At 56.3% G+C, this 228,717-nt stretch carries 214 protein-coding genes, 4 tRNA genes, 1 other RNA gene and 4 pseudogenes (2 of these 223 only partly in view); 107 read left to right on the plus strand and 116 right to left on the minus strand.

What is annotated here, in order from left to right; genetic code table 11:
- The 3 genes in view from U8U68_RS03290 to U8U68_RS03300 are tightly spaced (each overlapping or abutting the next) and all read left to right on the plus strand, a layout consistent with a single transcriptional unit that may run on beyond the window.
- Positions 1–206: the 3' portion of a major capsid protein gene (locus U8U68_RS03290; RefSeq protein ID WP_322199425.1), read on the plus strand. The gene continues 853 nt to the left of window position 1, outside the view; the window shows 206 of its 1,059 coding nt (coding positions 854–1,059); its start codon lies beyond the left edge, outside the window; the stop codon is at positions 204–206.
- A complete protein-coding gene (locus U8U68_RS03295) occupies positions 203–541 on the plus strand; it encodes a hypothetical protein (RefSeq protein WP_322199426.1) in 339 nt (112 codons plus the stop codon). Before U8U68_RS03290 ends, U8U68_RS03295 begins: the two co-directional genes overlap by 4 nt.
- On the plus strand, positions 538–1,104 hold the full coding sequence (locus U8U68_RS03300) for a phage tail protein (RefSeq protein ID WP_322199427.1): 567 nt from the start codon (positions 538–540) through the stop codon (positions 1,102–1,104). Before U8U68_RS03295 ends, U8U68_RS03300 begins: the two co-directional genes overlap by 4 nt.
- 1 nt (position 1,105) lies before the next feature.
- On the opposite strand, the gene U8U68_RS03305 is transcribed toward U8U68_RS03300, so the two are convergent.
- On the minus strand, positions 1,106–1,693 hold the full coding sequence (locus U8U68_RS03305; RefSeq protein ID WP_322199428.1) for a BRCT domain-containing protein: 588 nt from the start codon (positions 1,691–1,693) through the stop codon (positions 1,106–1,108).
- 117 nt (positions 1,694–1,810) lie between these two features.
- On the opposite strand from U8U68_RS03305, the gene U8U68_RS03310 reads away from it, so the two are divergent.
- From U8U68_RS03310 to U8U68_RS03425, 25 genes are all read left to right on the plus strand, one after another.
- Positions 1,811–2,302, plus strand: coding sequence for a hypothetical protein (locus U8U68_RS03310; protein WP_322199429.1), 492 nt, complete (start codon positions 1,811–1,813; stop codon positions 2,300–2,302).
- Positions 2,290–2,856, plus strand: coding sequence for a hypothetical protein (locus U8U68_RS03315; RefSeq protein WP_322199430.1), 567 nt, complete (start codon positions 2,290–2,292; stop codon positions 2,854–2,856). The genes U8U68_RS03310 and U8U68_RS03315 overlap by 13 nt, the downstream gene beginning before the upstream one ends.
- Positions 2,857–2,858: 2 nt before the next feature.
- Entirely contained in the window at positions 2,859–4,286 is a 1,428-nt protein-coding gene (locus U8U68_RS03320) for a phage tail sheath family protein (RefSeq protein WP_322199431.1), read from the plus strand.
- 13 nt (positions 4,287–4,299) lie between these two features.
- Positions 4,300–4,815 (plus strand): phage major tail tube protein, encoded by a 516-nt coding sequence (locus U8U68_RS03325; RefSeq protein WP_322199432.1) that lies wholly within the window; start codon positions 4,300–4,302, stop codon positions 4,813–4,815.
- A gap of 85 nt (positions 4,816–4,900) precedes the next feature.
- On the plus strand, positions 4,901–5,311 hold the full coding sequence (locus tag U8U68_RS03330; RefSeq protein WP_322199433.1) for a phage tail assembly protein: 411 nt from the start codon (positions 4,901–4,903) through the stop codon (positions 5,309–5,311).
- Positions 5,312–5,536: 225 nt separating this feature from the next.
- Positions 5,537–6,205: a hypothetical protein gene (locus U8U68_RS03335; RefSeq protein ID WP_322199434.1), complete on the plus strand. Its 669-nt coding sequence runs from the start codon at positions 5,537–5,539 to the stop codon at positions 6,203–6,205.
- Between the two features lie 79 nt (positions 6,206–6,284).
- Positions 6,285–9,479 (plus strand): phage tail tape measure protein, encoded by a 3,195-nt coding sequence (locus tag U8U68_RS03340; protein ID WP_322199435.1) that lies wholly within the window; start codon positions 6,285–6,287, stop codon positions 9,477–9,479.
- On the plus strand, positions 9,472–9,684 hold the full coding sequence (locus tag U8U68_RS03345; RefSeq protein ID WP_120428252.1) for a tail protein X: 213 nt from the start codon (positions 9,472–9,474) through the stop codon (positions 9,682–9,684). The genes U8U68_RS03340 and U8U68_RS03345 overlap by 8 nt, the downstream gene beginning before the upstream one ends.
- Positions 9,681–10,988: a phage late control D family protein gene (locus tag U8U68_RS03350; RefSeq protein ID WP_322199436.1), complete on the plus strand. Its 1,308-nt coding sequence runs from the start codon at positions 9,681–9,683 to the stop codon at positions 10,986–10,988. The genes U8U68_RS03345 and U8U68_RS03350 overlap by 4 nt, the downstream gene beginning before the upstream one ends.
- Positions 10,988–11,320, plus strand: coding sequence for a hypothetical protein (locus U8U68_RS03355; protein ID WP_120428254.1), 333 nt, complete (start codon positions 10,988–10,990; stop codon positions 11,318–11,320). The genes U8U68_RS03350 and U8U68_RS03355 overlap by 1 nt, the downstream gene beginning before the upstream one ends.
- Before the next feature lie 3 nt (positions 11,321–11,323).
- On the plus strand, positions 11,324–11,725 hold the full coding sequence (locus U8U68_RS03360; protein ID WP_322199437.1) for a phage tail protein: 402 nt from the start codon (positions 11,324–11,326) through the stop codon (positions 11,723–11,725).
- Positions 11,726–11,737: 12 nt separating this feature from the next.
- Entirely contained in the window at positions 11,738–12,058 is a 321-nt protein-coding gene (locus U8U68_RS03365) for a GPW/gp25 family protein (protein ID WP_120428256.1), read from the plus strand.
- A complete protein-coding gene (locus U8U68_RS03370; RefSeq protein WP_120428257.1) occupies positions 12,045–13,175 on the plus strand; it encodes a baseplate assembly protein in 1,131 nt (376 codons plus the stop codon). The genes U8U68_RS03365 and U8U68_RS03370 overlap by 14 nt, the downstream gene beginning before the upstream one ends.
- Complete coding sequence (locus tag U8U68_RS03375; protein WP_322199438.1) at positions 13,159–13,911, plus strand: phage tail protein I; 753 nt, start codon at positions 13,159–13,161, stop codon at positions 13,909–13,911. The genes U8U68_RS03370 and U8U68_RS03375 overlap by 17 nt, the downstream gene beginning before the upstream one ends.
- Before the next feature lie 3 nt (positions 13,912–13,914).
- Positions 13,915–14,799, plus strand: coding sequence for a phage tail protein (locus U8U68_RS03380; protein ID WP_120428259.1), 885 nt, complete (start codon positions 13,915–13,917; stop codon positions 14,797–14,799).
- Positions 14,800–15,103: 304 nt separating this feature from the next.
- Positions 15,104–15,487 carry a four helix bundle protein gene (locus U8U68_RS03385; RefSeq protein ID WP_322199439.1) on the plus strand — a complete coding sequence of 128 codons (384 nt, stop codon included), beginning with the start codon at positions 15,104–15,106 and terminating at the stop codon, positions 15,485–15,487.
- Positions 15,388–15,603 (plus strand): DUF6273 domain-containing protein, encoded by a 216-nt coding sequence (locus U8U68_RS22775; RefSeq protein ID WP_367575781.1) that lies wholly within the window; start codon positions 15,388–15,390, stop codon positions 15,601–15,603. The genes U8U68_RS03385 and U8U68_RS22775 overlap by 100 nt, the downstream gene beginning before the upstream one ends.
- Before the next feature lie 214 nt (positions 15,604–15,817).
- Positions 15,818–16,942, plus strand: coding sequence for an RNA-directed DNA polymerase (locus U8U68_RS03390; RefSeq protein ID WP_202612460.1), 1,125 nt, complete (start codon positions 15,818–15,820; stop codon positions 16,940–16,942).
- The gene (locus tag U8U68_RS03395) at positions 16,942–18,660 is read left to right on the plus strand and encodes a DUF6273 domain-containing protein (RefSeq protein WP_322199440.1); all 1,719 of its coding nucleotides are present in this window, start codon (positions 16,942–16,944) and stop codon (positions 18,658–18,660) included. The genes U8U68_RS03390 and U8U68_RS03395 overlap by 1 nt, the downstream gene beginning before the upstream one ends.
- On the plus strand, positions 18,657–19,145 hold the full coding sequence (locus U8U68_RS03400) for a DUF4376 domain-containing protein (protein WP_322199441.1): 489 nt from the start codon (positions 18,657–18,659) through the stop codon (positions 19,143–19,145). Before U8U68_RS03395 ends, U8U68_RS03400 begins: the two co-directional genes overlap by 4 nt.
- Positions 19,142–19,618, plus strand: coding sequence for a putative ABC transporter permease (locus tag U8U68_RS03405; protein WP_322199442.1), 477 nt, complete (start codon positions 19,142–19,144; stop codon positions 19,616–19,618). The genes U8U68_RS03400 and U8U68_RS03405 overlap by 4 nt, the downstream gene beginning before the upstream one ends.
- Positions 19,619–19,623: 5 nt before the next feature.
- The gene (locus U8U68_RS03410; RefSeq protein ID WP_322199443.1) at positions 19,624–20,046 is read left to right on the plus strand and encodes a hypothetical protein; all 423 of its coding nucleotides are present in this window, start codon (positions 19,624–19,626) and stop codon (positions 20,044–20,046) included.
- Between the two features lie 13 nt (positions 20,047–20,059).
- Positions 20,060–20,458: a hypothetical protein gene (locus U8U68_RS03415; RefSeq protein ID WP_322199444.1), complete on the plus strand. Its 399-nt coding sequence runs from the start codon at positions 20,060–20,062 to the stop codon at positions 20,456–20,458.
- A 15-nt stretch (positions 20,459–20,473) separates the two neighbouring features.
- Positions 20,474–22,036: a phage tail tip lysozyme gene (locus U8U68_RS03420; protein WP_322199445.1), complete on the plus strand. Its 1,563-nt coding sequence runs from the start codon at positions 20,474–20,476 to the stop codon at positions 22,034–22,036.
- Positions 22,037–22,053: 17 nt separating this feature from the next.
- Positions 22,054–22,488: a hypothetical protein gene (locus tag U8U68_RS03425; protein ID WP_322199446.1), complete on the plus strand. Its 435-nt coding sequence runs from the start codon at positions 22,054–22,056 to the stop codon at positions 22,486–22,488.
- 83 nt (positions 22,489–22,571) lie between these two features.
- Here the strand turns inward: U8U68_RS03425 and U8U68_RS03430 are convergent, their stop codons facing one another.
- Complete coding sequence (locus tag U8U68_RS03430; protein ID WP_304584583.1) at positions 22,572–23,270, minus strand: LptM family lipoprotein; 699 nt, start codon at positions 23,268–23,270, stop codon at positions 22,572–22,574.
- A 167-nt stretch (positions 23,271–23,437) separates the two neighbouring features.
- Between U8U68_RS03430 and U8U68_RS03435 the strand changes: the two genes are divergently transcribed.
- Positions 23,438–23,683 (plus strand): helix-turn-helix domain-containing protein, encoded by a 246-nt coding sequence (locus U8U68_RS03435; RefSeq protein WP_160265515.1) that lies wholly within the window; start codon positions 23,438–23,440, stop codon positions 23,681–23,683.
- A 43-nt stretch (positions 23,684–23,726) separates the two neighbouring features.
- On the opposite strand, the gene U8U68_RS03440 is transcribed toward U8U68_RS03435, so the two are convergent.
- Positions 23,727–24,281, minus strand: a complete 555-nt coding sequence (locus U8U68_RS03440) for a hypothetical protein (protein ID WP_322199447.1) — start codon at positions 24,279–24,281, stop codon at positions 23,727–23,729.
- Between the two features lie 283 nt (positions 24,282–24,564).
- On the opposite strand from U8U68_RS03440, the gene U8U68_RS03445 reads away from it, so the two are divergent.
- From U8U68_RS03445 to U8U68_RS03455, 3 genes are read left to right on the plus strand one after another with little or no spacing between them, the layout of a single operon-like run.
- Positions 24,565–24,780, plus strand: a complete 216-nt coding sequence (locus U8U68_RS03445) for a hypothetical protein (protein ID WP_304584581.1) — start codon at positions 24,565–24,567, stop codon at positions 24,778–24,780.
- On the plus strand, positions 24,773–25,048 hold the full coding sequence (locus tag U8U68_RS03450; RefSeq protein ID WP_304584580.1) for a hypothetical protein: 276 nt from the start codon (positions 24,773–24,775) through the stop codon (positions 25,046–25,048). The genes U8U68_RS03445 and U8U68_RS03450 overlap by 8 nt, the downstream gene beginning before the upstream one ends.
- A 60-nt stretch (positions 25,049–25,108) precedes the next feature.
- On the plus strand, positions 25,109–26,146 hold the full coding sequence (locus U8U68_RS03455) for an IS30 family transposase (RefSeq protein ID WP_322199448.1): 1,038 nt from the start codon (positions 25,109–25,111) through the stop codon (positions 26,144–26,146).
- 484 nt (positions 26,147–26,630) lie between these two features.
- On the opposite strand, the gene U8U68_RS03460 is transcribed toward U8U68_RS03455, so the two are convergent.
- From U8U68_RS03460 to U8U68_RS03535, 16 genes are all read right to left on the minus strand, one after another.
- Entirely contained in the window at positions 26,631–27,227 is a 597-nt protein-coding gene (locus U8U68_RS03460) for a SpoIIIAH-like family protein (RefSeq protein ID WP_322199449.1), read from the minus strand.
- 35 nt (positions 27,228–27,262) lie between these two features.
- Complete coding sequence (locus U8U68_RS03465; RefSeq protein ID WP_322199450.1) at positions 27,263–27,787, minus strand: SpoIIIAG-related protein; 525 nt, start codon at positions 27,785–27,787, stop codon at positions 27,263–27,265.
- Positions 27,777–28,247, minus strand: coding sequence for a hypothetical protein (locus U8U68_RS03470; protein ID WP_322199451.1), 471 nt, complete (start codon positions 28,245–28,247; stop codon positions 27,777–27,779). The genes U8U68_RS03465 and U8U68_RS03470 overlap by 11 nt, the downstream gene beginning before the upstream one ends.
- Positions 28,248–28,261: 14 nt before the next feature.
- The gene (locus tag U8U68_RS03475; protein WP_322199452.1) at positions 28,262–29,386 is read right to left on the minus strand and encodes a stage III sporulation protein AE; all 1,125 of its coding nucleotides are present in this window, start codon (positions 29,384–29,386) and stop codon (positions 28,262–28,264) included.
- Positions 29,383–29,781, minus strand: a complete 399-nt coding sequence (locus U8U68_RS03480; protein ID WP_322199453.1) for a SpoIIIAC/SpoIIIAD family protein — start codon at positions 29,779–29,781, stop codon at positions 29,383–29,385. Before U8U68_RS03480 ends, U8U68_RS03475 begins: the two co-directional genes overlap by 4 nt.
- Positions 29,778–29,972, minus strand: coding sequence for a stage III sporulation protein AC (gene spoIIIAC / locus U8U68_RS03485; RefSeq protein WP_322199636.1), 195 nt, complete (start codon positions 29,970–29,972; stop codon positions 29,778–29,780). The genes U8U68_RS03480 and spoIIIAC overlap by 4 nt, the downstream gene beginning before the upstream one ends.
- 51 nt (positions 29,973–30,023) lie before the next feature.
- Entirely contained in the window at positions 30,024–30,500 is a 477-nt protein-coding gene (locus U8U68_RS03490; RefSeq protein ID WP_322199454.1) for a stage III sporulation protein AB, read from the minus strand.
- Positions 30,497–31,453: a stage III sporulation protein AA gene (locus U8U68_RS03495; protein ID WP_322199455.1), complete on the minus strand. Its 957-nt coding sequence runs from the start codon at positions 31,451–31,453 to the stop codon at positions 30,497–30,499. The genes U8U68_RS03490 and U8U68_RS03495 overlap by 4 nt, the downstream gene beginning before the upstream one ends.
- 107 nt (positions 31,454–31,560) lie before the next feature.
- Positions 31,561–32,706: a molecular chaperone DnaJ gene (gene dnaJ / locus U8U68_RS03500; RefSeq protein ID WP_322199456.1), complete on the minus strand. Its 1,146-nt coding sequence runs from the start codon at positions 32,704–32,706 to the stop codon at positions 31,561–31,563.
- Positions 32,707–32,914: 208 nt separating this feature from the next.
- The gene (gene dnaK, locus U8U68_RS03505) at positions 32,915–34,753 is read right to left on the minus strand and encodes a molecular chaperone DnaK (RefSeq protein ID WP_322199457.1); all 1,839 of its coding nucleotides are present in this window, start codon (positions 34,751–34,753) and stop codon (positions 32,915–32,917) included.
- Between the two features lie 69 nt (positions 34,754–34,822).
- Positions 34,823–35,152, minus strand: a complete 330-nt coding sequence (locus U8U68_RS03510; RefSeq protein WP_322199458.1) for a MazG-like family protein — start codon at positions 35,150–35,152, stop codon at positions 34,823–34,825.
- A 15-nt stretch (positions 35,153–35,167) separates the two neighbouring features.
- Entirely contained in the window at positions 35,168–35,701 is a 534-nt protein-coding gene (gene grpE, locus U8U68_RS03515) for a nucleotide exchange factor GrpE (RefSeq protein WP_322199459.1), read from the minus strand.
- Positions 35,702–35,754: 53 nt separating this feature from the next.
- Entirely contained in the window at positions 35,755–36,780 is a 1,026-nt protein-coding gene (gene hrcA, locus U8U68_RS03520; RefSeq protein WP_322199460.1) for a heat-inducible transcriptional repressor HrcA, read from the minus strand.
- Between the two features lie 203 nt (positions 36,781–36,983).
- Positions 36,984–37,229, minus strand: a complete 246-nt coding sequence (locus U8U68_RS03525) for a hypothetical protein (RefSeq protein ID WP_322199461.1) — start codon at positions 37,227–37,229, stop codon at positions 36,984–36,986.
- A gap of 55 nt (positions 37,230–37,284) precedes the next feature.
- On the minus strand, positions 37,285–40,143 hold the full coding sequence (locus U8U68_RS03530) for a glycoside hydrolase family 3 C-terminal domain-containing protein (RefSeq protein WP_322199462.1): 2,859 nt from the start codon (positions 40,141–40,143) through the stop codon (positions 37,285–37,287).
- A gap of 112 nt (positions 40,144–40,255) precedes the next feature.
- The gene (locus U8U68_RS03535; RefSeq protein WP_322199463.1) at positions 40,256–41,770 is read right to left on the minus strand and encodes an oligosaccharide flippase family protein; all 1,515 of its coding nucleotides are present in this window, start codon (positions 41,768–41,770) and stop codon (positions 40,256–40,258) included.
- 478 nt (positions 41,771–42,248) lie between these two features.
- Between U8U68_RS03535 and prmA the strand changes: the two genes are divergently transcribed.
- The 3 genes from prmA to U8U68_RS03550 all read left to right on the plus strand — a co-directional run bounded on the left by prmA (position 42,249) and on the right by U8U68_RS03550 (position 44,947).
- On the plus strand, positions 42,249–43,172 hold the full coding sequence (prmA, locus tag U8U68_RS03540) for a 50S ribosomal protein L11 methyltransferase (protein ID WP_322199464.1): 924 nt from the start codon (positions 42,249–42,251) through the stop codon (positions 43,170–43,172).
- 348 nt (positions 43,173–43,520) lie between these two features.
- Positions 43,521–43,901 carry a cupin domain-containing protein gene (locus tag U8U68_RS03545; protein WP_322199465.1) on the plus strand — a complete coding sequence of 127 codons (381 nt, stop codon included), beginning with the start codon at positions 43,521–43,523 and terminating at the stop codon, positions 43,899–43,901.
- Complete coding sequence (locus U8U68_RS03550) at positions 43,898–44,947, plus strand: GNAT family N-acetyltransferase (RefSeq protein ID WP_322199466.1); 1,050 nt, start codon at positions 43,898–43,900, stop codon at positions 44,945–44,947. Before U8U68_RS03545 ends, U8U68_RS03550 begins: the two co-directional genes overlap by 4 nt.
- 178 nt (positions 44,948–45,125) lie before the next feature.
- Here U8U68_RS03550 and U8U68_RS03555 read toward each other — a convergent pair whose 3' ends face one another.
- The 5 genes and pseudogenes from U8U68_RS03555 to U8U68_RS03575 form a co-directional block, all read right to left on the minus strand.
- Entirely contained in the window at positions 45,126–46,733 is a 1,608-nt protein-coding gene (locus U8U68_RS03555) for a PASTA domain-containing protein (protein ID WP_322199467.1), read from the minus strand.
- A gap of 175 nt (positions 46,734–46,908) precedes the next feature.
- Complete coding sequence (locus tag U8U68_RS03560; RefSeq protein ID WP_322199468.1) at positions 46,909–47,100, minus strand: FeoB-associated Cys-rich membrane protein; 192 nt, start codon at positions 47,098–47,100, stop codon at positions 46,909–46,911.
- A 92-nt stretch (positions 47,101–47,192) separates the two neighbouring features.
- Positions 47,193–47,587, minus strand: a pseudogene (locus U8U68_RS03565) (ferrous iron transporter B); the annotation flags it as partial.
- A 321-nt stretch (positions 47,588–47,908) separates the two neighbouring features.
- An RNA gene (gene rnpB / locus U8U68_RS03570) (RNase P RNA component class A) lies at positions 47,909–48,279 on the minus strand.
- A 33-nt stretch (positions 48,280–48,312) separates the two neighbouring features.
- Positions 48,313–49,767, minus strand: coding sequence for a nicotinate phosphoribosyltransferase (locus U8U68_RS03575; protein WP_322199469.1), 1,455 nt, complete (start codon positions 49,765–49,767; stop codon positions 48,313–48,315).
- A gap of 459 nt (positions 49,768–50,226) precedes the next feature.
- On the opposite strand from U8U68_RS03575, the gene U8U68_RS03580 reads away from it, so the two are divergent.
- Both U8U68_RS03580 and U8U68_RS03585 read left to right on the plus strand, forming a co-directional pair.
- The gene (locus U8U68_RS03580) at positions 50,227–50,415 is read left to right on the plus strand and encodes a hypothetical protein (protein WP_322199470.1); all 189 of its coding nucleotides are present in this window, start codon (positions 50,227–50,229) and stop codon (positions 50,413–50,415) included.
- 108 nt (positions 50,416–50,523) lie between these two features.
- The gene (locus U8U68_RS03585) at positions 50,524–51,600 is read left to right on the plus strand and encodes an AI-2E family transporter (protein ID WP_322199471.1); all 1,077 of its coding nucleotides are present in this window, start codon (positions 50,524–50,526) and stop codon (positions 51,598–51,600) included.
- Between the two features lie 272 nt (positions 51,601–51,872).
- Here U8U68_RS03585 and argF read toward each other — a convergent pair whose 3' ends face one another.
- The 15 genes from argF to U8U68_RS03660 all read right to left on the minus strand — a co-directional run bounded on the left by argF (position 51,873) and on the right by U8U68_RS03660 (position 64,588).
- Entirely contained in the window at positions 51,873–52,775 is a 903-nt protein-coding gene (gene argF, locus U8U68_RS03590; RefSeq protein WP_322199473.1) for an ornithine carbamoyltransferase, read from the minus strand.
- Between the two features lie 11 nt (positions 52,776–52,786).
- A complete protein-coding gene (locus U8U68_RS03595) occupies positions 52,787–53,953 on the minus strand; it encodes an aspartate aminotransferase family protein (protein WP_322199474.1) in 1,167 nt (388 codons plus the stop codon).
- Between the two features lie 92 nt (positions 53,954–54,045).
- Positions 54,046–54,288, minus strand: coding sequence for a DUF3795 domain-containing protein (locus U8U68_RS03600; protein WP_322199476.1), 243 nt, complete (start codon positions 54,286–54,288; stop codon positions 54,046–54,048).
- A gap of 11 nt (positions 54,289–54,299) precedes the next feature.
- Positions 54,300–55,151, minus strand: coding sequence for an acetylglutamate kinase (gene argB / locus U8U68_RS03605; protein ID WP_322199477.1), 852 nt, complete (start codon positions 55,149–55,151; stop codon positions 54,300–54,302).
- A 21-nt stretch (positions 55,152–55,172) separates the two neighbouring features.
- Positions 55,173–55,484, minus strand: coding sequence for a hypothetical protein (locus U8U68_RS03610; protein WP_322199478.1), 312 nt, complete (start codon positions 55,482–55,484; stop codon positions 55,173–55,175).
- A 465-nt stretch (positions 55,485–55,949) separates the two neighbouring features.
- The gene (locus U8U68_RS03615; protein ID WP_322199479.1) at positions 55,950–56,075 is read right to left on the minus strand and encodes a hypothetical protein; all 126 of its coding nucleotides are present in this window, start codon (positions 56,073–56,075) and stop codon (positions 55,950–55,952) included.
- A gap of 40 nt (positions 56,076–56,115) precedes the next feature.
- The gene (gene argJ / locus U8U68_RS03620) at positions 56,116–57,333 is read right to left on the minus strand and encodes a bifunctional glutamate N-acetyltransferase/amino-acid acetyltransferase ArgJ (RefSeq protein WP_322199480.1); all 1,218 of its coding nucleotides are present in this window, start codon (positions 57,331–57,333) and stop codon (positions 56,116–56,118) included.
- Positions 57,334–57,391: 58 nt separating this feature from the next.
- Entirely contained in the window at positions 57,392–58,432 is a 1,041-nt protein-coding gene (gene argC / locus U8U68_RS03625; protein ID WP_322199481.1) for an N-acetyl-gamma-glutamyl-phosphate reductase, read from the minus strand.
- 2 nt (positions 58,433–58,434) lie between these two features.
- Complete coding sequence (argH, locus tag U8U68_RS03630) at positions 58,435–59,820, minus strand: argininosuccinate lyase (RefSeq protein ID WP_322199482.1); 1,386 nt, start codon at positions 59,818–59,820, stop codon at positions 58,435–58,437.
- Positions 59,817–60,371, minus strand: coding sequence for an NUDIX hydrolase (locus U8U68_RS03635; protein WP_322199483.1), 555 nt, complete (start codon positions 60,369–60,371; stop codon positions 59,817–59,819). The genes argH and U8U68_RS03635 overlap by 4 nt, the downstream gene beginning before the upstream one ends.
- 11 nt (positions 60,372–60,382) lie before the next feature.
- Entirely contained in the window at positions 60,383–60,895 is a 513-nt protein-coding gene (locus U8U68_RS03640) for a GNAT family N-acetyltransferase (RefSeq protein WP_322199484.1), read from the minus strand.
- Positions 60,885–62,111 carry an argininosuccinate synthase gene (locus tag U8U68_RS03645; RefSeq protein WP_322199485.1) on the minus strand — a complete coding sequence of 409 codons (1,227 nt, stop codon included), beginning with the start codon at positions 62,109–62,111 and terminating at the stop codon, positions 60,885–60,887. The genes U8U68_RS03640 and U8U68_RS03645 overlap by 11 nt, the downstream gene beginning before the upstream one ends.
- 119 nt (positions 62,112–62,230) lie before the next feature.
- Positions 62,231–62,812, minus strand: a complete 582-nt coding sequence (locus U8U68_RS03650; RefSeq protein ID WP_322199486.1) for a hypothetical protein — start codon at positions 62,810–62,812, stop codon at positions 62,231–62,233.
- Complete coding sequence (gene hflX / locus U8U68_RS03655; protein ID WP_322199487.1) at positions 62,812–64,089, minus strand: GTPase HflX; 1,278 nt, start codon at positions 64,087–64,089, stop codon at positions 62,812–62,814. Before hflX ends, U8U68_RS03650 begins: the two co-directional genes overlap by 1 nt.
- 82 nt (positions 64,090–64,171) lie before the next feature.
- A complete protein-coding gene (locus tag U8U68_RS03660; RefSeq protein WP_322199488.1) occupies positions 64,172–64,588 on the minus strand; it encodes a YjdF family protein in 417 nt (138 codons plus the stop codon).
- Positions 64,589–64,918: 330 nt separating this feature from the next.
- Between U8U68_RS03660 and U8U68_RS03665 the strand changes: the two genes are divergently transcribed.
- The 4 genes from U8U68_RS03665 (at position 64,919) to U8U68_RS03680 (ending at position 67,243) form a co-directional block, all read left to right on the plus strand.
- Positions 64,919–65,506 carry a uridine kinase family protein gene (locus U8U68_RS03665; protein ID WP_322199489.1) on the plus strand — a complete coding sequence of 196 codons (588 nt, stop codon included), beginning with the start codon at positions 64,919–64,921 and terminating at the stop codon, positions 65,504–65,506.
- Between the two features lie 293 nt (positions 65,507–65,799).
- Positions 65,800–66,003, plus strand: a complete 204-nt coding sequence (locus U8U68_RS03670) for a recombinase family protein (protein WP_322199490.1) — start codon at positions 65,800–65,802, stop codon at positions 66,001–66,003.
- Between the two features lie 81 nt (positions 66,004–66,084).
- Entirely contained in the window at positions 66,085–66,573 is a 489-nt protein-coding gene (locus U8U68_RS03675; RefSeq protein ID WP_322199491.1) for a SprT-like domain-containing protein, read from the plus strand.
- A gap of 283 nt (positions 66,574–66,856) precedes the next feature.
- A complete protein-coding gene (locus tag U8U68_RS03680; protein ID WP_322199492.1) occupies positions 66,857–67,243 on the plus strand; it encodes a lipoprotein in 387 nt (128 codons plus the stop codon).
- 70 nt (positions 67,244–67,313) lie between these two features.
- On the opposite strand, the gene U8U68_RS03685 is transcribed toward U8U68_RS03680, so the two are convergent.
- Positions 67,314–67,835: a flavodoxin family protein gene (locus U8U68_RS03685; RefSeq protein ID WP_322199493.1), complete on the minus strand. Its 522-nt coding sequence runs from the start codon at positions 67,833–67,835 to the stop codon at positions 67,314–67,316.
- Positions 67,828–68,403 (minus strand): TetR/AcrR family transcriptional regulator, encoded by a 576-nt coding sequence (locus U8U68_RS03690; protein WP_322199494.1) that lies wholly within the window; start codon positions 68,401–68,403, stop codon positions 67,828–67,830. Before U8U68_RS03690 ends, U8U68_RS03685 begins: the two co-directional genes overlap by 8 nt.
- A 688-nt stretch (positions 68,404–69,091) precedes the next feature.
- Between U8U68_RS03690 and U8U68_RS03695 the strand changes: the two genes are divergently transcribed.
- The 11 genes from U8U68_RS03695 to U8U68_RS03745 all read left to right on the plus strand — a co-directional run bounded on the left by U8U68_RS03695 (position 69,092) and on the right by U8U68_RS03745 (position 83,344).
- Positions 69,092–69,853, plus strand: coding sequence for a YdcF family protein (locus U8U68_RS03695; protein ID WP_322199495.1), 762 nt, complete (start codon positions 69,092–69,094; stop codon positions 69,851–69,853).
- Between the two features lie 490 nt (positions 69,854–70,343).
- On the plus strand, positions 70,344–71,600 hold the full coding sequence (locus tag U8U68_RS03700; protein WP_322199496.1) for a dihydroorotase: 1,257 nt from the start codon (positions 70,344–70,346) through the stop codon (positions 71,598–71,600).
- Positions 71,601–71,662: 62 nt separating this feature from the next.
- Entirely contained in the window at positions 71,663–71,890 is a 228-nt protein-coding gene (locus U8U68_RS03705) for a GNAT family N-acetyltransferase (RefSeq protein WP_322199497.1), read from the plus strand.
- A gap of 25 nt (positions 71,891–71,915) precedes the next feature.
- On the plus strand, positions 71,916–73,238 hold the full coding sequence (locus U8U68_RS03710; protein WP_322199498.1) for an alpha-L-fucosidase: 1,323 nt from the start codon (positions 71,916–71,918) through the stop codon (positions 73,236–73,238).
- Positions 73,239–73,240: 2 nt separating this feature from the next.
- Positions 73,241–75,619 carry a transglutaminase domain-containing protein gene (locus U8U68_RS03715; protein WP_322199499.1) on the plus strand — a complete coding sequence of 793 codons (2,379 nt, stop codon included), beginning with the start codon at positions 73,241–73,243 and terminating at the stop codon, positions 75,617–75,619.
- Between the two features lie 468 nt (positions 75,620–76,087).
- On the plus strand, positions 76,088–76,609 hold the full coding sequence (locus U8U68_RS03720; RefSeq protein ID WP_322199500.1) for a nitroreductase family protein: 522 nt from the start codon (positions 76,088–76,090) through the stop codon (positions 76,607–76,609).
- 17 nt (positions 76,610–76,626) lie between these two features.
- Positions 76,627–77,493 (plus strand): alpha/beta hydrolase, encoded by an 867-nt coding sequence (locus tag U8U68_RS03725; RefSeq protein WP_322199501.1) that lies wholly within the window; start codon positions 76,627–76,629, stop codon positions 77,491–77,493.
- On the plus strand, positions 77,490–78,881 hold the full coding sequence (locus U8U68_RS03730; protein ID WP_322199502.1) for an MATE family efflux transporter: 1,392 nt from the start codon (positions 77,490–77,492) through the stop codon (positions 78,879–78,881). The genes U8U68_RS03725 and U8U68_RS03730 overlap by 4 nt, the downstream gene beginning before the upstream one ends.
- Positions 78,882–79,096: 215 nt before the next feature.
- A complete protein-coding gene (locus tag U8U68_RS03735; RefSeq protein WP_322199503.1) occupies positions 79,097–81,832 on the plus strand; it encodes an alpha-L-rhamnosidase in 2,736 nt (911 codons plus the stop codon).
- A 448-nt stretch (positions 81,833–82,280) separates the two neighbouring features.
- A complete protein-coding gene (locus tag U8U68_RS03740) occupies positions 82,281–82,904 on the plus strand; it encodes a nucleotidyltransferase domain-containing protein (RefSeq protein ID WP_322199504.1) in 624 nt (207 codons plus the stop codon).
- Positions 82,901–83,344: a GNAT family N-acetyltransferase gene (locus tag U8U68_RS03745; RefSeq protein WP_322199505.1), complete on the plus strand. Its 444-nt coding sequence runs from the start codon at positions 82,901–82,903 to the stop codon at positions 83,342–83,344. The genes U8U68_RS03740 and U8U68_RS03745 overlap by 4 nt, the downstream gene beginning before the upstream one ends.
- Before the next feature lie 73 nt (positions 83,345–83,417).
- On the opposite strand, the gene atpC is transcribed toward U8U68_RS03745, so the two are convergent.
- The 9 genes from atpC to yicI form a co-directional block, all read right to left on the minus strand.
- The gene (atpC, locus tag U8U68_RS03750; RefSeq protein WP_322199506.1) at positions 83,418–83,840 is read right to left on the minus strand and encodes an ATP synthase F1 subunit epsilon; all 423 of its coding nucleotides are present in this window, start codon (positions 83,838–83,840) and stop codon (positions 83,418–83,420) included.
- A complete protein-coding gene (atpD, locus tag U8U68_RS03755) occupies positions 83,840–85,243 on the minus strand; it encodes a F0F1 ATP synthase subunit beta (RefSeq protein ID WP_322199508.1) in 1,404 nt (467 codons plus the stop codon). Before atpD ends, atpC begins: the two co-directional genes overlap by 1 nt.
- A gap of 5 nt (positions 85,244–85,248) precedes the next feature.
- The gene (gene atpG, locus U8U68_RS03760; protein WP_322199509.1) at positions 85,249–86,148 is read right to left on the minus strand and encodes an ATP synthase F1 subunit gamma; all 900 of its coding nucleotides are present in this window, start codon (positions 86,146–86,148) and stop codon (positions 85,249–85,251) included.
- The gene (atpA, locus tag U8U68_RS03765; protein ID WP_322199510.1) at positions 86,135–87,910 is read right to left on the minus strand and encodes a F0F1 ATP synthase subunit alpha; all 1,776 of its coding nucleotides are present in this window, start codon (positions 87,908–87,910) and stop codon (positions 86,135–86,137) included. Before atpA ends, atpG begins: the two co-directional genes overlap by 14 nt.
- Positions 87,897–88,388 carry a F0F1 ATP synthase subunit B gene (locus tag U8U68_RS03770; RefSeq protein WP_322199511.1) on the minus strand — a complete coding sequence of 164 codons (492 nt, stop codon included), beginning with the start codon at positions 88,386–88,388 and terminating at the stop codon, positions 87,897–87,899. The genes atpA and U8U68_RS03770 overlap by 14 nt, the downstream gene beginning before the upstream one ends.
- A gap of 14 nt (positions 88,389–88,402) precedes the next feature.
- Complete coding sequence (gene atpE, locus U8U68_RS22610) at positions 88,403–88,771, minus strand: ATP synthase F0 subunit C (protein WP_322199512.1); 369 nt, start codon at positions 88,769–88,771, stop codon at positions 88,403–88,405.
- A 95-nt stretch (positions 88,772–88,866) separates the two neighbouring features.
- On the minus strand, positions 88,867–89,694 hold the full coding sequence (locus tag U8U68_RS03780) for a F0F1 ATP synthase subunit A (protein ID WP_322199513.1): 828 nt from the start codon (positions 89,692–89,694) through the stop codon (positions 88,867–88,869).
- A 268-nt stretch (positions 89,695–89,962) separates the two neighbouring features.
- Positions 89,963–90,865 (minus strand): YitT family protein, encoded by a 903-nt coding sequence (locus U8U68_RS03785; RefSeq protein ID WP_322199514.1) that lies wholly within the window; start codon positions 90,863–90,865, stop codon positions 89,963–89,965.
- Between the two features lie 182 nt (positions 90,866–91,047).
- Positions 91,048–93,360, minus strand: a complete 2,313-nt coding sequence (yicI, locus tag U8U68_RS03790; RefSeq protein WP_322199515.1) for an alpha-xylosidase — start codon at positions 93,358–93,360, stop codon at positions 91,048–91,050.
- Between the two features lie 274 nt (positions 93,361–93,634).
- On the opposite strand from yicI, the gene sigK reads away from it, so the two are divergent.
- From sigK to U8U68_RS03805, 3 genes are all read left to right on the plus strand, one after another.
- Complete coding sequence (sigK, locus tag U8U68_RS03795) at positions 93,635–94,324, plus strand: RNA polymerase sporulation sigma factor SigK (RefSeq protein ID WP_322199516.1); 690 nt, start codon at positions 93,635–93,637, stop codon at positions 94,322–94,324.
- Positions 94,325–94,402: 78 nt separating this feature from the next.
- Positions 94,403–95,131 carry an L-ribulose-5-phosphate 4-epimerase gene (gene araD, locus U8U68_RS03800; RefSeq protein WP_322199517.1) on the plus strand — a complete coding sequence of 243 codons (729 nt, stop codon included), beginning with the start codon at positions 94,403–94,405 and terminating at the stop codon, positions 95,129–95,131.
- On the plus strand, positions 95,124–95,906 hold the full coding sequence (locus U8U68_RS03805; protein WP_322199518.1) for a sugar phosphate isomerase/epimerase family protein: 783 nt from the start codon (positions 95,124–95,126) through the stop codon (positions 95,904–95,906). The genes araD and U8U68_RS03805 overlap by 8 nt, the downstream gene beginning before the upstream one ends.
- A gap of 66 nt (positions 95,907–95,972) precedes the next feature.
- Here the strand turns inward: U8U68_RS03805 and U8U68_RS03810 are convergent, their stop codons facing one another.
- Positions 95,973–97,049, minus strand: a complete 1,077-nt coding sequence (locus tag U8U68_RS03810) for a sugar kinase (RefSeq protein WP_322199519.1) — start codon at positions 97,047–97,049, stop codon at positions 95,973–95,975.
- A gap of 10 nt (positions 97,050–97,059) precedes the next feature.
- Entirely contained in the window at positions 97,060–97,704 is a 645-nt protein-coding gene (gene eda, locus U8U68_RS03815) for a bifunctional 4-hydroxy-2-oxoglutarate aldolase/2-dehydro-3-deoxy-phosphogluconate aldolase (RefSeq protein WP_322199520.1), read from the minus strand.
- A 255-nt stretch (positions 97,705–97,959) separates the two neighbouring features.
- Between eda and U8U68_RS03820 the strand changes: the two genes are divergently transcribed.
- Both U8U68_RS03820 and U8U68_RS03825 read left to right on the plus strand, forming a co-directional pair.
- The gene (locus U8U68_RS03820; RefSeq protein WP_322199521.1) at positions 97,960–100,005 is read left to right on the plus strand and encodes a glycoside hydrolase family 127 protein; all 2,046 of its coding nucleotides are present in this window, start codon (positions 97,960–97,962) and stop codon (positions 100,003–100,005) included.
- A gap of 25 nt (positions 100,006–100,030) precedes the next feature.
- A complete protein-coding gene (locus U8U68_RS03825) occupies positions 100,031–102,100 on the plus strand; it encodes an ADP-ribosylglycohydrolase family protein (protein WP_322199522.1) in 2,070 nt (689 codons plus the stop codon).
- A 341-nt stretch (positions 102,101–102,441) separates the two neighbouring features.
- Here the strand turns inward: U8U68_RS03825 and U8U68_RS03830 are convergent, their stop codons facing one another.
- The 7 genes from U8U68_RS03830 to U8U68_RS03860 all read right to left on the minus strand — a co-directional run bounded on the left by U8U68_RS03830 (position 102,442) and on the right by U8U68_RS03860 (position 109,850).
- Positions 102,442–103,488: a Gfo/Idh/MocA family protein gene (locus U8U68_RS03830; protein WP_322199523.1), complete on the minus strand. Its 1,047-nt coding sequence runs from the start codon at positions 103,486–103,488 to the stop codon at positions 102,442–102,444.
- Positions 103,489–103,537: 49 nt separating this feature from the next.
- Positions 103,538–104,371, minus strand: coding sequence for a sugar phosphate isomerase/epimerase family protein (locus tag U8U68_RS03835; RefSeq protein ID WP_322199524.1), 834 nt, complete (start codon positions 104,369–104,371; stop codon positions 103,538–103,540).
- Between the two features lie 12 nt (positions 104,372–104,383).
- Positions 104,384–104,839: a VOC family protein gene (locus U8U68_RS03840; protein ID WP_322199525.1), complete on the minus strand. Its 456-nt coding sequence runs from the start codon at positions 104,837–104,839 to the stop codon at positions 104,384–104,386.
- A 235-nt stretch (positions 104,840–105,074) separates the two neighbouring features.
- A complete protein-coding gene (locus U8U68_RS03845) occupies positions 105,075–105,974 on the minus strand; it encodes a carbohydrate ABC transporter permease (protein WP_322199526.1) in 900 nt (299 codons plus the stop codon).
- A 14-nt stretch (positions 105,975–105,988) separates the two neighbouring features.
- Positions 105,989–106,936 (minus strand): ABC transporter permease, encoded by a 948-nt coding sequence (locus U8U68_RS03850; RefSeq protein ID WP_367575782.1) that lies wholly within the window; start codon positions 106,934–106,936, stop codon positions 105,989–105,991.
- A gap of 193 nt (positions 106,937–107,129) precedes the next feature.
- Complete coding sequence (locus U8U68_RS03855) at positions 107,130–108,872, minus strand: extracellular solute-binding protein (protein WP_322199527.1); 1,743 nt, start codon at positions 108,870–108,872, stop codon at positions 107,130–107,132.
- A gap of 84 nt (positions 108,873–108,956) precedes the next feature.
- A complete protein-coding gene (locus tag U8U68_RS03860) occupies positions 108,957–109,850 on the minus strand; it encodes a TolB family protein (protein WP_322199528.1) in 894 nt (297 codons plus the stop codon).
- Positions 109,851–110,263: 413 nt separating this feature from the next.
- On the opposite strand from U8U68_RS03860, the gene U8U68_RS03865 reads away from it, so the two are divergent.
- From U8U68_RS03865 to U8U68_RS03875, 3 genes are all read left to right on the plus strand, one after another.
- Positions 110,264–111,310: a LacI family DNA-binding transcriptional regulator gene (locus tag U8U68_RS03865; RefSeq protein WP_322199529.1), complete on the plus strand. Its 1,047-nt coding sequence runs from the start codon at positions 110,264–110,266 to the stop codon at positions 111,308–111,310.
- 216 nt (positions 111,311–111,526) lie between these two features.
- Positions 111,527–111,988 (plus strand): VOC family protein, encoded by a 462-nt coding sequence (locus tag U8U68_RS03870; protein WP_322199530.1) that lies wholly within the window; start codon positions 111,527–111,529, stop codon positions 111,986–111,988.
- A 12-nt stretch (positions 111,989–112,000) separates the two neighbouring features.
- The gene (locus U8U68_RS03875) at positions 112,001–112,687 is read left to right on the plus strand and encodes an SDR family NAD(P)-dependent oxidoreductase (RefSeq protein WP_322199531.1); all 687 of its coding nucleotides are present in this window, start codon (positions 112,001–112,003) and stop codon (positions 112,685–112,687) included.
- Positions 112,688–112,951: 264 nt separating this feature from the next.
- Here the strand turns inward: U8U68_RS03875 and hisB are convergent, their stop codons facing one another.
- The 18 genes from hisB to pyrH form a co-directional block, all read right to left on the minus strand.
- Complete coding sequence (gene hisB, locus U8U68_RS03880) at positions 112,952–113,527, minus strand: imidazoleglycerol-phosphate dehydratase HisB (RefSeq protein WP_322199532.1); 576 nt, start codon at positions 113,525–113,527, stop codon at positions 112,952–112,954.
- Complete coding sequence (locus tag U8U68_RS03885) at positions 113,524–114,582, minus strand: pyridoxal phosphate-dependent aminotransferase (protein WP_322199533.1); 1,059 nt, start codon at positions 114,580–114,582, stop codon at positions 113,524–113,526. The genes hisB and U8U68_RS03885 overlap by 4 nt, the downstream gene beginning before the upstream one ends.
- A gap of 300 nt (positions 114,583–114,882) precedes the next feature.
- Positions 114,883–115,248 carry a hypothetical protein gene (locus tag U8U68_RS03890; protein ID WP_322199534.1) on the minus strand — a complete coding sequence of 122 codons (366 nt, stop codon included), beginning with the start codon at positions 115,246–115,248 and terminating at the stop codon, positions 114,883–114,885.
- Positions 115,235–116,536 carry a histidinol dehydrogenase gene (gene hisD / locus U8U68_RS03895; protein WP_322199535.1) on the minus strand — a complete coding sequence of 434 codons (1,302 nt, stop codon included), beginning with the start codon at positions 116,534–116,536 and terminating at the stop codon, positions 115,235–115,237. Before hisD ends, U8U68_RS03890 begins: the two co-directional genes overlap by 14 nt.
- Positions 116,537–116,931: 395 nt before the next feature.
- Complete coding sequence (gene hisG, locus U8U68_RS03900; RefSeq protein WP_322199536.1) at positions 116,932–117,555, minus strand: ATP phosphoribosyltransferase; 624 nt, start codon at positions 117,553–117,555, stop codon at positions 116,932–116,934.
- Positions 117,552–118,760 carry an ATP phosphoribosyltransferase regulatory subunit gene (gene hisZ, locus U8U68_RS03905; RefSeq protein ID WP_322199537.1) on the minus strand — a complete coding sequence of 403 codons (1,209 nt, stop codon included), beginning with the start codon at positions 118,758–118,760 and terminating at the stop codon, positions 117,552–117,554. The genes hisG and hisZ overlap by 4 nt, the downstream gene beginning before the upstream one ends.
- Positions 118,761–118,886: 126 nt before the next feature.
- On the minus strand, positions 118,887–119,273 hold the full coding sequence (locus U8U68_RS03910) for a S66 peptidase family protein (protein ID WP_322199638.1): 387 nt from the start codon (positions 119,271–119,273) through the stop codon (positions 118,887–118,889).
- Between the two features lie 24 nt (positions 119,274–119,297).
- On the minus strand, positions 119,298–119,903 hold the full coding sequence (locus U8U68_RS03915) for an LD-carboxypeptidase (RefSeq protein WP_322199538.1): 606 nt from the start codon (positions 119,901–119,903) through the stop codon (positions 119,298–119,300).
- 260 nt (positions 119,904–120,163) lie between these two features.
- Positions 120,164–124,498 (minus strand): PolC-type DNA polymerase III, encoded by a 4,335-nt coding sequence (locus U8U68_RS03920; RefSeq protein WP_322199539.1) that lies wholly within the window; start codon positions 124,496–124,498, stop codon positions 120,164–120,166.
- A 151-nt stretch (positions 124,499–124,649) separates the two neighbouring features.
- On the minus strand, positions 124,650–125,264 hold the full coding sequence (locus U8U68_RS03925; protein ID WP_322199540.1) for a histidine phosphatase family protein: 615 nt from the start codon (positions 125,262–125,264) through the stop codon (positions 124,650–124,652).
- A complete protein-coding gene (locus tag U8U68_RS03930; RefSeq protein WP_322199541.1) occupies positions 125,265–126,071 on the minus strand; it encodes an alpha/beta fold hydrolase in 807 nt (268 codons plus the stop codon).
- A gap of 20 nt (positions 126,072–126,091) precedes the next feature.
- A complete protein-coding gene (gene ispG / locus U8U68_RS03935) occupies positions 126,092–127,147 on the minus strand; it encodes a flavodoxin-dependent (E)-4-hydroxy-3-methylbut-2-enyl-diphosphate synthase (RefSeq protein ID WP_322199542.1) in 1,056 nt (351 codons plus the stop codon).
- Positions 127,148–127,499: 352 nt separating this feature from the next.
- The gene (locus U8U68_RS03940; RefSeq protein WP_322199543.1) at positions 127,500–128,567 is read right to left on the minus strand and encodes a M50 family metallopeptidase; all 1,068 of its coding nucleotides are present in this window, start codon (positions 128,565–128,567) and stop codon (positions 127,500–127,502) included.
- An 80-nt stretch (positions 128,568–128,647) separates the two neighbouring features.
- Positions 128,648–129,793 carry a 1-deoxy-D-xylulose-5-phosphate reductoisomerase gene (locus U8U68_RS03945; RefSeq protein ID WP_322199544.1) on the minus strand — a complete coding sequence of 382 codons (1,146 nt, stop codon included), beginning with the start codon at positions 129,791–129,793 and terminating at the stop codon, positions 128,648–128,650.
- An 80-nt stretch (positions 129,794–129,873) separates the two neighbouring features.
- The gene (locus U8U68_RS03950; RefSeq protein WP_322199545.1) at positions 129,874–130,695 is read right to left on the minus strand and encodes a phosphatidate cytidylyltransferase; all 822 of its coding nucleotides are present in this window, start codon (positions 130,693–130,695) and stop codon (positions 129,874–129,876) included.
- Between the two features lie 159 nt (positions 130,696–130,854).
- On the minus strand, positions 130,855–131,568 hold the full coding sequence (gene uppS, locus U8U68_RS03955; protein ID WP_322199546.1) for an undecaprenyl pyrophosphate synthase: 714 nt from the start codon (positions 131,566–131,568) through the stop codon (positions 130,855–130,857).
- A gap of 19 nt (positions 131,569–131,587) precedes the next feature.
- On the minus strand, positions 131,588–132,142 hold the full coding sequence (frr, locus tag U8U68_RS03960; protein WP_322199639.1) for a ribosome recycling factor: 555 nt from the start codon (positions 132,140–132,142) through the stop codon (positions 131,588–131,590).
- Positions 132,143–132,439: 297 nt separating this feature from the next.
- A complete protein-coding gene (gene pyrH / locus U8U68_RS03965) occupies positions 132,440–133,144 on the minus strand; it encodes a UMP kinase (RefSeq protein WP_322199640.1) in 705 nt (234 codons plus the stop codon).
- 254 nt (positions 133,145–133,398) lie between these two features.
- Between pyrH and fba the strand changes: the two genes are divergently transcribed.
- The 3 genes from fba (at position 133,399) to U8U68_RS03980 (ending at position 137,578) form a co-directional block, all read left to right on the plus strand.
- A complete protein-coding gene (gene fba / locus U8U68_RS03970) occupies positions 133,399–134,262 on the plus strand; it encodes a class II fructose-1,6-bisphosphate aldolase (RefSeq protein WP_322199547.1) in 864 nt (287 codons plus the stop codon).
- 218 nt (positions 134,263–134,480) lie between these two features.
- Positions 134,481–134,777 (plus strand): metal-sensing transcriptional repressor, encoded by a 297-nt coding sequence (locus U8U68_RS03975; protein WP_322199548.1) that lies wholly within the window; start codon positions 134,481–134,483, stop codon positions 134,775–134,777.
- Between the two features lie 233 nt (positions 134,778–135,010).
- Positions 135,011–137,578, plus strand: coding sequence for a heavy metal translocating P-type ATPase (locus U8U68_RS03980; RefSeq protein WP_322199549.1), 2,568 nt, complete (start codon positions 135,011–135,013; stop codon positions 137,576–137,578).
- Between the two features lie 58 nt (positions 137,579–137,636).
- On the opposite strand, the gene U8U68_RS03985 is transcribed toward U8U68_RS03980, so the two are convergent.
- Positions 137,637–138,452 (minus strand): hypothetical protein, encoded by an 816-nt coding sequence (locus U8U68_RS03985; protein ID WP_322199550.1) that lies wholly within the window; start codon positions 138,450–138,452, stop codon positions 137,637–137,639.
- A gap of 171 nt (positions 138,453–138,623) precedes the next feature.
- Here U8U68_RS03985 and U8U68_RS03990 point away from each other — a divergent pair, with 171 nt between their 5' ends.
- The 3 genes from U8U68_RS03990 to U8U68_RS04000 all read left to right on the plus strand — a co-directional run bounded on the left by U8U68_RS03990 (position 138,624) and on the right by U8U68_RS04000 (position 141,120).
- Positions 138,624–139,130 carry a MarR family winged helix-turn-helix transcriptional regulator gene (locus U8U68_RS03990; RefSeq protein WP_322199551.1) on the plus strand — a complete coding sequence of 169 codons (507 nt, stop codon included), beginning with the start codon at positions 138,624–138,626 and terminating at the stop codon, positions 139,128–139,130.
- Positions 139,099–139,728, plus strand: a complete 630-nt coding sequence (locus U8U68_RS03995) for a flavin reductase family protein (RefSeq protein WP_322199552.1) — start codon at positions 139,099–139,101, stop codon at positions 139,726–139,728. The genes U8U68_RS03990 and U8U68_RS03995 overlap by 32 nt, the downstream gene beginning before the upstream one ends.
- A 213-nt stretch (positions 139,729–139,941) precedes the next feature.
- Positions 139,942–141,120, plus strand: coding sequence for a hypothetical protein (locus tag U8U68_RS04000; RefSeq protein WP_322199553.1), 1,179 nt, complete (start codon positions 139,942–139,944; stop codon positions 141,118–141,120).
- Positions 141,121–141,230: 110 nt separating this feature from the next.
- Here the strand turns inward: U8U68_RS04000 and U8U68_RS04005 are convergent, their stop codons facing one another.
- Positions 141,231–142,052 carry a purine-nucleoside phosphorylase gene (locus tag U8U68_RS04005; protein WP_322199554.1) on the minus strand — a complete coding sequence of 274 codons (822 nt, stop codon included), beginning with the start codon at positions 142,050–142,052 and terminating at the stop codon, positions 141,231–141,233.
- A 215-nt stretch (positions 142,053–142,267) separates the two neighbouring features.
- On the opposite strand from U8U68_RS04005, the gene recJ reads away from it, so the two are divergent.
- The 7 genes from recJ (at position 142,268) to U8U68_RS04040 (ending at position 151,227) form a co-directional block, all read left to right on the plus strand.
- Positions 142,268–144,307, plus strand: a complete 2,040-nt coding sequence (recJ, locus tag U8U68_RS04010; protein ID WP_322199555.1) for a single-stranded-DNA-specific exonuclease RecJ — start codon at positions 142,268–142,270, stop codon at positions 144,305–144,307.
- A gap of 58 nt (positions 144,308–144,365) precedes the next feature.
- Positions 144,366–146,567 (plus strand): RelA/SpoT family protein, encoded by a 2,202-nt coding sequence (locus U8U68_RS04015; RefSeq protein ID WP_322199556.1) that lies wholly within the window; start codon positions 144,366–144,368, stop codon positions 146,565–146,567.
- Between the two features lie 62 nt (positions 146,568–146,629).
- A complete protein-coding gene (gene hemZ, locus U8U68_RS04020) occupies positions 146,630–148,093 on the plus strand; it encodes a coproporphyrinogen dehydrogenase HemZ (protein WP_322199557.1) in 1,464 nt (487 codons plus the stop codon).
- The gene (locus U8U68_RS04025; RefSeq protein ID WP_322199558.1) at positions 148,077–149,039 is read left to right on the plus strand and encodes a uridine kinase family protein; all 963 of its coding nucleotides are present in this window, start codon (positions 148,077–148,079) and stop codon (positions 149,037–149,039) included. Before hemZ ends, U8U68_RS04025 begins: the two co-directional genes overlap by 17 nt.
- A 141-nt stretch (positions 149,040–149,180) precedes the next feature.
- Positions 149,181–149,606: a hypothetical protein gene (locus U8U68_RS04030; protein WP_322199559.1), complete on the plus strand. Its 426-nt coding sequence runs from the start codon at positions 149,181–149,183 to the stop codon at positions 149,604–149,606.
- 197 nt (positions 149,607–149,803) lie between these two features.
- Entirely contained in the window at positions 149,804–149,977 is a 174-nt protein-coding gene (locus tag U8U68_RS04035; RefSeq protein ID WP_367575783.1) for an NAD-binding protein, read from the plus strand.
- Positions 149,974–151,227, plus strand: a complete 1,254-nt coding sequence (locus tag U8U68_RS04040) for a glycerate kinase type-2 family protein (RefSeq protein WP_322199560.1) — start codon at positions 149,974–149,976, stop codon at positions 151,225–151,227. The genes U8U68_RS04035 and U8U68_RS04040 overlap by 4 nt, the downstream gene beginning before the upstream one ends.
- Before the next feature lie 89 nt (positions 151,228–151,316).
- On the opposite strand, the gene U8U68_RS04045 is transcribed toward U8U68_RS04040, so the two are convergent.
- The 5 genes from U8U68_RS04045 to U8U68_RS04065 all read right to left on the minus strand — a co-directional run bounded on the left by U8U68_RS04045 (position 151,317) and on the right by U8U68_RS04065 (position 156,702).
- A complete protein-coding gene (locus U8U68_RS04045) occupies positions 151,317–152,555 on the minus strand; it encodes an MFS transporter (RefSeq protein ID WP_322199561.1) in 1,239 nt (412 codons plus the stop codon).
- A gap of 199 nt (positions 152,556–152,754) precedes the next feature.
- A complete protein-coding gene (locus U8U68_RS04050; RefSeq protein ID WP_322199562.1) occupies positions 152,755–153,660 on the minus strand; it encodes a hypothetical protein in 906 nt (301 codons plus the stop codon).
- Positions 153,661–153,677: 17 nt separating this feature from the next.
- Positions 153,678–154,289 carry a matrixin family metalloprotease gene (locus tag U8U68_RS04055; RefSeq protein ID WP_322199563.1) on the minus strand — a complete coding sequence of 204 codons (612 nt, stop codon included), beginning with the start codon at positions 154,287–154,289 and terminating at the stop codon, positions 153,678–153,680.
- Between the two features lie 287 nt (positions 154,290–154,576).
- Complete coding sequence (locus U8U68_RS04060) at positions 154,577–155,047, minus strand: hypothetical protein (RefSeq protein WP_322199641.1); 471 nt, start codon at positions 155,045–155,047, stop codon at positions 154,577–154,579.
- Complete coding sequence (locus U8U68_RS04065) at positions 155,047–156,702, minus strand: S-layer homology domain-containing protein (RefSeq protein WP_322199564.1); 1,656 nt, start codon at positions 156,700–156,702, stop codon at positions 155,047–155,049. The genes U8U68_RS04060 and U8U68_RS04065 overlap by 1 nt, the downstream gene beginning before the upstream one ends.
- 215 nt (positions 156,703–156,917) lie before the next feature.
- Here U8U68_RS04065 and U8U68_RS04070 point away from each other — a divergent pair, with 215 nt between their 5' ends.
- Complete coding sequence (locus U8U68_RS04070) at positions 156,918–158,003, plus strand: hypothetical protein (RefSeq protein ID WP_322199565.1); 1,086 nt, start codon at positions 156,918–156,920, stop codon at positions 158,001–158,003.
- A gap of 200 nt (positions 158,004–158,203) precedes the next feature.
- On the opposite strand, the gene U8U68_RS04075 is transcribed toward U8U68_RS04070, so the two are convergent.
- The 6 genes from U8U68_RS04075 to U8U68_RS04100 all read right to left on the minus strand — a co-directional run bounded on the left by U8U68_RS04075 (position 158,204) and on the right by U8U68_RS04100 (position 163,214).
- A complete protein-coding gene (locus U8U68_RS04075) occupies positions 158,204–159,187 on the minus strand; it encodes an asparaginase (RefSeq protein ID WP_322199566.1) in 984 nt (327 codons plus the stop codon).
- A gap of 101 nt (positions 159,188–159,288) precedes the next feature.
- Positions 159,289–160,236 carry an AraC family transcriptional regulator gene (locus U8U68_RS04080; protein ID WP_322199567.1) on the minus strand — a complete coding sequence of 316 codons (948 nt, stop codon included), beginning with the start codon at positions 160,234–160,236 and terminating at the stop codon, positions 159,289–159,291.
- On the minus strand, positions 160,221–160,973 hold the full coding sequence (locus tag U8U68_RS04085; protein WP_322199568.1) for a transglycosylase domain-containing protein: 753 nt from the start codon (positions 160,971–160,973) through the stop codon (positions 160,221–160,223). The genes U8U68_RS04080 and U8U68_RS04085 overlap by 16 nt, the downstream gene beginning before the upstream one ends.
- An 844-nt stretch (positions 160,974–161,817) precedes the next feature.
- Complete coding sequence (locus tag U8U68_RS04090; RefSeq protein WP_322199569.1) at positions 161,818–162,633, minus strand: sugar phosphate isomerase/epimerase family protein; 816 nt, start codon at positions 162,631–162,633, stop codon at positions 161,818–161,820.
- Positions 162,634–162,845: 212 nt separating this feature from the next.
- The gene (locus U8U68_RS04095; protein ID WP_322199570.1) at positions 162,846–163,013 is read right to left on the minus strand and encodes a hypothetical protein; all 168 of its coding nucleotides are present in this window, start codon (positions 163,011–163,013) and stop codon (positions 162,846–162,848) included.
- A 3-nt stretch (positions 163,014–163,016) separates the two neighbouring features.
- Positions 163,017–163,214: a helix-turn-helix domain-containing protein gene (locus tag U8U68_RS04100; RefSeq protein ID WP_322199571.1), complete on the minus strand. Its 198-nt coding sequence runs from the start codon at positions 163,212–163,214 to the stop codon at positions 163,017–163,019.
- A gap of 210 nt (positions 163,215–163,424) precedes the next feature.
- On the opposite strand from U8U68_RS04100, the gene U8U68_RS04105 reads away from it, so the two are divergent.
- The 5 genes from U8U68_RS04105 (at position 163,425) to U8U68_RS04130 (ending at position 167,469) form a co-directional block, all read left to right on the plus strand.
- Positions 163,425–163,511 (plus strand) — tRNA-Leu (locus tag U8U68_RS04105).
- Positions 163,512–163,660: 149 nt separating this feature from the next.
- Entirely contained in the window at positions 163,661–164,563 is a 903-nt protein-coding gene (locus U8U68_RS04110; protein WP_322199572.1) for a helix-turn-helix transcriptional regulator, read from the plus strand.
- A gap of 108 nt (positions 164,564–164,671) precedes the next feature.
- Entirely contained in the window at positions 164,672–165,319 is a 648-nt protein-coding gene (locus U8U68_RS22300) for an MmcQ/YjbR family DNA-binding protein (protein WP_367575784.1), read from the plus strand.
- A complete protein-coding gene (locus U8U68_RS04125) occupies positions 165,309–165,941 on the plus strand; it encodes a GyrI-like domain-containing protein (protein ID WP_322199573.1) in 633 nt (210 codons plus the stop codon). Before U8U68_RS22300 ends, U8U68_RS04125 begins: the two co-directional genes overlap by 11 nt.
- 139 nt (positions 165,942–166,080) lie before the next feature.
- Positions 166,081–167,469 (plus strand): MATE family efflux transporter, encoded by a 1,389-nt coding sequence (locus tag U8U68_RS04130; protein WP_322199574.1) that lies wholly within the window; start codon positions 166,081–166,083, stop codon positions 167,467–167,469.
- Positions 167,470–168,241: 772 nt separating this feature from the next.
- On the opposite strand, the gene thrS is transcribed toward U8U68_RS04130, so the two are convergent.
- Entirely contained in the window at positions 168,242–170,146 is a 1,905-nt protein-coding gene (thrS, locus tag U8U68_RS04135; protein ID WP_322199575.1) for a threonine--tRNA ligase, read from the minus strand.
- 542 nt (positions 170,147–170,688) lie between these two features.
- On the opposite strand from thrS, the gene U8U68_RS04140 reads away from it, so the two are divergent.
- A complete protein-coding gene (locus tag U8U68_RS04140) occupies positions 170,689–172,479 on the plus strand; it encodes a flavin reductase (protein ID WP_322199576.1) in 1,791 nt (596 codons plus the stop codon).
- A 258-nt stretch (positions 172,480–172,737) separates the two neighbouring features.
- Here U8U68_RS04140 and U8U68_RS04145 read toward each other — a convergent pair whose 3' ends face one another.
- From U8U68_RS04145 to U8U68_RS04185, 9 genes are all read right to left on the minus strand, one after another.
- Positions 172,738–173,112, minus strand: a complete 375-nt coding sequence (locus U8U68_RS04145) for a RidA family protein (RefSeq protein WP_322199577.1) — start codon at positions 173,110–173,112, stop codon at positions 172,738–172,740.
- A 279-nt stretch (positions 173,113–173,391) separates the two neighbouring features.
- Positions 173,392–176,085 (minus strand): transglutaminase-like domain-containing protein, encoded by a 2,694-nt coding sequence (locus tag U8U68_RS04150; RefSeq protein WP_322199578.1) that lies wholly within the window; start codon positions 176,083–176,085, stop codon positions 173,392–173,394.
- A 61-nt stretch (positions 176,086–176,146) separates the two neighbouring features.
- Complete coding sequence (locus tag U8U68_RS04155) at positions 176,147–177,301, minus strand: DUF58 domain-containing protein (protein WP_322199579.1); 1,155 nt, start codon at positions 177,299–177,301, stop codon at positions 176,147–176,149.
- Positions 177,302–177,392: 91 nt separating this feature from the next.
- Positions 177,393–178,328 (minus strand): AAA family ATPase, encoded by a 936-nt coding sequence (locus U8U68_RS04160; RefSeq protein WP_322199580.1) that lies wholly within the window; start codon positions 178,326–178,328, stop codon positions 177,393–177,395.
- Positions 178,329–178,437: 109 nt separating this feature from the next.
- Positions 178,438–178,513, minus strand: a tRNA-Gly gene (locus U8U68_RS04165).
- Positions 178,514–178,652: 139 nt separating this feature from the next.
- Positions 178,653–179,729 (minus strand): glycosyltransferase, encoded by a 1,077-nt coding sequence (locus U8U68_RS04170; RefSeq protein ID WP_322199581.1) that lies wholly within the window; start codon positions 179,727–179,729, stop codon positions 178,653–178,655.
- 95 nt (positions 179,730–179,824) lie between these two features.
- Complete coding sequence (locus U8U68_RS04175; protein ID WP_322199582.1) at positions 179,825–181,468, minus strand: BclA C-terminal domain-containing protein; 1,644 nt, start codon at positions 181,466–181,468, stop codon at positions 179,825–179,827.
- Between the two features lie 223 nt (positions 181,469–181,691).
- Positions 181,692–183,710, minus strand: a complete 2,019-nt coding sequence (locus U8U68_RS04180) for a heavy metal translocating P-type ATPase (RefSeq protein WP_367575785.1) — start codon at positions 183,708–183,710, stop codon at positions 181,692–181,694.
- Positions 183,711–183,809: 99 nt separating this feature from the next.
- Positions 183,810–184,028: a cation transporter gene (locus U8U68_RS04185; RefSeq protein WP_322199583.1), complete on the minus strand. Its 219-nt coding sequence runs from the start codon at positions 184,026–184,028 to the stop codon at positions 183,810–183,812.
- A gap of 180 nt (positions 184,029–184,208) precedes the next feature.
- On the opposite strand from U8U68_RS04185, the gene U8U68_RS04190 reads away from it, so the two are divergent.
- Positions 184,209–184,577: an ArsR/SmtB family transcription factor gene (locus U8U68_RS04190; RefSeq protein ID WP_322199584.1), complete on the plus strand. Its 369-nt coding sequence runs from the start codon at positions 184,209–184,211 to the stop codon at positions 184,575–184,577.
- Positions 184,578–184,587: 10 nt separating this feature from the next.
- Complete coding sequence (locus U8U68_RS04195; RefSeq protein WP_322199585.1) at positions 184,588–185,472, plus strand: helix-turn-helix transcriptional regulator; 885 nt, start codon at positions 184,588–184,590, stop codon at positions 185,470–185,472.
- Between the two features lie 82 nt (positions 185,473–185,554).
- On the opposite strand, the gene U8U68_RS04200 is transcribed toward U8U68_RS04195, so the two are convergent.
- The gene (locus U8U68_RS04200; RefSeq protein ID WP_322199586.1) at positions 185,555–185,704 is read right to left on the minus strand and encodes a hypothetical protein; all 150 of its coding nucleotides are present in this window, start codon (positions 185,702–185,704) and stop codon (positions 185,555–185,557) included.
- Between the two features lie 288 nt (positions 185,705–185,992).
- Here U8U68_RS04200 and U8U68_RS04205 point away from each other — a divergent pair.
- A pseudogene (locus U8U68_RS04205) lies at positions 185,993–186,460 on the plus strand (IS110 family transposase); the annotation flags it as partial.
- A gap of 139 nt (positions 186,461–186,599) precedes the next feature.
- Here the strand turns inward: U8U68_RS04205 and U8U68_RS04210 are convergent.
- Positions 186,600–187,388 carry an AraC family transcriptional regulator gene (locus U8U68_RS04210; RefSeq protein ID WP_322199587.1) on the minus strand — a complete coding sequence of 263 codons (789 nt, stop codon included), beginning with the start codon at positions 187,386–187,388 and terminating at the stop codon, positions 186,600–186,602.
- Positions 187,389–187,559: 171 nt separating this feature from the next.
- Between U8U68_RS04210 and U8U68_RS04215 the strand changes: the two genes are divergently transcribed.
- Positions 187,560–188,525 (plus strand): zinc-binding dehydrogenase, encoded by a 966-nt coding sequence (locus U8U68_RS04215; RefSeq protein ID WP_322199588.1) that lies wholly within the window; start codon positions 187,560–187,562, stop codon positions 188,523–188,525.
- 275 nt (positions 188,526–188,800) lie between these two features.
- Here U8U68_RS04215 and U8U68_RS04220 read toward each other — a convergent pair whose 3' ends face one another.
- The 4 genes from U8U68_RS04220 to U8U68_RS04235 form a co-directional block, all read right to left on the minus strand.
- Entirely contained in the window at positions 188,801–191,953 is a 3,153-nt protein-coding gene (locus U8U68_RS04220) for an S-layer homology domain-containing protein (RefSeq protein WP_322199589.1), read from the minus strand.
- Positions 191,954–191,966: 13 nt separating this feature from the next.
- Positions 191,967–192,482 (minus strand): hypothetical protein, encoded by a 516-nt coding sequence (locus tag U8U68_RS04225; protein WP_322199590.1) that lies wholly within the window; start codon positions 192,480–192,482, stop codon positions 191,967–191,969.
- 101 nt (positions 192,483–192,583) lie between these two features.
- On the minus strand, positions 192,584–198,046 hold the full coding sequence (locus tag U8U68_RS04230; RefSeq protein ID WP_322199591.1) for a hypothetical protein: 5,463 nt from the start codon (positions 198,044–198,046) through the stop codon (positions 192,584–192,586).
- A 457-nt stretch (positions 198,047–198,503) separates the two neighbouring features.
- Positions 198,504–199,118, minus strand: a complete 615-nt coding sequence (locus tag U8U68_RS04235; protein ID WP_322199592.1) for a recombinase family protein — start codon at positions 199,116–199,118, stop codon at positions 198,504–198,506.
- Between the two features lie 173 nt (positions 199,119–199,291).
- Here U8U68_RS04235 and U8U68_RS04240 point away from each other — a divergent pair, with 173 nt between their 5' ends.
- Complete coding sequence (locus U8U68_RS04240; RefSeq protein WP_322199593.1) at positions 199,292–199,495, plus strand: hypothetical protein; 204 nt, start codon at positions 199,292–199,294, stop codon at positions 199,493–199,495.
- Positions 199,496–199,549: 54 nt separating this feature from the next.
- Here the strand turns inward: U8U68_RS04240 and U8U68_RS04245 are convergent, their stop codons facing one another.
- The 7 genes and pseudogenes from U8U68_RS04245 to U8U68_RS04275 all read right to left on the minus strand — a co-directional run.
- Positions 199,550–200,050, minus strand: a complete 501-nt coding sequence (locus U8U68_RS04245) for a hypothetical protein (protein ID WP_322199594.1) — start codon at positions 200,048–200,050, stop codon at positions 199,550–199,552.
- Positions 200,040–200,180 (minus strand): hypothetical protein, encoded by a 141-nt coding sequence (locus tag U8U68_RS04250; protein WP_322199646.1) that lies wholly within the window; start codon positions 200,178–200,180, stop codon positions 200,040–200,042. Before U8U68_RS04250 ends, U8U68_RS04245 begins: the two co-directional genes overlap by 11 nt.
- Positions 200,149–200,732 (minus strand): annotated as a pseudogene (locus U8U68_RS04255) (recombinase family protein). The gene U8U68_RS04250 and the pseudogene U8U68_RS04255 overlap by 32 nt, the downstream one beginning before the upstream one ends.
- A gap of 111 nt (positions 200,733–200,843) precedes the next feature.
- On the minus strand, positions 200,844–201,128 hold the full coding sequence (locus U8U68_RS04260; RefSeq protein ID WP_322199595.1) for a hypothetical protein: 285 nt from the start codon (positions 201,126–201,128) through the stop codon (positions 200,844–200,846).
- A 214-nt stretch (positions 201,129–201,342) separates the two neighbouring features.
- A complete protein-coding gene (locus U8U68_RS04265) occupies positions 201,343–201,537 on the minus strand; it encodes a hypothetical protein (RefSeq protein ID WP_322199596.1) in 195 nt (64 codons plus the stop codon).
- Between the two features lie 128 nt (positions 201,538–201,665).
- Positions 201,666–201,869 carry a hypothetical protein gene (locus U8U68_RS04270; RefSeq protein WP_322199597.1) on the minus strand — a complete coding sequence of 68 codons (204 nt, stop codon included), beginning with the start codon at positions 201,867–201,869 and terminating at the stop codon, positions 201,666–201,668.
- A gap of 261 nt (positions 201,870–202,130) precedes the next feature.
- Positions 202,131–202,442 (minus strand): annotated as a pseudogene (locus tag U8U68_RS04275) (relaxase/mobilization nuclease domain-containing protein); the annotation flags it as partial.
- Between the two features lie 773 nt (positions 202,443–203,215).
- On the opposite strand from U8U68_RS04275, the gene pyrB reads away from it, so the two are divergent.
- From pyrB to U8U68_RS04310, 6 genes are all read left to right on the plus strand, one after another.
- On the plus strand, positions 203,216–204,169 hold the full coding sequence (gene pyrB, locus U8U68_RS04285) for an aspartate carbamoyltransferase (protein ID WP_322199598.1): 954 nt from the start codon (positions 203,216–203,218) through the stop codon (positions 204,167–204,169).
- Entirely contained in the window at positions 204,163–204,588 is a 426-nt protein-coding gene (locus U8U68_RS04290) for an aspartate carbamoyltransferase regulatory subunit (RefSeq protein WP_322199599.1), read from the plus strand. The genes pyrB and U8U68_RS04290 overlap by 7 nt, the downstream gene beginning before the upstream one ends.
- A 190-nt stretch (positions 204,589–204,778) precedes the next feature.
- Complete coding sequence (addA, locus tag U8U68_RS04295; RefSeq protein ID WP_322199600.1) at positions 204,779–208,312, plus strand: helicase-exonuclease AddAB subunit AddA; 3,534 nt, start codon at positions 204,779–204,781, stop codon at positions 208,310–208,312.
- Positions 208,313–208,415: 103 nt separating this feature from the next.
- Entirely contained in the window at positions 208,416–209,612 is a 1,197-nt protein-coding gene (locus U8U68_RS04300; protein WP_322199601.1) for a putative cysteine peptidase, read from the plus strand.
- Positions 209,613–209,616: 4 nt separating this feature from the next.
- Positions 209,617–210,060, plus strand: coding sequence for a hypothetical protein (locus U8U68_RS04305; protein ID WP_322199602.1), 444 nt, complete (start codon positions 209,617–209,619; stop codon positions 210,058–210,060).
- Positions 210,061–210,096: 36 nt separating this feature from the next.
- Positions 210,097–210,549, plus strand: coding sequence for a hypothetical protein (locus U8U68_RS04310; RefSeq protein ID WP_322199603.1), 453 nt, complete (start codon positions 210,097–210,099; stop codon positions 210,547–210,549).
- Positions 210,550–210,654: 105 nt separating this feature from the next.
- On the opposite strand, the gene U8U68_RS04315 is transcribed toward U8U68_RS04310, so the two are convergent.
- Together U8U68_RS04315 and U8U68_RS04320 are read right to left on the minus strand one after the other, a co-directional pair.
- Positions 210,655–211,920 carry a sensor histidine kinase gene (locus U8U68_RS04315; protein WP_322199604.1) on the minus strand — a complete coding sequence of 422 codons (1,266 nt, stop codon included), beginning with the start codon at positions 211,918–211,920 and terminating at the stop codon, positions 210,655–210,657.
- Entirely contained in the window at positions 211,913–212,617 is a 705-nt protein-coding gene (locus U8U68_RS04320) for a response regulator transcription factor (protein ID WP_322199605.1), read from the minus strand. The genes U8U68_RS04315 and U8U68_RS04320 overlap by 8 nt, the downstream gene beginning before the upstream one ends.
- An 810-nt stretch (positions 212,618–213,427) precedes the next feature.
- Here U8U68_RS04320 and U8U68_RS04325 point away from each other — a divergent pair.
- The 16 genes from U8U68_RS04325 to U8U68_RS04400 all read left to right on the plus strand — a co-directional run bounded on the left by U8U68_RS04325 (position 213,428) and on the right by U8U68_RS04400 (position 227,429).
- A complete protein-coding gene (locus U8U68_RS04325) occupies positions 213,428–214,102 on the plus strand; it encodes a polyphosphate polymerase domain-containing protein (protein WP_322199606.1) in 675 nt (224 codons plus the stop codon).
- Between the two features lie 186 nt (positions 214,103–214,288).
- Positions 214,289–214,963, plus strand: coding sequence for a DUF4956 domain-containing protein (locus U8U68_RS04330; RefSeq protein WP_322199607.1), 675 nt, complete (start codon positions 214,289–214,291; stop codon positions 214,961–214,963).
- Between the two features lie 18 nt (positions 214,964–214,981).
- Positions 214,982–216,964 (plus strand): CotH kinase family protein, encoded by a 1,983-nt coding sequence (locus U8U68_RS04335; protein WP_322199608.1) that lies wholly within the window; start codon positions 214,982–214,984, stop codon positions 216,962–216,964.
- 1,102 nt (positions 216,965–218,066) lie between these two features.
- Positions 218,067–218,663 carry a ParA family protein gene (locus tag U8U68_RS04340; RefSeq protein ID WP_322199609.1) on the plus strand — a complete coding sequence of 199 codons (597 nt, stop codon included), beginning with the start codon at positions 218,067–218,069 and terminating at the stop codon, positions 218,661–218,663.
- Positions 218,664–218,897: 234 nt separating this feature from the next.
- Positions 218,898–219,107, plus strand: coding sequence for a 4Fe-4S dicluster domain-containing protein (locus U8U68_RS04345; protein WP_322199610.1), 210 nt, complete (start codon positions 218,898–218,900; stop codon positions 219,105–219,107).
- A gap of 35 nt (positions 219,108–219,142) precedes the next feature.
- On the plus strand, positions 219,143–220,198 hold the full coding sequence (locus tag U8U68_RS04350; RefSeq protein WP_322199611.1) for a 3-methyl-2-oxobutanoate dehydrogenase subunit VorB: 1,056 nt from the start codon (positions 219,143–219,145) through the stop codon (positions 220,196–220,198).
- Positions 220,199–220,686: 488 nt separating this feature from the next.
- Positions 220,687–221,454: a thiamine pyrophosphate-dependent enzyme gene (locus tag U8U68_RS04355; protein ID WP_322199612.1), complete on the plus strand. Its 768-nt coding sequence runs from the start codon at positions 220,687–220,689 to the stop codon at positions 221,452–221,454.
- Between the two features lie 11 nt (positions 221,455–221,465).
- Positions 221,466–221,996: a 2-oxoacid:ferredoxin oxidoreductase subunit gamma family protein gene (locus U8U68_RS04360; RefSeq protein WP_322199644.1), complete on the plus strand. Its 531-nt coding sequence runs from the start codon at positions 221,466–221,468 to the stop codon at positions 221,994–221,996.
- 44 nt (positions 221,997–222,040) lie between these two features.
- Entirely contained in the window at positions 222,041–222,862 is an 822-nt protein-coding gene (locus U8U68_RS04365; protein ID WP_322199613.1) for a Cof-type HAD-IIB family hydrolase, read from the plus strand.
- Entirely contained in the window at positions 222,859–223,278 is a 420-nt protein-coding gene (locus tag U8U68_RS04370) for an MmcQ/YjbR family DNA-binding protein (RefSeq protein ID WP_322199614.1), read from the plus strand. The genes U8U68_RS04365 and U8U68_RS04370 overlap by 4 nt, the downstream gene beginning before the upstream one ends.
- Before the next feature lie 18 nt (positions 223,279–223,296).
- Positions 223,297–224,643: an MATE family efflux transporter gene (locus tag U8U68_RS04375; RefSeq protein WP_322199615.1), complete on the plus strand. Its 1,347-nt coding sequence runs from the start codon at positions 223,297–223,299 to the stop codon at positions 224,641–224,643.
- 345 nt (positions 224,644–224,988) lie between these two features.
- Complete coding sequence (locus U8U68_RS04380; RefSeq protein ID WP_322199616.1) at positions 224,989–225,258, plus strand: hypothetical protein; 270 nt, start codon at positions 224,989–224,991, stop codon at positions 225,256–225,258.
- A 402-nt stretch (positions 225,259–225,660) separates the two neighbouring features.
- On the plus strand, positions 225,661–226,278 hold the full coding sequence (hisH, locus tag U8U68_RS04385) for an imidazole glycerol phosphate synthase subunit HisH (RefSeq protein ID WP_322199617.1): 618 nt from the start codon (positions 225,661–225,663) through the stop codon (positions 226,276–226,278).
- A gap of 13 nt (positions 226,279–226,291) precedes the next feature.
- Positions 226,292–227,062: an imidazole glycerol phosphate synthase subunit HisF gene (gene hisF / locus U8U68_RS04390; protein ID WP_322199618.1), complete on the plus strand. Its 771-nt coding sequence runs from the start codon at positions 226,292–226,294 to the stop codon at positions 227,060–227,062.
- 132 nt (positions 227,063–227,194) lie between these two features.
- A tRNA-Gln gene (locus U8U68_RS04395) sits at positions 227,195–227,268 on the plus strand.
- A gap of 84 nt (positions 227,269–227,352) precedes the next feature.
- Positions 227,353–227,429: transfer RNA gene (locus U8U68_RS04400), tRNA-Pro, on the plus strand.
- Between the two features lie 189 nt (positions 227,430–227,618).
- Here the strand turns inward: U8U68_RS04400 and U8U68_RS04405 are convergent.
- A protein-coding gene (locus U8U68_RS04405) for an IS3 family transposase (protein ID WP_322199619.1) crosses the window boundary here: on the minus strand, positions 227,619–228,717 show its 3' portion. Its footprint extends 53 nt past the window's final position; the window shows 1,099 of its 1,152 coding nt (coding positions 54–1,152); its start codon lies beyond the right edge, outside the window; the stop codon is at positions 227,619–227,621.

Raw genomic sequence — 228,717 nt, forward strand, 5'->3', positions numbered from 1 at the left:
CCACCGAAGCGGACTATTCTATTTACTACGGCGCAATTACCATGATTCCCGAAGAGGGCAAGGGCTTTGTTACAGTCGAGGGCGACAGAGTGCCGCAGACATGGGTGGAGCGCCGCCCGGACCGCCGTTTCTTACAGTTGAACAGCCGACCGTTGACCGTGCCGCATGAAGTCAATAGCTGGTTCGTTGCAAAGGACCTTGTATGAACTTCAAGGCGCAGACCCAACGGGACTTGACAGAGGTATTCCATAACAGCGCAGAACACGCCGACGTGATAGAATTTTGGATTTCCGACACCCGCTATAAAGGGCCGGTAATCCTGGACGACGGCGGCGCGCAGGATAGGAAAAAGCCGTCTACAGACCATGTAGACGGCTTAGTTCTTATCGATCTTGTTCTGTATATTCCCCTTTCCCTACTGAAACGAACCCCGAAAAAAGGTGAACCCGTGGAGATCGGCGACGACTTTTACACGATTACAAAGGTTCACCCGGAAGCCGGGGAAATTGTGCTTTACTTGGAGGGGTTGAGCGAAGAATGATCGAGATTACAAATAAACAGATTGAGCGGGTCAACCTTATCTTGTCGGCAGTTCCCGGCGGCGCAGAAAAGGCCCTTTCAAGCGTTATCAAGAGAGCGACCAGCACTGTAAAGACAAAATCTACAAAAGCAGTTTCAGAAGTTTATGCTATATCTCAAAAGGACATCCGCGCAGAATCGAATATAACAGTAAAAACGCAAATGGCAGACGGCGGAGTTGTGGGAACCGTCCGATATGCCGGACACGCGATACCGTTATATCGTTTCAATGTGTCGCCTAAACGCCCTGCATACCACGAACAGGTTACGGCGGCGGTGAAGCGGAACAGCACGCCAACGGCGCTAATCCATGCCTTTACCGCTCAAATGAAAAGCGGGCATATTGGAATATTCGAACGAGATACAAGGCCACGCTTACCCGTTTCAGAAAAATATGGGCCGTCTGTTCCGGGAATGGCTGGCAATTTGGAAATAGTGGAGCAGGTAGAGGAAGCGGCGCAAGAAACGATTGAGAAACGCTTGGAGCATGAAATTGAACGGATTCTAAACGGTTACGGCAAGTAAGTCAAGGTGTTTCATCAAGGATGGCGTAAAATCCATCTTCCGAAATGATCTTTATGTCTTTTCCCTTGTCCCGTAGCTCTACAGCTTTTTGCACTTTACGGGACGCAACACCACCGTTTAGGGCCGACCATTCCTGGCTACCTAAAATCAGGTAGTTCATAGAGTTTACAGGGTTATCCGACGTAAGGCCGCCGCGCTTCCTGATTTCAAACAGCGCTTCCGCCCGCTCCATCTTCCATAAATCGCCGGTAATAACACACATCTTGTTACGGAACGGACTTTTTTTGACAGCAGAGAGCCGAGCCGCTGCAAGATCGGGTAAAGGGGAAACCCTTTTAGCGTTTTTATACGCTTCAACGGCACAACGTGCCGTGCCACAATTCCAGAAAAAATCACCCATACGCAAGTAAAAGTCGTATTCCGACAAGGGCGAATCTTGAAAAGCGGTGTAAAGGAGCGACAAGTCACATGAAATTCTGCCCTCAGTGGCATTGACATCGAACAGGTGGGTAAATGTGTCTGTAACTTCGTAGAGCGGTACGCCGTTAATAGAGCCATTTTCCACATGATACTTGATTTCACTAAACATCTTTCATACCTCCAGTATGCTATTGATAAGAAAAATTCTTATCTTTAACATATATTAAATTACAAAAAAGTACAAAAGTCAAGAGATTCGCGGAAATTCTGAAAGAGGGGTTGATATATGACACCTTTAGACCTATTGGACGAATTAAAAGTCTATATCGAGCGGGAAACAAAAGACCTGATTTTGCCCGTTCGGGTGGACAGGAAGAGCGGAGAACACAAGGAACGACCGCCGGAAGTCTATACAATGCGGTTGCCTGACAAGGACGCGGAAACAAAGCGGATTCCTTATGTTCTTTTGCAGTACATCAAGAGTAACGACACGCAAGAGCCGGGGGAACACCCCGAATGCGTCTGCATGGTGCGAATCGTTGCCGCGACGTATTCAGAGGACGCGGAAGAGGGCGCACGGTGCGTTCTGAACCTGCTGACCCGAATTAAAATTGCTTTCATGCGCGACGGTATGATTGCAGATCGGTATATTTTGCGACCGCCCCTTGAAACGATTGTTTACCCGGACAGTACACGCCCTTATTATTTGGGCGAAATGATGACTAATTGGAGTATGCCAATTATAGAAAGCGAGGTCAATTTTATATGGCAGGAATAGAGTTCAAACCCGGCATGAAGAAAGACGAATTGCTTGAAATTGCCGCAAAAAACGGCGTTCAGGCCGACGACAGCATGACAAAGCCGCAGATTATCGCCGCATTGATGATGGCGGGTGCAAAAACCGCAGATACCCCCGAAAACGGCCCCCAAGACCCCTCAGAGGGCGGCGACGGGGCCGGGGAGGATAATGACGATACCCCACAGGGCGAAAGCCCCGTACAGAGCGGCACAGAGGGCGAAAACAGCGAAAGCGGCGGGGAATCCGAAACGGACAAGCCCGCAGAGAGCGCGCAGGGGTATAACCTGTTTGTTTACGCCGGGCCGTCGCTTCCCCGCGGGCGGCTGAAAGAAAATACCGTATTCCGCGGAGCGTTTGAGGACGTGAAGAATTATCTTTCGGACGCGCTGGAGGATTACCCGCAGATCGAAAAGCTGATTGTTCCGGCGGACAAGTTGGCGGCGTTTTCGGTCAAGGTAAAAACCCCCGGAAATATCGCACACAAGTATTACAGCGACATTGTTTCGGCAATGCGCGGCAATAAGGAGGTTTAATCATGCCTAATTATTATCATGGTGTATCGACAAGACAGGTTGACACGTCGCTTTCGACCCCTGTTACGGCTGATTGCGGCGTTGCCTTTGTGGTGGGCGCGGCCCCGGTTCATACCGTCGGCGGCCCCGTCAATGAGCCTGTCATGGTTCAGAACTACGCGGAAGCGGTTTCCGCTATGGGGTATAGCGACGATTGGGAGAAATACCCGATTTGTGAAATGATCTATTCGCAGTTCAAGCTTTACAGCGTTTCCCCCGTTGTGTTCGTCAATATCCTTGACCCGACAAAGCACAAAAAGGCGGTGGAGGAAAAGAACTATCCCATTAACGACGGCAAGGTTCTTTTACCCCTTGAAGCCCTGAAAGACAGCGTGCGGGTTACTACCTACACGGTGGGGAAAGATTATGACCTGTTCTATGAGGGCGAAAACCTGATTCTTGAAGTGCTGGAGGGCGGGACGATTCCCGAAAACACGGGGGAACTGACAATTTCGTTCGACGCGGTGAACCCCTCCGCGATCACGGAAAATGAGATCATCGGCGGCTTTGACACGAACACGAAGAAGAGTTCGGGCCTTGAACTGTACGATTCCATTTTCCCGAAATATGGGATTGTCGCCGATTTGGTGCTTTGCCCCGGCTGGTCCCATAAATCCACGGTTGCGGCGGTCATGGTTGCAAAGGCCGCGTCGATCAACGGCGTGTTCGAGGGGAAAGCCATGATTGACGTTGACACAACGGAAGCGACCCACTATGCAGACGTTCCCGCATGGAAGAAAGCGCAGAATATCAACAACAAAGGGCAGATTCTTTGCTGGCCTTTGGTGAAGCTTGGGGACCGTGTTTTTCACCTTTCCGTGCAGATGGCGGGGCGCATGGGGCAGACCGATTCGGACAACGGCGGTTGTCCGGCAGAAAGCCCGTCGAACAAGCTTTTGCAGATCGACAGCGCGGTTCTGGCTGACGGCACGGAAATTCTGCTTGACTTGCAGAATGCAAACTACCTGAACAGCAACGGCATTGTTACCGCGCTGAACTTCATCGGCGGCTATGTGCTTTGGGGCAACGAAACCGCCTGTTATCCGGCTGATACCGACGTGAAGAATTATTTCACGTGCGTTTCCCGTATGTTCGGCTGGGTTGCAAATTCCCTGATTCTGACCTATTGGAGCAAGGTTGACAAGAAAATGACCCGGCGGCTGATCGACAGCATTGTTGATTCGGTCAATATTTGGCTGAACGGCCTTGTCAACGAAGAGAAGTTGCTGGGCGGGCGTGTCGAGTTCAGAGAGGACGAAAACAGCACGGTTGCGCTTATGGCGGGCAAAGCCGTTTTTCATATCTTCATGACCCCGCCCAGCCCTATGAAAGAATGCGAATTTGTGCTTGAATACGACGTGGACTATGTTTCCGCGGCGTTGACGGCGTAAGGAGGGAACAGCAATGAGAGCGGATATAGGCATTAACAGTTTTGCCGTATATGAGGACGCAACCGAATTTTACGGCATGGCAGAAGTAACGCTTCCCGAAGTCGCGCAGATTGCGGAAGAGGTCAAGGGCGCGGGAATTTCAGGCGCATTCAACGGCGCGTTCACGGGTCAAATTGAATCCATGACGCTGACGCTGAATTTCCGTACAGTGACCCCGTATGCAATCAAGCTGAATGAGCCGCGCAATCACCAGCTTGATCTCCGCGCTTCCCAGCAGTATTGGGACAATGTAGCAGGAAAGCACGTGCAACAGGCAGTAAAGCACGTCCTGATGGTAACGCCGACGAAGTTTGCGCCCGGCAAGCTTGCCCCCGCCGCGTCCGCGGAAGCGTCCGGGGAGTATGCGGCAACCTATTTCGCCACGTACATCAACGGGGAAAAGGTCATGGAAATCGACATTCTGAATTTCATTTACTTTATCAACGGCGTTGACTACTTGGCAGAAGTACGAAAGGCGTTGGGCAAGTAAGCCCGGCAGGGATTTTCCCGCCGGGCTTTCCTATGCCCTTTTTCTGTATCTGAAAATATGAAATTTTGAATCGGAGGAAAAGACGATGAGCGACAAGGTAACAAATATAGCCGAAATCGGCGCAGAACAGGCCACAGGAGCGACGGAAGCCGCCGCCCCTACATCTACCCCGGAAGCGGCGGGAAAAGCCGCAGGGGGCGACGTGGGCGTTTATACGCACAAGTTCAAGCGGCCCTTTGAGTACAGCGGCGCAACCTACACCGAATTGACGTTTAATTTCGAGCGGTTGACCGGGCGCGACATGGTGGCCATTGAAACCGAAATGCAGATGAACAACGAATATGCCCTTTCGCCCGAAATCTCCCGCAACTTCCAGAGCAAGCTGGCGGCGCGGGCCGCGGGTATCGGAAGCGACGTGCTGGACGCTATGCCTTTGCCCGAATTTAACCGCATTACTAATGCGGCGCGGGATTTTTTACTGTCTACGGGCTATTAAAAAGCCCGGCCCGCTGGTGGCGGCGGGAATGTTACCGCCTTGCACGGGCGACGAACACGCCGGTTCCGTTTTGGTTAGACATGACCCCGGCGGAAATTATGACGTGGATTCGTGACATAAACGCCGCCGCCGCGGAGGACAGAGAACGCGCAAGGAAAGAACAGGCGCAAAGGCAGTAGGAGTATTGACAACCTACGCGCATAAGCCTATAATTGAATTAAGAATGTGTTAAAAATAAGAATACATAGCGCCTTTAGCACATCAAAACTTCAAGGAGGTTTGTTGCGTATGGGGCTTTTCTCAAAACTGTTTCCCCAAAAACAGCCAGATTCACGCCAAACGCAGGAACAAAGAGTGATTCCGCCTAAAGTGACACATTGGGCGGGTTTAGACGAAGAGGACGCATTTGAAGATCGGTATGGGGCAAAAATCGAACGTATGCAAGAAAAAATCGACGACGCAACGTGGACAGAAAGCGACAACCCCGCCGATCAGATCAGGGCTTATGAAAAAGCCCTTGAACTATGCGATCAACTGGAAGAGTTTTGCGCCGAATGTAGTCCATATGGAAGTACCTATTATCTGAATCATTGTGCGGGCATTAAGCCCCGCATTGAAGCGGCATACAGGACGTACATGGAGCGGGACTATCCACAGCAAAAAGCGGAATGGGACAAGGAACAGACAAAGAAAAAGGCGTTTGCGGCAAAGAAGCGTAAAATTCTAAAATTCGCAAGCGAACATGACGGCGTAATGCGGAAAGAAATCTACGCCTTATTTGCCGAGGAAGAGCAAGCGGAGGTTCTAAAGGCCCTGAACGCGCTTATTCAGGACGGAAAAATAACAAAGCAGATGGACGGAAAGCGTCTGCTATTCTATGGCACAAAAAAATAAAATGGCCTAATCGTGTGGGGCAACCAGCCGGGATTCCGGGTGGTTGCCTTTTTCATGCCATAAAAAAGGGGGTGGAAATTTGGCGGGAAGAAAAGAATTTGAATTGCTTTTCAAACTGCAAGCGACGCTGGGGAGCGGGTTTAATTCCAGTTTTAACAGCGCAATGAACGCTTCAAGGCAGTTACAAGGCAATCTTTCCAAAATCAAAACACTTTCCGGGAAGATCGAGGGATTCCAAAAGCAGAGCGCGGCCCTGCAAGCGAACAAGGACAAGCTGGCGCAACTGACAGAGGAACACGACCGTTTGCAACGCGAAATGAGCCAAACGGAACGGCCGTCGGAAGCCTTGCGGCAGAAGATGGAGCGGAACGCCCGCCAGATTGAACAGACAACCGCCCGAATCGAGGAACAGGAAGCCCGGCTGGGTGAATTGGGAAACGAATTGCGCGACGCAGGGGTTGACACCGACCATTTGACGGAAGAGAACGAACGGCTGGCCGCAAGTTATGAGAGGGTCAAAAAGAATCAGGAAAAGCTGGCAAGTATCGCACAGGCACAGCAAAAAAACAATGAAGCGATTTCAAAGACCAAAACACAGCTTGCGGGTACGCTGGGAACCTTTGCCGCCGTTGGTGCGGCGATCTACGCTGGCCCTGTAAAAAAAGCCGCCGAATTTGAAGCGCAAATGTCGTCGGTTCAGTCTATTTCAAATGCCACAGGGGAGGACATGGCAAAATTAGCGACCCTTGCGAAAAAGATGGGGGCAACAACGCAGTTTACAGCAGTAGAAGCAGGACAAGCTCTTGAATACATGGCAATGGCAGGCTGGAAAACCGATCAAATGATGGGCGGTTTGCCGGGAATTATGAACCTTGCCGCCGCGTCCGGGGAAAATTTAGGTGCGGTTTCTGATATTGTAACAGACGCGCTTACAGCTTTCGGAATGACAGCGGAGGATTCCGGCAGATTTGCCGATGTATTGGCGCAAGCGTCAAGCAATGCAAATACAAATGTTGCAATGATGGGTTCAACTTTTCAAAAGGTTGCACCCGTAGCGGGAGCGTTAGGGTATTCCGTGGAAGATATGTCGCTTGGAATCGGTTTGATGGCAAATGCTTCCATAAAAGCCGAAACCGCTGGAACATCTTTGAAAACTGCCCTTGCTAATATGGCGAAACCGACAGCACAAATGCAAACCTACATGGACAAATACGGAATAAGCCTAACTAACGCAGATGGCGGAATGAAATCATTTCGTGAAGTTGTGGATAATTTGCGCGGTAGTTTAGGCGGGCTTGCAGAACAGGAACAAATCGCCGCGGCAACAGCAATTTTTGGTAAAGAATCATTCGCGGGTATGTTGGCAATCGTAAACGCCAGCGAAGCAGATTACAATAAATTAGCCGAATCTATAAATAATTCGGCGGGCGCGGCGGAACGTATGGCGACAATCAAGCTGGACAATTTAGAGGGAGATATAACCCTGATGAAGTCGGCAATAGACGGCTTACAAATTGCGATTGGAGAAGCCTTACTTCCAGCATTCAGAGCGAGTACACAAGGGCTAACGGGAATTATCACAAAAGTTACGACATTTATAAACGAAAATCCGAAACTTGTTCGGCAAGTAGCGCAAGTTGCCGCCGCCCTTGCGGGCCTGAAAGTCGGTGCGCTTGCCGGGAAGCTTGGATTCTTGGAGATCAAAGGCGGCGTTCTTGCGGTTCAAGGCGCATTCACGAAGTTAAAAGCATTTGCCGGAGCGGGCGGAGGTATAAAAAGCCTGTTTTCGGGGTTAGGAGGTATCGGAGGAAAGCTTTTGCCCATTGTCGGCATAATCGGCGGCGTTGCCCTTGCAATCAAACTGATTTCCGGCAACCTTGAAGAAGTGCGCGGCTGGATTCAACAGACATTCGGCGACGGTGCGCTGGCCGTCTTTGATAAAGTGTGGGGCGTGATTCAGAACGTCGGCGCGGCAATCAAGGGCGTTTTCAGCGGTGAAAATATGGGGAATGCCCGCAATTTCTTTCAAGAGCATTTCGGCGACGCGGGCGTTGCCGTGTTCGATTCAATCATCGGCGTTGTGGAACAGCTAAAAGCAATTTTGCCGGGCTTGTTAGACCAGTTCGGACAGCTTGCAACTTCCCTGCTTCCCGTTATTGGGAGCCTGATTCAACAAATTGTACCTTTAATTGGGGAAATCATTGCAACGGTGCTTCCCGTACTGTTTGACCTTATCGCACAGTTATTGCCCGTCATAGGGCAGATTGTGGAAGCGATCTTGCCCGTGCTGATTCAGCTTGTCGAAACCCTTGTACCCATCATCATGCAGATTATAGAAGCGGTGCTTCCCATTCTGCAACAGCTACTTGAAGCACTAATGCCGATTATTCAGCAGATCATAGACGGGATTTTGCCCGTTGTGATCGACCTGATTATGATGGTGGTTTCGGCGGTTATGCCGCTGGTAGAAATGATTCTGCCATTACTGCAACAGTTACTTGAAGCCCTTATGCCTATTATTCAGATGGTGGCAGAGTTGTTCGGGAATCAGTTAGCGACAGCCGTTACAATGATTTCCGGCATTATAGACGGGCTGACACAGATTTTGAGCGGGCTAATTACCTTTATCACGGGAGTTTTTACAGGCAACTGGAAGCAAGCGTGGGAGGGTGTGAAAAGCATTTTCAGCGGTATATGGGAATCAATCAAGAGCATTTGCACAGGCGTTGTAAACGGAATTATCAATGTGATAAATACCGTGATCGGCGGGCTGAACAGGCTTAAAATTCCCGATTGGGTCCCCGGAATCGGCGGAAAAGGTATCAATATTCCCTTGATTCCCGCGCTGGCGAAAGGTTCAAGATTTACCCCCGACACATTCATTGCGGGTGAAGCCGGGGCAGAACTTATCACAAACGCCCGCGGGCGGACCGTGTTTACAGCGGCGCAGACCGGGCGAATCTTTGACAACATCAACGCGGCCCGCGAAGCGCAGGACGGAACGACGGTTGTTACTCTGCTTCCTCTACTGCAAGCCGCGCTTTCGGCGGCACGCGTCGGAGCGGGTGGCGTGTCGGCCCCGTCCGTGACAGCGGCAGAGCCGCGGGGCGCGGGTATCGTCATTCACAGTGCGCCCGTTTTCCACGTTGGAAGCGACGCACAGGCGGAGGACATAGAAGCAATATTGAACGAGCGGGACGAAAGACTTTTGAACGAGTTTGACGACCGCATGAAGCAACAGGAAGAGGACGAAAGGCGGCGGAACTATGACTAAATACACCACCATTGCCGGGGATATGTGGGACGGAATCGCCTACAAGACGCTGGGCGACGAAGCCTATACCGACAAGCTGATAAAAGCGAACCCACAGTTTCGCCGCCTTGTCATTTTCCCCGCAGGAATCACGCTTGATATTCCAGAGCCGGAAGCGCGGATTCCGGCAGAGTTGCCGCCGTGGAAAAGGGGGCGGACGCTATGAACGCAAGACGGGCAGAGGTCCGCTTGACCTTTGAGGGCGTGGACATTTCGGCGGACATTAACAAACACTTGCTTTCGCTGACCTATACGGACAACGAAGAGGATAAAACAGACGATTTGCAATTATCCCTTGACGACCGGGAGGGCGTGTGGCTGGGCGATTGGCTGAACGCCGACGCACAGCCCGCCCCGGCCCCGGCAAAGAAAGATAGTGAAAGCGGCGGCTGGAAGATCGGCGACGAAGTAACCGTAAGCGGCAGGCCGCAATATAGCAGTTACGGAAACGGCAACCCCGGCGCGACGCTTTCAAACTATCAGGGGAAAATAACACACCTGAACTTGAAAAGCGGTATTCCATACCCCATCCACGTCGATCAAAAGGGGTGGTTCGCCGAAAGTCAAGTAACAAAGACCGCGGCAAAACAAGACACCATGACGCAGAGCGGCGGCGCAAAGGGCGCAGAGATTTCCGCGGTTATCATTCAAAAGAATTGGGAATCAGACGGGAAAGACCGGGTTCTTGATTGCGGCGTTTTTCAGGTTGATAGCGTGGACGGCAACGGCCCGCCCGCGAAAGTCACAATCAAGGCCGGGTCAATCCCCTATACTTCCACAATTCGGACACAGAAAAAGACAAAGGCATGGGAGAAAATCAAGCTTTCGGGCATTGCAAACGAAATAGCCGCCGCAAACGGCTTGAAATGCCTGTTTGAATCGGATTTTGACCCACTTTACAGCCGCCGGGAGCAAGTGACAGAATCGGACATTGTATTTTTGCAAAGGCTTTGCAAAGCCGCGGGAATTTCCTTAAAAGTTACCGCGAAAATGATTGTTCTTTTCGACGCGGCGGCGTATGAGCAAAAAGACACGGTGCGGACGATCAAGCGCGGCGACGGCGACTATTCAAAATATACATTCGGGACCAGCTTTCACGACACGGCTTACAGCAGTTGCCGGGTCAAGTATACGGACCCTGCTTCAAAAACGACCTATGAAGCAACCTACAAGGCCCCTGACGCAGAAAAGGACGGAAGCGGACAGGTGCTGGAGGTAAACGAAAAGGTTTCAAGCAATGCGGAAGCCCTGACCCTTGCAAAAAAGCGGTTGCGCGAAAAAAATTCACAAGAGTTCAAAGCAAGCTTTAATCTTGCGGGCGACGCGCGGCTGGTGGCGGGGGTAACTGTCAAAGTTGAGGGGTTTGGAGCGTTCGACGGAAAGTACATCATCGAAACCGCGTCGCACACGATTTCGTCGAGCGGCTATAAAACTAATATCACATTGTGGCGCGTCTTGGAGGGTTACTAATGGGCGAACTAACCGCATTAAAGAATATTATTCGAGCGGGCTGGGTTTCGTCCGTGGATATTGCGGAACGGACCGCCCGCGTTACCTTTAAGGACAAGGGCGACACGTTCGTTTCCGGCCCGCTGAAAGTGCTTAAAAACCCGCCGTGGGTTCCCGAATATTACGCCCCGTATCGGACGGAGTACGAAAGCGGCGGGAGCGGCGACGCGGCCTTTCAAAGCCACAAGCACGACTTGATTATAAAGCCGTGGTTGCCGTCACCCGGCGATTTTGTGCTTTGTATCTACTTGCCAAACGGCGACGGCGACGGGTTCGTGATTGGGGGGATTTAAGAAATGGCCTTGATCGGGTGCTGGGGCGACATTACCTTTGCCGTTTCCAGAAATGAAGTAAAGACGTTTACGGGCCTGAAATGGGACAGCGGCGCGAAGTATTCGACCCATGACAGGCATTTGAAAGAGCCGCTTTTGGAGTACACAGGGCGGGAAGTGGAAAGCATGAGTTTTTCCATGTTCTTTTCCGTCTTTTTAGGCGTGAATCCCATTTCAGAGGTTGCAAAACTGCTTCAAGCAATGCGCTGGGGAGAAGTTCACCCGCTTATCATCGGGCCGAAAGCCTACGGCACAAACAAGTGGGTTATTACGAAAGTTTCGACTTCCCTTGACCGTTACGACAACCGCGGCAATCTGCTTGTTTCAAAAGTAAGCGTAACAATGAAATCATATTCCAGCAGATAAAGGGGTGAGAAAATGGCGTACATTGTGAAAGCCTACGACTTAACGAAAATCAATCTTGCGCCCGCAACACGGGAAGAAGAGATTTTGCAGAATGTAGCGGTCATTATCTCGACCCCGAAATTTTCCGTTCCTCTTGACAGGGGGCTGGGCATGGCACAACGGTTTCTTGACAAGCCGATTCAGACGGCCCAGCCTATCCTGATTTCAGAGGTTTTAGAAGCGGTGGAACAATACGAACCACGGGCGCAGATCGGCGACGTGACTTTTGAATTAGGGGAACGGCCCGGCGCGTTGATTCCAGTTGTGGAGGTGAACATAATTGACGACGAATAACCGGGGCTATCCCGAAATTTCATTTGTAGACACGGACACGGCGACACTTGAAAACGCCCTGATTCAGTCTTACGAAGCATTCACGGGGCGGACGCTATACCCGGCAGACCCCGCGCGTCTGTTTATCCTTTGGGTGGCGGACATTATCATTCAAGAGCGGGTCAACATTGATTTTTCGGCAAAACAAAACGTGCCGCGGTATGCAGAGGGGGAATATTTAGATTCCCTTGCAGAGATATTCAAAGACGCTTACCGTTTGGAGCCGGAAAAGGCGAAAACGACGTTGCGGTTCACGCTTTCCATTCCGCTGGAGGTTGCGACAATCATTCCGGCGGGGACACGCGCAACGGTTGACGGGGAAATCATGTTTCAAACGCTGGAAACCCTGACAATCCTTGCGGGCGACACAAGCGGGGACGTTGCCGCGGAATGCCTGACCGCGGGGGAAATCGGAAACGGGTTCGTTCCGGGACAGATCAATCAGCTTGTAGACATCTTCCCGTATTTTGGAACCGTGCAAAATGTGTCCGAATCGGACGGCGGAGCGGACAAGGAAAGCGACGCGGCCTTTTATGACCGAATGCGGGAGAGCATGGAAACCTTTTCGACCGCAGGGCCGCTGGGGGCTTATGAGTATTTCGCAAAAACCGCGTCGGCCTTGATTGTGGACGTGAAAGCAACTTCCCCGGAACCGGGGGAAGTTGACGTGCGGGTTCTGCTTGCAGGGGGCGAATTGCCGGGAACGGAAATGCTGAAAACCGTTTCGGACATTCTGAACGCGGACAATGTGCGCCCCCTGACCGATCACGTTACCGTTGCGGCCCCTGAAACGGTTTCGTATGCTATCGACTTCACCTATTACACGCAAGAGGGCGGAGCGGTAAGCGCGGAAACGGTGGCGGCAAATATCGCCGCGGCGGTTCAGACGTTCCGCGAATGGCAGGGGGCAAGAATGGGGCGGGACGTGAACCCGTCCTATTTAACCGCCCTGCTTATGCAAGCGGGCGCAAAGCGCGTTGAAATCCGTTCCCCGGCCTTTGCCGTCGTTCCTGACAATGCGGTTGCGCTTTTGAGCGGGAGCGCGTCGGCGGTGAACGGGGGTGCAGAGAGTGAATGACCTGTATTCAATCGACTTTACACGTTCGCTTCCGCCCGCCCTGAAAAACGACCCGAATATGCTTGCGCTTGCACAGACCATAGCGGAGCAATTACAGGCCACGGCACGGCAGATCAAGCAAAACATAATCTATGCCCGCATTGACGAACTGGACGAACAGACCCTTGATATTTTGGCCTATGATCTCCACGTCGATTGGTACGACTATTCTTACCCGATAGAGGTAAAACGGCGGACTATTAAAGACAGCGTAAGGGTACACAGGCGGCTGGGGACAAAGTACGCCGTTGAAACCGCGCTGGGAGCCGTATTCCCCGGCACAAAGGTTCAAGAGTGGTTCGAGTACGGCGGCGACCCGTTCCGCTTCAAAGTGATTATCGGCGCGGCGGAGGGCGTGACAGCCGAACAGCAAGCGGCAGTATTGGAGCGGGTGCGGTTCTATAAAAATTTGCGTTCCCATTTGGAAACGATCAGTTACCAGATGGAGCAAGCGACGACAATTCACGTCGCCGGGTATCACGCAATAGGAACCCGCCTTGAAGTGTGGCCGTATTTGGCGGACAACTTCACAGAGGAAGCAACCGTGTTTGTCGGGGCCGTTGCGACGTTTGCGACGCGGCTTGAAATCAATCCGTCGCTTACAAACTTCATCACGTCCAGCGGGTCAATGCTTTTCGGCGGCTACACACAGCAGACGCGAAAGCTTCAAATTCAACCTTTGAGAAATGAGGGATAGACAATGCCAGAGGAAACGACAAAAAAATTCGGAACTATCGTAACCGACGTGGGGACCATGCGAACCCGCGAAGCGGTGCTGGAGGGTAAAAAAATCAACCTGACAACCCTTGCCGTCGGCGACGGCGGCGGGGCCTATTACGTGCCGTCGGCAGATATGCAGGGCCTAAAAAATGAAACTTGGCGCGGGGACGTGTCCAGCGTGACCGTCAACCCTGATTCCCCGAACATGATTGACGTTATAGCGGTTATCCCCTCCGACGTGGGCGGGTTCACTATCCGCGAAATGGCGGTTCTGGACGACGGCGAATACACGATTGCCATTTGCAACACGCCGGACACGGAAAAAGTCATAATTACCAGCGGCGCGGCGGGCGAAGTTGAAGTGACAATGCACATCGAGTTTTCAAACACGGGAATTATTACGTTCATCGTTGACCCCTACGCCCTGACCGCGACGAAAAAGGACATTCAGGAACATAACGCCGCGCAGACGGCCCATGAAGCAAAGTTCGAGCAGAAAGCCGACGTTACCGACCTGAACGCCCATGTAAACAACAGCGATATTCACGTGAACCCCACCACAATGGGAAACTATGACACGGCTATTTCCGGCCTGATCGAGCATACAGAGGACGCAGACATTCACGTTTCGGCGGAAGAAAAGGCCGCATGGAGCGCGGCGGTTGAAACAGCGGCAAAGGCGGCAGAGGACGCGGCGCAAGCCCTGAATCTTGCCGCGGGCCTTGAAAGCCGCATTGCCCGTGTGGAAGATGGACTTTTCAATAACATTACCGGGAACCCGTTTCTTGTGTCTTTTGATTCCCTTGACGGAATCATTCTGACTAAGGGTATTTGGAACGCGGAACGGCAGAGAATCGAATGTTGACGGAATATGCTTGCACACGCCGGGAACTGTCCTGCATAATTGGGAACCTGTTTACAGAAATTGAACCGCCTTGCGAACGGTGCGGGGCCGCTGACGTGCTGACGATCAGCGGGACAACCTACACCGGGGCGCGGGCGGTTCTTACTGTCACAGAACACGGGTTCACGTTTGACGGGAACCCGGCGGAGGTTGCGCGAATCAGGGAAAGGCGGTGTTTGAAATGAACCCGCCGCCGAAACAAGCTGAACAAAGCGAATTTACCATAATCACAAAGGCGAAAGACCTTGTAAAGCATACATTCCGAATGACGAATGACAGGCGTTTTCCGAAAAAGTATCGCTTTACTATTGTGAACCGATTACACGACCTGACGATTGATATTTTCCAGCATATACAGGAAGCAAACGAACTTGACCTTGCCGACCTGCAAGAGTTCCGGGAACGAAGATACGAACAGAAAAAGGCTTTGACAAAATGCAAGACAGTCCTTTTTCTGATTGAACTTTCCCTTGAACTGGAACTTATTTCAAACGATCAATGCGCCGCATGGACAAAAGCCGTTTTGGACGTTAAGTACATGACGGCGAAGTGGCGCAAGCAAGATCAGCAGAGGGCGGCAACTATGCAGAGAGGGACCCCCGGCGCGGCGATAAAGCCCGCCGGGTTTTCTTTGGGGTATGCCTTGTAGCGTCCAACTCGTACAACGTCCGCAACGTCAATTCCTCCGGCGCGATGAACTGGAACAACGCGTACAACGGCAACAGGGGCGTTCGCCCGCTTTGGTGGATTTCCGCGATTGAGTAAGCCAAAAGCCGAAAACAGAGGCCCACTATCAAAGGAAGGTGTATCCCTCCGCCGCGGTGAGAGGGCGGCGGTAAATACAAGATTGGTGAAGCAAGGCCCACGGGAACCAGCTTCCGCCCCGCCGCGGGCGCGTGGCGGGGTCCGATGATGAAGCATTGACGGGGTGGGAAACGCCCTGCAAGGCGGATTCTATACACGGCAAGGAGTTTTTATAATGACAGACGCAGATTTTACGCGGGTATATGATTTCGGAAACCTGTATGCAGGGTTCCTGAAAGCCCGCAGAGGTAAAAGGGGCAAAGCCAGCGTCGCAAAGTTTGAAGCGAATTTGCTGGAAGCAATTTGCCTACTTTCGGAAATGCTGAAAAACAGGACGTATAAACCGTCTGACTATTTCGTTTTTCGGGTGTACGAACCGAAAGAGCGCGTCGTTATGACAAACGCGTTCAAAGATAAAGTCGTTCAGCATTCCCTATGCGATAACATACTTGAACCAGCATTTTCCCGCGCCTTTATTCGGGACAACTACGCTTCACAGCGCGGGCGCGGGACGCATGACGGCCTATACAGGCTGGAAGAGTTCATGCGGTCCTATTATTTTTCACACAAGGCAAAGGCGGAGCGGGAGGGCCGGGAGGAGGGGTTGCCGCGGCCCGCCCCGCAAGCCGCCGATTACGCCGACGGCTGGGTTCTCAAATGCGACATATCGAAGTATTTCTATTCGATTCAGCATGAACCGTTAAAACAGATGGTACGGCAGTACGTCAAAAGCCCCGGCGTTCTATGGCTTGTCGATATGATTATTGACAGTACGGAGAATCCGGGCGTTCCGATTGGAAATCAAACTTCACAATGGTTCGCGGTCATGTACCTTTCGGGGTTAGATCATTTCATCAAGGAAAAGCTGGGTATTCGCTATTATGGGCGGTATATGGACGACTTTTACTTGATACATGAGGACAAGGCGTACTTGCAGTATTGCCGCCGCGAAATAGAACGGTATGTTGCCCGGCTGGGGCTGACCTTGAACAACAAAACGAACATCTTTCCTTTGCGGAACGGTATTGACTTTTTAGGGTTTCATTCATACCTGACCGACAGCGGCAAAGTGATTCGGAAAGTAAGGAGGGCAAGCAAGAGCAATGAACAACGGAAGCTAAAGAAACAGCGGGCTTTGCTGGACCGCGGAAAAATCACCATGCGGGAGATTAAACAATCCTACGGAAGCTGGCGGAGCCACGCGGAAAAGGGGAATTGCTATCACCTTATCCGCGAAATGGACCAACTGTATAAAACCCTATTTGAAGAAAAACTTTCAGAAAAGGAGTGTGTCACATAATGGCAAAAGCTTTAAGTTCTCTTGCCGTCGGTACATTGGTAAAGGACACGGGAACGCTTTACAATGGCAAGCCCATTGTCTGGAAGATTGCCGACAAGGGTCACGCGGGTTATCCTGCAAATTCCGTGACGCTGATTACAGAACGCATTATTTCGCTGAAATGCTTTGACGCTATCGAATCAGGCAACAGCGACAGCAACCGCCGATCTTACGGCAATAACCGCTGGATTTACTCAAATATCCGGCGGTGGTTGAACAGTCAAGCGGCGGCGGGCAAATGGTACGCCGCACAGCACAGCGCAGACGCGCCCCCGTCGAACGCTAATGTATGGAGCAACTACAACGAATACGACGGGGAAGCGGGCTTTCTTGCGGGGTTCTCGGCAAGCTTTGTCGCCGCCTTGCTTACTACGACGCATACCGTCGGCAAAGCGTCGGTAGACGGCGGCGGAACCGAAACTTGCACAGACAAAATCTTTTTCGCGTCGTCAACGGAAGTCGGCTTGACGGGCGACGTTGTATGCGGGAGCAAGCTGGCCCTGTTCACGGACGACGCTTCCAGACGGGCGAAACCCACGGCGGAATGTGTGTCGAAAAGTGAGTACACAAACAGCAGTTTCAACACAAATTCGTTTTGGTACTACTGGCTTTGCGACGCTTACGCGTCCGACTCGTACGACGTCCGCAGCGTCACTTTCTCCGGCGCGATGAACTGGAGCCACGCGTACTACGGCAACAGGGGCGTTCGCCCGCTTTGTAATTTGTTATCTTCAATCTTGGTATCTGATTCCCCGGATTCTGACGGCGCATATACAATCATTTGGAATCGCGCCCCCAGCACGCCGCCCAGCCTGACGGTTCCGACGACGGTTCGCGGCGGGCAAACCCTGACCGTAACGTGGGGGACTTCCACGGACGCGGACGGCAATTTGTCCGGGTACATTTTGGAGCGGCAGAACAACGGCGGCGCGTGGAAGCAGCTTTACAAAGGTATCAATAAAACCTATACCGACACGATCACGCAGGGCTGGGAAAGCGTCGCATACAGGGTTAAAGCCTACGACAGCGCGGGCGCAGAATCAGCATACAGCACCAGCCCGACCCGAACCGTCATAAACAACACGCCGCCCACAATCAGCGGGAACAACGGCGATCTTGGCACGAAAACCGGGGCGTTCAATCAGGCTTACACAGTCACAGACCCGGACAGCGGGCAAACCCTGACCGTCACGGAAAAGATCGACAACACGGTGAAGCGGACCTATACCGCGACCAGCGGGCAGAACTATTCGTTCAGCGTCACGGCGGCGGAATGGGTGAAGCTTGCCAACGGGTCCCATACCCTGACAATCGCCGCCGCGGATAACGTCGGCGGAACAGCCACCCGAACCTTTACGTTCACAAAGAACGAAACCGAAATCGAAATGACGCTGGCAACCCCGCTTTCTTCCGACGACGCAGTTACAAAGGCAATCATGAGCGTTACGCGGCAGATTCCGACAGGGGCAACCTTTACCGTTGAAGCCTGCAACAATGCCTTTGACGCGTCGCCCACGTGGGAGGACGTGACACAGGCCGTTACAAGTGGAAACAAGTTCTTTTTGAGCAATACCACAAAGACGGCGGCGAAATGGGGGTTCAATCTCCGAATCAAGGTCAAGAGAAACGGGGCAACGGGCGATTGCTACATTGTTTCGGCAGGGGGGAATTTTGAATGAGCGTACAACACAAGCAAGACAGTATTCGCAATATGCGGCTGGAGCGGATGGGGATTCAGCCCCCCGCCGACTGGAACGACGTTGCACAGGTTCGCGCGGTGAAAAAGCAAGAGATCGGCGCGGCCTGTTCCGCCGCGATCTATGCGGGGATTGAAGTTGACGGGTCACGGTATAGCCTGACCGAACACGACCAAACAGAATTGATGGCACAGGCGCAGACGGTCAAAGAGGGCGCGGCGGCGGTTCCCTATCACGCAGACGGGGAACTTTGCCGTATGTACCCGGCGGAAGAGTTTACCGCGCTTGCACAGGCGGCAACGGCCCACGTGTTCTACCATCGGACATACTGCAATCACCTGAACGCGTGGATTGCGCGGGCCGATCTGGAAGAACTGCCCGCGATTATCTACGGGGCGGAACTTCCGAAAGACCTTGCGGCAAGCATGGCGGCAATTATCGCCGCCGCGGGAGGTGGTACGGCATGAAACGTGTTTTGACGATATGGGCCGCGCTGGGGGCCGTGTATGTTGCCCTTGAAATTCTCTTTCGGGGACGTTCCCACCCCGCAATGCTGATTGTCGGCGGGCTTTGCGGGGTCCTTGTGGGGGCAATCAATCAACGGCCCGGTTTTTACCGCGCCCCGGTCATTGTGCAAGCAATGATCGGGGCGTTGATCGTCCTTGCCGTCGAGTTTGCAAGCGGGTGCATTCTGAACCTTTGGCTGGGGCTGGGTATTTGGGATTATAGCAATCAGCCCGGCAACGTGCTGGGGCAGATTTGCCCCGCGTTCGGCCTTTTGTGGTTCCTGATTATGCCCCTTGCGATTTGGGCGGAGGACACGGCGCGGTGGCTTATATGGGCCTATGAATGCGCCGTATATGGGAAAGCAGAGAAGCCGCCCGACATTGCCCCGTATTCGCTGAAAAGCGTTTACAAAGATTTCATTTTCAGGAGGTAGAGGACGTGACGATTGCACAGTTGTTGACCAGCGGGGGCGGGGTTTTCCTTGTTCTTGTTACGCTGATTCAGATTGCCCCTATCAAGATTAACCCGTGGACGGCTATTGCACGGGCGATAGGACGTGCAATAAACAAAGACGTACTTTCAAAGCTGGACGAAACGCGAAAAACCCTTGATGAACACATCAAAACAGACGACGCGCGAAATGCAGATTTGCACAGATCAAAAATCCTGCAATTCAACAATGAGTTATTGCGGGATATTCCGCACACAAGGGAAGATTTTATAGAAATTCTGGCGGAAATCGACTTTTACGAAAAGTATTGCGACACTCACCCGGACTATGAAAACAACCGCGCGACACACGCCGTTGCACACATTAAACGCGTGTACGATGAACGGTTGATAAAACATGATTTCTTGTGAAAGGCGGTGCGGCATGGGATATGTATTCGCCGTCGCCGCCGGACTGATCGGCGGCATTGCCGCCCTTGCGCTGATTGAGCGGCGGCAGTATAGGAAACGCCGACACGCGCGAAGCAGAGCCGCACAGACCGTCAAAGAGGAAAAAGGAACCGCCCGAAAGATTGAGTTTTCAAAGCTTGTTCTTTCGGCGGTTCTTTTGACTTATTTTGCGGGATTCGGGCTGGGCTTTTGGGCGGTGCTGGTTGACCTTTCGCAATTAGGGGTTTTTCTTGCATACGTGGGAACCCCTACGGCAACGGTTATCGGTTTCTATTCGTGGAAAGCAAAGGCGGAAAACGTCGTGAAGATCAAAAAGGCGAACCCGACTGAAACAGAGGGGTTGCCCGTTGACCTGAACAACATTCAGCCATAAACGGAGGTTTTACAAATGGCATTGAGAGGAAAAACGGCGGAAGAACAGATTTATAATTTCCTGATCGGAAAGGGCATGACCCCGGCGGGAGCCGCGGGCCTTATGGGGAATCTGTACGCCGAAAGCGGCTTGAAGCCGACGAACATTCAAAACAGCTATGAAAAGAAGCTGGGATTCACAGACGAAACGTACACGGCGGCGGTAGATTCCGGCGCATACGGAAATTTCGTGAACGATTCCGCTGGGTACGGCCTTGCACAATGGACCTATTGGAGCCGAAAAAAGGCCCTTTTAGAGTTCGTCAAAGCGCGGGGCGCGTCGGTGGGCGATCTTGAAACACAGCTTGAATTTTTGCTTCATGAACTGAACACGGGTTATGCGGCGGTTCTGTCCGTCCTGAAAACGACGGGTTCGGTTCGGGCCGCGTCCGACGCGGTTTTGCTGAAATTCGAGCGGCCCGCAGATCAAAGCACAGCGGCGCAGGAACGCCGCGCTGGGTACGGACAGACCTACTATAACAAGTACGCCGCGGGAGCGGAGAAAGGGCAAGGAACTATGACAGCAAAAGAGAAGCAGAACCGGGCGAACATTGTTGCAATCGCTGAAAGCTTTTTCGGGTGCAAAGAGAGCGACGGGAGCCACAAGAAGATAATCGACATTTACAATGCGGACAAGCCGCTGGCCCGCGGCTACCCCATGAAGTACACCGACGCGTGGTGCGCGTGCTTTGTGTCCGTTGTAAGCATTCGGGGCGGCGCATTGGCGGTCATGCCAAAGGAAGTCGGTTGCGGAAAAATGATTGAACTATACCAAAAGCTGGGACGCTGGCAGGAAAACGACGCATACGTTCCGGCCCCCGGCGACGTGGTTTTTTACGACTGGAACGACGGCCCGAACTATGCGGCAACCGACAATACAGCCGCGCCCGATCACGTCGGAATCGTGGTATCTGTCACAGGGTCCACAATCAAAGTGATTGAGGGCAACATGAGCAACGCGGTGGGGTATAGAAGCCTTGCCGTCAATGGGCGGTATATTCGCGGGTTCGGATTGCCTGATTTTTCGGCGGTTACGGTCAAAGCTCCCGCAGGAACCGCCACGCGGCCCGCAGAGCCGCCCGCAACGTCTACGGGGTCAAATGATACACAGGGCGCGGGAATGCCCGTTGTGGGCGACGTGGTGCGTTTTACGGGCGCGGTGCATTATGCAAGCGCAAACGCAAACAGCGGCCCCGCGTGCAAGCCGGGAACGGCAAAGGTCACACAGCTTGCACCGGGGACGAAACACCCGGTTCACCTTATCGCGCAGAGCGGCGGCGGGTCCACGGTTTACGGCTGGGTTGACCTTGCAGACATTCAGGGCCGGGCGTCCGCAGGGACCGCCACGGCCCCGAAAATGCGCGTCGGTGCGCGGGCGAAGTATTCCGGCCCCCTGTATAGGGACAGCAACGGAAACGGGCAGGGAATGAACGTGAACGGCACGTACACGGTCAAATATTATTATCCGGGCCGCAAATGCGGCGTACATATTGACGGGCTGGGCTGGGTTCCTGAATCCGCCTGTTCCGTCGTCGGCTAAAGAAAGGGGAAACAACAATGAATATTATTCAATTTCTGTTCGCAAATTGGGACAGCGTGCTGGTTATCCTTGCGTTCCTTGCCCTGATCGTCGTACTTGTCAAGCGCGGCGAAACAAAGGTGCTGAACAAGGTTCTTTTTAGCCTTGTTACACAGGCAGAAAAGCAGTTCGGTGGCGGAACAGGAAAGTTGAAGCTTGCCGCCGTGTCCGACTGGATTTACCAGCGGATTCCCGCCGTTCTAAAACTGCTTTTCAGCGAAAAGGACATTGAAAGCATGATCGAAACCGCGCTGGAGGAAGCGAAAAAGGCGTGGGGCAACAATGAGAACATAGCGGCGTATATTGAACCGACGACCGAAATTGTCGTTACTGCTTCCCCGCTGGAAGTGGAAGCAATCGACACAGAATTGAAAGCAGAGCCGGGGACGATAGTTCCCATGAACGAAAAATAACCGTCCGATTCGGACAGGTTCGGACAACATGAAAGCCCGCCGGGATTTTGCCCCGGCGGGCTTTTTATGTTGGCGGGCGGTATTTAGTCGGCCTGTTCGTATGTGTAAGAGCCGTCCACGCCGCGCGTGATAAATCCGGCGGTATCAGTAACGCGCCCGTCGTCGTCGAGGGTTCCATAAACGGGAATCGTTACGTCGGAGCCGTCAAAGACAATCCCTGTTCCGTCGTCACACTTAATCGTGAAATAGTTGTACCCGCTATCTTTTACGACGGTTTCGGCAAATTCGGCGAAATTTTCCGCCGTAAGTTCTGCAAGCTGGGACTTTAGGACGCTGACAAAAGCCCGTTGCCCGATCACGTCGCCGGAACCGCTTTTCACATCGGAAGTTTTCACGTCACAGTCAAGCAAGAAGTTATATTGTTTGTATTCAGGATAAAGAACGTCTTTGCCGTCGCTGATTTCGGAAATCGTGCCGTCGTCGTTCATCATAACTTCAAGGGTATTTGTCCCCCAGCGAACCTTGTAAACGCCGTCGGTTTCGGAAACCGTGCTGATCTTACCGTCAAGGCCGCAGGACACAAGAGCAATGAAAACGTCGTCGGCCTGTTCCGGCGTGATCTGCATATCTGCCCGAATTGTGTTCATCGAATCCGGGTAGAAATCATATTGCGCGGAAAGTTCGCTTGATTTCGGCGTGTCGAGATCAACCAGCACGTCGCCGCACGCGGAGAGGGACAGCGCAAGCCCCGCCGCAAGGATAAGAGAAAGAACCCTTTTCATTTTGGAATCCTCCATTCCGCCGCCCGAAAGGTTAGGCGGCTTGCTTATTTTTTCAAAGGTGGAACCGTCTGTTTCAACGTCGTTCTGACCTTTAACACAATTATACACTTGCCACGTGTTAAAGTAAAGAATAAAGCGGAACTTTAACACATAGGAGGGAAGCCGCATTGAAGATTTACGAATACAAAGGCCGAAAGAACCTTTGCGGACAGCGGATAAAAGAAGCCCGCGCCCGTCGGAACATAACGCAAGCCGAACTTGCCGCCCGCTTGCAGATTGCAGGGGTAACAATGGAGCGGGACAGCGTAAGCCGAATTGAGATCGGGACCCGCTTTGTTACCGACTACGAATTGACTGTGCTTGCAAAGGTGCTGGGCGTGTCTATGGAATGGCTGACAGAACAGGAAGATTAAAAGCCCGCCGGGAATGGAACCCGGCGGGCTTTTGTGTTAAGTATCAGCAGACGAACACGCCCAGGGGGGAGCCGCCCGCAGAACGCCAGCCCCGGCGGTGAATATCGGAAAGGCGGACCCGTTCGGGCTTGCCGGGGCGTTCGTCCCAGCGAATCAAGGCGAAAACGCCGCCGCGGGTGAAGCGTCCGGCGGGTTCGTCGCAGAATCCGACGACCGTTCCGCCCTGAACGGGATAGCAAGCCCCGCACACGCATTCGACGCGCTGACCCAGCATGACAATAACTGCGCCGTCGTCGGCGGGCTGGGAGATCGTCACGATTTTAGAGGGGGCCGCGTCCCCTGCAACGGGCGCGGGGGCGGCGGGTTCCTCTTTCTGCTGAACTTCATATTCAGCGCGGAAAACGGGGGCCATAGAATAACGATCAGGAATAACATATTCGCCGCGTTCGTCGCTGAAAAGCTTTGTACGGCGGGTTTCGCCGTCCCGCTCGAATGTAACGGTTTTTTCAGTGCGATTCACAATTTTAATTGTGAATATGCAGTTATGGTCACACGCGCTTGTGTCAAAGTATTCCTTACCGATTTCAAATTTTTTCATTTTGATTACCTCCATATATGAAACGAAATGTTTTAGTTACTTTTTTACCGTGTCGGCCCCCTTTTCGTGTCGGCCCGTAAGGTTGGCCCCCGCCGTATTCTTAACGCCCCGGCAGGTGGGCGGCTTATGTTTCCCTCTTTCTGTCTTTTATTATATACTAACGTTAGTATAATAGCAAGATGGAATTTTGCACAAATATACTAACGTTAGTATGTACAATATTTATACTTGCGTTAGTATAGAAAGCGTGGTATAATGGAAAACAAAAACGGAGGTGGAGCAAATGCCCGGAAAATACGAAACACCGCGCGGAAAAGCCGCAACAGACGCGAAGCGAAGATATTATGAAAAAACCTATGATCGACTTTATCCGGCGGTCAAAAAAGGGAAAAAGGAACTTTACATTGCCGCGGCAAAGGCTGCTGGAAAGTCGCTGAATGAATGGATAGAAACAACGCTTGACGCGGCGGCGGGAATTGAGGGAAAAGATCATGAATGAATGCAAAGTGTTCTTTCACCCCGCTTTTGCGGAAGCAGTTAAGGACGTGGCAAAATTAGACGAAGAGCGGACGCGCCTTCAAACAGTCATGGAAAACAATGCGTTCGAGCGGGTACGAAGAATTATTGAAACACAACCATTGAGGACGCGAACCGCGCTTTATTGGTCCATTTACAAAGCTACTTGCGCCGGGCAGGATTTTTCCCGTGTGGATTCGATGAAGGATATAGCGGATATATACACCCAGTTCAACGGGCAAGGCGGTTGAAACGTAAAAAGGCGGCGGGCATTACGCCCGCCGCCTTTGCTTATGGAGGAAATAAAGAATATGAACTATAAGGGGAATCAACATTTGAAGTGGGAAGATCGGCTTTCCCTTGAACGTATGCTAAAGATAAAAACGCCGAAACCGAAAATTGCGGAAGCTTTGGGCGTTTGCCTGAAAACCGTATACAATGAAATTGCGCGGGGAATGTGCGAACAGCTTACAAGCGAACTGGAACCCGTGTCGCGCTATTGCGCGGACGTTGCGGAACGAAAGTATCAAGAGCATTTGCGGGCAAAGGGGCCGGACATAAAGCTGGGGAAAGACTTTGCTTTTGCGGAGTATATCGAAGAACAGATTATTGAAAAGAAGAGGTCCCCCGGCGCGGCTTTGGCGCAAATTGCGATTGACGGAATGGAGTTCGACACCCATATTTGCGAAACGACCCTTTATAACTGGATTTATCGGGGCGACATTTTCTTGAATGTTACGGCGGAACACCTTTTGTATAAGGGGGACCACAGAAAGCCAGAGGACAGGGACAGGCAGAAACGGGCGCGGCCCGCAAAGGGGGACACCATAGAGGAACGCCCACAGGAAGTAGCAGACCGCGAAACTTTCGGGAATTGGGAAATGGATAGCATTATAGGTTGTAAGGGAAGCAAGGCCGCGCTGGTGGTGCTGACAGAGCGGTTGACCCGTTACCCCGTGATTTTTCGCGTTCCCGATCACACGATGGAAAGCATCGTGCGGGGGCTTGACCGTATAGAGCGGAGGATGGGCGCGGGGTTCCGGCAAGTGTTCAGGTCAATAACGGTTGACAACGGAAGCGAATTTCAGGATTGCGCCGGAATGGAGAGGTCAAAGCGGGTGCGGAAGCCCCGCACAAAGATTTATTATTGCCACCCGTATTCTGCATACGAAAGGGGGAGCAATGAGAACATGAACCGCATTATCCGGCGTTTCTTTCCAAAGGGAACAAGCTTTGATGAAGTGACCGCGGCGGAGGTTGCAGAAGTTGAAGAGTGGCTGGCGAACTATCCCCGGCGGATATTGGGCTGGGCAACGCCGCAAATGCTTTTCGAGCGGTACATAACATAGCCCATGAATAATTGAACAGAAAGGGAGCGGAGCCGGAAGCGAAAAAACGCCCGGTTTGGTTTCTTGTTGCCTTTTTGCACAAAAGCGGGGGTTCCAAACGCGCCGGAACCCCCGCTTTTCACAAGTAGGGAAAATTTATTGAACTTTTTTGTAATTTAGTCTTGACATTTGGCCAAGTAAAAAAATTCGTAAGAATTTTCACCTGCCGCCCAATGGGTTCTATCGACGATCCCTTTTAAACGCGTTTGAGCCCCTGAAAATAATGGGTTTCAAGCGCCCGACTCCGCCGCAAATTGTTAGACGCGGCCTTTTCGCTTTCTTTGGCTCGTTTAAAAAGTCGGAAACGCCGTCCTTTTCTTCAGAAGAGGCCACTTTCCGCATGGAAAATCCTTGCTGTACAAGTAGCCTGCGATTTTCTCCTTGAAATTCACCGTTCTGGACAAAAAATTTGTCATCCCCCCTATTTTCAAACAATCCCTAATCTTCATTCATGATTCGACTGGCTCTCTTCCTTTGGCGCTGGCACAATCTTGATTTTCTCTGCCGAAAGCCCTGTCTGCTCCATAACCACCTCCTGCACTACCAGCATGTCGCTGTCTCCCATATCGCCAGAGACCACCACGCTGCACTGGCCGTCCACTATGTAGGCCACGCATTCCTCATAGCCCTTGGCTTTCAGCAGGTTTTCCACATTGGTCTCCTTCAGTATATTCTGGGCCATGGCCGAGGCCTGCTCTACCGCCACTTTTTTTGCGTCGCTGTCCGCGTCCACATCTTCCAGCACGCCGTCCAGCAGTTCCATGGCCTCGTCTCGAGAGTTCTGCCGGTTCATTCTGGCTTCCGCCAAAGAGCTGCCAGTGGCCGGGGCATTGGCTTGGGTAGAGCCCTGTAGGTCATCCGAAACCGTCTCCACATAAGCATTGTTCACCAGCTGCGCGGCCCCCAGCTGGCTGCTGGTGGTCCCCTCTCCTACAGGAAGCTTATTTGTCCCTGTGAACTGCCAGTTTAAATACACCGCGGCCCCCAGCGCCAGTACCAACGAGGCCAGTACCAGCTGTTTTCTACCAAGTTTTTTCATCATGATTAACCCACCTTTATGATTGTTTTTTGTTGTGCTTATCCGCCGCTACTCACCACGCAGACACGGGAAGCCGAAACCCCCAGAGCTGTGCGGGCCGCGTTGATGAGCCTTTCCTGCACCATTGGGTCGGCGGCACTTCTGCTCACGATCACCACCCCTTTAATCTCTGGCTGTATATCCGCCAGCCGCAGCCCGCTTTGCGCCCCCTGGGCGTCTTCCAGAATCACGTGGGTGCTCTCGGTTTCCTCGCCGTTCTGCCGGCTGTCTGCCGCATAGACCCAGCGTCCGCTATTTTTCAGAGTTATCATCACCTCCGGTGCTTCCTCTCCTGTTATGGCCCTTACCACCCGGGTCAGGTCCTCTTCCAGGCGCTTTTGGCAGTCCTCCACAGCCTGTTCCTCTGTGGAGCGCTCTGGCCCGCTATCCGTCTCCTTGGAGAAACCCAGGGTGGATAAATAGATCAGCAGTATCCCCCCCATCCCCAGCAGCACGGCCAGACTGACCAATTTTTTTCCCGCAACAGCGTCTTTTAGACGGTCTATCCATTTTCTAAGCTCCATCCGTTGTTACCTCTATCAAGACATCGGGCCCCAGGGCGTTTTGCAGCAGTGCCCTGGCCCGCTGGGCCTCGCTCTCGAACTGGAACCAAGCCTGCGTCTTTGTTAATACTATGCGGGAATCCCCGTCAATATCTACCTCCACCAGGATTTTTTTCGCCTGCATCCCCGCCGCCCCCAGCAGCCCCTGTAAATATCTTTCGGCCTCTTCCTGTGCGGCGGCTGTGTACTGGCCGTTTACATAGTTCTGAAGCTCCTGGTTTTCCCAATTCCCTTGCAGCTCTCCAAAAGAAGCCTCCCAGCGCAAAGAAAATACCTGAGCCAGTGCGCTGACCAACAGAACCAGTACCACCAGCGCCTGGGTAAAGCCCAGCATCTTATTTTTGGGGCAGAGCTGGGCAATGAGTTCCACCCCTAAAATCACCGCGCAGACAATTCCAGTATGTTCCAGCAGTTCTTCCATGGACACTCCTCCTTCTATCCTCCCGCGAATACCACCGCCGCCGCACTGACTGCGCACACGGCCCACAGGCTGGCTAATATCCCCAGGACCATTTTCACTGTTCCTGCAAAGGCGTTCATCAGTCCACCGGCCTTTCCAACGTCAAAAAGCTCTCCCGCTGCCTGACCCGCCGCACATACCCCTGACCAGAGGACGCACTCTAGAATGGCTGGCAGAAAAATGCACACCGCAGCCAGCACCCCAAAGGCCCCCACCCCTGATTTCACCATGTGCACACTGTTTTGGATGGCCCCCAAAGCGTCCCCTAGAGCTCCACCCACAATGGGCACCCCAGTAGACAGCGCCAGTTTAGCGGCCTTGGCCGTAGCGGCGTCCGCTTGGCTGTTCACTGCCGTTTGCACTGACAGGATTCCTGTAAACAGCGTCACCGCCATGGCCAGCACCCATTTTCCTAGGCTGTATACCCACCCCGCCAGCTTGTTCAGTTTTGCCCCAGACACCGCCGTGGCCACCGACACCCCTAAGTACACCTGCACCAGGGGGAGCAAAAACCCGCAAATAACCACCGGGATGGCTCCCCCGGCGCCCATGGCCAGCAGACTATATCCGCTCCCTGTAATGGGGTTTCCCGAGGCAGCCAATAGGCCCGCATATACCGGTACCGCTGCCGTTAAAAAGCCAGCGGCCGCCTTTGCCACTGCTTGGCACCCGGAAATAATCCCCAGCACCGGCCCTGCCATGACAACCCCGCAGGCCGCTGCCCCAATTAGCTGCACAATGCCCGCCGCCCCCTCCTCATCAAAACATCCGGCCAGCCGGCTAAGCACACAGATCCCCAGCAGCGCGGCCAAAGCCTTTAGGGGGGCGCTAAGCTTGTCCCGCAGCATCCGGGATACCGCTTGGAACGCCTCTGGTAAGTCCAACCCGCCGCCAGCTATTCCCTCTCCGGCTCCAGCCCTTTCCAGCAGGTCTTTTGCCTCTTGATCCAGTTGGCGGTAAACTTCCCCCGCTCCGCTGGCCCGAAGAAGCTCCTCCTGAGAGCATCCCTCATAAGCCAGGGCTCCGAGGGGCAGTGAAAACACGGTGAGCAGAATAAAAACCCCTACCCCCAGGCGCATAATTCTTCGTTTTATTTTCATAGGCTAATAATTTCCCCCAGATACTGGAACAGCTGGGCCAGCACCGGCATGCTGGCTGCCAGCACAGCCACTTTTGTAGCCAGCTCCACCCCATAGGCCAGAGCGGACTCTCCCGCGTCCTTGCACATCCTGGCCGCCAGTTGCCCTGTCACTGTAAGGCCCACCGCCTTTAGCATTACCCCTAAACACTCCCCTTGCAGCTGGCCCGATCCGGTGAGGGACGCAATTTGCTCTGCCAAAGGTCCCGCTTTTTCTAGTACATTGAGAATCATCAGCACCGCCGCGGCGGCAGTCAGCAGCAGGGCATACTCCCGGTTGCTCCGCTTCACCAGGGCTCCAAACACCGAGGCGCACAGCGCGCACACGGCAATGCCCACCAACGCCCCGGCACTCATAGCTGAAAAATAGACTTCACGGCCTGAAACAGGGCGTTGATCTCTTGAATCAGCATCATTAATACTACAATGAGTCCGGCTAAAGTAGTCATCATAGCCTGTTCCTCCCGGCCCGAACGAATAAGCAGCTGATTCAGCACAGCCACTATGATACCAATGGCGGCGATTTTAAAAATCAGATCTACATCCACTGTTTTGTCAACTTCCTTTCCTGCCGGAGCAATCGTCACACAGAACCGCTTCTATATTACCACAATACACACCGCCACTCCCGCAAACAGCCCCAGCGCGGTGTATAACCGGTATTTTTCCCGGTACTCCCCCTGGGCTTGGGCCAGCTGTTCTTCTAGCAGAGCTCCATACAGCTGAAAGTGCTCCTGTTGCCCTTGGACCCCGCTAGCCCCCAACCCCTCCGCAAACTGGTTAAACAAATTCCTGTCCTTTTCGCTGGCTAAAATATCTTGTCCCGCTTGTTTTAAAGCCTCTAGAGGATCTCGGTCAAAGACCGCCTGCCGCCGGGCCTCTTGGCCAAACCGGCTCTCGTCCAGGGCCAACACCTGCCCCAAAGGCCGGGCAGCGTACAAAACCTCGGTCCGGGTTTGCTGTATAAACCGCTTTAGCTCCGCCAGGGCAGATACCCGGCTTTTCAGTTCCCAGGCACGGCCCAGTCCACAGGCCAAACCGCTGGCCATCAGCAATAAAGCGCCTAAAAGCTTCATGATCCCTCTCCGCCTTTCTTAAAAGGCCGCACTCGTTCAATGGAACACAGCTTTCCCGGGTCCCCCCTTCCGCTTAGAGTGACCAATGTGCCAAAGGCGCCGGTCTCCAGCAGCTGGCGGCAAAGAGGGCGACTGTGGGCCCTTTCCCGGTTTCCATGCACTGTGGCAACAAGCCCCACCCCGGCAAACACCGCTCCATGCACCGCGTCTAGGTCCTCTGGGGCTAGCTCGTCGCAGACAATAATCTCTGGGGACAGGGTGCGAATGGCCATATGGAAGGCTTGCGTTTTTGGGCAGCCTAACAGCACGTCCGCGCAAGGCCCCAAATCAAATCCTGCCGAGTCCATCCCGGTCTCTCCAAAGCTCAGCTCCCCACGGTTGTCCAGCACCGCCACCCGCCGGCTGGGGCCAAAGCGCCCCAGGGACATAGACCGTGCCAGATCTCGAAGCAGGGTGGTCTTTCCGCTGGCAGGCTCGCCCACAATCAGCACGCCTTCCAGAGGGTCCACGCCCTCCAAAAAGAGCCTGTCCCCACAGCCTGGGGCGTCCCGAGGAATGCGGAACACCAGGGAGGTTACATCCCGCATTCCCCGCACCTGCCCGTTTTCCACCACCGTCGTACCGCACACCCCTGCCCGGCAGCCGCCGCCCATATCCACATAGCCCTGGCGAATCTCCTCCTCGTGGCTAAACACCGAGTGGCCGCAGATGCCAATAAACAGCTGGCGCATCTCTTCCGGGCTGATCCGCACCAGCCCTGGGACCAGTCCCCGGGCCGTTCCGCCAGACTCTTTGAGAAAAAACACGCCTTCCCGGCCACAAACCGCCACCGGTTGTCCACTTTTAAAGCGAATATCGCTGGCCTGGGCCTTAAGCGACTGGTTTAGGGCCAGCAGCCTTTCCCCATGCAGTGGCAGCCGCGCCGCCACCCGGTCGAAACCTAGCTCCCGCATTTTTGCACCGACCTTTCTTTTCCTGTTGGTTTATGTGTATGGTCCAGCCGGGGAAAATAGAACAAGCCCGCCCCCTCAGTTTTCTGAGAGAGGCGGGCCTGTATGCCTTAGTCGCCAAACATATCCTTTAGCTTACCAAAAAAGCTCTTGCGCTTCTGATAGTTTTTCTCGTCGGTATTGTTGTCCAGCTCGGCCAAAATTTCCTTCTGGCGCTTGTTCAGGTTCTTGGGTACCTCCACCGTCACTTGTACATACTGGTCGCCCCGCATCCGGCTGTGCAGGCTCTGAATGCCCTTGCCCTTCAGCCGAAACACATCCCCAGGCTGAGTTCCCTCGTGGACATGATAGCTCACTTTGCCGTCCAGGGTGGGAACCTCCACATCCGCGCCCAGGGCCGCCTGGGTAAAGGTGATGGGCATGTCGCACCACACGTCGTTGCCCCTGCGCTGGAAGATGGGGTGGGGCCGCACCGAGACGTACACGTGCAGGTCGCCGTTGGGGCCGCCGTTGGTCCCGGCGTTGCCCTTGCCGCTTACATTAAGAATCTGCTCGTCGTCAATGCCCGCTGGTATGGTGACCTCAATGGTTTTCCGGCGGCGCACCCGGCCCTTGCCGTCGCAGGTCTTGCAGGGGGTGTCCACAATCTTCCCCGCCCCCCGGCAGCGGTCGCAGGTCTGGGTGGACTGCACCACCCCAAAGGGCGTGCGCTGGCTCACCCGCACCTGGCCGGTGCCGTGGCAGTGTTCACAGGTTCTGGGGCTGGTGCCCGGGGCCGCGCCGGTGCCGTGGCAGTCGCCGCAGGTCTCGATCTGCTGGTAGTCCACATTTTTCTTGCAGCCCTTCGCGGCCTCTTCAAAGCTGATGGCCACATTGGCCTGCACGTCCCCGCCCTGCCGGGGGGCGTTGGGGTTGGCCCGGCGGGTGCCCCCGCCAAAGCCCCCAAAGAAGCTGTCGAAAATATCGTTGATGTCGAAGCCCGCCCCCTGGAAGGGGTTGCCGCCCCCGGCCCCGCCGCCAAAGTTTGGGTCCACCCCCGCGTGGCCGAACTGGTCGTACCGGCCCCGCTTGCCGCTGTCAGAGAGGACCTCGTAGGCCTCGTTGACCTCCTTGAACTTTGCCTCCGCGTCTTTATCGCCGGGGTTCAGGTCCGGGTGGTACTGCTTGGCAAGCTTGCGGTAGGCTTTTTTGATCTCGTCGTCAGAGGCGGACTTCTGTACGCCCAGCACCTCGTAGTAATCTCTTTTATCTGCCATCAAATCAACTCCCATTATGTGCTTTACAGCACAGATGGGCATTTTCTGTGAAAATGCCCATATTGTTGCTGTGCGCTAGACTGCCTCCGGCGGCTTAGGAAACTTTTTGTAAAAAGTTTCCTAAGAACCTTCAAAAACTTTTACTTCGCCACCCTTGGTGGAAATTTTCACCTTAGTGCTCGATATTTTTGCGTGCTCCCGTTTCTTATTACTCTACGTCTTTAAAGTCGGCGTCGTATACGTTGCCGTCGCCGCCGGGAGCGCCCGCGCCGGGGTCCGTGGGGCCCTGGGGGCCGCCGGAGTTGCCCTGGGGCGCGGCCTGCTGGTACAGCTTTTCACTGACCGCGTACACGGCCTTTTGCAGGTCGTCCATACCGGTCTTAATCTCTTCGACAGTGCCATTTTGCAGCTTATCCCGCAGGGCGGCCACCTTTACGTTGACCTCGTTTTTGTCAGCCTCCTGCAACTTGTCGCCGCTGTCGGAGACCAGCTTTTCAGCAGAGTAGCACAGGTTTTCAGCATTGTTCTTGGTGTCTACCTCTTCCCTACGCTTCTTGTCCTCCTCGGCGAACTGCTCGGCGGCCTTTACGGCCCGGTCGATGTCCTCTTTGCTCATATTGGAGCTGGAGCTAATGGTGATGTGCTGCTCCTTGCCGGTGCCCAGGTCTTTGGCGGAAACGTTTACAATGCCGTTTGCATCAATGTCAAAGGTAACCTCGATCTGAGGGATGCCCCGGGGCGCGGGGGCAATGCCGTCCAGCTTAAACAGGCCCAGCTGCTTGTTGTCCCGGGCAAACTCCCGCTCGCCCTGTAGCACATTGACCTCTACCTGGGTCTGGCCGTCGGCGGCGGTGGAGAAAATCTGGCTCTTCTTAGTAGGAATGGTGGTGTTCCGGTCAATAATCTTGGTCATCACGCCGCCCATGGTCTCTACGCCCAGACTCAGGGGGGTCACGTCCAGCAGCAGCAGCCCCTGGACCTCGCCGCCCAGCACACCGGCCTGAATGGCCGCGCCAATGGCCACGCACTCGTCGGGGTTAATGCCCTTAAAGGGATCTTTACCGATAAAGCCCTTCACCGCCTCCTGCACGGCAGGGATACGGGAGGAGCCGCCCACCAGCAGCACCTTGCTGATCTCATTAATAGAAAGTCCGCTGTCTGACAGAGCCTGGCGCACGGGGCCCATGGTCTTTTCCACCAGGTCGGCGGTGAGTTCGTTGAACTTGGCCCTGGAGAGGGTCATGTCCAGGTGCTTGGGGCCGGAGGCATCGGCGGTGATAAAGGGCAGGTTGATGGCTGCGGTGGTCACGCCGGACAGCTCAATCTTGGCCTTCTCGGCGGCCTCCTTAATGCGCTGCATGGCCATCTTGTCGCCAGAAATATCCACGCCCTGCTCCGTCTTAAAAGTGCTCACAATATGGTCAATGATTCGTTGGTCAAAGTCATCGCCGCCCAGGCGGTTGTTCCCCGCGGTGGCCAGCACCTCCTGCACGCCGTCGCCCATCTCAATAATAGATACGTCAAAGGTGCCGCCGCCCAGGTCGTAGACCATCACCTTCTGGTCGTTGTCTTTGTCCACGCCGTAGGAAAGAGCAGCGGCCGTAGGCTCGTTGATAATACGTTTCACCTCTAGGCCGGCGATCTTGCCCGCATCTTTGGTAGCCTGGCGCTGGGCGTCGGTAAAGTAGGCGGGCACGGTGATTACCGCGCTGGTAACAGTCTCGCCCAGGTAGGCCTCGGCGTCGGCCTTCAGCTTTTGCAAGATCATGGCGCTGATCTCCTGGGGGGTGTAGCTTTTGTCGTCAATACTTACCTTGTGGGCAGTGCCCATCTCCCGCTTGATCGAAGAGACGGTGCGCTCGGGGTTGGTGATAGCCTGGCGCTTGGCCACCTGGCCCACCATGCGTTCGCCGGTCTTACTGAACGCCACCACAGAAGGGGTGGTGCGGGCGCCCTCGGCGTTGGCGATAACTACCGGCTCGCCGCCCTCTATGACCGCCACACAGGAGTTTGTAGTGCCCAAATCGATACCAATCGTTTTTGCCATGATAGATTACCTCTCTTAGCTTTAAAATTAAGATACTGTGTTTATAAAGACAATGATTCTTTAAATCTTTTAGACATTGCGGGAACGTAGATAGTTTTCTTCGTCCTCTCTTGCTTCTATAAAAGCCTGTTCCAAATCAATCTGATAATATTCCGCCAAACGCATCACCTGGGCGATCACGTCGGCCATTTCATTACCCAAGCGTTCCTTAACTTCCTTTTCATCGCCGGTCCAGGCATAATAGTTCTCTTTCAGCATCACCTGCTTGGCCAATTCCCCCACCTGTTTGGCGAGTTCGATCATGGCCCCCTGCGCCTGCCAAGGCTGCCCTTCTATTTTGTAAAACCGCTTGACAATGCCACTATACATTTCCTGCATTTCCGCAAAGCTCAATCCCATGGGGCCCGCCTCCTCTCAGTTGGCCACCTGCACCATAGCGTGGCGGACCACCCGGTCTCCCAGCGTATAGCCCTTTTGCAGCACTGCCGAGATCACGTTCTCTCCCAGGTTCTCGTCCTCCACGTGGGCCACCGCGTTATGCAGGTTGGGGTCAAAGGCCTCTCCTACCTCCCCCACTGGGGTAATGCCCAGCTTCTCAAACACGGCTTCAATCTGCGCCTCGATCATCTCCACGCCCTTGCGCATATCCTCCGCCGAGGCGTTCTCCTGGCCCAGGGCCCGCTCAATATTATCCGCAATGGGAAGAATGGCCTGAACCGTGTCGGAAACGGCGTTATGATAGATGGCGCTTTTTTCGGCGGCGGTGCGTTTGCGAAAGTTGTCATACTCCGCCAGCACCCGCAGGTGCCGCTGTTTATGGTCTTCAAACTCTGCCCGCAGCTTTTCCAGCTCTGCCTCTTGGTCCGAAACCTCCTGGGGCTGCTCCGGTGGAGACTCTATTTCCGGCTGTTGCTTTTCCTTTTCTTCCGGAACTTTCTTGTCTTTCATTATACTAGACTCCTTTCGGAATATTTTTCATCATTCTCTGTGGCCTCCAGTCGTTACTCTTCTCTTGCCAACTGGGTCAGCTGGATACTGATTTCATGGGTCAGGTGGTCCAGCACTGCCGTTAGCCGGGGGTAATCCATCCGCATAGGCCCTACCACGGCAACCGCCCCCGCGTCCTGTCCATCCACCCGGTAACGGGCCACCAGCATGGAAAAACCCTCCAGTTCCGGGCGGCCGCATTCTTTGCCAATTAGCGCAGTCACTCGGCCTGGCTTCTGGCGCAATAAATCCGCCAGCTCCTCCCGGCGCTCCAAAAAGCCGATCATCTGCCGGGCTCCCATCATCCCCAGTTCTGGATATAGGAGTAAATTCATCTGCCCCCCCAGTATGGTCTCTGTGTGGGCTGTATCGTTCGCGGCCTCCAGCAAAGCCCGCAGCGGTGCGCCCACCAGGGCGTACATGCTTCCCAACGAGGCCCCCAGGCTTTGCAAAAAGGCAGGGGTTATCTCACAAACCGCTTTTCCCGCCACATTCTCATTAAGCACCCGAAAGAACACCCGCAAAATCTCATTGGTCAGGTCATAATCACAGTGAAATATCCTGCTCTTCATGGTGCCCGCGGAGCTCATCATCAATAGCATGGCCGTCCGCCGGCTGGTTTGTACCAGCTGTATGGCCTTTACTCGGGCCTGGGACCCGCCCGGAGTAGTCACTGCCGCCGCACACCGGCTAATGCCTGCCGCCGCCTGCACAGCCCGCAGCAGAAGCTGCTCGGGATCATATAGACCCGGGGCCAGCGCCGCGCCAATCTGCCGCGCCTGTGCTGGTTCCAACACCGGGACCACCATCAGCCGGTCCACAAACTCCCGGTACCCTCGTTGAGAAGGCACCCGCCCTGCCGAGGTGTGGGGCTGTTCCAAAAGACCCAGCTCTGTTAAGCTGGCCATTTCGTTGCGTACCGTGGCAGAGGAAACGCCAATCTCTTGTGCAATCGCCTTGCTGCCTATTGGCTCGCCGCTTTTGATGAAGCTGGTAACTACCGAGGCCAAGATCCTGTCCTTCCGCAGGGTCAACTCCATATGCACGGCTCCTTTCCGTGGCTCTTAGTTTAGCACTCTTTTGGGTTGAGTGCTAAACTGTATCTATAATGTACCACGATGGTCAGAAAAAGTCAATACCGCAATTTGTAAATTGTTTGTTAACTGCCGTCCTCCCGGGCGCGAAAAGGCCGCCAGCCAGAAATTCCTCACTGGCGGCGGCCTTTTTCATATAAACTGAACGCTTACTCTTCCGGCCCGGGCGCATCCTCTGTCTGCGCATCATATACGCCCGCCCATAGCTCCGGCGGCATATAGCTAATCTTGTTCTGGTCCTCCTCGGGCATGGCGTTAAACCACTCCAGCCACTCAATAGTCTCCTGGGACAGTTCCGCCTTGTCATAGGCCTGGCCCTGGTAATAGACTACGTCTGTGCCGCAGCCGGAAAGAATCAGCAAAGCGGCTAAGACGAAGATAAACCGTCTTTTCACAGAGAATCCCCTTTTATCAAAGTCTAGAACGCTTCTTTTGAACAGCCGGAAAAGCTCATTTTTTAAAGAACCGCAGGGACTTTAAGGACGCCTGGCCTACAAAGCATACCCGCAGGTCCACCGGGCCCTCTGTGGAGAGGATGTCCCCATAAAGAGGCGCGAAGTCCGTCAAGCTGCCGGTGCCCTGGCCGCACACACTCCCCAGAATTTTCCCTGTGGCGTTGTCCACCAGCATTAGCCGCACATTGCCAGCCGTGGAGGACACCAGAGCCTCCACGCGGTCGCAGCCGGTCAGGTCCACTGCCTGGTACACCGCGTAGCTCTTGTGGTCCTTGGCCTCCAGGTACTCCCGCCAGTCCCGCTTATCTGTCAGGAATTCCACTCCCCGGTAGTCCATCAGATCCAGGGCGTTCAGGGGCTTGCGGCCGTCCTTAGGCAGAACCTTTTCCCCCTCTATCTCAATGGAACCGCCCCAGCGGGTATCTTCCGAGGAGGCGCCTACCATTAGCCCATAGGTCCCAGACTCTACCACATAGCGCTCTTGCGAGGGGTCCCAGAACGCTAGGTCCTCCACCGGGAAGCGCAGCGCCACCTGGGCCTTTTGGCCCTTGGGCACCCGTACCCGGGCGAAGTCCTTCAGCATCTTCCGGGGCCGGGTGTACAGTGAATCCGGCGGCGTTACGTACAGCTGCACCACCTCATCGCCGTCGTACTCGCCCACGTTCTGAATCTCCAGGCTAACTGTGACGGTTTCTCCCTGCCGGTACGTTTTCTTGTCTGTCTTGGCTTCCGTATAGCCAAAGTCTGTATAGCTTAAGCCATAGCCAAAGGGATACAGAGGCTGGCCGTCAAAGTAGAGATAAGTGGTTTTGTTCTTCATGATGTCGTAGTCATCCAGGGCGGGCAGGTCCCGCACCGAGCGGTACCAAGTAGTGGGGGTGCGCCCGGCAGGCACGTTCTCCCCAAACAAAGTGGACGCCGCCACATGGCCCAGGCAGGGCCCCAGGTGGCTGCTGCACAGCACAGCCCCAGCCTGCTTGCGCTCTTTCACAATGGCGAAGGGGTAACCGGTAATCATATAAAGAACGGTGTTCTTGTTTACTTCCCATACCGCGTCCAGCAGGCCGCCCTGGCTGGCGGGCAGGTTGATGTCCGGGCGGTCGTACTCCTCCCGGGCGTTGACCAGCGGATGGTTGCCGGCGCAGACTAGGGCGTAGTCCGCCTGCGCCGCCAGCTTGGCGGCACGCTGGGCCCCAGAAGAAACCACCTCCACCGTAAACTGCACAGCGGTTTCATTGCCCTTGGCCACCACGGCGGCTACCCTGCCATCCTTGTCCACTGCCACATTGCGGCCCTGCCAGGTCTTTAGGCGCAGGATGCCGTCCTCTGTCTCGGCGGTAAACAGCTCCATCACAAACCAGCCAAAGGCCTGGTCCGCCACGCAGTTGATGGCCGGGTCCAGCTCCATCTTCTCGGGTATTTCCGCGCTGCGCTGGTCCTTAAAGCCCTGGCCCTCGGTAGCGTATTTACTGGTTTTCAAGGAGCGCAGGGTCCAGGAGCCGTAGTCCCAGTCATTGCGCTCAAAAACCTCTGCCTGGGCGGCGGTGTCCGCGTCCGCTACCAGAGAGCCGTCCTTCTCCTGGCGCAGGTACTTGCCGGTCTTGACAGACTTTAATACAATATGGTCCAAACCCTCATCAAACAGCACCCGGCTCTCTCCCAGCTTCTGCCGCAGGCCCTCTACCACAGGGGTCTGATGTTCGGCGTAGCCGCAGTACCAGCAGGTGTAGTTCTCGTTAGAAAGGGGCCCCACCACCGCCACGGTGCACTTGCCATCGTCCTTTAGGGGCAGCAGGCCGTTGTTCTCTAAAAGAATCATAGATTCCTCTGCCGCCTTTACCGCCAGGCTCTTATGTTTCTTGCTGGCCAGCAGGGACTGATCCATATGGGCGTAGGGATGGTTTTGGTCAAAGTCTCCCACCATAAAGCGGATGGTGAACATATCCACCAGGGCCTTGTCCATCATGGCCTCGGTGAGATACCCCTTGTCCAGGGCCTCCCGCACCGCGGGGTCCACCATCTCCCGGCTGTCCAGCATCATGTCCGCCCCCACGCCCAGGATGTCGGCAATAGACCGGGCATGATCCGGGTAGGTACGGTGGTCGGCCACGTTCTGGCCAAAGTCGCCGCCATCACTAAGGGCAAAGTCCATGCCCCACTCTTGTTTGCAGATGCGGCTCACGTCCGGGTTGTTCACGCCCTCCACACCGTTAATGCGGTTGTAGGCGGTCATCAAGCCCACGGCCCCGCCCTGACGGACGGCGGGCTCGAAAGCTTTTAGATAATACTCCCTCTTCAGCCGGGGGGTAATGTTTGCATTGGTCGTCTTGCGCTCATTCTCATAGTTATTGGCGTAGAAATGCTTGAGCAAAGGCGCGCATTTAAGGTAATAGGGGTCGTCCCCAGCCAAGCCCTTGGTATAGGCAGCGGTCAGCTTGCCCGTCAGGCAGGGGTCCTCGCCGTAGGCCTCCTCATTACGTCCCCACCGGGGGTCGCGCTCCATATCCACTGTGGGGCCAAACAGAGCCAAAGAGCTGGGCGGGTCCATCTGGCTGCTAACACGGACCTCGTCGCCGGCCATATCTCCCAGCTGCTCCATCAGCGCCGGATCGAACATGGCTGCCATGCCCCAGGGCTGGGGCAAAATGGTGGACTCCCGGCAGTTATTGCGCTGCACCAGGCCCCGGGCAATCTCCACACCAAAGTGGGTGGCGCTAATGCCCAGCCGGGGCACCTCATCCAGGCTGTTGGTAAACATGCCTGTTTTTTCCTCCCGGGTCAGCAGGGCCACCAGCTCCTGCGCACGCTGGCGGGGGGATAGGGACGAATCTTGAAAACGATAAGTATGGCTCATGTTGCTTCTCCTTGTACCTTCAAATTTGTTGGAGTTGAATCCACAGACTGGCAGGAAAAACCTTCTGCCTGACGAAAGTCTACCATAAACCCGTATTATTTGCAACTATTTTTTATGATTTTGCCGAAACTTTTTCTTGCGCCCCCATCAACTTCTCCGAGCCAAAATACCCGCCGGCAAACACTGCCGCCGCAATGGCGGTTTGCAGGAACACCTCTCCAAAGGGCGGCAGGCCCCACCCCGCCGCCGGTGAGGCCGCCCAGGCCCCACATACCGCCCACAACAGTGGAAGGATAACGTGCCTACTGACCGAGATATGCAGGTGGCTGACTTTCATCAGCCGGTGCAGGCTAAGGGCCGCGTTAAAAATGGTGCTGAAAAACAGGATATACACATAGCTTTCCATGCCAAAGAAACGCAGCAGGCACAGTACCAGGACCACCCGGATGAGAGAATCCGCAAAATTGTATTTCATGGAGTTAAATTGCTCATCCAGACCCTTCAAAAGGCTGTCAACTACCACGTCCAGGTAGGTCAGGGGCACCAGCGGGGCCAGCACCCGCAGGTAGGCCCCGGCGCTTTCGCTGCGGTAAAAGGCCCGACCCCAGCTGCCCCCAAAAGCCATAAACAACGCCGCGAAAAACATCCCAAAGGCCAGCGCCGCCTGTACCGCTCTTCCGGAGATATAGGCCACTGCTTTCGGGTGGCTTAGCTCCCGCTCCCGGGCAATTTTTGGGATGAGCAGCGAGGCAAAGGAAGTGAGGAATGACGAGGGAAAATACAGCATGGGCATGGCCATTCCCTGTAATAGGCCGTACTGAGACAGAGCGCTGTTATAGTTGAGCCCGTACCGCTGGAGCTCTCGGGGAATCAGCAGGTTCTCGCCAGTGTTCAGCATACTTTTGGCAGCGGAGCTCAAGGTACAGGGCAGGGCGATATGAGCCAGCCCCCGCAGCACCCCGGGGCTCTTCTCCCGACGGGCGGGGGTGTTCCGGCCCAGGCTCTTTCGATAGGCGCACCAGCTGGTGAGAAACGACGCTGCCTCTCCTAGGGTGGAGGCAGCCATAGCCCCCAGGCAGGCCATTTCGATGCCCTGGGGGGCAAAGCGCCAGAAGATAAATACTGTGGCCGCTATGGTGAGAATCTGCTCCAGGGCGTCGGAAAAAGCGGTATTTACAGACTCATCTACTGCCAAAAAGTATCCCTTCATACAGGTGCACAGGGACATAAAAGGCAGGCCCAGCCCCAAAATGCGCAGACAGGGGGCCGCGGCGGGGTTGCCCAGGAAAAAGGAGGCCGCAAAATCTGCCAAAAAGAAAAGACACAGGGCAATGCACAGGCTGATAGTCAAGCAAAAGGCAAAGCACCTGGCCACCAGCGACCGCACCCTTTGGCGCCGCCGGCCGGCAATGGCCGCGGTAACCATACGGGTCACCGCCAGGCTGATGCCGGAGGTGGAGAGGGTAACCGTCAGCATAAAGATGGAGAAAATCAGCTGGTACAATCCCATGCCCTGGGAGCCGATCTTTTGGGAGAGGTAGGAGCGGTAGCCCATATTGGTGACCCGAAGGAACAGTGAGACCGCTGTAAGCACAGCGCCCTGTAGGAAAAATTTTTTCTTTGTCATGGGACACCCCGTTTCCATTGATGATATTTGACAGAAGAGCGTAAGTGTACTATAATGGATAAAACTTGCGTCAGGCGGCAAGGGCTTATTGGGATGGAGCTTCGGCAGGTCTGGTTGGGACGGCTACGCGGAGTTGAGCACATGTCTTTGACTGCGGGGGTGGACGCTTTCTTAAAAAGCTTTGTGGTTGGTGGGCCGCTGTTTCGGCGGCTTTGCCAGCGAAAAGCGCTGCTTTTGGGGCGGCGCCATTCTTCTGCGCCCTCCTTTGTGGGTGGGCCGGGGCGGCCTTAGGGAACCCACTTTTTCTGGTTCGCGCCGCCAGGGACAAGGTCACGGGGCCCTGCCCCGCACCCCGCCAGGAGAGCAAGCTCCCCTGGACCCCTTTCTTAACTGGCGGCCCGCGGACCGGCCTTCTGGGTTTTTCCGCTATATGCCCGGTCTTTTATCTCTGTAATCTTTTAAAAAAGGAGCCTTTCCGATGAGCGAAAACTGGACTGAAATCAAAATCACTGTCCCCGCACCCCAAGTGGACGCCGCCGGGGATATTGCCAACATGACTGTCCCTCATGGTATCTATATTGAGGACTACTCCAATTTAGAAGAAGAGGCCATGGAAATTGCCCATATTGATCTCATTGATCAGGAACTGCTGAACAAGGACCGCACCCAGGCTATCATCCATATCTATATCAGTCCCGAGGACAACCCCGCCGAGGCCGTCTCCTTCCTGGAAGAACGTTACCGGGTCTGCGGCATTCCCTACCAAATCCACCAGGCCGGCTGCGCCATGGACGACTGGCTGAACAATTGGAAAAAATACTTTAAGCCCATCCCGGTAGGAGAAAAACTGCTCATCCGCCCCATTTGGGAGGAGGATTTCGACCCGCGGGGCCGGGTGGTGCTCAACCTGGAGCCCGGACTGGCCTTTGGCACCGGTACCCACGAGACCACCCGCCTGTGCCTGGAGCTGATGGAGAAATACCTCTCCCCAGGAGAGGATTTTTTGGATGTAGGATGCGGCAGCGGTATTCTCTCTGTAGCAGCGCTGCTGCTGGGGGCTCAGTCGGCTATGGGGGTAGATATTGATCCCTTGGCTGTGAAAACGGCGGCGGAAAATGCCCGGCTTAACGGCGTGGAAGAGAATTTCACGGGCATTTGCGGCAATCTGGCAGAGCAAGTCACTGGCCGGTACCAGGTGGTGGCCGCCAACATTGTAGCGGACGTTGTCATTGAGCTGAGCCGGTCTGTGGCGGAATTTATGGTCCCAGGCGGAGTATTCCTCATCAGCGGAATTATTGACGCCCGAGAGGACGATGTTCTGGCTGCGCTGGCAGGGCGTTTTACGGTCATAGACCGCCAGGAAGAGCGGGGCTGGGTGGCCATGGCCCTAAAATTGGCATGAGCACACAAAACACCTGGCCAGTCTTATAAAAAAGGGGCTTGGAGGGCTGGGGTTAGGGCTTGTTTAAAAAAGCGAAACCACTGTCTTTTTGCCCAGAAGCGTCCCCTTTCCGCGTCAAACATCCTCGCCAATCGGAAGATTGCCTTGCGGTTTTTTCTTGCAATGGACCCCTTCTGGAGAATCATTCTATTTCCTCTATGTTCAAGCAAGCCCTAGGCTTTCTCCTGAACCATTGGCCTGCTATCTACTACGGATATTTTGTGGGGATCCAGCAGTACAACCGCCCCGGCTGGCGACGGTTCCGCGGCGGGAAAACCATCCGCAATCTAAATACAAAAGGAGAATCCCATGGAATTTATTCATTCTGATAGCATTGTGACCCTCTCCAACCCTGGGGTGCGCTCCCGGCAGCTGCTGTGCCCGGACAATTCCCAAGGCCGGCGGGTCACCATCACCGAGGTGCATTTGGAGCCGGACGCCTGCCAGCCCCGGCACACCCACCCGGCCTCGGAACAGATTTGGTACGCGATCCAAGGGACCGGCGTTCTGTTGCTGGCGGGGAACCAGGAGCGGCCCTTTCAGGCCGGAGATGTGGCCCGCTTTGCCGAGGAGGACGTTCACGGCCTGCGCAACGATGGCGCGGAAGAGTTCGTGTATCTCTCCGTCACCGCGCCGCCCATCAATTTTACCTATGCCTATCAAAAGTCGGAGAAAGAGGAAAGCGCATGAAACCCATTGAGACAAAGCGCCTTTGGCTGCGGCCCTGGCGCATGGAGGACTTAGAGGACTTTTACGGCTACTGCAAGGACCCCGTGGTGGGCCCCATGGCCGGCTGGAAACCCCACCAGAGCATGGAAGAGTCTCGGGAAAAGCTGGCCGCCTGGGTGGACCGGGCCGGGGAGATGTTCGCCATTGAGGAGAAAGCCAGCGGCCAGGTGATCGGCTCTTTGGGGCTGGAGGAGGCCGGCCGCCGCCCAGGGGTGCCCGGCTGCAAAAGCCTGGGATATGTGCTGGGCCGGGCCTGGTGGGGCCGGGGCTATATGACCGAGGCCGTGCGCGCCGCCATGGACTACGCCTTCCGGGTGATGAAGCCCCGGCTGCTCACCGTGACCCACTATACCGACAACCCCCGGTCCCAGCGGGTCATTGAGAAGAGCGGCTTTGTGTATGAAGGTACCCTGCGCAGCGGCACGGCGCTGTTCAACGGGGAGGTCAAGGACCTGTGCTGCTACTCGCTGCGGGCTTGGGAGTACTGGGCCATGCGGGCCAAGGAAGCCGGGTTTTCCCTGGTGCTGCCCGAGGAGCTGGAGCGGGAGCCCCTGGAGGAAATGCAAAAAGAATTCGCGGTGGTGGACCAGGACGTGACCCCCTTTGGCCTGGACCCCAAGGACCTAAGCTTTGAGCGCTGGCTGGAGCGCACCGTGGCCTGGCGGCTGGTGGTACCAAAGCCCAGCTATGCCAAGAGCACCCTGTACATCCTTGAGAGCCCCCAGACCGGTCCCGCCGGAGCCCTGGACCTGCGGCACTACCTGACCCCACGGCTGCTAAACGGCGGCGGGAACATTGGCTATGGCATTCGCCCCAGCCTGCGGGGCAGTCACTACGCCCCCTATATGCTGGGCCTGGGCATGGAAAAAGCCCAAGAGAAGGGCCTGGACCAGGCCCTGGTCTGCTGCGATGAGGACAACCCGGCCTCGGCCCGAACCATTGAGGACTGTGGCGGCGCGCTGGAAAACGTGGTGGAGGGGCTGCGCCGCTACTGGATCACTGTATGACCTGTGGCGGGGCCCGTATCCGCAAAAAGAAAAAGCCGGACCCTATGGGGTCTGGCTTTTTTACTCAAAAAGACAAAGGGAAATACAATTGTTAGGCCTACGGTGCAGCTTACTTGTATAAGGAAGTGACAGCGCTTTTAGGCGTTTAGGCAGCCCGTCCACAGGGTGAACAGACGGCTCATTCCTCCTCGTTGGGCCCCGCACTGACAAGGACTGTCACAGCAGTACCGTATTCCAGCGAGTCCCCGGGCTGGTAATCCTTATAACCGATCACATAGCCCAGCTCTACCTCATCGTCAAACTGTTCCTCTTTTACGGGCGAAAAACCACTTTGTGTTAAAGCAGCCTGTAGTTCGGCAAAATTGGCCCCCTTAAAATCTGGAAGCTCCCGCATGGTCATGCCTCTACTGACAGTCACTGTCACCGTGCCGCCCGGCTGCACTGTCTCACCGGCCAAGGGCTCCTGGCTAATAATGCTGCCTTCCGCTACATTGGGGTCAAAGTCCCGCTTGGCCTCTTTCAGTTTAAAGTTGAACTCGCCACTGTTCACCCGGTTCTGCCAGCGCTCAAAGTTCTGGTTTACCATATTCGGCACCTCAACAGGCTCTTCCTCTTGGCTGTTATTAAACAGATTTCCCAGGTCATTAAAAGACATCCCCTGCTCCCCCAGCCAGTGGGACGCAACTACAATTAGAATTCCCAGGGTGATCACTAAGGAGCCAATCAGCCACACCACTGGCGGCAGTCCCCGGCGATGCCTGGGCAAGTCCATAGAGGCCGGAGGTAGACGCCGAATCGCGTCGGTCTCCTCCACCTCGTCCACCAGGGCTGGGGCCGAGGTGAGCTCCGCCCTTAAGCTTTCAAAACTGCCGGTACGGGCCGCCTGTTTGATTTGAAGCGAATTTGCAATGGCCGTTACCGCAAAAGGCGGCATCGTTTTTAAAATGTCCCGGGAGATCATCAGCCGCTGGTCCTCCAGACGCTGGCTGGCCTCGACGGGCAGCTTTCCGGTAAGAGCATACAGCATACACGCGCCTACCGCGTACACATCGCTAACTTCGCCGCAGGTCGCCTTAGCACTGTATTGCTCAATCGCCGCGCAGCCCGGGTACAGGTCAATGTCCAGCACGCCCCCCGCCCTGTGGACCGCGTTAATGTGAAAGCCGGTAATCAGCATATTGCCGTCTCGGGTTACCCGCAGAGAGTCCGGCGAAATGGCCAAATGAGAAATCCCCAGGGAGCTAATCAGCCCCAAAGCAGTAATCACCGGGGTAAACAGGCGGCTGGTCTCGTTCCAGGTTAGCCGCCCGCCGTTATCCGCCACATAGCGGCGCAAAGAGGAGGACGGTATTCCCTGATACACCGTATAAACCGTGCCGTTTTCCTCCAGAATATCTATCACGGACTCTACCACTGTAAGCTCCCTTAGGCGGCTAATGCCCTTAGCCAGGTCCATAAAATCGTTCCTATACTGCTGGAACACCCGGTTATGCTCCCGGCTGGACAACACTGCGCCGTAGTCATCCCGATGGGCAATGGCAGCGGGAAAAAACTCCCGTATTTCCACCGGCTTTTGGGTAGAGGTATCCAGCGCGCAGTATGTAATCCCCTCTCCATTGGCAGACCTGGCACGGCCCAGCACATAATGAGAGGCAAGCTCCGTCTGATATTTCAGCGTCCCCTGGGGCTGAGCCTTGCCGTTGTCCCAGCCGCACACCGGACATACACTGCCATCCTCCACGGGACGGTAGCTGGAAAAGCAATTCATACAGAGCTTACTGAGCATTGTTTTTTACCCCACACAGCACAAATGTTTATCTTAATAGAGGTATTATAGCATATTTCGATTTATTTTGCAAGGCTTGGTTTCAGGTAGAGAGTGTCCAAAGCAGAGATCTTTTTCCTTAACCAATAGAACACAAAAAGCCACTCTGGTTTTTCTTCTCAGAGCGGCTTTTTATCTATTTTTTAGATCCAGTGGCCTCTTTGCGATGACACAGCCTGCTATTTGGACAGTTTGAGCAGCCACATCCACAGCCGCTCTCTCCCCTCTTCCTCTTTATGATCCCCCGCACCACCACAGCGATAAACAGGACCGCGACCACAGCGGCAATGAGCAGAGTGGGCAGGTTAACCGGCGTTTGCAGTAACATAAAAATCCCTCCTTATTTGCCCGCGGCCATGTCCGAACTCACTGCCGCACGGCCGTCATCGTAGCGGTTGCGCCTTGCCAACGGATATTCCACGCCGGGATGCCGGCAAACATTTTGTCTTTTTCCAGATCACGCCAGAGATCATGATAGCGGCTGCACCAACAAAATATGCTAAGATGGCCACCCAGGTACTGCCGCCAAACAACGCTCCCGCGAACAGAGCAATAATAGGCATCTTTGCGCCACAGGATGCAAAGCAGGCCGTCATAATCGTCATGCGGCGGTCCCGCTTGTTCTCTACTATGGTGCGGGAGGCCATCACCCCTGGCACACCACAGCCAGTCCCCACCAGCACGGCGCCTACACCGCCTATTATACCATCATTAATCAGCCCAGACAACCATTTGGCACAGTCAATTTTTTCCAGCCAGCTGTCCACTACCACCGGAATGCTTTCCACCCAAGTACCATAAGCCTGGAGGCTGGGCATACACCAAAAACATTTCCGCTATAAAAACAGACAGAACCAGCACTCGGTTGGTGGCCCCCGGCCAGTCCTGTCGGATACGGAAAGGCTGTGCCGGGTACCTGCGCCTGACCAGTTATTTCGCGGATCAGTCCTGTGTTACCCAGGGCCCCCATTTTCAAAGGCATCCTGCCTCCTCCTTCCACATTGTATTAGTTTTTCCCAGCTCATAAATTATCCCACACTAACCACCAACGTTTGTCCATAGCCTTTTGCAAAAAAATGCCACTTCTCCATAAAAGATGTACGGACAAAAAAGCCTTTGCTTTTTGTCCGTACATCTCTGTGACCAAGTCTATAAGCCGAGTTCTGTCTTAAGCAGTCATCTATCTTGGCCTGCCGTTGCCAGCAGGCTCACGCCACCTCCATGGAACGCGCTGGGCTGCGCTGGCTGCTTGCGCTGCCTGTTCCAATGCCACGGTGTTGCTCCGGATAGGGTTTACAGGGCCGCACAGTCTCCTGTGCGCCGGTGAGCTCTTACCTCGCCTTTCCATCCTTACCAGAGAAGAAAAGCTCCTCTGGCGGTATATCTCTGTTGCACTTTCCCTAGGGTCGCCCCCGGCGGCGGTTAGCCGTTATCCTTGCCCAGTGGAGCTCGGACTTTCCTCAGACGCGCGCTTTCGCCTCGCGCCCGCAACTGCCCGGCTTGCTCACCTTTTTATTGTAAAAGATAAGCGCCCTCTCTGTCAATAGTTTTTTTCTGAAAGCATCCGGTTCTTTTCGTCCCACAGCCGCTGGGACAAATCCACATAGTAGTTATGAGGATTCTCAAACCGGGTTACCTCATCCCAAAGAGAATCCACCTGAGCCGCGCAATAGGCTTTAATGGCGTTCAACGCTCTGGGCGTGTACACACACTCGCCCTTTTTGAAAATCTGCGTTAGCAGGGGCACCGCGTGGAAGTTTTCCACTGTTTTGCGCTTCCAGGTATGGTTGGGGTCAAAGATCACATAGGGCTTCTCTTCGTCTATGGCCTCCTCGTGCAGGGTCACCACATCAGCAATCGCCTTGTCGGTTTCCCGGTCAAACAGCCGCCATACGCCTTTGAAGCAGGGGGTAGTAATCTTCGCCACATTTTCACTAATCTTAATTTTGGGGGTCACCGTACCGTCCGGATTTTCCACACCCACCAGCTTATATACGCCACCAAATACTGGCTCTGAGGAAGAAGTAATTAACCGCTCACCCACACCGAAAGAGTCCACCTTAGCCCCCTGGGCCAGCATGTCCCGAATAATATATTCGTCTAGGGAGTTAGAGGCGCAAATGGGGCAGTCCTCAAACCCAGCGTCATCCAGCATTTTACGGGCTTTGCGAGAAAGATAGGTAATGTCGCCGCTGTCAATGCGGATACCGCCCGGCCGAAACCCCTTGGGTACCAGCACTTCGTTAAACACCTTAATGGCGTTGGGGATACCAGACTTCAGTACATTATAGGTATCCACCAGCAGCACGCAGTTGCCGGGGTATGCCTCAGCATAGGCTTTAAAGGCCTCGTATTCGGTGTCGAACAGCTGTACCCAGCTGTGGGCCATAGTACCCAATGCCGGAACGCCAAAGAGCTGGTCGCTCACTGTACAGGCCGTGCCCGCGCATCCGCCAATGTAAGCCGCCCGAGCCCCATACACCGCACCGTCAAAACCCTGGGCCCGGCGAGAACCAAATTCCATCACCGCGCGCCCTTGGGCCGCCCGGACAATGCGGTTGGCCTTGGTAGCAATCAAGCTCTGGTGGTTGACGCACAGCAGTACCATGGTTTCGATAAACTGTGCCTGAATAGCTGGCCCACGCACTGTAACAATCGGTTCACCGGGAAAAATGGGCGTGCCCTCTGGCATAGCCCACACATCGCATTCAAACTTAAAATTCTCCAGATACTCTAAAAATTCTTTGCGAAAGATATGCCGGGACTCCAGGTACGCCACGTCCTCCTGGGTAAAATGCAGTCCCTTCATATAATCCACCAGCTGCTCCACCCCGGCCATAATGGCAAAACCGCCGTTATCGGGAACCTTACGGAAAAACATATCAAAATAACAAACTGTATCTTTAAAACCGCCTAAAAAGTAACCGTTGGCCATAGTCAACTCATAAAAATCTGTCAACATCGTCAGCTCACGCGCTGAAAAACACCTGCTCATATCACTTCATCCTCTCTTCCGGCAAGAGGTGCCTCGCTCCTCCCGCATATTTTTTACCCGAATATCCCCTATGTTTTTAGAGTTTCCCTTCTAAGTTATGTTGGGTACATGATCCTATTAAAATGAAATCCGATTGGAGAAAGCCGGTGCTTTTGCAACGCAAAAGCGCAGCGTTTTAGGCTTCAAGACTTCTCCGTGTGTTCGTCAGAACACATTATACCACATTTACCCAAAAAGTACAGAGCAATTTTCGTTTTGAGAAAAATGGAGATTTTTTTTACGCAAAAGGGTTGATTTTTAATAATTCTTGCACTATAATACTGAGTTAAAGGAGATATATTTCTGTGGTGTAAAATATCATAGTAAGGGGGTTCGGTGAAAATGCGGCTTCGCGGTCAGCCTTTGGGGTGCAAGAACCTCATTGGTTCCAGGGTAGAAATTGCCAGGAAAAGCCAAGGTATGAAGCAAAAAGAGCTTCTGGCCCAACTACAGGTGCGCGGAGTAGACCTAAACGCCTCCGGCCTGTCCAAGCTGGAGGGACAAATTCGCTTTGTCACCGACATAGAATTACTTGCTCTAGCAGATATTTTGAATGTCTCCGTTATGTGGCTCCTCACTGGTGAAGAGCCTGTAAAAAAAGAACCATAACTATTGAGTACCGCTTGATTTTGAAAAGAATCATGCGGTATTTTTGCATATTCCACCACAGCTCTTCCAAAATAAGACCTGTACAAATATCCCTTGGGAGGGCCTATTATGCTGAAAAAGGACGAGTTAAAGCGTCTGGCGCCTTTGGCTCTATTTTTCTCTCTATACACCCTAGCATTCATTGTTTGGGCCGGTACATTTTGGTACACCCTGCCCTTTCTGCTGGGCCTACTGATTGCCGCCGCCTTACAACCCCCTATCCGTTTTGCAAAAAGGCGCCTGGGCTGGAGCCACGGCTTGGCCTGCGGCATCATCACCTTTCTAGCCTTAGCCCTGCTCTTTGTGGGGCTGGCATTTTTAGCCTCCTTCGCGGTCCGCGAGATCACCGGGTTCTTGGTTAAGGCCGCCCAGGGCGGCTTTCCAGAATTTTCTCCAGTGGTGCAGCGGATCTTTGCGCAAATAAAAACTTTCTTTCAAAACCTAAATACAGATTTTTTCCAGCGCAACCAGCAAGAACTGATGGATCTGCTGAAAAACAGTATGGACCTAGCCACCGCTCTGCTCTCTGGGCTATTGGGGCTACTCACTTCTCTGCCGGCCCTGGTTACCCTGGTGCTCACAGCTTCGCTTTCCGCCTTCTTCATTGCCCGGGATTTTATTCCTCTACAGCGCTGGGCCAAAGGTCTGCTGACCACAGGTTCTGTGCGGCAGCTAAAGCTGGCCGCGAAAAGCTCCGCCGGTACAGGCCGACGTACCATGTTATCCTATGCGCTGATTTACTTTATTAGCTTTTGTGAAGCCTTTGTCATTCTTTCGGTGTTGAATGCTCCTTACCCGCTCATCACCGCGTTAGCCGCTTGTATCGCCGATGTACTGCCTGTGCTGGGGCCTGGCATCGTATTTGCCCCTGTGGCCATTTACCAACTATTCACCGGCGCCTACGGCCGCTCGGCGGGCATTCTGGTGGGATGGCTGGTCATGACCTGTATCCGCCAGGTAATCGAGCCCCGGCTGGTCTCCTCCTCTACCAAAATACATCCATTGGTCATGGTGGCCGCCCTGTATTTTTCTCTGGTGGCCGGCAGCCTGTGGGTACTGGTCTATGTGGTGGGTTTTTTTATGCTTTACTCCGTGTTCCGTGATACTGGCCTGCTGCCTCCTCTTGTACACCCCACAAACCCCTAGAGTCTGTTTGAAAACTCCGAAACAGGGTCTGTCTTGCCCAGAAATGGTGGCTTCAGCGTCAAAAATCCTGGAAAAGGCGCCAGCATTTCTCCCATTTTAAAACAGACTCTAAACAGCCACCAAAAAGAGAAAGGACCCTCCTGCCAGCACGGGTAAATACCAAAAGGGGGCATACTGGCCCCCTTCTTCGCAGGAAGTCCTTCTCATTTTGTCTAAACCGCCGCAATCCTATGGGCTTATTATTATATAGGATCATGCATGCGCGGTTTTTGTTATCCCATCACCTTGACCATCACCGCTTTCTGGGCGTGCAGGCGGTTTTCGGCCTCTTCAAATATATACTGAGCGTTGGCCTCAAAGACCTCTTCGCTAATCTCTTCTCCCCGGTGGGCAGGCAGGCAATGCTGTACCATGGCGTCCGGTTTGGCCTGGGCCATTAGGGTGGCGTCTACGCAGTAGCCTTTAAAAGCAGCCTCCCGCTTGGCCCGCTCTTCCTCCTGGCCCATGGAAGTCCACACGTCGGTAATCACCACATCCGCGTCCTTAGCAGCCTCCATTGGGGAATCGGTGAGGGTAAAGCGGTCATATTGGGCGGCAAACTCTAAAATTTCCTGGGGCGGGCGGTAGCCCTCCGGACAGGCCACAGAAACCGCCATGCCTACTTTCAGACCGCCCACAATCAGGGAGTTCATCATATTGTTTCCATCGCCGATAAAGCACATTTTTAGCCCCTCCAAGGAGCCCTTGAATTCCCGAATGGTCATTAGGTCCGCCAGCACCTGGCAGGGGTGGCAGAAGTCGGTGAGTCCGTTGATCACCGGCACACTTCCGTACTTTGCAAGGTCCTCCACCTCGTCCTGGCCAAAGGTACGGATCATAATTCCGTCTACATAGCGGGAGAGCACCCGGGCGGTATCCTGCACCGGCTCGCCCCGGCCAATCTGGGAGCCCTCTGAGGCCAGCACCACGGCGTAGCCCCCCAGCTGATTAATACCCACCTCAAAAGAAACCCGGGTGCGGGTAGAGGATTTCTCGAAGATCATGCCCAGGCACTTGCCCTTAAGCAAGTGGTGTTCAATGCCGTGTTTGGTCTCATATTTCAGTTGGTCTGCCAGATTCAGTACCTCAATAATCTCCTCGCCGGTCATATCCAGCAGCTTTAGTAAATGCTTCATGCTACACTCTCCTATTCTTGAATGACCCGGGCGAAAATCTCCAGCCCCTGGTCGATATCCTCTTTTGTAATGGTCAGCGGCGGCAAAAAGCGCACCAGGTCCTTGGCGGTGAGCACCAAAAGGCCCTCTTGGGCGCAGCGCGTCAAAACCTCATGGGCGTCGCCGCTTTTCAGCTTGATGCCCAGCATCAGCCCTTTACCGCGGACAAAGTCTACCTGGGGCAGGGCAGCCAGCTTTTCCCGGAAATACTGGCCCTTCTCCTCTACTTCCTTTAGAAAAGCTGGGTTTGCCACCCGCCGCACCACTTCTCTGGCCCCGGCGCAGACCACCGGGTTTCCGCCAAAGGTAGAGCCCTGCTGGCCGGGCTTTAGCAGGTCCCGCAGTTTCTCCCCCACCAGGCAGGCCCCAATGGGCAGCCCCCCGGCCAGGCCTTTGGCCGAGGTGGCCACGTCCGGCACAATGCCAAAGCCCTGGTAGCTGTAAAAGCTGCCGGTACGCCCCACACCGGTTTGTACCTCGTCCATCATCAGCAGCACGTCCCGCTGGTCGCACAGCTGCCGCAGGCCCTGGACGAACTCCGGCTCCATGGGCACCACGCCGCCCTCGCCCTGAACGGTCTCCATCAGCACCGCGCACACCGAGCCGTCCAGCAGTTGGTCCACTGCCCTCAAGTCGCCGCCCTGAGCGTAGAGGAAGCCTTCTGTAATGGGCAGAAAGTCCTTATGAAAAGCCTCCTGCCCGGTAGCCGCCAGGGTGGTCAGGGTGCGGCCATGGAAAGAGTTCACCAGGGTAACAATCTTATTTGCGCCCTGCTTTTCTCCATACTTTCGGGCAATTTTGATGGCGCACTCGTTGGCCTCGGCCCCGGAATTGCAGAAAAACGCCTGGGCCATTCCCGCCGCCGCGCATAGCTCCTGGGCCAAAGCCGTGTTCTGGGGCGAATAATAATAATTGCACAGGTGTTGCAGGGTCCCAGCCTGTTCTGCCACAGCGCCCGCCCACTGGGGGTCGCTGTAGCCAAGACTGTTCACACCAATGCCTGAAGTGAAGTCAATGTATTCCTTGCCCTCCACATCCCAGGCCCGGGCATTTTTGCCCTTCACCAGGGCCGCGTCCACCCGGCCGTAGGTGTGCATAATATAGGCTTGATCTTGGTCTTTTATCTCTTGAAAGGTCATAAAACCGCTCCTTTTCTTCCTTCCATAGGAAGTCAACGTCTGCTCCGGCCACTCTTTGCGCCGTCCTGCCGCATTGAGCGGCAAAGCAGGTTCTATAAACGCCGCAGGTTGTCGATACGCTCCGGGTTTTCCGCCGCCGCCCATTCCTTCAGCTTGCCGCAGGGGAACTGGGGGCATTTGCCGCAATGCTCCTGCTCTTTTTCCGCATTGCAGGCGTACAGCTCACAGGCCCCCCAGAACACCTGGCCCTGAATGGCTTTGCACCCAGCGCAGTTTTGCTCTTCTCTAAATTTGCAGGCACCGCAGTCTATGCCGCAGACACTGCAATTTGCCATTCTTTCTCTCCTTAATAAAACATGGTGCCTATGCCTTCGTCGGTAAACAGCTCCACTAAAATGGAGTGGGCGATGCGCCCGTCGATGATATGGGCCCGGCCCACGCCCCTGCGCACCGCGTCCACGCAGCAGTCGATTTTGGGAATCATGCCGCCTTTGATGATCCCTTCTTTTTTCAGGCGGCGCACGTCGCTGACATTAACCACTGGGATAATGCTGGCCTCATCCTCCTTGTCCCGCAGCAGGCCCCGGACATCGGTCATCAAAATCAGTTTCATGGCCCCCAGCTCGGCGGCAATACGGGCGGCGGCGATGTCCGCGTTGATGTTGTACACCTCACCATGGTAGCCGGCGGCCACTGTGGAGACAATGGGCACGTACCCGTTCCTGGCGGCGTCCCGGATAATATCCGCGTTCACCTCCCGGATCTCTCCCACAAAGCCCAGGTCCTCCTCCAGCCGGTCGGCCTTGAGCAGCGAGCCGTCCAGGCCGCACAGGCCGATGGCCTTGCCCCCGGCGTTTTCCAAAAGCTGCACCAGGTCCTTATTTACCTTGCCGGCCAGCACCTGCTGTACGATATCCATGGTCTCCTGGTCTGTGTAGCGCAGGCCCCCCACAAATTTGCTCTCTTTGCCAATTTTGTCCAGCATGGCGTTGATCTCCGGCCCGCCGCCGTGGACCAGCACCACGTTGATGCCCACTAGCTGCATTAGCACAATGTCGCTCATCACGGCGCTTTTCAGCCCGTCGTCCAGCATGGCGTTGCCGCCGTATTTTACCACCACGGTGGCTCCGGCATATTTTTTGATATACGGCAGGGCCTGTACCAGGATATTGGCCCGCTCACTATTGGATATTTGCATATCTGTCCACCTTTTCTTGATTCATTCCATCCAAGCCATTACCAGTGCGGCCACAACTACAGCGTAAAGGGCCATCACTACCAAGTTGGCGGCCACTCCCCCCAAGAGCAGCCTGCGCCACAGCTTCGCCGTTTTCCGCCGGGTGACAAAATGACAGGCTATTCCCAGCAGCAGAAAGACCGCCGTGACGATTACAAAAGCGGGCTCTAGAAAAACCAGGCCCATAGCGACGATAAGCAGGACTACAAATGTCGCGAAATTCCCATACAGCAACACGGCCATCACCGCTGCCGGCAAGTCCCATATGCTTTGAATAATCGTTCTTTTGCTCATGGCTGCTCCTTTCATTCAAGCCGCTTTCTATATCTAGGGCTTGTTTAAAAAATCGGAAATACCGTCTCTATGCCCCATACGGGCGGATTTCTGTGTCAAAAGTTCTCGAAACACAAAAGTATTCCTTGCGGTCTTCTCCTTACAGCCACCTCGTCTTAAGCAAAAATCCGGCACTTTCTCTATTTTCAAACAAGGCCTAGAGTCTGTTTGAAAAAGCCGAAACACGGTCTGTTTTGCCCAGAAACGGCGGCTTCGGCGTCAAAAATCCTGGAAAGGCGCCAGCATTTCTTGCGGTTATTTCCTGGAACCCACTTATTTCTGAGCATAAATAAATCCAGCATTTCTCCCATTTTAAAACAGACTCTAGGCCATCGGCTGCGAAAAAACATAGGAAGGAAGCCGAAGCCCCCATATTTACCGCGGCGCCGCCCAGCAGCCACAGTTTCTCAGCCCGGCGCCGGCTTATCAGATCGACCAAAACACGCCCAGCGGGAAGAGAATGCCAGTTAAGGCAACCAATGACAGTAAGAAAGCACTGGTAAAAAGGGCGAGCACCGCAGTGATTGCGACTATATACAGCAGCGCGGCCATGATAATCACCACCGAGTCCCAGCCGCTAGGGCTTCTCCTCTCAGGTCCGATAGTCCGCGTTAATCTTCACATATTCATAGGTCAGGTCACAGCCATAGGCTTCGGCGCACACATCCCCCGCGTGCAGGTCGATAACGGAGACAATCTCCTCTTCCTTCAGCACCTCCAGGGCCAGCTCTTCCGAGAACTCCGCGCCCATGCCATCCTTCACCACCTGCACACTGCCCTTCGCGGACTGAAAGAGAATGTCAATCTTCTCCACCTCCACCTGGGCCCCAGAGTAGCCCACCGCGCACATAGCCCGGCCTCCGGCGTTGGCGTCCGCGCCGAACATGGCCGCCTTGAACAGGTTGGAGCTGGACACGCTGCGGGCCACGGTGCGGGCGGTTTGCAGGTCCTTGGCGTTCTGCACCCGGCAGGTCACCAGCTTGCTGGCCCCCTCGCCGTCCCGGGCCATCATCTTGGCCAGACTGCGGCCCACGGCCTCCAGCGCGGCCACAAAGGCGTCGTAGTCCTCCCCTTCGGCGGTTATTTCCGGGTTGCCGGCGGCTCCATTGGCCAGCACCAGGAAGGTGTCGTTGGTAGAGGTGTCCCCGTCCACGCTGATCATATTAAAGGTGGCGTCCGCCGCAGCCTTCACCGCCTTTTGCAGCAGCTCCGGGGCAATAGCGCAATCGCTGGTGACAAAACACAGCATGGTGGCCATATTAGGGTGGATCATTCCGCTGCCCTTGGAAATACCGCCAATCTTCGCCTCCTTGCCCCCCACGATGAACCGTACCGCCGCCTCCTTGGCAAAGGTGTCGGTAGTCATAATGGCCGTGGCCGCCGCGTGGGAGCCCTGTGGGCTCAGGGCGTCCTTCAGGGCCTGGGCCGCGTTCTCAATGGGTTCAATGGGAACGCAGGGGCCAATCACCCCGGTAGAGGCCACCGCCACGTCTGTGGGGGCGATGTCCAGCACCCGGGCGGCGATGCCGCACATAGCCCGGGCCTTTTCTATGCCGTCGGGGGCACAGGTATTGGCAATGCCGGAGTTGCAGATTACCGCCCGTGCCCTGCCATCGGCAATATTTTCCTTGGTCACGGTAATGGGGGCGCCCTTTACCAGGTTTTGGGTGTATACCGCCGCCGCCGCGCAGTCGCGGTCGCTGAAAATCAGGGCCAGGTCCGGCTTGGTCTTGTTTTTGCGGATACCGCAGTGCAGCCCGCTGGCGGAAAAGCCCTCCGCGGCGGTCACGCCGCCTTCTATAAATTCCATGATAAATTCTCCTCGCTCCATAGCGTTAGATTTCTTTTTTATGCCTGTTATCCATCCCCTAAAACGCCGGGGGAACCAGCCGAAGGCCCGTCGTCTCTTCCAGGCCGAAAGCCAGGTTCATGTTCTGCACCGCCTGTCCTGCCGCGCCCTTGACCATATTGTCAATGGCCGAGATACCGATAAAGGTGCCGGTGCGGGGGTCTGTGAACAAGGACACATCACAGAAATTGGTGTAGCGCACATTTTTCACATTGGCCACCTGGCCCTCTGGCAGCAGACGGATAAAGGACTCGTCCCGGTACTGGTCCTCATAGGCCTCTCGCAGCTGCCGAGGGGTGGCTCCAGGCTTCAGCCTGGCATAGCAGGTGGCTAGAATGCCCCGGTTGATGGGCAGCAGGTGGGGTACAAAGGTCAGCTTCACATCCTGGCCGGTAAGTTTGGCCACAGTCTGCTCGATCTCCGGGGTGTGCCGGTGGGCGGCCACCTTGTAAGCGGTAAAGCTCTCGTTAAGTTCTGGGTAATGGTTGGACTGGGTAGGCTTTCGGCCCGCGCCGGTGACCCCGGACTTACAGTCCGCGATAATGCCCTGGGCCTCAATCAGGCCCGCTTTCAGCGCCGGGGCCAGGGCCAGGGGCACCGCCGTGGTGTAGCAGCCTGGGTTGGCGATCAGCCGCTTGCCCTTCATGTTCTCCCGAAACAGCTCCGGCAGGCCGTACACCGCCTGGGCGTGCAAGCTCTTGTCCGTGTAAGAGCCGCCGTACCACTCTTGGTAGGCCTCCTCGTTCTCTAAGCGGAAGTCCGCGCCCATGTCAATAAAGACCTTGCCCTTTTCCATACACTCTGCCGCCAGATCTTGAGAGAGTCCATGGGGCAGCGCCGCAAAGACCACGTCGCTCTTCTCTACCACCTGCTCCTGCTCCCCGCAGACCATATCGCAGATCTGATAATAGGCCGGGTATACTTGGCTAAGAGCCATGCCCTGAAAGCTGACCGAGCTGACCGCCGCCAGCTGGGCCTGGGGGTGGCCCAGAATCAGCCGGCAGATCTCCGCCCCGGCATAGCCGGTAGCCCCCACAACCCCTACTTTTATCTTCTCCATCCCTAATATTCCTTTCTCTCCAGCAGCTTTTGTACCAGCGCGGCCTGAGCCCGCACATTTTCTGGGGCGGGCCCGCCCGGCACTTTGCGATCCCGGACGCACTTTTCTAAAGAAATTGCCTGATAAACTTCCTGGTCAAAGCGTTCGCACACCTTCTGGTATTCCTCCAGGGGCAGGGTCTCCAGGGTCAGACCACGGTCAATGCACAAAGCGACCAGCTCCCCGGTAATTTTATAGGCGTCCCGGAAAGGCAGCCCCTTCTCGGCCACCAGATAGTCGGCGCAGTCTGTAGCGTTGATAAAGCCTCCCGCCGCCGCCGCCCGCATATTGTCCCCCAGCACGGTCATGGTCTCCAGCATGGGAGTCAGTGGGGTTAAACAGAGCTTGAGGGTATCCACCGCGTCGAATACCGCCTCTTTGTCCTCCTGCATGTCCTTGTTATAGGCCAGGGGCAAACCCTTCATCATGGTCAGCAGGCCCATCAAGTCGCCAAACACCCGGCCAGATTTCCCTCGGATCAGCTCCGCCAGGTCCGGGTTTTTCTTCTGGGGCATAATGCTGGACCCCGTGCAGTAGGCATCGTCCAGTTCAATAAATTTAAATTCCCAGGAACACCACAGCACCAGCTCCTCGCACAGGCGCGAGAGGTGCACCATGGTCATGGACGCGGCAAACGCAATCTCCGCGCAAAAATCCCGGTCAGAGACCCCGTCCAGGCTATTCCGGCTTACCAGAGAAAATCCCAGCAGCTGGGCGGTGCGCTCCCGGTCCAGGGGATAGGTGGTGCCCGCCAGGGCCCCGCTGCCCAGGGGACACACATCCATGCGCTTCATAGCGTCCTGGAACCGAGACAGGTCCCGCAGGTACATCTCGGCATAGGCCATCAGGTGGTGGCCAAAGGTCACGGGCTGGGCGCGCTGCATATGGGTATAGCCGGGCATTACAATCTCGCTGTAGCACTCCGCTTTTTGACAGAGCATCCGCACTAGCCCTTCCAGCTGGCCCATCAGGCCGGCGCAGTCCTCCCGCAGGGTCAGGCGAATGTCCAAGGCCACCTGGTCGTTGCGGCTGCGGCCGGTATGCAGGCGCTTGCCCGCGTCCCCCAGCCGGGCGGTAAGCTCCGCCTCCACAAAAGTGTGGATGTCCTCGGCGTCCGGGTCAATGGCCAGGGCGCCGCTCTCAACATCGTCCCGAATCTTTCCCAGTTCCACACAGATCTTCATGCTCTCGCTCTCGTCAATAATGCCCTGCTTCCCCAGCATGGTGGCGTGGGCAATGCTGCCTTCTATGTCCTGCCGGAGCATCCGGCTATCAAAGGCAATGCTGGAATTAAAGTCGTTGGTCTTGGGGTCAGCCTCTTTCTTAAAACGGCCCTTCCACAGCTTCATACCCTGTCCTCTCCCATCAAAAAATCAAGCTCCCGGCTCTTTGGCCGGCCTATGAAATTCAGGAATGCCTCTCGGTAGTCTTGCAGATGGTCTGTTAGCGAGGGGGCAAAGGCCCCTTCCCTGGCCATTTGTACAAACTCCGCAAAGCTCGCCCACCGCGCCCCACAGGTCTCCCCCTTTTGAAAGCGCACCTGGTCCAGCTCCACTTCCATGCGCACGCCATAGTCCCGCCCCAGATAGGGCCAGAAACAAGAACTTCCCAAAAGGGTGATCTGTTCCTCTGTAACGGCCAAGCCGGTCTCCTCATGCAGCTCACGCACCACCGCATGAACCGGGGGCTCCCCCGCCCGCACATGGCCCGCGGGGTTCTCCCATTTTCCTGGGGCATATTTCTTTTTCAGGCTGCGGCGGGTCAGGAAAATCCTGCCGCTTTTGTCCACGATCCAGATTCCCACCGCCATTCGGTATTCTTCCGGGCCCAGGGGGGCGTCCTTGTCCCGGACAGCGCCGGTGGGGACGCCGTTTTTGTCATAAATATCGATTTGTTCCATGATAAATCCTTTTACAGCACTTTTTCAAACTCACAGCGGTAGAGCGAAAAACCCAGTTTCTTATGCATTGCCAAAGAGGCCGCGTTCTTAAAACCCGTTCCAGCCCGAAGCACCGCCGCCCCCTGCTCCTTGGCCCAAGCCCCGGCATAAGCGTACAGCTCTCTGGCCAGTCCGATCCGGCGCAGTTCCGGCTCAATGTAGATCTCCCGGACCTCTCCAAAAGCGAATCCGGACTCGCAGTCCTTCTCAAATACCGCCCAAAAGTAGCCGGCGCGCCGTCCGTCCTCCAACTCCAGTCTCTCGGCCAAAGCCCGCCCGTCCTGAACCGTTGTCTGTAGGGCCCAGTAGAAGCCTTGCACCTGGCTCTTCAGGCTAAACCATTGCCCGCGATAGTCCTCATAGCTCTTTTCTCTCATCCATGGGGTTTCACACGCATAGTTGACCCGGCAGTGGCATTCCAGCACGTACTCCCGATCTTTTTCAAAGTCGATCTTCCTGTGAATCAACCTACCGCTACTTATCATACGTCAAGCCCTTTTTGGCTTGGACTTTGATGGGCAGTCCGAACAGGTTGATGAACCCGGCGCTGTCCGCCTGGTTGTACACCTGGTCCTCGTCAAAGGTGGCGATGTCCTCGTCGTACAGGGAATAGGGCGAAGTCACCCCAGCGTCGATAATATTGCCCTTATACAGCTTTAGCTTTACGTCGCCGGTCACGGTTTCTTGGGTGGAGTCCACAAAGGCGGACAGAGCCTGGCGCAGGGGGGTGTACCACTGGCCGTTATACACCAGGTCCGCGAATTTTAGGGCCACCTGCTGCTTGTAGTGATAGGTTTCCTTATCCAGGCAGAGCTCTTCCAGCTTATTGTGGGCATGGTAGAGAATGGTACCGCCGGGGGTCTCATACACACCCCGGGACTTCATGCCCACCAGGCGGTTCTCAATAATGTCCGCCAAACCGATGCCGTTCTTGCCCCCCAACTCGTTGAGCTTGGCCACCATATCTGTGCCAGAAAGCGTCTCTCCGTTCAGGCTGGTAGCTACGCCCTTCTCAAAGTGCAGGGTGATGTAGGTGGGCTCGTCCGGGGCCTGCTGGGGAGAGACACCCAGCTCCAAAAAGCCCGGTTTCTCATACTGGGGCTCGTTGGCGGGGTCCTCCAGGTCCAAGCCCTCGTGGGACAGGTGCCACAGGTTCTTATCTTTGGAATAATTGGTCTCCCGGTTAATCTTTAGAGGCACCTGGTGGGCCTCGGCGTAGTCGATCTCCTCTTCCCGGCTCTTGATGTCCCAAATACGCCAGGGAGCAATAATGGTCATGTCCGGCGCGTAGGCCTTGATGGCCAGCTCAAAGCGTACCTGGTCGTTTCCCTTGCCGGTGCAGCCGTGGCAGATGGCGTCGGCGCCCTCTTTCTTGGCAATCTCCACAATGCCCTTGGCAATAATGGGCCGGGCAAAGGAGGTGCCCAGCAGGTACTTGTTTTCGTACACAGCCCCAGCCTTTACCGTGGGGTATACATACTCCTGTACAAACTCCTCTTTCAGGTCCAGCACGTACAGCTTGCTGGCCCCGGTCTTTTTGGCCTTCTCCTCCAGGCCGTCCAGCTCGGTGCCCTGGCCCACGTCCCCGGAGACCGCGATGACCTCGCAGTTATTGTAGTTTTCCTTCAGCCAGGGGATGATGATGGAGGTATCCAATCCGCCAGAGTAAGCCAGTACAACTTTTTTGATTTCTTTTGCCATGATTCAGCACAACCCTTTCTTTATCAATGATTTCCGCTTCATTTTCTTGCTCTTATTATAGCGCAAAGTTTGGAAAAAGCAAGAGAGAAAATGCATATTTATTCATTTTATTCAAATAGCTATGCATTTCCTCCCCCAGCCCCAAGAATTTCAGGAAACTTGTTGTTTAAGAAATGCCTATATGTGGGAATACCAGCCGACTGCTCATACTCCCGCTTGATGGTGGCGTCGATCCAACTTAGCATACCCTCCGGCATTTCCTTATAGCGGCGCACCAGCAGCAGGCCTTCCTTTTCCGCCCGCAGAATGGCCTCATAAGCGTCGGGCACAAACTCGCAGCCGGAAACCGGCACCGGCTGGCTGGTGACCACCGCGCCCGGGATATCCTCCTGCTCCGCCCCGCCGGGGACCTGGTCCGCCCGGTAAATATAGCCGGAAACGCCCCTATAAGTGTCCTCCAAGGCGTTTGGATAGTATTCGTCCAGACGGAGCAGCCCCTGGTGAAAGCCGTAGCTGGCCCATTTATACCAGGGGCCGCCATGGGAAAAACCAGTCTCTTTACAGTACTTTTCCACCGCGTTGCTTAGATAGGGCAGCACGTTCTCTCGCTTTTTAGAGAGATACACGCTCGGCCGCTTATGGTTGGATATACGCGGTTCCAGTATATTTATACCTTCTACTGGGCTGGCATGGTAGAACATTAGGCCTCCTCCCCTTCCGCTATGGGATTCTGGTCAAATTCCCGCACCAGCCCGTAAAGCCGCCGGTCCACCCGGGCTTTCAGCAAAAGCCCCTGGGCCACATACTCTTCGCTTAGCACCGCGCCCTCTTCCCGCAGCTTTGCCGCCAGGCCGCTTTTGGCAAAGGGCAGCAGCAGCTCTACCTCAAAGCTCTTTTCCGGCAGATTATCCTCCACGGCTTGCAGCAGCTGGTCTACACCGTCGCCGTGCAGAGCGCTAATACGCACTGCCCCTGGCAGCCGGGGCGCGCTCTCCTTATCCTCCACCGCGTCCCATTTGTTCAGCACGGGAATCACCGGCCGCCCCGCCCCGCCCAGGCTATTTAGCAGCTCTTCGGTCACTTGCAGGTGCTCTCGGGCCTCTGGGCTGGAAGCGTCGCAAATATTCAGCAGAATATCCGCCGTGGCGGCCTGCTCCAGGGTGGATTTAAAGGCCTCCACTAAGTGGTGGGGGAGCCGCCGCACCAGGCCTACCGTGTCGATGAGCATCACCGGCTTGCCCCCCGGCAGCTTTAAAGAGCGGGCCGTGGGGTCCAAGGTAGCAAAAAGCTTGTCCTCGGCCAGCACCCCTGCCTGGGTCAGGCGGTTCATCAGGGTGCTCTTCCCCGCGTTGGTATAGCCCACCAAGGCTACCGTGACCACGCCGTTTTTCTGCCGCCGCTTTTCTATAACCCTCCGGGCCGCTTCCGACTCCGCCAGCTGTTCTTTTAGGCTGGCAATGCGCCGCCGGATATGCCGCCGGTCGGTTTCCAGCTTGGTTTCGCCAGGGCCTCTGGTGCCGATGCCGCCCCCCAGCCGGGACAGCGCCGTGCCCCGCCCGGTAAGCCTGGGCAGCATGTAGCGCAGCTGAGCCAATTCCACTTGCAGCTTGCCCTCCCGGCTTCGGGCCCGCTGGGCGAAGATGTCCAAAATCAACATCGTGCGGTCAATAACCCGCACACCGAACAACTCCTCCAGATTCCGAATCTGAGTGGGCGTCAATTCCCGGTCGAAAATGGCCAGATCCAGTTCCTCCCGCCGGATTAGCTGCGCGGCCTCCTCCGCCATGCCGGATCCCAGGCAGGTAGCGGTTTCCGGCGCGGGGCGCTTTTGGGTCAGGGTAAAGGCCGGATCGGCCCCGGCGCTCTCCGTCAGCTCGCCCAGCTCCTCCAAAGAGGTCTGTGCGTCGTATTCGCCCGTGTCCAAGGAGATCAGCAGCGCCCGCTCTGTCCCCTGCTCGTTCTCGATCAATTCTTTCATGTCATTCCTCCCTGTTCTGGTCCAGCGGCTTACGCGGATGTCTTTTTGGAAAACAAAGCGCCATCTTAAAAAAAGGCCGCCGCTACCGGCCCCGGTGCTTTTGCTTCCGCTTTTCCCGTTTCAGCTGATAGATCCGCTCCTGTTCCGCCTGGCGCTGTTCCCGACTTTCCGTCCGGGCACAGGCTTTTCGCCGCTCCCGCTGAAGCTGCAGCGCCTGCTGGGACCGGGTGCCGGCGCCGGCCTCTTGGGTTTGCTTTCGTGCCAAGCGCTGGGCTCTTTTGGGGTTGGCGGCCTCCCGGGGAGGCTTTGTCTCCACACCCGGACTAAAGCGCAGCCTGGACCAATTTTGCAGCAAAAATTCCCACACCATGGGGTCTGTGGGCTCTGGCCCAAAGGTCACTTTGCTAACATAAAGCCTGCCCCGCTCTGTGCGCTGAAAAACGCCCACCCAAAAGGGCGCTTCAAAGAACACCGCCAATTTTGCCGTCACTTCGTTCATGGAAAACCCTCCTAAAAAGTTATAAACAAAGAACGGACGACCCGGAGGGGAGGGTTACTTACCCCGCCAAAAGGCTGGCGGGACGGCCGGGCTACCTACCGGCTCTGGCGCAAATGCGCGTTGCGTTTTTATCTTTGTCCTTATAGTATAGCGCACGGAATTCTTTTTTTCAAGGAGCGGCAGCCGCGCGTTTGGACCTTTCCACTAGACTTTGTTTGAAAATAGAGAAAAAGACGGCGTTTTCGATTTTTCAAACAAGGCCTAAAACCCAACCCGCTTGCTTTTTCTTTTACGCCGTGTTACCATATCTCAAAAAAAGGAGCTGATTTTATGCCAAACCAGCATAGACCCTATCTTGTAGGCATATCCGGCGGCACTGCCAGCGGAAAATCCACCTTTGCGGACTGGCTGTCTCAGCAGCTGGCCGGCCTGCGGATCAAGCTGTTCCACATGGACCACTACTTTAAGCCCGACACCACCCGCCCCAAAGCCGCCGCCCATGTGGGCGGCAAGGTCTACTTTGACGACAATTGCCCCGAGACCATTGACCACGGCCAACTGCAAAAAGATGTGAAAGCGGCTGTCTCCTCTCAAGAATATGACGTGATTCTGGTGGAAGGGCTTTTTGCCTTATGGTATGACTGGCTCTATGAGCAGCTGGACCTAAGGCTTTTCATAGACTGTCAGGCCGACGAGCGCATCGTCCGCCGGCTCCGCCGGAACATGGCTCAGCGGGGCCTGAGCTTTGACGAGATTGCAGAGGTTTACCTGGACATGGTCCGCTACCGGCATGAACAGTATATTGAACCCACCAAGTGGCGCGCAGACCTGATTCTCAACGGCTCCACCCCCTCGGAACTCACAGGCCGGATGTTGGCTGGGTATATCCGTGCCCAGGCAGAGCAGCATGCTAAGTAGCCAGGAGTTTTGCCGCCTTTGAAATTCCTTGATTATAATACAGAATCATGGAAAGGTCAAGAGAAACCGTAAAACGGGGCGCACCACATATAATTATTTCAAAGATACTAAGATGCAGGAAAATTAGGATGTTGGAATTTATTGCAGGCTTAGGGCTTGTTTGAAAATAGAGGAAATGACGAATTTTGGGCCAGAAGGGGACAATTTCAAGGAGAAGAACCGCTGTAGTTAGCTGCGCTAACTACGGCAATCTGGCGATTGACGAGGATTTTCGACGTAGAAAGTAGCCTCTTATGGCAAAAAAGACGACGTTTTCGATTTTTCAAACAAGCCCTAGCCGTGATGACGAAAGAACCGGGGAGTCCGTGTCCATAGAGCACCCAAAAATCATGCTTGGCCGGTATGTACAGGAGCAGGGCTGGAGCCGCTACGCCGCCTATTGCGATGAGGGAGTCTCAGGTACGACTTTCGAGCGCCCCATAGCGCCCCATGTTTAAGTCAGATAATTACCACCGCTCCTATCCCCTTGCCAAAGTGCTTTCTTTCGGGTATAATGTCTCCAAAGGAGGCATATTCCCATGAATCAGGCCACACTAGACCAGCTGATGGCCCAGCTGCACCAGGAGCTAAAGGACCTAGATATCCCGGTTTCCAACAAAATAGATCCCGCCCCCCGGATAAATACTCGGGCCAAGCGCCGGCTGGGCTGCTGCATTTATAATGAAAAGGGATTTTTGATCGAGGTCTCCGCCCGGGTGCTGGAGGATCCCGCTCTGCTGCGCCAGACCCTAATTCACGAACTGCTGCACACCTGCCCTGGCTGCCGGAACCACGGCCTCCGCTGGAAAACTTACGCCCAAAAGGCCGGTGAGGCCCTGGGGTACTCCATTACCCGCACTGTACCCATAGAGGAAGAGGCCCAGCCCCTGCGCCACGAAGAAGTAAAGTATGTTCTGGTATGCAAAAGCTGCGGGACTCGTGTGGAACGGATCCGCATGTCAAAGGCTGTGCGGCGCCCCTGGCTCTACCGGTGCAGATGCGGCGGCCGGCTGGAACGTATCCGTTGACATTCTTAGAAAAATCGGGTAAAATAATGCTGGATCGTACCCATATAGGGAGTTATTCCTGTGATGCCGACTAGCTTACGCCAGCACAGGCCTTCCGTTTCACCATATCGTTTTGGTCAAGTTGGCAGACGCTCAACCCAACTTCTACGTCCGCCGATAACATCATGCCAAAGCGAATCCGTTACTTGGCCGTGTCAAGCAACCGGCTATCTTCCCTGCATATAGACTACACAGCAGATCCGCTTTTAGGGTTATTTTTATTTTTTCCACGAAAGGGGCTTCTATGAAAAAACTGATTCCCGCCTTGCTGCTGGTCCTTGCGCTGGCCGGCTGTTCTCGGCCCAACTCTCTACAGTTGGACCTATATCAGGGCTATGGAGCCCAGAAAAAGCTGCTGCACCTAAACGCCAGCACCCAGCTAAAGCGTCAGCGTATTGACGCCTTGGCCGGTATTACCCAGGATGCGAAGCCCCTGGGTAAAGACCTCTCGTTATTCGCCTACTATCCCGACTACTTGCTGGAGGTCAACCGGGAGGGCGTAGTCCAACAGGCCGTGGTGGACCTTAACGGCGACTTTGTAGACTTCCATTTTCTCGGCGAAGAGCAGCTATACCGTTCTGCCATGACTGCGGCGGACTTTAAAAAGCTGCTGCACCAGCGCACTAACTAATTTGTACAAAAACCCCCGGCAAGCTCGCTCTAGGCTGTCGGGGGTTTTTAAGGCCGCCTCTACCGGGCGGCTATTTTTCTGCCCGCAGAAAATCGATTAGCGGCGTGGCATACTCTTGGGAAAAAATATCGTGGGAATGAGTAAAGGCGTGCTGGAACGCGGCCTCTTCCGGGGCCGTTGGCCTTTTCCGGGTGACAAAGGCCCCGGCTATCTTCATCATTATGCGGTCGGAAAAAGGCATTTTTTCATAGCAGAGCCCGCTCTGCATATAGAAATGAGGCAGGTCCCGGCGCTCCTCTGGGGTAAGGTTCTGCTGCCACAGAGCGTCCACCGTCTCCTGGGCCTGGTTGGGGGTGGCCCCGGTGACGAACAGCACCAGCTTTTTGCCGGAAAAACGGGTCCGGGCCTTTTTCCAGCCATCAATACGCCCCGCATGGGCCCGGGTGCCAAACACCACTGTATCGCATCCGGCCAGCCGCTCTTCCGCATCGTCATAGGGAACCGCTTCGCAGCCTAGTTTTTGGGCGATAAGCTCCCCATAGCGTTGGGTAAAGCCTGTCTTACTTTTATATACCACAATTATCTTACTCATCGCTTTCAGCCTCCTTTTGGTTGAGCGCCTGGGCCAAAAAGGCCTGGTAGCCCTGCTCTTGCCAGGCAAAAATTTCCTGGGGCGAAATATCCGTTATTGCGCACACGGCCCCCAAGCCCACGGTGTACAAGAGCATGTTCAAGTGCAGGCGGCGGGCGCCCTCCAAAGAGAGCCCCAGTTCCTGGGCCAGCTGTTCCGCCAGGCAGGGGTCCGCCTGGGTTTGCCGCAGGTCCTCCAGGGACTGTACTCCCACCCTCCGGTGCAGGACGAAAATACGGAACAGATTTGGCTCCTCCCGAGCCAGCTGAATGTAGGCCCGGCCTGTGCTGCTAAAGGGGTTGCCAGGGTCCGCCCGGGCGGCGGCGTACTGCCGTACAAAGGCTTCGGTCATGACCTCCACCTCCCGGCGCAGCGCCTCCATGTTCTGGCAATAGCTGTAAATAGGCTGCACCGAGCACCCTAGTTTTTCAGCAATGCTCTTCACCAGCACCCGCTCCATGCCTCCTTGGCGGGCCAACTGAAAGGCGGCCTGTAGCACCTGGTCTTTTGTAATACGCTGCTTTGGCATAACTCGCTCCTTATCTTGGATTACTCCTAGGACTTGTTTGAACATAAAGGAAATGGCGAATGATTTCCCAGAAGGGGTCCATTGCAAGGAAAAAGCCGCAAGTCAATCTTCTCCGATTGGCGAGGAGGTTTGACGCGAAAAGGGGCCTCTTCTGGGCAAAAAGACGGCGTTTTCCTTGTTTCCAACAAGCCCTAAACAAAAAAGCAGGAAAAGGCCGTGGTACCGGGTCAGAACCAGGCGGCAGACAAGCCAAGACGCAAAGCTCCTTAGGGGCGTAAGTCCCAATCCAGTATTTCCCACCTTAAGTCCAAAGATTATATAAACCATTTATATAACCTTATTATATATAAGCTATAATCGTTTGTCAATAGACCTTTCTCAAAAAATGATTTATGGCAACCCCGCACAATTCTAAGTACCGTATTGGGCAGTCAGATTTTTCTTCCGAGTGTACAGATTGAGCGCCGTCCATCTCACCATTGACCAGCGAACGCTGTGCGCTATCACGGAAAATCTGCAAGCAAGACGGTACTTAGAATTGTGCGGGGTTGCCTGATATACCGTAGACCACTTCCAGGCGCCCCGCCCCAAATACCCGGAATATTTTAACAAAAAACCGTTTACCTCCATGGAAAAATGAGGTATAATATTTCTAAACTACATTCTACCAACGGGAAAAGGAATTGGCATGGTTAAGAAAATATGGAAAACCGCCTGTGCCGCCCTGTGCGGGCTGGGAATTTTATGGTTCTGCCTGCCTGCGCTTCACGGGGGCTTTGCCGAAGGATCTGTTTTTGGCATCTTTGTCTGCGGGCTGGGGTTGGGCTTGATTTTTGGCTATAAAAAGATGGTGGCCCGGGGCGGCTGGCAAAGGTACGCTGTGCGGGCCTTGGTGGTTTTCTATGCTCTTGGTCTGGGCTGGGCCGGTTTTCTTACCGGGCTTATCTTCTCTTACCAGGCTGCTGTGCCGCCCCAAGGTCTAGACGTGGTGGTGCTGGGGGCCCAAGTATACAGCGCCGAGCGCATGGGCGTTAGCCTGAGCAGCCGGGTGGACAAAGCCTATGAATATCTCTGTGCTAACCCGGAGGCGCGCTGTATTGTCACCGGGGGTCAGGGAGGCAACGAGCCCTGCCCCGAGGCCTTGACGGAAAAAAACGCCTTGGTTCGCCTGGGGGTGGACCCGGGGCGCATTTACATGGAGGACCAGTCCCGAAACACCCGGCAAAACCTGGACTTCGCCATGGAGATTGCCCAAAAAGAGGACCTGGGGCCCCAGGTGGTGGTGGTTTCTCAGGGGTTCCACCTGTACCGGGCGGTGCAGCTGGCCAAAAGCGCGGGCTTTGAGGCCTATGGTCTGGCCGCAAAGACGGACCCTGTCATTTTTCCCCAGTACTATGGCCGGGAACTTCTCTCTCTCACCAAGTGGTGGATAGAGGAACTCTTCCACTAGAGTCTGTTTTAAAATCGGAGAAATGCTGGCGCCTTTCCAGGATTTTTGACGCCGAAGCCACCATTTCTGGGCAAAACTGACCGTGTTTCGGCGTTTTCAAACAGACTCTAGGCCTTGTTTGAAAATAGAGAGGATGACAAATTTTTTCACCGGAGGAGGTCCATTACAGGGAGAATCCCGCAAGCCCCCCCCCAGCGGTTGACGAGGATTTTCCACGCGGAAAGGCCCCTCTTCTGGGCAAAAAGACGGCGTTTTCGATGTTTCATACAAGCACCTGGCGTCTCTTTAAAACCAACGGGACAACATAGGAAGCTGTACGGGCTGTTGCCAGGATTTTTCACAGGGAAGTTGGCTTGTTTATGGGCAAACGTCTCCCCAGCGAAAGACCCGTACCAGCCAACATTCTTTTATACCAAGAAGGGCCCCTCTCCCTGGGGCCGAGAAATTTTCTACTATTTGCAAGCAAACCCCAAACACAGGAGGAGAGCAAATGGGCTACTACTTGAAAAACGTTAGAATCATTGACCCCTCCCAAGGGCTGGACGCCCTGGGGGACATACTGCTCCGGGAGGGCGTCATTGTCCAAGGGTCCCCGGGGCCAGAGGACCAGGAGATAGACTGTGGGGGCCTGGTGGCCGCGCCGGGTCTGGTGGACCTGCACGTACACCTGCGGGACCCTGGCCAGACCCACAAGGAGGACCTATTTTCCGCCTGCCGAGCTGCCGCTGCCGGAGGAGTAACCAGCCTTTTAGCTATGCCAAACACCCAGCCAGCTATGGATTCTCCCCAGCTGGTGGCAGACCTGCTGGAAAGAGCGCGCTCTGCCGACTGCACCGTGTATACCGCCGCCTGCGTAACCAAAGGCCTTTTGGGCCGGGAATGCGCGGATTATGCAGCCCTAAAGGCCGCAGGAGCCATTGCCCTGAGCGATGACGGTAAGCCCGTGGCCAGCACCCGCTGTCTGTTAGAGGCTCTCTCCGCCGCCCAAGGCCTGGGCCTGACTCTGGCCGCCCACTGCGAGGACCTGGAGCTGGCCCAGGGCGCACTGATGAACCAGGGAGAAACCGCCCGGCGGCTGGGAGTGCGGGGAACGCCTCCCGCAGCGGAGGACTGCGGCGTAGCCCGAGAGATCGCCGCGGCGGCCAGCATTGGCGCACCGGTACACATCTGCCATGTAAGCACCTGGGGCTCAGCAGCGCTGATCCGCGACGCAAAGCGCCGGGGGGTAGCGGTCACTGCCGAGACCTGCCCCCACTATCTGCTGCTGACGGACCGGGCCCTGGAAAGCATGGACGCGGACTACCGCATGAACCCGCCCCTGGGCAGTGAAGCGGACCGCCAGGCCCTGCTGGAGGCCCTTTGCGACGGCACCCTGGACGCCATTTCTACAGACCATGCCCCCCACGCACCAGAAGAAAAGGCCGACTTTATCACCGCGCCCAACGGGGCTATTGGCATGGAGACCTCTCTGGCAGCGGCATGGACTGCCCTGGAGGACCGGCTGCCCCTCTCTCGAGTGGTAGAACTGATGAGCTGGAATCCCGCCAAAATTTTGGGCATTCCGGCGGGCACCCTGGCCCCTGGGGCAGTGGCGGACGTCGTTCTGTTTGATCCAGAGCGCCGATGGACCGTGAACCCGGAGAAGCTCCACGGAAAAAGCCGCAACACGCCCTTTAAGGGCATGGATCTAAAAGGCAAGGTGGTTATGACCTTCTCCCGAGGGAGGTTGGTCTACCGGGAAGAATGACGGCACAAAGCTTGCCGAAAGGACCCATGGCGGGCTTTGGAAGGGAGACCCCCCCCTCCTCTATGCCGCTATACTATATGATATTGACTACCAGAAGCAAGGGCTATGGGCAAAGGGCACTGCCCCTGATCGTCCGGCAGATCTGTGCCCAGCGCCAGTCCCGCCGGGTCTATGTCACGCTGGAAAAGGAAAACCAGCGGGCGGTGCATTTATATAAAAAATTTGGCTTCCATACTACCGGCGAGATGGACGAGGACGAGACTGTCTATGCCTTTGAGATGGAGGCCTGATTTACATTTTGAAAGGAGCAAAATAATGTATCGTTTTAACCGTAAAGATTACGAAGCCCGCATGCAGTGGTACCAGGATGCCCGGTTTGGCATGTTCATCCACTGGGGGCTTTACGCCATCCCCGCCCGGGGCGAGTGGGTGCGCAGCACCGAACAGATGCCAGAGGAGGAGTACCTGCCCTTCTTTAAGGAGTTCAACCCTGTGGACTTTGACCCCAAGCAGTGGGCCCGGGCCGCAAAGCAGGCCGGCATGAAGTACGCGGTGCTTACTGCCAAACACCACGACGGCTTCTGCCTGTTCGACAGCCACCTGACGGACTTTAAGTCTACCAACACTCCCTGGGGCCGGGACATTGTCCGGGAGTTTCTGGACGCTTTCCGGGCCGAGGGCCTGAAAGTAGGGCTATACTTCTCCCTTCTGGACTGGCACCACCCGGACTATCCCCATTACGGCGACCTGCACCATCCCATGCGGAATCATCCCGAGTGCGGCAATGAGGGCCGGAACTTTGACCGCTACCTGGACTATCTCCACGGCCAGGTGCGGGAACTGTGCACGGGCTACGGCCAGTTGGACATTCTCTGGTTCGACTTCTCCTACGGCGATGGTCCTGATGCCATGCGGGGCGAGAAGTGGCGGGGCACAGAGCTGGTGAGTATGGTACGGGAGTTGCAGCCGGGCATCATCATTGACAACCGGCTGGAGGTTAGCGGCGAAGGCTTTGGCTCCCTCTGGGAGGGCGACCCCAAGCCCTACCACGGAGACTTTGTCAGTCCCGAGCAGATTATCCCCCCCAACGGCCTGCTGGACAAACAAGGCCGGGATCTGGCCTGGGAGGCCTGCGTCACCATGAACGGCAACTGGGGCTACTGCCAGCTGGACCACTTCTACAAACCCGCCTCCATGATGATCAAGAAGCTGGTGGAGTGCGTCAGCAAAGGCGGCAACCTGCTGCTGAACGTGGGCCCCGACGCCCGAGGGAACATCCCGCCCCAGTCTCTGGAGATTTTAGCCGGCATCGGCCGCTGGATGGACAAAAACAGCGAGAGCATCTATGGCTGCAGCAAGGCCGGCATGGCCAAGCCCGATATGGGCCGCATCACCCGCAAGGGCAATACCTTGTATTATCATCTGTTTGAGAACACCATTGGCTGCATGCCCCTGATGGGACTTAGCAGGGAGCAGATCGCCTCCATCCGATGGCTGGCTACCGGAGCCGAAGTACACATCGCAAAGGGGTGGATCTACGACAACTACCCGGACGTGGTGTTCGCCGACCTGGGTCCTGACCCTGTGCTGCCCGACCCGGTGGACACTGTACTAAAAGTGGAGCTGAAAGGGGACTGACCATGTTTTCTGTTGATTTGGCCCGGTTCACCGAAGCGGGCTGGCAGCGGGTTCTGGGACTGCTGAAAGAACGCTCTCCCCAGACCGCAGGAGCCCTGGAACAGGAGCGGACCGCCGGAACCCCAGAGGAGCAGCTGCTCTTCGCCTACCTGGTTGGCACCCTGCCTATTACCGACCTAGGAGACTATCCCCCCGCCCTGCTGATGGAGCACGTACGCCACGGTTTAAAGCTGCAAGAAGAGTTCTCCTGGTGCCAGGCCCTGCCGGAGCCTATCTTTTTAAAGGACGTGCTACCCCCCCGGGTGAACACCGAAAGCCTCTCTCCCTGCCGCCCGGTATTTTATGAGCAACTGGCTCCCCGGGTGCGGGGGCTTGGCCTGCCAGAGGCAATTTTGGAAGTTAACCGCTGGTGCGCCGAAAATATGGTCTATCGCTCCACCGACCAGCGTACCGCCTCGGCCCTGGCCGTATACCGCTGCGGCTACGGGCGCTGCGGAGAGGAATCCACCTTTGCGGTAAACGCCCTGCGCAGCGTGGGCATTGGGGCCCGGCAGGTGTACGCCCCCTGGTGGTCTCATTGCGACGACAACCATGCCTGGGTAGAGGCCTTTGACGGGGAAACCTGGCGATTTTTAGGAGCCTGCGAGCCCGAGCCCCGGCTGGACATGGGGTGGTTCACCCGGGCGGCAGGGCGGGCCATGCTGGCCCACACCCGGGTCTTTGTGGGAGAGGGGAACTGGGACTTTTTGTTCCCCGGGGTCTCTCCCCTGGACCTGGACGTTCGGGAGGGCGTGGCCTATGAGAGCGTCACCGCCCGGTACGCCCCGGTGCGGCCCTTTACGGTGGAGGTCACCGGCCCTCTGGGCCAGCCCGCCGCCGGCGCCCGGGTGGAGCTGTACATTCTCAACGAGGGTGTCCTGCGCTCCATTGCCCAGCGAACCACTGGCCAAGACGGCGCCGCCCGGCTAAATCTGGGCCTGGGCAGTCTATGGGCAACCGCCGAGGACGGAGACCTGTGGGCCGAAGCCCTGGTAGACGCCACCCAGGATGACCGGGTGGAGCTGACCTTATCCGCCAAAGAAAGCGCCGCCTGGGGGGAGGACTTCTCCTTTACTCCTCCGCCAGACGGGAACCTTACGCTGCCCAGCCTGACCTTAGAGGAAAGGCGCGCTAAAGCAATGGATCTGGACCGGGCAAAAGAGCGGCGGGCCCAACGCCCCCAGGCCTCTCAGCCCCAGCCAGCAGATGAGAAGCAGCGGCAGGCCCTGCTTACCCTGACGAAAAAGGACTGGGATCAGGGTGTACGCCCTGAGGTCCTGGCGGACTGCCAAAACGCCTTTGCCCATCAGGCTGGTCTGCCCCCCCAGGTGTTTGAGGCTGGGCTTTTAAGCCCCCGGGTGGGCCTGGAACCTCTGGCTCCCTGGCGGGTACGCCTACAGGAAGCACCCGTGGACGGCGGACCTGAGGAGATTTTTTCTTGGCTGCAAGAGCATATCCTCCCCACCGGCAGCTACCAGGACCTGCCCCAAACCCCAGCCGGAGCCTGGAAGCTGAAGCTGGCCAATAACAGCGGGGTGCTCTTCTGCGCCCTGTGCCGGGCCAAAGGTATTCCGGCCCGCATAGGCCCCCATGGAGAGCCGGAGGTCTGGCAAGAAGGGCGATTCCGACTGGTGGGAACAACAAGCGCCGCCCTGACCATTGGGCCCGCAGCGGCCAGCGGCCAGCTAGGGCTGATGAAGTGGAGCTCTGGCTGGCGGCAGGTCGAGGGTGCGGCCCCTGGCGCCGAACTGGCCCTGCCTCCAGGGCGCTACCGGCTGATTACCTCTACCCGGCTGCCCACTGGGGCCCAACTGGCCCGCCGGTGGGACTTTACCCTAAGTCCCGGACAAAAGATGGATCTGGCTCCCAGCTTTCGCCAAGGCAGCGGCCAGGAGCTTTTGCAGTGCCTGCCCCTGCCGGACTTTCGTCTGGTGCAAGGAGGCCGAGAACAAGCGGGGCGGCAGGTTTTGGCCCAGGCCCCAGTAAGTCTATTATGCTGGGTAGAGCCAGGGGCCGAACCCACCGAGCACCTGTACAATGAGCTGGCCATAGGCCTGGCTGCCCTAAACGAGGCGGGTTGTCAGGTGCACATGATTGGTCCCCAGGAGCCGCCGGTTCCCAGCGGAGCCCAAGCCTGGCAAAGCCCCGGAGACGAGGCCGGGCAGCTGGCCCGCCGTCTGTATTTAGAGCCTGGCCTGCTGCCCCTGGTGGTACTGGCGGACCGGGCGGGAAACGCCCGCTTTGCCTGCGCTGGATACAACGTCGGTCTAGTGGAGCTAGCCGGCGCATGCGCTGGAATGCTCGTCGCGGAGCCGCTTGCTCCAGCTTCCTCGCCGGTGTGAGCTCTTAGCCCTGCCAGTACGCTCTTCCGGATATTCCCGCCAGCGCTTGCGGCAATGTAACGTTGCGTCCAAGTGTCGCGGGAGCCGGGCAAAACGTCTCATCCGTGTAAGAAATCAGCAGACGGGGCCGGCAGAGTCTTATCCCTTGGTCTCTGTGCGGGACCCGCAAGAAACATATGGCAATACCGCACAATTCTAAGTACCGTATTGGGCAGTCAGATTTTTCTTCAGAGTGTACAGATTAAGCGCCGTCCATCTCACCATTGACCAGCGAACGCTGTGCGCTATCACGGAAAATCTGCAAGCAAGACGGTGCTTAGAATTGTGCGGTGTTGCCATAGATAAGCCCTGTGAGAAAAATGCAGAACAAGCCCCAAAAGTCAGGCCGTATTGGAAAAAAGGTAAAGAAGGAACTCGCCCGGCGGAAAGACCTTCTCAAGTTATATTAAAGAAACGAGGTATCGTCTTATGGAAAACCAAGTGATCAACGCCCTGCTAACCCGGCGGAGCATACGGAAGTATCAGCCAAAGCAGCTGGAGCCTGAGGTCTTAGAGATGATCTTAAAGGCCGGAACTTTCGCGCCCACAGCAAAGGGGCTACAGTCCCCCACCATTGTGGCCGTGCAGGACCCCAACGACCGGGCAGCCATACAGGCCCTGAACTGCCAGGCCCGGGGCATGCAGGGGGATCCCTACTATGGCGCTCCCACCATCCTGCTGGTCTTTCGGCCCGAAAACTTTGGCACCGGCATAGAGGACGCATCCTGTGTGCTGTCCACCATGATGGTGGCCGCCCACGCCCTGGGCGCAGCCTCCTGCTGGATTCACGGAGAGTACGAGATGTTCCAGCTGCCAGAGGGCAAGGCCCTGCTGAAAAAATGGGGCCTGCCCGAAAACCTAGTGGGCGTGGGCTCTTTGGCCCTGGGCTACGCGGACGGCCCCGCCCCCGCGCCCAAGCCCAGGAAGGCAGACTATATTATCAAGATTTAATTTAGGGAGAGATCGAAATGGTTTTAAAAATGAATTTCCTATCCAAGCACTTGGGTATGCAGACCAATGTCACGGTATGCCTGCCCTCCTTCTCTTTTGCTGACATTATGGAAAAGCGGGAAAATGTGTACGTACAGGGCATGAAGTACCAGACTCTGTACCTTTTGCATGGGGGCAGCGGGGATGACTCGGACTATGTAAATTTCTCCAACATCGTCCGCTACGCCGACGACCATAAGCTGGCGGTAGTTATGCCCTGCGACTTTAACGCGGACTATACCGACGCCCCCAGGGGCCCCCGGTACCTGCGGTATATCACCGAAGAGCTGCCCACCATGATGCAGGCTGTGCTGCCTCTTTCTGACAAGCGGGAGGACAACTTTATTGGCGGGCTCTCCATGGGAGCCCACGGGGCCATGAAGATTTCCCTGCTGCATCCCGAGCGCTTCGCGGCAGTGCTGGTGATGTCCGGCGCGGCCCATAGCGCGGACAACATTGTGGAAACCCGGGACACCCGCAGGAAAAACGCTGGCCCCGACGCCATGCCCATGCCGGACATGGAGAGCTATTACGGCGACCTTAGCCAGTTCCGGGGCAGCCAGCATGACGCCTATGCCGCCGCCCAGCGGGCCGTGGACCAGGGCAAGCCCCTGCCGGAATATTTCTTTGCCTGCGGGAGCGATGACTTTGCCCTGCCCCGGTGCCGGTATGGCTATGAAGCCCTGACCCAACTGGGATTTAAGACCCATTTTCTAGAGGTGCCGGGCTACAAGCACGAATGGGACTTTTGGGACATGATTCTGCGCAAAGCGATTGCGGAGTGGCTTCCCATCCGGCATAAGGTGATTTACCCGGACGCCCCAGAAGGGACTGATCCGGCATGACGGATGTCAAAGCCCGCCGGTTTGACAAATACTGGGTGAGAGACAAAAGCTTTTACAAAAAAGTACTGTTGATCCTGGTGCCCATCGTCCTGCAATCTATCATTAACCAGGGCGTGAACATGATGGACACCATTATGGTGGGCAGGCTGGGCGAGGCCTCCATTTCCGCGTCCAGCCTGGCCAACCAGTTTTATAACATCTTCGTGTTCCTGTGCATGGGCATCAGCGCCGCGGGGCTGGTACTTTCCAGCCAGTATTTTGGCGCGAGAGATCTAAAAACCGTAAGAAAAGTTTTTGACCTGGTGCTGCAAATTGTTCTCATAGGCGGAACCGCTTTTGCGGTGGCTACCTTTCTGCTGCCCAGCCAGATTATGCGTATTTTCACCAATGAAGCGGACGTGATCGAACTGGGCGCCCAGTACCTGCGGGTTACAGCCCTGATCTACCTGCCCCACGGGATCAGCCTGGTACTCAGCAATGTGCTGCGCTCTATTGGCAACGCCAAGCTGGGGCTGTATGTGTCCATTGCCTCCTTTATCGTGAACATTGGCGCCAACTATGTATTTATTTTTGGCAAGCTGGGCGCTCCGGCCCTGGGGGTCATGGGCGCGGCAGTGGGCACTCTTATTGCCAGGGGGGTAGAGTTCCTATTCTGCGCCCTGTACCTGCTGAAATATGAAAAAGTACTGCGGTACCAGGCGCGGGGACTGCTACAGGCCCCCACCAAAGAGCTGTTTGGCGAGTTCCGCCGGTTGGGCCTGCCCGCCATTATCTCCGACTCCCTGCTGGCCCTGGCGGCCAGCGCCATCTCCATTATCCTGGGCCATATGGGCAAAGAAGTGGTCTCTGCCTATGCCATCGTCACAGTGATGGACCGCATGGCCACGGTGGCCATACAGGGCATATCCAGCGCCTCGGGGGTGGTCATTGGCCAAACCGTAGGCGAAGGGGAGTTCCAGCGGGCCCAAAAGGAAGGCTGGACGTTCCTGATTCTCTCGGTAGCTGTGGGCCTTATCGGCGGCGTACTGGTGCTGGTTTTGGGAGAGTGGTCTATCGCCCTGTATGAAATTTCCCCCTCTACGGTGGAGATCACCATACATATGATGGAAGCCAGCGCTATTGTGGTGTTCTTCCAGGCCATTCAAAGCGCCCTGTCAAAGGGTATTCTGCGTGGGGGCGGCGACACCAAGTTCCTAATGGTGGCGGATATCATCTTTCAGTGGGTGGCCTCGGTGCCCTTGGGGGCTCTGGCTGGACTGGTGCTGGGCCTTCCGCCCTTTGTGGTGCTGATTGCCCTGCGCGTGGACTTTATCATTAAATCCGTCTGGCTGGTGTTCCGGCTGAAAAGCGGGAAGTGGATTCACAAGGCCAAACGAATGGCCGGATAAGACCCCCTCGATAAAGAGAGGCCCCTAGGGCGCGAAAGAAAAGCATGGTTGTAGTTTTGAAAAGAGAGGTCCTACTTTTTTGTGGGATTTCGGTGTAGACTGTTGGAAGAGAGCCGAAAATGCGGACAGATTGTGGGGCTGGGGCCACACAATTGCTATTCCCTTACCTAAAAGCGCTCTCTGCTTCACACAACACGGAAAGAAAGGTGTATAATATGAAACTGACCCACCTACGTACCAACCACATCGTCCGGCCTCTAGGGCTCTCTATGGACCGCCCTGTGTTCTCCTGGGTGGCCGAAGAGACCCCGGATAAGGCCCAGGCCGCTGCCCAGATCGTGGTTTCCACTGGTGGCAAGACTGTGTTTGACAGCGGAAAGAGCGGCGCGCCCTCTTCCCTGGGTTTTGAGGCTCCCGTGGAGCTGCTGCCCCGCACCCGCTACGACTGGACCGTTACTGTCTGGGGCGACGGGGGCGACACGGCCAGCGCCTCCTCCTGGTTCGAGACCGCCAAACAGGACGAGCCTTGGCAGGCACAGTGGATTACCGCCAGCGGCGGGCCCTTTGCAGACCCAGAGCGCCAGCCCTTATTGGCAAAAGATTTTTCCCTAAAAGGCCAGGTGGCCAGCGCCCGGGCTTATGTGTGCGGGCTGGGCATTTACGAGCTGGAGCTCAACGGCCAAAAAGCTGGAGACGAATACCTGCTGCCTGGCTACCACTGCTATGACCATGCCCTAGAGTATCAGACCTTTGACGTTACCAGGCTGCTGAACTGCGGCGAGAACACCATTGCCCTGGCCCTGGGTCCTGGCTGGTACATGGGGGACCTGATCTTTGACCGCCGCCGCCACGTCTATGGCGACGCCATGAAGGCCATCTGCGAGCTGCGGGTCACCCTCACCGACGGCAGCGAAGTGGTGCTGGGCACAGACGGCAGCTGGAAAAGCTACCCCTCCCCCGTCACATTTAGCAATATCTACGACGGCGAGCGCCTGGACGCCCGGCTGTTTATCCCTGGCTGGTCCCGGCCAGGCTGCGCTGCCCAGAGCTTTGGGGCGGCGGTGTGCGAAGAAAGCGCTCCCCTGGTGGCCAGACGTGGGCCGAAGATTGTGAAAAAGCAAGAGTTCGCCCCAGTGGAGATCTTCCACACCAAGAAGGGCGAGACTGTGCTGGACTTTGGCCAGAACATCACTGGCTGGGTGGAGTTTAATACCAGCGCTCCCGCCGGACAGACCGTAAAACTCAGCTATGGTGAAGTGATGCAGGACGGCTGCTTCTACCGGGACAACCTGCGCACCGCCAAGGCCGAGTACCTCTATATCTCCGACGGCACTCCCCGCCAGATTCGGCCCCACTTTACCTTCTACGGCTTCCGCTTTGTAAAGGTGGAAGGCGTAGAAAACGTGCTTCCCCAGGACTTCGCCGCCTGCCACATCCGCTCGGACATAGACCCCATTGGCCGCATTGAGACCAGCAACCCCCGGGTAAACCAGCTGTTCCACAACGCCATGTGGGGGCAGTTCGATAACTTTCTGGACCTGCCCACCGACTGCCCCCAGCGGGACGAACGTTTGGGCTGGACCGGGGACGCGGCGGTGATTAGCGCAACGGCCTGCAAAAACCTCTACATGCCCGCCTTTTTCCACCACTTTGTAGAGAACGTCCGCCAAGAGCAGAAGTTCTACAGCGGCTCGGTGCCCTTCTTTGTGCCCGCGCCCAAGACCTTTGCCAAGGGCCCCCGGTTCAAGATAGACCCGGCGGACTTTATCAGCCTGGACCGGAATGATGAAGAAGCGGTACGCCGGCTCTTGGCAGAAAAATACCCGGAGCTGGCTGCTGCCGCAGACACCCAGCCCCCCGAAGCGCGGGGGAAATTTCTGCGGCAAGCCATAGAGGAAAATTTCAGCTTTGAGGCCAGCAACGGGGCGGGCTGCGCCATTTGGAGCGACGTGGCCACCATGATGCCCTGGGCTGTGTATGAAAACTACGGCGACATCCACCTGCTGCGCCAGGAATACCCGGTGATGAAAGCCTGGGTGGAGCGCATGCGCCAAGACGACCGGCTGGACGGGGACCGGGGCTTGTGGCTGCGGGGGCACCAGCTGGGGGACTGGCTGGCCCTGGACAAGCCCGACCCCAAGGATGCTGAAAACCCCTTTGGGGCCACGGATCTACAGTACACTGCCAGCTGCTTCTACTTCTACTCCACCCACCTAACGGCGAAAGCCGCCAGAGCACTGGGGCTTGAGGAGGATGCCGCCCAGTATGATGCTCTATGCGACAAAATCAAGACCGCTGTCTGCGAGGAGTATTTTAACAGAGACGGCTCCTTTAAGATTGAGGGCACCCAGACTGCCTGTGTGCTAAGCCTGTTCTTCGGCATCTACCCTTCGGGGGGACGGAATCTAGTGCTGGACCAGCTGAAAACCCGGCTGGCCGCTAAAAACAACCACCTAGACACTGGATTCTGTGGTACGCCTTTCTTGTGCCGGGCCCTTTCGGACAACGGCGCCAACGACCTGGCCTATACCCTGCTGCTGAACGACGATTTCCCCAGCTGGCTGTACGAGGTGAAGCTGGGGGCCACCACAGTGTGGGAGCGGTGGAATTCTCTGCTGCCGGACGGCACCATTAGCGGTACAGGCATGAACAGCCTAAATCACTATGCCTATGGTTCCATTGTGGACTGGATGTACCGCAACCTGTGCGGCTTTAACCCAGTAGAGGCGGCCCCCGGCTACAAACAGGCCGTTCTGCGCCCCATGCCGGACCCCCGCATTCACAGCGCAAAAATGGAAATGGACACTGCCTCCGGCCAATATAAGCTCAGCTGGCGGTACGACGGGCAGGACCTGCATTATGAGGTTACTGTGCCCTTTGACTGCACTGCTGATCTGATGCTGCCGGATGGCCGCACGGAAAAGCTAACGGCAGGCAGCTATATTTTCTAAAGGTAATACCGCAGAATTCTAAGTACCGTATTGGGCAGTCAGATTTTTCGTGAGAGGGTACAGATTGAGCGCCGTCCATCTCACCATTGACCAGCGAAAGCTGTGCTCTATCACGGAAAATCTGCAAGCAAGACGGTGCTTAAGGCGCCACCCGCGAATGGTGCGGGGTTGCCTAAAGTATAGTGGGAATCGACCGTGTATTGCCAGCTCTCGGTCCGTTGTGGGCGTGGCGTACTGATTCCCAGTGGCAAAGAGCAGTTCTTTGCTCTTATCCAGCACGTAAAGTTTTCTTTTCCCACTCAAGCGAACCGGGGAACCACTCCTGTGGGGAGCACAGTAACCGGCCAAACCTGCAAGCGGGATTAGCAAGACTGGTTCTGTGCGCAGAGACCTGCTACTGCTAAAGAAGCCTTGGACAAGACATCATATAAAAAGGACGGAGCCTGCTGTGACAGAAAAAATTATTGAATCTATTAAAAGCAAATATCACCCGCTAACTCTCATTGTCTACGGTTCCTACGCTGATGGCTCCCAGAACGCCCACAGTGACTTTGACGCCCTGGCTGTGGCCGACTGCCCCGCCTGTCACGACGTATCTTTTGTGGAGGGGGTGCAGCTGGACCTGTTTGTGTATCCGCCCTCCCATTTTCAAGGAGCGGTGGACTGTGATGAGATTTTGCAGATTTTCGACGGCCAGGTATTGGTGGACACCAACGGCCTGGGGGCAGGACTAAAAGCCCAGGTGCTGGCCTATATGGACCAGCTGCCAGTGAAAACTCCGGCAGAGGCCGCCCAGGGGGTAGAGTGGTGCCAAAAGATGCTGCTTCGTACCCGCCGGGGAGATCCCGAGGGGCTATTCCGCTGGCACTGGCTGCTGACAGAGAGCCTGTCCATCTTCTGCGACCTCATGGGCCAGCCCTACCTGGGACCCAAAAAGACTTTGCGGCGGATGCGGGAACAGCACCCTGAAGCTTTCGCCTGCTATAGCAAGGCCCTGGAAACCTTTGAGGCCAGCACATTAGAGGCATGGGTGCTTTTGCTGAAAAGTACAAAGGAGAGCACCCTCATATGAACATAGCCCGCAAAAGCCCAAGCGACCCAGAGGTTTTAGAGCTTTTCTCGGAACATGACGACTTTATGACCGACTTTTTAAGCCATGACATTCCCAGCACAGACAACTGGCAGTACGCCCGCTATAGCCAAGCGGAAGCTATTGAGGCTGTGTGGGTAGCCTACCACGATGGCCAACCCGCTGGGTGTGTGGCCTACCGGGGCAAAATGGATGGCGTTGGAGAGGTAAAGCGGCTGTTTATCCGCCCAGAGTACCGGGGACGGGGGCTTTCGAAGGAACTGCTAAACACAGTGCTGAATCACGCAGAAGGCCAGGGCTGCCGTGCCCTTTACTTGGACACCCGAATTACTCTGGAGCCCGCCGTCTCCCTTTACCGGGCCTTTGGATTTCAAATTATTTTCCAAGCGGGTACGTATATCCAGATGGAGCTGCCGCTGTAGCCGGTTTTTCACAAAAAAAGAACAGAAGCCGCAAGCAGACGCTTTGCGGCTCCTGTTCTTTTTTGCAGGTCCTTTAGTGTTCCATATGCCCGGTGGAAGACTTTACTCTTAGGCGGTTCAGGGCTCGGGCCAAAGTAGCCTGGGCCATCTGGTATTCCTGGCGGCTCTTCATTTGCAGCATGGCCTCCTTGGCCTCGTCCGCCTCCCGGCGGGCCCTGGCCTCGTCGATCTCCTCCGGCCGCTCCGCTGAGTCTACCAGTACCAGCACCTCGTTCTGCTCCACCTTCACCATTCCCGGAGAAACCGCCGCCACATGGGAACTTTCTCCTGGAACCCGGTAGCGCAGGGTGCCTGGCTGGACCGCCGCAATCATACTGCTGTGGTGGGCCAAAAAACACTGCTCTCCGTCGCTGGTAGGGATGGTCAGGCTGATGCAAGGGCCTTCGTAAAAAGTCCGGTCCGCCGCCAAAATATGCACCTGAAAGGTCTCTTCCATCAGGCCTCACCCGCTTCCATCTTCTGGGCTTTCTCCACCACGTCCCGCCAGCCGCCCACATTGTAGAAGGCCGCCTCGGGGTACTGGTCCATCTCTCCGGCCACGATTTTGCCAAAGCTCTCCAGGGTAACCTTCAGGGGCACATAGATGCCCGGAATGCCCGTGAACTTCTCGGCCACGTGGGTGGGCTGGGCCAAAAACCGCTGCAAACGCCGGGCACGGCCCACCACCAGCCGGTCCTGGTCGCTGAGTTCATCCATGCCCAAAATGGCGATGATATCTTGCAGCTCGTTATATTTCTCCAAAATTTCCTGCACGCTGCGGGCAATGCGGTAGTGCTCCTCCCCCACCACGTCGGCCTCCAGAATACGGGAAGTGGAGGCCAAGGGGTCCACAGCGGGGTAGATGCCCTGCTCGGAGATTTTCCGGCTCAGCACCGTGGTGGCATCCAAGTGGGCAAAGGTGGTGGCCGTGGCCGGGTCGGTCAGGTCGTCGGCGGGCACGTACACCGCCTGCACCGAGGTGACGGAGCCCTCTTTGGTGGAGGTGATGCGCTCTTGCAGCTCACCCATCTCGTTGGCCAGGGTGGGCTGGTAGCCTACGGCGGAGGGCATACGCCCCAGCAAAGTGGAGACCTCGCTGCCGGCCTGAACAAAACGGAAGATATTGTCAATGAACAGCAGCACGTCCTTGTGCTCCTTGTCTCGGAAATGCTCGGCCATGGTCAGGCCCGAAAGGGCCACCCGCATACGCACGCCCGGGCTCTCGTTCATCTGGCCAAACACCAGGGCGGTTTTGTCGCTGACGCCGCTCTCCCGCATCTCCCGCCACAGGTCGTTGCCCTCCCGGCTGCGCTCGCCCACGCCGGTAAAGATAGAATAACCGCCATGCTCCATGGCCACATTGTGAATCAGCTCCTGGATCAGCACGGTCTTGCCCACGCCCGCGCCGCCGAACAGGCCGATTTTGCCGCCCCGAGGGTAGGGCTCCAGGAGGTCTATGACCTTAATGCCCGTCTCCAAAATCTCCACCGCCGGGCTCTGCTCCTCAAAGGAGGGGGGCCGCCGGTAGATACTCTGCACCGGGGTGCCCTCTGGCACCGGGCCGCCGCCGTCAATGGGCTGGCCCAGCACGTTGAACATGCGGCCCAGGGTGGCTGTGCCCACCGGCACCTGGATGGTATGCCCAGGCACATCCACCGCAAGGCCCCGGGCCAGACCCTCGCTGGGAGAGAGCATAATGCACCGCACCCGGGTGGAGCTTAGGTGCTGGGCCACTTCCATTACCCGCACCGAGCCCTCTTTCTCTACGGTCAGCTCTTCCCGCAGCCGGGGCAGCAGCCCCCCCTGTATCTCTACGTCTACCACAGGGCCGGATATCTGCACGATGATTCCTTTTTCCAAATTCCTCACCTTTCTTTCTTTTGGCGCTGGGCCCTGGCCCCGGCGGAGACCTCTGTGATCTCCTGGGTAATGGCTGCCTGGCGGACCCGGTTATATTGCAGGGACAACTCCCCCATCAGGTTTTCGGCGTTCTGGTTGGCACTGTCCATGGCGGTCATGCGGGCATTCTGCTCACAGCAGAAGCTGTCGATGAGCGCCGCGTAAATAAAGCCCGAAACATAGCTGGGCATCATGCTGTTCAGCACCTCCCGTACGCTGGGAACAAACTCAAAAGGCGTGGTAACCAGCCGCTCGTTGATGGAGGTATCCTCGAAATAGGTGCGGTGAAAGGGCAGCAGCCGGGTGCACCGGGCCCGAAAAGACAGGCTGCTCTCCATATCCGTATAAATTACAAAGATCTTCTTTAGCTCCCCCTTGTCAAAGCCCTCTAAAAGCCGGGCGCTAATCTCCCGGGCCCGGGCCATGGTAGGGTTTTGGGCAGTGTAAAGGAAGCTGTGCTCAATGGGGATCTTGTGCTGGTTGAAATACCGCCGGCCATACTCCCCCACTACAAAGAGCTTGGTATCCGGGTGCTGGTCCAAAAGCTGCCGGGCCTCTCGAATGGCGTTCTGGTTATAGGCGCCTGCCAGGCCCTTATCGGCCGTAATAACCAGGCAGCCGTAGGTTCCCTCGGCCAGGGCTTCGGATCCGTTTACCGGGTAAAAGTAGTGACTGTCCACGTCGCTGGCAGTGCGGAAAATGCGCTTAATCTCCCCGCGCAGGGACTCAAAATAGGGCCTGGTGTTATCCAGCTCCTGCCGGGCCTTGCGCAGCTTGGTAGAGGCGATCAGGTACATGGCGTTGGTGATCTTCCGGGTTTCCCGCACGCTTTCGATGTGGGTTTTTATTTCCTTAGTTCCCGGCATGCTGGGCACCACGCTTTCTGGGGTGGAGGAAGTCCTCCTGATATTTCTTCGCCAGCTCTACCAGCTCCGCCCGGTCATCGGCGGAAAGCTGCCCGCTCTGGTCAATACGGTGGCAAAGGTCCGGGGCCTGGGCCTCTACATAGGTCAAAATTCCCTTTTGGAAGGCCCCAAGCCGGTCCAGGGGAACGTCCTGCATCACATGCTCCATAGCGGCCACCAGCAAAACCACCTGCCGGTGATGGGAAAGGGGCGCGTACTGGGGCTGGCGCAGCAGGCGCATCAGCCCTTGACCATAGGCCAGCTGGCGCTTGGTAGCGTCGTCCAGGTCGCTGGAGAACTGGGTGAACACCTCCATTTCCCGGTACTGGGCCAGTTCCAGGCGAATGGCCCCAGCGGCGGACTTCATGGCCTTGGTCTGGGCGTCGCCGCCCACACGGGATACGGACAATCCCACGTTAACAGCTGGGCGCTGGCCTGAGAAGAACAGGTCGCTCTCTAAGAAGATCTGGCCGTCGGTAATGGAAATGATATTGGTCGGGATATAGGCAGACACGTCTCCGGCCTGGGTCTCTACAATAGGCAGAGCGGTCATGCTGCCGCCCCCCAGCTCGTCAGACAGGTGGGCAGACCGCTCCAAAAGCCGGGAGTGCAAATAGAACACGTCCCCAGGGTAGGCCTCCCGGCCAGGAGAACGCTCCATCAGGAGGCTTAGGGCCCGGTAGGCAATGGCATGTTTTGAGAGGTCGTCATAGACAATCAGCACGTCCCGGCCTTGGTACATAAAGAACTCAGCCAGGGCACAGCCTGCGTAAGGGGCGATATATTGCAAAGCCGCCGAGGCGCCCGCTGGGGCACTGACCACAGTGGTATACTCCATGGCCCCTCGACGGCTAAGGTTCTCCACCATCTGGGCCACAGAGCTGGTTTTTTGGCCAATAGCCACATAGATGCACACCACGTTTTTGCCCTTTTGGTTTAGGATAGTGTCCAGAGCAATCGCGGTTTTACCGGTCTGGCGGTCGCCAATAATCAGCTCCCGCTGGCCCCGGCCAATCGGAAACATGGAGTCAATTGCCAAAAGGCCGGTCTCCATAGGGGTGTTTACTGGTTGGCGGTCCAGAATACCTGGAGCCGGGGCCTCGATGGGCATATGGGTCTCTGCCTCAATGAGCCCCTTGCCGTCCACTGGCAGGCCCAGGGCGTCCACCACCCGGCCCAAAAAGCCCTCCCCCACTCGCATACCCGCGGTTTTTAGGGTACGGCGGACCATACTGCCTGCCACAATTTCCTCGCTGTCGCCGAAGAGGATGCAGCTAAGCTCTCCTTGGCGCAAGTCCTGGACCATGCCCTTTACCCCAGAGGAGAACACCAGAATCTCCCCATACTGGGCGTGCTCCAGGCCACCCACCGTGGCAATTTCGCTGTCCACGGTAAGCACCTCGCCCATTTCTTCAGGCAATACAGAGAGCTGCCACTGCTCCATGGCCTCCCGCATTAGGGGCAGCAGGTCCTCTTGGCCTGGCCGGAGCTGGCGCAGGTAGTCTTGAAACTGCCGCACCCGGCCGTGGGGGGTCCAGTCGTACACGTCCGAGCCCACTTGCAGACGAAAGCCGGTTTTCAGCGCCGGGTCATACTCCCACTGCATGGGCACAGTGCGCTGGTACTTATCATTAAGAAATTTTGTAAAGCGCTGAAGCTGCTGGTCGTTGGGTTCTCTGCCGCTGCGCAGCGTCGCGGTTAAATGCCGTCTATCGGCCCTCATGCTCCGCGCCTCCCTCCGCCAGATTCAAGAACTGGTCGAAGGGGTCCGTGTCTGGGTGGAAAGCCAGTTTTTCCACCGCCTCGGCGGCAAGCCGTTTCAGCTCCCGCTGGGACTCCTTCAGGGCGCGCTCCTGGCTGTGCTCCGCCTGGGCCCGGGCCTGGGCTATGATATGCTGGGCCTGCTCCTTTGCCTGGGCCAGCTGGGCCTCGGCAGATTCCTGCACAGCCAGCTGGGCCTTTTGCCGGGCCTGGCGCACCTCTTCGTCGGCCTGGTCCAGCTTCTGCTGGTACTTGGTCTTAATCTCCTCGGCGGCTTCCAGCTTGGTGGCGGCCTGCTGCTCCAGCTCGCGGTAGTGGTCCTCCCGCTTTTGCATAAAGCTTTTTACAGGCTTGAAGAGCAGAAAGTACAGCCCGCCCACCAAAATAGCCAGGTTCATCCAGTGCAGCAGAATCTGCTGCCAATCAATATTCAGAGGCATATCTACACCCGCCTTTATAGTACGAAAATAATGAGGATGACCACCAGCAGGGCGTAAATAATGGCGGTCTCAATAAACACCAGGCCCAGCATCATGGTGGTACGGATCTTGCCCTCTGCTTCGGGCTGGCGGGCAATGCTCTCCGAGGCCTTGGCAGTAGCCAGGCCCATGCCCACCCCGCCGCCGGCCGCGGCAATACCCACGGCAATGGCGGCGGCCAGCGCCTTCAGGCCAATGGTGTTTCCGGCCTCCTCGGCGGCCTCTTCAGCGGCCGGGGCCTGGTCGGACCCGGCGGCTAGGGCGGGCACGCCCAGGGCGAACAGGATGGACAGCGCCAAAATAATAGCGCAGAGAATTCTTCTATGGCGAAAAAGTTTTTTCATGAGAGGATGCTTCCTTTCCAGTGAAATTTGTGAGAATATCCATGGTATAATCAAATCCAGTTTTTAGGATCTCGCCTGTCAAGGCAAGGAAATCTTTACTGTCCGCCGGCCTGGCCCTTCTTGGCCTTAGGATGGGCGGGCTCACTGACCTCGCCGTAATACAGCGCGGTCAGCATGGTGAGCACGTAGGTCTGAATAAGAGCATGCAAAAGGGTGAACAGCACCCCCACCACCACCGGCAGCACAAAGCTGAGGGTGACAAAATAATACACAAGCTCTGTCACCAGCAAACCGCTGAGCAACGCGCCAAATAGGCGGAAGCTCATGGAAATGGGCAGGGAGAATTCCTTTAGGGTTTTGCCAATGCCCTTTACCCCGTTGCCCGCCACGCCCCCGGAGAGGATGATCAGGTACGAGAGCACCCCCAGGGCAATGGCGGCGTTTACGTCTGACAAGGGCGCGGGCAGGGTAATGGCATGGCCCGCCGTGGTAGTGGCCTGAATGCCCAAGAGCTCAAACAGGGTACCCACAAAGATGTATGCCCCAACCCCAAAAATATAGGCCCCCAAAAAGCCGTTGCGATGGGGGCTGTTTGTTTTGGCCATATGGTCGAACAACCCCACCGCCTCTTCCAGCGCCAGCTGGAACTTTCCCGGCGCCAGCCGGAACCTTGGGATAACGAAGATTCGGATACACGCGGCGGCCGCCAGCAAAATGGCCGTTACGGTAAAAGCGGAGATTAACCCTGGGTTCACGGCTTTTCCGCCCAAAAAGTGGATCTGGTTGGTATTGTGCAGCACGGCGTCCCGCATAGCCTCCTGCACGCTTTCAGACCGGCTGCCGGTACCCACCGCCACCGAGCCCACAAGCAAAAGCAAAACCACCGCAAGCCACAGAACCAAACCTTTTTTGTGTTGCTTCATCGCGCACTTCCTTTCCTCCATAAAAATTATAAAATGCTTCTGACGGTGTTCGAACCCGCATTCAAAACCGGAAACCGCAGGAGCAAAAACATTTCTCGGTTGTGAATACAGGTTCTATCAACATCATGCAGATTATAGCAATTTTCATGGGCAATGTCAAGTTCGCCGGGGTAAAGGAGGACGGTGAAAAATTCACAATTTATATATATTTTGACAAAACTCCAGGGTTACCCTTTGGCAAAAAAGCGGCCCCAAGGGGCCGCTTTTTCTATGAATTTTCCTTGCTGCCATGGAACAGGTCCGCCACCTCACTAATAGTTACATAGGCGTTTTTATCAATATGTTTCACAGCGTTTTTTAGCTTTACTACCTGGAACTGATTCACCACCACATAGAGGATGGTCCTTGGCTGGTCCGAGTAAAACCCGTGGGCGTCTATCAAGGTAACGCCTGTGCCAAACTCTTCTGAAATGGATTTCGCGATCTCCTGGGGCTGGGTGGTAATAATCATGGCCGACTTAGAGCTATCCAGACCGTCCACAATAAAATCCACGGTTTTTGAGCCCGCCGCATAGGTGACAATGGAGTAAAGGGGCAGAATCCAGCTGTCCACAGCAATACCGCAGACAATGTACAAGACCACGTTATAGATCAGTACAAAGGTACCTACCGAAAGGCCCAGCCCCTTGGCAAAGATCACTGCCACTACCTCGATACCATCCATGGCTCCCCCAAACCGGATGGCCAGACCGCTGCCAATGCCGGAGATTATTCCGCCGAACAGGGCGCACAAAAACAGATCGGTGCCAGCCAAAGGCGACGCAAACCGAACATCCACAGGAAACACGTCTGTTATTAACCAGGCAAATACCGCGTACACCGACACCGTGAAAATGGCGTACACTGAAAAAACCGCCCCCTGCTTTTTTAGGCCGTAAAGGAACAGGGGCACGTTAAGCACAATGAGGAAAAAGGAGAGGGAGAGATATTCCGGGGTCAGTTGAGAGAGCAGGATGGACGTGCCGGAAATCCCGCTGTCATACAGCTGCACTGGCGCGATAAAAATGGTGACTCCAATGGCGTTCACCACCCCCGCCAGGAACAGAAAAACAAAGTTCAGGGGCTCCATCTGGCCCAGCAGGGCTGCCGTCCGGCCTCTTAACTTAACCAATTCCATGCACTTCCCTATCAGTGAGATAACTTTATTTTTAGTATACCATAATCTTCCTAAAGGCGCAAGGAGAATTTTGGCGGGAGGAAGCCGGCCACAGGCTCTTCTCCTCCCAAAAAAGAAACCCTAGAGTCTGTTTTAAAACAGGCTCTAGGGTCCGGGTTCTTTTCAGCTAGAAGCTTTTAAACTGTGAAAGTCACATCTCCCAGGCTGGGATCTACCTTTAGCAGCAAGCCCAGCTCTCCAGGCTCTGCCTGGGCGCCATTTAGATCCTGTACGCTCTCCAGGTTCCGCAGCAGTACCTGCAGGCCCGCCGCTTTGCCCTCAAAGCGCAGGGTAACCTTACCGCCCTGGTTCTTGGCGGTTACAGTGAGGAACTTCTCCCCCTTCATGTCCACCACGTCGGCCTTGGCCTCTCCCGTCAGCTGGAACAGGTGCAAGGTCAAGCCATCGCTGTAGTCGTATTCCACATCCTGGTCATTGCCTCCAAAGGGGATGATGCTGTTCTCCCGGGCCATTAGGGGCAGGCTCATAAAGTCGTGGACCTCATGCAGCCAACGGCCGCCTTCTACCACTTGGTTGCTAAGGATGTTGGTCCACTTGCCCGCGGGCAGGTAATAGTCCACATCCCCTTCTTTGCTGAACACCGGGGCCACCAGCAGTCTCTCGCCCAGCATGTACTGGCGGTCCAGGCTGTCGCAGGGAATGTCCTCCGGGAACTCCAGCAGCATGGCCCGCATCATGGGCACGCCTGTGGTATTGGTTTCTACAGCGCTGGTATACAGGTAGGGCATTAGAGAACACTTCAGGTTGGTGAACTTGCGCACCACGTCCACGGACTCTTCGTCAAACAGCCACGGCACCCGGTAAGAGCCGCCCCCGTGCAGCCGGGAATGGGTAGAGAGCAGCCCAAAGGCCGCCCAACGCTTGTACACGTCGGCGGGCGCGGTGCCCTCGAAGCCGCTGATGTCGTGGCTCCAGAAACCAAAGCCCGAGAGGCACAGGGAAAGCCCCGCCCGTAGGCTCTCGCTCATGGAGAGGTAGTTGGAGGAGCAGTCGCCGCCCCAGTGTACCGGGAACTTCTGTCCCCCGGCGGTGGCGCTGCGGGCGAACAGGCAGGCCTCGTTATGGCCCTTATACTCCTCCAAAAGCTCGAACACGCACTTGTTATACAGATAGGTGTAATAGTTGTGCATCAGCACCGGGTCGCTGCCGTCGTAGTAGACGCAGTCCGTGGGAATACGCTCGCCGAAGTCGGTCTTAAAGCAGTCTACGCCCATCTCCAGCAGAGCCCGCAGCTTTCCCTGGTACCACTTCCAGGCGGCAGGGTTGGTAAAGTCCACCAGGCCCATGCCCGCCTGCCACAGGTCCCACTGCCACACATCGCCGTTGGGGCGCTTGAGCAGGTAGCCCTGCTCCATGGCCTCCTTGAACAGCGGCGACTTCTGGCCAATATAGGAGTTGATCCACACGCAGATTTTCAGCCCCCGCTCCTTTAGGCGCTTCAGCATCCCCGGGGCGTCCTTGAACATCTTGGGGTCGAACTTAAAGTTGCACCACTCGTTTTCCGCCATCCAGTAGCAGTCAAAGTGGAACACATGCAGGGGCAGCTTCCGCTCCTCCATGCCGCCTACAAACTCATTGACCGTCTCCTCATCATAATTGGTGGTAAAAGAAGTGGAAAGCCACAAACCAAAGGTCCAGGCTGGGGGCAGGGCAGGACGGCCGGTCAGGGCGGTGTAGTTGGAAAGCACGGTCTTGGCGTCGCCTCCGCCAATAACCATAAAGTCCAGGCACTCGCCAGGCACCGAGAACTGAGCCCTGGTCACCACCTCGGAGCAGAGCTCATAGCTGACCTCCGCGCTGGAATTGACAAACACGCCATAACCCCGATTGGTCAGGTAGAAGGGGATGTTCTTGTACGCAATCTCCGAACAGGTTCCGCCGTCCTCCTGCCACATATCCACAATCTGGCCGTTCTTCACAAAGGGCGTGAAGCGCTCGCCCAGGCCGTAGATTTTCTCGCCAATGGAGAGGTCCAGCTGGGCCCGCATATAGGGGCCCTGGGGGGTGCTCATGTAACTGATCATAGCATGGCCAAACCGGTCGCCCACCCGGGTTAGGGGCTTACCCTCGTAAAAATACTGGAAGCTGGCGGGGTTCAGGGTAATTTTCAGCTGGGTTTTACCGCTGGTAACGGTAAGCCCGCCCTCCCACTCCTCCACTTCCAGGGGGAGTTCTTCCATATCCAGCTCAAACTGGGGGACCTTTTTGGCCCCGCCCATAAAATGCCAAGCCTGGGTACGGATAATGTCCGCCCGGGGGGAGCTAATAAACATTTCCAGAACAGGCCCGCCCATGCCCCGCATGTCTTGGGGATAAGGCACGCTATACAGATACAGCCGGCTGCCCTCTACCCGGGCTTCGCGAATTTGGACACAGTCATAATTATCCACGCCAGGCATGTTCAGCCAATAACCTTTGGTAAATTTCATTTTTAAGTTCCTTTCTGTTAAAAAACTTTATCGCTTTCGCTGGCAAGAACTGATTACTGACATTATACCATTCCTATTTGCAAAAAGGAAGAGAAAACAGGAAATTTCCCAATTTTTTATTTTGCTTTTGAGGCTCCGGCTGAAACGGTGGGACAAGAGAAAACTTTGCCTTTTGCCGCATCCAAAAACAACGCGTACAGGCAGATTATCCGCCCAATTTTCATATATATTTAGCGAAATCCCGCCAAACACGAAGCAAAAGGAGTGGACAGACATGTTTTTCGCCAATTTAATCGACCTTTTCTCCCATATCTTTTACCTGCTGCTCCACGTTACCGGCACGGGCAGCTTTCCCCGGGCCCTCTCCTCCAGCAGGGAAAAGGCTTGTCTAGAAGAGTTTTCCCGGGGCAGCCAGGCCGCCCGCCGGGAACTGATTGAGCACAACCTGCGGCTGGTGGCCCATATTGTAAAGAAGTACTATGTCAACGGCAACGACCAGGAGGATTTAATTTCTGTGGGCACCATTGGACTTATCAAGGCTGTGGATACTTTTGACCCTCATAAAGGGATCCGGCTTTCCAGTTATGCTTCTAAGTGTATTGAAAATGAAATCCTTATGTTCTTCCGCACTGGTAAAAAGTCCGCCCAGGATGTGTCCATTAACGAGCCTATTGACACAGACAAGGACGGCAATGCCCTGACCCTGATGGACACGATGGCCACGGATGACACGATGATCGACGACATAGACACCCGCATGAAGTCCCGCCGCCTTTACGACTACCTCCCCTCTTTAGAGCCCCGGGAGCGCAGCGTGATCTGCATGCGCTACGGCCTAGGAGGCCGCAAGCCTCTGCCCCAGCGGGAGGTGGCGGATAAACTGAAGATTTCCCGCTCTTATGTGTCCCGCATTGAGAAGCGGGCCCTGGAAAAGCTCCGGCTGCAATTTGAGCAGGAAGGGTAGACAATTCCCCCATTCTATGCTACACTGTAGACACAGTGAACACAAAAACGAAGGAATCCCCACTTTAAGGAGGATATTATGCTGGAAGAACTGAAAAAGAAAGTCTGCGACGCAAATTTGATGCTGCCCAAATATGGACTGGTAACCTTTACCTGGGGCAATGTGTCCGGCATTGACCGGGAAAAAGGGCTAATGGTTATCAAGCCCTCTGGGGTCGAGTATGACGGCATGTCTCCTGAGGACATGGTCGTAGTGGACCTCCATTCCGGAGAGCGCGTGGAGGGCAAATGGAAGCCCTCCAGCGACACGGACACCCACCTGGCCCTGTACCGGGCTTTTCCAAACGTCGGCGGCATTGTGCACACCCACAGCCGGTGGGCCACCACCTTTGCCCAGGCAGGGCTCTCTATTCCCGCTATGGGCACCACCCAGGGGGACTATTTCTACGGCGACATCCCATGTACTCGCCGTATGACCTCCTGGGAGATTGGCGGCGCCTATGAGATGGAGACCGGCTGCGTCATTGTAGAGACGTTCCGGGGTACGGACCCCATGACCATCCCCGGGGTGCTGGTACACAGCCATGGGCCCTTCGCCTGGGGTACAGACCCTGTAAACGCGGTTCACAACGCGGTGGTGATGGAAGAGGTGGCCTTTATGGATTGGCATACGAAAGTGTTGAATCCCCATGCCGGCCGGATGCAACAGGAGCTGCTGGATAAGCATTACCTGCGCAAACACGGAGAAAACGCCTATTACGGCCAGGACGCCCAACCCCAGGAAGCGAAGGAGCAAGCCCATGATTAAACTTGGCGTATGCACGGGCCTGGAGAACGCTCCTCTTTTGGCAAAGGCCGGTTTTGACTACATTGAGACTGCTCTAAATGCTCTGGCCGCCCTAAGCGAGGCGGACTTTGACCAAAGGAAACGCTCTCTGGCCCAAAGCGGCCTGTCTTGTGAAGCCGTAAACTGTATGCTGCCCGGGACCCTGGCTGTGGTAGGGCCCCAGGTAGACCGGGAACCGCTGACCAACTACCTAAAGCTGGCCTTTGCCCGGGCCCAGGCCCTGGGGGTAGAGCAGGTGGTGTTCGGTTCTGGAGGCAGCCGGGGTGTGCCGGCTGGAGCTTCCCACTGGCAGGCCTGGAAACAGCTGGCCGATTTTCTGTCTCTGGCCAGCCCCCTGGCGGCGGAACGCGGGCTGAAAATTGCCATAGAGCCCCTGTCCCGGCAGGAGTGCAACATCATTAACCACGTTTCCGAAGCCTTGGCTCTGGCCGCGCTTTTAGACCTGCCCCAAGTGGGGGTGCTGGGCGACACCTACCACATGGCCCAAAACGACGAGCCCCTAGGGGCCCTGGCTCAACCCGGCAGCCGCCTGTGGCACCTGCACATTGCCTGCCCTCAGGGCCGCGCTTTCCCCAAAGTTGGAGACCCGGCCCATCAGCGGGGAGAATATCAGAAGCTGTTCGCCATTTTAAAGGAGTCCGGCTACACCGGGCGGGTCAGCGTGGAAGGGAACAGCCAAGACTTTAATTCCGACATACAGGCCAGTTTTGCTCTTTTGGACCCGCTGCGGCGGTAATGGCCTAGAACGTCCCAAGGGAATATAAGAGGGAGACCGGATTCACCCCGGCCTCCCTTTTTATATCTACCGGCGAATGTCCCCGCCGCTATTCCCCAGGCCCCGCAGGGTCTCTAGGTCCTCCATCAGGCAGGCGTCCCCTGCAATGCTGTGCTTCAGCACGCTGGCGGCCACGGCAAAATTTACCGCCTCCTGGGGCCCCAAACAATGGAACAGCGCGTAAATCAACCCCGCCGCAAAGGCGTCGCCACCGCCCACCCGGTCCAAGATCTGGAAGGTATAGCTGGGGCTCTCCACGGTTTCACCCTCCATCCATAGGTAGGCCTTTAGGCTATTTTCGCTACTGTTAGGTGCTTCCCGCACGTGTCGGGCTATGCAGCGCAGGTTTGGGTAGCGCTCCGCAAATTTTTCAAACACCTCCGTCTGGGCCACACGGTCCGGCCGCATGGGCAGGCCGTCCTTTACATCCCCTTCTCCCAAATTTTCCGGGTCTTTCCACAGGTGATAGGGCTCTATGCCCAGTAGCACGTCCACATAGGGCAAGCACTGGGTACAAAAGTCCCGGGCCTGGTCCCAGCTCCACAGGGCTGAACGGAAGTTGCCGTCAAAGCTGACCACCAGCCCCAGTTCCTTGGCAGCGGCCAAACAGCGCAGCACAAGCTCCGCGCATCCCCTGGAAAGGGCCGGGGTAATGCCGCTTAAGTGCAGCCAGTGGTACCCGGCCAGCAGCTTTTTTACGTCCACCTGATCCAGGTCGTACTCGGCCAGGGCGCTGTGTTTTCGGTCGTACACCACCCGGCTGGCCCGGGGGCCAAAACCCGCTTCTAAATAATACGTGCCCAACCGGTGGGTAGGGGTCTCGGCTGGGGTGGAAAGAATCACCTGCCCACAGTCCACCCCATACCGCCGCAGGTGGCCTAGGGCGGCACGCCCCAGGGGGTTGCCAGGGACCACGGTGAAAAAGCTGCTATCCACTCCCCAATTTGCCAGGGCCAGGGCGATGTTTGCCTCGCTGCCGCCGTAGTGGGCCAAAAAGCCCTCTGCCCCGGCCAGCATTCCGTGGTCCGGCGGGGTCAGGCGCAGAAGAAGTTCCCCCAGGGTAATAAATTTCCCGCCCGAAAGATTCCAAAAACCCCTCATCATCTGTTCCTCCTCAGTTTTTCCGGGCGCTTTCTACAATCTCCCGGGACTCCCTGCACAGCCGGGTAATTTCCTCCCACCGGCCCTCCTCAATCAGGGAAGCCGCTACCATATAAGAGCCCCCGCAGGCCGCGATCACTGGGCTGGCCATGTACTCGGGCAAATTTTTCAGGCTGATCCCCCCTGTAGGCATTACTTGAAACTGGGGGAAAGGCGCGCTCATAGCCTGGATTTTGGCCAGCCCGCCGGACTGCTCGGCCGGGAAAAACTTAATCAGCTCCAGGCCGAACTTTAGGGCCGCGTGGTAGTCGCTGGGCGTGGTGCAGCCAGGATAAATCGGCACGCCTTTTTTCTGGGCATAAGCTACCAGCTCACTGTCAAAGCCAGGGGTAACGATAAACGCGCCCCCCGCGGCCAAAGTCTGGTCAATCTGTTCCGTGGTGGTCACAGTGCCCGCGCCCACAGTCATTTGAGGACAGGCCTCCTTCATCAGCCGGATGGCCTGCTGGGCCCCCGCCGCCCGAAAAGTAACCTCCGCCACAGGCACGTCCCCTGCGCACAGGGCTTGGGCCAGGGGCGCGGCGTCCCGCTCCGGATGGTTTAGCACAATAACAGGCACAATGCCCACCTTTGAAATCAGCTGGTCTATTTTCTTCATAGGTTTCCCTCCAAGTATTCTCTCTGTCCCCGCTGGGCAGGCTGGCGGGGTCCGCTATTGGATATGTACAGCATAACCCAGAACCCGCCCGCCGTCAAGTATTTCTTGGCGCAGTTAAAAAACCTTCCAAATTTCAGGCCCGCCCCCTTGTTCTTTTGCCTCCTTTTTGATAGAATGTACCTATCCATCTGCCCCGCACGCAGCTGCTGGGGCAAAACACAGGCATTGCCGCAGATGAAAATCAGGAGGTTCTACATGAACAAAAACTATTTTAGCACTCCCATAGACATAAAGGCTGTAGCCGTAGACGACCCGTTCTGGAGCGCCTTTCAGGAAACTGTCCGCCGGGAGGTAATTCCCTACCAGTGGGAGGCCCTGAACGACCGGGTAGAGGGCGCTGCCCCCAGCTACTGTATGCACAATTTCCGGGCCGCGGCTCAACTGATGGCAGAGAAAAAGGCCAGCCCGGGCTTTCAGGAGCCCGTCTACACAGACCGGGGCTTTGAGGCCCTGCCCCAGGACCCCGCCCATCCAGACCCGGACAAGTTTTTTGGCTATGTGTTCCAGGACACGGACTTTTCTAAATGGATTGAGGCCGTGGGCTACTCTTTAACCCAGCACCCGGACCCCCAGCTGGAAGAAACCGCAGACCAGGCCATTGATCTGGTCTGTGCCGCCCAGCACGACAGCGGATACCTGGACACCTACTATATCCTGAATGGCATGGACCGGGCCTTTACCAATCTGAAGGACCACCACGAGCTATACTGCCTGGGCCATTTGCTAGAGGGCGCGGTCGCCTATTACCAGGCCACGGGCAAGGACAAGCTGCTAAAGGCCGCCTGCCGCTTTGCGGACTATGTAGACTCCCGGTTTGGGCCAGAGCCGGAAAAATGCCAGGGCTACCCAGGCCACGAGATTGCCGAGATGGCCCTGGTGCGGCTATATGAGGCCACCGGAGAGGAAAAGTACCTGCGTCTAAGCAAATTTTTCATCGACCAACGGGGCGCCGCGCCCAACTACTTTTTGCAGGAGGACCAGGCCCGGGCCGCTTATGAGGACCAGCCTGCTCCAGAGGACAACACGGCCCCCTATGCCTATTACCAGGCCCACAAGCCTGTGCGCCAGCAGGAGGAAGCCTTGGGCCATGCGGTGCGGGCGGGATATCTCTATTCCGGGATGGCAGACGTGGCCAGACTGACCCAGGACCAGGAGCTGTTTGACGTCTGCCAAAGGCTTTGGGACGAGATTGTGGGAGAAAAGCTGTACATTACCGGCGGCATAGGCGGCACGGTCCACGGCGAAGCCTTTTCTTACCCCTTTGACCTGCCCAACGACACCGCCTATTCCGAGACCTGCGCCGCCATTTCCCTGGCCTTTTTTGCCCGGCGGATGCTGGAAATTCAGCCAAAAGCGGAGTATGCCGACGTGATGGAGCTGGCCATGTACAATACCGCTCTGGCCGGTATGGCCCTGGACGGCAAAAGCTTCTTCTACGTAAATCCCCTGGAAGTGAACCCCGCCGCCTGCAAAGCAGACGCCCGGCTGCGCCATGTGAAGCCCCAGCGGCAAAAGTGGTTTGGCTGCGCCTGCTGCCCGCCCAACATTGCCCGGCTGGTCACTTCCGCAGCCCAGTACGCTTTTACCGAGAATAAGGACACCCTGTTCACCCACCTGTACATGGGGGGCGAGATTTCCAAGCAGGTGGGCGGCGCCCAGTTGCGCCTAAGCCTGGAAAGCCATCTCCCCTGGCAGGGCAAGGCTGCCATGACAGTCCATACGGCAGAGCCCCTTCCGTGCACCCTGGCTTTTCGGGTTCCGGGCTGGTGCCAGAATCCCAGCATTACCGGTCCCCAGGCCATGGAGCGGGTGGAAAAGGACGGATACGTGTACTTTACCGGCGTCTGGCAGGACGGAGACAGGGTCTGCCTGGACTTCCCTATGGAGGTGCGCCTGAACGCTGCCAATTCCCGGGTGCGGGAGGACCTGGGCCAGGTGGCAATTACCCGGGGGCCCATCTGCTATTGCCTGGAGCAGGCTGACAACGGTGAAAACCTGCATTTGTGCAGAGTAGACGCTGGCCAAATTGATAAAGCAGAACTGGAACCAGTCACTATTGGCGGACAGGAGATGACCTCTATCCATGTGCCTGGTTTCCGTCAAGATCCGCCCGCCCTGGGCGCCCCCCTGTATAACCGCTACACACCGGCAGCGGAACGCCCTGTTTGCCTAAAGTACATCCCCTACTACGCCTGGGCCAACCGGGGGTTGGGCGAGATGCGGGTTTGGGTACGGGTATAGGAACCATATAAAGAGGAGGCCCCTTATGCAAATCCCCATTGATTATCTGGAGCGCGTTTACGCCGGCTGGTATGGCAAAATTATTGGCGTCCGCCACGGCTCCAACGTGGAAGGATGGACCTATGAGAAGATTGCCGAGACCTACGGAGAGATAAACGGCTACCTGTTCCACTTTAAAAATTTCGCGGCGGATGACGATACCAACGGGCCTATCTTCTTTATTCGGGCCCTGGAGGACTACGCTTGCGGCGAAAACATCACCCCAAAGAATATGGGCGAGACCGTGCTAAACTATGTGCCCCTGGACCACAGTTTCTTTTGGCTGGGAGGCTACGGCGTCTCCACTGAGCACACCGCCCTGCTGAATCTGCTCCACGGCATTGACGCCCCCCTTTCCGGCTCGGTGGAGCTAAACGGAGCCGCTGTGGCCGAGCAGATCGGCGGGCAGATCTTCATTGATACCTGGGGCCTGGTGAACCCCTGCGACTACCGCCGGGCTGCCCGGTACGCCGCCAAAATGGCCTCGGTCACCCACGGGGGCAACGGCATATATGGGGGCATGTTTGTGGCCGCCTGCGTTAGCGCGGCCTTTGTCGAAAAAGACGTGCAGAATATTATTAAGGCCGGGCTCTCGGTCATTCCCCCAGACTGCGAGTACGCCCGCATGGCCCAGGCGGTGCGGGCCTTTTACGCCGCCCACCCAGAGGACTGGCGGCAATGCTTTGCCTATGTGCAGGAGAACTTTGGCTACCACCGCTACCCCGGGGCCTGCCATATCATTCCCAACGCCGCCGTGGTACTGCTCTCCCTTCTCTACGGAAATGGGGACTTCTCTCGATCCATTAACATCTGCAATATGTGCGGCTGGGATACAGACTGTAATGTAGCCAACGTTGGCTGTATCCTGGGTGTGGCCGTAGGGCTGGAGGGCATCCACCGGTCCTGGCGAGAGCCTATCAACGACTTTCTGGCCTGCTCCAGCGTATTGGGATGCATGAACCTTCGGGACGTGGCCAACGACGCCCTATACCTGGCCTCTCTTGGCTACCGCCTGGCGGGGGAGCCCTATCCCGAAGCCCTGCGTCCCTTCTTAGAGGGCAGTGCGCCCCGGTTCTCTTTTGTGTTGCCGGAGAGTACCCACAGCTTCCGCACAGCAGGCTGTGACTGCGCATATGAAAATATTGCCGATACCACTGCCCTGGGGGGCCGCTGCCTACGGGCCTGGGTGCAGGCCTCCCCCACTCCCCGGCGGCTGTACAGGCAAACCTATTACCAGGCCCAGGACTTCAGCGACGACCGCTATTCCCCGGCCTTTACCCCAGAGGTGTTTCCCGGCCAGCGGGTGGTGCTTCGGGTGAAAACCCAGAGCCCTATAACCCTGCGGGCCTATGCCTATGACCTGTACTCCCAAAGCCACATTTACGGCGAAAGCGTCCAGGCAGCGGGCTGGACCACCCTGACCCTGGACCTGCCCTCTTCGGACGGGTGCATTGGTCAGGTGGGCCTGGAGCTGCCTGCTGGAGAAGCCGCCGTGGTGGATCTTGACAGCCTGGACTACCAGGGCGGCCCAGACTATGTGCTGGACTTCTCTAAGGCGGGGCTGGAGCGCTGGACTACTTTCCACACCGAGCTAAGCCAGACCTCCACCTCCCAAGGCATTTGGAGTATTGAGAACGGCGCGGCCGTTGGCAGCTGCGCAGACCACGGGGAACTGTTTACCGGGGGCCGGGACTTTGCCGGTTACAGCGTTACGGTGGACGTTCGGCCCATGCTGGGCCGAACCCACCTGGCGCTTATCCGGGCCCAGGGGAACCTGCGGAGCTATATGGCAGGCTTTCAAGACCAGCGGCTGGTCATCATCAAAAACCAGAGAGAGCCCAAGGTTTTGGCCAGCATGGAATTCCCTTGGGAAAATGGCAGACCCTACCAGCTGACGGTAGAGGCCAAAGGCAACCGCATCTCCCTGGCGGTAGACGGCCAGCCCTGCTTGTGGACAGAGGACCAGGATCAGCCTTATCTGACAGGCTGTTATGGGTTCTCGGTGCAAAAGGGCAGCCGCTGCAAAATAGAGCGGTTCACGGTTCAAAGTTGCTAAGCTGAACTGTCCCCCACCCGTTTTTCCGCTTCCTCACAGAAGGCCAGCTGGTAAAAATGAGAGACCATTCCCTAAAAACTTCGTGAAAGGTTCTTAGGGGAACTTCTTTTACAAAATTCTTCCAAATGGGGTAAAAGCAAGCGTCTGCCAGAAAACCGCCAATCAGCCGATTACTTGGCGGAGTCCAAGGAATGGGAATTCCAATCCAGTGGGGTCCGGCTAATTTTACCGGCAGACAAGACCCTTTGAAAACACAATGCCCCAGGACTTTACTGGCGGAACCCCTTCTACCAATATAAAAAGAGAACCAGCTGCCAGCTGGTTCTCTTTTTATATTTCCTTCAGTAGGCAATCTCCATCCACTGCCCTACCTTAGCAGATTTCATAGCGGTCTCGATCACCGCCAGAGTATTGTGGCCGTCTATACCTGTAACAATCGGCCGCCGCGCCTCTACAATAGATGCGATGAACTCATCGATGACCCCGCTTTTCAGCTGGCGGTGATTGGTACTAATATCTCCCACCGTGTACTTGACCTGAGTGCCGTCCCGCATTTCCAGGACAATATCGTCCGCATAGTCGCCGAAGATCTTCATCACACCTTTACTGCCATAAATGGTGCTTCCGTTGTCCTCCGCCCCATAATTGGTCCAGCTAAAATGCATAATGCCCGGCAGGCCGTTCTCCATATTAAACAGGCAGACCGCGTTGTCCTCCAGCTCAATGTACCCGCCTGTCTCGTCTCGCTTATCCAAAGTGGTCAGGGTGGTGAACACGTTTCTGATCTCCGAGTCTGTCAAAAAACGGATAAGGTCAATCTTGTGGGCCCCCAGGTCGCCCATTACGCCGAAATTGGCCTGATCTTTCTTGAAAAACCAGGTGTGGTTTCCCGCGTCTATGCTCCAGCTCTCAGGGCCGGCGTGCTTAAAATTGCACTGGAAAAACAGTAGGTCCCCAATGGCCCCTTGGTGCAGCAGCTCGTGGGCCTTTAGGTGGGCGCGGATAAGCCTTTGGTTATGGCCCAGCATCAGGGTTTTTCCCGAACGCTTTTCCGCCTCCAGCATCCGCCGGGACTCCTCTAAGCTTAAAGCCATCGGCTTTTCGCACAGTACATGCTTGCCGGCCTCCAGCGCCCGGATAGAGGCCTGGGCATGGGTCACGTTGGGTGAACAAACGCTAACCGCGTTCACGGTCTCATCTGCAAAGACCTCTTCCATGCTTTCATAGGCCCTGCCGCCATACTGCCGGCAAAGCTCCTGGGCCCGCTGGCGGTCCGTATCAAACACTCCGGCGATTTCCGCGTTGGGGTTCGCCGCGTACTCTGGCAAATGGCGGCGCTGTCCAATGGCCCCGCCGCCGATTACCGCCACACGAACAATGGGTTTCATACTATTTTCCTCCTTACCGCATCGTGAACTACTGCCTCTGGTCCGGCCTTTACAGCCGCAATCCCATTTCTTCCGCCAGCCCCTTTAAGTAGCGGGTGGCCTCTATATAATCCTCTTCCTCAGTCATATGCTCCAGCATCAGGCAGGTACGCTCCGGCAGGTTAGAGACGCATTCCAGGTAGGTCCGGTAGTCCAGCCCCCCGGTGCCTGGGCGGCACTCGTCCAGGTGGACGGTGAGCTTGCCCGAGAGGGTGATGTCCTTGGCGTGGCAGCTGCGGATATGCCCGCCCAGCTTCTGGAACCAGTCCCGAATCACCTCTCCGTTGCGGTAGTAGCGCCCGGGGCTGTTGATAATATTCACAATGTCCAGGTGTACCCCAAAGCCCGACCGGTCGATGGCCTTCATCAGCTCCAGGTAAGACTCCGGCGTGTCCGGATACATCCAGGGCATGGGTTCTAAGGAGTAACAGGTGCTCTGGGGATTCACCCGGTCGATAATCTTCTGGGTGGTGGCCACAATCTCATCAAAAGCCTTTTGGGTAAAGTTGTCCGGGTGGGGGCCGTCCCACTGCTGGCTGTAGCTGCCCGCTATGTTCACGCAGCAGTTTGCTCCCACGTACTCCGCCAGCTCCAGCTGGTGCACGGCTTTTTCTATGGCGGCCTCCCGCTGGGCCTTGTCTGGGGACAGGGTGTTGTTCCACACCCCAATCTCACAGATCACCAAGTCCGCCTCTTTGGCGGCGTCCCGATAGCCGTCGATTTCTTTTTGAGACGCGGTGTAGTCCACAGGAAAGTACACCGCCGAATACCCAGCCTCTTTTGCCGCCTGGGCCCACTCCCCTGGGGAGCGCCAGGGCTTAAAAATAATTCCGCCAAACCGCATAGCAGTTCCTCCTCAGCGCACGGGCTTGATGTTTAAGTTTACGCCCAGCCGGTCCTCGCTGTCCACAATGGTCCAGCTGCTGCCAGGATAGACGCCCAGGGTACGGTTTACATCGTAGCCGTTGGCGGCCAGAGACTCTATTACGGCGTCCCGGTCGCCACCCACCTCAAAGCCGATGTGGTGCACACCGTTGCCGTGCTTCTCCAGGAATTCCTGGAAGGAACTCTCGCCCCCGGCGGGCTGGTGCAGCTCAATGACGAAGTTGCCCATGTCAATATTACACACCTTCAGGTCACAGCTGACGGGCTTGCCCCGGTAGGTATAATTTTCATTGCCTTCCAAGTGGCTGTCCCGGACCTCCGGCACGTCAATGCCCAGGAGGTTGGCCCAGTCCTTGGCGGCGGACTCAATGTCTTTTACAATAATGTTGATTTGGATAAAGCCTTCTTTTTTTACGGGTGTATTCATAGTGAGGTTCCTCTCTATTGTTTTGTTTGGGGTGATACGGGCCCGCCCCCATGGGTGCGGGGGGATGCTATAAGAGGTCCATGGAGCTTCCGCAGCCCCACACCCCGCGCCAGCGCTGTGGCGGGCGCTGGACCCCCCAATGTATGCCAGCCGCAGCTGGCTCGGCTTACGTGTCCCGCCGAGGAAGCGCACAGCTTTGCGCGGTTCCGCGAAGTGGATGCAGCGTTTACGTTGTCTAGCCTTTTACGCTGCCCATCACCAGGCCGGTGGTAAAGTACTTTTGCAGGAAGGGATACACGCACAGCACCGGCACCATGGCCAGGAACATCTGGGCCGCGTTGGTAGTGCGGGCGTTTACCAGATTCAGGTAGGTGCCCATTTCCGCGCTGATATTGGTTACATTGCGGAAGAAGGCCTCTGGGTTGATGACCACGGTCTGTAAGTAGGTCTGCAAGGGGTAGCGGGTAGTAGAATTCATATAGATCATGCCGTCAAACCAGCTGTTCCAGTGGTACACAAAGGAAAACAGCGTTACCGTGGCCAGGGTGGGGGTGCATACCGGCAGAATCACCCGTACCAGGGTAGAAACATGCCCCGCCCCGTCAATATAGGCGGCTTCCTCCAGTTCCTTGGGCAGGCTGCGCATATAGTTCATAACCACCAGCATGTTAAAAACATTGACCGCGCCGGGCAAAATCAGGGCAAGAAGGCTGTCCATCAGACCCGTCCACTGGACCACCAGGTAATTGGGGATCAGTCCGCCGTTAAACAAAATCGTGATGACAAAGAACCAGGAGAACACGTTCCGCGCCCGGAACTCCCTGGTAGATTTAGAGAGCGGATAGGCGGTTAAAACAATAAGAACAATGTTCAGGGCCACGCCCAGCAAAGTGCGCTGCACGGAAATGCCCAAAGAGGTGATAAACTGGCTATTGGTAAGGATGAACGAATAGGCTGCGGTGTTAAAATCCACTGGCCAAAAAGTCACTTGGTTGGCAGCCACAGCCACCTTGCTGGAAAAAGACATAGCCAACAGGTTGACCATGGGCAAAATGCAAACCAGCGCCATAACGGTAAGCAGCAGATAGTCAAAGACCATAAAGACCTTCCGGGAGGGCGACGCTTTTGATTTCATAATTTTTTCCTCCCTTAGAATATCCGGTAGCCGGCAAAACGGTCGGCCATCCAGTAGGATGCGGTTACAAAGATCAGGGACACGCCGGACTTAAACAGGCCCGCGGCAGTAGAAAGGGCAAACTGGGTGCGCTCAATGCCCAGGCGGTACACAAAGGTATCCAGAATATCTCCGGTAGAGTACACAGCGGGGCTGTAGAGGTTATAGATCTGGTCAAAGCCGCCGTTGAGAATGTCCGCCATGCTTAACACAGTCATCAGCACAATGGTGCTAAGAATGCCGGGCAGAGTGATGTGCCAGGTCTGCTTCCAGCGGTTCGCGCCGTCGATGGAGGCGGACTCATACAGCGCCGGGTCCACACCGGTCAGGGCGGCCAGGTAGATAACGGACTTAAAGCCAAAGTTTTTCCACACGTCCGTAACCACCATGGTAATGGGGAACCAGAAGGAATCCCCCAAGAAGAAGGGCGCCTTTGCCCCAAAAGCCTGGAAAGCCCGGCCCACAATGCCGCTGCTGGGGGAAAGGATGTCTACAAAGATACCCGAGAGGATAATCCAGGAGAGGAAGTTGGGCAGGTACACCATGGTCTGGTAGGTGCGCTTTAGGCCAGAGCGGCTTACCTCGTTCAACAGCAGAGAAAAGGTGACGGGCACCACAATGTTGCCAATCATCTTGGCTAAAGAGATAACAATTGTATTGCGGATAACCGGCCAGAAATTGGGCATAGAAAACAGGTTTTGAAAGTTCTTCAGCCCCACCCATTCCGAGCCAAACAGGCCGTTGGCTGGGTTGAACTTTTGAAAAGCGATCACGGTTCCCACCATGCCGCCATAAGAATAGATGGCCACCAGAACGACGGCCGGAACCAGCATAATATAAAGGGGCAGCTCCCGCAAAAACTTGTCGGTACGCCGCTGCGGTTTTGGCGCGGCTTTCGCGCCCTGTGTGGATTTGCTGCTCACTTTTTGTTCACCACCTTGGTATATTGGGATACATATTTGACCTGATAAATTACGAAATGAGCTTTGGAGCTAGGTTCTAAAAGAGGCCCGCGGCCTTTCTCCCCTATTTTAGCCAACAGGCCCGAAGCAAATTTCTTCGCTCCGGGCCTATTGACTCATCAGTAATTAGGAGTAAATTAGGAGATTAGCGTAATCATTGGGCCGGATAGAGCTTCTCCAGCTCGTCCAGAGTCTCCTGACCGCCGGCGTTCAGCCACTCGGTCACAAACTGGTCAAAGTGGTCTACAGGCTTTGTACCGGTAATAATATCGATGAACTCCTGCAAAACCATGTCGCCCAGCACAGAAGAGTTCTGCACCCAGATGTCGGGAATATCGTTGGCCATAATGTTGACCACTTCCTCCCCGGCCGCCTGATGGGCCAGGTCAATGGGCATAGAGCCATACTGGCTGATCTGCCCCCAGGTGCCGTAGGCATTGGTGTCGTCCTTCATGGGGCCGTCGCCATAGCCAAAGCCAGAGGAGTAGTTATAGTACTGCAAGGCGGTGCCGCCCAGGTCGCCGGGATCGCCCTTTTCCAGGGCAGCCAGAACCTGCTCGGAGAACAGCTCGGTGGGGATGCCAATAAAGATGGGGCAGAAACGGTACTGCTCGTCGGCCCAGTAAGTTTGGAAGTCCTCTTCACTGCCGCTGATGGCGGTCTTTTCGTACAGATTCAAGATCTTGATCAGTGCCTCGGGATGCTCACATTTAGAGCTAATCATAAAGAAGTCAAAGGTCTGGTTGCTTAGAATACCCAGTTGAGGCTTTGTGCCCTCTACAGTAGGGATCTTATAGGGACGGGTAATGGTACCGTCGGCCTGGTAGGTCAGGTTGAAGGGATGCCAGTCGCCCCAGCAAGCATGATACATCATGCCAATTTTGCCCGTGGCCACGTCAGTTTCCATGCTAGCCACGTCTTTTACCACAAACTCGGGGTCAAACACTCCCGCGTCATACAGCTCTTTAGCCACAGTCAGGGCATCTTTACAGGCGGGGTCCAAATAGGAGTTGGTAATCTTTCCGTCCTCGCCCCGGTAGAAGATACCCGTTTTCTGGAAAGCGGGCACACCATAAGCCGCAAACAGGCCACACAGGGTGCCATAGTTGTTTTGCAGCACATCGCCGGCCAAACCCAAGCCAAAGGTGTCGCCGTCCACGCCGTTGCCATCCGGGTCGCCGGTGGTGAACAGCTTAGCCAGCTCTACCATCTCCTCCACTGTAGTGGGGGGCTGGGAATTGGTGTTCTCCAGCCAGTCGTCTCGAATCCATAGGTTGAAAGCCTGGTGGAAGTTATCCGTCATATAGGGATAGCCAAACATTCTGCCGTCAAAAGAAATCCCCTTAAAGCAGTCTGGGAACTGCTCCTGATAGGCTTTCACCGCATCGGTGGCATACTGCTCGTACACGTCGGTAATGTCCATTAGGTAGCCGGCGTCGTGGGCCTGCTTCAGGTAAGTGTGGTCCCCGTGGCGGAACACGTCCGGCAGGTCGCCAGAGGCCAGCAGGGTGTTCAGCTTATTATTATACGCGTCGGTACTAATATCGGCGGTAAAAGCGATCTCTATGTCGATATTCAGCTCTTCCTTAATTTTGCGGGTCCATACGTTGTCCTCAAAGGTGTCGCCGTCTTTAAACTGCTGCACCGCAGAGGACTGCATGCCCACGGTAATGGTGACGGGCTCCGCATAGGGGGTCAGGGGGCCGTCCTCGGTATTTCCGGTCTGGGAAGATTCGGGGGTAGAGGCGTCGCCGCCAGAGGTCTCGGCCGTAGAGGACGAGCTCTTATCGGCAGTGGAGCCGCTGCTGCCGGTGTCGCCGCCGCAGGCGGTCAGGCTAAACACTAGGCACAGGGCCAGCAGCAGGGTAAGAACACGCTTGCTTAGGTTGGTTTTCATTCTCTTTCCGTCCTTTCATGTTAAAGTTTTCGCCTGCCCCCCGGGAAAAGACTTTCCCCGCTTAGGATAGGACAGGCCGGAATTTTAGGCCTTTTCAGGCATTATCTCATAGCGGACAAACGCAAACCGCCTGCTGTCCGGAGCCCAGGAGTTCACATTGATAGTGCCCTGTCCGCCAAAGAGAGCCACAATGGTTTTCAAGGGGCCGCCTGCCGCCGGCATTAGCTTTAGCTCCACATTTTTGTGGGGCACATGCTCGCCGGGCTCTACGTCGCCCTTGCGGTACCCCAGCGCCACCACCCACTGCCGGTCTGGGGAGATGTGGGGGAACCAGATGTTCCAGTCCTCTTCAAAGGTCATTTGGGTCTGCTCTGTACCGTCTGCTTTCATGCGGAAAGCCTGCATCAGCCCCGCGCGTACAGAGTTAAACCAAATATACTCTCCCGCGCTGTCATATTCCGGGCCATCGTTCAGCCCCGGGGCGTCGGTCAGCCGGGTCTCTTCGCCGCCCTCTACCGGAATGGTATAGATGTCGAACTCGCCCTTTCTCTGGGCACAATAGGCCAGGGTCTTTCCGTCTGGGGACCAGCCATGCAAATAGCTGGGGGCCAGGGGCGTTACCAGCCTGGGCACTCCGCCGGAAAGAGGCACCGTATACACGCGGGACTGGCCGTCCTCTTTGGTGCCGTGGCTCACAGCAATACTCTTACCGTCTGCGGAAAGCACATGGTCGTTGTTGCAGTTTCCCACAAAATCTGTTTCCACCAGGGTGCTTTCCTTGGTTTCCAGGTCAAAGCGATAGATACGCCCCTCGCTATTATAGGCCAGGAACTTCCCGTCGGGAGACCAATTGGGGGCCTCAATAAGATAGTCAAACTCCGCCACAGTCTCCACGCCGCCAGTCTCCATATCATATATCTGAAGAATGGATCGGTCACGAGAACGGTCCCACAGGTTCAGCTTCTCCAATTCTGCCAAGGCTTCTTTCAGCTCCTTTATGTATTCTGCCGCGCGGCCCAAAGGAGCTGGGCCGCACCCGCCTCTTGATTTGAATACAGTATAGCATGATAAACGCGCGTTTGCAAGAGGGAAAATGCGATTTAGCGATAATGCACGTGGTTTTTATAAAACTTTTGTGATAATTCTACAAATATGATTGAAACTTCATATTTTTACCTTTTTCGACCTTGACAGACCAACTGGGAAAATGCTAGTATATTTGCGGGTGAATACGCGTTTATTCTATATCTTTTCCCGCTTAGCTCGCTGTTCCGCTGTTGCTGTAATGCATATTTTTCCACACTGGGGTCTTTACTTTTTCACCTGTCTGTACTAAAATATAAACAGTTGTAAACAGATCGAACAGTGTGACTTAAAGGAGAACGGCATTTGTGAAACGGATCAGCAGTAATGATATTGCCCGCCTGGCAGGGGTTTCTCGCAGTACGGTAAGCCGGGTGATTAACGGCTATACCAATGTACCCCCCGAAACCTACGAGCGGGTTATGAAGGTAATCAAGGAATACCATTATTATCCCCAGGTCTCTGCCCGGGCCCTTTCCGGCAAAAGTACCAATACCATTGGTCTTTTCTGGGTAGGCCGCAGCCGTCTGGCTATGGACCCACTGACCAGTTCCTATTTTATGCATGTCGTGGACGCCGCCGCCGAGCGGGGGTACCTGGTTTTGGCCAGTTTTATTGACGACCTAACAGACAGCGCCAATGTTCAGAAAGTGCGGAAGATTTATATGGAAGGCCGCATCGACGCGGGAATTTTTGTTGGCCTAAGCAATACCGAGCCCCTTGTGGACGAGCTGCTTGAGATGGACAAGATTGTGGGTATTTTTGATTATTTCCATGAGGGCGAGGACCAGCCCCACCGGCTTTCTTCCAATTTTGAGCGGGATTCCGGCGAGGCGGTGATCGACTACCTCTACAGCTTGGGCCACCGGAAAATCGCCATTATCGACGGGGACCTCAGCCGCTTAAGCTGCATCCACCGCCACGAAAGCTACATGCGGGGCATGCTGAAGCACAGCCTCCCTTTAAAAAACAAATGGCTGGCCTACGGCGGCATTATCGAGGAAACCGGCTATCCCGCCGCCAAGCAACTGCTGGAAAACAGCCTGGACGATTTGCCTACCGCCATCTGTGCCAATAATGACGGTGTGGCTTTTGGGGTGTACCGCGCCTGTGCTGGGCTGGGGCTGCGTATTCCCCAGGACATCTCTGTGGTTGGCATGGACGCCCGCCCCGAGGGCAAAACCGCTTCTCCCCCGCTGACCACTTATTATTACGACTTTCAGCGGCTGTTCGCGTCTTTGACTAACCGAGTCATCGACACCATTGAGGAAAAGCCCGACGTGCTTCAGGCAGATTTTATCCCCGGCCAGCTGCTGGTGCGGGAATCCACGGCCCCTCCCAGAGCAGAAGCTTAAACGCGCGTTTATTCCAAAAAACTCTTTTACAAATTGCCCTTTGCTGTCCCCCATTGCCATAGAACCTCTCATATTTATAAACTCAAGTAATGAAGCATCGTGCAAACAGTCAGGCTATTGGCCAGGCCCAGTTCAGATGTATTGTCAGAGACAGGCCGCGGCGCTCCATGGCTTTGTGGCTGAAAAATCATAATGAAGAAAGCGAGGAATATCGTCATGGCAGGAATCATTAACAACAATCTTTTAGCGCAGGTGGGTTTTATCGTCCGGGATATTGAGGTGACCAAGAGAAAGTTTGCCGAATTTTTCGGCGTGCCTGTGCCGGACCATTTTGACGGCGGCAAATATGAAGTCACCGGCACTACGGTAGAGGGCCGGCCTGCCCCAGACGCCAACTGCTGGATGGCCTTTTTTGACGTGGGCCCTGGCATTCAGATTGAGCTCATCCAGCCCAACGGTGTGAAGAGCACCTGGCAGGACTTTCTGGACCAGCACGGCGAGGGCATCCACCACATTGCTTTCCAGGTGAAGGGCATGGATGAGAAAATTGCCTCCTGCGAAAGCTTCGGTATGAAATGTGTGCAGCGGGGCAAGTACGGCGGTGGCAATGGCGAGTACGCCTATATGGACTCCCACGGTGACCTGAAATGCTTGATCGAGCTGCTGGAAAACTACTAAGGGAGCGTGTTTATGAGTAATATTATTGTAATTGGCGCATCCCAGGGCTTGGGGCTGTGCTTGGTGCGCGGTCTTTTGTCCCAGGGCTGTCAGGTGGCGGCGGGGGTGCTAGGCGGCGGAGCCCTGGCTCCCTTACAGGCGCAATACGCCCAGCAGCTGCTGGTTTTTCCCGGGGACGTCACCCACATGGAACAGCTGACAGCGGGGGCCAAGGCCTGCCAGGACTTTTTTGGCCAAGCCGACGCGGTCTGTGTGGTGGCCGGTGTACTACTGCCCGGCGACCGGGAGAAACTTTTGCACCAGTGTGACCTGGCGGAACTAGAGGCTACTTTCCAGGTAAACGCCTTTGGACCCATCCGGGCGGCCCAGGCCTTTTTGCCCGGGCTAAAGCCCGGCGGGCGCTTTTTTGCCATTACCTCAGAGGGGGTGGGTGTAAAAAGTTGCGGCACCTGGGTGCCCTGCTACGGTCTTTCCAAAACCGCGGCCACGAAGGCCTGCGGCATTCTCAACGCCTCTTATCCAGACGCAGACTTCTACGCTGTGCACCCGGGCCGCATGAACACAGAAATGGGCCGCACCACTGCGCAGATTGAGCCTGAAGAGACCGCCGCCGCCCTATGCAAAATGCTTACCGGGCAGGTGCCCCTGCACCGGGAGAACTGGTACATTGATTACAAGGGAGAGCCTATGGAGGCATAGGACTCCCAACAATGCAAAAAAAGGAGCCCCGGCTTAACCCGGACGGCTCCTTTTTGTTACTATTTTGGGGATACGGGCGGCGCAGTTTTTGCTGATACAGACCCTTTGCAGCCCGTGTACAGCGGCCCCACTGGCTGGCCACAGATCCGCTTTGCTTTCTAAATGCTCCTGTTTCCACCCAGCTAACAGTTCGTGGCAGAATCCACCTGGCCAAACATCCAAAACGTCGAAACAAAAGTTTCATCTGTTACGGGGTTATTTTGCCTACAGCATCCCTTTGGAGGAGAGCACGCCGGTTCCGGCGGATTCCGCCGCGTCTTTTAAGGCATGGGCAAATGCCTTGAACATCCCCTCAATCATGTGGTGAGAGTTTGCTCCGTACTCGCACCGCAAATGCAGGGTAATGCCCGCGTGGAACGCCACGGCCCGGAAGAACTCCTGGGTCATGCAGGCGTCAAAATTTCCCACCTGAGCCTGGGGAAATTCCCCCGAAAACACCAGAAAAGGCCTACCGCTTAGGTCCACTGCACAAAAGGCCAGCGCCTCGTCCATAGGAATAAAGGCGTGGCCGTACCGCCGCAGCCCGGTCTTATCCGCCAGAGCCCGCCCCAGGGCCTGGCCCAGAACAATGCCCACATCCTCCACGGTGTGGTGGCAGTCCACCTCCAGGTCGCCCCGGGCCTCTACACGCAAGTCCAGACCCCCGTGTACCGCTAAGGCGGTGAGCATATGGTCAAAAAAGCCTATGCCTGTGCAAATATTATGCCCGCCCCCGTCCAGATTTAAGGTCAGGGTAATGTCCGTCTCGGCAGTCTGCCGGTGGATGCTGGCCTCTCTCATGGCATTTCCTCCAAAACCTTTTCGAATTTTTCTAAAAACAGCCGGTTTTCCTCTGGCGCGCCACAGGTGACACGCAGCAGCCCCCCTGTGCAGCGTACAGCCACCCCTTGGCTTAGCAGCTTTTGCTGCGCGGCGGCCGGCTCCTCCATCACCAGAGCCGCGAAGTTGGCCTGGCACGGCAGCACCACAAAAGCTCCAGGCCGTTTTACCAACAGGGCCTCCAGCCCGGCCAACAGTTCCCAGCGGGAGGCGAGAATCTGCTCCAGCCTCTCTTCCAGGGCGGACCTATCCCTTAGCATCGCCGCGCCCATCAGCTGTGAGACCGCATTCACGTTATAGGGAGATTTTGCCGCCCGCAGCACCCCGGCCAGCTTCTCCCCCGCCACGGCAAATCCCAGCCGCAGGGCCGCCATGCCTATGGCTTTGGAGCAGGTACGCAGAATGATCAGGTTGTCATATTTTCCCACCTCATCTAGCAGACTTTCATCGGCGAAATCCATGTAGGCCTCGTCCAGCACCACCAGGGCCTCTACAGCGCTCACCAGCCGCCGCACCTCTTCCCGGCCCAGTACTATAGAGGTGGGGTTGCAGGGATTGCTAAAAATCAACAGCTTTACATCCTCTTGGGTACAGATGCGGATGACCTCTTCCACGTCAATGGAGAAGTCCTTTCTTTTTCCAATGGCCACGTGCCGGGCCTCGCAGAGCTTTCCCGCGTGGGCGTACATAGAGAAATCCGGCTCTAGGGTGGCAAAGGCCTGGCCCCCCAGCAGAAATGCTTGGAAAATCACAGAAATCAGCTCGTCCGAGCCATTGCCCGCCACCACCCCGGCGGGGTCCAGGCCATAGTAGGCGGCAAAGGCCCGGCACAGCTCTCCAGCGGCGGGGTCGGGGTAGCGGTTAAAGTCGGCTGCGGTAATATGAGCCAGGGCCCGGCCCAGAATCTCCGGCGGCATATTTAAGAAAGACTCGTTGGCGTCCAGCCGTACACAGTTCCCGGCGTCTACCGGCTGGTAGGCGGTCAGGGACGCGGCTTTTTCGTTTAGCTTGTACATGACTTGCTCCTTATTTTATAAAAATTAGCGATTTTCTACCCGGCTGCGCCTATGCGGAAAGGGCGTGCGTCCGTTTTGGCCTCCGGCGGCCAGGGACTCTGTTCCTGGATCCTGCAAGGAGCCTGTCTCGCCTGATGGCTCGGGTGCTGGTCCCTAGCGGGGACCGTCAGACAACGACCGAAGCGGGGAAGATTGCCAGTGGCAATCTTTTTGACCCGGTCGAGTCGGCAGATGAGGCCCGCTGATACCTTCCCCACCCCTTGACCGCGCAATGTTTCCTCTTGCCGCCCGGGGAATTTTTTATTCTGGCGATTCCGGCGGCTCCGGCTCGGCCTCGTTGTCCTCCTTCTCCGGCAGCTGCCCGAACTGCTGGGAAAACCCGCAGAACTCTTGCAGGCACCACACCACCGTGTCGTACACGTCCCCCACGGTATCCTCCGGCTGGTCGTAGTGCCGCACCCCCAGGCTGTCCCAAAACTTCTCCCGGAACCACCGCTTTTCCTGGGAAATCTCCACATTACTGTCATCAAAGAAAATTTTGAACCGCCTGCGCCCCTTCTGATAGTACAGCACAGCGGCGGTCTTGCTCCCGCCAATCCACTCCAGCCGGTAACGGCCCATATTCACCAGCTCCAGCCGCTGGAACACCTCCTCAACCGTTTCCATGCTTGGCCTTTCGCACCCGGATGGAATTGGCGTGAGCAGTAAGCTCCTCGGTCTCGGCCAGACAGATGATGTCGTCCGCCGCCTTTAGCAGCTGGTCCCGGGGGTAGTAGATAAAGCTGGATTTCTTGATAAAATCGTCTACCGACAGGGGCGAGAAAAACCGGGCCGTGCCTCCGGTGGGCAGCACATGGTTGGCCCCGGCGAAGTAGTCTCCCAAGGGCTCCGGGGAATAATTTCCCAGGAATATCGAGCCCGCGTTGTCCAGTCTGCCCAGGTACTCCATGGAATTCTCACAGCAAACTTCCAGGTGCTCGGGGGCCAGCTGGTTGGCAAAATCCACGGCCTCGTCCATATGGTCGCAGACAATCACCGCGCCGTAGCTATCCAGGGATTTTTCGATGATCTCCCGGCGGGAGAGGCCCGCCAGCTGCCGGTACAGGGCTGCTACGGTGGCCTCCGCTATAGTTTTGTCGTTGGTGATGAGGATGGCGCTGGCCATGGGGTCATGCTCGGCCTGGCTCATCAGGTCCGCGGCCAAGAACTCCGGATCGGCGGTGTGATCCGCCAAAATCAGAATCTCGCTGGGCCCGGCGATCATGTCAATATCCACCACGCCGTACAGCTGCTTTTTGGCCGTGGCCACGAAGATATTCCCCGGGCCCACGATCTTGTCCACTTTGGGCACAGTCGCGGTACCAAAAGCCAGGGCGGCCACTGCCTGGGCCCCGCCCATCAGGAACACCCTGTCTACTCCGGCGGCCAGGGCCGCAGCCATGATGTTGGGGTCCGGGCGGCCAGTGCGCCCAGGGGGTGTGGCCATAACCACTTCCCCCACCCCAGCCACCTTGGCGGGGATCACGTTCATCAGCACCGAAGAGGGATACCCAGCGGTGCCCCCGGGCACATAGACCCCGGCCCGGTGCAGGCCCCGCACCCGCTGGCCCGTGAGGATGCCGGTCCCGGCGGCGTCAATGCGGCTCTGCTGCTTTTGACGCTGGTGGAAGTCCCAGATATTGGCGGCCGCGCGCTTTAAAGCGGCCAAAAAGGCCGGGTCGCATTGGGCGCAAAGCCGCTCCATTTCCTCCCGGCCCAGCTCTAGGGCATCGGGGGTCCAGCCGTCGAACTTCATAGAGTACTCCTTCACAGCCTGGTCGCCGCCGGTACGCACTGTCTCAATGATATCAGCCACAGCCTTTTCGATGGCTGGGTCGGCCCGTCCCACCCGAGACTTGAGGGCGGCGATAAAGCTTTGCCGTTCCTCTGGGGTGGCGGTAATGGTTTTTATCATGGTATATACACCTCTTATACTATTAATCCTTGGTAATTTCCAGCTTATTCTTCTGTTTTTTGTCACAGCTCCCGCTGGCTGGGGGCAAAGGAGGAGGGCTCTGCCCCCCTCCTTTGTATCCTCTCCTCGCTAAAGAGGCCGGCCCCCTTGTAGAATCCCCCTCCGTCTTAGGGGGCTCTGCGCAAACAGGGACATAATTTCAGCAGAGCATTCTACAGGAAAAACAGCAAAGGATGGAACAAGCCTCCACTGCGGTACCCAAGACGGAGGGAAGTTTCTTGTAAGAAGGGGTATCCCCCTTGAGGAAGAGCTAGCAAAAAATCTCTAACCGAAACAAGCCCTGTTACAGGCAAAAACAAACCGATCAGGCTCGTATTGTCAAAAGGGCCAAGCCCCTACAGCTGCTCCTCCAGCCGCCGGGCCAAGGCCTCGATCTCCTCCTTGCGCAGCTTCATGCTAGCTGTGTTGACGATCAGCCGGGCCGATACCTCCGCCACCTGCTCAATGACCTCCAGGCCGTTCTCCCGCAGGGTGGCCCCGGTCTCTACCAGGTCCACAATGCCGTCCGCCAGCCCCACCAGGGGGGCCAGCTCTACCGAGCCCTCGATTTTAATGATCCGCACGTCCATGTCCTTCCCCTGAAAGAACCGCTTGGCCACGTTTGGGTACTTGGTGGCAATGGTCTTGCCCCGGTAGCCTTGGTAAAAGTCCCGTCCCTTGGGCGCGGCCAGGGCAAAGGCGCAGCGGCCAAAGCGCAGGTCCAAAATCTCGAAGAACTGCCCGCCGTGTTCCATAATCACGTCCTTGCCCACCACCCCCAGGTCGCAGACTCCGTGTTCCACATAGGTGATCACGTCATTGGCCTTGGCCAGCACCGCCTCCAGGCTTTCGCCCACAGGCAGAATCAGCCGGCGGCCCTTGTCCCGCAGGGCGGCGCAGTCCAGCCCCGCCCGCTCCATCACCTGGACGGTGGACTTTTCCAGCCGTCCCTTGGTCAGCGCCATACGCAGCGGCTTCATAGCGCGCCCCCTTCCTTCTCCACCAAGATTTCTTGTGGATACGGGCCCACCACCCGCACCTTTGGGATGCCGGTGGCCCGGGCATACCCTATGGCCTCTTCCCGGTTCTCCCACACCGAGGCCTCGCAGCGCAGGCCCCCCTGGGTCAGCCGGGTAATCTCCTCCTGGGCTTCCAGCTCATACCCCCGCTCCCCGTGGACCAGCAGGTCCGCTGGGCCCAGCTTGGGCAGGCCGCCCTCCAGCAGCTGGGCGGCGGCATCCAGGTCCAGGGCAAACCCGGCGGCGGGCATGGCCGCGCCGAACCTTTCACACAGGCCGTCATACCGCCCTCCGGTCAGCAGCGCCCCGCCGTGCTCCTGCACATAGCCGCTGAACACCACCCCGGTGTAGTAGTCGTTGCGCTGCACCAGGCCCAGGTCCACCATCAGCCGGTCTCCCAGGCCCAGCCTGCCCAGGGCGTTGTACAAGCCGCGCATATACTCCAGGGTTTGGGCTGCGCTGCCGTCCAGCCGCCAGCTCTCGGCCTCGGCCAGCACCTCTTCCCCGCCGAAAAGCCGGGGCAGGCGGCGCATGGCCCGGGCCTCGGGGCTGTCGCCCAGAGGGGCCAGCAGCTCGTCCAGAGCGCCGTAGTTTTTCATTTCGATGGTGGCCCGTATCTCCTCCCTCTGCTGGGGAGGCAGGTCCAGCTTAGAAGCCAGCAGCTTAAAAAAGCCCGCGTGGCCCAGCTCCAGCCGGAAGCCGGGGGCCACTGCCTTTAGGGCCTCCACCGCGGCGCAGACCACCTCCAGGTCCGCCCGCAGGCCTGCGGCTCCCAGCAGTTCCACGCCCATTTGGGCAGACTCGTGGCTGCGGCCAGAGAGCTCGGGCCAGTTGCGGTAGACGTTCTGGCAGTAGTACAGCCGCACCGGGAGCCTGCGTCCATGGAGCCGGGCCCCGGCCATACGGGCAATGGGCAAGGTAGAATCTGGCCGGAACACCAAGAGCCTGCCCCTACAGTCTGTTGCCTTGTACATTTCCTGCTGGGGAATAGCAGCCCCGGGCAGGTTGAACACGTCATAAAATTCCAGCCCAGGGGTGACTACCTCTTGGTAACCTCTGGTAGTAAAGATCTCGGTCAGCCGCCCCCGTACCCAAGACCGGGCCCGGCACTGGCCAAAGAGCACGTCCCGCACACCCTCGGGGGTAAGCTTTCGATAAGTTTTCATGATGATAAGTCCTCCGTAACTTTATCGCGCTAACATGTTACCATAACAAACCACGTTTGTCAAGCCGGAAAAAGCAGGAGAGTGTCCAAACGCGTTGTTTTACGCGCAAGCTCCCTGTACCCCCGCCTACGCCGTCCCGCTCTCTAAAATGGTCAACGCTGCCTGGTCACAATCCACTTCCGCCAGAACCCCCTGGGGCAGCACAGCCATAGGAGTGCGGTGGCCAAAATCCACATTGACTAAAACCGGCAGGTCCTCCCGGCCCACTTCACAGCGCAGCACCCGGCTTAGGGTCTCCTGTTCCTCCTGGCTCATAGCCGGGGTAGCCAGCCCCACGCATTCGTCCAGCGCCCCGGTGGCGGCCAGGGCCCGCCAGGCGTGAAGCCCCGCCAAGCTGCTTCCGTAAGGCGTACCATTCTCTATAAATAGAATGCTTCCTTGCCACTCCTCTTTCCGGGGGAATATCTCCGTCCCCATAATCTGCTGCAAGGGGCCCAGGCATCCCCCCAGCAGCCGCCCCCGGACCTTTCCCCTGCCCTAAAGCACCTGGTACCCGGGGTTCTCTTGCCAAATGATCTCCTCCTCGGGCAGGTCCCGCCACTCAATGGGGGTGTAGCGGGCACAGGGCTCTATCGGACCCATGACCTCCCCAGAAAACAGCGCCCTTTCCACTGCCCGCTTGGTATACGGGTCCAGCCTTCCCGGCTGGGCAATGGGCGTCAGCAGATTGGGGCCGTAGTAGCTCATAACCCCGGCATAGAAAAACAGCATACCGGCCGTGGTGATGTCCGAATAGCCCATCAGAACCTTAGGGTGGGCCCGAATCACCGCCGGGTCTATATAGCGCAGCAGCCGGTAAGAGTCGTCTCCGCCCATATTGGCGATGATGCCCTGAACCTGGGGGTTTTCCATGGCCCAAAGCAGATCCTCCGCCCGGGCCCGGGGGTTCTCATACAGATACTGGCTGCCCCGCAGGGCGTGGGGCGTCTCCACCACCTTCAGGCCAAAGGCCTCTTCCAGCCGCTTTTTCCCCAGCTGATACCGCCAGAGCAGGTCCGGGTCTCCGGCACGGCCACCAGAAAGGGAGAGGGCCGCTATCGTGTCTCCCCGGCGCAGGCGCTGGGGCTTGATGAGTGTACGCATATTTTCCCTCTGATATGTTTTAGAAGGCGTCCCAAACAAGTATTTATTCACAATGTTTGGGGTCTCGCCTGCCGATAAAACCGGCTGGGCCCGGTCAGGTTAGAACGGTCCCATTACTTGGCTTTGTCAAGTAACCGGGGCGCTTCCCCCGCCGGCTGTGGAGCGTTTTTGCCAACTCTTGGGCTCTGAGTCTCGCCTGCCGACAGGGCCTTTTCTGTTCCCCCGCCGGAACAGCGCGGGGTTAGTCACCCGCCACTCCCCTAAAACAACGTCACCTGGCTGCTCTCAGGCAGGGCGCTAAGAGCCCCTACCTCCCGGAGAATGTCCATCACCGCGCTGCTGACCTTAGAGCGGCTTTGCAGGTCCTCTACCGAGATATATTCCTCCCCATCGCTGGCTGCCTCCCACAGACTGGCCGCCGCCGCCTCGCCTACGCCGCCCAGGCTGGAAAAGGGCAGGCGAATCTTTCCCTCCTCCACCTTAAACTGGGTGGCATGGGACTGGTACAGGTCCACGGGCAGCAGCTGGACCCCCCGGGCCATCATCTCGTTGATCTGCTGTAGGGTGTCGAACTCGCTGGCCTCTTTGGGGCTGGCCTCCCGGTTCTTCATCTTCAGGTCAATCTCCTTCATTTTCCGGCGCACCGCCTCATGGCCCTTGCAGGCGGTAACCCCATCAAAGTCTGTGCTGCGCACTGTGAAGTAGGCAGCATAAAACTCCACCGGGGTATGCACCTTGTACCAGGCCAATCGCAGAGCCGCGATCATGTAAGCCGCCGCGTGGGCCTTGGGAAACATATACTTTATCTTATAGCAGCTGTCGATGTACCATTGGGGCACGTCGTGCTCTTTCATGGCAGCAATATGCTCTTCAGTGAGCAGTTTGCCCGCCTTACCTTTACGGACGATCTCCATAATCTTAAAGGCCATCTTGGGCTCTAGGCCCTTGTTAAGAAGATAGACCATAATGTTATCTCGGGTGCCAATAACTTCTGAGATGGTGCAGGTGCCGTTGTGGATCAGCTCTTGGGCGTTGCCCAGCCACACGTCCGTGCCGTGGGAAAGCCCCGAAATCTGCAAAAAATCCGCGAAGGTGCGGGGCTTGGCCTCATCCAGCATTCCCCGCACAAAGGGGGTGCCCAGCTCCGGCAAACCCAGGGTACCGGTCTTTACCCCATCCAGGTCCTCTGGGGTCACCCCCAGGGCCGCCGGGGACTCGAACAGGCTCATCACCTTCGGGTCGCTCATGCTGACCTTCATCACCGGGATGCCCGTGTACTCCTCCAGATAGTGGTAAATGGTGGGCACATCGTGGCCCAGCTCGTCCAGCTTACATACATTGTCATGGATGGAGTGGAAGTCAAAATGGGTGGTAATATTATCGCTGTCCTGCTTGTTGGCCGGGTGCTGCACTGGGCAGAAGTCATAGACCTCCATGCCCCGGGGAATAACAATCATGCCCCCAGGGTGCTGGCCTGTGGTGCGCTTTACCCCTGTGCAGCCCATGGCCAGCCGCTTCATCTCGGCATTGTGCAGGGTGCGGCTTCGCTCCTCGGCATAGGCCTTTACATAGCCAAAGGCGGTCTTTTCCGCCACGGTGGCAATGGTGCCGGCCTTAAACACGTTGTCCCGGCCAAAGAGCACCTCGGTAAACCGGTGAGAACTGCTCTGCTGCTCGCCGGAAAAGTTCAGGTCAATGTCCGGCACCTTGTCGCCATCAAAGCCCAAAAAGGTCTCAAAGGGGATGGTGTGGCCGTCCCGGTCCATGGCCGTGCCGCAGCGGGGGCAGTCCTTGGGGGGCAGGTCAAAGCCGGAGTCGTAGCTGCCGTCGGTAATGAACTCGCTATGCTTGCAGCTGGGGCAGATATAGTGGGGTTCCAGAGGGTTCACCTCGGAAATACCAGACATACTGGCCACAAAGCTGGAACCCACCGAGCCCCGGGAGCCCACTAAATAGCCGTGCTCTTCGCTATCCGCCACCAGCTTTTGGGCGGTCATGTACAGCACCGAGAAGCCGTGCTTGATAATGGATCCCAGCTCCTTGTTCAGCCGGGCCTCCACAATCTCCGGCAGGGGGTCGCCGTAGCGCTCTTTGGCCCGCCGCCAGGTAATATCCACCAGCTGCTCCTGGGCCCCCTCGATGAAGGGGGGGAAGTTGCCGTTAGGCACAGGGCGCACCCGGTCCACCATATCGGCAATTTTGTTGGTGTTCTCCACCACCACCTCATAGGCCTTTTCTTTCCCCAGATAGGCGAACTCCTTCAGCATCTCCGGGGTGGTGTGCATATACAGGGGCGCCTGCTGGTCGCCGTCGGCAAAGCCGTGCATAATCACCCGGCGGTAGTCCGCGTCCTTGGGGTCCTTAAAGTGCACATCACAGGTGGCCACTACGGGCTTGTGCAGCTTTTCGCCGATGCGTACAATGGTGCGGTTATATTCCCGCAGGCCCTCTTCGTCGGTGTCGCCGTTGCGCACCATAAACATATTGTTGCCAATGGGCTGTATCTCTAAAAAGTCATAGTACTGGGCAATCTTGCACAAGTTTTCAAAGCTCTCGCCTTTGATCATAGCTTGGAACAGCTCCCCCGCCTCACAGGCGCTGCCCACCAGCAGCCCCTCCCGGTGCTGGTTCAGCAGGCTTTTCGGGGTGCGGGGGTGGCGGTAGTAATTTTGCAGGTGGCCGTTGGAGATAAGCCTGTACAAATTTTTCAGCCCGGTGTTGTTCTTCACCAGCAGAATCATGTGGTGGCTGCGCAGCTTTTTGGGGTCGCCCCCGGCCAGGGCAGTGTTTACCTGGCCCACGGTGGCCACGCCCTGGTCCTCCTTCAACCGCCGGATCAGGTTGGTAAAGATTTCCCCCAGCACCGCCGCGTCGTCATCCGCCCGGTGGTGGTTAAAGGGCGAGAGCTTTAGGTACTTGGCCACAGTGTCCAGCTTGCAGTCCTTAATGTCTTTTAGCAGCGACCGGCACATAGGCACAGTGTCGATGTATGGATAGGAGAGCTTTAGCCCAGTCCGCTCTCCGCTGGCCCTGAGAAAGCCTGTATCAAACCCCGCGTTATGGGCCACCAGCACGGTTTCTTCTCCGCAGAAATCATAAAAGGCCTTTATCGCCTCCGCCTCGTTGGGGGCGTCCGCCACCATCTCGTCCGTAATGCCCGTCAGCTGGGTGATTTTGGGCGGAATAGGCCGCTCGGGGTTGACGAAGGTATCGAAACGCTCTGTAACCCGGCCCCCCCGCACCCGTACCGCACCAATTTCTGTAATGCGGTCCTTCTTAGCCGAAAGGCCTGTAGTCTCCAGGTCAAAGCAGATAAAGTCCCCGTCAATGGGGAACTGTTCCCCGCCCACAGCGGCGGGCACCAGGTCGTTGACAAAGTAGGCCTCCATACCGTAGATGACCTTAAAGTCCGGGTTCTCCTTGCGCACCTCAGCCTCGGCGTTCATGGCGTCGGGAAAGGCCTGGGCCACCCCGTGGTCTGTAATGGCAATGGCCCGCTGGCCCCAGCGGTGCGCCTGTTTCACCAGGTCCCCGGCAGGAGTCATGCCGTCCAGGTCGGACATGTTGGTGTGCAGGTGCAGCTCCACCCGTTTTTCCAGGGCGTCATCCACCACCTGCACCTGGTCCACCGTGGCAATGGACCGGGGCCGCAGCACGTTTTCCCGATCATATTTGTCATATTCCAGGGCCCCACGCACCAGCAGGGAGGTCCCGTTTTTCAGCTTGTCCAGCTCTTTGCACTGGCCCGCGTCCTGAATGATCTTGAGTGTGGTGGAGTTGGTGTAATCTGTAATATCAATACTATATATTTTCTTAGACTTATCCCGCGTGTCTTTGCTCTCAATGCTGAAAATCTCCCCCCACACCGTGGCGGTGCCCAGGTCCAGGGTCAGCTCGCTAAGGGGCAGGGGCTTGGCCTTTGGCACAGGGCCCAGCAGGGCCCTGGCGGTCTCTGGGATGATTTGGGGCAGCAGGCTTTCCCCTTCCCGCACGCTGATTTTCCGCCGGCTGGCCTGGTCCTCCATAGCGGCCTGGTACTCTTCCATTTCCTGGGTAATTTTCGCCCTGCGCTCTTCCTCTTCCTTGTGGTGGGTCTGCTCCAGTAAGGAGCCGTCTCCCTCCTTCACTGTCAGCTTGCCGTCAAAGCGTACCGTGCAATCCACTGAAAACCAGTCTTGGATCAACTCTTCCAGTTTCTGGGCAGTACCCCGGGCGGCCAGAAGCTCATAGCCTCCGTGAGCCAGACTAACTGTAAGAGCGTTCCCCGCCAGCATGGCCTGGGCCTGGCGGAAAGTGCCGTTTAGGCTGGCCTCCTGTTCCTTCAGAGCTTCGGCCAGGTCATCCAGGCGGCCGGCGGAAAAATCCTCTGCCGGAAACCGGGGCCGCAGGCTCATCCGGGCTCCCAAGGCTCCGCCTACCTGGCGGGAAAAACGTTGCAGCTGAGAATACTCTATAAACCGACCAAACCGGGCGGAGAGCTCTATAGCCCGTGCCGCCCGGTCAACGGTAAGACGCAGAACCTCCCCCTCTAGTAAAGGGCGGGGAAACTCCTCGCCAGACAATTCATTTTGAAATATTTCGCCAATACTGTGCAAACCGCCGCCTCCCTAAAAAAATTCGAGCCAAATGCTTCCGCCCCCAGGCACAAGCTAAAAGTTTCGCGGTCTCCGCCGCCGGGTCTGTAAACGCTGGAGACCAACGTCCTCTTTAAAGGGCGCAGGGACCTATTTGCCATATCCCTGTTCCTCATTCCCCGCAATAAGACAGGTCGCAGATGCGCAGAACGCGCCGCTCCCAACCCTCAAACTCATCGAATCCCCCCACGGCCCCTGGCTTTCCGAAAATGCCGCAGTGGTCCATAACCTCCGGCGGCAGGCCCAGCCACAGAATGTTCCACACACTGAGCAGCCCTCCGTGGGACACCAGTACCACTGTGTCCTCTGGGCAGACTATGGCCTCCTCACACATTGACTCTAGCCGCTGGTACATCTCCCGCTTGGACTCCGCCCCGGGCAGGGGACGCTGGTCCACCAGCCAGCCTCTGTTTTGCTGGTGTTCCCGCTGCCACGCCTTACTTTTGCCTATAGATTCTGGCCCCCAGCAGCGCTCCCGCAGTTCCTGGCGGTACTCCACCACAACCCCCAGCTTCTTCGCCAAGGGAGCGGCCGTCTGAACAGCACGTTTCAAATCAGAGGAGAATATTTTCACTGATGTGTCCCGCAGCTCTTTGCCCAGCCTTTCGCCAATGCGCCGGGCCTGTTCCCGGCCCCATTCCGTCAGCTCCCAGTCGTTCCAACCGCCCATCATACCGCTGACATGATGCTGGGACTGGCAGTGCTGAATGGTGATAATCTGTTTCATCTAAAGCCCCTCCACAAACGCTTCCAGCAGCCGGTTCACTTCCTCTGGCACGTCCGTATTGGAGTTATGCCCCGCGCCCTTGAGCCACACCAGGCGGCGGTTTTCCCGCTTTTCCCACTCCCGGTTATAGCGCTTGGCCGAGCCCGCCCCGTCCTTTTCCCCGCAAAGCAGCAGCACCGGGCAGCCGGGCTCGTACCGCCTGTCCGCCTCCACCGCCTGGGCCAAAAGCCGAAAGCCGTGGTCTGCCAGCAGGCAGTACTCCTTGGGGGAAAAGCTCTCCATCATGGCCCCCATCACCTCCCGGCCATAGGGGGACCGGGCCGTGCCCTGGACTCCTACCATTTTCAGCAGCTTCCAGGGGAACAGACGGTACATCCAGTAGGTGTGTTTCAGCATGGCCAGCTCCCAGCCGGTATAGTACTCCCGCTTTAGGGGACAGGAGTCGATGGACACAAACCCCGCCGCCCGGCCCGGGTACAGCTCCATAAACATCTGAGAGACGTACCCGCCCAGAGACTGCCCCGCCAGCACAGGCCGCTCTATCCCCTCCCGGTCTAAAATCTCCCCCAGGTACCGGGCCATATCGTCCATAGAAAAATCCAGCCGGAAGGGCCGGGAATGCCCGTGGGCGGGGGCGTCCCACACCAGGCAGCCAAAGCGCCCGCCCAGTCCCTCCATCTGCTTATCAAACAGCCGGTGGTCCGCTGTAAGCCCCGGCAAAAAAACCAGCCAGGGCCTGTCCTTCTGTCCTGGGCTCACCCAGTAGTGGATCTCTCCGGAAGGGGTAGCGTACATTTTTTCTGTCATACTTTTTCCTCTCATAGTTGCTATAGTTTGTCGATTTCCGCCAGCAGCTCATCCAGCAGCCGGTCCTCGGGAACCTTGCGCAAAACTCGCCCCTTCTTAAACAGAAGGCCTTCTCCCTTGCCCCCGGCAATACCGATGTCTGCCTCTTTGGCCTCTCCGGGGCCATTTACCGCGCAGCCCATCACTGCCACGGTAATGTCCTTTTGGCAGGAAGCCAGGGCTGCTTCCACTTGGTTGGCCAGGGGAATCAAATGAATACGGGTACGCCCGCAGGTGGGGCAGGCAATCAGCCTGGGCCCCCGGCGCAGACCCAGGGCCCGGAGAATGTCCGTCCCAGCGGCAATCTCTTCTGTGGGCTCCGCTGCCAGAGACACTCGAAGCGTATCGCCAATGCCCTGCTCCAGCAAACCGCCGATGCCAATGGCGGACTTCACCAGACCCATGCGGGCGGTGCCCGCGTGGGTAATGCCCAGGTGCAGGGGATACTGGCACTGCCCGGCGGCCAGCCGGTAGGCCTCCATGGTATTCTCCACCGAAGAGGCCTTCATGGACAGCACAATGTCCCCGAAGTCGAACTGTTCCAGCAGCGAGGCGTGGTACAGGGCGCTCTCGCACAGGGCGGCGGGGGTGGGGTGGCCGTACTTGGCTAAAATATGCTTTTCCAGCGAGCCGTCGTTGACCCCTACCCGGATGGGGACGCCCCGGCTGGCGCAGGCCTTTGCCACCGCGCGGACCCGGTCGCCTCCACCGATGTTTCCAGGGTTAATGCGGATTTTGTCAATGCCGGCGGCGGCGGATTCCAGGGCCAGCTTATAGTCAAAGTGGATGTCCGCCACCACGGGAATGGTTACCGCCCCCTTGATGGCGGGGATCAGATTTTTCACCGCGTCCATGTCCGGGATGGCGATGCGCAGAATTTGACATCCAGCCTTTTCTAAAGCCACGGCCTGGGCTATACTGGCGGGGATGTCCGTAGACGGGGCGCTGAGCATGGACTGCACCGTAACAGCCGCACCCCCGCCAATTTTGACCCCACCCGCAATGACCTGTTTTGAAATTCTTCTCTTTCTCTGCATGGGATGATCGTCCTTTTTATGTATCTCTTTTTGACAAGGCTTTGCTCTTTACATTTCTGTTCCTACTACTTCACAACCATCGGCCTTCCGGCAACAGGCAGCGAAGAGGCTATCTCCCTCTTGAAGTGGAAGAAGTTGCCAAGCGGCGCGAAACCAGCAGCAGCTCCTTTGGGGCAACAGAGCCGGTATGTGGGGCAAGACAACCGCCTGCCCCTTTGCCTGAATCTGACATAGACCGCCCGTAATAAGGAGAAGCCGATGGCAATCTACACAGACAAAGTCTTTTTTGCCCTCTCCGCCCCTCTGTGACCAATCGTCACCCTGTGACAAATCGTCACCCTGTGACCAATCGTCACCCTGTGACGATACGGAAAATGTCATGGGCGGTAATCAGAATCATCAGGCCAATCAGCAAAATAAAGCCCGCTGCGTGCACATAGCCCTCGTACTTGGCCGGCACGGGCTTGTGGGTAACTCCCTCCCAGATCAAAAACAACAGGCGTCCGCCATCCAGAGCGGGCAGAGGAAGCAGATTTACAATGCCCAGGTTTACCGTGATCATAATGATCATCATCACAATATTGCTTACCGCCTGGCCAAAGCCCTGGCTAAGACCAGCCCCCGCCGCCTGAGAAATAGCCTGGGCCGTGCCCACCGGCCCCGCGACCTCGTTTAAACCAAAACGCCCAGTGACCAGGCCCTTCAGGCTCTCCACCACCATGCGCGCCATAGAGAAGGTGTCCGCCCCGGCCCGGCGCACCAGGCCCAAAAAGCTGCGCTGCTCTGGCTCCACATAAAATTCCAGGGCTACAGCGGTGGTCCCATCCTCCAGGGTCTGGGTGCCCATAGGGAAGCTGCCCAGGTCCACCCGCTGGCCCTCCCGCTCTACCACCATATTCACCCCTTCGGGGTCTGCCATAGCCATAGCAAAGCTAAGGTCCCTGCTGGTGTACACCGCGTAGCCATCTATCTCCACAATCCGGTCCCCCACCTGGGCCCCCGCTGCCTGGATATGAGAATTCTTTGTAAATTTCGAAAGAGTGGTGGTGGCAAAAACCTCTTCGGGAGCCAGTACCGCCAGCATAAGGACAAAGCCCAAAACAATATTAAACACGCCCCCCGCCGCCACAGTGAGGAAGCGCTTCCACACAGGTTTATTGCCAAAGGCCCGGCTATCGCCGCTCTCTTCGTCCTCGCCTTCCATGGCGCAGTATCCGCCAATGGGCAGCAGCCGCAGAGCATAGGTGGTCTCGCCCCTTTGGAAGGATAGCAGCTTTGGCCCCATGCCCAGGGCAAACTCATTTACCTTAATACCTCCGGCCTTGGCCAGCAGAAAATGGCCCAGCTCATGAAAAAAGATTACAAAGCCGAAGAGCAGCACCCCAATGATGATTAACAGCGCCACAGTAAGGATATGCAAATTCTCCACCCCTTCATATTATATAGATATAGCTCCAAATGATGGAAACAGACGCGGTCCAGGGGTACCGGGCCCCTTTTTCACCTTGCCACCCATTCAGCCGCGAAAGCCTTGGCCTCCTCCTCTGCCCGCAAAATGGCCTCCAGGCTGTCCGCTGGGGCGCTGGACTGCCGCCGGGTGGCCTCCCCCACCAGCCGGGGAATGTCCATAAAGCCCATCTCCCCCCGCAAAAAGGCAGCTACCGCCACCTCGTTGGCCGCGTTCATGGCCGCCGGAGCCAGCCCGCCCCGCTCTAAAGCCTCTAAAGCAATGGCCAGACAGGGAAAAGCGGTCAGGTCCGGCTGGTAAAAGCTTAGCTTCGCCACGTGGAACAGGTCCAGCTCCGCCGCCGGGCAGGGCAGCCGTTGGGGGTAGGTAAGGGCGTACTGGATGGGCAGTCGCATATCCGGCGCGCCCAACTGGGCAATCACGGAATGATCCACAAACTCCACCATGGAGTGGATGATACTTTCCCGGTGCACCACCACCTGGATCCGGCTGGCGGGTACGCCAAACAACCAGGCGGCCTCGATCACCTCCAGGCCTTTGTTCATCAACGTGGCGGAGTCAATGGTTACTTTGGCCCCCATATTCCAGTTGGGGTGGGCCAAGGCCTGTTGGGGCGTTACCGCGGCCAGTTGCTCTGGTTTTTGCCCAAAAAACGGCCCGCCCGAGGCGGTTAGCAAAATTTTTTTTACTGGCCCGCTGCCTTGCAGGCACTGAAAAATAGCGGAATGCTCGCTGTCCACCGGCAGAATGGCCACCCCTGCCTTTTGGGCCGCGGACATCACCAGCCCGCCCCCGGCCACCAGGGTCTCCTTATTGGCCAGGGCCACGGTCTTTTTGGCCGAGACCGCCGCCAGGGTGGGCTGTAGGCCTACCATACCCACCACCGCGTTCAGGGTGAGATCCGCCCCTGGCCAGGCGGCGGCTTCACAAAGGCCCTCCATGCCCTCCAGCACCGTGAGGGACAGGTCCCGGGTGCGCAGGCGAAAGTCCCGGGCAGCGGCTGGGTCAAACAGCGCGACAGCCCGAGGCCGAAACTCTCGGGCCTGGCGCTCCAGCAGCTCCCCATTGGAATGGGCGGCCAGCACAGCCACTTGAAACTCTTTGGGCTGGGCCCGGACCACCTCTAAGGCCTGGGTGCCGATGGAGCCGGTGGCCCCCAAAACAGACAGGGTTTTCATGGGGCAAAACGCTCCCCTTCCTTTTTAAAATTATGAGGCGAAGAGGGCGGATTTATTCCCCTTTGGGGGCCGCCTCTTCCCTATGCCCCAGCCAGAGGCAGAAACGTTACCAATAAATACACAAACGGGGCGGTAAATATGACGCTGTCGAACCGGTCCAGCACACCGCCGTGACCTGGGATCACCTGACCGAAGTCCTTGATATGACAGCTGCGTTTGATCAGGGAAAAGCTTAGGTCGCCCAGCATGGAAATGGGGGCGCCGAACAGCCCGATGAGCCCCAGGGCTAAATAGTTCACTTCCACCTGGCCCTGGTAAAATACCGCCGAAAACCACACCCCGCACAGCAGCATAACGGCCACGTCGGCCACCGCGCCGCCAACGGCCCCCTCCACTGTCTTTTTGGGGCTAATCTCTGGGCACAGCTTATGCCTGCCGAACAGGGTGCCCGCGAAAAAAGCCCCCACGTCCGCCACCCAAGCAGAGAGCACCGCGATGAGCACATAAAACATGCCATGCCCCCGGTTCAGCTCTCTCAGAGAGACCAGGGTGTTTAGGGCGCACGGGATAAGCACCACCATGCTGTATAGCACCGCCACCTCTTTAAAACTGGTTTCCCTGTGGTAGAGAATCATGGCGGAAAACACCAGCAGCGTGTAGGCACAGTAGACAAAAAACTGCATCTCATCCACACAAAAGGGCATCACAGCGGCCGCCAACATGGACGGCGCGAAAAGAAACCACTTGCGCTCCATTCCCAGCGCCTTGCCCACTTCCCATACGGCGGCCAAAGAGATCACGGCCACGGCAATATTTAGCGCCAAAGGAAAAATCTGGTTGAACACCACGACCGCTGCCAAAAACAGGGTCAGGACAGCGCCTGACAAAACCCGCTGTTTCATGATGGTAAATCCCGCCTTTCCTAGCTCATAGCTAGCGAAAATTGTGCTTTTCATTTTAGTTTCATGGGGAGCGGCCTCCGGCGGCTTCTTAAGAAACGCTTGGAAAAAACCCCTTTAAGACTCTTTAAAAGCTTTTACGCCGGAGCAGAAAACTTTCCGCTACACATTTCCAAACCTTCTCTGCCGGGAGCAGTAGATCTCCACGGCCCGGTCCAGATCCCGGGGCTGAAAATCCGGCCAGAGGATGTCGAAGAATACAAACTCCGCATAGGCCCCCTGCCACAACAGAAAATTTGATAAGCGCTGCTCGCCGCTGGGACGAATGATCAGGTCCACCGGGGGCTGTTCCGCTGTGTACAGGTACTGCTCAAACGCCGTCTCGGTCAGCTCTTCCGGCGCGGCCTCTCCCGCCTTTACCCTTTCGGCAAAGGCCCTGGCCGCCCGGACAATTTCCGCCCGGCCCCCATAGTTCATAGCCAGGTTCAGCACCATGCCGGTCTTTACGCCGCTGGCCTCTTCCACCTCTTTCATCAAGGCTTGTAGGTCCTGGGAAAAGCCGCTTCTGTCGCCGATGAACCGGACACGAATATTTTCCTCCATAAAGTCCCGCAGGGCCTCTTGCAGGTACTCCTTAAAAAGCCGCATTAGGGCCCCCACCTCTTCGGCAGGGCGGGACCAGTTTTCTGTGGAAAAGGTGTAAATGGTCAGGTATTGTATCCCTATCTTTGCGGCATACCGGGTAATGGTGCGGAAGTTCTGGGCGCCGGCCCGGTGGCCCATGGTGCGGGGCTGTAGGCGCTTTTTGGCCCAGCGGCCGTTTCCGTCCATGATGATGCCCACATGGGCAGGGGGGCTTAGCTTTTTATCTGGCATGGTTTCAAGACCTCGTCTCCTAAATTTCCAGGATCTCCTTCTCCTTGGCCGCCGCGCAGGCGTCTACACTTTTCACGAACTTATCCGTTAGGTCCTGGGTCTTTTTCTCCGCCTGCTTCAGGTCGTCCTCCGTGATCTCGCTCTTTTTTTTCATGTCCTTCAGCTTTTCAATGGCATCCCGGCGAATAGACCGCACCGCCACCTTGGCCTCTTCCGCCAGCTTGCTGGTCTCCTTCACCAGCTCCCGGCGGCGCTCCTCGTTCAGGGGCGGAAAAGCCAGGCGGATCATCTTTCCGTCGTTCTGGGGGTTCACCCCCAGATCCGAGGTCTGGATGGCCTTTTCAATGCCCCGCAGTACAGAGGCGTCCCAGGGCTGAATGGTGAGCACCCGAGCCTCGGTAACAGAGACCGCTGCCAACTGGTTGATGGGCGTGGGGGTATCATAGTAGTTGACCATAATTTTATCCAGCACCGCGGGATTGGCCCGGCCGGCGCGAATGGCCGCATATTCTTCCTTCAGGTGGTCAATGGCCTTATTCATTTTGGACTCTGCTTTTTGAAAGACGTCTTTCATTTCCGCCATGATAATATTCCTTTCTAAAATAGATGAAAATCATAGTTTCTTTTTGATCGTAATATCGTACTGTTTTATTGGAGACCTACCGGGGCTTGGGTGGCGGCAGGCCTCTGTCCCGGCGGTGTTTCGCCGGTGAAAGAAAGGCATTGCTCTTGGTTCGGCACTGGCCGCGCCGGCACCGTCCCATATTTGGCACCGCCAGACACCCCGCCCAAGGGCGGGGCCCCGCGCTGGCTTTGGCCACCGCTTCGCACCTTCACCGGGCAGCGCATCCCTGCTTTCGTCCTCTTCTTGTCACACAATCAGCGTGCCCACGGGCTCGCCGCTCACTGCCCGCACAATGTTCTGGGGGTCCGCCATGCTGAACACCAGAAAGGGAATGCCCCGGTCCTTGCAGAAGGAAGCCGCCGTCATGTCCATTACCGCCAGGTTCCGGTTCAGCACCTCCATAAAGGTTAACTGGTCGTAGCGCTTTGCATGGGGGTTCTTCTTGGGGTCGCTGTCGTACACTCCATCTACCATAGTGGCCTTTAAGATCACGTCCGCGTCAATCTCCGCCGCCCGCAGGGCAGCGCCCGTATCCGTAGAAAAGAAGGGGTTGCCTGTGCCGCAGCCGAACACCACCACCCGGCCCTTTTCCAAGTGGCGCACCGCCCGGTTGCGGATATAGGGCTCGGCTACCTCCTGCATAGCAATGGCGGTCTGCACCCGCACATCCAGGCCCAGCTGCTCCAGGCCGTCGGCCACGCCCAGGGCATTCATCACTGTGGCCAGCATCCCAATGTGGTCGGCCCGGGTGCGGTCCATGTTCCCGCTGCTGCGGCCCCGCCAGAAGTTTCCCCCACCCACTACAATGGCCACCTGAGCGCCCATTTCCGCAATCTGCCGGACTGGGCGGCAGATCTCCACCACGGTGTCAAAGTCGATGCCGTGCCCAGCCTGTCCGGCCAGGGCCTCTCCGCTCAGCTTTAGCAGCACACGTTTGTATTTCAGCGACATTGTTACCACGCTCCGTTCCGCCGCTCCAGCCGGGAGCCAGAGGGCTTTGCTATATAATTCCATGCTCATTGTACATGAAAATCATGGGTTTGTAAAGCCCAAATAAATCACGTTGCGTGCCCGCCGGGCGCATCACCTAAAATATTGCCAAATTCCGGTTGCTTTTTCGTCCGGCTTGCGCTATAATTGTTAATAGACACCGGCCCGCCGCCCTGCTGCTGGGCCCGGAAATTTCAAAACGGAGGGAATCGTCAATGTTAGTTTCCGCAAAAGAAATGCTTACAAAGGCTAAGGCCGGCAAATATGCTGTGGGCCAGTTCAACATCAACAACCTGGAGTGGACAAAGGCCATTCTGCTGACCGCCCAGGAGAACAGCTCCCCTGTCATCCTCGGCGTGTCCGAGGGCGCGGGCAAGTATATGTGCGGCTTCAACACCGTGGCCGCTATGGTAAAAGCCATGATCGACACCCTGGGCATCACCGTGCCCGTGGCCCTGCACCTGGACCACGGCAGCTATGACGGGGCCATGAAAGCCATCGATGCCGGCTTTTCCTCCGTCATGTTCGACGGTTCCCACTATGCCATTGACGAGAACATTGAGAAAACCAAAGAGATCATCCGCATTGCCGGCGAAAAAGGCATTTCGGTAGAGGCCGAGGTGGGCGCCATTGGCGGCGAAGAGGACGGCGTTGTGGGCGGCGGCGAAGTGGCCGACCCCGATGAGTGCAAGATGATTGCCGACCTGGGCGTGACCATGCTGGCCGCGGGCATTGGCAACATCCATGGCGTCTACCCCGAAAACTGGCAGGGCCTGAACTTTGAGGTGCTGGAGAAGATTCAGGAGAAAACCGGTACCATGCCCCTGGTGCTGCACGGCGGCACGGGCATTCCCGAGGAGATGGTGAAAAAGGCCATCAGCCTGGGCGTCTCCAAAGTGAACGTAAACACCGAGTGCCAGCTAAGCTTTGCCGCAGCCACCCGCCAGTACATTGAGGCCGGCAAGGACCGGCAGGGCAAGGGCTTTGACCCCCGCAAGCTGCTGGCCCCAGGCTTTGAGGCCATCAAGGCTACCGTGAAGGAAAAGATGGAGCTATTCGGCTCTGTAGGCAAAGCCTAAAAAATCTCATAAAGTCCCCCCAAAGCGCCGCGGGTTTTTCAACCCAGCGGCGTTTTTATATAGGAGCTGGCAAAACGTAAGGGTACAAAATTTTCCGGCAATAAAAAACCCCTTGACAAATACCCCCCACGGGTATATAATCAAGATACCCCCTCCGGGTATTATGGGACCTTTTGTCTCCCTTACCGGCAGGGAATCACATCCATTGGGAGGCTCCTATGTGCCAAGAATGCGACTGCCAAAAGAAAGAGCGCTCTACAGAAGAATACCGGCGGCTGGTCAACCGGCTGAGCCGTATTGAGGGCCAGGTCCGGGGCATTCGGGGAATGCTGGAAAAGGACGCCTATTGCATTGATATTCTAGCCCAAGTGGCCGCGGTCAACGCAGCCCTAAACGCTTTTTCCCGAGAACTGCTGGCCCAGCACCTGTGCACCTGCGTGGCCGACGACCTGCGCCAGGGCAGCGAGGATAAGGTGGAAGAGCTGGCCGCAGCCCTGCAAAAACTGCTGAAATAGGATTTGCTTGTTTAAAGCTTCCTGGCCGGAGAGCGCTGTACTTTGTTTTGGGCACGCCTTTGTGTCCTTTTGGCCCTTGCTTTTAAGGCGGCTTATAGCTTCCGCTTATACATTACGCAGCCCTTTTAGGGCAAGATCTTCGGTCGCTGGCATACACCGCTAGGGGAACCATCCCCTGTCTCTCCTTCTATCTGCTGTTTTTTGCTCTTCCTTAATTCTTTGGAGGTGTTTCCATGAAACAATATTCCGTTACCGGCATGACCTGCGCCGCGTGCAGTGCCCGGGTAGAAAAGGCTGTTTCTAGCGTTCCCGGAGTCTCCAGCTGTTCCGTCAGCCTCCTCACCAACTCTATGGGCGTGGAGGGCGCCGCAGACCCCGCCCAGGTGGTGGCCGCTGTAGAAGCCGCTGGCTACGGTGCGGCGGAAAAGGGCGCCGCAGCCCAACCTCAACAAAAAAATGAGTCCCTGGAGGATAAGGAGACCCCCCGGCTGAAAAAGCGCCTGCTGTGGTCTCTGGGTTTCCTTCTAGTACTCATGTACTTTTCCATGGGCCACATGATGTGGGGATGGCCCCTGCCCCCCGCCCTTTCCCACAACCACGTGGCCTTGGGGCTCATTCAGCTTTTGCTGACAGGCATGATTATGGTAATCAACCAGCGGTTTTTTATTAGCGGCTTCAAAAGCCTCTGGCATCGATCCCCCAACATGGACACCCTGGTGGCCATGGGCGCGGCGGCGGCTTTTATCTACAGCACCTATGCCCTCTTTGCCATGACCTTTGCCCAGACGGGCCAGGAGGCCATGGACTGGATGATGGAGCTGTATTTTGAGTCAGCCGGAATGATTTTGGCCCTGATCACCCTGGGCAAAATGCTGGAGGCAAAAAGCAAAGGCCGCACCACCGACGCCCTGAAGAGCCTGATGAGCCTGGCCCCCAAAACCGCCTCTTTGGTACGAGAGGACGGCAGCGAGGGCCAGGTGCCCGTGGAGCAGGTGCAGGCCGGGGACATCTTTGCGGTACGCCCTGGAGAAAGTGTGCCTGTGGACGGCGTGGTACTGGAGGGAACCAGCGCCCTGGACGAATCCGCCCTAACCGGGGAGAGCCTGCCTGTGGACAAAGCCCCTGGCGACCCTGTCTCCGCCGCTACCATCAATCGCTCCGGCTACCTGCGCTGCCGGGCCAGCCGGGTGGGCCAGGACACCACCCTGTCCCAGATTATCCAGATGGTCAGCGACGCGGCAGCCACCAAGGCCCCTATTGCAAAGGTGGCTGATAAGGTCTCTGGCGTGTTCGTGCCCGCGGTGATCGCCGTAGCGGCCGTTACCACTCTGGTGTGGCTGTTTTTGGGCCAAGGGGTAGGTTTTGCCCTAGCTAGGGGCATCTCGGTTTTGGTGATCAGCTGCCCCTGCGCCCTGGGCCTGGCCACACCGGTGGCTATTATGGTGGGCAGCGGTCTGGGGGCTAAAAACGGCATTCTCTTCAAAACTGCTGTTTCCCTGGAAGCCGCTGGGCGCACACAAATTGTGGTGCTAGATAAAACCGGCACCATTACCAGCGGCCGGCCTGCCGTAACAGATATTGTACCCGTTCCCGGCATGGAGGAAGAGGCCCTGCTGTGCGCCGCCGCCAGCCTGGAGGAGCCCTCTGAACACCCCCTGGCCTCCGCCATTGTGGAAGAGGCCAAAAGGCGGCAGCTGCCCGTGACCCAGGCGGCAGCGTTCCAGGCAGTGCACGGTCGGGGTGTGCAAGGAGAGATGGGCGGCCAGGTCTTTTTGGGGGGCAACCAAGCCATGATGGAGGAGGCCGGCGTGGACCTAAGCGGTCTGGCCCCCCAGGCCCAGGCCCTTTCGGCAGAAGGGAAAACCCCCATGTTCTTTGCCGCCGCTGGGCGGGCTTTGGGGCTTATCGCTGTGGCAGATCCTATAAAGGAGGACAGCCCAGAGGCCATTCGCCAGCTGCAAGCCATGGGGATGCGGGTGGTCATGCTTACCGGGGACAATGTCCGTACCGCCCAGGCCATTGGTAAGCAGGCAGGGGTGGACCAGGTCATTGCCGGAGTACTGCCCGACGGCAAAGAGGCCGTAGTCCGCGGACTGAAGGAACAGGGCAAGGTGGCCATGGTGGGAGATGGGATCAACGACGCCCCGGCCCTGACCCGGGCAGACCTGGGCATCGCCATTGGCGCGGGCACGGACGTGGCCATAGACGCGGCAGATGTGGTTCTGATGAAGAGCCGCCTGCTGGACGTTCCCGCCGCCATCCGCCTGAGCCGGGCCGCTCTGCGGAACATCCACCAAAACCTGTTCTGGGCCTTTTTTTACAACACCGTGGGCATTCCCCTGGCAATGGGGCTGTTCATCCCCTTTGGCCTAACTCTAAACCCCATGTTTGGAGCGGCGGCCATGAGCCTTTCCAGCTTCTGCGTGGTAAGCAACGCCCTGCGGCTGAACTGGTTTAAGCTGTACGACGGGCGGCGAGACCACAAAGGGGCCCAGCGCTCTTATCATTATAATAGTATAGACCAGGCCCCCGGTCATTCCATCCAGAAAGACAGCCAGGAAAATTCTATCATTTTAAAGGAGGATCACACAATGACAAAGACCCTGAAGATTGAAGGTATGATGTGCGGCCACTGTGAGGCCCGGGTGAAGAAGGCCCTGGAGGCCCTGCCCCAGGTGGAAAGCGCCCAGGTCAGCCACGAAACCGGCACCGCGGCGGTAACCCTGAACGACAGCCTGGAGGACAGCGCCCTGAAAGAGGCCGTGGAGGCCCAGGACTACACAGTACTAGGCATAGAATAAAGCAAACAGCCCCCAGGCAAAGCGCCCGGGGGCTGTTCTATTTTATGGAATCCCTCTTTTAGCGCCCACCTGGGCAGCCGCCACAGCCGCCCTCGTTCACGTCCCCCACCCGAGGCGGGAAAAACTCGCTGGTGGGAAAATCGATGCGCCGGAACAGCTCGCAGGGATTGTCTGTGGTGGTCACACACTCTTTCTCTGGCACACAAAAGTCGTAGGCGGGAATCAGCATCTGCACACTGCGCACGATCTGCACAATGGTGAACAGGCCAATGGTTACGTACACATTGTTCCGCTGGGGCGCGGAATCAAATTCTCCCCCGTAGCGCTGGCAAATACTCTCGGGGATGCGGCAATAGGGCTCGTTGCGGCAGGAGCAGTCGCACAGTTTGGCCGAAAGGGCCACCGGCTCGGCCACCTGCACCGTGGCTTTGGGCAGGGAACGGGCGTCGTCAATGGGTTCGGGCTCCTCAGCGCACTGGGTAGAAGAAAAAATCTTCACGTTGCCCTCACTGCCGTATAGCACCACCTTTTTGTTAAACACAGCCACACCGCTGACCGGCGCCGGGCAGGCAGCCGGCCCCCCAAAGAGCTCTACGGTGACGTCAAAGAAAAATGTCATGTTTACCGAATAAAAGCCCTTATTAAACGGGATGGGCTGTAGGTCGGTATAGACCGTAATCACCGAAACGTCCTTGATGCGCACATTGGTTGCGGCGTCGATCATGGGCTGGCGGGCCGCAGGAAACAGGACCCGAAGGTCTTCGAGACAGTCCTTGGCACTACAGGAATCATAGATTCTCATAGCCTCAATACACACAGCCTCTTTAAAGCAATCCCGGCTCTCGAACTCGGGCAGGCTTTCGTTATCCGGCATAGTATCTCCTCCTTTTGGGGTGATTTCCCCTGGTTCTTATTGCTATAATATGTGGCTGCGGGGGATTTGTGCGTAGCCGCCGCTTGACACCGCCTGTCCCCCATGGTATATTCAAGGCAGAGAATTGTTTTTCTTGACAATATTAGTTCTATATGGTACTATGTTTAGGAGGTGAGCCTCATCGAAACCAGAACCGGGTTTCTCATTTCGCAGGTCAAGCGGCTACAAGACCGGGTTTTTCAGCGGCTTTTAGCCCGGAGCGGCGTGTCCGAGTTTAGCGGCCCCCAGGGGCCGATTCTCTATGTACTTTGGCAGCAGGACGCTGTGCCCATCTCTACCCTGGTGCAAAAAACCGGGCTGGCAAAAAACACCTTAACGACCATGCTGGGACATATGGAAAGCGCCGGGCTCATCACCCGCCGCCCCTCCCCCAACGACCGGCGGCAGGTACTGGTTTTTGTAACCCCCAGGGCCCGGGGGCTGCAAGAGACCTATGACCAGCTCTCTCAAGAGATGAACCGGCTATTTTACCAGGGCATGACCCAAGAAGACGCCGCCCTGCTGGACGGTCTCTTAGACCAGGTTTTGGCCAATCTGGAGACCTGCGAAACAGAGCTCCGGCAGCAAAAGATGAAAGGTGATTCGCATGGCAAAAATAAACGGCTCCCTGGGCAATGATTTCTGCCCCCAGGCCCTGTTCCTCTATGGCAACTACGAAGAAAACGGCACGCCCCATTTTGGGCTGTTCTGCTGGTTTAGCTACTGCTGGCTGGGAGAGGGCAACGGCAAACTGGGGACAATGGCCTGCATTGGCGAAGAAAAAACTACCAAGGACCTGATCCGCAAAACCGGCGTGTTCTCCGCCAACCTGGTTACAGAGCCCCTATTACCCTTGGCCGATTACTACGGCTGCACCAGCGGCCGGGATGTGCCCGAAAAAATGACACACCTGCCCACCGTGGAGCCCGGCCGGGTGCTAAAAGTACCCACTATTGTGGAAAGTCCCGTATCCTTTGAGTTAAGGGTGCTAAAGGAAGAGTCCCTGGCCAGAGGGCGTCTGGGAGACAATGGCCAAGAGGCAAACAGCACGCTTTTTTTGTGCGAGATAGCCAACGTGCTAATAGACCAGCGGCTGACAGACAAGGCCTTGCCCTTTATAGACCGGCTGCGGCTGGCCGCGCCTGTGGTCGCCCCAGGAGAAGAGCGGTATATGAACCTCTTTGGCCAGGACCTGGGTGGTTGGGGCCAGCTGGGAAGCCCGTATCAGAAAAAATAGAGTAAAACCAAACGCCCCCGGCGGGATTTTCCTCCTGCCGGGGACGTTTGTTTATATATTGCATTACATCCTTATTTTAGCTTGCTTTTGATTCATTATAAGAAAAATAATTCTTTTGTTGATTTTTACCAATAAATGGTATATAATAAATTTGTACTCAGGGTGGATTCACAGCATGCCCATGAAGTACAAAGTAATTAGGAGGTTACAATCATGAAGCGTTTTGTTTCTATGCTCTTGGCCGTGCTGCTCATTGCCGCCGTGCCCAGTGTTGCTTTCGCAAAAACTGACGACGCAGCGGAAAAACGGCGCTATTATGAGGATTTTATCGCTAAGGCGGAGCAGGCCCTGCGGGAAGAAATGGAAGCCGCCGGCTACACCGAGATTAAGACCACTGCCGCCGAGGTACTGAAAAAAGCCAAAATCGACCCCAAGGTCAGCGCCTTGGCCTATTCCGACCTGGAAAACGCCAGCCCGGCCCAAAAGGAGAAGATTCTGGCCGCCCGCCGCAAGATCATCTTCCAGGTTGACAGCTGGTACGACGATATGGGCGGGGTGTATTCCGCAAAAATTGACCCCAAAAGCAAGACCTGGAAATCCAGCCCCCGGTTTAGCGAGCTGTTCCCCGGCTGGGACGTGCCCACCGAGGAGGCGACCGAGCCCGTAAAGACCAGCCAAGAGGAATTGAAGGCTACGCTGGAGAAGGACCTAGCCGAGCAGGGCTACACTAAGGTCGCGCCCATAACCAAGCAATCCTCTTTGGCCAGCATCGATGTAGCCCCCAAGACCCGGGCCTTGGCCTATGCGGACTTTGAAAAGGCTACCCCTGCCCAGCAGGAAAAGATTCTGGCCGCGCGGAATGAGGTTATTTTCAGCGCGGAAGGATGGTATGATGACCAGGGCGGCGTGTATGCCGTTAACGTGAATGAGGAGTCAAAAACCTATCAAGAGGTGCCGAAGTTTAGTGAGCTTTTCCCCGATTGGGATGTACCTACAGAACCAGATGTGGATATAGGTGAAACCGCCATTCCCACATCTAGCGATACCTTTACCACCCGGTTTAACGGTACAGTTTCTGTGCCCAAATATGAGGAGGGCGTAATCTCCGGATATTTCTATACTACAGGAACTATCAGAGGGGTCACTGGCGAGTTTTACGAAACTGTTTTAAGCTTGCAGAACTGCACCACTATTAATTTAGGTTTAACAGATCTATCGGGTCCAACTCCCAAATCATTGGCCTGGCACAAAAATGCAAGAGCCGGTGAAAGATACCATTATACGGTCAATGGTAACACGGTTACTTGGTGCGGTTTCCGTACAAGCGTATATAATATTTCAAACGCTTCCGCCAGAATCCGTCTAGATGGAAAAAACGTTCCGCTTGGTTAAATCATTAGCCCAGTAACTACATGTTATGAATCCACCCAAGTACATCAACAGCCCAGCGGGGCCTTTCCCCCGCCGGGCTGTTTCCTATCTCTATTGGGCAGTGCGCCCCTTTAAGCCTCCCCCTGCCGTAAATATTCCCACACCAGCCGCCGGAAGCGCTCCCCCACCTGGGCGGCGGTCTCCTGCACCTCTTGGTGGTCCAGGGGCCGGCCGCCCAGGCCCGCCGCCTTGTTGGTAATACAGCTGATTCCGCACACCGCCAGCCCCGCGTGGCGGGCGGCCATGGCCTCGCAGGCTGTGCTCATGCCCACCGCGTCCGCACCCAGCAGCCGGAACATGCGGACCTCTTCCGGGGTCTCGTAGTTGGGGCCCGTGGTTTGCAGGTAGACCCCCTCCTTCAACTCAAACCCCAGCCCCGCGGCGGCATCTCGGGCCCGCTGGCACAGGACGGGAGAATATACCCCGCTCATATCCGGAAAGCGGGGGCCCAGACGGTCCTCGTTGGGGCCAATGAGGGGCGAGGGCACAAAGCTGGCGATTTGGCCAGTAATCAGCATGAGGTCTCCGGGTTCTGGGGTAATGCCCCCAGCGGCATTGGTAAGCAGCAGTTCCTTTGCCCCCAGGGCAGCCAGCACCCGTATGGGCAACACCACATCCTCCATGGAGTATCCTTCATAGTAGTGGACCCGGCCCTGCATCACCGCCGCAGGCCGCCCCTCTACCGTGCCGAACACAAAACGCCCCTGGTGGCCCGGCACGGTGGACACCGGAAACCCCGCCAGCTGGGCGTAGTCCACCTGTGCCATTACGTCCATCTCCTCCACAAACCCCCCTAGGCCCGACCCCAACACCAGGGCTGTTTGGGGCACAAAACGGGTGACCCTGCGGATGTCCTGAACGCAGGATTGGACGCGGCTATAAACATCAGGCATAAAAACACCTCTCTTCTCTAAGGTTTATAGTATTATCATACAGTTTTCCCCAATGCTTGTCAATGCCTGGACTTTGAGAGGCAATCCAGCGGCCAGCACCCCAGGGTACGGGCAATGGCCTGTATCGATATAATAATATTTATTATTAGCTATTGCAAACCACGATAAATTGTGGTATAGTATATTTATATATACATTTTGTGCGGAGGTACGCTTTGTTTATTCGCGAATGGGCCGTTTCGGAAGCTTCCGGCAGTTTTGCCGCCCCACCGGGCCTCTCCCCTCTACTGGCCCAGCTGCTGGAGCTGCGTGGGTTTGATACCCCGGAAAAGGTCCGGCAGCTGCTAAGTCCTCAATCTCTTTCCGACCCTTTTACCATTAAGGGCATGGCAGGGGCAGTAAACCGCGTTCAGGAAGCCCTGAAAAATTATGAAAATATTGCGGTGTATGGCGATTATGACGCGGACGGTGTAACCGCCACCGCCATTCTCTATACCTATTTAAAGTCCGTGGGTGGGCGGGTTAGCTTTTATATCCCTCCTCGGGACGACGGCTATGGGCTGAACAAAGACGCCATTCTCACCCTGTTTCGAGAGGGCGTAGAGTTGATTATTACAGTGGACAACGGCATTTCCGCTGTGGAAGAAATTGATTACGCCAACGAGCTGGGCCTGGATGTGGTGGTTACAGACCACCACCTACCCCACCAACGCTTACCCAAAGCCTGCGCTCTGGTGGACCCCCACCAGCCCGGGGATGACTCCCCCTTTCGCGAACTCTCTGGAGCCGGGCTGGCCTTTATGCTGGTAACGGCTCTTTCTCAGGGGACCGAACTGGACGCCATGGAAAAATATTCCGGCCTGGCGGCCATTGGAACCATTGCCGACGTAGTGCCTCTTTTTGGAGAAAACCGGTCTATTGTGCGTCTGGGACTTCTCACCATGGAGAACCATGGCGCTGGCCACAGCCCCGGGCTGGAGGCTTTGCTCCGCCTGACCAAAGGAGAAATGAGCTCTACCGGCCTGGCCTTTTCCCTGGTGCCCTGTATCAACGCTACCGGCCGCATGGGATCTGCCAGCCGGGCCGTCCGTCTGCTTACCTGCCAGGACAAAGCCGCGGCCGAGGCTTTAGCTGCGGAGCTGCAAAATGACAACGCCCGCCGGAAGGACGTAGAGCAGCAGATCATTAGCCAGGTGGTGCGGTGGATAGAGAAAACACCCCAGGTCCGCCATGCCAGAATCATTGTGGCCGCTGGCCGGGGCTGGCACCACGGGGTGGTGGGCATTGTGGCGGCCCGTATTGCCGAGTACTACGGCAAGCCCTGCTTTGTACTCTCTGTAAACAACGGGGTGGCCCGGGGCAGCGGGCGCAGCATAGAAGGCTTTTCTTTGTTTGACGCCATACAGTTTTGCGCCCCGCTGCTTACCCAATACGGCGGCCACCCCATGGCCGGCGGGGTGACCATGCCCCAGGAACATGTGGCCAAGTTCCGGGAAATGGTAAACCAGTATGCCCAAAGCCACGCCCAGTCCATGCCTTTGCCTAAGCTAAGTCTGGACTGCTGCCTGGAGCCTCACCAATTGACCCTGGAGAATGCCCAGGCTCTGCGGCCTTTAGAGCCCTTTGGCTGCGGAAACGCCCAGCCGGTTTTCGGTGTTTTTGGCGTAACCATTCAAGAACTCCTTCCGTTGGGGGCTGGCCACAGCCACACAAAGCTGGTCTGTGCCAAAGACGGCTGCACGTTTCAATGCCTGCGCTTCGGTGTAGCGCCCAAAGATTTTTCGTATCCAGTAGGGGCTGTTGTCGACCTGGCCCTAAATATGGACCTGAATACCTACCGGGGAGTGGAACAGCTTAGCCTAATTTTACGGGATATTCGGCGCTCCGGCCTAGACGCCAGAGCAAATATGGACAGCTGCCAGGCCTATGAAGCTGTCCAGCGCGGAGAAAACCCACCTGCCGCCCAAGAGCTGCCCCCCAGCCGCGAGGAACTGGTAGCCATTTATAAATGTCTAAAAAGGCACCATTTATTGTGGGTAGATATAGAGACCCTACTATATGAGCTGCTTTCCCAGCAGATTCTTTTAGGAAAGCTGCTGCTTTCTCTAGACATTTTTCAAGAGCGCGGTTTGGCTATATTTCAATTCGACCGCAACCGGCTGCGTGCCGAACTTTTTAAGACCAATGAAAAGGTGGATATTATGTCCTCTCCGCTGCTACAGTTAGGCGACAAAGAGAATGCGGAGCCGGTATAATCGACAAAAAAGTTTTTGTACATCATCCCATTTATTTCCTTATCAAGGGGGCGATTTTATGCCAGTCGTTCGGCAGATCAGCAGCTATGAAGAGCTACAAAGTATCGTGCAGGAAAGCGGAAAGGACTATGACCGGGTCCTCATTGGCCAGGCCTACCGGCTGGCTGACCGGATGCATCGGGACCAGAAGCGCCGCTCGGGAGAACCATATATTATTCACCCTCTATCTGTTGCCTCTATTTTGGTGGATTTAGGCATGGATACACAATCTGTTGTGTCCGGCCTGCTTCACGACGTGGTGGAGGACACGGAGTGCACCCTGGAAGAGATCTCCCAGATGTTTGGCCAGGATGTGGCTCTGCTCATTGACGGCGTGACCAAACTTGACAAAATCCCCTTCTCATCCCGAGAGGAAGAGCAAGCGGAAAATCTGCGTAAAATGCTGATGGCCATGGCCCAAGATATTCGGGTCATCATTATTAAGTTTGCGGACCGGATGCATAATCTTTCCACTTTGGAATTTGTTTCTCCCCAAAAACAGCGGGATAAAGCCCGAGAATGCCTGGAAGTTTATGCACCCATTGCGCATCGTCTGGGCATCCGCACCGTCAAGGAAAGCATGGAGGACGTTTCCCTAAAATACCTGGACCCCGCCGCCTACCAGGAAATCGACGACCTGCTGACCCAGCGAAGCGACACTCGAAACCAGTTCATCGACCAGCTGCGAGAGCAGATCAAAACTCGGATTCGCCCCGCAATTCCCGGTGTATTTATTGAGGGCCGTGTCAAGAGCATTTACAGTATTTACAGAAAAATGTTTATACAGGGTAAAGATTTTGAGGAAATTTATGACATCTTTGCTATTCGCGTCATTGTGGATAGCATTGAAGATTGTTATAATGTTTTGGGCATTATCCACGATATGTTTCAACCTTTGCCCAACCGTTTTAAAGATTATATCTCAACCCCCAAGCCTAATATGTATCAGTCCCTGCACTCCACAGTGATTACAAAGGCTGGGGTGCCTTTTGAGGTGCAGATTCGCACTTGGGAGATGCACCAAACCGCCGAGTACGGTATTGCCGCTCACTGGAAGTATAAGCTGGGCATGTCTGCCCGGCAGGCCGACAACCGTTCCTTGGATGACCGGCTGGCCTGGATCCGGCAAATGCTGGAAAATCAGGCGGACACAGAGGATGTTACCGACTTGGTACATTCCATCAAAAGCGATCTGATCCCAGAGGAGGTTTTCGTCTTTACACCCAAAGGGGATGTGGTCAATTTGCCACAAGGGTCTAGCGTCATCGATTTTGCCTATGCAATCCACAGCGCGGTGGGCAACCGAATGGTAGGCGCCAAGGTGGATAAAAAAATTGTCCCCTTAGATTACAAGGTGAAAACCGGCGAGATTATCGAAATACTCACTAGCAAAGAGGTGGGCCGTGGCCCCAACCGGGACTGGCTGACCATGGTGCGCACCAGCGAGGCCAGAAGCAAGATTCGAGCCTGGTTTAAAAAGGAGCGGCGGGAAGAAAACATTGTGGAAGGCCGCAGTGAGCTGGAACGAGAGCTGCGCCGCAGCGGCGTGGCCATGACACCAGAGCTGATGCATTACATGGTAGAGAGCGTGGGCAAACGACACAATTGCAGTACCGCCGACGACCTGTATGCGGCCATTGGCTACGGCGGGATACAGCTTTGGAAGGTAATGCCCCGCGTCCGGGAAGAATACCAGAAAATGACAAAAGGATCTTCTGATCCACAAAATATTCCACCCCAACCCACCCCCTCCCGTCCGCAAAAAATAGCCAGCGGTGTGCTGGTAGAAGGACAGGACAACTGCCTTATCAAGCTTTCCCGGTGTTGCAATCCTCTGCCCGGGGACGAGATCGTGGGCTTCATCACCCGCGGCTTTGGCGTATCCATTCACAAAAGATGCTGCCGCAACGTGCCCCAGGACCTGACCGACTGCCCGGAACCGGACCGGTGGGTGAGCGCCCACTGGGAGGGAGAGGTGAAGGATGACTTCAAATCGACCCTGCATATTGTTGCTTTGGACCGGGCCGGGTTGCTGGCCGACGTAACCCAGCAGCTTTCAAGCATGAATATTTTCATCCATTCTCTAAACTGCCGGCAGGAAAAGGGCGGCGTAAACGCGGTGATTTCCGCTACCATTTCCATCAGCGGGCTTCCGCAGCTTCATAATATTATTGAGAAAATCTCTCGTGTCCGGGGCGTTTTCTCTATTGACAGGACTTAACTTTCTAAATTTTTTGGCAAATTTCACTTGTGCGTTTTCGCAGATGATTGGGGGTGGTTTTTATGAAGCTTTGGTTAACAGGGCATTCCTATCGGTACGAATGTGAAAATTTGTGCCGGCTCTTCTTCCCCTATAGCCCGGTGCGGGTAACCAGCCTGCCCGAACAGCCCGCGGGCGAACCCTGGGCCTGGGTGGCGGTATCCCACCAAAACAATTTTGATGCCTGCCAGGTGCGGGCCAGCGATGGCCAAACAGTGGAAAGCGCAGCCTGTCAGGCCCTAAATCTTTGCGAGTATGACGTAACCCGGCTGCTTTTTCAAACACTTTGCAAACTCACTGGCCTACAGCCCGCCTGGGGGATGCTCACCGGTGTACACCCCATCAAGCTGCTGCGTATGTGCTGCCAGGGACCAAAGGATTTTAGTTTGCAGCGGGGCTTTGATACCCTGCGCCTGAAATGGTCCGTGAGCGAGGCCAAGGCGGACTTGGCAAAACGCACACTTTCTGCCCAGCTGGAGCCTGTGTCCGCTCTCACTCCCCGGGACTTTTGCCTTTATGTCTCCATCCCTTTTTGTCCCACCCGCTGCTCCTATTGTTCCTTTGTATCACAAGATATCCAGCGGGCGGGCGCGTTGATTCCACAATATCTTGAATTACTCTCCACTGAGCTAAGTCACGTGGGTTCTCTGGCCAAGCAGCTGGGGCTTTCCCCCATTTCCATTTACATAGGCGGCGGAACGCCAACTACTCTATCCGCAGAGCAGCTTCAAAGCCTTTGCTCGGAGATCTCCCAGCGCTTCGATCTTTCTCGTTGCGCCGAGTTCACTGTGGAGGCCGGACGGCCCGACACCATTACCAAAGAAAAACTGGACGCCCTGAGCAAGGCGGGGGTAACGAGAATCAGCATTAACCCCCAAAGCTTGTCCGACCAGGTCCTGAGGAATATCGGCAGAATGCACAACGCGGCGGATGTGCAGACAGCCTTTGATTTAGCCCATACCGCTGGATTCACCAATATTAATGCAGACCTGATTGTTGGTCTGCCCGGGGACGATTATGAAGGATTTTGTAAAAGTTTAGACGGTGTTTACCAGCTGGGGGCCAACAATATTACAGTACATTCCCTGGCGCTAAAGCGCAGTGCGGAAATCGTAGTGAACCAGGAACTTTCCTCCCATAAGGGCTCTGCTTTAGCCGCACAAATGGTGGACCACTCCATTCACCAGCTCTCTTCCTGGGGGTTTGAACCCTATTATCTCTACCGGCAGACCCGGATGGCGGGAAATTTGGAAAACACCGGATGGGCCCTGCCAGGCACCGCATGCAGGTACAACATCTACACCATGGACGAAAGCCTTACGGTGATCGCCTGCGGCGCCGGGGCCATCAGCAAAATTAAGGACCCATTTTCCGATGCTTTAACCCGCATCTTCAACTTTAAATACCCCTACGAATACATCTCCCGGTTCGGCGAAATACTGGAAAGAAAGGATGGCATCAAGGAGCTTTATGAGCAATTTTGCTAGCGGTTATATTAAGTATATTAACCATTTGGAACAGATCAACGACGCAGCCATTGCCTCTCCCGCCAAAATGGTAGAGGAAGTGGAGGGCTCCTACCGGGAGCATTTGCGTAACATTGCCCGGAACATCACCGAGCGGCGGACGCCTGTACGCATTGTCATGCTCTCGGGGCCCAGCAGCAGCGGAAAAACCACCACGGCCCACCTGCTTCGGGACTATCTGGGAGATTTTGGCGTGCGGGCCGTAATTATTTCTCTGGACGATTTCTACTTGGGCGCGGACCGGGTCCCCCGGCTGCCGGATGGCAGCGCGGATTTTGAAACCGTAGCCGCCCTTGATGAAAAGCGGATTTGCGCCTGCCTTCAGGATATTTTTGCCACAGGAAAATTTTCTGTGCCCCAGTACAGCTTTACTTTAGGCCGCCCGGAAGGTGAGGACCGGCAATATGAGCTGGGGCCTAGGGACGTGGCCATTGTGGAGGGAATTCACGGGCTGAACCCCATTTTTACCCGGGACTTGCCAGAAGAGGCCTGCCTAAAGCTATATGTCAGCGTAAAGCAGCAGATTAAGGACGCCAATGGAGAAGTGATCTCCCCCTGGGACCTGCGCCTGGTCCGCCGGATTGTCCGGGACATCCAATTTCGGAACGCCCCGGCCGAGCTGACCCTTTCCATGTGGCCCCAGGTGGTGGAGGGAGAAAACCGGTATATCCGCCCTTATCGTATGAGCGCGGACTATACAGTAAACTCTATTCACATTTACGAACCCTGTGTCCTGCGTACCCTGGCCATTCCCCTGCTGCGTGCCATTGCCGCAGATAGTCTCTATTATAAAAAAGCTAGAGATTTAGAGTCCCGCCTGATGCGTTTCGAGCCAATCCCCTTGGACCTGGTGCCGGATTCCTCGATGCTGCGGGAATTTTTGGGAAAGCGTCCAGAACCCCTTTAATTTTAATATAGAAGGCAAAAATCCTAACGGGCAAAAAATTAAAGGATTCTTAATTATTTCGAAAGAGAAATGCGCTTTACATTCCCCTGTTAACTTGTTATAATAGAAACATCAAGTGAACCTAATAAAGGAGGATTTCTAATGGGAATTTTTGACGACGTTGTGATAAATGCTAAGTCTGCCGCCGAGGCAGTGGGCCGCAAGGCCGGGCAGATTGTAGACGTGTCCAAGCTCCGCATTGGCGCGGCTGAGGTCAACGCTGAAATCACCAAGCGCTACGAGAGCCTGGGCCAGTATGTTTACGAAAACTGCCGGAATTCTATTGCCGCCGACCCAGAGGCCCTGGGTAAAATGACAGAGATCGATGAGCTGAAAACGCAGGCTATGGCCATTGCCAAGGAGCTGAGCGACCGCCAGAACAAGCTGGTTTGCCCTTGCTGCGGTAAGCAGTGTTCAAACACTGCCCAATATTGCAGTACATGCGGCGCTAAGCTGGCCGTGGAGGCCCCCGCCGCAGAGGAGCCGGTAGCGCCTACCCAGCCCGAGGAGCCGGAAAACCACGAGTAAAAACATTCCGTGCCCTGCATAAACGCCCTTGTTAAGGGCAAGGTTCATAAAGCTGTTTTCCAATGATTCCAAAAAAACCGGCATAGCCTTTTGGGCCGTGCCGGTTTTTCATGGGGAAAGCCCGTTGAACCCCAACGCCCTTTAGGAAAAACGCCTAAAAGTGAAGTGCGCCCCGCTGTGGCCGGGAGCTGGCGGCTATGGGTTCTGTGGTGCGCTGCGGGGAAATCGGCGCGGGCAATACCGCCAAGCTGGTGAACCAAATCATTGCGGCCCGCAATATTCAAGGGGCAGCAGAGGCCTTTACCCTGGGGCGGATGGCCGGCTCCACATATGATAAAAATCATTACAACGCAGGGGAGGCATTTTTATGAGAGACAGGCTTCGCCAGGACGCGGACGCCATTATTTCCGCCAGCATCCGGGGGGTTTTGCCCGACCAGGCCGTGGCCCGGGCCCTGGAGAGCTTCCACCCGGGAACGGGCAGGATCCGGCTGATCTCTGTGGGAAAGGCAGGGTGGCAGATGGCAAAAGCCGCTCTAGAGGCCCTGGAGTCCACCCCCTATCAGGTAGAAACCGGGATCGTGATTACCAAGTACCACCATGTCAAAAGCCCGCTCCCAGGGCTCCTCTGCCTAGAGGCCGGGCACCCGGTGCCAGACGAAAACAGCTTTGCCGCCACAGAGCGGGCCTTGGCCCTGGTGCGCGGCCTGGGGCCAGAGGACACCGTGCTGTTTCTGCTGTCTGGGGGCGGCAGCGCCCTGTTTGAACAGCCCCTGGTTCCCGGGGAGGAACTGCAAGACATCACCGCCCAGCTGCTGGCCTGCGGCGCGGACATTGTAGAGATAAACACCCTGCGCAAGCGCCTTTCTGGGGTAAAAGGAGGCCGCTTTGCCCAGGCATGCGCCCCGGCCCGGGTGTTCAGCGTGGTCCTTAGCGACATTCTGGGCGATCCCCTGGACATGATTGCCAGCGGGCCCGCCTATCCAGACCGTTCCACCCGGGAACAAGCCCGCGCCATTGCAAAAAAATATGGCCTTGGACTTTCTTCCGCCGCCTGGGCGCTGTTGGACCAGGAAACCCCAAAGGCCCTGGACAATGTGTCCACCCAAATCACCGGCAGCGTGCGGCAGCTGTGCGCCGCAGCGGCGCAGGCCTGCGCCCAGCTGGGTTACCGGACCTTTCTGCTCACCGACCAGCTGAGCTGCCAGGCCAGAGAGGCAGGCAGCTTTTTGGCCAATATTCTGCGCACCCATGGAGGAGACGGAGAGAACTGGGCCTTCATCGCCGGAGGCGAGACCGTGGTTCGCCTTACCGGCAAAGGTCTGGGCGGGCGAAACCAGGAGCTGGCCCTGGCCGCAGCAGAAGGCATCCATGGGCTGGCAGGCGCGGCGGTATTCTCGGTGGGCAGCGATGGCACAGACGGTCCCACCGACGCGGCCGGGGGTTATGTAGACTTTGACTCCGCGGCCCAGTTGGCGGCAAAGGGGCTTTCCATTTCCCAAGTGCTACAGGAAAATGACGCATACCATGCCCTACAGGCCATTGGCGGCCTGATCTTTACCGGGGCCACGGGCACCAATGTAAACGACGTAGCGGTGGGGCTGTTTCGAAAAGAAATATAAAAAAATCGAAAGCGCTGTGTTTTTGGCCATGAAAGAAGAGGCGATCTTTTGGGGCAAAAAGACAGCGTGTTCTTTTTTGCAAACGAGCCCTAGAGAGCGGGACTCTCCTTTTTCCCTTTGGTTCGAAAGGAAGCTAAAAACACTGCCATACTGGCAAGGTATATGGCCATCACTGCCAGGTAGAAGGGTTTGGCCCCAATGGCGTCGAACACCATGCCGCCCAGAAGGTTTCCCAAAATGCCCGCCACCGAGGCCACGGACGTAAAAAACGCCTGGGCGCTGGCCTTGAGATGGGCGGGGGCCAGCTCATACACATAGTTTAGGGAGGAGCCCAAAAACAGGCCGTTCCCCAGACCATAGAAGGCCGAGAACACCACCATGGCTGGCAGGGAATTGGCAATGAGCCCCAGCCCCAGGCACTCCACCGCCATAAAAAACGCGGCCCCCAGCACCAGCACCCGCAAAGGCAGCCGCCGCCGCAGCCGGACCATCAGCAGCAGAAAAGGCACTTCCATAAGGGCCCGAACCGCCAAAAGCACCCCGTACTGCTGGGAGTCCACCCCGATGCTGTTCATAAAGTAGGGGATAAAATTGCCCTCGCAGGCATTGGCAATATAAAACAAAAAGCCAAACACCAAAAAGGCCACATAGGCCTGGTTTTGAAAGAGCTCCCCCAGGTTGAGGGGGTTCTTTTTTTCCGGCCGCTCCCCCGGCTTTTCAGGCTTTTTAGCCGCGGGCTCCCGGGCGAAAAAGGTAAGAACCACAGGAATCAGCATAAAAAGTCCTGTTAGCCAAAAGGTATGCTCCACCCCCAGGCTGGGCAGCCAGGCAGAAATAGCAAAGCTCCCGATCATAAAGAGAATCGACCCCACACTGCGCAGCATACCAAAGTTCAGCCGCAGCTCGTTGCAGTTGCGCACCAGAATATTTTCGGCAAAGGGGGACATGGAGGCCCGGAAGAAATTGATGGCCGGGAAATAGCAGAGCAGCAGCATATGTGAGAACGCCAGCCCTGTGGGGATCAGGGGAACCAGGGCGTATAACCCCGCGCCCCCCAGCAGCACCGTAATCAGCACCTTACGCAAAGACCCCAGTTTGTCGCTGGCCATGCCCCAGAAGGAGACCGAGGCAATGGCCACCCCAGAGGAGACCGCGTTTAGTATGCCGATGGATGAAGCGGAAAAGCCGATGGTCTGTAGGTAAACGGTCTGGTAGCAGCCAAAGGACCAGGCAAACCAGAAAATGCCGTTGACCCCAGCCAAGATGAGGGCCTGGCGGCCTGTGGAGTCCAAAACAGCGGAAGCCCGGAGGAAAGAAAATTTTTTCATAAGCAAATGCTATCTCCTCTGTATTCAATAACAGGTCAAAGAAAATTATATCCGCTTGGGCCCACATGTCAATACCTGGGGGCAAAATAATTCTACAGATTTTTTCAGCGGCCCCCTCTCTGCCAAAATGCCGTCTAAATATAGAACCCGGGCGAAAGAGGCCAGATGTGCCTTCCTCGCCCGGGTTTTCCGGAAAAGTTTATTCTATAATTTCTCCATATTGATTAAGCTCTGCCATTAAGGTATTATATTCCTCTTCTGTCAGAATACCGGTCTCCAGGTTTGTCTTATAGTTAGCCTCTACCTCTTGGCGCTTCCAGTCCTCGTCTACAGGGCTTGCCGCTCGCGCTATGGTTTGTAAAGCGCTTAGGGTTACGATATCCTGGCCGTTTTCTTCCGCATTCTTGATCTCTTGGGGGCTAAGCTTATTATGACGGATCTGCGGGACATTTCCCGTTGTATCCATGTGGAGCAAAAGCCGCTGGGAAACAAAGGCTTCCTGGCCCAGCGCGGCCTTTTGGGCTACGGCGGACTGTTCCGGCTCGTAAACCCCCTGGCGGTTTCCCACAATGTAGTAATAATCCCCCGGGGTGCTAAAGCCGCCGCCCATACAAGACTTCCGCAAAAACAGCAGATATTCCCCGCCTGTTTCCAAAACCGGGGCGCTGCTATAGACGACGGAGGTATCGGCCGGATCTCCTTCCAGGCGAACTGTTACGAAATCCCCCGGCCTTTCCGTACCTCTTGTCACTTCCTGAATTTCCACGGTGTAGTCTGTAAACACCTGTTCGCCAATTTCCCCCACGCCCCGCACCACAAAGGGTTCGGACTGTTCTGTCACTGTTCCCCGGGCCACCAGGGTGGACTCGTCCATCAGCTGCTCGGTGGTGTATACCGCCTCATATTCAGACACCACTACATAAGAGTTCTGGTCCTGGCTTGCCACATCTTCCACTGTAGGTGTGGAAGCCTCATCCTCGATAGGAAGAACGCCTTTTGTTGCATCCACAGGCAGCGCATGGGTATCGCTCCACATAACGCCTAAGCCTGCCGCCCCTAACAGCACAAGCACTGTTAAAACAGCCGCCACTAGTTTCTTCTTCATTTTCCGTCCCTCCTTCATCAATTGTATAATTGTTTTATCTTGGCCTTATCATAAGATGTCAAGGTCCTCTTTATTGTGTCCACAGGATACACATTCATTACAGAGTCTGTGCTCCAATCCTTCGGATGTTCAAGACCAAGCACATGGCCAGCCTCATGAATAAAGACCGTCCACACATCGTAGGTTCCCTTTTTGGCTCCATTGGATAAGGGCCTGGCGGGGTTTAGATTTATCGCGGCCGCATTTACTATCCTTCCTGATGTCTTATCTCGAAATGTATAACTTGACCCAGGAGCTTCTTTTTGAGGATTGGATACTTTGTACACTCTGCTGGTACCATCATCTTTGCTGTCATTTAGTTCGTAAAAGTTTGTCTTGTAGTGCACAGGCGCCGTTGCACGCTTCAATTTGTAGGTGCTGTTCTCCTTGTTCCAATTCCAAAAAGCCTCATTAAAATGGTCCAATGAAGTACTTCCAATGGAAATGTACGGATAGAACGTCAGCGTTTTATAGAGCTTCCAGCCTGCAAACTCGCTGCCCGCATCGGCAGGAATCGTAAACGAGGCTACCAGCATAGCGACCGCGGCGACAGTCAACGTGAAACGTTTCTTTAGCGAACATTTTTTCATGCGACATTACTCCCTTTCATTTTAAAACAAATTCCTAATGTGATTTATTCTAAAGCCGCCCCCTTTCTAGTTTTTTCCATTATATCACGCCAACACAATAATGTCAACAAAAAAGTAAACCCCATTGCATTCCTTGTGGTCCTCAATGAAGAATATTGTTCAGAAGCTTTCTTCACAGCTCAGGGTACTAGTGTTATCAGATGGACAAATGATCACGCACACCGGGCGCAGCCTTTGCCAAAGAACCACGAAAAAAGGACAGAAGCACTCTGCTCCTGTCCTTCGGTTTATTTTTCCATCTCCCGCCAGTGCCCCAGATGAATGCCAATATGCCCCACCCCCAGCACCAGGGCAGAAAGCACCATCCAAATCACCCGGCCATATATGCCCAGCAGCAGAAAGGCCCCCACGGGCAGGGCTGCCCCCGCCACGGGTATTCCCAAAAAACTGCTATAAAAGTCCGCCTGCCGCCGTGGGCCTTTAAAATACCGCAGCCACCACAGCTCGTACAGGACCATCAGCCCAAAAGAGGCCAAAAGCCACAGGCTCCAGGGGGAGAAGGGCCGCAGGTTAAAGTCGCTGAACACCAGGGCGCAGCAGGTGCACCCCGCCTGGCCCGCTCCCTCCAGAACCCGCAGCACCCAGTTTTCTCTTTGGGCGCTATGGTCCTTGGGCCGGGTCCTGCTCCACAAAATATTCGGGATGAACAGCATGGCCAAATACACCGCTCCTACGTAGGAAAGTCCCAGACGCCCCATCATCTAAAGTAAAGGATGCTGTTCAGCGGCCTGCTTTGGGGGCCATACAGCCACACGCCGTTTACATACAGGTTGGTCGATCCGCCCCCGTCCAGGTTCACGGCGCTGTCGCAGCCCATGGCCACCATGATGTTGGCCAGGCCGCTTAAGTTCGTGTATGCGGTCAGAATCACCAGCTTGCCGTCTGGCTTAATGCCCACACACGCGCGCCGCGCGTCATAGTAGATAATGCCCGGGTCCCGGAAGCCCTCGGCCCGGTAGGTGCTCTCGTCGCCATAGGGCCGTCCGTTTTCTACAATCTTGGGCCCCACAGCCACCGCCATCTGGATGTCCTGGGTGCTAGAGCCATTGTAATAGATCTCCAGGTCAACCCAGTCTCCGGCCTTCACGGTGGTTAAAAAGTCATCATCCGGGCCCCGGGCCCCCCGCTGGGCCAGCACGAAGCCGCTTTGGGGCAGGCTGACGTCCGTATCCTTATAGACAGCGGTCACCAGTCCGTCCGAGTTCACCACAGCGGCATATTTGGGGGCAAAGCCCAGGCTCTGGCCCCACCACTCTCGGGTAAACACCATCCGGGTGCCATCCTTGGGGTCCGCGGGGTAACGGTTGCAGCCCACTTTGCTGACGGTAGACTGGCTTCCGTCAGCCCGGGTAAGGGTGGCGGAAATGTCCACAGAAAAGTTTTCAATGGAGAAGTTTCCGCCGCCATCCATGGTCACCGCAGACTTGGCGGGGGAGAAATCGTTGTACACCGTGGCCAGCCTTCCGTCCTGGATGTGGGTGCCGTAGGGGTCATAGGTGGACATGTCAAAAAAGGCGGCGTTTACCAAGATCTTGGCCCCAGTACGGTTGATCACAGAGGTCACGTTTTCTCCGCCCCGCACATAGTTGTGGCCCATCGTCACCCCAGGGGTAAAGTCCTTGGGGTCAAACTCCACCGCGGCCACCGATGTGCCATTTATACGCTTGTGGACCAGCTTGTACCCAGCGGACTCCACATAGTCCAAAAAGGTAGCGTACAGCTTGGCGGCTTCGGCCCGGGTGGCGGTGCGTTTGGGCCGGAAGGTGCCGTCCTTGTAGCCATTAATCACTCCGCCCCGCTGGCACTTCATCACACTGGAGGCCGCGTAGCCGGAGATGGAGCCGTAGTCGGAAAAGCTGGCGGAGGCCACCCGGGCGGGCAGCACCTGGCCTGTGGCTGTGGCAAAGTTCATCACCATAACGGCCATGTCCTGGCGGGTAACCGGCCGGCCGGGGCCGAACTTGCCCTGGCCCTGGCCCTTGATAACGCCCGCCTCATAGGCCCAGTTAATGTACTTATTGTACCAGCGGTTCTGGGCCACGTCGGAGAAATCGCCCCTATAGTTGTACTGGGCCAGTTCCTGCTCGGTAAGGGCGGTACGGGCCAGCATGGTGGCAAACTCCGCCCGGGTCAGGGTGCCCCCAGGGGAAAAGGTGGTGGGGGTGGTGCCCTTTAGCACCCCCCGGTTTACCAGCTCTGTTACAGAGGCCTCGTACCAGCAGCCCCTGGGCACGTCGGAAAAGCGCACTGCCCGGGCCGGCAGAGGCGCCCCCAGGCACAGCAGAGAAAAAACTAGCGCCAGGCACAGCGCGGTCCGGAAACGGCGCTTTGGAAAAGCGAATAATTTGGTCAAAACAGGAAATCTCCTTTCAAGGTTTGTAACTATTTTGTAATTATAACACGAATGGGAAAGGATGTCCAGTTTTTTTAGGCCAGGAAAAAGTTTTGAAAAAGAAATAACCACATAAAAAATAGTATTTGCTTTTTTCTCCGCTTTCTTGTAATATATATTGTAACAGGGAATCTTCCCTGAACATCTTTATACATAGTATAGGAGGGTATTACTCAATGATTTGTCCTAAATGCGGCCGGGACATCCCGCAGGGCACGGTGTGTCCCTGCTCTTTTGAAGCTCCCGGACCCATACTAGGGGCCGTGCCCCTGTCCACCAACCCGGCGGTGAATGTTATCAAGCGCCTGGGCTCTTCCGGCCTGTTTTTGGCCATAGCCATTCTGTTCTCGGTTTCCGCCCTGTTCACCATTTTGTCCTCCGCAGCCATGGGAGACGTTATGATGAACCTGTACTACTACGGCTATTCCATGGGCCTGGATGTAGAAACCTTGGGCAGCCTGATTGACGCCATGTACTCCACCTCCATCCCCCGGGCCATTCTGGGCTCCATCCCCACTATTTTGCTGGCTGTGGCTATGTGGATTCACTACGGCACCTGCCGCAGCACAAAAAGCGGGAACATCTCCACCGCTGGCCTCACCATCTGCAAGGTGCTGCGCTATATCAGCATGATTGGTAAGTGCCTTGTCACCGTGATGCTGGTCATTGTGGGCGTCATCCTGGTTCTTTTCTTTGTCAGCGGCGGGCTTGACAGCATATCTAGTTCCCTTTACGGCGGCTCCAGCTCCTTTTATAGCGGCTCCAGCGTCGAAGAGGTGGCTCTTGCCATTGTGATGGTGCTGGGGATATTCATCCTGTTCTTCAGCTTCTTCATGGTGCTGGCCATCACCTACCAGGCCAGCATTATCCGCATGATCAACCGCACGAAAATCAGCGCCCAGACCGGCACCCCGGACAACCGGGTCTCTGGCTACCTGATTGCCATGAACTGCATTGTGGCAGGGCTAAACATTCTCGCCAGCTTCTTCGCCCTGTTCACCTCCCCGGTGTCCGCCGTAGCCACCCTGGCCAACGCCGTGGGGCTTATTCTGGCCTCTGTGCTGCTTAGCCGCTACCGCAAGGAAATGGACGCGGTGATCTATCCACCGGCTGTTCCGGTCATTCCGGTTGAGCCCATGTATGGCCAGCCGCCTATGCCAGGGGCGCAGCAGGTCCAGCAGGCCCCCCAATACCCAGACGGCAGCCCTGTTGTGGAGCCCCCCGCGCCGCCACAGGAGCCCTCTGAACCGCCACAGGCCTAAAAGCCCCTATAGGGACGGGCAGAAAATTTGACAAACCGCGAGAACCATCGGTTTTTCCCAGTGTTTTGTCCCAAAAAAATAGGCCCCTAAGAGCAGACGCCTCTTGGGGGCTTTTATTTTCAATAAAAAACTGCCGCGGCTGGGGCCGAAAAGACGCCGCTATGCCAGGGGGCGCAGCGCCCGGGTTTCTCTAACAAGCCCTACTCCAATTGCAGCAGGTCAAAGTTTACCGGGGTGTAGAACAGCCGCCGAATCTCGTCCTGGTTCTGGGACTGGCCCAGGGCCCACATCAGCTTGGTCACAGTGGCCTCCAGGGTCATGTCATAGCTCTCCAGCAGCCGGTAGCGCTCCTTTACCCGGTGGCCCACCTGATACACAGAAAGGTCGCTGCCCTCCTGGGGCACCTGGGTAGCCATTACAATGGTCTTGCCCTCCTGCACCAGGCGGTCCAGCTCCTCCAGGTAGGCGTCTGGAATGCCCCCCACCCCGTAGCTTTCAATAATCATGCCGTCGCACAGGGCCCCTGCCGCGGCAAAAGCCCCGGGGGCCAGGCCTGGGATCAGCTTAAGCAGCACCACCCGGCTGTTGAGCCGGTGGCTAAACGTAAGGGGCCCCGGCGCAGGGGCAGGGATGAAACGCACCAGCCGCTGGCCCCGCATTTCTGCCAGGTCCGGGAAGTTCAGGCTGGAAAAGGCGTTGTAGCTCTTCGTGCGGGTTTTCCGGGCTCGGGTGCCCGCAATGACGTGGCCGCCAAAGACAATATCTACGCCGCCGTCTCCCAGGCAGGCATAGCGCAGGCTATCCAGCAGGTTTTGGCGGGCGTCGGTGTCCTCCTGGTCAATGGGCTTTTGGGCCCCGGTGAGCACAATGGGCTTTCCAGAGCCCTGCACCAGGTAAGACAGGGCGGCCCCGGTGTAGGCCAGGGTGTCGGTGCCGTGGCAGATGACAAACCCATCATACCGGTAATAATTTTCCTCAATAAGCCCCGCCAGCAAAAGCCAGTGCTGGGGGGCAATATTGGTGCTGTCCAGGTTTAGGGGCTGAAGGGCGTGTATCTGACAAAAAGAGGCCGCGTCCGGCACATAGCCTAGAAGCTCCTGGGGGGAAAGGGACGGGGCCAGGGCTCCCCCGGTTTTTTGAGAGGCAATGGTGCCCCCAGTGGCAATGAGAAGGAGTTTTTTCATGGGAGAAGGTCCTTTCTGGAAAATGGGAACGCGCGGGGCGAGTCTTCTCCTATTATAGCACCAAAACCCCAGAGACACAAGTAAAGCGGAAGAGCCTACGCCTAGGCCTTTCTCCACTCTCTGGGCGAAACCCCGTAGTACTGGCGGAACTTTCGGTAAAAAAAGCTGGTATTGTCATATCCCACCGCCGCTATAATATCTTCCACTGGCAGGTTGGTGCTCTTCATCAGCCCAGCCGCCACCCTAAGCCGCTTTTCCAGCAACAGGTCTTTAAAGGTCTTGCCCGTGGCCTGCTTTACGCTGCTGCTTAGGTAAGAGAGGGACACATGCAGCTCCTCTGCCACCCGGGTCAGGTCTGCGTCCCGGTAGTTGTCCTCCACTTCCCCAAGGGCCGCCAGCACCCCGGCGTTATATCCTGGGGTGTTTTTGGAAAGCCCCTGGGGGCTGCCCAGCAGCTCCATTAGCAGCAGGCCCATGGTGGCCTGGGCAATCTTCTGCCCTCCCCCTGGGGCGAAAAGGCAGAGCAGCAGGTTTTCCACCAGGTTCTGCACTGGCCGCATTTCCCCGCAGTGGAAGTGCAGGCAGCTTTGGTCCCCGCCCCCCTGGCGCAGGCCGTCCAGCAGCAGCCGGGCCAGCACGTTTTCCGTGCCGGTCATGGTAAGGGCATAGTCAAAAAACTGGGGCAGCACAATAAAGTTTACCCCCACGTCCTCTTGGCCAGCGGCCTCCACCTGGTGGCGGGCGTGTTGGTTCAAAAACAGCAGCTCCCCGGCCTCCAGCTCCACCTCCAGTCCATGGTCAATCTGGTGCCGGGTGCTGCCTGTGCACATGTACATAATCTCCACATAGTTGTGGCTGTGGGGGGGAAAAGCCGCAAACCGGGTGTGGGGCCGCAGGGTAATCAGCTGCCCCCGGGCCAGCAGCTTGGCGCTGTCCACCGTAAACTCCCGGCCAGAGGCGTACAGCGCCTGCTCTACCCCGCCCCCGGCCAAAATACGCTGTTCTTCTGGGGTAATTTCCCGCAGCCGGTCCATCAGCTGGCCAAGCATAGCTCTACCTTAGGGCTAACACCCTCCCCGGCCAAAATGCTTTGGGCCCGGTCCTGGTCCAGCACATTATATTTCACCATCAGGCCCACCACCTGGCGCTGGCGCTGCTGGGCCAGGTCCGGGTTTTCGTTAAGGTCGTACACCGAGGGCGCGTTGGGAATACCCGCCAGCAGGGTAGCCTCCCAGTCTGTCATGGCGGCGGGGTCCTTCTCAAAATAGGTCCGGCTGGCGTCTCCCACCGTGTAGCAGCCGCTGCCAAAATAGATACTGTTTACATACAGCTCCAAAATCTCGTCCTTGGTCAGGTCCGCCTCCAGCTTCCAGGCCATAAAGACCTCGGCCAGCTTGCGGGTCAGCTCCTTTTCCTGGGTAAAGTACAGGTTTTTGGCCAGCTGCTGGGTAATGGTACTGCCCCCTTCCGCAAAGGAGAGGGTGCGCAGGTCGTTATAGACAGCACGACCAATGGCAATTAGGTCCACCCCGCCGTGGTCATAAAAGCGGTGGTCCTCTGTGGCCACCACAGCGTTCAAATAGGTGGCGGGCAGCTGCCCAATGGGGGTAAAGCCCTCTTTGGCCCGCACCTGCTCCACAGCCCGGGCAGTGGGCAGGGCTTCCAGGGCCTGGGTGTACAGGGCGTAGCCCCGCAGAACCAGGGCCCCGACAGCGCAGAAACATACTGCCAGAAGTACCAAAAGGGTGTTTCGAAAAATTTTCACGCCGGTCCGTTTCTTTTTCATGGTTCACGCATCCTTTCCTGTTCGGTACCCCCATTATACCCCCACATTCTTACAAAATCCATAAGACCGGCTTACAAAAGGCTAGCAGAATCTTACACTTTTGTCACCTATCCAGCACCCAGCCAGCGCAAGCGCTGGACCATTAGTCGCGGAGGCGTTCGCTCCGGCTCACTTGCCGGTGTAAACCGCCAGCCCAGCCAGCGCGGTTTTTTAGGTGCTTCCGGCGTGACTCCTTCTTTTTTGCTTTAGCCAATACGGGCCCCCTCCCTTTGGCCCCGGCAGCGTCACACTGCCATTGATGTGTTGCGTGTTGTGTTGTGTTACGGTGTTTTATAAAGTCGTGTACAAAGTGTATATTGTTATAACTATAGGTAAAAGCCGCAACACACCGCAACGCGCAACACAGCAACGTGACGTTGCATCCAATGTCGCGGAGGTCTCGTCTGCCGATGAAATCGGCTGGACTCGGTCGGGTCAGAACGGTCGCCACTGGCGACCTTCCCCGGGCAAAGCTACGCCCTCCCTGGGTGGTAACCGTTAGCATAGCCAGCGCGTTTTTCTGGGCGCTTCCGGCGATGTGTGGCCTCTACCCGCGCTGGCTAAGCTGGCGGTTCGCACTGGCGAGTGAGCCTAAGCGAACGCCTCCGCGACGTTAGTCCAGCGCTTGTGCTGGCGCGGACAGGGGCCGATGGAGTGGGGCCCGTATTGGCTAAAGAGAGATATAAAGAGAGCCCACCCCGGAAGCGTCCAGAGGAACGCGCTGGCTCGGCTAACGGTTTACACCGACGAGTGAGCCGGAGCGAACGCCCCCGCGGCTAACGGTGCAGCGCTTGCGCTGCCTTTTTTATGCCAAGTGCTCCTTTAGCCACTGGGCGGAGCGGCGCAGGCATTCCAGCATGGGGTCCGCGCCATAGTGCTCCGCTGTATAGATGCCCTGGTAACCGTCCGCCTTCAGCAGGTCCAAAATCTCCGGAATGCGGATGCTCCCCGCCCCCACTGGGCAGGGGTACAGGTCCACGCCGTCTACCGCGTGCAGAATGTCCTGGCCGAACTGCGCGGCCAGTGCCCGGTCCTTTAAGTGCACGTGGGCAATGTGCCCCCGCAGGGCCTGGTAGGCGGAAAGCTCGTCCTCGGCCATAAAACGGAAGTTCCCGGTGTCAAAGGTGGCGGTCAGGCTGGGGCAGGCCTCTATAAACCGCAGCATGCCCCCACTGGTGGAAAAAGGCGCGGCAATACCGTCAAAGTCCTCCATGGTCATGCCCAGGCCCGCCTGGGCGGCCAGCTCTTCCAGCCGCTTTACGCCGTCAATCATGGCCAGGGTTTGGGCCTCGGGGTCTCCCTGGTCCTCCTGGATGAAGCCCGGGATAACCAGCAGGGTGGGCACGTCCAGCTCTTTGGCCGCGTCAATCACCGGCCGGGCTTGTTTCTCCACGTCCGGGTCCACCCCGAAGTTGAAAAAGGCAGGCATGGCGGAAATGCCCAGCCCCGCGGCAGAGAGCTCTCGGCCCGCCTCCCGCACCCGGCCCTGGACATTGGTAAAGGAGGTCTCCAGCAGGGTGAAGCCCATGGCCCGGGTTTCGGCCAGGGCCTCTGCCATAGAAATCTTCTCCTGGCGGGCGGCGTCTAAAACGTGGTCGTAAAAGGTTGCGGTGACAGACATTGTGATGTACCTCATTTCATGATAATATGGGGTTTTCCAAAAATATGGCCCAAAGGCCCGCGGGCCCATATTTTTAGTATAGCAATTTATAAGGCAAACCGCAAGGGCTATTTTTTTGGGGTGCGGCTTAAATCGGCCAAACCCACTTGCCAACCGAATCTTTTCCCGCCTGAAAAATATTCGGAAATGTAGGGCTTGTTTGCAAACGGCGTTTATTCGTCCCGTAACGCCTGCAAGCGGCTTTCCTTTTTCTTTTCAAGCGGCACAAAACCGCTTAGCTGCTTTATGACCGAAGCATAATTTTTCGTCATTGCAGTATAGATTTTTACTGCGTCGCTCCCCTTCTGATTCTCGACGGTGCAACCCTCGGCGTTGAGCATTTCTTATTGCTCTTCCAGCGAAACATCTACCAACGCGGCGTTTTTTATCAAGCTTTCCACGGTCTGCAATTTATTTTTATCCAAGTCGCGGAAAACCCGTTTAAGCCGCGCGGCCATTTCAAGCGGGCGATCCCCGCGGGCGTGCCATACTTCGATTTTCTGCCGATCTTCAAACGTCAGGTATTTATACTTCCCCGCCATGCTTTCACCCCTCTTATTGACATTTTCCGCGCTTCATGGTATAAAAAATAAATGCGGAAGAACTCTCCCGCCCCGCTTTGGGGGCTTCGTGTTCTTTCGCATTTAATATTACAACCTACGCTGCAAAAAATCTCTAAAAAAACCTATTGACAATTTCCGCGGGGAGTGCTATAATAGTCCTCGTTGAGGCGATAGCCCAGCAAATGGTACGCAGGTATGGCGGAATTGGCAGACGCGTATGGTTCAGGTCCATATGAGCGCAAGTTCATGCAGGTTCAAGTCCTGTTACCTGCACCAAGTAAGGATGATTGTTTTGATACATTTTGTGTTAAGACAGTCATCTTTGTTTTTGTCCAAAACTCCAATTATGTCCCTGGGCTGGTTTTACCAGGGCTGGCAACTATACTTGTGCAGCGCCTTTGCGTGGATGAAAGGAGCAGTTCCCCATGAAGCTGGACCGGATGATTGGAATTCTGTCTATTTTATTGCAGCAGAAAAAGGTGACCGCCCCGTATCTGGCCCAGGTGTTCGAGGTGTCCCGCCGCACGATTAACCGGGATATAGAGGCCCTTAGCATGGCGGGTATTCCCCTGGTAACAGAAGTGGGCCCAAAGGGGGGAATCTCCATTATGGAGGGGTACAAAATAGACCGGGCCCTGCTAAGCCAAGCCGACATGCAGGCCATTTTGGCCGGGCTGCGGAGCCTAGACAGTGTCAGCGGGACCAACCGCTACGCCCAGCTGATGGAAAAGCTTTCGGCGGGTTCGGCCCAAATGCTCTCCACGCATATCCTCATTGACCTCTCCTCTTGGTACAAGGCGGACCTGGCCCCAAAAATTGAGCTGCTTCATCAGGCCATCCAGGCCGGGCGCAAGGTCTCCTTTACTTACTTTGCCCCCAAGGGCCAGTCCCAGCGGCGGGTGGAGCCCTATGACCTGGTGTTTCAGTGGGCCAGCTGGTACCTGTGGAGCTGGTGCCAGGACCGGGAGGACTTTCGGCTTTTCAAGCTGGCCAGAATGACCGGCCTGGGCCTGGAAGAGCCTTTTGAAAAGCGGCGGGTTCCGCTGCCGGACCTTTCGGACCAGAGGGTGTTTCCAGAGACCTACCAGGTCAAGGCCCGGATCGCCCCGGAATACCGGTGGCGGCTGGTGGAGGAATTCGGCCCCGCCAGCTTTGTGGAGGAGCCGGAGGGAACTCTGTTGTTCTCGGCCGGGTTCACCAATCGGATGAACCTGGTGGAGTGGATTGCCTCCTTTGGCCCCGGCGCAGAGCTTTTAGAACCAGCGGCGCTGCGGGGGGATATGCTGGCCTTTGCGGAGGGAATACGGGAAAAATATCTGGATTCATGACATACTGCTGTCGTGAATAGGGTGGTAGAATATAGAAAAAGGATTATAAGCCGCAGAACGCGGCAGGGGTCTGGGGGAAACTTGTACCCCAAAGAGAGGAGAATTACCATGCGCTACACCTGGCTGGACCAATACCTGCTGGCAAAACGGGGCGTCACCAAAGATTTGCAGGAGAGCTGGAACTGGGTCCGTTACCATGTGGGCGGCAAAATGTTCGCCGCCGTCTGTCTGGATGAAAACGACGTGCCCTACTACATCAACCTGAAGCTGGAGCCTATGGAGGGGGAGTTCTACCGAAAGGAATATGAGGACGTGATACCCGGCTACTATTCCAATAAGCAGCACTGGAATTCCATTAAGCCAGACGGCGCGGTGCCGGACCAGCTGCTGAAGGATATGCTGGACAAATCCTATGCCCTGGTGCTGGGGGGCTTTTCCAAAAAGCGCCAGCGGGAAATTTTGGGCCTTAGCTGCTGCGGAACAGATTGCGGCCAGTGCGGCGCTTTTGGCAGCATGTGTCCGGGCTGCACGGCAGTGGATGGAAAGGTCTTTCATGCCCCTGCCGGAAAGCCCTGCCCCATTTACGCCTGCTCGGTGCAGAAGAAAAAGCTGGCCACCTGCGCCGCCTGTCCCGAGGCCCCCTGCGCCATTTGGCGGGCCACCCGGGACCCCAGCTTTTCGGACGAGGCCTTTGAGGAAAATATTGCCCAGCGGATGGGGAATTTGAGAGGGGTGGCAAAGCGGCATGGCCTTTGACTATAAAAAAGAGTATAAGGAGCTCTACCAGCCCAAGAGCCAGCCGGGGCTGGTGACCGTACCGCCCATGCGCTTTGTGGCGGTGCGGGGCCAGGGCGACCCCAACCGGGAGGACGGCCTGTACAAAGAGGCCATGGGTCTGCTGTACGGCGTGGTGTTTACCATTAAGATGAGCAAGCTGGGCAGCCACCGAATAGAGGGGTACTTCGACTATGTGGCCCCGCCCCTGGAGGGCCTTTGGTGGCAAGAGGGCCGGGCAGGGATCGACTATGCCCGCAAGGAGGACTTTCAGTGGATTTCCATGATCCGCCTGCCGGACTTTGTGACCCGGGCGGAGTTCGACTGGGCTGTGGAGGAGGCCCAGGCGAAGAAGGGCGGGGACTTTTCTCGGGCGGAATTCTTTGCCTATGACGAGGGCCTTTGCGTGCAGTGTATGCACCTGGGGCCCTATGACAACGAACCCGCCACACTGGAAAAAATGGGGGCCTTTGTCCAGGGCCAGGGGTACGCGCTGGACCAGGGGGGCGGGCGGTATCACCATGAGATCTACCTGAGCGACCCGCGAAAATGCAGGCCGGAGCGGCTAAGGACAGTGATCCGGCAGCCGGTGCGGCTGGGGTGAGGAGAAAACCTTTACGGTTTGCCCCTGGGGCCAGGTTCTTTCTTGGGGATTTTGTTCCCCCCAAAAAAATCATCTTGTAAATCTCTCGCCTTCATGATACTATGTAGGAACATGTGAAATAAGGGAAGGTATTGGTATCATGAAAAAACCTGCAAGCCCCTTTTACGGGCAGATTGTCAAGTTGGTTACGCCCATTGTGCTGCAAAACCTACTTAGCGCGGCGGTAAGCTCTTCGGACGTAATCATGTTGAATTTTGTAGGCCAGTCCGCCATTTCCGCGGTCAGCCTGGCCGGGCAGTACGCCCACATCCTTTTTATGGTGTTCTATGGCCTGGGCACTGGGGCCACCATGCTCTGCGCTCAGTATTTTGGCAAAAAGGATTTTCGTGCCATTGAGGTGGTCCAGGGCATCGCCCTGCGCTTTTCCCTAATTGTGGCCCTGGCCTTTGCGGTTCTGGCCTTAACGGTGCCAGAGTATATGATGCTGATTTTTACCGACGACCAGGATTTGATTCAGCTGGGCGCAAAATATATCCGCATTCTTAGCGTTTGCTACCTGTGCTGGGGCGTTACCGAGGTGTACATCTCTATCCTGCGCAGCGTGGGCCGGGTGGCTGTGGGCACAGTGTTGAACAGCGTGGCCGTGGGGCTGAACCTGGTGCTGAACGCGGTGTTTATCTTCGGCTGGCTGGGCGCGCCCAAAATGGGCGTGGAGGGGGTGGCCCTGGCCACCTCTCTCTCCCGCCTGGTGGAGCTGGGCCTGTGCTTTGTGGTTTCAGCCCGCTCTAAGCAGGTAAAGCTGCGGCTGGGCGCTATCTTTGTGAACAACAAAACCCTGTTCCGGGACTTTATCAGGCTCTCTTTGCCCGCCATGGCCAATGATGTGGTGTGGGGCCTGGCCTTTTCGGTGTATTCCGTAATCATTGGCCACCTGGGCAACGACGCGGTGGCAGCCAACTCGCTGGCCACAGTAGTGCGCAATTTCGGCACCATCCTCTGTTTTGGCCTGGCCAGCGCCGGGGGCATTCTGCTGGGGCAGAAGATTGGCGAGGGCAAGCTGGAAGAGGCCCGGGCCGACGGCAGGCGGCTGCTGTGGCTGACTGTGGCGGCGGGGGCTGTGGGGGGCCTGATTATCCTGGCGGCCCGTCCTTTTGTGCTGATGTATGCGGGCAGCGGGGACTTTACCCAGACCGCCCTGGGCTACCTGGGGGTGATGCTGCTGATCAACAGCTACTACGTCATGGGCGCGGCGGTGAACACAACCCTAATCGCCGGGGCGTTCCGGGCGGGGGGCGACAGCCGCTTTGGGCTGATCTGCGATGTTATTGATATGTGGGTCTATGCGGTGCCGCTAGGGTTTTTGGCGGCGTTTGTGTTCAAACTGCCGGTGCTGTGGGTGTATTTTCTGCTGTGTACAGACGAGTTTGTAAAGTGGCCGTGGGTGATTAAGCACTACCGCAGCGGGAAGTGGCTGAAGAATATTACCCGAGAGAATTTGTTTGAAGATAAAGGAAACGCGGCGGAGTAAGAAACCAGGCGAAAACAGAAGTACGCGAAGCGAGAAGGGGGGCCCGGGGGGAATTATTTCCCCCGGCAGAGTGTGGGACAGAGTCCCACGGTCTTGATCTTGACCTTAAGCGGCGCGAAGAGAAAAAGAGTGGGTCCCCAAACCCGACCCCCGGCCCACCCATGAAAAAACGGAACCGCCAGGCAAGCGCCGCTCCCCAGAAGGCAGCGCTTTCCGGCAAAGCCGGAACAGCGGACCGCCAGCAGATCGGCTTCCCAGAGACAGACACCCTCCGGAACAGCGGACCGCCAGCAGATCGGCTTCCCAGAGACAGACACCCTCCGGAACAGCGGACCGCCACCAGAGCAGCTCCCCAGAGGCAGACACCCACCGAAACAGTGGACCGCCAGCAGAAAGCCTCCCCGGGCGGGCCCTTATCCCAACGGCAGGACCGCACGGCGGGCTTTGGGGATAAGGGCGCTTCTCTTGGGGGCTGGGGGCTGGGGGGCCGCTGTTGTAAAAATCTCGCTTCGCTGATTTTTACAAGGCGCTGCTTTTTGGCGGCGCTCACTGGGGGCCCTTTTTTCATGGGTGGGCCGGGGGTCGGGTTTGGGGACCCACTCTTTCTCTCTTCGCGCCGCCAAGGGCAAGGTCGCCTCCGGCGGCCAGGGCTTCTCGCCCTGGACCTCGCCAGGGAACCTATTCCCTGGACCCTTTCTCACTGGCGATCCTTTTCAACTATAAACGTGCCGGAGGGCTCTTCTGCCCCCCGGCACGTCTTTTTCTTCCCTTTTTACTTTATAGCCAGGCTCTTGATCTCCTCTTTCGCTTTCTCCATGAACTCCCCGGCGCTCATGGACCCCAGGTCCCCGTCCTTCCGGTGCCGCACCGAGACGCTGGCGGTCTCAATTTCCTTATCTCCCACCACCAGCATATACGGGGTCTGCTGTACCTGGGCCTCGCGGATCTTATATCCAATTTTCTCGGCGCGCAGGTCGCACTCCACCCGCAGGCCGGCCTTTTCCAGCTCGGCGGTCAGGGCGTTGGCATAGGCGTGGTGGCGCTCTGAAATAGGCAGCACCACGGCCTGCACTGGGCTAAGCCACAGGGGGAACTTGCCCGCGAAGTGTTCGGTGATGACCCCGATGAACCGCTCGATGGAGCCCAGCACCACCCGGTGAATCATCACGGGCCGGTGTTTCTGGCCGTCCTCGCCGGTGTACTCCAGCTGGAAGCGCTCGGGCAGCTGGCTGTCCAGCTGAATGGTGCCGCACTGCCAGGTGCGGCCCAGGCTGTCGGCAATATGGAAGTCTAGCTTGGGGCCATAAAACGCCCCGTCGCCCTCGTTGACCACGTAGTCCTTACCCATGGCAGTGATGGCTTCCTTTAGGATGTCCTGGTTGCGCTCCCACTGGTCTACGGTGCCAATGTGGTCCTCGGGCATGGTGGAGAGCTCAATGGTATAGCTTAGGCCAAAGGTGGAGTACACCTCGTCAAAGAGCCGCACCGTCTCCTGAATTACCTCCCCCATCTGGTCCTGAGTCATGAAGATGTGGGCGTCGTCCTGGTTAAAGCACCGAACCCGGAACAGGCCGTGCAGGGTGCCAGAGAGCTCGTTGCGGTGCACAAGGCCGATCTCTCCCACCCGCATAGGCAGCTCTCGGTAAGAGTGGGGCTCGCTCTGGTACACCAGCATGCCGCCCGGGCAGTTCATGGGCTTAATGGCAAAGGTGGTCTCGTCAATCTCTGTGGTATACATGTCGTCCTTATAGTGGTCCCAGTGGCCGCTGCGCTCCCACAGCTGGCGGTTCAGCATAATAGGCGTGGAAATCTCCACATAGCCGTAGCGCTTATGCACCTGCCGCCAGTACTCCAGCAGGGCGTTTTTCAGCACCATGCCTCGAGGCAAGAAGAAGGGGAAGCCCGGGCCCTCGTCCCGCAGCATAAACAGGCCCAGCTCCCGGCCCAGCTTCCGGTGGTCCCGCTTTTTGGCCTCTTCCAGCATTTGCAGGTGTTCTTCCAGCTGGGAGGCCTTGGGGAAGGAAATCCCGTATACCCGGGTGAGCATCTTATTGTTGGCGTCCCCCCGCCAGTAGGCCCCGGTGATGGAGGTCAGCTTCACGGCTTTCACCCCGCCGGTGCTCATCAGATGGGGGCCGGCGCACAGGTCGGTAAAATCCCCCTGCTCATAAAAGCTGATGTTCTCCCCATTTCCGCTGTGCTCGTCAATGAGCTCCAGCTTATAGTCTTGTCCCGCCATTTTTTCTTTGGCCTGGGCGGGCTCCAGCTCAAAGCGGTTTAGGGGGATGTTTTCCTTGATGATCTTTTTCATCTCCTCCTCAATCTTGGGCAGATCCTCCGGAGAGAAGGGAGAGGCCAGCTCCAGGTCATAGTAGAAGCCGTTCTCAATGGCGGGACCAATGGCAAACTTGGTCCCTGGGTGCAGCCGGCCAATGGCCTGGGCCATGATGTGGGCGGTGGTGTGCCAGTAGGCGCGCTTGCCGTCCGCGTCGTCAAAGGTGAGGATCTCCAGGTCGCAGTCCTCTGTAATAGGGGTGCGCAGGTCCCGGACCTGGCCGCTGATACGGGCGGCGCAGGCGGACTTGTACAGGCCCATGCCAATGGACTTGGCCACTTCGGCAGGGGTGATGCCCGCCTCGAACTCTTTGGGACTTCCTTTTAGGTTGATGGTAATCATGGGTTGCTCCTTTCTCTGAAGAACGGCAAAAAAGCGCCGCCCTCAGCGTAAGAACCCGCAAACATGTGCTGGCTCTCTTCTGGGGCGACGCGACCTTGGTTCCACATAAATTTAAGGCGCACCGCGGTTCCACCCGGATTCAAAAAGGACGGTACAGGCCCGGCCTCTTCCTCAAAAACGGCCTGTAACGGGGCCTGCCGTCCAGCCTTGGGCGAAAAAACTTCGCTTTCGGCGGCTGCTCCAAGGTGGTGGCCGGCGCTTTTCCCTGTGTCCCCGCTCTCAGCTGGTCAGCGGGGGCTCTCTGTTCTGGGAGGACGGTCAGCGCCGGGGTCCTTTTCTCCGCATTTTTATTTTTATGGGAAATATTATATACCAGGGCAGGGGAAAAGTCAAGAGGGAGGCAGAGGAAAAGCGGAAGTTTTGGCTGGCATAGCGGACCGGTCCTTGGCCGGGAATCTTCTTCCCAGGCTTGTTTTTTCCCGCGTTCCTTGATATAATAACCCTATGGAAATAACATCAACCCAATAAAAGGAGCTTTCTGTATGGAAATTACCCGTGACATTCAGTACGTAGGAGTAAACGACCACCAGGTGGACCTGTTCGAGGGCCAGTATACGGTGCCCAATGGCATGGCCTACAACTCATATGTGGTGCTGGACGACAAGGTATCGGTGTTCGATACTGTAGACGCCCGGTTTAACCACCAGTGGCTGGACAATATCGAGGGCGTCTTAAACGGCCGCAAGCCCGACTACCTGATTATCCAGCACATGGAGCCAGACCACTCGGCCAATATTGCCAACTTTATGCAAATGTACAAGGAGGCCACCATTGTCTCCAGCGAAAAGGCCTTTGCCATGATGGGTCAGTTTTTCGGCACCGCCTTTGAGGACCGCCGTATGGTGGTGGCCGAGGGCGACACCCTTTCTACCGGGCGGCATACCTTTACTTTTGTGGCCGCGCCCATGGTCCACTGGCCAGAGGTGATTGTTACCTATGATTCCACGGATAAGGTCCTGTTCTCTGCCGACGGCTTCGGCAAGTTTGGGGCCCTGGACGTGGAGGAGGACTGGGACTGCGAGGCCCGCCGGTATTACATCGGCATTGTGGGCAAGTACGGGGCCCAGGTGCAGGCCCTGCTGAAAAAGGCCGCCGGGCTGGACATTCAGGTGATCTGCCCCACCCACGGCCCTGTGCTAAAGGAAAACCTGGGCCACTACCTGGGCCTGTACAACACCTGGTCCTCTTACGAGCCGGAAAGCGACGGCATTGTGGTGGCGTATACCTCTATTTACGGCAACACCCGCCGGGCGGTGGAGCAGTTCGCCGAAAAGCTGCGCCAGAAGGGCTGCCCAAAGGTGGTGCTTCATGACCTGGCCCGCTGCGACCTGGCCGAGGCGGTGGAGGACGCCTTCCGCTACAACAAGCTGGTGCTGGCCACCACCACCTATAACGCGGAAATCTTCCCCTTTATGCGCACCTTTATCAACCACCTGACCGAGCGGAACTTCCAGAACCGCACGGTGGGCATGATTGAAAACGGCAGCTGGGCCCCTATGGCCGCCCGGGTGATGAAGAAAATGCTGGAAAACAGCAAGAAGCTGACCATTGCCGAGCCCACGGTAACCATCCGTTCGGCCCTGAACGCGGAAAGCGGCGAAAAGCTGGAGGCCTTGGCCAATACCCTTTGCCAGGACTACCTGGCCCGCATGGACGACACAGCCAACAAAAACGACCTGACCGCCCTGTTCAACATTGGCTACGGCTTGTATGTGGTGACCAGCAACGACGGGAAGAAGGACAACGGCCTCATTGTCAACACTGTGACCCAGGTGACCAACACACCCAACCGCATTGCTGTGGCGATTAATAAGGACAACTACTCCCACCACATCATTCAGCAGACCGGCAAAATGAACATCAACTGTCTCTCCCAGGACGCGCCCTTCTCGGTGTTTGAGAATTTCGGCTTCCAAAGCGGCCGCACTGCGGACAAGTTTGCGGGCCAGCAGGTGCTGCGGTCTGACAACGGCCTGGTGTTTTTGTCCCAGTATATCAACTCCTTTATGTCCCTCAAGGTAGAGCAGTATGTGGACCTGGACACCCACGGCATGTTTATTTGCAGCGTTACCGAGGCCCGGGTGCTCTCTAACGTGGAGACCATGACCTACACCTATTACCAAAACCACGTAAAGCCCAAGCCCCAGACCGAGGGCAAAAAGGGCTGGGTGTGCAAAGTATGCGGGTATGTTTACGAGGGCGACGAACTGCCCGAGGACTTTGTGTGCCCGCTATGCAAACATGGCGCGGCGGACTTCGAGCCTATTGGCTAAGGTTGGCCTCTGGGGTTCACCGCGCCCTTTGGGCCATGCTCGCACGGCGCGGCGGAATTCGAACCCATTGGCTAAGGCCAGGCTGCCGGTAAGGGCAGCGCGTGTCTATTAATAGAAAATCAAAAAAGGCGTCTTTCCATCTTTGCGAAAGACGCCTTTTCCCTGCCAATCTCCCAGGTGCCGGCAAACAGGGCCCGCAGGGTAAAAAAAGCCGCCGCCGGCCTGAAGAAACCCAGGCTGGGCGGCGGGCGGCATTCCTTACTTTACGGCAACGGCCTCAATCTCGAACAGGGCGCCCTTGGGCAGGGCCGCCACCTGCACACAGGAGCGGGCCGGGGCCTCGCCGGTAAAATACTGGGCATAAATGCCGTTAATGGCGGCAAAGTCGTTCATATCCGCCAAAAATACCGTGGTCTTTACCACATCGGCCAGGCCCATGCCCGCAGCAGCCAGCACGGCTTGCAGGTTGTCCAGGGCCTGGGTGGCCTGGGCCTCTACCCCCTGGGGCAGCTGGCCGGTGGCAGGAACCAGCCCCAGCTGGCCGGAAGTATACAGGGTGTTGCCGCAGAGCTTGGCGTGGCAGTAGGGCCCCACAGCGGCGGGGGCGTTTTCGGCGGTGATGGTTTGATTCATAAAAGGACCTCCTATAGAATTGATATGCTTTTCATTATATCTGGTTTTTGGGAAAAATCAAGGGGCTAGGGCTTGTTTGAAAATAGAGGAAATGACGAATTTTTGGCCAGAAGGGGACAATTTCAAGGAGAAGAACCGCTGTAGTTAGCTGCGCTAACTACGTCACTCTGGCGATTGACGAGGATTTTCGACGTAGAAAGTGGCCTCTTATGGCAAAAAAGACGACATTTTCGATTTTTCAAACAAGCCCTATACTTGGGGAGATTTTTTGCTGCCCCCCTATAGCAAACCGGCCAGCCAGCAGCGCAGCTTTTGCCCTTTGGGCAACTGACGCCGCAGCTTGCCCTCCAGCCGGGCCACCTCTTCCGTCAGTTGGGCCAGTTCCTCTTCCCCCAGCATCTTCCGGCCAAACCGGGCTTTTTCCGCCAGCTCCTTCCAAAAAGTGGGCTCGGGCTCCCGCTGGCCGCAAAGCGCCTCCCAGCGGTAGAGTTTTTGCAGCCAGGCATAGGCCCGCAGCGCTGCCTGGTCCCGGTCCGGCTGGGCAAAAGCCCGGTTCCGCAGGCGCCGCCGCAGCACCCGGCCCCCCAGCGCGCCCGCCATCAGCAAAACCAGTAAAATCCCGGCCAAAGCTATGGTCACAGCCCCTTCTGTGGAGGACGCCGCCCCGGGGTTCTGGGTGGGCCGGGGGGTGGCCACTGTGTTGGGCTGGAAGCTGGGCTCCCAGTCCTGGGGCCGCGTGGGCTCAAAGTCCTGGGGCGGCAGGGTGGGCACAGCCTCAATGGGCCGGGGGGTGGCCAGGGCCCCGGCACTGTCCTCTTCCGGCACGGTGGCGTCGGCATATACCGCCGGGGCGTCCGGCGTGGCGGGGGTCACCTCCACTGGCACCCAGCCCCTGCCTCCGGCATACACCTCTACCCAGGCGTGGGCATTATAGTCTGGCACCTCCACCCACCCCTCTTGGGTAGAGGGCGCCACATACCCCTCGGCATAGCGGGCCGGGTACCCGGCAGACCGCAGCAGCGCCACAGCCGCCGTGGCAAAGTGCACGCAGTAGCCCTGGCGGGAATCTTCCAAAAAGAAGCGGACAAAGTCCTCTCCCTCCGGGGGCTGGGGCGGGTTGAGGGAGTAGGTATAGTATTGGCTGAAAAGGTCCTGGATCTGGGTGATGAACTGGTCCACCGGGACGCGGGCCGTATAGCCATCATCGAAAGTATGGACGCCCTCCAGGCCCATGGCCTCCCGGTAGCCGGTCAAGTATTGGCTCAGCTCCTCCGGCAGCTGGGCGTAGTGCTGATAGACAAATTCCGTGTAGTCCTCTACCTGACCCAGCAGGGCGGCGGCTTCACCCCCCAGTACGCCGGAGAGGTCCTCTTCCAGCTTCCACTGGTTCCCCCCATCCCACTGGGGGCCCCCGGCGTCCAGCTGGGCGATCATGCTGGCTGACAAGCGGCCGACCAGTTCACTGTTGTAGGTCGGTATGGTGACCAAAGCGCCGTTTCTGTCCTCAATGGTCATGGGGGTGCTTTGGCCGTTTTCCTGGTATGCGGAGGCCACTTTGTAGAACACCCGGGTATAATAGTCGACGCCCCCTAAACTGGGAAAGCCCTCCACCTGGTACTCCCGGGTGCCGGCCAGCAGAGAACTCGACTTGGCAAAACCATCGTCCACCCGCTGAATGCCCAACTGCCCCAGCCGGGCGTCGGGGGTATCCAGCGTGTAGGGGATGTACACGCAGCGGGGGTTGGCGCCCATGTTTTCCACCGAAAGCTGGAAGCTTAGGGGAAGGTCCACGCCGAATTCCTCCAGGTTCAGCAGCCGTTTGTAGCCAGCGGGCAGGGTCTGCACATTCAGCCCCAGGTCCTTTAGTTCCCGCTGGGCCTCTGGGTCCAGGCGCTCCCAGCTGTGGCCTGTGTACACGCTGCCCACAAAGCTCTTCAGATACTCCTTGTGGGGCAGGCCCCATTGGTCCAGAAGGGCTTCCACCTCTTTTTTCCCTTCTGAAAGTACGCGGTCTTCTGCCTCCCAGTCAAACTTCACCCGCAGCACGGTTTCGCCTGTGTAGCTGCGGCCCCCCATGGTGTTTAGGTTCACCTGACTGTTCCCATTGCCCTGGCCCCCCCGCAGGTGGGCCGAAAGCCCAAAGCCGTGCTGAATGCCAGAACGCATTTCGTTCACCAGGGCAGGGCGGCTGTAGCCCTCTGGGGGGTAGGCCAAGTACAGCCCCACCATGCACACCGCCAAAATGGGTACCAGCAGCAAGGCCCCGGGCCCCGCGCAGGCCTCGCCAGGCACAGCGCAGCGGTCTTTGCGTCCACGGCCAAACAGTCCCTGCCGCCCCCGCAGCACGCGCCCTGTCAACAGCAAAAGACACCAGAAAAGCAGCAGCGCCCCCAGGGCCCAGCCTGCCGGCAAAATGGAAAAGCCCATGGGCAGTACCAGCACCACCGCGGAGAGCAAAAAGGCGCTAAGGGGGCTTTTGTATTTGTAGATCCCCCGGCCCATGATCCAAAAGAAGGGAAAGAGAATTTGGTTCATCAGGGCCGTGCACTCTGCCGCGGGGTCAGGGTGGGCCCCGGCAGCGGTATAGCTAAGGGCTAGGGCAGGCAGCTGGTAGTTGAGCTTGGCGCCATAGGCGCTAAGCATGATGTTCAGCACCCGCACGCCCCCGTGGGCCAGGCGGTCGAACAGGAGCAGTCCGGCCAGCAGCCACAGCCCCCAGCCCAGCAGAGTAGCGGAGCACCAGCGCTTGCGGGAATCTGCCCTGCGCCAGATGGAAAACCCACAGCCTGCCAGCCCGGCCACTGCCAGGGAGAACCCATGCACCTGAATCTGAAAGGCAGTGAGAAAACAGATCCACGGGGCAAATCCGCCCAGGAGCAGCACCACACAGTAGTAGGCCAACCGCCCTATCTGGGGCCTGCTGGGCAGCAGAAGCTTCGGGCGGTCCAAAAGGATGTTTTGAGGATGGTCCATGGAAGAACTCCTTTCTGGCGGAAAGATGGGGGCAGGGGGCGTTTCTTGGGGCCTTAAGGCGCTACAGCGCCAGACCGTTCAGATCCTCCGCAATATTTCCCAGGCGCACCCGCACCAGCTGCGCGCCCTGAAGCCCCCCCCTTTCGGCCCGCAGAAAATGCAGCGCTGTGAGTCTGGCGTGGGGATACCGCTCCCGCAACTGGCCCAGCCGGGTCGGGTCCGGCTGGGAACAAATATAGATCAGGTGGGCAACGCCCTCGGGCAGCGCTGCCACCGAAAGATCCGGCAGGGGGTTCCGGCTAACCAAACCCAACATGGCCTCAATGGCCGGGCGGGCTTCCTCTGGGGTCTGGGCCTGGGTGCAGGCCAAGCCCTCTCCGCTGGAAAAGGCCAGCACATGCCCCACCTCTTGGTAGGCAAGGTAGTCCGACAGAGTGGCCAGCACGTCCATGGCCCCGTCGGCCTCTGCCCCGCCGCCAGAAAGGTCCGTAAGCAGCACCACCTGGTCGGTAATGGGCAGGCTGGCCTGGCGCACCAGCAGGCCCCGGGATTTTTGAGAGAGCTTCCAGTCAATGCGGCTTAGCCGGTCGCCGGGGCGGTACTCCCGCAGGCCGAACAGCTCCGAAGGGTCCCCGCCCGGTTTATAAAGGGAATACCGTTCCCCCTCGGCCTGGGGAGCGGCCCCGATTTCCAGGGTCAGCCGGGCGTCGTGCACAGTGGGCAGCACGGTCACTTGGCACTGGGCCTCTTCCCCCAGCCGTACCGGCAGAAAAAAAAGCCCCAGCAAGTCATAGGCCCAGGCCCTTTTCAGCTGGCAGGTCACCAGCCCGCAGGTGTTGGAGCTTAGCGAATGGGCCAGGGTAACCGCCTGCCGCCCAGAGGAAAACTCCAGGCGTTCCCGCCGGGTCTCGCCGGTAAAGCGGTTTTCCACAAAAAGCGTCACCCGCACCCGGCCCGTGGGCAGCACACAGCGGGTGGCCGCGTGCAGGCGCAGCGAAACAGACATGCTTTTGGCCATACGGGCACGGCCCGCCTCTCCAGGAATTTCCAGGGCCAGCCGAAGCCTTAACATACCGGGCAGAGAAACCAGCAGAGAAACCGGGGGCAGAAGCAGGGAGAGAAGGAACACATACATGGACAGGTAGCCGTTAAAGCACACAAAAAACGCCCCTGTGCACAGCAGAAGGAACAGGTACCACAGCCAGTTTTTCAGCATAAAAATCCCCCTCTCCCCTTTCTAAAAGACGCCTTGTCCAACAAAAAAGGCTACCGGTTGGCGCCGGCCAACGGATAACCTATTTCCTTCCTTATATCAGCTTGGGCGCGGGCACCTGGCCCACTACTTTTTCCAATACGGACCGGGCTGACTGGCCGCTCATTTTTGCCTGAGGCTCCAGCACCACCCGGTGGCCCATTACGTCGTAAAACAGCAGGTTGATGTCAGCAGGTACCACATAGTCCCTCCCGCCCATCCAGGCCGAGGCCCGGCAGGCCCGCACCAGGGCCGCTCCCGCCCGTGGGCTGGCCCCCAGCCGCAGAGCCGGGTCCTCCCGGGTAGCAGCGCACAGGGCGGCCACATAGCGGTACAGGTCGTCCGCCATATACACCGTGGCGGCCTCGGCAATCATCCGCTCCACCTCTTCCAGGGTGGCGGCAGGCAGCACGCCCTCCAGCGGGCGCACCCCTTCAGTCTGCTTTAAAATTTTTACCTCCTGGTCCTCGGCCGGGTAACCGATGCTAAGCCGCAGCATAAACCGGTCCAGCTGGGACTCGGGCAGGGGCTGGGTGCCGGCAGTGCCCAGGGGGTTTTGGGTGGCGATGACCGCAAAGGGCGTGGACAGCCGGTAACTGACCCCGTCCACTGTAACCTGGCCCTCTTCCATTACTTCTAAAAGGGCGCTTTGGGTCTTGGCGCTGGTACGGTTGATCTCGTCGGCCAAAAACAGGTTGTTCATCACCGCGCCGGGGCGGTACTCCATGCGGCCGAACTCCTGGTTATACATGGTATAGCCCACCACGTCGGCAGGCATGGTCTCGGGGGTAAACTGCATGCGGGTAAAGCTCATGCTCATGGCCCGGGAAAAAGCCAGGGCCAGGGTGGTCTTGCCCACGCCGGGGTTGTCCTCCAGCAGCACGTGGCCCCCGGCCAGAATGGCCATCAGCACTTTGCAGACCACGGTGTCCTTGCCCACAATGGCCTTGCGCACCTCATTGATAATGCCCAGCGCCTTGGGCTGCGTCATAACCAGCACCACTTCCTTAAAACATCCTCTAGATAAACCAAAACAGGGAAGCTCTCACTTCTCTGTTTTGGCGGAGGTGTATAGTATGAAAAAGCTGTTTTGGAAAACTTGGAGCGGACGACGAGGCTCGAACTCGCTACCTCCACCTTGGCAAGGTGGCGCTCTACCAGATGAGCTACGCCCGCATAAGATGTTATTATTATAATATAAAGGAGGATAAATGTCAAGATGGGAAATAAAAAAATTCTTTTTACGCAAAAAAGCCCGCGGGAAAGCGCCAGGCCATCCCGCGAACTTTTCCAAAAAACCAGTGTTTTTGATGGTTTACCCAAGCCCTAAGCTGGCAAAATAGGCCCGGTTGTAGGCCACGGCGGGAGAGTCTGGCTGAAAACCCGCGGCGCGCTCGTTATAGAGCCGGGCTTCCTCCTGCCGCCCCAGCCTGCTGCAGCACACGCACAGCTGAATGCACGGCAGAAAGCCGTAGGCCTCTGGCAGCACAAAGCCGCCCCGGCGGTCCTGGCGCTCACACTCTAAAGCCCGGGTATACCAATACGCCGCCCGGTCCCAAAGCTCCCGGTCAAAAAAGTGCCGGCCAATGTCGCAGCAGGTCTCCGCCCGGGGCGTATCATAAACAAAGCTGGAAAACAGCGCTTTCAGGGCTCTGTCCTCCTGGCCCAGGGCATACCAGCAGTAGGCACATTGGCGGCAGGCCTCTATGTTATTTTCCAGCCAGCCGCGCCCCTCCTCTAAAAAGCTGACCAGCACTTTTAAAGCCTCTTGGTACCGTTTATGGTAGTACAGCTCTCGTCCATAATAATACTGCTGGCGCGGGTCCAGCTTTTTCCCCTGCTTCAGCTGCTTTTCAAAAATCCGCAGATTCCGCTCCGGGTCCGCGGAGCGCAGCTTTTGGTGTGTAATCCCGCAGTCCTCATAGCGCACATTCCCTTTTGTCTCAATCGCCTCATGCACCGCGCCCTTCCAGACCATTCCGGCATGGTTTCGTATAATGCGCTCCCGGTAGTAGGAAAACGCCACCCGGCCCTGGGCATCGAACCCTGTGTAATAGGGCATCATCACCACGTCCACGCCAGGACCCAGGCTTTCTTTTAGAGAAAGAAACTTTTCACGGTCCCGGGGCGCTATTACATCGTCCGCGTCCAGCCACATGCAGTATTCGCAGGAAGCGTGGGAAAAAGCGAAATTTCTGGCTGCCGCAAAGTCGTCGATCCAGGCAAAATCATAGACGGCGTCCGTAAAGCGCCGGGCAATTTCCCGGGTATGGTCTTTTGAGCCAGTGTCCACTAAGATTATTTCATCCACCAGGCCTGCCGCGGATTCCAGGCAGCGGCCCAATACCTCTTCCTCGTCCCGGACAATCATGCAAAGGCTGACGGTGCTCATAGGCCCCTCCTCTTCTCTTCTATTACATAATATAAAGGGGAGGAAAGCCCCTATTATAAAGCAAGAGGCTTTCCTAGAAACAAGAATCTGCTGATTTAGGCCAGCCGTACCACGGTTAGCGACGCGCCGGAGCCGCCTTGCAGCACCACAGAGGCCGCAACCCCGGACACCTGAAGCGACAAGGTGTCCCCCGCTGTCAACGGGGTAATCACCGTGGCATTATACCCTGCCACGCCAAGAGTAGGCGCAAATACCGAACCCGGAATCGCCGTGCCATTGCGAAGCACCTGTGAGGACATGGCCACCGCTGCCGTGGCATTGATCCGATAGGCGATCAAATAGGTTCCAGTTTCTGGCACAGTAAAGACGGTATTCGTTCCATTGGCGGTAAAACCGTCTAGGCTTTGGGCATTTGGCAGGGGCACATTTGTGCCGCCCAGTATGACTAAGAGGGTCTGCCCTGTGGTATTAGAAGCGCTCATAGAGGTTACCGTAACGGAAGTTCCCGTAGGGCCGGTGGGGCCGGTAGGACCTGTCACTCCATCCGCTCCCGTTGCGCCCGTGGCCCCGGTGGGGCCGGTGGGACCCGTTACTCCATCCGCTCCCGTTGCGCCCGCAGCCCCGGTGGGGCCGGTGGGACCTGTCACTCCATCCGCTCCCGTTGCGCCTGTGGCCCCGGTAGGACCGGTGGCTCCGTCCGCTCCCGTTGCGCCTGTGGCCCCGGTGGGACCGGTGGCTCCGTCCGCTCCCGTTGCGCCTGTGGCCCCGGTAGGACCGGTGGCTCCGTCCGCTCCCGTGGACCCTGCCGCTCCGGTGGGGCCGGTGGGACCTGTCACTCCATCCGCTCCCGTTGCGCCTGTGGCCCCGGTAGGACCGGTGGCTCCGTCCGCTCCCGTTGCGCCCGCAGCCCCGGTGGGGCCGGTGGGACCTGTCACTCCATCCGCTCCCGTTGCGCCTGTGGCCCCGGTAGGACCGGTGGCTCCGTCCGCTCCCGTGGACCCTGCCGCTCCGGTAGGGCCGGTGGGACCTGTCACTCCATCCGCTCCCGTTGCGCCTGTGGCCCCGGTAGGACCGGTGGCTCCGTCCGCTCCCGTGGACCCTGCCGCTCCGGTGGGGCCGGTGGGACCTGTCACGCCGTCCGCTCCCGTTGCGCCCGTGGCCCCAGTGGGGCCGGTAGGGCCTGTCACTCCATCCGCTCCCGTTGCGCCCGTAGCCCCGGTGGGACCGGTGGCTCCGTCCGCTCCCGGTGCGCCCGCAGCCCCGGTGGGGCCGGTGGGACCCGTCACTCCGTCCGCTCCCGTTGCGCCTGTGGCCCCGGTGGGGCCGGTGGGACCAACCGCTCCGTCCGCTCCCGCAGCACCCGTGGCCCCGGTGGGGCCGGTGGCTCCATTAACGCCAGGTGCTCCAGTGGGACCGGTATCCCCTCTAGGACCGGTTGGACCAGCCAGGCCATTGGCTCCGGTAGGGCCCATGGCCCCCGTGGGACCTGTGTTTCCATTGGCTCCCGTAGGACCTGTGGGGCCAATACTGCCCGTGGCTCCGGTAGCGCCCGTGGCCCCAGTAGCACCTGCTGGGCCGGTAGCACCCGTGGGGCCAGTAGGCCCGGTGGGACCTCCACAGGGAGGGCATGGCGGCGGACAACAGGGAGGCGGGCAACAAGGAGGAGGACAGGGCACAAGCTCCCCACAACCACACCGATCGCCAGAAGCAGAGGAGCCCGAGTAAATTTTCATTTCCATGTTGGGATAACCTCCAAAAATGGTATAGCCCCGGCTCTTTGCATAAACCAGGGCCTATCTTCAGTATATGCCTGTCCGGAAAAAAGGTGAAGCCTTTCTGGAAGAAACCACCCCGCCGCATAGCAAAAGGCCCCCGGAATTCCAGGGGTCTTTCTGGGGATGGCACACCGGGTACGGATAAATCCAAACCCTCTTCCTCCGACAAGGGCCCCCTCCTCCCTTCTCACAGCTTTTTGACAAACAGACAGCGGATGGCATTCAGCACCGCCAGAATCATCACACCCACGTCCGCGAAGATGGCCAGATACATATTGGCAATGCCCACAGCGCCCAAAATTAGACAGGCAAATTTGACGCCCAGGGCCATGGTGATGTTCTGATAGACGATCCCCAGGCACTTTCGAGAAATCTTGATGGCCTTGGCAATCTTCATGGGATCGTCGTCCATAAGAACAAGGTCCGCCGCTTCAATGGCCGCATCGGAACCCATTGCCCCCATAGCCACGCCAATGTCGGCTCTGGACAGCACGGGAGCGTCGTTGATCCCGTCACCCACAAAGGCCAGCTTTGCCTTGCCGGTTTTTATGTGCAGAAGCTCCTCCACCTTGGACACTTTATCTGCCGGGAGCAGTTCGCTGTAGACCTCGTCGATGCCCAAGGAAGCGGCTACCTGATCGGCCACCTTCTTTGCATCGCCGGTAAGCATGACGGTCTTTTCCACGCCCGCCGCTTTCAGAGAGGAAATTGCGTCCTTGGAGTGGGGCTTCACAATGTCGGAGATCACGATATGTCCGGCATAGGCCCCATTGATGGCCATGTGAATGATGGTGCCGGTCTGATGGCAGTCGATATAGGGGATGCCCAGGTGCTTCATCAGCTTGTCGTTGCCGGCGGCTACCTCTATGCCATCTACTTTGGCAATAATGCCGTTGCCGCTGATCTCCTGAATATCGCTGACACGGGTGCGGTCCGGCTCCTTGCCGTAGGCCCGCTGCAAGCTCTTACTAATGGGGTGGGAGGACGCACTCTCCGCCAAGGCTGCGTATTCTATAAGTTTGGCGTCCTCCAGCTCGTTGTGGTGGATACCGTTCACTTCAAAAACGCCCTGGGTCAGAGTGCCGGTTTTATCAAAGACCACCACCTTGGTTTGAGACAGGATCTCCAGATAGTTGGAGCCTTTAACCAGGACGCCCTCCTGGCTGGCCCCGCCGATCCCGGCGAAGAAGCTCAAAGGGATGCTGATGACCAGGGCGCAGGGGCAGCTGATGACCAGGAAGGTCAAGGCACGGTACACCCAGGTTCCCCAGTCGGCAGTCAGGCCCATGCCCAGCATACGAACGGGGGGCGGCAGGATAGCCAGCGCCAGGGCGCTGTAACAGACAGCGGGGGTGTAGATTTTCGCAAACTTGGAGATGAAGTCCTCAGATTTGGATTTGCGGGAGCTGGCGTTTTCCACCAGATCCAGGATTTTGGAAACCGTGGATTCTCCAAATTCCTTGGTAGTCTCTATTTTCAGCACGCCGGTCATGTTGATGCAGCCGCTGATAATCTCGTCCCCTACCTTGGCCTCGCGAGGCAAACTTTCGCCGGTGAGGGCGCTGGTATTCAGACTGGAGCTGCCCTCCACAATGATACCGTCAATGGGGACTTTCTCGCCGGGCTGCACCACGATCACGCTGCCGATGCCCACTTCATCGGGATCGACCTGTTCCAGCTTGCCGCCCTGTTCCACATTGGCATAGTCCGGGCGGATGTCCATCAGCTCGCTGATATTGCGGCGGCTCCGGCCCACGGCATAGCCCTGGAACCACTCGCCCACCTGATAGAACAGCATCACGGCGATGGCTTCCAGATAATCGCCGTTTTCATAAATAGCCAACGCCATCGCGCCCACTGTGGCCAACGCCATCAGGAAGTTTTCGTCAAACACCTGTTTGTTGAGGATGCCCTTGATGGCTTTCCGCAGAATGTCATAGCCAATGATGAAGTAATCCACCAAGTACAGGGCAAACCGCACCCAGCGGCCCGCAGACGGGAACAGGTAGCCGTCAAGTTGGGCAAACGCCTCCGCCGGGAGGAACTGAAGGCCCAGCAGCATGGCGGCGGCGGTCAGGATGCGCACCAGCATGGTTTTCTGCTTCTTCGTCATGCCGCTGTCCGCCTTTGTTCCCATGAAGAAGCGCAGGATCACGGCGGTCAGAATGACAACGGTAAGCAGTCCGTTGATAATAAGCTCTTGCATAGGAAAAACTCCCTTTCACGATAGCTTAATGGTTTATTTATACGCTTTTGAAAAGCCCCCTCAAACTTACGGCCACACATTTTGAGGGGGGCGCTCCGCTTATAAGAAGATCTCGCAGTCCGGCTCCACCTTCTTGCAGGCGGACAGGATGTTCCCCATGACAGCCTTCGGCTCCTGGCCCTCGGCAAACTCCACGATCATCTTCTGGGTCATAAAGTTGACGGTGGCGGTTTGGACACCGGCGGTCTTGCGGGCGGCATCCTCCATCAGGTTGGCGCAGTTGGCACAGTCCACTTCGATCTTATAGGTTTTTTTCATAGCAGCGGTCCTCCAGAAAATTATTTAAGATTTGATAATTAAGTACTTGTTTAACTATCATGACTGTAGTATAATCCAATCAGAGGCACAAGTCAATAGCCTCCAAGCATTCCTTGCTAAACGGGCGAAATGTATTTCCGTTTGGGCGAAACTTATGAACGGTAGAGAGGAGCATATACTTTGGACGAAATCAAATTGCCCCATCATCATGGCGGCGGGGAGGACAACGCTTTATTACAGGAGCAGTTAGACCGTGTAGACTATTTTCAGACGGTTGCGGAGGTATTCAAGCAGCTTGACGATACCACCAGGATTCGTATTTTCTGGCTGCTGTGCCACCGCGAAGAATGTGTTCTCAACATCTCCACCATGATGAAGATGTCCAGTCCGGCGGTGTCCCACCATCTCAGGCCATTAAAAAACAGCGGCCTGATCGTCAGCCGCCGGGAGGGGAAAGAGGTCTACTACCGCGCGGCGGACACGGAGCAGTGCCGCCTGCTGCACCAGATGATTGAGCGGGTCATGGAAATTACCTGCCCGGAGATGTGAGGCGGATACGATGGAACATGAATTTGAAAAACTACCTCTGGGCAGCAGCCAGGAGCGCGTCCCGCTCTTTGCCGGTGTTGAATTATCCTATACCGACATCGTTTCCGACTCCTTCTCCCACCGGCATAAGGCGCTGGCACATATCATGCAGATCAATTATTGCAGGGCTGGGCAAATCGTGTGGAACATGAAGGATGGGGGCGGCATTTTTCTGAACCCCGGAGATTTTTCCCTGCATACGCTGGACATCTGCGCAGACTCTACGGTTCAGTTCCCCACCGGAAAATATCAGGGCCTCACGATCTCTGTTGACTTACAGGAGGTGTCTGCCCACCCGCCCGAACCGATTGCGGAGGCAAAAATTTTCCCTGGCCTGCCGCGGGACAAATTTTGTCCCAATCACGCGCCTGCGTTTCTGGCCGGGAATGAGGAGACGGAGCATATCTTCGCGGCTTTTTACGGCCAGCCGGAGAAGCTGAGGCTTCCCTATCAGCGGGTGAAAGCCCTGGATCTGTTTTTGTACCTCGCCCGGATGGACTTTGCGCCCCAAAACGGACTGGCGGAATATCCGCCGGAGCAGGTTGCAATTGCCCGGGAGATTCACAGCCATCTTCTCCGGCACATGGAGCGGCGGATCACCATTGAGGAACTGTCCAAACAGTATTTAATCAATCCGACCTCATTGAAATCGGTGTTCAAGGCCGTCTACGGGGCATCCCTTGCGGCGCATATCAAAGAACACCGTATGGAGCAGGCGGCGAAAATGCTGCGGGAGACGGATATGAGCATCGCCGCGATTGCACAGGCTGTCGGGTATGAGAGCCAAAGCAAATTTTCGACAGCTTTCAAAGCAAAGTTTACAGAGCTTCCCACAGAATACAGAAAGAAATGTTGAGATGTTTTTACTCCATGCTGTATTCAGTGGTATGCCATGATGAAATCAGATACATCCAGCGCAAACCGCCAGAGTTTTCACTTCAGACATATATTTTTTCGGTGCCGTAGTGGGCGGCGCTGATATCCAAAATCCGCTCGTATTCCTCCTGCGTGATGAGCTGCATTTTCAGTAGCAGGCAGAGCAGATTTGCACTGTAGACGAAGGCAGAATTGTTGATATCGTTATTCACAGTAACCCCTCCTACAATAATAAATAACGGCAAAAGGCGCGGCAGCCAGCCGTGCTTTTTGCTGTCTCAAAGCTGAAACTGTAGAATGAGAGAGAAAAAGGCCTGACAAACAATCCCTTGGGCTGGCACGCCCGTTATGGAGTCTGTCAGCCGTCTCTTTCATTCGCAGTATTCGATTTGCGCAGGTAGAACCATCGAACTTGTACGGTGCGTTGGTGTCACACAGGAGATTGAACAAGCGGAGAGAAAATAGAGACGGGAGCCATATCAATCATACAGGAGGGACAGATGAACGCAGTAGGAATAGACATATCCAAAGATAAAAGCATGATGCCAGCGCTACAACCAATGGGTTATGTTGTTCTCAAGCCAAAGGAGTACCTGCATACCGGGACAGGCTTAGAGCATTTGGCACAGGATATCCTTGCACTGGGGGAAGATACGCGGGTACTGATGGAGGCTACTGGACGGTATCATGAGCCGGTAGCGGCGGCTTTGCGCAAGTATGGTGTTTGGGTCAGCGTTATTAATCCACTGTTCATCAAGCAGAGTGGCGGTGGTTCGATCCGCAAGGTAAAAACCGACAAGGCAGACGCCGTGAAAATAGCCAAGTATGCCCTTGACAGCTGGGTGGATTTGCGGGAATATATACCTATGGAAAATACCCGTGAGCAACTGAAATTGTGTTCCCGTCAGTACAACCTCTACATGAAGAACGTAACAGCGCTGCAAAACAATCTCATTTCCCTCACAGACAAAGCCTTCCCGGGAGTGAATGAACTGTTTTCCAGCCCGGACCGGGCTGACGGGAGCCAGAAATGGATAGATTTCATGATGACCTTTTGGCATTGTGAGTGTATCAGTCTGGTGAGTGAAACAGCTTTCCTTTATTCATTCACATATCTTCATCTATTCCAGGATCCCGTGCTTTCCCGGCCTGGCGGTCTATATACTCCCTGGGAGATACTCCTGTGGCGCGCCGGAATAACCGGGAGAAATAGCGCGGGTCATAATAACCGCACATGAGGCTGATATTCGCTACAGACAATCCCAGATGGGCCTGCTGATCCATCAGCTGTTTTGCATAACTGACACGCAGCCCGGACAAGTATTCCCCGGGAGCCATGCCGGTCTCTTTATGGAACAGGCGGCGGACATAGTCGGGCGTGTAGCCGCTTTCGTCCAAGAGCTTTCCCAGGTTCAGTTCCGGGTCGGTAAAGGACTCTACCAGTCGGGCTTGCAGCTGCTCCACAATGGGATTCATCTGCTTTTTTGCCAGCCAGCTGTTTAATAGCTGCATGGCGGCGGCGTGCAGGGAGTTCACTGTGCCCTGATTCACAGTGGGATCCTGATGATGCAGGCGCACCATCAGCTGAAGCAGGGCTTCCAGGCTTTTGTCGCGGTCATCCTGAAGGATGACCGGCCCCTTTCCATTCTGAACCAGTGCGGCGATTGCAGAATTGGTGTGAAAATATAGATCCGCGAAACCCTCATCAGACTCCTTCCCATGCACGGTCCCGGGCGGTATGCACATGATCGTGCCCGGCGAAAAAGGATACCTTTCCCCGTTGATCTCTGCTGTCCCGCTTCCTGCCGTATTCAGCACGATCTCCCAGGCGGTATGGCTGTGCAGCTGGGCACGGGTCATGGTGCCGTGGGAAACGCCAATAGAGTATAGGGCCATACATCTCCCTCCTTCTGTCCGCATCATAGCACAAAAGGTCGGCTTTGTCCACCTTTTTAGCTGGTTTTGTTCTCACCGCTTCTGCCTGCCGCCTGTTATAATGTGGGCAGAAAAGAAAAGCCGGGCATCCCCGGAGTTATAAAAATCCAATGGAAAAGGGAGCTGACCAGCATGAAAAAAATCGTTACCATCGAACCTGGAAAGAGCCTTGTGAAAGAGGTCGCCGAGCCCGGTATGAACGACGATTCCGTCAAGATCAAGCTGAAATATTGCGGCGTGTGCTACTCAGAACACTACGACTGGAAGCATAAAGGCGGCAACTTTGGCCACGAGCCGGTGGGTGTGATCGTAGAAGTGGGCAGGAATGTGGAGGGCTACGCCGTGGGCGACCGGGTATCCGGACTGTGGGGCAGCAGCCTGCCCGGCGCGGGCGGCATGGTGGAGTTCGCCGTGGCCAACCCCAAAACGGAAACCGTGGTGAAGCTGGCAGACAACGTGCAGGATACCGACGCCGCCCTGGAGCCCCTGGCCTGCCTGTACTCCGCCGTGAGCAAGGTGAAGTGCCCCATGCCCGGCACACGGGTATGCGTGGTGGGCTGCGGCTACATGGGCTGCGGGGCCATCAGCCTGTTGAAAGCCCGGGGCTGCTATGTGGCAGCGGTGGACATTCGGGAGAGCTCCCGGCAGGACGCTTTGAAGTATGGCGCGGACGAAGCCTGTTCCCCAGAGGAAGCCCTGGAAAAATTCCGCGACCATTTCCCAGTGGTGATGGAATGGGGAGAGACCAATGAATCTCTGGACGAGGCCATCAACCTGACGGCCTTCTGCGGCCAGCTCTGTGTGGGCGCGTACCATACCGGAGAAAAGCGCCTGGTGGATGTGCAGCAGCTGAACATCAAGGCCATTGAGATGCTCTCCACCCACCCCCGGCAGGCAGATCTTTCCGCCGCTGGCGCCCGCAACGCCGCTGAAATGCTTGCCAGCGGCGCGTGGAATTTCAAGGGCGTGCCCACCATGATCTATCCCATGAGCAAATTCGACCAGGCCCAGGCAGACCTGGAAACAAAGTACGGCCACCACATGAAGTCCATGATCGACATGGAGCAGCTGGACGGCGAGCCCTATTTGATCGGGTGACAGAGAGGAATTTCTGATGGAAAGATATGTGCTTGGCATTGTGCGGTGTTGCCATAACGCCAAATGAATTATGGCAAAACAAAAAACCTCAGTAGAGGCGGAAAAACGCACCCTTGCTAAGGTTTCCTGCTTTGGTACATTGCAATCATGGCATATATGTCTTTCCACACTTAACCACGACTACACATATTTCGGGACAGCCCCGATGAGTCAGATAGAGTCTATCCACTTTAGCACAGTATTTCAAAGATTCGCTTCAAAGTTATTGCCAGCTTTTATTTCTCTCCAAATTTTTGAGAAAAGCGCATAAACAGTGTAGCTGCTTCGCAACGCCTAGTCAACCCGTCGGGAGCCAATTTATTGCTGGTTATACCTTTAACCAGCCCTGTGGCATTGGCCCAGCGCATAGGTGTGACAGCATAGCTACTCAGCTTACCTGCGTCAACATAAGCGGACAGATCGGCCTGTTGGCTAATGTCATAGCTCTTATACTCCGCATAGCGATACAAAATCGCCGCCATTTGCTCACGGGTAATCGGATCGTTCGGTCCGAATTTCCCGTTACCGTAGCCCTTGACTACTTTGTTTTCGGTTGCCCACTTTACAGCCTCGCAGAAATAATTCCCATCCTTCACATCTGTAAACTTACTGGCAGAATTGACTTTTGGTTCGTTTTCCATACGGTGAAGAATCGTAACAATCATGCCGCGGGTAATCTGAACATCAGGCCCAAATGTGGTGGCCGTAGTCCCCTTTATGAGTCCTTTCGTAAACACATATTGGACAGCCTCTTCATACCAGATCCCCTGCTTCACATCTGTGAATGGATGCTTTGGAGCAGGACTTGGACTGGTATCAGGGGTAGGTGTGGGCTCCGGCGTAGCGCTAGGCGTTGGGGTTGGAGTGGGAGTGGGAGAAGGAGCGGTAGCAGATACAAATTCGGCCTTCACGGTCACATTCCGGCTAGGCATTTTGAATATGTATTTGCCATTCTTTTCAGTCAGCTCCACTGTCTTACCCTGGCTATCTGTAACTGCCAGCTTATCCAGCTTATACCCTTTCTCCGGATTCACTGTCAACGTTACAGTCCCGCCGGAGTAAATGCTGCTAGGACTAGCGGTTACTGTTCCATGCTCATGCTTTTCGGTCTTTACGCTGTAGTAAGTCGCAGAGGGATACCATGTACCACCATGAGAGGGATTGGAGGGCTTAGTTCCGGTTTCCTCATTATAGGCAATGGCGTAAGTAGAGAACTTCTTGGAACGGATGGTAAGCGTATCGCCATTCTGGGTGAAGAATTCTCCATCTCCATTGGCTTGGCCAGAAAGCTTTTCCACCTGGTTGTTATGGTAGCGGAAAACCTCAATGTTTTTCCATGCTGAGGATATTTTGATCGTGATTTCAAGCAGTTCGGGAGATTCTTTCTGCTCCGCATCGTTCTTCTTTATGGTAAAGTCCATAAACTTTAGGCTCTTTCCTGCTGCCTTTTGCTTAATTTCAGAACCACCGGGAGCACTTTCGGTTTTCTGGGTTGCAGTGAACACTATTTCAGTCGCTCCGGACACACCGCTCAAGAAACTTTCTAGCCCACTGACAATGGCACCCTGACTCTCAATATTCAAGAGGATGTCATGTTTCGGGTCAACGAGATCAATCACCGCCTGCTTCAAAGGCAGAGTAACCTTTTTGGTAGTTGTCCAAGTCTGGTTGTCCTTTTTGGCCTCGACTACCAGGTTGTAGTCACCGGTTGAGGCAGTGATGGTAACGGGAATCGTAGTGGTAGTACCATCGTTCGTTCCATCCACTTTAATCTGAGACTGATTAGGACGTTCTCCATTGATGTCCAGCAAATAAATATCTTCAATTACAGCACCTTGCGGAACCTTGATTGTTACTTTTCCAACGCTGGCGGGCTCCCACTTCGCGGTAAGTTTTGTTGGCATGGTGTCGCCAACTGTGCCGTTTGGAGGCACCTCAGTGCCCTCATCTGTGTACCAGCCCAGGAAGTTGTACCCTGTGTACGTAGGAATGGGCAGCAGGTATGTTTCTCCCTTTTTCACCGTGACTGTGGTTTGAGTAACTGTGCCGCCATTGGGATTCAATGTAATGGTAATTGTTTCCGATGGATCCGTTGTTTCTTGTTCCCATTGGGCCGTAATTGTATAGTTATCGATCCCTGATTCCAATGCAGTAATTGCGACCTTTAGCGCATTAATTACTCCCTGCGAATTTTCTGTTTGAGGGTCACCGCTTCCATCATGCTGCAATTTCCATCCCAGGAATTTGTACCCTTCTCGGGAAGGGTCCTTTATTTGAGCAAAATTTGCATCATTGTTGCTGGAAATAGTAAACGACGAAGTGGAAGAAGTACCATCGTTCAGGTCAATCGTAACCTTGATTTGTGGTTTACTTGCATCAGTCCAATGGGCATAGAAAGTTTTATCTTCGGCAAGCTGATATTGTACCTTGGAAACGGGTTCCCCATTTTCTGCCGCAGTAAACCATCCCCCAAATGTATAGTTCTCTTTGGTCGGGTTGTTTGCAGGGAATTCCAAAGCAGCATAATATGTCTGCTTTGTTGTGGCGGAGGTTTGTCCATTTTCAAAAGTCCCGCCGTTAGCGTTCCAGGTAATGGTGTACTGCTTTGGAGTTTTGACTGCTCTAAAGGTGGTAGTGCCATTATCAATGGTCTGCTCCCCAAAAACTGTTTTACCGGAGGCATCGGTCCAGGATACATCGTAGCCGGTAATCGCATCCAGCGTGGATAATGTTATCTTCTTACCGGTGGTAATAGCCGTTTCTGTGCCACCACTAATTGCCGTTTTATCCAGGGTCACTTTATACTCTCGGGTGTAGGTGGCGTCGGCATTAGGAACCGCACTGCTGGAAGTTACCTCAGTGCCATTTGCGGCCCATACTTCGCCCTCTGCCAAGGTGGTTTTGGGGAATTTTTGGGCCCAGGCAGTGGCATTGTAGCCATCTTTTTCTGTCTTGAGCAGGTAGAATGTCCAGTTGGTGTTTTGGCCGTCTACGTCTTGGAAAGTGACTGTGTTGACATCACTCTTTAAGCTAACGGAACCCGGTGTCAAGGTGACATTTGCATCAAAAGTCCTGTCATTTGGGTACACAAATGCAATAGGGTTTTCTGATAACAGCCGCCATTCTTTCCAGACGCATTCTTTACCCTGATATGAGGCGGCATTCCCTGCAAAGGTTGCCACCGGATAACTCTTGAATTTCGCGTACGGAATACTTCCTGGCGCTATTTGTTGCTCCGTTCTTTCACCATCAGTGATCTGACTCACGGTATCAAACGTAATTTTGATATCGCCATTTGCGGCCATACCTTGTGGGAGCGGTATTACTGGCAAAACGAGCAAAATTGCCAGAAGTACCGACAGCACTCTGATAATTCCTTTTGGTTTCAAATTTGTTACCTCCCTAATGTTCATGCTCGTGGCTAGGGCCATTCCAGGGTAATTCGGTTTTCTTTGGCATAGCCAAAGATTCTACGGCAACTACCTCCAGCGTAGCGAACTCCTCGCCGCCCAAATCGCTGAAATTGATAATGGCCGTCACTCGAACCCAGGCCCCCAGGGGCAACTCTTTCTCCAAATACTTCATAGGTAGCTCACATATGGTCTTTTCCCCATTGTTTACTAAGGTTCGGTAGAAATAGGGCGATTCCTCACCGTTCACATTCTCTACCGTGTAGAACCCTTCCATCTGATAAACCTGTCCGGTATAGTCCGCGCAATGGGCTATGATTTCCGGTACAATTTGGGGGAAATCCTCGTCAGAAACTACGTGTATGTCCTCCCCCATCTGAGATAAGATATCCTTTTCTTCGCTTGTAAGGGGAATGACCTCCGCAGCATTTTCCGTATGACATGCTGTGCATACCAGGAGGAGAAACAGTGCCGAGAAAAGCATTGCCACAAACCGTTTTCCGTTCATAGTACCTCCAATACTACGCAGTTCGCCGACAGGACTTCCCGCCGGCGAACGCGATTTCCGTAGTATACGTGGTTACTGTTCGCCACGCAAATGGTCGATCTTTATGCAGCTTCCTGTTCTTCTGGAGAAAGCTCAGAGGGGCTTTCTTCCTCCTGCGGAATTTCCGGAACACTTTCATTGGTAGAAGGCGTTTCTAGTGTAGGAGTTTCCTCTATAGCAGGATCTTCCTGGGGAAGCTCTTCCACAGGGAAAGTTTCCTCAGGCAGCTCCTCAGCAGGAGAGGGCTGAAGTACAGGAACTCTGGACCGGGTTGTAACCTTTTCAATTTTCCCACAGACGGAGCAGGTATGCTTGGTGACATAACCAATTACTTCCAGACCATCTTCATCCAATATTTCTTCTGTGTATTCAGCGCCCCAGGTATGATCTTCCGTCTTGGGGACAATTGTCGGAGCGGTAAGGGTTTCACTGCAGTCGGCGCACCTTAGCCCTTCTGTCAGCCCCGTGTCCTTGCAAGTGGGGGGAACGGCGGGGATAACCTCTTTATTTGTGTGCTGGCACTCTTGGCCCGTAACAGTTTCAACAGCACCGCATACAGAGCAAGTCTTAGTTGTCGTGCCGTCCGCGCCAGTCACAGGGGCTCCCCAGGTGTGAGGAATGGTCTCTATGGGAACATACTTCATGTCAGCACCACAGAACTTGCAAACAGCTTTGCCAATACCCGTTTCTGAGCAGGTCGCAGGCTTCAACACTTTCGTGATCTGTGCAACGTGAGAATTTACGTCAATCGGGATTTCGGCGCCACCTTCTGTGAAGGTCTGGCAATCGTTGCACCAGGTACCAGCCGTGTGGCCCACGGAATTGCAGGTAGCAGGGACGGCGTCCTTATGCGTGGTGTTCTGGTGTCCTGTGGCTGGCGACAACTCTCCCAGATCCTCTGTTTGTATCACTTCACCGCACACAGTGCACTTGGTAATCGACTTACCGCTTTCAGTGCAAGTGGGCTCCTGCATAGTGGGGGTGCCAGGTGTATGACCTTTTGCCGTCACAGTCTCAGATTGTTTGTCACCACAGCGTGAGCAAACACTGACTTTTGTACCGTCCTCTGTACAGGTCGCCTCTGTGCTCTGTTCCGTATCTACAACATAGTTATGACCCAGAGCAGAGTTAGGTACCTCAAACAAACCGACACCTTCTTTGCCCTGCTTGCACACCTTGCAGATCTCGCCTGCTTTGGCATTCTCCGTGCAGGTTGCCTCTTGATAGGTTTCTTCAAAGTCATGCTCTGCCAGGGGCAGTTTAGTAACATCCGTTTCATCGCAGCGTGAGCACTTCATGGTGCTGGTGCCAGCTACGGTGCAGGTGGATTCCACGACCTCAGGCTCATTGGTTTCAAAGTCATGGCCCAAAGCATCGATTTTTTGGCTGGTATCCTTTGCGCCACAAACGCTGCAAGTAACGCTCTGCACACCATCTTCTGTACAGGTAGCTTCCTTAGTGACCTCAGGCTCGCCCCACTTATGGGCAGCGGGAACTTCTTCGGTTTTTGTATGCTCCGAGTTATTCTGGCATGTAAAGGTCTTTATGCCTGCTTCAGTACAGGTGGGTTCGGTAGTAACCTCGCCTTCATTCCAATCATGGGCGTCCTCGGCAATCGGGATTTCTGCGCCGCCGTTTACAAACTGATTGCATGCGGTGCAGAAAGTACCAGCGGCTGTGCCAGCGGTTGTGCAGGTGGCAGGTACTTCAGCCTTTTCCTCTGTGGTGCCTGCATGGTTTGTAGCGGGTTCAAGAGTGCTCAAGTCATCTTCGCTGACTGCTGCATTGCAGCGAGTGCACTTGACAACGGATTTTGCGCCCTCAGTACAAGTGGCGGGGACATACTCCGCTTCACCAGGTTCATGGCCGAGAGCGTCAGTATCCAGTACTTGAGTTTCCGTGCACCCTGTACGAGTACACTTCTGTGCCTTTTTGCCGCCCTCGATGCAGGTAGCAGCCTGGTTCTCGCTGGAATCCGTATCGTCCACCCAATTGTGTCCAAGAGCTGTGGAGCCAGCAACCGGCTTCATCTCCTCGGAGTAATCACAGTTTTTACACTGTTTGCCAGCCTTAGCCGGATTAATGCAGTCGGCCTCAGTGGTCACATCCTCCAAGTCGTGCTCCCCGGTCGCGGGCACTTCCTCGGTCTTTGTGCCAGCAGTGGAATCCGTGCAACCACCGGTACGCTCGCAGGTAAATGTCTTCACGCCTGCCTCACCGCAGGTGGCTTGTTTGGTAATGGTTCCTTCGCCCCACACGTGGCCAGCCTCTACGGTCTTATACGTGGTAGCTGTACATGCGGAGCACTGGTACTTGCCAATGCCGTTCTCAGTGCAGCTTGCTTTCTTAAGCTCAGTCAGAAGCTTTGTGTAAGTATGGTTATCATCGTCATGAACGATTTCTGTCGTTTCACGGCTAATTTCCGCATTACATACGGTGCAGTAAATTACCTCATCATAACTGCCGTTGACAGTATTTCCGTCTTCACCTACCGAAGGAGCAACTTCGTTCTCGCGAACGGCTGCGCCAGGAGTGTGAGATAACTTCTCAGTTTCTTCACACCCTTCCAGCACTTCGCCGCAGACAGAACATTTCTTGCCCGCAGAGGTGCCAGTAGCGGAACAGGTAGCAGGCACTTCTTCCACATTCACAGGAGTATGTTGTTTTTTCGGATCAGCCAAGTCTCCTGTGAACTCAATCACCTGTGTCTCACCACAGCCCTCACGCTGACAAGTCTGCTTGACTCCAGCGGCTGATTGGCAAGAAGCTTCTACCAGTTCGTCGTCGCCCCAATCATGACCCAACTTCTCAATCGTTGTGGCGGTCGTTTCTGTGAAGTCGCAGCCCTCACGAGTACACTTCTTTGTGCCGGAACCATTCTCTGTGCACGTGGGGGCTTGGTAATCGGGATCAGAGGTATCGATTTCCAACGCATGTCCCAAGGGGCTGCTTCCTTCAACCGTTGTAGTTGTGCCCTCGGCACCGCATACAGAGCAGACCTCTCCAATTTTTTCTGGCTCTGTGCACGTTGCAGGAATCACCTCATCTTCGAAGGTGTGTTCTCCTGTGGCCTCAACTTCAACTTCCTTGTCCACCCCGCAGTTATTCGCGCAGACATATACATTCTTGCCTGCCGCGCCGCAGGTAGGAGCCTCACTCTTTGAGGCGTCAGGGGTATCGGAATAGTTATGCCCAAGGGCAGAGATGGTTTCGCTCTTTGTGTGTCCTTCCACATCAGCGGTGCAGAGGGTGCAGCTCCACACTTTTGAACCATCTGCTGTACAGGTCGCATCAGTTATAGCAGGATTAACCCCATACTGGTGAGCCTCTGTATAAGGAGTGGTCTGATAGCTCAAATCCTTGTTGCAAATGGAGCACTTATATTTGGCAATGCCGTTGGTCTTGGTCGCACAGTTAGCTGTTTTCAAAGCGCTGCCAACCATTACCTTATCATGGGCGTTTTCATCAATAGCAATTTCTTGGGCTTCTCCTTGCTGCACCTTTTCTCCGCAGGTATTACATACTTTATATACCTTCTTAGAACCAGGGGCTTGGCAGGTGGCGGGTGTCTCGACTTCTTCCGTTGCCTCAACGCCAGTGAAGTCATGGTTTTTGGCCTCTACCTCTGTTGGCTCTTCAGTTACAGTCCCGCACACAGAGCATTTCTTGCCGCCTGTGGTACCGGTTTCTGTGCAGGTAGGCTTTTTTGCGGGGATGTCAACCAAAGTATGATCTTTCTTGGCCTCACCAAGATCATCGGGGAAGGGTTCAAATTCGGTGTCGTCACAGCCATTACGTGTACAGGACTTCAGAACGCCCTCCGCATGTTCGCAGTTTGCGGCTTGATACACGCCATCGTTCCACGCGTGGCCAAGAGCGGTTGTTGTCTGTGTCTCTGTGTGGTCACAACGCGAGCATTTGAGCGTATCCGCACCGCCTGTGGTGCAGGTTGCAGCTTGGTAGTTTGCATTTGTGGTATCTACCTGCATGTCGTGACCCAGAGCCTCTCCAAACTCGACCACCTCTTCACCAGGCTTTGCCTTTCCGCAGTCTTCACAGAACCAACCGGCCTTCTCCTTTTCAGTACATGTCGCTGGAGTGGTCGTCTCAATATAGCTGTGTTCGTCAGTAGCGGGAAGTTCGCCAGTCTTGGTTTCTCCGCAGCCGTTTAGGCACGAAAGGGTTTCCTGGCCAGCTGTGCCGCAGGTTGCGGCCTTTACCACTGTACCCGTTCCAGTCTCGCCCCACTTATGGCCTGTGGCGGAAATCATTTCCTCTTTAGTGTGTCCTTCCGTACCCTCCACGCACTTTGAGCAGGTGTATACCTTAGAACCAGCCTCAGTACAGGTGGCGTCTGTCACAACCGGTTTGCCATATGTGTGCTGGGCTTCAAGGGTCTGATAACCTAAATCCTTGTGGCACAGTTCACACTCATACTTGGCAATGCCGGAGGTGGTGCAGGTGGCGGGTTTCAAAGGATTGCCCTTTGTCACTTTCTTGTGCGCGTTTTGGTCCGCACCACTCGCGTCCCCAACGACAGTCTCTACAAGAATTTCCTCCTCGCACCGGGTGCAGGTTTTATAGAGCTTGTATGACTCACCTGCTATACAGGTTGCGGCTTCAACATCCTTTTTTTGCCCCTCATCGTCAGCTGCATATTCGTGGCTAAGCGCTGGTGTGTCCGTGGGGGCTTCAAGAACTTTGTTGCAGACAGAACACTTTTTTCCTGCGCTTTTCCCACCTGCTGTGCAAGTGGCAGGTACTGCGGGAATCTCAACTCCTTTGTGGCCTTTTGCTGGGACAGCCAGCTCGCCCTCAAACGGGTTCACCTGTGTCGCATCACACTTTGTGCAATACTGCTTGATACCGGCAGCATTTTCGCAATCAGCCTCAACAAGATCGTTTGGATCTTCGCTGTCTTTCCAGTCATGGCCGTTCGCTCGTACTTCTTCATCCTTCGTGTAGTCGCACTTTGAACATTTCATGGTATTCAAACCATCTTCGGTACAAGTAACTGCCTTGTAGCTGGGATTGGTGGTGTCTAGCACCAAAGAATGGCCCGTGGCGGTACCGGGTACTTCCTCCATATTACCCTTTGGCGCTCCACATACCGAGCACATTTCGCCAGCTTTGGCGTTCTTTGTGCACGTTGCATCAATATAGCCATCTTCCCAGGTGTGCTCACCTGTAGCAGGAATTGCACTGGTCACAGTTTCCCCGCACTTTACGCACGTATAGCTCTCAGAGCCATCCTTGCCGCAGGTAGCCGGAGTGGTCGTGACTCCGGTCTCCGGCTTTGTGTGCGCTGCTGGAACAGAATCGTACTTACTGTGGGCACAGAGCGTGCAAACATACTTGCCAATGCCAGCCGCCGTACAGGTCGGCTGTTTCAGTGTGCTTTTCAGCTCATATGCATGTGTACAGGTTTCTGGGTCCATATCCTCGGCAGAGGCCGCCATTGGGAACATGGACAGAAGCATGAGACATGCCAAAACAGCTGAAATCAGTTTTCTACTGGTTTTCATGATGGACCTCCATTTTTCTGTTTTTTCGCTGGGCAGCCTTATCACTCTTGTGAATGCCCACCGCAGCATAGTCCATAGCATACTAAGCGGTATGAGGACATATGCCGTGAACTTTCACCTCCTTTTTTTGTGGTAACCGGGTCCGTAAGGCGGTTCCTCGCATTACATTATAAATAGAGCCTGTTTAAGCTTGACGGAAGGAGACACCCACGGGGCCTGCTACCTCACTAGAGCTTTTGCTGAAAAGCATCTCTCGCCTGCCCTGAGGGTCCCAGATTGGCTCCCAAGCGGCAAAAGGCGTACATTTTGATACTGGGCGTATTTCGTGGTTTTGAGGAGATTTCTTATGTAGGAGATAGAACAAAAATCTAATAATGGTATTGAAATCCAGGCGGATACGTGGTAAAATAACCGAGAGAGCAGAAACTATCAAAAAGCACACTTTTTGACAGCCTTTTCATCTACCCTTTGTTACTTTCGCCGCCCGGAACTTCCTCAGCCGCCGGTAAAACGTGGCGTCGCTCATATCACATAGCTGGAGAATATCCTTTAGCTCCAGCTCTTCTCTTTCCCACTTACGAATAATTTCCCCGAAATTCTCGGGTACCGGTTTCTCCGGCCGACCGAACCGCACACCTCTGGCTTTTGCCGCGGCAATGCCCTGCTCCTGACGTTTCCTGATGTTGACCCGCTCGCTCTCCGCCACAAAGGAGAGAATTTGCAGAACCAGGTCGGCGATGAAGGTTCCCATCAGGTCTTTGGCGGTGCGGGTGTCCAGGAGGGGCATGTCGATCACGCAGATGTCTGCGTTTTTTTCTTTTGTGATGATGCGCCACTGCTCCTGGATTTCTTTATAATTGCGGCCCAGACGGTCAATGCTCAAAATATAGAGCAGGTCGCCGGGCTTCAATTCCTTGACCAGGCGCTGGTACTGTGGCCGCTTGAAATCCTTGCCGGATTGCTTGTCCATATAAATATTCCGTGGCGGGATCTCTTTTGCGTTTAGCGCAACGCGCTGCCGGTCCTCATTTTGGTCAGTGCTTGATACTCGTATGTAGCCGTATGCGTTCATAGGTAGGGCTCCTTTCGATTTCTATATAATAAATGCGCCTATTGTACTAGATAACGGATGTTTTTGCCAATACAAACGGTGCCAAAACTTTTTACACTCTATCACTATATTTGCATTTACTTTTGAGATTTTCTTCAGTATAACGTAGGAAATCCGTTAACGGGGTGTTAATCATGGCAGCAAAAACAAAAGAAGAGCGCATTGAATGGATCGAGCGGAAGATCGCGAAAAAGAAAGCTGAAATCGAACGCTTAGAGGCTCAAAAGCAGAAATTGCTCCATCCCATCTCCATGCGGGCAGTGCTGACAAAGGCCAAGGAAGCGGGACTTTCTCCGGAGGAAGTGGCTGAAAAACTTTGCATCGACATGGATGAATAGTGGGCGCGTCCCAGCGGATATGCCCGAATGGCAGCCGCAAAATGACGCAGCTGTTTATTGGGCTTTACCATTGCAAATGCGGCATGAGCTGACTGAAAGGAACCGGATTCTTTGAGCGTACCGGCGATATGGTTTTCGCGCTGGAGAGGCGGAAGATCGGAAAGAAATTCCGGCAACGCTCGGTGATACGATATCGTGATAAATGAGCAAACCAGGGCTGGGGAATTGTGCTTCCCGGCCCTGGTTAAGGTCAATCCTATCCCCGCTGCCGATCAGCCCCGCCAACTGCTCTATACCGTACTCGCAGGTCAGAATATTGTTGTCCATGAGTACCAGCTTGTCCGTGTCTGGCCGAACCAGGTCCTGCCATGCCCGATAGGGCCGGATATTGCCCTCCTTCTTTGGCACGATGCACCACTTACAACGGTTCGGACAGCCTCTGGTGAAATAGCCAATGGCATAGTTGCACTCAGGGTAGATGGAGTAGTCGGGAAACATTTTGTCAATCTCCGGGGCCAGCTCAGTAAGAATTTCAGACTTCATTTCATTTTGCATAGACCTCCATGGTAATTTTTTCGTGAGAACTGCCCAGAAAATCCTCTGTTGAAACGCGGTGCCATTGCCCCTGGTCCAGCTTGATCGGGAACTTCACGTCAGATGGATAGATGCGGTTCCAGCGGAACAAGACGATTAGCCCGGCTCATATCGCAAAGCCGTGTGGCCTCGCTTGTGGTAATTACCCGCTCATCCCACTGGCGCACTATCTCCACAAAGTTGTCTGGCACGGACACGGCCGAATTTCCCCCCTGACTTTCGCCGCGGCGATGCCCTGTTCCTGGCGCTTCTTGATGTTGGCCCGCTCATTCTCCGCCACAAAGGAGACGATTTGCAGCACCAAATCGGCAATAAAAGTTCCCATCAGGTCCTTCGCCGTGCGGGTGTCAAGCAGGGGCATATCGATCACGCAAATATCTGCGCCCTTCTCTTTCGTGAGGACTCGCCACTGTTCCTGCACATCCTTGTAGTTGCGCCCCAGCCGGTCTATGCTCAGGACATAGACCGTATCACCCGGTTTGAGCCTGCGCACCAGTTTTTTGTACTGCGGACGGTCAAAGTCTTTGCCCGATTGCTTGTCTATGTAGACGTTCTTCCTGGGCACATTCTTTGCCTCCATCGCAATTCGCTGGCGGTCCTCATTCTGGTCGGTACTGGACACGCGGATGTAACCGTAAACCATATGCAACACTCCCTTATCTTATTTACCACAGCCCCCATGCCGGTAGGAGGCTACCATCTATTTTACCGCTTACCGACCGTCTTTTGGGAAATCGCAGTTGTCGGATGATTCTTATAAAGACAAATCCAGTTCCCTTTCTCTAAGCTGAAAGCGTATGGCTGTATAATCATACCCAACCCATTCCAGCGTTCGGCGCGTCATTAGCAGTAGATATTCTGTGCCGAAATGGCCCTCAAAATAGAGAGAATCACCAATTTGCATAGGGCTGTCCATTTCCGCAGGGTCGCTGCACAAAATGCCTCTCTTTCTTCCGCCGATCATGCTGGTATCACACAGGCGCAACAGATTTTCGTGACAGGCCAGGTCAGCGTTACAGTCCTGCAAAATCATTTGCATGGCCTGCCGCCATGTTTTAACAGAACCTCTCTCCCATCCGCAAAGCGCATACGCTCTGGTTTCCTGCCTATAAAGAACGCTGTGCTCCCATTTAATGAATATTCATGTACATCTCTCCTTTCTTTTCGGGCGTTCAAGCCCTTTCCCCTACCCCCGCCCGCAGCCGGGGACATGGGAAAGGGCTGTGGTTTCCCACAGCCCTCTTGTTTATCGTTTAGATTTCCACCTCCCCCATCTGCCGCGTCCTGCCGGGAGCGCTCTGCCGTTTCAGGCCCTGAATTCTGTCCCTGACAGATTCCCGACCCTGGGAAGCCTTGTCTAAATCAGGAATCTTCGTCCGCAGTCTGGCGGTCGTGCCGCTCAGGCGCTCAAAGGTGTTGGCAAGCCCCAGGAAACCCGATCGGATCAAGTGCAGAGCCGCGGCTATGGGCAGGCCATTGGCGGGGAGCGGTCCGTAGACAAGGCTCCCTTGAATACACCTGCCAATACCACGATCCTTTCCTCTGTAAGGCTCAATGGTGAGACCGTCTATACGATTTACAGCACTAAAAGAGGATGAGGAAAAGGGCCGTAGGGATGATCTTCCGAAACGATAAGCACGGCGTGCTGTTTGAGAAAGAAATCAAGTACCACAAGGGCTGTCGACGTTGGCTTCGCCAAGTCGCCAAGATCAAGATTCAGAAATATTCCTGTTTCTGAATCATTCATTTTTTGAGGATTGCCGCGGCTCTTTTGAAGCATAAGGGCAACGCCCGTTGCTTTGATGGCTGACCCCAGGCTCCGGCACCAAGCTGAGAATCACATCGGTACCAACGAGATCGACATCGCCGCCATGAAGCCCCGGTATTTGGACGCCATGTCCTATGTCTGCTTCGGGGTTGCCAAGGACATCATCACCGGCAGCAGGACCGCCTCGGTCACAGAGCTGGCCGACGCCAGTATGCTGTCCCCTCGGTATTTCCTGGTGATCCAAACCACCATGCTGATCCGGGGCTACGGACTGAGCGCGGCCAAATCGGGCAGTTTCTTCACGCCGCCCTCTCGCAAGGCACGGCCCCCATCGTACAGTATCAGGGCGCTTTCATGCTCCTGCCGGAACCGGGCCTTGTCCACCGCCACGGGTCGGGTCTGCTTGTAGGTGCTGATGTTCTTTATCAGCACGGCCATTTCTCCCAAACGCCGCGCCGCCGTTTTCAGCGCGGCGGCGGCTTCCTCACTGGCGGCGCTGATCTCCGCTACCCGGCTTTCCAAATCAGGATAGGCGTCGATGCCATACTCTGTCAGGAAGTTCATGGTCTTTGCCGCCTGCTCTATTACGAGCATGATTTCAATTTTTATCAGATTGGCGGGATGGAGCATTGCACCGCTTCTGCTGTCCAGAAGTCTGTTTCGGTTGCAAGGGAAAAGGTTAAGGCAGAAAAGAAATGAGAAAGTATATCCAAGCGTGACCGCTACCATCTGAAAAAGAAATCCGTTTTGTGTGGGATTGGCGGCATTACATACTCCTACTTTTTCTGTGGGAGTAAATCTATTTTAAGTCCGTACTTTCACCGGCAGAAATAAACAGGGAAAACGTCAGCGCGATTTCTCCGGCGATAGATGTAATGGAACGAACCATGCTTTAAGGCAACACCGCACAATTCTAAGTACCGTATTGCGCAGTCAGATTTTTCTTCAGAGTGTACAGATTGACAAGCGAAAGCTGTGCCCTATCACGGAAAATCTGCAAGCAAGACGGTGCTTAAGGCTCCAGCCGCGAATGGTGCGGGGTTGCCTTAAGTAATTTCAAGTTTTATGTCCATCCTAGGGGTTATGTGCCTCGCCTCCCGCTTCTTTTGCTTTTTTCATCCTCTTTTGACTTGTCCTGTACAGCCGGGGTCAGCCGGCCATATGTGCCGCCCCGCAAGACAAGTCCACTTGAAAAAAGAGAGGAGCAGCCGTCTGGCGGCGGACTTTTTATCCTTCCCTTTCTTCTCACCCATTGACACTTTCCCCCTCTTACAGTATAATTTTATAATGAACACAGCCGTGGGTTATGTTGCCCGCGGCTTTTTTTGCAAATATTTTAGGAAAGGCGGCGCTGCTCTATGCGGCATCTTATCGACCCTCTGGACCTTTCTCGGGAAGAAACCGGCCGGCTGCTTCAGCTGGCCCAACACATTATGGATCACCCAAAGGACTATGCCCACCGCGGAGATGGAAAGATTTTGGCCACCCTGTTCTTTGAGCCCAGCACCCGCACCCGGCTAAGCTTTGAGTCCGCCATGCTGCGCCTGGGCGGGCAGGTGCTGGGCTTTGCCGGAGCCCAAAGCAGTTCTGCCGCCAAAGGCGAAAGCGTGGCAGATACCATCCGCATGATTTCCGGCTACGCGGACCTTGCCGCCATGCGCCACTTTAAAGAGGGCGCGCCTTTTGTGGCAGCCAGATATTCCCGCATTCCTGTGGTAAACGCAGGAGACGGGGGCCACCAGCACCCCACCCAGACCCTTACCGACCTGTTCACCATTCAGCGCTTTCGGGGCGGCCTGGGCGGCCTGACCATTGGCCTGTGCGGAGATCTGAAGTTTGGCCGCACGGTGCACTCTCTCATCAAGTCTCTGGTGCGCTACCAGGACGTGCGCTTTGTCTTTATCTCTCCCGAAGAGCTGCGGGTGCCGGGCTATATTTTAAAAGAGGTGGTGCAGCCTTCTGGCCGCCCTTGGCAAGAGGTACGCCGCATGGAAGAGGTTATGCCCCAGCTGGACGTGCTGTATATGACCCGGGTGCAGCGGGAGCGCTTCTTTAACGAAGAGGACTATGTGCGGCTAAAGGACTCGTACATCCTTACCCCCGAAAAGCTGCGGCTGGGCAAAAAGGACCTGGCGGTGATGCACCCCCTGCCCCGGGTGAATGAGATTGACCAGCGGGTAGACAGCGACCCCCGGGCCCTGTACTTTGAGCAGGCCAGGGGCGGGGTTTTTGTGCGTATGGCGCTGATTCTGGCGCTTTTGGGCCTAGAGCCGGAAATTTTGGAGAAAACCACAGGAGGCGCGGTATGCTGAACATTGACAGTATCGAAAACGGCATTGTAATCGACCACATCACCGCCGGACGGGGCATGAAGGTCTACGAGCTGTTAGAACTGGACAGGCTGGATACCTGTGTGGCAATTATTAAAAACGCCCGCAGCAGTAAGTTCGGCCGCAAGGACATTATCAAAATCGAGGGCCTTACAGACGTGAACCTGGATGTATTGGGTTTTATCGACGACCATGCCACAGTATGCCTCATCCGGGACGGGGCCCTGGCGGAGAAGAAGCAGCCCATGCTGCCCAAACGGCTGGTGAATATCATCCGGTGCAAAAACCCCCGGTGCATTACCAGTATAGAGGACGTGGACCAGGAGTTTTACCTGTGCGAGGGCCAGGACCATCGCTACCGCTGCCGGTATTGTGAGCAGCTGTTTACGGATAAAGACTAAGAACCTGTATTCACTGCCGGAGGATGCTGGAAGGGCGGGGTTTTTCTCGCCAGACAAGGAGATTTTCCTCAGCAGTCCTGACGGATCGCAAAGAACCCCCATGCAGTATGACCAGAAAAGATTAAACAGACCGCTTTCAACGGTTGTGACGTTTCCCCAGCCGCTACTCTTCTAGAAAGGAGCCTCATTCATGGAATGGACCCCCAGCCAGCAGGATGCCATTGACTCGACCCAGGGCACCGTGCTGGTGGCCGCCGCCGCCGGTTCTGGCAAAACCGCCGTACTGGTCCAGCGGGCCATTGGCCGCCTCACCCACCCCCAAAACCCCACCCCGGCTAACAAGCTGCTGATTGTCACCTTTACCAAAGCCGCCGCCGCTGAAATGCGTGCCCGGCTAGAGCGCCGCCTAAGCAGCCTGCTGCGCCAGAACCCCACCGACCCCCTGCTGCGCCGCCAAAGCATTCTGGTCCACCAGGCCCATATTGGCACAGTGGACAGCTTCTGCGGGGCCATGGCCCGGGAGTTCTTTCAGTTGTTGAATATCTCCCCAGACTTCCGCATTCTCTCGGACAAGCGGGAGGCGGAGCTTACCGCCCAGGCCCTGGAAGAGGCTCTTACCGCGGCCTATGACCAGGGCCGCATTCAGGCATTGGCCGACGCTTTCACCGCAGAGCGGGACGACCGGCGCCTGGGCCACATGGCCCTTTCTCTGTACCACTTTATGCAGAGTCATCCCTTCCCAGAAAAATGGCTGGAAGAAAAGGTGCAGATGTACTTTGCCGGAGACAGCGGCCCCTGGGAGCGGGTGATTTTGGAGCATGTAGCCAGGGCCGCGGCCCACTGTGCCTCTTTGCTGGAAAACGCCCTCTCCCAGGCAGGAGAGGATTCTCTGTATAACCAAGCTTTCTCTTCCGCCCTTTCTGCCGACCGGGCCGCCTGCCTGGGGCTGGCCCAAGCCGCCGGAGCTGGGGACAGGGACGCCGCTTCTGCCCTATGGCGAGGCTTTGCCCCTAAGCGCCGGGGAATTCTGCGGGGTGTGGACAAGGAGGACCCCCTGCTGCTTCGGCTGGAGGCCTGCCGCAAGGAGGTGAAGCGGGTGATGGACAGCCTGGGCAAATGCCTGCCCCCTTGCTGGGAGGACGCGGGGGCCGAGCTGCAAGAGGCCGGGCCCTTATTAAGAAGTCTGGCGGACCTGACCCTGGATTTTGCCCGCCGCTATGCCAAGAAAAAACAGGACCGGAACTTTTTGGACTATAGCGACCTAGAGCACTGTGCCATCCGGCTGTTCTGCGGAGAGGACGGAGCCCCCACCCCCGCTGCCCGGGAGGTGGCCCGCCGCTTTGACGAGATTATGATTGACGAGTACCAGGACATCAACCAGGTCCAGGACTCCATTTTCCGGGCTGTATCCCAAGATGAACGCAATCTTTTCATGGTAGGTGACGTAAAGCAGAGTATCTACGGCTTTCGCCAGGCCATGCCAGAGATTTTCCTGGGCTGCCGGGCCCGTTTTTCCAAGTTTGACCGGAAGCGGGCAAATTACCCCGGCTGCATTGTACTAGACCGGAATTTTCGCTCTCGCCCCCAGGTAACGGACACGGTGAACTATGTGTTTTCCCTGCTTATGAGCAAGGAAGCCGGGGATCTGGACTATACCGGGGAAGAGCGCCTGGTGTGCGGCGCGGATTTTTCCCCCAAGGCGGGCTGTGAGACCGAACTGGCTTTTCTCTCTCGAGGAGACGCCCCGGCAGAGGTAGCAGAGGCCCAGTTCATCGCCCGACGAATTCGGGCGATGGTAGAGAGCGGCTTTACAGTCAGTGAAAATGGCGGCGAACGTCCGGCTCACTGGGGAGATTTCTGCGTTTTGCTGCGCAGCGCCAATAAACACGCCCACGCCTATGCCCAAGAACTAAAGCGCCTGGGCGTGCCCGCCCGGGCCACCGTGAGCGGGGGCTTTTTCGCGGCGGCGGAGGTTCAGATGGTTCTCTCTCTGCTGCGGGTCATTGACAACCCGAACCAGGACATTCCCCTGCTGGCCCTGCTAATGAGCCCCCTGTACGGTTTTTCCGCCGATGAGGTCGCCCGGCTGCGGGCAGGAAGCCGGGATGTGTCTGTGTTTGTCTCCCTAACCCGGGCAGGGGAAACAGACCCCCGCTGTGCCCAGGTTATGGCTGATATTCGCCGGCTGCGGCAGATTTCCGCCGCCATGCCCGCAGACTCCCTTTTAACCTTGCTCTACGGCCGCACCGGCTGTCTAGAGCTGGTTCAGGCGATGGAGGACGGGCCGGGGAGGCTTCTTAACCTGCGGCTGCTGCACCGCTACGCCCAAGAGTACGAGGGCAGCGGCTACCACGGGCTTGCGGGCTTTGTGGGGTTTTTAGACCGGCTGATGGCCGGGGGCCAGGACCTGCAAGGAGCCGAAGTGCAGGCCGGGAGCCAGAACGCGGTGTCTATTATGAGTATTCATAAGTCCAAAGGCCTACAGTTTCCGGTGTGTATTGTGGCGGGCTGCGGCCGGAACTTTGCCGGAGACCAGACCGATGATGTGCTGCTGCACCCAGAGCTGGGCCTGGGGGTGAAGCTTCGGGACCCTGGGGGTACGGCCCGATACACCACCACTGCCCGGGAGGCTATTGCCTTGGAGAGCGCCCGCTCTGCCGGGGCAGAGGAACTGCGGGTGCTGTATGTGGCCCTGACCCGGGCCCAGGAAAAGCTGATCCTGGTGTCCTCGGCCAAGGACATGACCAGCCCCCTGAACAAGGCGGCCCTAGAGGCTGTGGGCTCCCGGCCCTCGGCTTTTACGGTGCAGGGAGCCAAAAACGCCACCCACTGGCTGCTGGCCTGCGCCCTGCGCCACCCGGATGGTGGAGTTCTGCGCCAGGCTGCGGGCGGGGCGGACATTCCCCTGTGCCGGGAGGACTACACCCCCTGGAACATCACCCTAGAAGCCTACGCCCCAGAGGAGGTTCGGGTCCAAGACCCCGTCCTACAGGCCCAAGAGGAGGACCTGGCCCTGTACCAGGCCCTAAAGGACCAAGCGGCCTTTGTATATCCCCATGAGGAGAGCGTGGACGTGGCCGCAAAGGTGTCTGCCTCTAAGCTGGCGGCGGAGCAGGGGGGCAGCCGGGAGCTGAACCTCTCGCGCCCGGCCTGGCTGGGTCAGCAGGGCATGACCCCGGCCCAGCGAGGCATTGCCCTGCACGAGTTTATGCAGTTTGCAGACTTCCACGCCGCTGCCGCTGCCCCTGCCGCCGAGCTGGCCCGGCTGGCCCGGGGGGCTTTTCTTAGTGAAGAACAGGCGGACGCTGTGGAGCTGCCCCGCGTGAGGGCCTTTTTCCAAAGTCCTCTGGGGCGGCGGGTGCTGGCCTCGCCCCAGGTGGTAAAGGAGCGGCGCTTTACCGCCGTGCTGCCCGCCCACATGGCCCAGCCCGGGCTTTCCCCAGGGGTAGAGCCCGTGGTTTTGCAGGGGGCGGTGGACTGCACCTTTTTGGAGGAGGGCAAGCTGCACATCATCGACTTTAAAACCGACCGGGTGGAGGACATGGAGGAACTTTGGCTGCGGTACCACACCCAGCTGCGTCTGTACGCCTATGCCATGGAGGAGGTTACCGGCACCCCGGTGGGGGAGATGTTTCTGTACTCCACCTGGCTAAGCCAGGGCAGCGGCCGGCCCTATGAACGGGAACAGGAACAGCTGCGGCTGTTTGATAGCGGAAGCATTTAGATTTTGGGCATTATTTTTAAAAAATATTGACTTTTTGAAATTTTATGGTATAATTGAAATGTAGTCTCAATAAAACGAAAGGTTGTGATAAGGTGTATGTATCATGAAAAAATCATTTTCCATGATGCCGTTCGTCTTAGCTTTTGTTTTGACATTCTCGTCAACCGCCGTTGCCGTGAATCAGGACGCATATCTTCGTTCTGAAGCGGCAGTGCAGGAACGGCTTGAAACCGTATTGCAAAACCAACTGGATGAAATGATCGCTACTGAATCGGCGGACATGGACCCCTCCAGCCAAATTGAATCCATCAAAGTAGCGGCTGGCTTTAACGGGGACACCTATACGGTTACAGAAATATTCCCGACTGGGTATATGATTTTTTCTGATGCCGCAGGGGACTTTACAGAATACAGCATGTCTGCCCCATCGCCATACAAAGGCTATGAGGAAAACCTCTACTACGCGGGCCCCACCGAGTACTATATTGCCCAGGGAGAGAATTACGTTCATACCATTACCGGAGAAACTCTTTCTCAAACGGAGGACGGAGAGTCCTTACGGGAGTTTGCCGATGAATTATCGAATTTCTATGCGGAAGAATCGGATGCCGCTATTTTGGATTTTATTCAAAATGGAGTGGACACGCCGTCTCTTCTTTCCACCAACGCCACCGTGAAAGAGCAGTACATTGTTGGGCAGTTTCAAATCAACAATATGAATACGAAAAGCGAAATGTCCTACTGTAGCCCCAGTGGAACCGGTGGTATTTGCGGGTACATTGCCTCGGCCATCACCTTAGCTTGGTACGATACCTATATTGACGCGGACATCATTGACAATGATACCTATTTTACAAAATCCAACGGCTATAATGTCTTTGCCGGAGACCCCAATGATTATACCCGCGCAGGCAATGGACACAAAGCTACTTTCAGCTATAATCTGTGGAAATACTGTTCTTCTAATCCTGACGGAAATGGCAGTGTTTGGCCAAATGATGTGGCATATGCTATTAACACCTATCTACATAACAATAGAAAAATCTCCAGACTTACCGCCTCCTATTCTCTTGTACCTACAAATACGGACATTATAAATATATTAAAGCGGAATCGGCCTGTCATTTTACTTGGGTATCTCAAAAAGGAGGGCGTAAGTGACAGTGAAAAGAAAAACCATACTGTTGTTGTCTATGGATATAAGGAAAACCGCCTGATTGCCCATATGGGCTGGGAAGGATACGACAACGTATATATTTCTGGTTATTGGGCAGGAAAGGTCTCAATAGAACATTGGTGACGAGATGAAAATAAAAGCTTTTTTTAAAAAGAATGGCCTTGCCTTCTCCTTTGCTCTCCTTTGTGTTTCCATGCTCCTCTTAGCCCTGCCCTTTTCCTCAGGCGGTTACATGGGGCCTGGACCACACGATCGTATTCCCGATTATCGTCCTTATTTTCATATAGCCTCTCTCGTGGCGCAAAGCGGCCGCACATTTGCCGCCCTTTTCGCGCTCATCACCCCTTTCTGGACTCTGTTTTCGGGGTTTTGGTGCTTCTCAAAAAAGAAAAAGCGGCCGGTACTCTGCTGTTCTCTGGGGGTACTCTGCATTTTTCTCAACCTGGTGGACTGGATCTATGCCGTGCTTGATTTGCTCTTCCCCGTAGGTCTGATTGTCGCCGCCCTGCACCTGTTGGCTCTGGCCTTGCAGGTTTACGCCCTTGCCCAAAGAACACATAACAAAGTTTAGGCTGGAATGGCCAACATCAGCTAAAGGTAGGATGAAATGAAAATAAAAGCTTTTTTCAGAAAATATAGCCTATACGCTTCCTTTGGGCTGATTTGCGTTACGATTATCCTGATGTTTCTGCCCTTTTCCTCTGGCCTAAACATTTCTTACTGGCACCCAGAGGACGTGCCGGACACTCCGCCGCTCTATCACCCTTTGTCTTTTTATGATTGGGTCCGTCTGGCGGTATATTTTCACTTTCCCCCCATCTTTGTCAGCATGGCCACCCCGCTATGGGCCCTGGTCACAGGATTTTGGGGCTTTCAAAAAAGAAACCGGCTGGCCTGGTTTGCCTGTGCTTTGGGCGGCGTCAGCATCCTGCTCAGCCTGGTGGACTGGCTGGTTTATAACGAGCTTTTCCCCGTGGGTTTTGTCATCGCCGCCCTGCACCTATTGGCCCTGGCCTTGCAGGTTTACGCCCTTGCCCAAAGGAAGATGGCGGCCCGCTAAATGGGCCCATATCATAAAAAGAGAGTCCTGCCACCCTTGGCAGGGCTCTCTTTTTATGATCGGGAACGGTGGAAAAAGGGCGGAGCAGGCTTTTTTGCGGGTTTTTCATGAGCCTCCGGCTCTGGGCCCCCGCTTCCCTCGCTCCAGAGGCAGCTGGGCGATAAATCGGTTTTCGCCCCCGGAGGACTGCGCCCACAAGCGGCCCCTATGCTCTTCTACAATTCCCCGGGCAATGGCCAGCCCCAGGCCAAACCCGCCCGCGCTTCGGGCTGGGTCCGACCGGTAAAAGCGCTGGAACAGCCGGTCCAGTTCTTCCTGGGGGATGGGGTCTCCGGGGTTTTGCACCGTCAGCCGGGCCCAGCGCCCCAGGCCTTTTAGCTCCAGCCGGATCTTTGCCCCTGCCGGGGCGTAGCGTACCGCGTTGTCCAACAAAATGTCCGCCAGCCGGGCCAGGCCCTCCGGGTCGCCCCACACCCACAGGCCCTCTTCCACCTGGCATTCCAGGGTTCGGCCGCTTTCGTACACCACGGGTTCAAAAGAAAGGGCCCTCCCTGCCGCCAAAAAGGACAGGTCCACCCGCTGGGCCTGGGGGCGGGACCCGCCCGCGTCGGCACGGGCCAGGGTAAGCAGGGCCTGGGTCAGGCTCTTCATCCGCGCGCCCTCGGCCTGAATGTTTTCGGCCCAGCGCCGTCCGTCCCCTTCTGGGTGGCGCAGAATCATCTCCGTATTAGAGAGAATCACCGTCAGCGGGGTTTTCAACTCGTGAGAGGCGTCTGCCACAAACTGCTTTTGCTTTTCCCAGGCCGCCTCTACAGGCCCCACCGCCCACCGGGCCAGCAGAACTGCCGCCCCCAGCAGAACTACCAGGGCCGCGCCCCCCACGGGCAGAAAGCTTTTTAACAGCTGAGCCATGGCCGCCGACTCGGCGGAAGAGTCTGCAAAAGCCACCAGCATACCCCCAGGGGTCTGCCGCCTACCGTAGCGTAGCCGGTACTGGGGAAAGCTGCCCTGTTCTGCCGGGCCATCCGCCACGGATCGCGCCAGAGCCGCCAGCTCTTCCCGGCCGAACTCCTCCTCTAGAAAAAAGGGGTCGGTGCGCATCACTGCCTGGCCCCCTGGGCTTACCAGCACCGTAAAACAAAGCACCCGCCCCTGGGGGGCAGGGGTAAACAGCCCAAAAGCCTGGGGCTTGGGGGGCTCTTCCCGGCGGGGCGCCTCTTCCTGCCATAGGGCCATTTCAATCATCTGCCAAGTCTGCTGCCGCATGCCTTGGCCGGTAGACAGGGCCAGCACCAGAAACACTGCCAGCAGAACCAGCAGGGAACCGCCCATGGTGACCGCCACGAATTTACCGCGAAGCTTTTTAATCATTCGGTCCTCCCCTGGCGGCGCCTTTGGCCCCGCCGCTTAGGTAATATCCCAGCCGCCGGGCCGAGGTAATACTTACCTGGCTTTGGATATGCCCCAGCTTTTTTCGCAGAAAGGATACGTACACCTCTACGTGATTGTCCTCCGCTTCCGAGTCGTACCCCCATACTTTTAGCAGCAGGGTCTCTTTGGGCACCACGGCCCCCGGGTTGCTAAGCAGAACACGCATCATCTCCAGCTCCTTCCCACTTAGCTTCACCCAGCGTTCGCCACAGCCCAGGGCACATGCAGAAAGGTCCAGGCACAGGTCCCCATACCCCAGCCGCTGGGGGGCCAGTTCTTCCCTGCGGCGCAGCAGGGCCCGCACACAGGCTAAAAACTCCTCTGGCTCAAAGGGCTTGGTCAGGTAATAGTCCGCGCCGCTGTCTAAGCCTTGAACCTTGTCCGCCGTCTCGCTTTTAGCGGTCAACATCAGTACCGGGGTGGAAAACCCTTCCTGACGCAGCTGGCGCACCACCTGGAAGCCATCCATTTTTGGCATCATCACGTCCAGGACAATTCCGTCGTAAATGCCAGAAAGGGCGCAATCCAGGCCAGACTCTCCGTCATAAGCCAGGTCCACGGCATACTTTTGGTAGGCGAGCAGGTCCTTTAGGGTGGCGGCCAGGCGGCGCTGGTCCTCTACCACAAGAATGCGCATAAAAAGCCTCCTATCAACCGATTTATACTATTATAAAACGCGAAACCAGCGCGGTCAAGAAGAGAAACGCACAGCAAGCCGCAGTATGCGGCAGGTCCAGCGCAAGCGCAGGAGCATTTGCCGCGGCCGCCTCACTTGCCAGTAGTAGCCTCTGGCCGATCCAGCACGGCCAGGGATCGAAACGTGGGGCCCGTATTGGGTAGGGCTTGTTTGAAAAAACGAAAACGCGGCCTGATTGCCCAGAAGCGGCCATCGTCCGTGTCGAAAATCCGCGTAATACGCAAGTGCTACTTGCGGCTTTTTTCCTTGAATCTGACCACTTCTAGTCAAAAATCCGTCATTTCCTCTATTTTCAAATAAGCTCTAAAGCAAAAACAGGGGAGCAAGTAACGCCGGAAGCGCCCAGAGAACCGCGCCGGCTCGGCTAACGGTTATCACCTGGGTAGGGCGGGACTTTGCCCAGAGAGGAAGAGGGCAAAGCCGCCGTCCCGGCCCCGATGGAAACATTATCCCCCCTCCAGCTTAGGGCTTGTTTGAAAAATCGAAAACGTCGTCTTTTTTGCCATAAGAGGCCACTTTCTACGTCGAAAATCCTCGTCAATCGCCAGAGTGACGTAGTTAGCGCAGCTAACTACAGCGGTTCTTCTCCTTGAAATTGTCCCCTTCTGGCCAAAAATTCGTCGTTTCCTCTATTTTCAAACAAGCCCTAAAAGAACCTGAAATTTTTAAGGTTGCTTTAAGGCTAAGGGTGTAAACTACCCCTCATAATCCCCGGGGGCCACGCCCCCAGATAGCCCAAAGGAGGAACCAATGAATTACCGCCACGAGTATAAATTTCAGCTAAGCCCTGCCGATTATCTGCCCCTACAAGCCCGGCTGCGAGCTGTGCTGCCCCATGACCCCCATGCTGGTGAAAACGGCCAGTATAAAATCAGCAGCGTATATTTTGACAGCCCAGATAACCGTGCCCTACGGGAAAAGCTGGAAGGCCTGCACTGCCGGGAAAAGTTCCGGCTGCGGTGGTACGGCGGGAACACAGAACTGCTTCACCTGGAGAAAAAGGCCAAGCTGGGCCAGCTGGGCCGCAAAACCGTTTGCCCCCTCAGCCAAGCCCGGGCCCTGGCCCTGCTGGCGGACGACCCCCACTGGCGGCAGGGTCTTAAGGACCCACTGGCCGCCGAGCTGGGAGCCAAAATGGCCTGGCAGCAGCTGCGGCCCGCCGTTTTGGTGGAGTATGACCGAGAGGCTTTTCTCTTCCCGGCAGGGAATGTACGGGTTACCCTGGACCGAAACCTGCGCCGGGCCCCGGCCGGGCCAGAGGTCCTTTGGGGCGGCGGGCCTACTATTCCGGCGGGAGAGGGCGTGCTGCTAGAGGTAAAGTACGACCAATTTCTGCCTGGGCTCATCCAAGACCTGGTGCGGCTGGAGGGGCGGCAAGCGGGGGCCTTTTCCAAGTATGCGGCGGCCCGGCTGATAGATTTTTAGCCCCCGCCCAGGTGTGGTTTTTGAGATAATAACCGGCCTCCCGCGGCTTAGGAGCGCTGCCCGTAAGCGCCCCGCCATTTTGTAAAGGCAGACAAAACTTTTTCTCTTTCACCGCCGAGGACGCGCTGGCTTAATAACCGCGCACTCCCCTCATTGCAATCAAACTATAATTTAGGAGCTGATCTCATGCTTAGTTTCAACGACATCTTCCAGTCCAACTTCTTAGATAACATTGCCAGCGTTACCCTGCTGGACATGGCCCTCTCCATCTTCTTTGCCTTTCTTTTAGGCCTGTTTATCTTCTTTGTGTATAAAAAGACCTATGCTGGGGTAATGTACTCCCACACCTTCGGGGTTGCTCTCATCGCCATGACCCTGATTACCACTCTGGTTATTCTGGCCGTTACCAGCAACGTGGTGCTCTCTTTGGGCATGGTGGGCGCTCTGTCCATTGTCCGGTTCCGGGCCGCTATTAAGGAGCCCCTGGACATTGCCTTCCTGTTCTGGGCCATTGCCGCAGGCATTGTGCTGGCTGCCGGCATGATTCCCCTGGCGGTGTTCGGCAGTGTGGCAGTGGGCCTTATGCTGCTGGTGTTTGTCAACCGCACCTCTCCCCGCCAGCCCTATATCGCGGTGGTCAGCTGCCAAAACGCCCAGGCCGAGGAGAACGCCCTGGCCTTTCTTTCCGCCAACGCGGAAAAGTGCCGGGTGAAAAGCAAAACCGTTACCGCTGCCGGCATTGAGGCCAACTTCGAGCTGCGGCTGAAGGGGGCGGACGCGGGCTTTGTAAACGGCCTATGCCAGATTCCCGGGGTGGAAAGCGCCGTACTGGTCAGCTACAACGGCGAATACATGGGTTAGAAGAAGGAGGGCGGCGCCATGATTATACACAAGAAGATCAATCGCCTTTGCGCCGCGGCCACGGCTGTCATGCTCCTTTTGGCCTGGCTGCTGTTTGCCAATGGGCCCTCGCTGCTGGGCGCGGCCACCAGCGCGCCCCCCTATGCCGCCAAGCTTTTCGACACCAGCCGGGTCCACACCCTGGACCTTGTGGCAAAAGAAAGCGACTGGCAAGACATGCTGGACAACGCCCAGGCCGAGGAGTACATCTCCTGCACTGCGGTAATTGACGGGGAAAGCTATAAAAACGTGGGCATACGGCCCAAGGGGAACTCCTCTTTAACTACGGTGGCGGAATCGGACAGCGACCGGTACAGCTTTAAGCTGGAGTTTGACCACTACGACCCCAACCAGAGCTACCATGGCCTGGATAAGCTGTGTCTAAACAACTGCATCCAGGACAACACCTATATGAAGGACTACCTGTGCTACCGGATGATGGGCGACATGGGCGCGGACGCCCCCCTGACCAGCTATGTGTTCATTACTGTGAATGGTCAGGACTGGGGGCTGTATATTGCCGCCGAGGGCATTGAAGAAGCCTTTGCCCTGCGCAGCTATGGCGCGGACTACGGCCAACTGTATAAGCCGGACAGCATGGATATGGGCGGCGGGGGCCGGGGCGCGCAGCGCAACCAAAATGATCCTCCAGACGATACGGGCTTGACCCCCAACGCGCCTGCCGAAAACGGCGCCCCCGGCACATTTCCCGGGGAAAGCACGCCGGGGGCCACGGGGGAAAGCGCCTCAAATAATACGGAGCGGTCTGCGGCATCCTCCTCCGAACGCGCCCCATTGGGCGAAAGCTTCCCTGGCGGGAACCTGTCCCAGGGCTTTGACAAGGACAATCTCCCCGGCATGGGGGGCTTTGGCGGATTTGGGGGCATGGGCGGCAGCAGCGACGTACTGCTAAACTACACCACCGATGACCCTGAGGACTACCCCAACATTTTTGACAACCCAGTGTTTGATACTGTCACCCAGGCGGACCAGCAGCGGCTGATTGCCGCTTTAAAAAAGCTGGGCGAAGGGAACGCGGCGGACTCTGTGAACCGTGAAGAGGTGGCCAGCTATTTTGCCGTGCACAATTTTGTGCTTAACGAGGACAGCTATACGGGCAGTATCATCCACAATTATTACCTGTACGAGGACCAGGGGCTGCTCTCTATGGTGGCCTGGGACTATAACCTGGCCTTTGGGGGCATGGGCGGCGGCACGGCTACCGCCGCGGCCAACTCTCCCATTGATTCTCCAGTGAGCACCGGGGACATTTCCCAGCGGCCCATGGTGGCCTGGCTGTTTGACAGCGAAGAGCACACCCAGCTATATCATCAGGCCATGGACCGGCTGATTGCAGAGTGGTTTGAAAGCGGCTATTTCCAGGAGCTGATGGACCAGACCGCGGCCCTTATTGGCCCCTACGTGCAGCGGGACCCCACGGCTTTTTGCAGCTATGAGGACTTCACCACAGCGGTGGAGACTCTAGAGAAATTCTGCCTGCTGCGAGCTCAAAGCATCCGGGGCCAGCTAGAGGGGGACATTCCTTCTACCAGCGAGGGTCAGGCAGCGGACAGCAGCGCCTTTGTGGACGCCTCCCACCTAAATCTCAGCGATATGGGCAGTCAGGGCGGATTTGGCGGGCCAGGAGGCCGGGAATTCCTCCAGGACGCGGACCAAAACGCGAATGATCGCGAAGAGGCAGGCCAGGGCTTCGGCACTGAGGACCCCTCTGGCCAAGAAAACGGCGGTACTTCCCAATCCCCCTCCCAATGGGATCAGCAGGAGATCCCCCAGGAGGGCCAGCGGCCGGAGGGCTTCCAGATGCCGGGGGGCTTTACCCCAGGGCAGAACCCCCAGCAGGGAGAAGCAGCCCAGGCAGGCGGATGGGAGAAGTGGGCGCTTCTGGCGGGCTCGGCGGGTTTATTAGCAGCAGGGCTGGTATTTGCCAAGATATATCGTTAACACAGCTTAAAAGAGGTAACCCCCTTTAGGGCTTGTTTAAGGAACCACTGAATAAATCCCGCCTAACAGCTTGGCACGCAACGCGCTTGCATATTTTCCGTCATAGGGCACAGCTTTTGCTTGCCAATCGCCAGATTCGCTGCGCTCAATCTTATGCACTCTGACGAAAAATCTGACTGCGCAATTTGCGCACCAGATTGAATCAGTGGTTCCTAAAAATCGGGATTTCCCGATTTTCCAGTGCATTGATTATATCGTTAATAGGAGGTAGAACCCCATGTTAGGCCCCCCAAACCTGGTGGGTTTTAACGTGGGGTTCCGGCACGAATAGCAGAAGGCCGAGCGCTTTTGAAAAGGAAGCGCCCGGCCTGTTTCTGTGCCTGGGAAAGGTTGGGAGCGCGGCCCTAAAACAAACGCCCTGAGAGCGCGGAGGGTTTTGAACCCTTTTGGTAAGGGCGGGTCAACGAGCAGCCAGACCGGATTTTGACCCATCTATCCCTTTGCAAATTCCCGCGCAAGGCGGCCGGCATGTACAAGATTGTTTGGCACAGCAGGGAATATTATCTATGGGAAAGGGAGAAAGGGATTCGGCGTTCTGGCGTTGACAGGGACTTCTGTTTCGCCCGCGTGGCGTGGACTATGAAAAAGCACAGCGGCTGCTGATTCAAAAAGCGGCGGACGTACTGGCGCCTGAAAAAAACGCGGTGGAAAACCGGCGCGGTTTGATCCGTAGAAAAGACGCTTTTCCCCATTCCATCAGACGGATGCAGCTCTACATTGCCGGGGTTGAATTATTCGGGCTTTTGTGCTAAAATATACTATAGTTTGATTTAAGGCAACCCCGCACCATTCGCGGGTGGCGCCTTAAGCACCGTCTTGCTTGCAGATTTTCCGTGATAGCGCACAGCTTTCGCTGGTCAATGGTGAGATGGACGGCGCTCAATCTGTACACTCTGACGAAAAATCTGACTGCACAATACGGTACTTAGAATTCTGCGGTATTGCCTTAAAATAGGCTTTTGTCTCCCTTTAAGAAAGGCGGTGAAAGGTTCTGGCTGACATTACGATTCTCTGTGGCCACTATGGCTGCGGCAAAACCAACTTGGCCCTAAACCTGGCCCTGGAGGCGCCTGCCCCGGTGGTGCTGGCGGATATGGACATCGTAAACCCCTACTTCCGTTCCTCCGAATACCGGGGCCTGCTGGCCGGGCGGGGCGTGGAGCTAATTGCCCCCGTGTTCGCGGGCACTACGCTGGATACTCCCACGCTGCCGCCCGAGCTGGGCTCCATCTTTGGGCCGCGAGCGGGCCGGGTGTTTATGGACGCGGGAGGAGATGACGCCGGAGCTACGGCCCTGGGGGGACTGAGCGGGCGGCTGATGGCTGCGGGATATGAGATGATCTATGTCATCAATCGGTACCGGGCGCTCTCCCAGACTCCGGAGGAGGCCGCCGCTCTGCTGGGGCAGATCGAGGCTGCCTGCCGCCTAAAGGCCACGGGGATTGTGAACAATTCCCACCTGGGAACAGAAACCACCCTGGACGTGTTGAAGGGGGCCCTGCCCTTTGCCCAAGAGACCGCCCGGCTGTGCGGCCTACCGCTTTTGTACTCTACCGCGCCCGATTTCGCCCTGAAGGGCCAACCGCCGCCAGAGGGCTTTCGAAAAATTCAGCGCCTGGTGCGCTTTGCCTGGGAGTAATCGCGGCAGGCCCCGGAGAGCGCCTGTGAAAACGCGGTCCGGAGCCGAAGCGCTGGACACGCCAAACCCCAGCGCCTTTCCACAAAGCCGAGACAGCGGCCCACCAGCACTTAGTTCCCCAGGAGGCGCCCGTATCAGCCCATACTAAACGTTCCCGGGCAGTACTGGCCCGCCCAACCATATAAATAACCATATAAATATAAATATAGATAGTACCACAAAGGAGGACCCCCTATGGCAAAAATCATCATAGACGAGGCCGTGTGCAAGGGCTGCGGCCTGTGCGCCAACGCCTGCCCGCTGCGTCTCATCGATCTGGACGGCGGCCGCCTGAACAGCAAAGGCTATCATCCCGCCCGCCTAGCCCGGCCGGAAAAATGCGTGGGCTGCGCGGCCTGTGCCACCATGTGCCCGGACACGGCGATCACCGTGGAAAAAGACTGACCTACCATATCACTGCATAAAGGAGAGCCACGACAATGAAAGTATTGATGAAAGGCAACGAGGCTTTGGCCGAGGCCGCTATACGGGCTGGGTGCCGCCACTTTTTTGGCTACCCCATTACCCCCCAAACCGAGCTGGCCGCCTATATGTCTAAACGTATGCCAAAGGTGAACGGCACCTACCTGCAAGCCGAGTCCGAGGTGGCCGCTGTCAACATGGTGCTGGGTGCCGCCGCCGCTGGAGCCAGGGCCATGACCTCATCCTCCTCCCCAGGCATTAGTCTAAAGAGCGAGGGCATCTCGTACATGGCTGGGTCCGACCTGCCGGCCCTGATCATCAACGTCCAGCGGGGCGGCCCGGGCCTAGGAGGTATTCAGCCCTCCCAGGCGGACTACTGGCAGGCCACCAAGGCCACCGGCCACGGAGACTTCCAGATTTTGGTATTCGCCCCCTCCACCGTCCAGGAAATGGTGGACTTGGTCAGCGACGCCTTTGATGCTGCGGACCGCTGGCGGATGCCTGCCATGATCCTAGCGGACGGGATGCTGGGTCAGATGATGGAGCCCGTCTCCCTGCCCGAGGAGGGCCGCGCCCAGCTGGTAGATAAGCCCTGGGCCGCCTGCGGCCACGGGGACAGCCGTCCCCACAACGTGATAAACTCTCTATACCTGACCCCTGACAAGCTGGAAGAGCTGGTGATGACCCGCTACCACCGGTATCAGCTGGTGAAGGAGCAGGAGCAGCGGGCCGAGGAGTATCTGTGCGAGGACGCGGACCTGGTCATCGTGGCCTACGGGGCCTCGGCCCGGGTGGCGCGCAGCGCGGTGAATAAGGCTCGGGAACAGGGGTATAAGGTGGGGCTCATCCGGCCCATCACCCTGTGGCCCTTCCCGGTACAGGCTTTGAAAAAAGCCGCCGCCACGGCCAAAAGCTTTCTGGTGGTGGAGATGAGTATGGGCCAGATGGTGGACGACGTAAGGCTGGCCATCGACTGCCAGGTTCCGGTGCACTTCTACGGCCGCACGGGGGGAATGATCCCCACCCCCAACCAGGTGCTGGAGGATGTGGAACGGATTATGGAGCACGGTTAAGATGCCGCCAGTAAAAAAGCCGCGGCTGAAGGTGGAGGGCTCTCCCCTGGACTGTGTGCGCTTTGGCGGTGGGAAAAAGCCCTTGGTAATGCTGCCGGGCCTCCAGCCCACAGGGCGTTGCAGAGGCCGCGCTGTCCCTGGCCTGGGCTTACCGGGCCAATGAAACCATAGAGCGTGTGGTTCACGGCTGGATAGAGATGGCTGAAAAGCTGGGATGTGCCATCCGTTTATATAAACAGCTGGACCACGCCGCCTATGGCGAGGCCCCGGACTTTAACCGGCGGGTGATGGATTTTTTTTGGGGGGAGCCGTTGATACCTTTTGCGTAATAGCTGGTCTCGTCCAGCGCCGGCCGGGCCGGCAGGCCAGACGACAAAGCTTTTGCTGTTCCGTTGCCGGAACCGCGCTCGTTTCGCGGCGCTGCTCTTCCAAATGACCAATGACGAACCCTAACCCTGTCTTTCAATTAGAAAGGAAGTGCTTTACATATGCCAATCGTATTTCAAAAGCCCCGTGCCCTGACGGACGCGCCCCTGCACTATTGCCCGGGCTGCACCCACGGCATTGTGCACCGGCTGGCCGCCCAGGCCATTGACGAGCTGGGCGTGCAGGGCCGCACCGTGGGCGTGGCTTCGGTGGGCTGCTCTGTGATGTGCTATGACTACTTTGCCTGCGATATGGTCCAGGCTCCCCACGGACGGGCCCAGGCGGTGGCCACGGGCCTAAAGCGCGCCTGCCCAGAGAACGTGATTTTCACCTACCAGGGAGACGGCGACCTGGCGGCTATTGGCACGGCGGAAACCGTACACGCCGCCACCCGGGGCGAAAACATTACAGTAATCTTTATCAACAACGCTATTTACGGCATGACCGGCGGGCAGATGGCGCCCACCTCTTTGCCCGGGCAGGTGACCCAGACCACTCCCTACGGTCGGGATACCGACACCGCCGGGTATCCGGTAAAGGTCTGCGAGCTGCTCTCTACCCTGGACGGCGTAGCTTTTGCCCAGCGGGTGGCGGTAGACAACGTAAAAAATGTCAACGCGGCCCGTAAGGCGATTAAAAAAGCTTTCCAGTATCAGCTGGAGGGTAAGGGCTATTCCATTGTGGAAGTGCTCTCCACCTGCCCTACCAACTGGGGACTTTCTCCTGTAGAGGCCCTAAAGTGGCTGCAAGACAATATGATGCCCTATTATCCCCTGGGAGTTTTCAAAGACGTGCCGGAAGGCGTGAAGAAAGGGGGCGCGGCACTGTGAAAGACCTGAACATGGTATTTGCGGGTTTTGGCGGGCAGGGCGTGCTGTTTGCCGGAAAAGTGGCAGCCTATGCGGGGCTGCTGGCAGGCAAGGAAATCTCTTGGCTGCCCTCTTACGGCCCGGAGATGCGGGGCGGCACTGCCAACTGTAGCGTGTGCGTCTCGGACCAGCCCATTGGCTCGCCCCTGGTCACCAACCCTAACGTGCTGGTGGCCATGAACCTGCCCTCTTTGGATCGGTTCATCGATGGGGTGGAGCCCGGCGGCACCGTGCTGGTGGACAGCTCCCTAATCAACAAAAAGGTGGAGCGGACAGACCTGCGGGTGTTCTACGTGCCCGCCTCCGCCCTGGCGGAGGAAAAAGGGCTGAAGGGCCTGGGAAACATGATTCTGGTAGGCAAGCTGTTCCGGGAGGTGTGCGGGGCGGGTGATTATTGCTTCTGCACCCCAGAGCTGCTGGATCAGGCCCTTGAAAAGTGCGTTCCGGCCCGAAAAGCTGGCATGCTGGAGCTGAACCGCCAGGCGCTAAGCTTGGACGTGTAAAGAAATTTAGACCCATCTATGTCCAAAGAAAGGAGGCACTCCTTTTGCAAAGCTACTCCATGATCTTTCTAGACATTGACGGCACTTTGCTAGACAGCCGCTATCAGGTTTCCCCGGCCACCCGGGGGCTGCTCTCTTCTCTAACGGCCCAGGGCGTGCCTGTGGTGCTCTGCTCGGCCCGGCCCCCGGTGGGGATTCGGCTGGTAGAAGAGCAGGCCGGGGTCCATGGGCCCATGATTTGTTACAGCGGGGCACTCACCCTTTCCCCCCAGGGCCAGGTGGTGGACCAGGCCCCGCTGGACAGCCAAAGGGCCCTGGCCTTTCAGTTCTTTGTCCGGGCGGAGTTTCCCGGCGTGGCAGTGAACGCTTATCAGTATGAAAATTGGCTGGTGGAGCCGGACCAGCTGACTTTGCCTTGGGTGCTGGAAGAGGGCCGGGCGGTTCACAGCGCTCCCATTCCCCGGCCGATTGATCCCAGCGCTCCGGTGCACAAACTGTTGTGCATTGGTCCGCCGAAGGACATTGCCTCTCTGCGAAAAAAGGCCGCCCAAGCTTTTGAGGAACTAAACCTGGTGCAATCCACCTCTACTTACCTGGAGGTGCTGGCCCCCAGTGCCTCTAAAGAGCGGGCGGTTCGGGCCCTTCACACTGCTTATGGAGTTCCCCAAAAGGCCATCGTGGCCTGCGGCGACTATGACGCAGACCTGGAAATGCTCCGTTACGCCGGGCTGGGGGTGGCCATGGGCAATGCCACAGAAGCCGTAAAGGCCGCGGCGGACCTTATCACCGAGACCAACGACCGCCAGGGGGTGTACCTGGCCCTGAAAGACCTGGCCTTTGTTCCGCCGCCGGGGAGCGCGTCATGAGCCGCCCTGCCCAAAAACAGCGCTTGGCCGCCTTTGCCCAAGAGGCCTTTGGCGTTTTGCCGGAATATTTATGGGCGGATTCTCCGGGGTGTTTTGTGCTGCGGCATCCCATCTCCAAAAAGTGGTTCGCGGTTTTCATGGAAGTTTCCGGCCGCCGTCTGGGCCTGGAAAGCGGCGAGATGGTCTCCATTGTCAATGTGAAGTGCGACCCTCTTTTAATCGGTTCTTTGCTCATGGAGGAAGGCTTTTTCCCCGCCTATCATATGAATAAATCTCTGTGGATCTCCATTTTATTAGATGAGAAAACGGGGGATAAACATATTGCCTCATTGCTGGAAATGAGCTATGAAGCGGTGTCTCTCAAAAGGAAGAAGCGGCGCGGGGCGCAAGAAAAGAGCGGGGAACTTAACCCATAAACCCAGTAAAAAGGAGGCATGACGCCTTTGGGGGAAAGAGATTTTTCCGTAGGTTCTGTTAAGCGCCAGATTATTGCCCAGGCAGTTCCTCTTACCGTTGCCCAGGTGGTGCAGCTGCTCTATAATGTAGTGGACCGGGTGTACATCGGCCATCTAAAGGATGTAGGAGACGTGGCCCTTACGGGCCTGGGGGTCACTTTTCCGGTCATTGTAATCATCGCGGCCTTTACCAGCCTTTTTGGCAATGGCGGCACCGCGCTGTTTTCCATTGCCCGGGGCAGGCGGGACCAGGAAGAGGCGGAAAATATTTTGGGCAATGCTTTTGCCCTGCTGGCCCTGTTTTCGGCAGTGCTTTTCGGGGTGTGTTTTTGTTTTCGCCGGTCGATTCTCCTTCTGTTTGGAGCCAGCGATCTCTCGGTGGAATACGCGGACCAATACTTGCAAATCTATCTGTTTGGCACCCTGTTTTCTATGCTTTCCACTGGCTTAAACGGCTATATTAACGCTCAAGGATTCCCCAAAACCGGCATGCTGACCACCATTTTGGGGGCGGCGGTGAATATTCTTCTGGACCCCCTCTTCATCTTTGTTTTCGGCATGGGGGTGCGGGGCGCGGCCCTGGCCACTGTGATAAGCCAAGGTATTTCCGCTGCCTGGGTGCTGCGTTTTTTAACTGGAAAGAAAGCTGTGCTGCGTATTAAACTTAGCAAAATCCGCATTCAAGCTCAGCGCACCCGGGCCATTATGGCCATCGGCCTGCCGGGCTTTGTTATGCAGGGCACCAACAGCCTGGTGCAGATTGTATGCAATGTGCAGCTGCAAGCCTACGGCGGCGACCTATACGTGGGCATTATGACCGTATTAAATTCTGTGCGGGAAATTCTTTCGCTGCCGGTAATGGGCATTACAAACGGGGCCCAGCCTGTTTTGGGTTTTAACTATGGAGCCCAGAAAAACGGGCGGGTCAAAGAGGGCATCCGCTTTTCCGCTGTTCTCGGGTTTCTCTATACTTTATTTGCTTGGATTGTGGTCATGCTAATTCCCAAACAGCTGATGGGCGTGTTTTCCAATGATCAAAACATTGTGGAAACTGGCGCGGAAATGCTGAACATCTACTTCTTCGGATTTGTATTTATGGCTTTTCAATTTGTGGGGCAAACTGCCTTTCAGTCTTTGGGCCGAGCCAGGTATGCGGTGTTTTTCTCTCTGTTCCGCAAGGCCATGATTGTAGTCCCCCTCACCCTTTTGTTGCCAGCGGTGGGGTTTGGGGTGCCGGGGGTTTTCCTGGCCGAACCCATCTCCAACGCTATTGGCGGTCTGGCCTGCTTCCTCACCATGTGGCGGGTAATTTACCGCAGACTATAGAAAAAAAACACGGTTCTCTCAATAAGGGTTGCGCGTACTTTTTGACCATGTTAGGGGGCTCCCCGCCTACCAGCTGGGGCGCCATGTGCCGGTGGGAAAAAGCCGCGCTCTTTGTCCCACGCATGAATTGCTTCAGCAGCGCGAGCAAGCCATGCATCAGTTGTATCCCGCAGGATGCAGCAGCGGCAACAGGGAAAGCGCATTAGTTCATTGCATAAATATGGCTGTGGTTAATTCCTCAATTGACAAACCGGGGATTTTGCGCTATCATTATAGAGAAGAAAATCTGCGGTTTTTTTGGCTTTTGTCCCTGCCGCGAAAAATTGTGGAAACGAGGAATGTGAAATGCCCCCGCAAAATGACGAAAATCTCCCCATGGATTTCGATTCTATAGACGCTCCGCCCGCTGTACCGGTTTTTGTGCCCCAGGGGCCGCCCCCTGGCCTGGGAGTGCTGCGCACTTTAATTTTGGCCCTCATGGTGGCCGTGGCTGTATTGGACCTGCTGCTTTTCGCGGGCGTTTACTTGGCCCTGGCCACGCCCCAGGCCCAGCTGCCCGCTGCTCTTAGTGGGCAAACTGCCTCTGCCCCCCAGGAGCCAGGCCCTCTGGCATAAAATTGTGCTGCATTTACCCTGCCTCCTAAAAGGTGGCAGGGCTTTTAGTTTATGGAGCTGTACTCTGCCCTAGAACCCATGGAATATGTGTAGATAGCGGCAAGCCCCTGGTAACGAAACCACAATGGTTGTGGGGTCTTAGCTGGAGACCAGCGCCTTTTTCAAAGATAGAGACTCCTTTGGAGCTGATGCCAGCTAGCAGCCGGCGCGATTTTATCCGTCAGATTCTGCCGGCTGGCAAGGCAAGGGGCCGAAAATTGGCAAAACAACTTTTTGCGGTCAAGGGCCGCTTGGGATTTCTAAAGGAACCCCCCTGTGTTTTTAGGCGCTTTTCCCCATCTTAAGACTTGCAAATTTAGGGGAAACATGGTATGATTTATTTTGCTAAAGGAGTGAATTGATATGATGGCAATTATTGACTACGGCGCGGGCAACCTGCAAAGTGTGGAAAAGGCTCTGGCGCATATTGGCTGCCCATGCACAGTGGTCTCTTCTGCCCAAGAGCTGCCAAAGGCCCAGGGGGCTGTGCTGCCCGGGGTGGGGGCCTTTGGCGAGGCCATGAGCGCCCTGCGGGCCCGGGGTTTGGACCAAGCCATAAAGGACTTTGCTGCCTCTGGCAGGCCCTTTTTGGGCATCTGCCTGGGGCTACAATTGTTGTTTCAGTCTAGTGAGGAGTCCCCCGGTGTGCAAGGACTGGGGTTGTTAAAGGGTCATGTGCTGCGGCTTCCGGCAGAGAGCGGGCTGAAAATTCCCCACATTGGCTGGAACTCGTTAGACATCCGCCGGCCGGGCTGGCTACTGGCCGGGCTAAGCCCAGAGCCCTACTTGTACTTTGTTCACTCCTACTACCTACAGGCCCAGGAGGACGTGGTGAGCGCCACCGCCAGCTATGGAGCGGAGATTCATGCCGCAGTGGAGCAGAACAACCTGGCGGCGTGCCAGTTTCATCCAGAAAAAAGCGGCAGCCAGGGCCTTTGCATTCTGAAAAACTTTGCCCAGCGGGTGAAAGATTATAATTAGCAGGTGACAATTTATGTACGCAAAACGGATTATTCCCTGCCTGGATATTAAAGAAGGCCGGGTGGTAAAAGGCACCAACTTTGTGGACCTGAAAGACGCTGGGGACCCAGTGGCGGCAGCGATAGCCTATGACCGTCAGGGCGCCGACGAGCTGGTGCTGCTGGATATTAACGCCTCTGCGGACAGCCGGGGCATTTTAACCCAGGTGGTAGAACGAGTGGCAGAAAGCATCTTTATTCCCTTTACTGTGGGGGGCGGCATCCGCCGGGTGGAAGATTTCACCGCCATTCTTCGGGCCGGGGCCGACAAGGTTTCGGTAAACTCGGCAGCCCTAAAAAACCCAGAGCTCATCCAGGCTGCGGCAGAAAAGTTTGGTAGCCAATGTGTGGTGGTGGCTATGGATGCCAAGCGCCGGCCTGGGGGTGGCTGGACCCTATACTTAAACGGCGGTCGGGTAGATACGGGCATAGATGCCCTACAGTGGGCCCAGCGGGTACAGCAGCTAGGAGCAGGAGAGATTTTGCTGACCAGCATGGACCAAGATGGTGTTCAGACCGGTTATGACCTAGAGCTAACTCGGGCGGTGTCCAGCGCGGTTTCCATCCCGGTAATTGCCTCTGGAGGGGCGGGAGAAAAGGTGCATTTTTATGAAGCCTTCACCCAGGGCCGGGCCGATGCCGTACTGGCGGCCTCGTTGTTCCACTTTGGCCAGCTAAGCATTCCAGAGCTAAAGGACTACTTGTCCAAGAAAAACGTGCCGGTGCGGCCCGTGTGTTTGGCTTAAAAGCGGGTGCTGGGAAAAGAAAGAGATTTTTTGAGAAAAAAGAAATTTTTTTTAGAAAACCCCTTGACTTTTTCTGGATTTTTGGTATAATAATTAACGTTCCTAAGGGCATGGTTGCTGAAGGGAATGTATAGCGGTATTGTGTAATGGTAGCACAGCAGACTCTGACTCTGTTTGTCTGGGTTCAAATCCTGGTACCGCTGCCAAACCGGGCAAGGGCCTGGAGCCTATAGAGCCCCAGGCCCTTCTTTTTTTACAGTTGGTTAACTGGCAATGTTTGCCAGTTCCATCGAGGTGTGGCTCAGCTTGGTAGAGCGCTACGTTCGGGACGTAGAAGCCGCAGGTTCGAATCCTGTCACCTCGACCAAGTGAATCACCTATTGCAATCTGAACCCCTATGGGTTGGACAGCAATAGGTGATTTCCATTTTTCCAGACTTTCCGTATGAATTTTGGCCTGCACTTTATCACGTTAACTTAGACATGTATGTCCAAAAACTTTGAAATGGCAGCCCAAAAAGTTAAAATGTCTAACATTCGAACCCCAATGTCTATTTCTAGTCCACTCCTGCTCCCACGTGATCACTGAAAAAGTCAGCTTCCTTCTGTACAGGAGTCTTGTATTGATTCGTGGCGTGGGGTCGCTCCTCATTATAAAAAGTCATATACTTATCCACAGCCGTTCTGAATTCATTTTCAGAGCGGTATTTTGTTCTATACAGTTCTTCCCTCTTTAGGCTGGAAAAGAACGACTCCATCACAGAATTGTCATAAGGAACGCGGGCTCTTGAAAAGGATTGCGTAACCCCCAGAGATTTCAGGTAAGCGCAAAATGTCTTCGCCCGATAGTTCGTACCACGGTCAGTGTGAAATGTTAAAGGATTTGTAGTCTTTCGGTTTTCATACGCCGCGCGAAAAGTGCCCTTGACCAACTGGGTGCTATTAGATTTACCGATTCGGTAGGCAATCACTTTTCGGGCAAACAGGTCAATAACAGCACAAATATAGAACTTCTTATCATCGAAACGAAAGTAAGTAACATCGCTCACCCATACTTCGTCGGGACATGTAACATTAAACTGTTGATTCACGTGGTTGATAAGCTTACGCTGTTCCTTAACATAGGTGTTCTTCGCACCCTGACGAATACTGGTCAGGCCCATCTCCTGCATCAGTTCACGAACCATCTTAATTGAGATGGGATAGCCTTTGCTTTTCAGCGTTGCCGTGATTTTTTCTGCACCGAATATCTGATGGCTATGGTCATATATCTCCCGGATAACCTTTTTGAGTTCATTTCGCCTCTCCGCATACCATGTATGCTCTCGCTTGCCGCGCAGAACGTGGTTGTAAAAAGTGCCTCTTGGCACATCTAAGGCCTCGCAGATCATGTGCACGCTATATGTATGCTGCTCATGCAGCTTTTCTAATGCACCCAACTTCACTTTAAGAGGATCTCTGGGAGAACATTCGGAGGTTTTGAGAATTTCAATGATCCCCTCCAAACGCTTGACCTTATTCTCCAACAGGCGGAAGTTCTTTAGGGTAGGCTCCTTGCAATCATCCTCAGCGGTCTTTGCCGGTTTTAACCAGTTATAAATTGTACTTCTGGGAATGCCGGTGTCTCCAACAATATGGGAAACAGACTCACCCGAT

Source organism: Acutalibacter intestini (assembly GCF_034334985.1).
Lineage (GTDB): Bacteria > Bacillota > Clostridia > Oscillospirales > Acutalibacteraceae > Acutalibacter > Acutalibacter intestini.

Bases quoted from the DNA above. Each gene is read 5' to 3' on its own strand.
- U8U68_RS03670 (WP_322199490.1), top strand. From the start codon at position 65,800: ATGGCAAAAAAGACGACGTTTTCGATTTTTCAAACAAGCCCTAGCCGT.
- U8U68_RS04345 (WP_322199610.1), top strand. From the start codon at position 218,898: ATGGCAAAAATCATCATAGACGAGGCCGTGTGCAAGGGCTGCGGCCTG.
- U8U68_RS04170 (WP_322199581.1), bottom strand. From the start codon at position 179,729: ATGAGCACCGTCAGCCTTTGCATGATTGTCCGGGACGAGGAAGAGGTA.
- U8U68_RS04070 (WP_322199565.1), top strand. From the start codon at position 156,918: ATGATTTGTCCTAAATGCGGCCGGGACATCCCGCAGGGCACGGTGTGT.
- U8U68_RS03640 (WP_322199484.1), bottom strand. From the start codon at position 60,895: ATGATAAGTAGCGGTAGGTTGATTCACAGGAAGATCGACTTTGAAAAA.
- U8U68_RS04140 (WP_322199576.1), top strand. From the start codon at position 170,689: ATGGAAATTACCCGTGACATTCAGTACGTAGGAGTAAACGACCACCAG.
- hisD (WP_322199535.1), bottom strand. From the start codon at position 116,536: ATGATAAAAACCATTACCGCCACCCCAGAGGAACGGCAAAGCTTTATC.
- U8U68_RS03680 (WP_322199492.1), top strand. From the start codon at position 66,857: ATGAAAAAACTGATTCCCGCCTTGCTGCTGGTCCTTGCGCTGGCCGGC.
- U8U68_RS03950 (WP_322199545.1), bottom strand. From the start codon at position 130,695: ATGAAACAGCGGGTTTTGTCAGGCGCTGTCCTGACCCTGTTTTTGGCA.
- hrcA (WP_322199460.1), bottom strand. From the start codon at position 36,780: ATGGAGTTGACCCTGCGGAAGGACAGGATCTTGGCCTCGGTAGTTACC.
- U8U68_RS04015 (WP_322199556.1), top strand. From the start codon at position 144,366: ATGCCAGTCGTTCGGCAGATCAGCAGCTATGAAGAGCTACAAAGTATC.
- atpC (WP_322199506.1), bottom strand. From the start codon at position 83,840: ATGGAAGAGACCTTTCAGGTGCATATTTTGGCGGCGGACCGGACTTTT.
- U8U68_RS04270 (WP_322199597.1), bottom strand. From the start codon at position 201,869: ATGCTTCAAAAGAGCCGCGGCAATCCTCAAAAAATGAATGATTCAGAA.
- dnaJ (WP_322199456.1), bottom strand. From the start codon at position 32,706: ATGGCAGATAAAAGAGATTACTACGAGGTGCTGGGCGTACAGAAGTCC.
- U8U68_RS03980 (WP_322199549.1), top strand. From the start codon at position 135,011: ATGAAACAATATTCCGTTACCGGCATGACCTGCGCCGCGTGCAGTGCC.
- U8U68_RS03650 (WP_322199486.1), bottom strand. From the start codon at position 62,812: ATGTTCTACCATGCCAGCCCAGTAGAAGGTATAAATATACTGGAACCG.
- U8U68_RS03825 (WP_322199522.1), top strand. From the start codon at position 100,031: ATGCAAATCCCCATTGATTATCTGGAGCGCGTTTACGCCGGCTGGTAT.
- U8U68_RS03345 (WP_120428252.1), top strand. From the start codon at position 9,472: ATGACTAAATACACCACCATTGCCGGGGATATGTGGGACGGAATCGCC.
- U8U68_RS03510 (WP_322199458.1), bottom strand. From the start codon at position 35,152: ATGGGATTGAGCTTTGCGGAAATGCAGGAAATGTATAGTGGCATTGTC.
- sigK (WP_322199516.1), top strand. From the start codon at position 93,635: ATGTTTTTCGCCAATTTAATCGACCTTTTCTCCCATATCTTTTACCTG.
- hisB (WP_322199532.1), bottom strand. From the start codon at position 113,527: ATGAGAGAGGCCAGCATCCACCGGCAGACTGCCGAGACGGACATTACC.
- yicI (WP_322199515.1), bottom strand. From the start codon at position 93,360: ATGAAATTTACCAAAGGTTATTGGCTGAACATGCCTGGCGTGGATAAT.
- U8U68_RS03810 (WP_322199519.1), bottom strand. From the start codon at position 97,049: ATGATGAGGGGTTTTTGGAATCTTTCGGGCGGGAAATTTATTACCCTG.
- U8U68_RS04040 (WP_322199560.1), top strand. From the start codon at position 149,974: ATGAGAGACAGGCTTCGCCAGGACGCGGACGCCATTATTTCCGCCAGC.
- U8U68_RS03430 (WP_304584583.1), bottom strand. From the start codon at position 23,270: ATGAAAAGGGTTCTTTCTCTTATCCTTGCGGCGGGGCTTGCGCTGTCC.
- U8U68_RS03805 (WP_322199518.1), top strand. From the start codon at position 95,124: ATGATTAAACTTGGCGTATGCACGGGCCTGGAGAACGCTCCTCTTTTG.
- U8U68_RS03315 (WP_322199430.1), top strand. From the start codon at position 2,290: ATGGCAGGAATAGAGTTCAAACCCGGCATGAAGAAAGACGAATTGCTT.
- U8U68_RS03300 (WP_322199427.1), top strand. From the start codon at position 538: ATGATCGAGATTACAAATAAACAGATTGAGCGGGTCAACCTTATCTTG.
- U8U68_RS04325 (WP_322199606.1), top strand. From the start codon at position 213,428: ATGAATTACCGCCACGAGTATAAATTTCAGCTAAGCCCTGCCGATTAT.
- U8U68_RS04380 (WP_322199616.1), top strand. From the start codon at position 224,989: ATGCCCCCGCAAAATGACGAAAATCTCCCCATGGATTTCGATTCTATA.
- U8U68_RS03855 (WP_322199527.1), bottom strand. From the start codon at position 108,872: ATGAAAACCAACCTAAGCAAGCGTGTTCTTACCCTGCTGCTGGCCCTG.
- U8U68_RS03875 (WP_322199531.1), top strand. From the start codon at position 112,001: ATGAGTAATATTATTGTAATTGGCGCATCCCAGGGCTTGGGGCTGTGC.
- U8U68_RS04230 (WP_322199591.1), bottom strand. From the start codon at position 198,046: ATGAAAACCAGTAGAAAACTGATTTCAGCTGTTTTGGCATGTCTCATG.
- argB (WP_322199477.1), bottom strand. From the start codon at position 55,151: ATGCAAATATCCAATAGTGAGCGGGCCAATATCCTGGTACAGGCCCTG.
- U8U68_RS03405 (WP_322199442.1), top strand. From the start codon at position 19,142: ATGAAACGTGTTTTGACGATATGGGCCGCGCTGGGGGCCGTGTATGTT.
- U8U68_RS03685 (WP_322199493.1), bottom strand. From the start codon at position 67,835: ATGAGTAAGATAATTGTGGTATATAAAAGTAAGACAGGCTTTACCCAA.
- argH (WP_322199482.1), bottom strand. From the start codon at position 59,820: ATGAAGCTGTGGAAGGGCCGTTTTAAGAAAGAGGCTGACCCCAAGACC.
- U8U68_RS04100 (WP_322199571.1), bottom strand. From the start codon at position 163,214: ATGGCGGGGAAGTATAAATACCTGACGTTTGAAGATCGGCAGAAAATC.
- U8U68_RS03365 (WP_120428256.1), top strand. From the start codon at position 11,738: ATGGCGTACATTGTGAAAGCCTACGACTTAACGAAAATCAATCTTGCG.
- U8U68_RS04215 (WP_322199588.1), top strand. From the start codon at position 187,560: ATGAAAAAAATCGTTACCATCGAACCTGGAAAGAGCCTTGTGAAAGAG.
- U8U68_RS03295 (WP_322199426.1), top strand. From the start codon at position 203: ATGAACTTCAAGGCGCAGACCCAACGGGACTTGACAGAGGTATTCCAT.
- hflX (WP_322199487.1), bottom strand. From the start codon at position 64,089: ATGAAAGAATTGATCGAGAACGAGCAGGGGACAGAGCGGGCGCTGCTG.
- U8U68_RS03355 (WP_120428254.1), top strand. From the start codon at position 10,988: ATGGGCGAACTAACCGCATTAAAGAATATTATTCGAGCGGGCTGGGTT.
- U8U68_RS03310 (WP_322199429.1), top strand. From the start codon at position 1,811: ATGACACCTTTAGACCTATTGGACGAATTAAAAGTCTATATCGAGCGG.
- U8U68_RS03550 (WP_322199466.1), top strand. From the start codon at position 43,898: ATGAAACCCATTGAGACAAAGCGCCTTTGGCTGCGGCCCTGGCGCATG.
- hisH (WP_322199617.1), top strand. From the start codon at position 225,661: ATGATGGCAATTATTGACTACGGCGCGGGCAACCTGCAAAGTGTGGAA.
- U8U68_RS04130 (WP_322199574.1), top strand. From the start codon at position 166,081: ATGAAAAAACCTGCAAGCCCCTTTTACGGGCAGATTGTCAAGTTGGTT.
- eda (WP_322199520.1), bottom strand. From the start codon at position 97,704: ATGAAGAAAATAGACCAGCTGATTTCAAAGGTGGGCATTGTGCCTGTT.
- U8U68_RS03595 (WP_322199474.1), bottom strand. From the start codon at position 53,953: ATGACCTTTCAAGAGATAAAAGACCAAGATCAAGCCTATATTATGCAC.
- U8U68_RS04005 (WP_322199554.1), bottom strand. From the start codon at position 142,052: ATGCCTGATGTTTATAGCCGCGTCCAATCCTGCGTTCAGGACATCCGC.
- U8U68_RS03715 (WP_322199499.1), top strand. From the start codon at position 73,241: ATGTTTTCTGTTGATTTGGCCCGGTTCACCGAAGCGGGCTGGCAGCGG.
- U8U68_RS03490 (WP_322199454.1), bottom strand. From the start codon at position 30,500: ATGAAGCTTTTAGGCGCTTTATTGCTGATGGCCAGCGGTTTGGCCTGT.
- U8U68_RS04080 (WP_322199567.1), bottom strand. From the start codon at position 160,236: ATGCTTGGCCAGCTGATGGACCGGCTGCGGGAAATTACCCCAGAAGAA.
- U8U68_RS04310 (WP_322199603.1), top strand. From the start codon at position 210,097: ATGAAAATAAAAGCTTTTTTCAGAAAATATAGCCTATACGCTTCCTTT.
- U8U68_RS04320 (WP_322199605.1), bottom strand. From the start codon at position 212,617: ATGCGCATTCTTGTGGTAGAGGACCAGCGCCGCCTGGCCGCCACCCTA.
- U8U68_RS22300 (WP_367575784.1), top strand. From the start codon at position 164,672: ATGCGCTACACCTGGCTGGACCAATACCTGCTGGCAAAACGGGGCGTC.
- U8U68_RS04050 (WP_322199562.1), bottom strand. From the start codon at position 153,660: ATGAAGAAGAAACTAGTGGCGGCTGTTTTAACAGTGCTTGTGCTGTTA.
- U8U68_RS03470 (WP_322199451.1), bottom strand. From the start codon at position 28,247: ATGGAAGAACTGCTGGAACATACTGGAATTGTCTGCGCGGTGATTTTA.
- argJ (WP_322199480.1), bottom strand. From the start codon at position 57,333: ATGGAATTTATAGAAGGCGGCGTGACCGCCGCGGAGGGCTTTTCCGCC.
- pyrB (WP_322199598.1), top strand. From the start codon at position 203,216: ATGCGGCATCTTATCGACCCTCTGGACCTTTCTCGGGAAGAAACCGGC.
- atpG (WP_322199509.1), bottom strand. From the start codon at position 86,148: ATGCCGGGAACTAAGGAAATAAAAACCCACATCGAAAGCGTGCGGGAA.
- U8U68_RS03735 (WP_322199503.1), top strand. From the start codon at position 79,097: ATGAAACTGACCCACCTACGTACCAACCACATCGTCCGGCCTCTAGGG.
- U8U68_RS03720 (WP_322199500.1), top strand. From the start codon at position 76,088: ATGGAAAACCAAGTGATCAACGCCCTGCTAACCCGGCGGAGCATACGG.
- U8U68_RS04095 (WP_322199570.1), bottom strand. From the start codon at position 163,013: ATGCTCAACGCCGAGGGTTGCACCGTCGAGAATCAGAAGGGGAGCGAC.
- U8U68_RS03695 (WP_322199495.1), top strand. From the start codon at position 69,092: ATGGTTAAGAAAATATGGAAAACCGCCTGTGCCGCCCTGTGCGGGCTG.
- U8U68_RS03445 (WP_304584581.1), top strand. From the start codon at position 24,565: ATGCCCGGAAAATACGAAACACCGCGCGGAAAAGCCGCAACAGACGCG.
- araD (WP_322199517.1), top strand. From the start codon at position 94,403: ATGCTGGAAGAACTGAAAAAGAAAGTCTGCGACGCAAATTTGATGCTG.
- U8U68_RS03835 (WP_322199524.1), bottom strand. From the start codon at position 104,371: ATGCGGTTTGGCGGAATTATTTTTAAGCCCTGGCGCTCCCCAGGGGAG.
- U8U68_RS03995 (WP_322199552.1), top strand. From the start codon at position 139,099: ATGGCAAAAATAAACGGCTCCCTGGGCAATGATTTCTGCCCCCAGGCC.
- U8U68_RS03350 (WP_322199436.1), top strand. From the start codon at position 9,681: ATGAACGCAAGACGGGCAGAGGTCCGCTTGACCTTTGAGGGCGTGGAC.
- U8U68_RS04245 (WP_322199594.1), bottom strand. From the start codon at position 200,050: ATGCAAAATGAAATGAAGTCTGAAATTCTTACTGAGCTGGCCCCGGAG.
- U8U68_RS03580 (WP_322199470.1), top strand. From the start codon at position 50,227: ATGAAGCAAAAAGAGCTTCTGGCCCAACTACAGGTGCGCGGAGTAGAC.
- U8U68_RS04160 (WP_322199580.1), bottom strand. From the start codon at position 178,328: ATGACGCAGCCCAAGGCGCTGGGCATTATCAATGAGGTGCGCAAGGCC.
- U8U68_RS04085 (WP_322199568.1), bottom strand. From the start codon at position 160,973: ATGAAAAAGAAACGGACCGGCGTGAAAATTTTTCGAAACACCCTTTTG.
- U8U68_RS04055 (WP_322199563.1), bottom strand. From the start codon at position 154,289: ATGAAAAAATGTTCGCTAAAGAAACGTTTCACGTTGACTGTCGCCGCG.
- U8U68_RS03560 (WP_322199468.1), bottom strand. From the start codon at position 47,100: ATGTTACTGCAAACGCCGGTTAACCTGCCCACTCTGCTCATTGCCGCT.
- U8U68_RS03555 (WP_322199467.1), bottom strand. From the start codon at position 46,733: ATGCTCAGTAAGCTCTGTATGAATTGCTTTTCCAGCTACCGTCCCGTG.
- U8U68_RS03325 (WP_322199432.1), top strand. From the start codon at position 4,300: ATGAGAGCGGATATAGGCATTAACAGTTTTGCCGTATATGAGGACGCA.
- U8U68_RS03440 (WP_322199447.1), bottom strand. From the start codon at position 24,281: ATGAAAAAATTTGAAATCGGTAAGGAATACTTTGACACAAGCGCGTGT.
- U8U68_RS03465 (WP_322199450.1), bottom strand. From the start codon at position 27,787: ATGGAGCTTAGAAAATGGATAGACCGTCTAAAAGACGCTGTTGCGGGA.
- U8U68_RS03885 (WP_322199533.1), bottom strand. From the start codon at position 114,582: ATGTACAAGCTAAACGAAAAAGCCGCGTCCCTGACCGCCTACCAGCCG.
- U8U68_RS03420 (WP_322199445.1), top strand. From the start codon at position 20,474: ATGGCATTGAGAGGAAAAACGGCGGAAGAACAGATTTATAATTTCCTG.
- U8U68_RS03820 (WP_322199521.1), top strand. From the start codon at position 97,960: ATGAACAAAAACTATTTTAGCACTCCCATAGACATAAAGGCTGTAGCC.
- hemZ (WP_322199557.1), top strand. From the start codon at position 146,630: ATGAAGCTTTGGTTAACAGGGCATTCCTATCGGTACGAATGTGAAAAT.
- U8U68_RS03450 (WP_304584580.1), top strand. From the start codon at position 24,773: ATGAATGAATGCAAAGTGTTCTTTCACCCCGCTTTTGCGGAAGCAGTT.
- U8U68_RS03645 (WP_322199485.1), bottom strand. From the start codon at position 62,111: ATGGCAAAAGAAATCAAAAAAGTTGTACTGGCTTACTCTGGCGGATTG.
- argC (WP_322199481.1), bottom strand. From the start codon at position 58,432: ATGGAGAAGATAAAAGTAGGGGTTGTGGGGGCTACCGGCTATGCCGGG.
- U8U68_RS03480 (WP_322199453.1), bottom strand. From the start codon at position 29,781: ATGAGTGCCGGGGCGTTGGTGGGCATTGCCGTGTGCGCGCTGTGCGCC.
- U8U68_RS03390 (WP_202612460.1), top strand. From the start codon at position 15,818: ATGACAGACGCAGATTTTACGCGGGTATATGATTTCGGAAACCTGTAT.
- uppS (WP_322199546.1), bottom strand. From the start codon at position 131,568: ATGCCAGATAAAAAGCTAAGCCCCCCTGCCCATGTGGGCATCATCATG.
- U8U68_RS03690 (WP_322199494.1), bottom strand. From the start codon at position 68,403: ATGCCAAAGCAGCGTATTACAAAAGACCAGGTGCTACAGGCCGCCTTT.
- U8U68_RS04000 (WP_322199553.1), top strand. From the start codon at position 139,942: ATGAAGCGTTTTGTTTCTATGCTCTTGGCCGTGCTGCTCATTGCCGCC.
- U8U68_RS04330 (WP_322199607.1), top strand. From the start codon at position 214,289: ATGCTTAGTTTCAACGACATCTTCCAGTCCAACTTCTTAGATAACATT.
- hisG (WP_322199536.1), bottom strand. From the start codon at position 117,555: ATGAAGCCGCTGCGTATGGCGCTGACCAAGGGACGGCTGGAAAAGTCC.
- hisZ (WP_322199537.1), bottom strand. From the start codon at position 118,760: ATGAAAACTTATCGAAAGCTTACCCCCGAGGGTGTGCGGGACGTGCTC.
- grpE (WP_322199459.1), bottom strand. From the start codon at position 35,701: ATGAAAGACAAGAAAGTTCCGGAAGAAAAGGAAAAGCAACAGCCGGAA.
- U8U68_RS04125 (WP_322199573.1), top strand. From the start codon at position 165,309: ATGGCCTTTGACTATAAAAAAGAGTATAAGGAGCTCTACCAGCCCAAG.
- U8U68_RS03830 (WP_322199523.1), bottom strand. From the start codon at position 103,488: ATGAAACCCATTGTTCGTGTGGCGGTAATCGGCGGCGGGGCCATTGGA.
- U8U68_RS03415 (WP_322199444.1), top strand. From the start codon at position 20,060: ATGGGATATGTATTCGCCGTCGCCGCCGGACTGATCGGCGGCATTGCC.
- U8U68_RS04300 (WP_322199601.1), top strand. From the start codon at position 208,416: ATGAAAAAATCATTTTCCATGATGCCGTTCGTCTTAGCTTTTGTTTTG.
- atpE (WP_322199512.1), bottom strand. From the start codon at position 88,771: ATGAAAAAACTTTTTCGCCATAGAAGAATTCTCTGCGCTATTATTTTG.
- U8U68_RS03705 (WP_322199497.1), top strand. From the start codon at position 71,663: ATGCCGCTATACTATATGATATTGACTACCAGAAGCAAGGGCTATGGG.
- thrS (WP_322199575.1), bottom strand. From the start codon at position 170,146: ATGATTACCATCAACCTAAAAGGAAGTCCCAAAGAGTTCGAGGCGGGC.
- U8U68_RS03915 (WP_322199538.1), bottom strand. From the start codon at position 119,903: ATGCGTACACTCATCAAGCCCCAGCGCCTGCGCCGGGGAGACACGATA.
- U8U68_RS04185 (WP_322199583.1), bottom strand. From the start codon at position 184,028: ATGAAAAAAACCTATAAGATCGAAGTGGACTGTGCCAACTGCGCCAAC.
- U8U68_RS04260 (WP_322199595.1), bottom strand. From the start codon at position 201,128: ATGCAAATGATTTTGCAGGACTGTAACGCTGACCTGGCCTGTCACGAA.
- U8U68_RS03870 (WP_322199530.1), top strand. From the start codon at position 111,527: ATGGCAGGAATCATTAACAACAATCTTTTAGCGCAGGTGGGTTTTATC.
- U8U68_RS03385 (WP_322199439.1), top strand. From the start codon at position 15,104: ATGACGAATGACAGGCGTTTTCCGAAAAAGTATCGCTTTACTATTGTG.
- ispG (WP_322199542.1), bottom strand. From the start codon at position 127,147: ATGCAGAGAAAGAGAAGAATTTCAAAACAGGTCATTGCGGGTGGGGTC.
- U8U68_RS03660 (WP_322199488.1), bottom strand. From the start codon at position 64,588: ATGAACGAAGTGACGGCAAAATTGGCGGTGTTCTTTGAAGCGCCCTTT.
- prmA (WP_322199464.1), top strand. From the start codon at position 42,249: ATGAGCGAAAACTGGACTGAAATCAAAATCACTGTCCCCGCACCCCAA.
- U8U68_RS04180 (WP_367575785.1), bottom strand. From the start codon at position 183,710: ATGCAAGAGCTTATTATCAACGGACTGCTTACCGTTGTCATTCTGACC.
- U8U68_RS03945 (WP_322199544.1), bottom strand. From the start codon at position 129,793: ATGAAAACCCTGTCTGTTTTGGGGGCCACCGGCTCCATCGGCACCCAG.
- U8U68_RS04045 (WP_322199561.1), bottom strand. From the start codon at position 152,555: ATGAAAAAATTTTCTTTCCTCCGGGCTTCCGCTGTTTTGGACTCCACA.
- U8U68_RS04210 (WP_322199587.1), bottom strand. From the start codon at position 187,388: ATGGCCCTATACTCTATTGGCGTTTCCCACGGCACCATGACCCGTGCC.
- U8U68_RS03545 (WP_322199465.1), top strand. From the start codon at position 43,521: ATGGAATTTATTCATTCTGATAGCATTGTGACCCTCTCCAACCCTGGG.
- U8U68_RS04155 (WP_322199579.1), bottom strand. From the start codon at position 177,301: ATGCTGAAAAACTGGCTGTGGTACCTGTTCCTTCTGCTGTGCACAGGG.
- U8U68_RS03665 (WP_322199489.1), top strand. From the start codon at position 64,919: ATGCCAAACCAGCATAGACCCTATCTTGTAGGCATATCCGGCGGCACT.
- U8U68_RS03305 (WP_322199428.1), bottom strand. From the start codon at position 1,693: ATGTTTAGTGAAATCAAGTATCATGTGGAAAATGGCTCTATTAACGGC.
- U8U68_RS03930 (WP_322199541.1), bottom strand. From the start codon at position 126,071: ATGACAGAAAAAATGTACGCTACCCCTTCCGGAGAGATCCACTACTGG.
- U8U68_RS04240 (WP_322199593.1), top strand. From the start codon at position 199,292: ATGGCAGCAAAAACAAAAGAAGAGCGCATTGAATGGATCGAGCGGAAG.
- U8U68_RS03330 (WP_322199433.1), top strand. From the start codon at position 4,901: ATGAGCGACAAGGTAACAAATATAGCCGAAATCGGCGCAGAACAGGCC.
- U8U68_RS03700 (WP_322199496.1), top strand. From the start codon at position 70,344: ATGGGCTACTACTTGAAAAACGTTAGAATCATTGACCCCTCCCAAGGG.
- U8U68_RS03395 (WP_322199440.1), top strand. From the start codon at position 16,942: ATGGCAAAAGCTTTAAGTTCTCTTGCCGTCGGTACATTGGTAAAGGAC.
- U8U68_RS04025 (WP_322199558.1), top strand. From the start codon at position 148,077: ATGAGCAATTTTGCTAGCGGTTATATTAAGTATATTAACCATTTGGAA.
- U8U68_RS04375 (WP_322199615.1), top strand. From the start codon at position 223,297: ATGACGCCTTTGGGGGAAAGAGATTTTTCCGTAGGTTCTGTTAAGCGC.
- U8U68_RS03530 (WP_322199462.1), bottom strand. From the start codon at position 40,143: ATGAGCCATACTTATCGTTTTCAAGATTCGTCCCTATCCCCCCGCCAG.
- hisF (WP_322199618.1), top strand. From the start codon at position 226,292: ATGTACGCAAAACGGATTATTCCCTGCCTGGATATTAAAGAAGGCCGG.
- U8U68_RS03925 (WP_322199540.1), bottom strand. From the start codon at position 125,264: ATGAAACAGATTATCACCATTCAGCACTGCCAGTCCCAGCATCATGTC.
- U8U68_RS03635 (WP_322199483.1), bottom strand. From the start codon at position 60,371: ATGGAACAAATCGATATTTATGACAAAAACGGCGTCCCCACCGGCGCT.
- atpA (WP_322199510.1), bottom strand. From the start codon at position 87,910: ATGAGGGCCGATAGACGGCATTTAACCGCGACGCTGCGCAGCGGCAGA.
- U8U68_RS04195 (WP_322199585.1), top strand. From the start codon at position 184,588: ATGGAACATGAATTTGAAAAACTACCTCTGGGCAGCAGCCAGGAGCGC.
- argF (WP_322199473.1), bottom strand. From the start codon at position 52,775: ATGAAGCATTTACTAAAGCTGCTGGATATGACCGGCGAGGAGATTATT.
- U8U68_RS04235 (WP_322199592.1), bottom strand. From the start codon at position 199,118: ATGAACGCATACGGCTACATACGAGTATCAAGCACTGACCAAAATGAG.
- U8U68_RS04370 (WP_322199614.1), top strand. From the start codon at position 222,859: ATGAGCCGCCCTGCCCAAAAACAGCGCTTGGCCGCCTTTGCCCAAGAG.
- U8U68_RS04305 (WP_322199602.1), top strand. From the start codon at position 209,617: ATGAAAATAAAAGCTTTTTTTAAAAAGAATGGCCTTGCCTTCTCCTTT.
- U8U68_RS03320 (WP_322199431.1), top strand. From the start codon at position 2,859: ATGCCTAATTATTATCATGGTGTATCGACAAGACAGGTTGACACGTCG.
- U8U68_RS03360 (WP_322199437.1), top strand. From the start codon at position 11,324: ATGGCCTTGATCGGGTGCTGGGGCGACATTACCTTTGCCGTTTCCAGA.
- U8U68_RS03615 (WP_322199479.1), bottom strand. From the start codon at position 56,075: ATGGCCGCGCTGCTGTATATAGTCGCAATCACTGCGGTGCTCGCCCTT.
- U8U68_RS04360 (WP_322199644.1), top strand. From the start codon at position 221,466: ATGGTATTTGCGGGTTTTGGCGGGCAGGGCGTGCTGTTTGCCGGAAAA.
- U8U68_RS03460 (WP_322199449.1), bottom strand. From the start codon at position 27,227: ATGATGAAAAAACTTGGTAGAAAACAGCTGGTACTGGCCTCGTTGGTA.
- U8U68_RS03380 (WP_120428259.1), top strand. From the start codon at position 13,915: ATGCCAGAGGAAACGACAAAAAAATTCGGAACTATCGTAACCGACGTG.
- U8U68_RS03585 (WP_322199471.1), top strand. From the start codon at position 50,524: ATGCTGAAAAAGGACGAGTTAAAGCGTCTGGCGCCTTTGGCTCTATTT.
- U8U68_RS03710 (WP_322199498.1), top strand. From the start codon at position 71,916: ATGTATCGTTTTAACCGTAAAGATTACGAAGCCCGCATGCAGTGGTAC.
- U8U68_RS03840 (WP_322199525.1), bottom strand. From the start codon at position 104,839: ATGAATACACCCGTAAAAAAAGAAGGCTTTATCCAAATCAACATTATT.
- U8U68_RS04150 (WP_322199578.1), bottom strand. From the start codon at position 176,085: ATGGACCATCCTCAAAACATCCTTTTGGACCGCCCGAAGCTTCTGCTG.
- U8U68_RS03675 (WP_322199491.1), top strand. From the start codon at position 66,085: ATGAATCAGGCCACACTAGACCAGCTGATGGCCCAGCTGCACCAGGAG.
- addA (WP_322199600.1), top strand. From the start codon at position 204,779: ATGGAATGGACCCCCAGCCAGCAGGATGCCATTGACTCGACCCAGGGC.
- U8U68_RS03975 (WP_322199548.1), top strand. From the start codon at position 134,481: ATGTGCCAAGAATGCGACTGCCAAAAGAAAGAGCGCTCTACAGAAGAA.
- U8U68_RS03745 (WP_322199505.1), top strand. From the start codon at position 82,901: ATGAACATAGCCCGCAAAAGCCCAAGCGACCCAGAGGTTTTAGAGCTT.
- U8U68_RS03455 (WP_322199448.1), top strand. From the start codon at position 25,109: ATGAACTATAAGGGGAATCAACATTTGAAGTGGGAAGATCGGCTTTCC.
- U8U68_RS03985 (WP_322199550.1), bottom strand. From the start codon at position 138,452: ATGCCGGATAACGAAAGCCTGCCCGAGTTCGAGAGCCGGGATTGCTTT.
- U8U68_RS03730 (WP_322199502.1), top strand. From the start codon at position 77,490: ATGACGGATGTCAAAGCCCGCCGGTTTGACAAATACTGGGTGAGAGAC.
- U8U68_RS03425 (WP_322199446.1), top strand. From the start codon at position 22,054: ATGAATATTATTCAATTTCTGTTCGCAAATTGGGACAGCGTGCTGGTT.
- U8U68_RS03400 (WP_322199441.1), top strand. From the start codon at position 18,657: ATGAGCGTACAACACAAGCAAGACAGTATTCGCAATATGCGGCTGGAG.
- U8U68_RS04030 (WP_322199559.1), top strand. From the start codon at position 149,181: ATGGGAATTTTTGACGACGTTGTGATAAATGCTAAGTCTGCCGCCGAG.
- U8U68_RS03495 (WP_322199455.1), bottom strand. From the start codon at position 31,453: ATGCGGGAGCTAGGTTTCGACCGGGTGGCGGCGCGGCTGCCACTGCAT.
- pyrH (WP_322199640.1), bottom strand. From the start codon at position 133,144: ATGTCGCTGAAATACAAACGTGTGCTGCTAAAGCTGAGCGGAGAGGCC.
- U8U68_RS03535 (WP_322199463.1), bottom strand. From the start codon at position 41,770: ATGACAAAGAAAAAATTTTTCCTACAGGGCGCTGTGCTTACAGCGGTC.
- U8U68_RS04060 (WP_322199641.1), bottom strand. From the start codon at position 155,047: ATGGGGCGTCTGGGACTTTCCTACGTAGGAGCGGTGTATTTGGCCATG.
- U8U68_RS04175 (WP_322199582.1), bottom strand. From the start codon at position 181,468: ATGGAAATGAAAATTTACTCGGGCTCCTCTGCTTCTGGCGATCGGTGT.
- U8U68_RS03780 (WP_322199513.1), bottom strand. From the start codon at position 89,694: ATGAAGCAACACAAAAAAGGTTTGGTTCTGTGGCTTGCGGTGGTTTTG.
- U8U68_RS04355 (WP_322199612.1), top strand. From the start codon at position 220,687: ATGCCAATCGTATTTCAAAAGCCCCGTGCCCTGACGGACGCGCCCCTG.
- U8U68_RS04145 (WP_322199577.1), bottom strand. From the start codon at position 173,112: ATGAATCAAACCATCACCGCCGAAAACGCCCCCGCCGCTGTGGGGCCC.
- U8U68_RS03890 (WP_322199534.1), bottom strand. From the start codon at position 115,248: ATGGAAACGGTTGAGGAGGTGTTCCAGCGGCTGGAGCTGGTGAATATG.
- U8U68_RS03610 (WP_322199478.1), bottom strand. From the start codon at position 55,484: ATGAGCAAAAGAACGATTATTCAAAGCATATGGGACTTGCCGGCAGCG.
- dnaK (WP_322199457.1), bottom strand. From the start codon at position 34,753: ATGGCAAAAACGATTGGTATCGATTTGGGCACTACAAACTCCTGTGTG.
- U8U68_RS03770 (WP_322199511.1), bottom strand. From the start codon at position 88,388: ATGCCTCTGAATATTGATTGGCAGCAGATTCTGCTGCACTGGATGAAC.
- U8U68_RS03475 (WP_322199452.1), bottom strand. From the start codon at position 29,386: ATGAAAATAAAACGAAGAATTATGCGCCTGGGGGTAGGGGTTTTTATT.
- fba (WP_322199547.1), top strand. From the start codon at position 133,399: ATGTTAGTTTCCGCAAAAGAAATGCTTACAAAGGCTAAGGCCGGCAAA.
- U8U68_RS04335 (WP_322199608.1), top strand. From the start codon at position 214,982: ATGATTATACACAAGAAGATCAATCGCCTTTGCGCCGCGGCCACGGCT.
- frr (WP_322199639.1), bottom strand. From the start codon at position 132,142: ATGAAAGACGTCTTTCAAAAAGCAGAGTCCAAAATGAATAAGGCCATT.
- U8U68_RS04290 (WP_322199599.1), top strand. From the start codon at position 204,163: ATGCTGAACATTGACAGTATCGAAAACGGCATTGTAATCGACCACATC.
- U8U68_RS03725 (WP_322199501.1), top strand. From the start codon at position 76,627: ATGGTTTTAAAAATGAATTTCCTATCCAAGCACTTGGGTATGCAGACC.
- U8U68_RS03575 (WP_322199469.1), bottom strand. From the start codon at position 49,767: ATGAGCAGGTGTTTTTCAGCGCGTGAGCTGACGATGTTGACAGATTTT.
- U8U68_RS04090 (WP_322199569.1), bottom strand. From the start codon at position 162,633: ATGTCTGTCACCGCAACCTTTTACGACCACGTTTTAGACGCCGCCCGC.
- U8U68_RS03600 (WP_322199476.1), bottom strand. From the start codon at position 54,288: ATGGCAAATTGCAGTGTCTGCGGCATAGACTGCGGTGCCTGCAAATTT.
- U8U68_RS04225 (WP_322199590.1), bottom strand. From the start codon at position 192,482: ATGAACGGAAAACGGTTTGTGGCAATGCTTTTCTCGGCACTGTTTCTC.
- U8U68_RS04075 (WP_322199566.1), bottom strand. From the start codon at position 159,187: ATGAAAAAACTCCTTCTCATTGCCACTGGGGGCACCATTGCCTCTCAA.
- U8U68_RS04110 (WP_322199572.1), top strand. From the start codon at position 163,661: ATGAAGCTGGACCGGATGATTGGAATTCTGTCTATTTTATTGCAGCAG.
- U8U68_RS03845 (WP_322199526.1), bottom strand. From the start codon at position 105,974: ATGAAATCAAAAGCGTCGCCCTCCCGGAAGGTCTTTATGGTCTTTGAC.
- U8U68_RS04315 (WP_322199604.1), bottom strand. From the start codon at position 211,920: ATGATTAAAAAGCTTCGCGGTAAATTCGTGGCGGTCACCATGGGCGGT.
- U8U68_RS04035 (WP_367575783.1), top strand. From the start codon at position 149,804: ATGGGTTCTGTGGTGCGCTGCGGGGAAATCGGCGCGGGCAATACCGCC.
- U8U68_RS04350 (WP_322199611.1), top strand. From the start codon at position 219,143: ATGAAAGTATTGATGAAAGGCAACGAGGCTTTGGCCGAGGCCGCTATA.